Here is a 225,148-nt window from a genome sequence, read left to right on the forward strand (position 1 = left end):
CACGGGGTGCGGGTCCGTATCCTCACCGACCTCGTCGCCGGCGTCGCGGCGGAGCCCAGCGAGGCAGCCCTCGCCGAACTCGTCCATGCGGGGGCGGAGCTGGTCGAGAGCGCCCGCGAGTGAGGCGCAGCGTCCTGCTGCTGCGGGCGGTCAACGTCAGCGGCCGTAACAGCGTGCCGATGGCGCGCCTCCGCGAAGCGCTCGCGGCCGAAACCGACCTGTCGGATGTCTCCACGTACATCGCGAGCGGCAACATCGTGTGCGCGACACCGGACGATCCCGCCGTCGCGTGTGCAGCTGTGCGGGTGGTCATCCACGACGAGTTCGGGGTCGACACGCCCGTCATCCACCGCACGCACGCGCAGCTGCTCTCCTCCGAGTCCGCGCAGCCGTTCCCCGAGGGGGATCAGAAGTTCGTGCACGCGATGTTCCTGGAGGGGGCGCCCTCTGCGGGCGCGATCGACGCGTTGCAGCTCCGCTTGCTCCCGGCGGAGCGCATCGCGCTGATCGGGAACGATCTGTGGATCGACTACGGTGAGGACGGCGTGCACTCGACCAAGCTCACGAAAGCGGTGCTGGACCGTGCGCTGGGCGTCGCGGGGACGGCTCGAAATCTGAGGACGACGCGCAAGCTCATCGAGCTCACGGCATGACGCCCGGCAGTTCCGCGCTCAGCGCCGTCGGCGGCGTGTGAGGGTGCGGCTGCACGTCGACGCGGTGTACGCGGCAGCTCGTGCATCGCACGTAGAGCACGATGCCCTCGCTCGTCGGGTGCCGGGACTCCACCGTCCAGGCGTGTTCGTGGGGGGCGGTCGACGGGTGGATGCGCGGGATGGGAAGAGTGCTCTGCGAGGTCATGCATCCAGCGTGATGTAATGGTCTTATGCATCTCAACCCTTACGGTGAATACGCGGTACTGCTCGCCGCTTCTCTCGCCAACGACTGGCCGGCCGACCGCGCCGGGATCGAGGAGCGCACACTCGCGCAGGGGATGACGATGACCTTCCCAGCGGCTCCCGGCGACTACGAGCGGGTCAGGGACGTCATCGACGAATGGCTCGCCATCGTCGATGAGCCCGACCCCGACGCGCGAGCAGCGCTCCTCAACGCGCAACTCGCCGTCGCGGCCGCCTACCCCCGGTTGACGAACCACGACGGCGAGGGGTGGCACCTGCACTATCGGGACGACGTGCCGTCGCTGCCCTTCGTATTGAGGGCGATCATCAGCCTCGGCACCTCGCTGCACCTGGTCACCCGGGGCATGAACCGCTTGAGCCGCTGCCAGGCCGCGCCCTGCACCAACGTCGTCGCGGATGTGACGCGCAACGGTCGTCAACGCTTCTGCTCCGTGCGCTGCGCCAACCGTGCGGCGGTGCGTCGGCATCGGGCGCGGGCCTAGCCCTGTCGTCAGGCGGTCTGCCCGGCGTGCTTGCCTTCGCCGATCTCCTCGACCAGCTTCGCGTTGAACGCCGGGAGGTCGTCGGGGGTTCGACTGGAGACGAGCCCCTCGTCGACCACGACCTCCTCATCGACCCACGTCGCGCCCGCGTTGCGCAGGTCGGTGGTCAGACTCGGATAGCTGGTGAGTGTCCGCCCATCGACGACGCCCGCCTCGATGAGGATCCAGGCGCCGTGGCAGATCACGCCGACCGGCTTGTGCTGCTCGAAGAAAGCCCGCGCCAGTTCGATGGAGGCCTTGTCCATGCGCAGGTGATCCGCATTGACGACGCCTCCGGGCAAGACCAGGGCATCGAACTGATCAGCTGTCGTCTCCGACGCGTGCAGATCCACGGCCTGCTCGTGCCCGTTCTTGCCGGTGATGGCTGCGCCGTCCGGGGCGATCATGGTCGCGCTCGCGCCTTCTGCCGTCACCGCTTCCCAGGGACTGGTGAGTTCGCTGTCCTCGAATCCGTCCGTTGCGAGGAATGCCACGCGGCTGCCGCTGAGGGTCATCGTTCATCCTTTCCTGGAGTGTCGTCCGCCGTTCGGGGACGACTCGACCATCTCTCAGGTCAAGCGGAGGCGAAAGGGGGTGGCCGATGCGAAGAGCCGGTGGTACAGGAAGGTCGTCGGTCAGATACGACGACGTGCGGTGGGCCCCGTGGGGCTCGAACCCACGACCCGCGGATTAAAAGTCCGATGCTCTGCCAACTGAGCTAGAGGCCCCTGCGTCAAGTCTAGTGCGCACGACGAGGGGCCGTCGGCGACACAGCACCGCCGACGGCCCCTTTCCTTCCCGGGTTCCTCCCCCTGCCCCGAGAAGGGCGCGTGCCGGGTGTCCTCCCACCCGGCTGTCCCAGGCTCAGGAAGCCGGGGGCATCAGAACCGTGTCGATGAGGTACACGGTCGCGTTCGCGGTCTTGACTCCACCGCAGATCACCTTGGCGTCGTTGACCATCAGGTCATCGCCGCTGCCCGTGACCTCGAGGTCAGCACCCTGCACCGTGGTGTGCGTGCCGTCGATGTCGGCCGGCTCGATCTGGCCGGGGACCACGTGGTACGTCAGGATCGAGCTCAGCGTCGCGCTGTCGGTCTTGAGAGCCTCGATGGTGGCCGGGTCGATCTTCGCGAAAGCGTCATCCACCGGAGCGAAGACGGTGAACTCGCCGCCGTTCAGGGTGTCGACCAGGTCGACGTCGGGGTTGAGCTTTCCGCTGACCGCAGCGACCAGCGTGGTCAGCAGCGGGTTGTTGGAGGCGGCAACCGCCACCGGGTCCTCAGCCATACCGGCGACCGAGCCCGCGCCGTCCGGCACAGCGTCGGCGTATGCCGCGCAACCGGGGCCGACCAGGTTGGCGGCCGGGTCCATCTCCATCGGCGTCGACTCCGACGTCTCCGGTGCCTTCGGCTCGGACGACGAGTCCGAGGTGCTGCCGCTGCCCATGGAACAGGCGGAGAGCAGGAACGCGCTCGCCAGGCCGAGGGTGATTGCCGCGGTGACCTTCTTCTTGGTGCTGAACATGTCGAGCTCCTTCAGAACTGAGCCACGGCCTCTCCGTGGCGTCGAGTGCTGTTCGGAGCCCCATCCGGATCGGATGGGACGAATCTGAGAAAAGTTTCTGATCGGTGCTCCGATCCGTCACATTCAGGTGACGCCTGCGCGCGATAGAGCCTCTGATGCGGCATGCTGTGAGAGATGGTCATCGATGGTTTCGACGTTCCCGACGAAGGAGCGACGCAGGATGCTGTCGCCGACCTCCTCGTCCGCGTCGCGTCCGGTGATCAGGCTGCCTTCGCGACTCTCTACGACACCCTCTCCTCTCGCGTGTTCGGTCTCATCCTCCGCGTGCTGGTCAACCGCTCTCAGAGCGAAGAGGTGCTGCAAGAGGTTTTTCTGGAGATCTGGCAATCCGCTTCGCGCTTCGCTCCGAACAGAGGTCAAGGACGAGCGTGGATCATGACGATCGCTCATCGCCGGGCCGTCGATCGAGTGCGAGCATCGCAGTCGAGTGCCGACCGGGATGTACGGGCAGGATTCAAGGACATCGGCATCGCGCACGACAGTGTGGCGGAGCAGGTCGAATTGGGGATCGAAGGAGGGAAGGTCGTCGAGGCGCTTTCGGGGCTTCCGGAAGCGCAGCGGGAAGCACTCGTCCTCGCTTACTACGGCGGTTACAGTCAGAACGAGATCGCGGCCCTCGTCGGGGCGCCGCTGGGGACAATCAAGACACGGATGCGAGACGGGCTCAGCCGTCTGCGCACGGCGATGGGGGTGACGGCATGAACGAGAAGGACTTCGAGGAGCTCGCGGCAGGTGCCGCCCTGCATGCGCTCTCCGCTGACGACGAACGTCGCTATCGAGCCGCCCTCGCAGAGCACCTCGAGGGGGAGGAAACGGTGGATGCGGATATCGCGACGGCTGCGCTCCTCTCAGACTCCGTGGAGCCCGTCACGCCCCCCGCGCACATCCGTTCCGCCCTGCTCGCCCAGATCGCCACCATCCCTCAAGACGGGGAGGATCGAACCGATCGCGAGGTCTCGGATGATGCGCCTCGGCTCGAGCCATGGAACGGGTCCGCGCCTGAGGGTCAGCCCGAACGCGAGAAGCCGCGCCGTTGGACGCGGACCATCTTCGCCCTGGCAGCGTGCCTCGCCCTGCTGGTCGGAGTCGGAGTCGGAGCGATCGCTCTCAACCAGCAGCTGAACCCGCCGGCGAGCGTTGTCGCTCTGCAGGAGATCGAGGCCTCAGGAGACGCTCAGCAGGCGACGGTGGAACTCGACGGTGGCGGAACCGCGACCGCGCACTGGTCCGGCTCTGCGGGCAAGGCCGTCCTCGTGGCGGATGGTCTTCCGAGCGCCGGCGACGGCAAGACGTACGAGCTGTGGTTCGTGCGCGGCGATGCGCCGGTCTCCGCCGGTGTCTTCGATGTCGACGGCGGTGATGCCACGGCACTGCTCGCCGGCGACATGCAGGCGGGCGACGCGATCGCAGTCACGGTCGAGCAGGCAGGCGGATCACCCACCGGCCAGCCCACGACCGACCCCGTGATCGTCATCCCCACGGCCTGAGCTGCTCCGATCGCGCGTACCCTAAAGGGATGCCCGAGCAGCACCATCGCCCCGTGCGTCGTCCGACGAGTGCTTTCGACAACATCGTCGGAGCGCACGATCCCGCCGAGGAGACTCGTATCGCGCACGCCACGGCGTCCGCCCTCTTGACGCGCGTCCGTGCGGACGAGAGCGGTGCGAGTGCGGAACGCCTGGTGGCATTCACTGCCGAGCACGGCATCGACGAGATCGCCGAGCTCTGGTCGAAGGCGCCGTCGCGCACGCTGCCCGGCGCGCTGTGGCGTCTCTACGTCCTGCAGCTCGCGATCCATGGCGACCCGCACACGGCGGCTCTCCTGTACGACCGTGGGCGCGTTGAGCTGCCGTCTGCGGATGCGGTGATCGCCGGGGCGCCTGTGCCGGCGAGCCCCGACGAGTTGGTCGTGCTGATCGACACGATCCTGCGCGGGGCGTTCCGCGGTGACTTCGCCGTCGCGCTCGACCGCGCCGCGGCGTTCTGCCGGGTGCAGGCGTCAGGTGCGACTCACACCGCGGACGACTACGAGCCGACAGAGCCGGCTCGGGCCAGTGAGTTGACCACCCGGGCCCTTCGCCTCAGCAGCTACGGCCAGGATCTGGCGGCCGCTGCCGTGCTGTGGCGCACGGACGCCCTCGCCTGAGCCGATCTCAGCGCGCAGGATGCTCAGGGCGTGAGGAACCCGGATACGAAGAGACCGGCCGGATATGAAAAGACCGGGCCGCAAGAACGCCTCTCGGCGGAAGGCCGCTCGCAGCGGCAAAAATTGGAGCCCGGGGTTATGCGGCCCGGCCATTCAATTGTAACGCGATGAGGCGATGGGTATTCCCGCCCTCTAGGCTCGGATCATGACCGGGCGCTTCGCACTCATGATCGATCCCGTGGCTGCCGACGTGCAGCGCTCCGACTTCGCGGACACGTTCACGCAGGTGGACGCCGCTGCGCCCGCGCTCAGCGTCGGGGAGCTGAGCACGCAGCGCGGTGACGGTGTTTTCGAATCCATCGGCGTGATCGATGGACATGCCCAGGAGGTGGTTCCGCACCTGGAGCGTCTCGCGCACTCCGCTCGGCTGTGCGACCTCCCGGTGCCGAATCTCGCGCAGTGGCGACAGGCGATCGATCATGCAGCGTCACAGCTCGGCGCGGGCGAGTCCGTCATCAAGCTCATCCTCAGCCGAGGAGTCGAGCACGGGCCCACTCCGACCGCGTGGGTGACCGCTGCGCCGGCGGCCGACTTCACCGCCGTGAGGGAGAACGGGGTGCGGGTGGTCACTCTCGACCGCGGGTACGACCTGGACGCCGCAGAGCGGGCTCCGTGGCTGCTGCTGGGAGCGAAGACGCTGTCGTACGCCGTGAACATGGCCGCTCTTCGGGAGGCGCATCGACGGGGAGCGGACGATGCGATCTTCCTCTCGAGCGACGGCTTCGTGCTCGAGGCCCCGACCGCCTCGCTGATCCTCCGATTCGGAGACCGCTTCCTGACACCGGCCCCGACCGGTGGCATCCTGCACGGGACGACACAGCTCAGCGTCTACGAGCATCTCGCCGCTCAGGGCTTCGAGACCGGCTACGACCGCATCCCCGCGACCGACCTCACGCGGGCTGATGCTGCATGGCTCGTGTCGAGCGTGCGCCTCGCCACGGCCATCACCTCCGTCGACGGCACGCCTCTCTCGGTCGACCGCACCCTCACGGCCGTCCTGAACCGCTACCTTCTCTCTCCCCGCACCTGACCTCTCCGACCTACCGCGCCCTCACCATGCCGCCCCACCGTGCCCGCACGGCGACGCCAGAACGGAGACCACCCGTCCGCTGCACGGCGTGTCTGGGCGCGACGCGCCATCACCTTCGCAACTGGTCTCCGTTTTGGCAGGAGGACGGGGATGGCTGGGGGACGGGGTGGCTGGGGGCGGGGTGGCTGGGCGGGGTGGTGGAGTCAGACCGCCGGCGCGAGGTGGGCTCCGCGTGCGACGGCGCCGCGGATCGCGGCCTCGACGAGATGCCACTCGTCGACGATCAGCTCATACGTGAAGCGCAGAGTCGTATACCCGGCAGCGGCAGCCGCGGCGTCACGCCGTAGGTCCTTGCTCCGCTCCTTCTCCCTGGCATGGTTCTCCCGGCCGTCGGCCTCGACGATCAGGAAGTCGCCGATGACGAGGTCGACCTCCCCGACACCGGAGACGTGAACCTGGGTCCTGACCGATATCCCGATCCGGTGCAGCCGAAGCCGGATGAGCGATTCGAGCCCGCTGTCCGCATCCGCACGAGCGAAGGCGACGAGCCAGCGCATCGACGTCGGACGATGGCCTCGAAGCCAGATCAGCCCAGCGGGGGAGAGCAGTGATTGTCGCAAAGCCGATTCGAGCGCGGTGAAGAACGTGTCCTCGCCGCAGCACGCCGCGATCTGAAGGAGCGCATTCGGCACGGGCGCGGCTTCTCCGACGCGAACGTGGCCTTCATCCCAGTGCAGCACGCAGGCGTCGCACTGCGATCGTGGAGTCCCTGCAGCTCCCATCCAGATGTGATTCGTCGAAGGAAGCTCGAGCACCCAGAGCCCGTGCGCCGCTGCCGCTTGGGCACATCCGACCGTTCCTCCGTGAGACGCGGCATGGATCCAGGCCTCCGCAGTGTCGGGCAGCGCATAGACACCCTGACGCGGTCGCAGTACTTCACCGGAGTGCACCGCGCGCGAGAGCTCATCGCGGCTCACACCCCTCCGGCGAAGCTCCGATGTCCGTGCCATCCGCCCGAGCGCGCCCAGCACAGAAGCGGCGCGCACGAAGGACATCGCCCGATACTGCCCTGAGCACGCCATCGGTCGAGGCCGAAACCGCACGAGCTATGGACAACTCCCTGCATTCCGCGCCGGTGCAGGCACAGTGCACCTCGACCCGGGTAAGCCGAAACCCAGACCATCCGACGGTGCGACGGCGTGTCAACGGCTGACACGCCGGCAGCCACTCGAGTGGTCTGGGTTTTGGAGGAACAGCAGCAGGGGAGGCAGGGGAGGGGAATCAGCAGTAGGGGAGAGCAGTGGGCTCAACCGAAGCGGCCGGAGACGTAGTCCTCGGTGGCCTGCACGGACGGAGTGGTGAAGATGCTCGTGGTGTCGTCGTACTCGATGAGCTTGCCGGGCTTGCCGGTACCGGCGATGTTGAAGAACGCCGTCTTGTCGGAGACTCGGGACGCCTGCTGCATGTTGTGCGTCACGATCACGATGGTGAACTCGTTCTTGAGCTCGCCGATCAGCTCCTCGATGGCGTAGGTCGAGATGGGGTCGAGCGCGGAGCACGGCTCGTCCATCAACAGCACCTGCGGCGACACGGCGATCGCGCGCGCGATGCACAGACGCTGCTGCTGACCGCCGGACAGGCCGGAGCCGGGCTTGTCGAGGCGGTCCTTGACCTCGTTCCACAGGTTCGCACCCGTGAGCGACTTCTCGACGAGCGCATCCTGATCGCTCTTCGACATGCGGCTGTTGTTGAGCTTCACGCCGGCGAGGACGTTCTCCTTGATGGACATCGTGGGGAACGGGTTGGGGCGCTGGAAGACCATGCCGACCTGTCGACGCACCAGCACCGGGTCGATGCCGGGGCCGTAGAGGTCCTTGCCGTCGAGCAGCACCTCTCCCTCGACGCGGGCACCGGGGATGACCTCGTGCATGCGGTTGAGCGTGCGCAGGAAGGTGGACTTGCCGCAGCCGGAGGGGCCGATGAACGCGGTCACGCTGCGCGGCTGGATGTCGAGGGAGACACCCTCCACGGCGAGGAAGTCGCCGTAGTAGACGTTCAGGTCGTTGACTTCGATGCTCTTGGACACTGCAGTTCCTTGCTTTTCGGGTCGAGGCTCAGCGGCCGGTCTTGGGGGCGAAGATCTTCGCGACCAGCCGCGCGATCAGGTTGAGCAGCATGACGATGATGATGAGCGTCAGGGCGGCGGCCCATGCTCGTTCCACGTATGCCTCAGCGGGAATGCCCTGGTACGCGTACTGCGAATACGTGAACACCGGGAGGGTCTGCATGCGACCGCTGAACAGGTTGTAGTTCATGGCGTCGGTGAATCCGGCCGTGAGCAGCAGCGGCGCGGTCTCGCCGATCACGCGGGAGATGGCGAGCATCACACCCGTCGTGATGCCGGCGATCGACGTCGGCAGGACCACCTTGACGATCGTGAGCCACTTCGGCACGCCGAGCGCGTAAGACGCCTCGCGCAGCTCGTTCGGCACCAGCCGCAGCATCTCCTCGGTGGAGCGCACGACGACCGGGATCATGAGCACGGCCAGGGCGACCGAGCCCGCGATACCCATACGCACACCGGGCCCGAAGATCAGCGCGAACACCGCGTAGGCGAAGAGACCAGCGACGATCGAGGGGATACCCGTCATGACGTCGACGAGGAACGTGATGGTGCGTGCCATCCGTCCGCCCTTGCCGTACTCGACCAGATAGACGGCCGTCATGAGGCCGATGGGGATCGAGATGATCGCAGCAGCCAGCGTGACGAGCAGCGTGCCGATCACCGCGTGCAGGGCGCCGCCTCCCTCGCCGAGCACACCACGCATCGACGAGGAGAAGAAGAGTCCGTCGAAGCGGGCGACGCCGTTGGCGACCACGGTGATCGCCACCGAGACCAGCGGGACCATCGCGATCGCGAACGCCGAGGTGACGATGCCGGTGATCAGACGGTCGAGCGCCTTCCTGGAACCCTCGACGATGCGCGACATCACGTAGATGAGCACGAGGTAGATCACAGCGCCGAGCACGACGGAGCCGGCGATGTTGAGGTCGGATCCGCTGGCGACGGCCTCGAGGGCGAACGGCGTGAATCCGATCAGGAGCGAGACGGCGAGCAGGGCCCAGGGCGCCCAGCGGGGGAGGTGTCCCGAGCTGAGCGAGAGCTGGGAGGGGGCCGCGCTGGCCGTGCGAGCGGACTCGGGGGCGGTAACGGTCATGTCAGTTCGCTCCCGAGAATTCCTTGCGGCGGTTCACGAACCAGCGTGCGAGAGCGTTCACCGCGAACGTCACGACGAACAGGATCAGACCGGTCGCGATGAGGATGTTGATGTTGACCTGGTACGCCTCCGGGAACGTCAGCGCGATGTTGGCGGCGATCGTGGAGGGGTTGGTGGAGGTGAGCAGTTCGAACGTGACCGCCTTGCTCACCGAGAGCACCATCGCGACGGCCATGGTCTCACCGAGCGCGCGGCCGAGGCCGAGCATCGAGGCGGACACGATTCCGGAGCGGCCGAAGGGGAGGACAGCCATCCGCACCATCTCCCAGCGGGTGGCTCCCAGGGCGAGGGCTGCCTCCTCGTGGAGGCGAGGGGTCTGCAGGAAGATTTCGCGGCAGATGGCCGTGATGATCGGGACGACCATGACCGCGAGCACCATGGCGGCGGTGAGGATCGTGCGGCCCGTGGGCGAGACCACACCGTCGAAGAAGGGGATCCAGGAGGCGTTGGTGTTCAACCAGACGTAGATGGGCTGAACCGCCGGCGCGAGGACCAGGATTCCCCAGAGGCCGAACACGACCGAGGGGACGGCGGCCAGCAGATCGACCACGTAGCCGAGCCCTTGGGCGAGGCGGCGCGGGGCGTAGTGCGTGATGAAGAGCGCGACCCCGAGCGAGAGGGGGACTGCCAGCAGAAGGGCGAGGAAAGCCGCCCACACGGTCCCGAACAGGAGCGGGCCGACGTAGTCCCAGAAGTTGGTCTTGAGGAGCGAGGCGTCTTCGGCCGTCGCGGTGAAGGCGGGGATCGACTGAACGATGAGGAAGATCGCGACCGCGGCCAGCGTGATCATGATCATGGATCCGGCGGCGACCGCCGTTCCGGAGAACCAGAGGTCACCGGCGCGTTTCTTCGCGACGATGCGCGTCGACGCCGGCGAGGTCGTGGCTGTCATGGGAGCTGCTTCCTGCTCAGTGGAGATCGGGTGTCTGACGCGAGCAGACGGTCTCCGGGATGCCGCGGGGCATCCCGGAGACCGTCACCAGCTCACTTGATGAGGTCGATCGCAGCCTGTGCCTGCGTGCGCAGGTCGTCCGAGATCGGGGCGCTGCCGGCGTTGGTCGCGGCGGCTTCCTGGCCTTCGGCGCTGATCGCGGTCGTGAAGAACGCCTTGGTCAGTGCGGCGACGTTCTCGTCCTCGTACTCGGCGCAGCCGATGAGGTAGCTGACGAGGAGAACCGGGTAGGCGCCTTCGGCGGTGGTGGTGCGGTCGATCGCGAAGGCGAGGTCGCCGTCGGTGCGGCCTTCCTCGATCTTCGAGGCGTCGAGCGTCGCTGCGGCGCCCTCGGCCGAGTGCGGCACGAACTCGTCGCCGACCTTGACGTTGACCGACGAGAAGTCCGCCGCCTGCGAGGAGTCGATGTAGCCGATGAGGCCCTGACCGCCCTTGACGGCGTTGGCGACGCCCGAGGTCTTCTCCGCGGACTCGCCGGCGAGGTCGGCCGGCCACTCCTCGACGCTGCCTGCGGTCCACACGTCACCCGCGGTCTGCGCGAGGTAGTCGGTGAAGTTGCCCGTGGTGCCCGACTTGTCGGAGCGGTGAACGGGGGTGATCGCGAGGTCGGGGAGCTTCGCGTCGGGGTTGTCCTTGGCGATCGCCGGGTCGTTCCAGTTGGTGATCTTGCCGGCGAAGATCGACGCGATGGTCGTCGGGTCGAGGTTCAGCTCGTCGACCCCGTCGAGGGAGAAGACGATGGCGATCGGCGACACGTAGGCCGGGATCTCGACGAGGTCGGAGCCGTCGACGCAGGCGCCGAAGCCGCCGGCCGAGATCTCGTCGGTCTTGAACGCACGGTCGGAACCGGCGAAGTTGACCGCGCCCTGCTGGAAGGACTCGCGTCCACCACCGGAGCCCTGCGGGTCGTACTCGACCTGGGCGTCGGGGTTGGTCTTCTGGAACTCCGCGGTCCAGGCCTGGATGGCGACCTGCTGCGAGGAGGCGCCGGCGCCGACGAGCGAGCCGCTGACCGCTGCGCTGTCGGAGGTGGGAGCGTCGGTGGAACCGGTGCCTGCTTCGTTCGCGGCACAGCCGGCGAGTGCGAGAGCGGCGACGGCGCCAATGGCGCCGATTCGTGCGATTCGGGAGATCTTCACTGTGGATCCTTCGATCTGGAATGGGTGGGGCCCGGTGCAGGGCACACAGTGACGCTATGGGCGACGGTTAACGAGACTCTCCCGAGCAGGTGAACGGCAGGTGAACGGCGGGCGACTCTCTGGGGGTCTCCCGCGGGATTCCGGGCCTGGGCCGTTGAGCCTGTCGAAGCGTCAGACCTTGGGGACGTGCGTCTCGATCGCGATGATCCCGGATCCGGGGTTGGTCGCAGAGAGATGCACGACCGAGAACGCCGCCGGTTCGAGGTCCGACGCACTGCTGAGATACGACCCTTGGATGGTGCCGGTCGCCAGCGCGATCTCCGAGAGCAGGCCCGGCAGCACGGGGCCGTGACTGCACACCACGGCCGGCTTGCCTGCGCGGATCCGGCGGCCGACGACGGAACGCAGATCGGAGTCTCCGTCCTCCCAGGCGTCCTGGCTGATCTTCTCGGTCTTCACGATCTTGCGATCCAGCGCGCGCGCGAGCGGAGTGACCGTCTCGACGCAGCGCACCGCATCGCTCGACACGATCCGGCGCACGCCGAAGGCACGAAGCGGTCCGACGATCGACTTGGCCTGCTTCCGTCCGCGGTCGGTCAGGGGGCGGGAGGCATCGGATCCGTCCCACTCCGAGCGGGCAGTGGCCTTCGCATGGCGCAGCGCGATCACCGGGAACGTGCGCAGCACACCGTCGTCGACGAGCTTGGCGAAGAAGTCCAGGATCTCGAGATCGACCGGGTAGCTCAGGCGTGCGCGGGCCTTCTTCACGCTGACCCACTCGAGCGCGGCGATCTCCCGGTTCGGCACGAAGGTCGATTCGCGGATGGCCACGTCCGTCGCCTCCGCGGCCCAGTAGTGCACGACCTTCTGCTTCTGCGAGGCGAGCAGGTACCGGCTCACGCCGACCGAGACGCCCAGCGACACCCGGATGCCGGTCTCCTCGTGCACCTCGCGGACGGCGGTCTCGGCGAGCATCTCGCCGGGGTCGACCTTCCCCTTGGGCAGCGTGACGTCACGGTACTTGGTGCGGTGGATCAGCAGGATGCGCAGCTTGCCGTCGACCAGACGCCACACGACGGCGCCCGCCGCGTACACCGCCTTGTCCGTCCACTTCGCACTCGTCGTCGTGTCGGCCGGGAGCTGCAGCTGCCGGCCGCTCATCGAACCGCCCGAGCCCGACGGCGCCGCTGGATCAACCCCATGGTCTTATCCTGCAGGTCGATCAGAGGCTTGCCGTCTGCATCCGTGGCGTGGCGCGTCCAGACTCCCTCAGGGCCGAGGTGCCACGACGAGGTGCCGTCGTCCATCGCCAGGTCGAAGAACGTGCTGAGCTCCTTGAGGTGGGCGGGGTCGGTGACGCGCACGAGGGCCTCGACACGACGGTCCAGGTTGCGGTGCATCATGTCGGCGCTGCCGATGTAGACCTGCGGGTCGCCGCCGTTCTCGAAGGCGAAGATACGCGAGTGCTCCAGGTAACGCCCGAGGATGCTGCGAACCGTGATGTTGTCGCTGATGCCGTCGAGGTCGGTGCGGAGACTGCAGATGCCGCGCACCCAGACGTCGACCTTCACTCCTGCCGCGCTCGCCCGGTATAGAGCGTCGATGATCTCCTCGTCGACCATCGAGTTCACCTTGATGCGGATGTGCGCGGGGATGCCGGCCTCGGCGTTCTTGCGCTCCGCGTCGATCTGACGCACGAGCCCCTTGCGCAGGTGCAGAGGGGCGACCAGCAGGCGCTTGAACTTCTTCTCGATCGCGTAGCCGCTGAGTTCGTTGAACAGACGCGTCAGGTCTTTTCCGACCTGCGCATCCGCGGTGAACAGTCCGAAGTCCTCGTAGATGCGGCTGGTCTTCGGGTTGTAGTTGCCGGTGCCGACATGCGAGTAGTGCTGGAGCTTGCCGTCTTCCTCGCGGATCACGAGGGCGAGCTTGCAGTGCGTCTTGAGTCCGACCAGGCCGTACACCACGTGCACGCCGGCCTTCTCCAGCTTGCGGGCCCAGACGATGTTGTTCGCCTCATCGAATCGCGCCTTCACCTCGACGAGAGCGAGCACCTGCTTGCCCGCCTCGGCCGCGTCGATGAGCGCCTGCACGACGGGGCTGTCTCCGGAGGTGCGGTACAGCGTCTGCTTGATGGCGAGCACGTGCGGGTCGCGGGCGGCCTGCTCGAGGAACGCCTGCACGCTGGTGGTGAAGGACTCGTACGGGTGGTGGACGAGCACGTCGGACTTGCGGATCGCTTTGAAGATGTCGGCCCGGGTGCTCGATCCCGCGGGCTGGAAGGCGACGGCGGTGGTGGGCAGGTGCGGCGGGTACCGCAGGTCGGGGCGGTCGATCCGCGACAGGTCGAAGAGTCCGCGCAGATCGAGCGGCCCTGGAAGGCGATAGACCTCGAGGTCGGTGATGTCGAGTTCCCGGACCAGCAGGTCCATGGTCACGTCGTCCATGTCGTCGGTGATCTCGAGCCGGATCGGAGGCCCGAACCGACGACGCAGCAGCTCGGCTTCGAGCGCCTGGATCAGGTTCTCGCTCTCGTCCTCCTCGATCTCCACGTCTTCGTTGCGGGTGAGACGGAACGCGTGATGGTCGAGCACCTCCATGCCGGGGAAGAGGTCGCCGAGATGGTTGGCGATGAGCTCTTCGAGCCGCAGGAAGCGCTTGATCTCGCCGCCGCCCGGTACCTCGACGAAGCGGGGGAGCATGGGCGGCACCTTGAGACGCGCGAACTCCTGGCGCCCCGTGCGGGCGTTGCGGATGCGGATCGCGAGATTCAGCGACAGACCGGAGATGTACGGGAACGGGTGGGCAGGATCCACGGCGAGGGGCATCAGCACCGGGAAGACCTGTGCGGAGAAGTACTCGGAGAGCGCCGTGCGCTCGTCGTCGGTCAGCTCCGACCAATCGGCGATCTCGATTCCGGATTCGGCGAGAGCGGGTCGCACCAGCGACGTCCATGCGTCGGCGTGGCGCAGCTGCAGCGCGTGTGCCTCGCGCGAGATGTCGGCGAGGGCGTCGACGGGGGAGCGGCCGATGTTGGTGGGCACGGCGAGGCCGGTCATGATGCGTCGCTTGAGGCCAGCGACGCGCACCATGAAGAACTCGTCGAGGTTGCTCGCGAAGATCGCCAGGAAGTTGGCCCGCTCCAGTTCGGGGAGCGACGGATCCTCGGCGAGCTCCAGCACGCGCTGGTTGAAGGCGAGCCAGCTCAGCTCGCGATCCAGGTAGCGGTGGTCGGGGAGCTGGGCGTCGTAGGACTCGATGGCGTCGAAGTCGTCGTCTTCGGCATCACCCAGCCCGGCGTCGGCGAGTGCGGGATCGATCATGGGGTACATCTAAGCACCGAGAAGTGACGCGCGTGTGAACGGAGTCGCCTCACCCCGCGCTGGCCAGACCTTCGTCTTCGTTGACGTTGAAGCGGTAGCCGACGTTGCGCACCGTTCCGATGATCTGCTCCTGATCGCCGAGCTTCGCCCTCAGTCGTCGCACGTGCACATCGACGGTGCGGGTGCCCCCGAAGTAGTCGTAACCCCAGACCTCGCTCAGCAGCTGCTCCCTGGTGAAGACGCGAGCCGGGTGGGTCGCCAGGAAATGCAGCAGCTGGAACTCCTTGTAGGTGAGGTCCAGAGGTCTGCCGCGCAGCTTCGCCGAGTAGGACTGCTCGTCGATGGTCACGCCGGATGCCTGCACGCGTGCGGGTTCGGCGACCTCGTCGCGTCGTGCCAGCACGAGACGCAGCCTGGCATCGATCTCCGCCGGACCCGCGGTGGAGAGGAGCACGTCATCGATGCCCCAGTCGCCGGAGAGGGCGCTCATCCCGCCCTCCGTGACGACGAGCAGCAGCGGGGAGTCCTGTCCTGCCGTCCGCAGCAGACGGCACAGCGACTTCGCCCCGACGAGGTCGTGACGGCCGTCGACGATCACGACATCATGATCGGGCGCACTGATCAATTGCGAGGGCTCTGCGGGGATCTGGCGCGTGCGGTGGCTCAACAGCTCGAGCGCGGGGAGCACCTGCTCGGAGAGCGGAGCGTTGGTCAGAACCAGGACCTGGGCCACACGCACTCCTCACAGACGCGGATCGACGTCGTGCCGCCATGATACCGGGAGCGATAGGTCACAATGGAGACATGACGGATCCCGCACTCGCACCGCGCAACGCGTTCGTCGGTGTGCTCGTCGTCTGGGCCACGGCCTTCCTCGCGACCGTCGTCATCGGCATCTTCGTGCCGGAGGAGTGGCGTGTGCCGTGGCTCCTCGTCGGCTTCGGCGGCGTCGTGCTCCTGTCGTTCGCCGTGCAGCTCTGGTACGGGCGCACTCAGGGCTTCATCTTCCGGGTGGCCGGCAGCGTGATCGGCGCTCTGCTGCTGATGGGGATCATCTCGGTCGGGTTCGGCCTCGCAGCGCTGATCCCGACCTGATTCCCGCCTGATCCCCGCCGGACGTCGGCGCGGCGCGGTAAGGTGGAGCACATGGACCTCATGGCGCTCGAAATCTTCTTCATCGGCCTGCTGGGCCTTGCGAGCCTCGCTATCGTCTTCGTCTCGGCGGTGGTGCTGCGCAACCTCTTCCGCGGCCAGCGCTGACTCGACGATGCTCGAGCTTCCCGTCGACCTTCCGGCCGATCTCGTCCCCTTCGCGTGGCTGATCGGCGTCTGGGAAGGCACCGGCGTCATCGACTATCCGGTCGGCGACGAGCGTCTGCAGGGAGAGTTCACGCACCGGGTCAGCTTCAGCCATGACGGCGGTCCTTTCCTGAACTACTCCGGAACGGCCACCCTTCTGACCGAGGAGGGTGCTCCGGCGGCCGCACTGCTCGCCGAGACCGGATTCTGGCGACTCGCGCGTCCGGCGGCAGCGGCTGATCCCGGCCCCGCGCTGTTGCCTCCCACCGCGCCGGCCGTGACCCGCACAGTCGACGACGTGGAGGAGTTGCGCGCTCCGAGCGGCGGATTCCCGATCGAGGTCTCTCTCGCACACGCCGACGGTGCCCTCGAGCTCTACATCGGCGAGATCAACGGGCCGCGCATCGACATCGGCTCCGATGCCGTCGTGCGCAGCGCCGGCGCGAAGGTCCACACCGCCTCTTCCCGCATGTACGGCCTCGTCGACGGTCATCTGCTGTGGGCGTGGGACATCGCCGCCCTCGGCACGCCTTTGCGCTCGCATGCATCGGCCCGGTTGGCCAAGGTCTGACGTGTCCGCCTTCCACCAGGTCGACGGTGCGGTCTCCGACGGTGAGGTCATCACTCATTTCGGTGATGCCTTCCGCGAGCAGCGGCGTCTCGCCGACGGCGCGGCCCTTGCGCCGCTCGGGGATCGCACGGTCATCGAGGTGGCGGGTCCCGAGCGCCTCACCTGGCTCGACTCGATCACCTCGCAGTCGGTGGGGCGTCTCGCGCCAGGAGACAGCACGGAGCTGCTGATCCTCGACCCGCAGGGTCGCGTCGAGCACGCCGCCGGAATCCTCGACGACGGCTCATCGGCGTGGTTGATCGCCGACAGCGGCGATGCGGAAGCGCTCGCCGCCTGGCTGACGCGCATGAAGTTCCGTACCCAGGCGACGGTCGAGGTGCGCTCCGATCTCGAGCTGGTCGGCTACATCGACGGCGGGACCGTCGGAGCGAGAATCACCGCTGCCGCGTTCGCCCCGAACGGCGTCGCCCTCGTCTGGGCAGACCCGTGGCAGCGCATCAGCGTCGGAGGTCATCAGTACGCGGAGGTCGCAGAGCATCCTGCCACCGATTTCGCCTGGCGGGTGGCCGTCGTCACGGAGGAATCCGCTCGTGCTCTCGCCGGTTCCCTCGATCGGGAAGCCCTCGCAGGGACTCTTGCGGCCGAGGCGCTGCGGGTCGCGGCGTGGCGTCCTCGGTGGACGACCGAGGTGGACGAGCGCTCGCTGCCCCACGAGTCCGACTGGATCCGCAGCGCGGTCCACCTGAACAAGGGCTGCTACCGCGGCCAGGAGACCGTCGCCAAGGTGCACAACCTCGGGCATCCGCCTCGACGGCTGGCCGCACTCCACCTCGATGGCAGCGATGCCGTCCTGCCGGAGCCCGGTGCGCCGGTCTTCGCGGGCGATGACGAGGTCGGCCACCTGACCTCCGTGGCCCGGCACCACGAAGACGGCCCGATCGCGCTCGCGATCCTCTCCCGGCGCGCACCCGTCGGTGACCTCGTCGTGCGTGCGGAGGGCATCGACATCGCTGCGTCCCAGCAGGTGATCGTCCCGGCGGATGCCGGTTCCGTGGCCGACATCCCGCGCCTCACACGGTTGTCGCGACGGCCGGCGGCGCCCGACCCGCGCGACGCACGTGACGCTGGCTGAGCCGACGTCACCGGCCCGGAGTCAGTCCGCGCGCGGAGCGACGGCCTTCCATGGCAGCGTGAGCTCGCCCAGACGCCAGCGCGTGCGCCCACCGATCACGGGCCAACCCTGATCACGCAGTGAACCGACCGCGGCGAGGAAACGCTGCGTCGCTCCGAAGGTCGACAACGGCGCGGCACGGTCCCATTCGCGATCGAGGTCGACAAGGAGGGCATGGATGCGTTCGCCGGCGACGTTGCGGTGGATCAGTGCCTTGGGCAGGCGTTCGGCGACGACGCTCGGGTGCTCGAGGTCCGCGAGCCGGAGCGAGAGCGTGAACCGCAGCGGGGTCGCCTGTGCATCGATGTCGACCCAGCTCGAGACGCGGCCGATCTCGTCGCAGGTGCCCTCGAACAGCAGGCCACCGGGCGCCAGCCGGGCGGCCATCCGTGACCAGGCGCCGGGGACATCCTGCTCGTCGTACTGGCGCAGCACGTTCATCGCGCGGATCACGGCTGCTCTGCGCCCATCGGGAAGCGGAACCTCGAAACCGCCGCGCGCGAACGTCACCGGAAGGTCGGACGCGAAGGAGGTTCGGCCCGCGCGCACCTCGTCGAGCTGCACATCGGCCGTCGCGACGCGGGCGGGGTCGATCTCCAGTCCGCGCACCTCCACGTCGTCACGCACCCGGACCAGGCGCGTGGCGAGCTCGAAGGCCGTGACCCCGCTGGCGCCGTAGCCGAGGTCGACGACCAACGGGTCGGATGCTCGGCGCAGCGCCTCACTCGCGGCGATCCAGCGGTCGTTTCGCCGAAGGCGGTTCGTCCCCGTGGTGCCGCGGGTCGGCCGACCGAGGGGAGATGACGCCATGTCTCCATCCTCCCAGCATCCGACTCGGGTCCTCAGCCCCGGACGGATAAACTGACGGCATGACTGCGACGCGCACCCTCATCCTGCTCCGCCACGGCCGGAGCGAGTGGAACGAACTGAACCTGTTCACCGGTTGGGTGGACGTCCGCCTCAATGCGCAGGGCGAGAAGGAGGCACGCCGCGGCGGCGAGCTGCTGGCGGAGTCCGGCATCCTCCCCGACGTGCTGCACACCTCGCTGCTGAGCCGTGCCATCCAGACGGCGAACATCGCCCTGGATGCCGCCGACCGTCTGTGGATCCCGGTGACCCGCTCCTGGCGCCTGAACGAGCGTCACTATGGCGCGCTGCAGGGCAAGGACAAGGCACAGACGCTGGAAGAGTTCGGCCCGGAGCAGTTCCAGCTGTGGCGTCGTTCGTTCGATGTGCCGCCGCCCGTGCTCGACGACGAGAGCGAGTTCAGCCAGGTGAACGACGTCCGTTACGCGCACATCGACGGCGAGGTGCCGCGCACCGAGTCGCTCAAGCTCGTCATCGACCGCCTGCTGCCCTACTGGGAGAGTGCGATCGTCCCCGACCTCGAAGCCGGCAAGACCGTGCTCGTGACGGCGCACGGCAACTCGCTGCGTGGTCTCGTCAAGCACCTCGAGGGCATCAGCGACGACGACATCGCCGAGCTGAACATCCCGACCGGCATCCCGCTGGTGTACGAGCTGGACGAGAACAACGTCCCCACCGGCCCCGGCCGCTACCTCGACCCCGAGGCCGCCGCCGCCGGTGCAGCCGCCGTCGCGGCGCAGGGCAAGAAGTAGAAGCCCTCTGCGGATACGACGGAGCCCCCGATGCGATGGCATCGGGGGCTCCGTCGTATCCGCGAGTGGGTGTCAGGCGTGGCCGAACTCCTGCTGACCGAGCTCCTGCTGCTCGACGGCGAGCGGGATGTCGTGTTCCTCGACCGCCCAGTCGCCCGTGGCGAGGTAGACGACCTTCTTCGCGACGGCCACCGCGTGGTCGGCGAAGCGCTCGTGGTACCGGCTGGCGAGCGTGGCATCGACGGTGGCCGTGGCCTCGCCCTTCCAGTTGTCGCTGAGCACCTTCTCGAAGACGGTGGCGTGCAGCTCATCGACGTCGTCATCGGCGTTGCGGATGGCGTCGGCGAAACGCAGGTCCTGCGTGCGCAGCAGTTCGGACAGGGTGCGGGCCACCTCGACGTCGAGCTCGCCCATCTTCACGAACGTGCCCTTGAGGCCCTTCGGAATGGCGCGCTCGGGGAAGCGGAGGCGGGCGAGCTGGGCGATGTGCTCCGACATGTCGCCCATGCGCTCGAGCGAGGCGCTCACGCGCAATGCAGTGACGACGATGCGGAGGTCGCGGGCGACCGGCTGCTGGCGCGCGAGGATCTCGATGGCCTGCTCGTCGAGGGCCACGGCCAGCTCGTCGATCTTCGCGTCGTCGGCGATGACCTCTTCGGCCAGAGCCACGTCGCTCGTCGCGAACGCCCTGGTGGCCTTGTCGATGGACACCGTGACGAGGTCGGCGATCTCGACGAGGCGGTTCTGCAGGTCCTCGAGGGACTGGTGGAAGACTTCGCGCATGTTGGGGCGCAACCTTTCATTCGGATCTCGGCTGGATCAGCGCGAGGCGGCGGGTCGTCCGCACGAGAGCAGGTCTGTGCTCCCGCACAGGCCCGAAGCGATTGTCTGCTTCGAAGGTTAACGAACGGTGCCCAGCACGTGAATAGTACTTCTCCTGTTCCCGCCAGGGCGCGGAAACCCGCCGGACGGACGGTGAACGCACTCTACGCTGGAGTCATGACCCTGCCGCAGCTCGCGCTGTCTTCGCTCGCCATCGGGCTCGTGATCGGCGTCGGCCTGTCGCTCCTCGTGGTGTGGGCGTACCGAGCGCGGGCTCGAGTGCAGGAGGAGACGTCGCTGGCGATCCCCGCAGGCATCACCGACGTCCTGCACAGCATGGACGATGCGGCGGCGATCGTCGACGCCTCCGGTCTGGTGCTGGCCGCATCGCAGGCCGCGACGCGCTTCGGGATCGATGTCGGCTCGACTCTCGACAACCCGGAGCTCCGGCAGCTCGTCCGCGGCGTCAGAGAGGCCGGCGGCTCCGTCACCGAGTCGATGCGCATCACGCGCGGCGGGGTGAGCCTCGACCCCCGCCTGGTCTCGGCTCGGGCCAGCGTGATCGGCAGCCGCCTCGTCCTGCTGATCATCCGTGATGTCACGGAGCAGGAACGACTGGACCAGATGCGTCGCGACTTCGTGGCGAACACGAGCCACGAACTGAAGACGCCGGTCGGTGCGGTGAGCCTGCTCGCCGAGGCGATCGAGTCGGCGGCCGACGATCCCTCCCAGGTGCGCATCTTCGCCGCGCGCATCTCGGCGGAGGCGGGTCGTCTCGGTCAGCTCACCGGTCGCATCATGAGCCTGTCCCGGCTCCAGGCCGAGGACGGGCTGTCCACGGTGGGGCCGGTCGCGATCGACGAGGTGATCGCCTCCTCCATCGAGGCCCATGTCGTGCAGGCCGATTCCGCCGGTGTGGAACTCGCCAGGGGTGGAGACCGTGGTGTCTGGGTGCGCGGCGATGCGCAGATCCTGATCGAGGCGGTCGGCAACCTGATCGCCAACGCCATCGTCTACTCGCCGCGCGGCTCCCGAGTGGGCGTGGGCGTACGGGCGGAAGACGGTGTGGTCGAGATCGCGGTGTCGGATCAGGGCATCGGCATCGCGGAAGCAGATCGCGAGCGCATCTTCGAGCGGTTCTATCGGGCCGACGAAGCCCGATCGCGGCGCACGGGCGGCACGGGCCTCGGCCTGTCCATCGTCAAGCACGCCACCCAGCGTCACGGTGGCGAAGTGCGGCTGTGGTCCCGTCCCGGTCGCGGGTCCACGTTCACGATCCGGCTTCCTCGGATCGATGCCCCAGACAATCGCGACGCGGGCAAGAAGAACAAGAAGAAGCGCGCGCGCAAGGCGGCCAAGAACGCCGCGTCCGCCCGCGTGCGAAACGGAGAGAGAGCATGACCCGAATCCTTCTCGTCGAAGACGAGCCCGACCTCGCCGACCCGCTCGCCTACCTGCTCCGACGCGAGGGGTACGAGGTGGAGATCGCGGAGGACGGCCCCGGCGCACTCGCGGCCTTCCGGGAGCGCGGTGCCGACATCGTGCTGCTCGACCTGATGCTGCCGGGGATGCCGGGCACCGAGGTGTGTCGGCAGATCCGCTCGACCTCTGCTGTGCCGATCATCATGCTCACCGCCAAGGACTCCGAGGTCGACATCGTCGTCGGCCTCGAACTCGGAGCGGACGACTACATCACGAAGCCCTACTCGTCCCGGGAGCTGCTCGCCAGGATGCGGGCGGTGCTGCGCCGGGTGGTCCAGGCGGACGGTGAACTGGACGAGCGTGTGCTGGACGGTGGACGTGTGTCTCTCGACATCGACAGACACACCGTCTCCGTGGCAGGTGCGCAGATCAACATGCCGCTGAAGGAGTTCGAGCTGCTCGAGGTGCTGATGCGCAACTCGGGACGCGTCCTGACCAGGGGGCAGCTCATCGACCGCGTGTGGGGGAGCGACTACTTCGGCGACACCAAGACGCTGGACGTGCACATCAAGCGCATCCGCTCGCGCATCGAGGAGAACCCGAGCGAGCCCGTCATGCTCGTCACGGTGCGTGGTCTGGGGTACCGCTTCGAGGGCTGAGCGTCCGATCGGTGGCGCATGCTGCCGGCGAGACGCAGAAGAGGCCGGTACCCCGAGGGGTGCCGGCCTCTTCTCGCTGCGTGCGGCGTCAGTTCGAGGGCGCCGGGGCTGCCGTATCGGTCGGCAGCGGGGTCGGCGACGATGTGGGTGCCTTCTCGCTGGGGACCAGATCCGAGTAGTAGGGGAGGGTGCCGTCGAGCACCGGCACCTGGGTCTTGACTCCGGTGGAATCTCCCGACTGGAAGTGGATCTCGACGGTAGCGCCGGGCTTGGTGTCGAGGCCCACGATGCGCACCGGGTCGGCGTCAGAGCCGAGGCTCACGGTGTCGTTCGCCGGGACCGTGATGGCGAAGGGGTCGACACCCTCGACGGTGACGGTGAGCGTGGCCTTCTCGTCGGTCGGGTTCACGATCGCGGCGACGAAGTTGCCGACCGAACCGTCCTCCGTGGCGACCACGAGGGCGTTGCGCACGTCGATGGGCCCGTCTTCGTCGGAGACGTTCACTCCGTCGGAGGCGGCGTACTCGGTCTTGGTGGACTGCGGGGTGATGAACGTGCACCCGGTCGCACCGAGCAGAACGAGGGCGCTGAGGGCTGCAGACGCAACAAGGCGCGATTTCACGGGTCCTCCTGAGGTCCGGCGGGGATATCCGGAACCATTCTATGCGTAAGTCGTGAGGGCTCCTGCGGCCCTGGGGGCGCGAACCTTAGCGCATGTCCCCTGTGGTATCCTTGAGGTTGCCGAAAGGACACGTTTTTATGCTTTTTGAGGTTGGCGAGACCGTCGTCTATCCCCACCATGGCGCTGCGACCATCATCGAGGTCAAGGAGCGCATCATCAAGGGTGAGGCGAAGAAATACCTGAAGCTCAACGTCACCCAGGGAGATCTCATCATCGAGGTCCCCGCGGAGAATGTCGACCTGGTCGGCGTTCGCGACGTGATCGGCAAGGAGGGCCTCGATCATGTTTTCGAGGTGCTGCGAGCACCCTTCACAGAAGAGCCCACGAACTGGTCGCGCCGGTACAAGGCGAACCTCGAGAAGCTCGCCTCCGGCGATGTGATCAAGGTCAGCGAGGTCGTGCGCGACCTGTGGCGCCGTGACCAGGACCGCGGTCTGTCCGCGGGTGAGAAGCGGATGCTGGCGAAGGCTCGCCAGATCCTCATCTCGGAGCTGGCGCTCGCCGAGAAGACCGACGAGGACAAGGCGGGCGCACTGCTCGACGAGGTTCTCGCTTCCTGAGCTCTTCCACGACGAAAGGCGGGTGCTTCGGCACCCGCCTTTCGTCGTCTCGGCCGGTAACGTGAAGCCGTGACCATCCTTCCCGTTCCACGCACAGCGATCATCGTCGTGGCCGCAGGCTCCGGCACCCGACTGGGGGCGAGCGCCCCGAAGGCCTTCGTCGGCGTCGACTCCCGTTCCGTGCTCCGCCATGCGCTCGACGGGGTGTTCGCCGCCGCGCCGGCCCAGGTCGTCGTGGTCGCCCCCGCAGGCTGGGAGGGCGACGCCGAGACCGAGCTGCGCGAAGCGGCGGGGGAGCGCGCCGACTTGGGGCGCGTGGTCACTGGCGGCGCGACCAGGCAGCAGTCGGTGGCCGCGGGTCTGAGCGCGCTCTGGGGCGACATCGAGACGGTGCTGGTGCATGACGCCGCACGTGCGCTCACCCCTCCCTCACAGATCGATGCCGTCGCAGAGGCTGTGACCGCAGGGGTCGGCGTGATTCCGACGCTGCCCGTCGTCGACACGCTCAAGAGGGTCGTCGATGGAACCGTGGCGGCCGCCGTCGACCGTTCCGAGCTCGCAGCGGCGCAGACGCCACAGGGCTTTCCGCGGGCAGCGCTGGAGGCCGCCTACGCCGCCGCGCGTGAGAGCGGGGTCGAGTACACCGACGATGCGGCGCTGTTCGCGGCGACAGGCCGCCCCGTGCGGCACATCGACGGCTCCGAACGCGCGTTCAAGATCACCACGCCGGCCGACCTCGAGCGCGCGAGACACCTTCTGGGCTCGCACAACGCAGGCGCCGGCATCCCGCGGGTGGGCATCGGCACGGACGTTCACGCCTTCGGCGGCGAGGGCGACCTCTGGCTCGCCGGTCTGGAGTGGCCAGGGGAGCAGCCTCTGTCCGGCCATTCGGATGGAGACGCGGTCGCCCATGCCATCGTCGATGCGCTCCTGGGAGCGGCGGGCATCGGCGACATCGGCGAGCACTTCGGCACCGCCCATCCCGAGTATGCGGGGGCCCATGCCGAGGTCTTCCTGGCCCGCACGCGCGAGCTGCTCCGGGAAGCCGGCTTCACGGTCGGGAACGTCTCGGTCCAGTTCCAGGGGAACCGTCCGAAGTTCAGCCCGCGACGGTCGGAAGCCCAGGAGCTCCTCAGTGAGATCCTCGGCGCTCCGGTGTCCGTGACAGCCACCACGACCGACGGGCTGGGATTCGCCGGGCGGGCGGAGGGCATCGCGGTCACCGCGATCGCGACCGTCTTCCCGCTCTGACTCGGCGGGGGAATGCGCGGTCCGTGCGGATCGTTTCCTGTCGACGAGACCATCACAGAAGGAGCCGCAGTGAAGATCCTCATCATCGGAGCCAGTGGGAATGTCGGACGGGCGGCAGTCGGAGCGCTCGAAGGGCACGACATCGTGGCCGCCTCGCGGAACGGTGATCCGTCGGTCGACGTGACGGACCCGACATCCATCGAGCGGCTCTTCGACGATGTGGGCCACGTGGATGCGGTCATCGCCGCTGTCGGCAGCGTCCCGTTCGCACCGCTGGCCGAGCTCGGGCGTGACGACTTCGAATCCGCGCTCCGTGGCAAGGTGCTGTCCCAGCTCGACATCGTCCGCATCGGTACGCGGTTCGTGCGTGACGGCGGCTCCTTCACCCTCACCTCCGGCATCCTGGCCCGCGAGCCGATCGCCACGGGTGCCGCGGCCTCGCTCGCGAACGGAGCGATCGAGGCGTTCGTGCTGGGCGCAGCCGCCGAGCTCCCGCGTGCGATCCGCATCAACGCCGTCAGCCCCTCAGTGCTCGAGGACGCGCCTTCCTACCATTCGTCGTTCCCCGGGTTCGTCCCGGTGTCCTCGTACCGGGTCGGCATGGCGTACGCGAAGAGCGTCCTCGGCGTGCAGACGGGGCAGATCTTCCCCGTGGACTGAGTTCGCCCGTCATGGATGACGCATTCGCACGCGCCCAGGCTCAGGAACGACGCTCCCGGTAAGCTTGAGCGGTGACAGTCCGCCTCTACGACACCCGCGCGCAGCAGTTGCGCGACTTCGTGCCTCTCGATCCTGAGAACATCACGATGTACGTGTGCGGACCCACCGTGCAGTCGGGCCCGCACATCGGGCACGTCAGAGCGGCCCTCAGCTTCGATCTCCTGCGGCGCTGGCTCGAGTACCGCCACGGTCGCGTGACGTTCGTCCGCAACGTGACGGACATCGATGACAAGGTGCTCGCCAACGCGACCGAGTCCGAGCCGTGGTGGGCGCTGGCCTACCGGATGGAGCGCGAGTTCACCGCTGCCTATGCGGGCGTGGGGATCCTCCCGCCGACCTACGAGCCCCGAGCCACGGCGTCGGTTCCGCAGATGCAGGAGCTCATCGCGCTGCTGATCGAGCGCGGCCACGCCTACCCTGCGCCGGACGGATCGGGGGACGTCTACTTCGACGTGCGCTCCTGGTCCGACTACGGCTCGCTCACCCATCAGTCGCTGGACGCGATGGAAGCGGCGGAGGACGCGGATCCCCGAGGCAAGCGGAATCCGCAGGACTTCGCGCTCTGGAAGGGGAGCAAGCCCGAGGAGCCGTCCGATGCGACCTGGGCATCGCCCTGGGGGACCGGCCGTCCCGGATGGCACATCGAATGCTCCGCGATGTCGAAGCGTTATCTCGGCGCGGAGTTCGACATCCACGGCGGCGGGCTCGATCTGCGTTTCCCCCATCACGAGAACGAGCTCGCGCAGTCGACCGCAGCAGGAGACGGCTTCGCCCGCTATTGGGTGCATAACGGCCTCGTGACCGTCGACGGACAGAAGATGTCGAAGTCGCTCGGCAACTTCACGTTGGCCGCAGACGTCCTCGCCGCGCACGACCCGCTGGTGGTGCGCTACGCGCTCGCTTCGGCGCACTATCGGTCGAGTCTCGACCTCACGGAGTCGTCGTGGGCGGAGGCGGAGGCCGCGCTCGGTCGCATCGCGACGTTCCAGCAGCGTGCCGCACGCGTTGCCGAAGGGGGCATCGGATTCTTCGTGTCGCAGAGTCTTCCCGAGGCCTTCGTGGCCGCGATGGATGATGATCTCGGGGTTCCGGAGGCGCTGGCTGTGCTGCACGAGACGGTGCGCGCGGGCAACTCGGCGCTCGATGCGGGGGAGACGGAAGCCGCGCTGCACGCTCTTCGGGCCGTGCTGGCGATGACCTCCGTCCTCGGTCTCACCGCCTCATCCGGCGCGAGGACTCACGCGTCGGAGTCTGTGCTGGACGCTCTCGTCCAGACGATGATCACCCAGCGCGCACAGGCACGCGCTGACAAGGACTGGGCGGCGGCCGATCGCATCCGAGATGCGATCGCCGCCGCAGGAATCACGCTGGAGGACACTCCGGCCGGAACTCATTGGAGTATCGATGGCTAAGCCAGGGCGCCCCGGCGCGAGCAAGGGAAACAAGAAGGGCCCGACCAAGGGCACCGGCGGACTCGGGCGCAAGGCGCTCGAGGGTCGCGGACCGACGCCGAAGGCGGAGGACCGCGCCTGGCACCCGGCGGGCAAGCGCAAGGCTGCGGCCGAGCGGTACGCCGCGGCGACCGGGGGCAAGGGGCGGCCGGGCGGCGGACGTCCCGGGGCTGGCGGCGGGAACCGCGCGTCCAAGGCCAAGGCAGGAGACGACACCGAGATCGTCACGGGTCGCAACTCGGTGCTCGAGGCACTGCGGGCGAAGATCCCGGCGACGGCCTTCTACATCGCGCAGCGCGTGGAGATGGACGACCGTGTGAAGGAGATGCTCTCGATCGCGACCCACCGAGGCATCCCCGTGCTCGAGGTCACGCGTCCCGAGCTCGACCGGATGGCCGGCTTCGACGGCGTGCACCAGGGCGTCGCGATCAAGGTGCCCCCGTACGAGTACGCGCACCCCCAGGATCTGCTCGAGCAGGTCATCGACCAGGGCCACGTGCCGCTGTTCGTGGCGCTCGACGGCATCACCGACCCCCGCAACCTCGGCGCGATCATCCGCTCCACGGCGGCGTTCGGCGGCCATGGCGTCATCCTTCCTCAGCGTCGCTCGGCGAGCGTCAACTCCGCGGCCTGGAAGACCAGCGCCGGAGCGGTCGCCCGCACCCCGGTGGCTCTCGCGAGCAACCTCACCACGCAGCTCAAGGAGTTCAAGAAGCAGGGTGTCTTCGTGCTCGGGCTCGACGGTGACGGCGACGTGTCGCTTCCGGAACTGCAGCTGGCCGATCGCCCCGTCGTGATCGTGGTCGGCTCCGAGGGCAAGGGGCTGTCCCGTCTCGTCTCCGAGACCTGCGACCAGATCGTCTCGATTCCGATCTCCGCGGCCACCGAGTCGCTGAACGCCGGCATCGCGACGTCCGTCGCGCTGTACCAGGTCGCGTCGCTCCGCGCCGCGAAGTGATTCCATCGCCACATACGTCTGACTAGGGGAGAACCGCATGACTCGCATCGTCGTCCTCGGAGGAACCGGCTACGCCGGCCGTCACATCGTCGCCGAGGCGGTGTCGCGCGGTCATGCGGTCATCGCCCTGTCGCGCTCGGAACCGACGGATCCCGTCGCCGGCGCTGCGTATCTGCAGGGCACGGCGCTGGACCTCGACTCGTTGGCCCCGGCGCTCGACGGAGCGGATGCGGTGGTGTCCGCGCTGTCTCCTCGCGGCGACATGGAGAACAGGGTCCTGGAGGCGTTGAGCGGGCTCGCCGATCGACTCACCGGGACGGAGACGCGCCTGGGCGTGATCGGCGGTGCTGGGGGCAGTCTCGTCGCTCCCGGTGGGCCGCGTCTGTTCGATCAGGATTTCCCCGAGGAGTACAAGCACGAGGCGCAGGTCGGCATCGACTCGCTCGCACTGCTCGAAGCCACCGATCCGCGTCTGGACTGGTTCTTCGTGCACCCCGCCGAGGTTTTCGGTCCGTGGGCAGAGGGCGAGCGCACCGGACACTACCGTGACGGCGGCGATGTGATCGTCCGCGACGACGAGGGCAAGTCGTTCATCTCGGGGGCCGACTTCGCGGTCGCGGTGGTCGATGAGATCGAGCAGGGCAACCACCATCGCGAGCGGTTCACCGTCGGCTACTGAGTCGCGGCCCCGACGCCTCGGAGCGGTCAGACCAGATCGCGCCAGTCGACGTCATCATCATCGTCGTCGGCGGTCGGCGTCGCGCCCGTGATGACGGGAAGGCTCATCGTCTCGGTGGGCGGGCCCATGATCGTGGCCTCGTCGCGGCGATGGCGCAGCACTTCGTTGATATAGCTGGTGAGCACCTCGGCGAGGGGGATGGAGCGTCCCTCCGCCTGGGACAGGTACCAGCGGTGCTCCAGCACCTGGTGGAAGACCTCGGCAGGCTCGAGCTTGGCCCTCAGCTCATAGGGGATCGCACGGACGACGGGCTCGAAGACACGGGTGAGCCATTCGTGGGCGTACATCTCCTCGTCCGCCCACTGCTTGGTCGAGCGGGCGCGGAACTCGTCGAGGTCGTTGAGCAGGCGACGGGCCTGGTTCTCCTCGACGTCGAGGCCTGTGAGGCGGATCAGGCGCCGCTGGTGATGCCCTGCGTCGACGACCTTCGGCTGGATCTCCACGACGGTGCCGTCGGCTGTCGTGGACATGGACATCTCGTCGATGTCGAAGCCGAGGGCGTTGAGGCGCTCGACCCGTTCCGTGATGCGCCACGTCTCGGCCGCGGAGAACGACTCCTGAGCGGTGAGCTCGGCCCACAGCGACCGGTACGACGACACGATGCCGTCCGCGATCGCCACGGCATCCACTCCGTGCTCCAGACGTCCACCGGCCGCGAGGTCCATGATCTCGCCGGCGATGTTGGTGCGGGCGAGGTCGAGGTCATACGCGCGCTGGCCGTCGGTGAGGCCCTCCTCGTGGAGCTCCCCGGTCTCCGCGTCGACGAGGTAGGCCGCGAACGCACCGGCATCGCGCCGGAAGAGGGTGTTCGACAGCGAGACGTCGCCCCAGTAGAAGCCGACGTTGTGCAGGCGCACCAGAAGCAGCGCGAGCGCGTCGACGAGACGGTTCGCGGTGTCAGGGCGCAGCACCCGCGTGAACAGCGCGCGATACGGCATCGAGAAGCGCAGGTGTGATGTGACCAGGGCGGCGGGGAGGGGGTCACCATGGGCATCGGTGCGGCCGGCGATCACGGCGACCCTGTCGACGCATGGCACATCGAGGCGCGCCAGGTTGCCGAGCATGTCGTATTCGCGCTGGGCCATCTCCGCAGTGGTCTCCTTGACGGCGACGACGCGACCGGAGAGATCGGCGAATCGCACGAGGTGGCGGGAGAGCCCCTTCGGGAGCGACACGATGTGCTCGGACGGCCACTTGGCGAGGGTGGTCGACCAGGGGAGCGCGAGCAGTCCCGGATCGATCTTGCTGGCGGTGATCCGCAGCGAGTCCTGCATGGTGCTCCCTGATGGCGGGCGGTGAGGAAAAAGAGACGCGGCGCAGGTGACCGAGGTCAGCCCGCGCCGCGTCTGTGGATCCGATCAGGCGGAGACGACCGGCTTGTCGTTCAGTCGCACGCCGGACTCGCTGTCGAACGCGTGCACGTGACCCGCGTTGGCAGCCAGCGTGACCGTCTCGCCGGCGTTCGGGTGGCTGCGGCCGTCGACACGGGCGACCAGGTCGGTGCGCTTGCCGTTGATGTCGGTGTGACCGTAGAGGTAGCCGTCTGCGCCGAGCTCCTCGACCAGGTCGACGACGACCGAGAGGCCCTTGCCGTCTGCCGGGCCGACGGTGATGTCCTCGGGGCGGACGCCGACCGTGACCTGCGAGCCGTTGGCGCGGCCGACGGTGTCGCGGTCGAGCGGCACGACCTCGGTGCCGAAGCGCACGCCGCCGTCGGCCAGGTCGGCCGAGAACAGGTTCATCGCGGGCGAGCCGATGAAGCCGGCGACGAAGACGTTCTCGGGCTTTTCGTACAGGTCGCGCGGCGAGCCGACCTGCTGGAGCAGGCCGTCCTTGAGCACGGCGATACGGTCGCCCATGGTGAGCGCCTCGGTCTGGTCGTGCGTGACGTAGACCGTGGTGACGCCGAGGCGACGCTGCAGCGACGCGATCTGCGTACGGGTCTGGACGCGGAGCTTGGCGTCGAGGTTCGACAGCGGCTCGTCCATGAGGAAGACCTGGGGCTGACGGACGATCGCGCGGCCCATGGCCACACGCTGACGCTGACCACCCGAGAGCGCCTTCGGCTTGCGGGTCAGGTACTGCTCGAGGTCGAGGAGCTTGGCGGCCTCGAGGACGCGCGACGCACGCTCCTCCTTGCCGACGCCGGCGATCTTGAGCGCGAAGCCCATGTTCTCGGCGACGGTCATGTGCGGGTACAGCGCGTAGTTCTGGAAGACCATGGCGATGTCACGGTCCTTCGGCGGCACGTCGGTCACGTCGCGGTCACCGATGAGGATGCGGCCGGCGTTGACCTCTTCCAGGCCGGCGAGCATGCGGAGGGACGTCGACTTACCGCAACCGGAAGGTCCGACGAGGACGAGGAACTCGCCGTCACCGACCTCGAGGTTCAGCTTGTCGACAGCGGGACGGGTTCCACCGGGGTACAGGCGGGTGGCCTCGTCGAAAGTCACAGATGCCATTGTCGTTTCTCCTTCACCGGCAGGTACGTGCCGGACGATCCGTAGTGATGAAGCGGTGGGATGAGCCACCGTGACCCGTCTTTGGGTCGAAGTCAGTATGACATGAACAGCGGTACCTGGGTATTTCTCAGCCTCACTGGCTAGCATCGAACTCGGCCGCGCCCAGCGGCGATCGTCGCCGAGCGGCGGTCGGGGCCAACCCGGACCCCCTCAGACTCACAAGAGGAACGATGTCGAGCGACGAAACGCCGAACGTCCCCACACCTCGCAATTCTCGCGAGGTCGTGCGGGAGAAGGCTCAGAAAGTGCACGCCCAGCAGTCGAGGGCGCGCCTCATGCGACGGATCATCATCGGTGCCGTCGCGATCGTCGCCGTAGGGGCGATCGGCACTGCGGTGACCCTTGCGGTGTCAGCACAGGTGTCGAAGCCGAAGCTCACCCCCACCGGAATGGAGTCGGACGGCGTGGTCGTCACCGACATCACCGCCGTGGCGGGGTCCGATGAGGTGCCGGTATCGCCCTCGGAGGAGCCGTCCGATGCCGCAGCCCCGGTAGAGCCGACGCCCGAGGCCACGGCCTCCGAGAAGGTCGACATCCACGTCTACGTCGACTACCTCTCGCCGGACGCGGGCAAGTTCGAGCGGGCCAACGCCCGCCAGCTGGCCGGCTGGATCAGCGAGGGAGCGGTCACGGTCAGCTACCACCCGGTCGCTCTGCTCACCGCAAGCTCGAACGGCACGAAGTACTCGCTGCGGTCCGCAGCGGCTGCCGCCTGCGTGGCCAGCCACTCGCCTGCACAGTTCTATGCGTTCAATCACGACCTGCTCGACAAGCAGCCCGACGTGGGCAGCGACGGCATGTCGGATGAGGATCTCGCCAACCTCGCAGCCGCCGTCGGCACCGACAACACCAAGGCCGTGCGCTCGTGCATCGAGGACGGGGACTTCGTCAGCTGGGCGAAGGAAGCGACCACCCGCGCGCTCGAAGGACCACTGTCCGGTTCCAAGGACCTCAAGCTGAACGCGTCGCCCATGATCGTCGCGAACGGCGAGGCATACGTCGGTGCGTTCGACGATCCCGCCGAGTTCTCGCAGTTCGTGCTCAGCGTGGCCAGCGACGCCTCTCGCGAGACGCCGACCCCCACGCCGACTCCGACCACCACGCCTGCCTCCTAGGTCGAGGTGTGGTCGATGCCATCGCTAAGCTGATGGATGGCATCCGCCGACTTGGCGCAATTGGTAGCGCACCGTACTTGTAATACGGGGGTTACGGGTTCGAGTCCCGTAGTCGGCTCCGCACACGAAGGCCCGCATCCCCTTGGAAACACTGGGGATGCGGGCCTTCGTCGTCGCACTGATCGTGACCAGGGCGTGGACGCGAGCCCGTCCTTGACACCAGGATGGGCGCATGACTCTAGGCGACTTTCCGGTGAGGGCTTCGATCGGTGTGAAGGACATCAAGCGGTCCGCTTCCTTCTACGAAGGCATACTGGGGCTCGTCCCCGCAAGCATCGGCCCGAGCGCCGACATCGAAGGGGGCGCCCGTTTCTACGCGTGCGGGCAGGGCACCATGCTCAACGTCTTCGAGACCCCGACGGCGGGGTCGACGCACTCGACGGTCGCCACTTGGTACGTCGACGACCTCGATGCGATCGTCACAGCGTTGACGGCGGCCGGCGCTGAACTCGTCCACTACGACGGTTTCGACCAAGACGAACGAGGGATCGGCCCCCGTGCCGGCGGTGGTCGCATCGCTTGGGTGGAAGATCCTGACGGAAACACCCTCGCGTTCGAGACAGATGACTAGGAACGCGTCAGTCGTGTCCTCCGCCTTCCGGGTCGGAGTCAGCTGCAGAAGCCGGTTGCGGGAAGCGTGTCCGTGACGGTGATGCCGCGGACGAACGGCTCGGCTTCGGAGACCTCGAAGACCATCCACCGAGGACTCGTACCGACGACGTAGCCGGAGGTCCCCGGCGCCGCGTCGAATGCCCCGTCCGGTTCCGCGGTGGTGAGCTCGTCCAACGTCGATCCCAGGCCGATGCCGCTCTCCGTGAGAGGTGAGGTCGCCACGGGGCCGGACAGGGGGACATCGCCCGGCACGCGAATGGTGATGCCGCTCACGCCGCTCTCTCCGGGGTGACTGATGATCCCGAAGCTGGCCTGTGCGCCCTCCGCCGTTTCGTAGTACTCCAGGTCTTCGCAGGGGTCGGTCAGGGCGAACGTGGGGCTCAGCGCATCGACGATCGACTCCGAACCGAGCTCTGCGCGGCCGATCCCCTGGTCGGTGATGAGCCAGGTCGACGTGTCCGCCGCGTCGAAGCTCGGCGTCGATGACGGGGTCGGGCTCGGGGGAGCGGTCGGAGTGGTCGAGGCTGTCGCAGACGGGGTCGGATCCGCGCTCGGAGCCGAGCATGCGGCGAGGGCGATGGACAGGGCCGCGGCTGCGGCGAGGCTGACGAGCCGAACGGAGGTGCGCACAGGTCGAGCATAGGAGTGCGACAGGGATCGCCCGGGGACCGAGCGCTTCCCGCGAGGGTGTCGTCGGTCGCACGGCCGGCACCGGAACGGAACGCGGGCGTCCTAGGCTGGTCTGATGCTCAAAGGACTGATCCGCCCCGTCGAAGCCCACAGCGTGACCCTCAAGGGCGAAGACCTCGTCGAGGTCCGCGCGCAGCTCACGGCTCAGGCTCCCCAAGGGTGGGACCTGGTGTCGGCCATGGCGACGATGGAGAAGGCCGGGTCGATGCGCTCTGTCGAGGGCAAGTTCCTTCGCCGCGACGGGATTCGCGAGATCGAGGCCGACGACATGGCCGCGCTCGAGGGTCAGGTGCCGGAGGGATGGCAGTTGCTCTCCGTGTGGAAGACGGACTGACGTCTCCCTGCGTGTCCGGCGCGGGCGAGTTCAGCTCGCTTCGTCGATCGGCGGCGCCTCGACGACCTCTTCGATCAAGCTGATCCCGCCTGTCGAGCTCGCCGACTGCATGAGGTCCTGAATCCACTTCGGGTTCAACTGCGGCGCCTCCGGTTCGTCGAAGGTGAAACGGAGCGGAATCGACGGGTGCAGCCAGATCGTCGAGCGCCCGGGGGAGTCGCTGTCAGGGTGGCGCCACGACAGGGTGAAGCTCTCGTTGCGCCGCAGTTTCGTCGCGATGACCACCTTCAGATGTGCGAGCGCCCGATCCTCGATGTGGATCGCATCGCCGTTGCCGTACTGGATCGTTCCCATGGGGGAAACCCTATCCGCCGACACCTCCCACCCGCTTCTGCCCTCAGCGGCACGCGGAGGCGAGACCATTCCGGAGTATCGCACTAGACGGTGATATGTTACTGACTGTTGAGTTTCCTGGCGGTCCTTCGGATGCGCCAGGTCGAAGACGGCGCAGGTGGCCGACTCCCCGCCGCGGCCACCTGCGCTTGCCTCCTGAAGGCGGGATCCCTGGAGTGCTCATGCCGGAAGCGACGACGCCGGAAGGGCGGCACGATGTCACGGAGAAGCTTGCGCGCGCCGCGTACGAGCGCGACAAGCGGCTGCTGCAGATCGAGCTCCTGAAACTGCAGGCGCACATCAAGCGCTCATCCGAACGTGCGCTCGTCCTCTTCGAAGGCCGCGACGCCGCGGGGAAAGGAGGCGCGATCAAGCGATTCATGGAGCATCTGAATCCTCGCGGTGCGCGTGTGGTCGCCCTCGACAGACCCAGCGACATCGAGCGCACGCAGTGGTACTTCCAGCGCTACGTCGCGCACCTGCCGTCGGGTGGCGAGATCGTCCTGATGGATCGTTCCTGGTACAACCGCGCGGGGGTCGAACGGGTCATGGGGTACTGCTCGTCTGCCGAGTACGAGGAGTTCCTCCAGACGGCACCGCAGTTCGAGCGCATGCTCGTCGGCTCGGGCATACGGCTCATCAAGCTGTGGTTCTCGGTCAGTGAGCACGAGCAGCGTCGACGCTTCGCCCGGCGGGCTGAAGACACTGTCAGGCAGTGGAAGCTGAGCCCGACCGACGTCGCGAGCATCGATCGATGGGATGACTACACGGCAGCGGAAGAGGCGATGTTCCGCCAGACCGACACCGCGGCACTTCCGTGGCTCGTCATCAGGTCGGACGACAAGAGACGAGCGCGACTGGAAGCGATGCGGTCTGTCCTCACCCGCTTCGACTATCCCGGCAAGGATCCTCTCATCGCTCACGCGCCGGACCCGCTGCTCGTCACCCGTCCGTCGCAGCACTACGGTGACGACGAGACGCCGACGCCGTGACCGGCACCCGACGCAACACGGCGTCATCCGGGAATGCGGGCGATGGGATCGACTGTTGTGATCGTCATGACTCGCATCGGAACAAGTGACCTCGACGTCCTCCCCCTCTCGCTCGGCGGCAACGTGTTCGGTTGGACAGCCGACCGCGACACCTCGTTCGCCGTCCTGGATGCCTTCGTGGACGGCGGCGGCGACTTCATCGACACCGCCGATTCGTACAGCGCCTGGGTTCCGGGAAACGAGGGCGGCGAGAGCGAGACGATCGTCGGCGAGTGGCTCGCGTCTCGGAAGCCCGCAGGGGTGGTCGTCGCCACGAAGGTGAGTCAGCATCCGGACTTCCGCGGTCTGGCCGCCTCGAACGTCCGTCGGGCCGCCGAGGCATCGCTGCGGCGTCTGGGCGTCGATGAGATCGACCTGTACTACGCCCACTTCGATGACACGTCGGTTCCCCTGGAGGAGACCGTCGCAGCCTTCGGACAGCTCGTCGACGACGGTCTCGTGCGTCACGTGGCGGTGTCGAACTACTCCGCCGATCGCATCCGTGAGTGGATCGAGATCGCACGGCGCACGGGTGTGGCGCTCCCCGTCGCCGTGCAGCCGCATTACAACCTCGTGCACCGCAACGAGGTCGAGGACTCGATCATCCCGGTCGCCGAGGAGTTCGAACTCGGACTCGTGCCCTACTACTCCTTGGCGAGTGGCTTCCTCACGGGCAAGTACCGGTCGACGGAGACCGTGGGCCAGGATTCGCCGCGCGCGCAGGGAGCGGCGAAGTACGCGACCGAGGCGGGACTGCGGATCATCGACGCCCTCGAGGAGATCGGGGATGCGCACGATGCCTCCATCGCCGCGACCTCCCTCGCCTGGCTTCGCGCGCAGCCGACGGTGGTCGCCCCGATCGCGAGTGCGCGCAGCGTGGAGCAGGTTCCCGATCTTCTCGCCGGGGCGCGCCTCGAACTGTCGAGCGAAGAGGTGCAGCGGCTCAATCGGGTCTCGGAGTGGACGCCGACGAACGCGTGATCGGCGGGCTCTCGTCGCCGACGAGACCGAGCCGGTGCGCCAGGATCACCGCGTGGATCCTGTCTCGGGCACCGAGCTTCGCGAGGACCCGACCGACGTGCGTCTTCACCGTGGACTCGCCGACGTAGAGCGTCTGAGCGATCTCTGCGTTGGTGAGGCCGCGGCCCATCGCGACGAACACGTCGCGCTCGCGCTCGGTGAGCGACTCGAGAGCGGCGCTCTCGGCGGGTGCAGGAGCCGCGGCGGCGCCGAGCTGCGGCGTCACATGTTCCAGCAGCGTTCTCGTGATGCGAGGAGACAACGCGGCATCGCCACGATGCACGGCGCGTACGGCGGAGATCATCTCGTGTCGCTGCGCGTCCTTCAGCAGGAATCCGCTCGCCCCCGCCCGGATCGCCCCGAACGCGTACTCGTCCAGATCGAACGTCGTCAGCACGAGCACCTTGGTCTGCGGACGGTCCCGGATGATCGCCTCCGTGGCGGCGATCCCGTCGAGTTCCGGCATCCGGATGTCCATCAGCACCAGGTCGGGCGCGAGCACGGCGCTCTGTGTGATGGCCGCCCTGCCGTCTCCTGCCTCGCCGACCACGACGATGTCGTCCTCCGATTCGAGGACCATCCGGAACCCGACTCGGATGAGCTGCTGGTCATCCACCAGCAGCACCCTGATCCTCTGCGTCATCCCTCTTCCTCTCTCGTCTGGGCCCGTGCGACGGACGCGCCCCCCGATGCGGGCAGGACCGCCCGCAGGACCCATCGTCCTCCACCTGCCGGCGCCGACTGCACCGTGCCGTGCACGTGGGCGGCGCGCTCCGACAGGCCGCGGATGCCGAACCCGTCCGACCCGATCGCGCCGGAGACGCCGTCGTTCACGATCTCGATCGTCACGGCGTCGCTCGTGTACTCCAGGCGCACACTGATGCTCTCGGCCGTCGGGGCGTGACGCATGGCGTTGGTCACGCCCTCCTGGACGATCCTGCCGATCGCGTGCGCGACAGCGGGGGAGACCTCCGTCTGCCCGACCACGGTGAGCGTCGCCGGGTAGCCTGCGCGCTGAGCGGCTTCCACGGTGTCTCGTGCGGGCACGGGCTGCATAGGGGCCAAGGGCAGCGGCGACTCGTCGTCGCGCAGCACCCCGAGCATCGCGCGCATCTCGGTGAGTGCGCCTCTGGCGGTGTCCGCGACGTGCGCCGCGGCCTTCTGAGCCTGTTCGCGGTCGGGGGTGGCCGCCGCTCCCTCGGACAGCGCGACGATGACGGTGAGCGAGTGGGAGACGATGTCGTGCATCTCGCGTGCGATGCGTGCTCTCTCCGATGCGGCCGCGAGCTGCGCCTGCTGGTCGCGCTCGATCAGCAGCTGGCGCGAACGGTCGATGATGGCGAGGAGATAGCGTTTGCGGCCACCCACGTTCACACCGACCAGGGTGCCGATGAGGCCGAGCGCCGCGTAGCCGAGGGCGGTGTCGATCCCGACCTGGAGCACGGTGGCCCCGCTCAGCATGAGCACCGTGGTGAGCACGAGGAACCAGGCAGCGCCGATCCCGTAGCAGATCCACGCCAGGCGGGCCGAGCTGTAGACCGCGATGCCGTAGCAGGCCACGAGCAGGAGCACGATGCCGCCCGACATGCCGGTGAAGAGCCCGACGGTTCCCAGGATCACGGCGGCGATGAAGGGACCCAGCGGCGCTCGACGGCGCCAGAGCAGGGTGCTGCATCCGATCGCGACCATGACCAGGGTGGCGATGTTGACAGTGGCGTACGTGGCCTCGGGCAGCGTGCTGCGCGGATAGGGCGCGGCCGGAGTGAGCGTCAGGAACAGGCAGATCAGCGCGATCAGGATGTCGGCGAAGAGCGGGTGACGAGCCCAGAACCGCCGGAAGAGACCCGGGGCACGCGGAAGCCGCAGCTCCTCGTCCTCGCGGATCGAGTCGCTGCGGCTTCGCGTTCTGCTCACAGGCCGACTTTACGCGTCGCGCGTGCGCAGCACGCCCCACGCGACCAGGGCGCCACCGGCGACCCAGCAGCCCAGCGTCAGGAACGCGACGGGGGCGTCGAGAGCAGCCGTCTCACCGGGCATGATCGCGGACTGTGCGGCTGCCACCGGGAGGTACGCCGACGCTTCGGTGACCCATGCCCAGGCGTCGCCGGCGAAGGAGAAGAAGCTCGCGACGATCGGCAGGACGAACAGCACACCGACAGTCGCTGCGATCGCTCCGGCGCCCGAGCGCAGGATGAAGCCGAACGAGACCCCGATCAGCGCGAAGACGGCCATCGCGAGCGAGGCGACGACGATCGGCAGCAGCGATGCGGACGGGTCCGACCACTCGATGCCCTGATCGCGCGGCGCGACGATGAGCGTGACCGCGAGCGCCGCGACGGCGAAGATCACCAGCGACGAGATGAACATGAATGCGGCCAGTACCGTCGACTTCGCCGCCAGCACCGAACCGCGGACCGGGTTCGCCGTGAGCGTCGAGCGGATCATGCCCGTCGAGTACTCACCGGTCACGGAGATCGCACCGATGATGCCGGCGAGCAGCATAGTGAACTGGATCGGCATGATGACGGCCTGGATCGGTTCGAAGTCCGGCATGTCGAGGGCTTGGGCGATGAGCACGGCGATCGCGACGGTCAGGGCTGCAGCGATCCCGATGGACCACCAGGTCGAGCGCAGTGTGGCGAGCTTGATCCACTCGCCGCGCAGTGCACGCCCGAACGTCAGCTTCCGACCGGTGTCGACGCGCGGCCGCGTGGGTGCGGGGGCTTGTGTCGTGGTCATGAGATCTCCTTGGTGCGGTACTCGACGGAGTCGCCGGTGAGAGCGAGGTAGGCGTCTTCCAGCGAACCGGTGGTCGGGGTGAGCTCGTGCAGCGGAATGCCGCGGTCGGCGGCGAGGTCGCCGATCCGCGCAGCGGGCAGGCCCACGATGTCGAGGAGGTCGGGAGCGGAGCTCGCGATCTCCACGTCGGGTCCGCCGACGGCCGCAGCCAGGTCGGCCGGTCGCGGGGTGCGCACCCGCACCGTGTTCCTCGTCCATGACCGGACGAGATCTGCGAGCGGTGCATCGGCGAGCACGCGCCCACGTCCCATCACGATGACGTGATCCGCGGTCTGTGCCATCTCGCTCATCAAGTGGCTCGAGAGGAGCACGGTGCGCCCTTCCCCTGCGGCATGACGGACGAACTGACGCACCCAGCGAACACCTTCGGGGTCGAGGCCGTTGACCGGCTCGTCGAGGATCAGCGTGTGCGGATCGCCGAGCAGAGCCGAGGCGATGCCCAGCCGCTGGCCCATGCCGAGCGAGAACCCTCCCGCACGCTTGCGGGCCACGGACCCGATGCCGGCGAGGTCGATGACCTCGTCGACGCGCGAGGAGGGGATGCCGTGGGTCGCTGCCATCGCGCGGAGGTGGTTGCGGGCTGTGCGGCCGGTGTGCACCGCCTTCGCGTCCAGAAGCACTCCCACCTCCGTCAGCGGGGCGCGGAGCTTGCGGTACTCGCGGCCTGCGACGGCGGCGCGCCCCGACGTGGGACGGTCGAGGCCGACGATCATCCGCATGGTGGTCGACTTCCCCGCACCGTTCGGGCCCAGGAAGCCGGTGACGCTGCCCGGTTGGACGGTGAACGACACGTCGTCGACGGCGGTCTTGTCTCCGAACCTCTTGGTGAGGCCTTCTGCTGTGATCATGAGGACAACGTTACGGAGCGAGGTCGGGAGTGCGCGTCCCCCTCAGGTACACATCCGGTGCCGAGGCGTCCGACCGACGGCGGATGTATCGGTGTGTCAGCGGCGCGGACGAGCCTGAACCCGCGCGGCCATCTCGTCGGACGCGATGATCGCCTCGTCGATGATCTCCCGCGAAACCGGAGCCGTCAGCCAGTCGTGGCTCAGCGACGCCGGGATGAGCAGCGGCATCCGATCGTGGAGATCGACGAGGTGCGCAGGCGCGGGGCGCATGACGATCGAGTAGCACGTGTACCACTGGTCGTCTGCGGTGCGGCCGCGTTGCGTCACGGCGGCCATGCCGAACAGGGTGCCGTCGTCGACGATGAACTCGTTCCACTGCCGGGACGGCTTCTGCATCTCGTACCAGCTCGTTGCCGGGACGATCCCTCGCGACTTCGCGCCGCCCGGGCGCTCCTGTAGGCGCTCGGAGCGGGTGTTGATCGACGGGAACTTCGCCGGCTCGCCGTTCACGAGGAAACCCCACCATGCGGGTTCCAGCGTCGGCGCTGTGTCGGGCTGCACGATCAGCGGATTGAGGTTGCGCAGGTTCTTGCCGGTAGGACGGACGGTCTCACCCGCGTTCTCCTGCGCCCAGACGCGCAGGCCCTCGAGCACCGCGTCGTCTGCCGCGGCGAGGAGCTCTGCATCGGTGAATCGGGGATCGAGACCGTAGCTCGCGCACATGCCGTCAGCGTAGCGCGGGGCGCCGACATCCGGGTGGGAGGGAGCGGGCAGCATCTCGGGTAGGGTCGACGGGTGCCAGAGCCTCGTCGAATCCCCGCCCCGGTGGCACTCGGAGGGGCGGTCGCGATCGGGGTCATGACGGCGATCCAGGCGCGGATCAACGGCGTGCTCGGGGTGCGCGTGGACGACGGCATCGTCGCCGGCTTCCTCTCCTTCTCCGTCGGCCTGCTGGCACTCGCGATCGTGATCGCCTGCCTCCCCTCGGCTCGACGGGGAGTGGCGCGTCTCTGGAGCGGCGTCCGACAGCGCACGATCCCCTTCTGGATGCTCCTCGGAGGCGCCTGCGGTGCACTCACCGTCTCCACCCAGGGGCTCACGGCCGGAGTCCTCGGCGTCTCGCTGTTCACGGTCGGCGTGGTGGCGGGACAGACCGTGCACGGTCTGGTGCTCGATCGCATCGGATTCGGACCGGCCGGCGTCGTCGCGGTCACGCCGGGACGTGTCCTGGGAGGTGCGCTCGCGCTCGCCGCGGTCGGCATCTCGCTGTCCGGGGACGTGCTGGCGTCAGCGCCGCTGTGGATGCTGCTCCTGCCGTTCGCGGCCGGGGTCGGCATCGCGTGGCAGGCAGCGACCAACGGACGTCTGGCCCAGCGCGCGCGCTCACCTCTGGCCGCGACCCTGATGAGCTTCGTCGCCGGAACCGTGGTCCTCGCGCTGGCGTCCGGCGTGAGCATCGCGTTCCGTGGGGCACCCGCCGCCCTCCCCGCCGAGCCGTGGCTGTACCTCGGAGGCTTCCTCGGCGCCGCCTACATCCTCCTCGGCACGTTCATCGTGGCGCAGACGGGGGTGCTGCTGATGGGCCTGGGGTCGGTGCTCGGCCAGCTGACCACGTCGGTGGTGATCGACCTGGTGTGGCCGCCCGCAGCAGGGCCGGCGCTCTGGCAGGTGCTCGCGATGGTCGTGGTCGCCGTCGCGTCTGTCGTGGTCGCGGTGCCGTGGCCTCGCCGCCGCTGAACTACTTCTTCTTCGCCTTCTTGGTTGACGGCTTCGGCATGCGCGTGACGAGCTTGCGGGCGTCGACCGTCTTGCGTCGTCCCGGTTTCTTGTGTTCGGGCTTGCCGCCGACGTAGAGCCAACCCAGGAGCTCCTCGTTCTTCCCGAGCCCGTGGGCCTTGGCGACGGCCTTGGCTCGCGTGTAGTGGCCCGTGCGCCAGATGACGCCCCACCCTGCCTCGTCGAGGAGAAGGCTCAATGTGTGGGCGACCCCGGAGGCGACGGCCTCCTGCTCCCACCGGGGTACCTTCTCGCTCTTCTGGTAGCTCGCGACGACGGCGATGAGCAGCGGGGCGCGCAGCGGCTTCGACGAGGGAGAGGAGTCGCCCTGTGCCTTCGCGATCGCCGCGCCGAGCACCTCCCGATCCGCGCCTCGCAGCTCGATCAACCGCCAAGGGCGCAGCGACGAATGATCGGCCACGCGACCGGCGGCCGCGACCAGCGTGAGCAGTTCGTCGCGGGTGGGCGCGGTGTCTTCGACCTTCGACCAGGACTGCCGTGCGCGGACGGCGTCGAGAGCGCTCACGACGCGTCGGGCGTGAAGTTCAGCGCGATGGAGTTCATGCAGTAGCGGTCGCCGGTCGGCGTCCCGAATCCGTCGGGGAAGACGTGACCGAGGTGCGACCCGCAGTTGGCGCAGCGCACCTCCGTGCGCACCATCCCGAGGCTGTCGTCCTCGATGAGCTCGACCGCGTCAGGACGGATCGACTCGTAGAAGCTCGGCCAACCGCACCCGGAGTCGAACTTCGTTCCGCTCTTGAAGAGCTCGGCGTTGCAGGCACCACAGGTGTAGAGGCCGGCGCGCTCCTCGTCGAGCAGCTCGCCCGTCCAGGCCCGTTCGGTCGCGGCCTGACGCAGCACCGCGTACTGCTCCTCACCGAGCTCCTCGCGCCATTCGTCTTCGGTCTTGTCCACGCTGTACGACATGTGTCCTCCTGAGTCGCTTCCATTCTCTCCCGGGAGACGAGGTCTCGGGTGCTCAGCGTCAGAATGGGACGATGACCGATGCCGTGCAGGACCGCTACGCACGATTCGCCCGCGACGAGGCGCCCGGACGCAGCGCCCTCTACGCCGAATGGGCCGCCGGTGTGGCGGACGACGACGAGCTCAAGGGCATCCTCCAGCGGATCCCGGAGAATCGTCGGCAGCCGCCCCTCGTGTTCGCCGTGACGCGCATGCTCGGCTCCGGACTCGTCGGGTACCCGCAGTGGAGGGACTTCGTGCTCCGCAACGCCGACGCGGTGGTCGCCGAGTGCGCGAACCGCAGCCTCCAGACCAATGAGCCCCTCCGCCTCGCGGCGCTACTGCCCGTGCTGTCGGAGATAGCCGGACCGATCGCGCTGCTCGAGGTCGGAGCGTCGGCGGGGTTGTGCCTGTACCCGGACCGCTATTCGTATCGCTTCATCGCGGCGGATGGATCGGTCAGGAGCGCCCTCGATCCTCTTGACGGACCCTCGACCGTCGTGCTGGAGAGCCGGGTCTCGGGCGCGCTGCCTCCGCTGCGGATGCCGGACGTGGTCTGGCGGGCGGGCGTCGACCTCGCGCCCCTCGATGCGGCGGATGAACGGGATCGGCGCTGGCTGCGTGGGCTCGTGTGGCCGGGAGAGGAGGGGCGGGAGGAGCGCATCGATGCCGCGCTCGAAATCGCGGCATCGGATCCGCCGCTGATCGTCGCCGGCGATGCCCTCGAGGAGATCGATGCGCTCGCCGCGGCGGCGCCGAGCGGGGCGACCCTGGTCGTCACCACGCCGGGTGTGCTGGTCCATATCCCGAGGGCCCGGAGGGAGGCGCTGGTCGCGCGCATCTCCGCTCTGGACGCCCGGTGGGTCACGATCGATCCGCCCGGTGCCCTCGATGTCTGGGAGCCGCCGGTCGAAGGCGACGACTGGCCGGGATTCGTGGTGGCGCTCGACGGACGGGTGCGCGCGGCCGCAGATCCGCTCGGGGGCTGGTGGGAGTGGCGAACGGCTTCGCTGTCTGATGCGTCCTAACCTGGACTCATGCTCGGAGATCTCACGGAGCGCGACCGCACGATCCTCGCCCTGGAGGTCGCTTGGCCACGCCATGGATCGGCCAAGGAAGAGGTCATCCGAGCTCAGCTCGGGATGAGCGCCGCCCGCTACTACCAGCTCCTCGGACGCCTGATCGAGTCGGAGGCCGCCCTGGAATACGACCCCATGCTGGTGCGGAGATTGCGCCGGATCAGGGATTCACGCGCCAGGCAGAGGTCGGCTCGGATACCGGGCTTCGTCGGCTGAAGCGACTCGAGGAAGGCTCTCGGAACGAGCAGTGCCGCGCCGGAGAACGGATTGCCAGGAAGGTGCCGCTAGCATCGAGGAGTGTCCAAGCCCTCCCGCGATCGCTTCGATGACGTTCCCCGTTCCACCGGACGGGTGGGAGCGCATCGCGCCGAAGCTCCGGGGATGAACGGCTGGGTCGTGCTGCTGTGGTCCTTCGTCGCCGCTCTGGTGCTCATCATCGCCGGCATCTTCGGATCGCTCGTGGTCATGGGACGCATCTCGCTCTTCCCCGAGGCCGCTCCCAGCGCCGTTCCCACCCCGGTGGAGACGGGCGTGGTGGACACCTCCATCTCCGTGATGATCCTCAACGGCACGCCGGAGGAAGGGCTCGACACCCAGATGCGCGACCTGCTCATCAACAACGGGTGGGCGTCGGAGAACGTCTTCGCCGGTGACAGCTCCAGCCAGGACTTCGCCACCACGACCGTGTTCTACGTCAACGACGAGGACGAACTCGCGGCGATCGGACTGGCGAACGTGCTCGGTGGAGCGGCCGTGCAGCAGAGCGACTACTACTCGGGTCAGACCGAGGAGGGCAACAAGCAGTTCACAGTGGTCATCGGCCTCGATCGATCGAGCTCAGCCGGCGAGACGCCCACCCCCTGACCTCGGCCGGTGCCGTACCTCCGGCGGCTTGCACTCGAAGGTGTCGAGTGCCAGAATGGCGTTAGCACTCTCTCACTCTGAGTGCTAAACCCAACGTCTACGTCCAGGAGGGACGAAAAAACTCATGGCAAAGATCATTGCTTTCGATGAGGAGGCCCGCCGCGGCCTCGAGCGCGGCCTGAACATCCTCGCCGACGCGGTCAAGGTCACCCTCGGCCCGCGCGGCCGCAACGTCGTTCTCGAGAAGAAGTGGGGCGCCCCCACCATCACCAACGACGGCGTCTCCATCGCCAAGGAGATCGAGCTGGACGACCCGTACGAGAAGATCGGTGCGGAGCTCGTCAAGGAGGTCGCCAAGAAGACCGACGACGTCGCGGGTGACGGCACCACGACCGCCACGGTCCTCGCTCAGGCGCTGGTCCGCGAGGGTCTGCGCAACGTCGCAGCCGGCGCCGACCCCATCTCGCTCAAGCGCGGCATCGAGAAGGCCGTCGCTGCGATCACCGAGGAGCTGCTCGCCAGCGCCAAGGAGATCGACTCGAAGGAGCAGATCGCCGCCACGGCTTCGATCTCCGCCGCTGACCCCGCCATCGGCGAACTGATCGCCGAGGCGATCGACAAGGTCGGCAAGGAGGGCGTCGTCACCGTCGAGGAGTCGCAGACGTTCGGTACCGAGCTCGAGCTCACCGAGGGCATGCGCTTCGACAAGGGCTACCTGAACCCCTACTTCGTCACGGACCCGGAGCGCCAGGAAGCGGTCTTCGAGGACCCGTACATCCTCATCGCGAACCAGAAGGTCTCCAACATCAAGGACCTGCTGCCGATCGTCGACAAGGTGATCCAGGACGGCAAGGAGCTCGTCATCATCGCCGAGGACGTCGAGGGCGAGGCTCTCGCGACGCTCGTGCTGAACAAGCTCAAGGGCATCTTCAAGTCGGTCGCCGTCAAGGCTCCGGGCTTCGGCGACCGCCGCAAGGCGCAGCTGCAGGACATCGCGATCCTCACGGGTGGCCAGGTCATCACCGAAGAGGTGGGCCTCAAGCTCGAGAACGCCACGCTCGACCTGCTGGGTCGTGCGCGCAAGGTCATCGTCACCAAGGACGAGACCACGATCGTCGAGGGTGCGGGCGAGGCCGACCAGATCGAGGGTCGCGTCACGCAGATCCGTCGCGAGATCGAGAACACCGACAGCGACTACGACCGTGAGAAGCTCCAGGAGCGCCTGGCGAAGCTCGCCGGTGGCGTGGCGGTCATCAAGGCCGGTGCCGCGACCGAGGTCGAGCTCAAGGAGCGCAAGCACCGCATCGAGGACGCCGTCCGCAACGCGAAGGCAGCCGTCGAGGAGGGCATCGTCCCCGGTGGTGGCGTCGCGCTCATCCAGTCGGGCACCAAGGCCCTCGACGCTCTCTCGCTCTCGGGCGACGAGGCGACGGGCGCGAACATCGTCCGCGTCGCGATCGAGGCTCCGCTGAAGCAGATCGCCATGAACGCCGGGCTCGAGCCGGGCGTCGTCGCGAACAAGGTGTCCGAGCTCCCCGCGGGCCAGGGCCTCAACGCAGCCACGGGCGAGTATGTCGACATGTTCGCCGCCGGCATCATCGACCCGGCCAAGGTGACCCGCTCCGCGCTGCAGAACGCAGCGTCGATCGCGGCTCTGTTCCTCACCACCGAGGCCGTCGTCGCTGACAAGCCGGAGAAGACTCCTGCTCCGATGGGCGACCCGTCGGGTGGCATGGACTTCTGATCCTGCACTCATGACAGAACGCCCCCGGCTTCGGCCGGGGGCGTTCTGCGTTCACGGCGCGTGTCAGCGGAAGAGGCTGGCGGAGTACTGATCGGCGTCCGCGTACTGGGTGGCGACGGAGCCGAGCGAGGTGCCGATCGATTCGAGGACCTGTTCCACGTGGATCTGCGCGCCCCGCCACTGCTCAGCGCAGTTCTGAAAGGCGTTGGACGCGGTGCCCGACCAGGTCGACTGCAGCTGCCGGAGCTGAGACATCAGGGTCGCAGACTCGCTCTGGAGGCGCTCGATGGTGGCGCGTGTCGCACCGTGAGCGGCGTGGACGGCTTCGGTGTCGACGGTGAAGACAGACATGGGAACTCCTTCTCGTAGGGGTTCCGAGGCTAGGCGGGGCTCGGCCGGATGAAGACGCACCAGGGGGCCGGGCACCGCGTCCTGTGCGCAACTCGGGGAACGCGACCCTCCGTGCAGTGACGTCAGGGGAGGTCGACGCGATCGAGTGGCTGCGTGTCTTCCAGGAGGTGCGCAGGCGTTGCTCGTGCCGGCGCGAGCGGAAGCGTCACGGTGAACGTCGCGCCGCCGCCCGGGGTCTCCGACACGTCGACACCGCCGTGAAGCGCCTTCAGGATGGAAGCGACGATCGCGAGTCCGAGGCCGGAGCCGCCGGTCTCCCGCGCTCGTGAGGTGTCGGCCCGCCAGAAGCGCTCGAAGATCTGCTCCCGGATCTGCGGCGGGATGCCTTCGCCGTGGTCGACGATCGCGATGCTCGCTGTGCCCGCGGCACGGTCGGAGTCGACGACGATCTCGATGGGGCCGTCCTCAGGGGAGAACCGACGCGCGTTGCCCAGCAGGTTCGTCACCACCTGGCGCACCTTGTTCTCTTCGCCGAGCACGATCGGGGGAGTGCGCACAGGGAGGTCCGGAACCTCGGTGAAGTCGATCACCGGAGCCTTCTCCTGCTGACGGGACCGGCGGCGAAGGCGGGAGAGCGTGGCGCGGGAAAGCCCGCGGGGGGTCGGCTGCTCGAGAGGTTGAAGGGGCGGGATCTCATGCAGGGGGATCACGGTCTTGCTGTCGGCCGTCCGGTCGATCACCGTGACGGTCCTACCGGGGGCAGCGGCACGGAGGTCGAGCGCTGCATCCCGCGCGATCGGGCGGAGATCGAGCGGCACGATCTCGGGCTCGCGCTCCTCGTCCAGCCGCGCGAGCGCAAGCAGGTCCTCCACCAGGACGCCCATCCTGATGGCCTCCTTCTCGATGCGCTCCATGGCCCGAGCGGTGTCCTCCTCGCCCTTGATGGCACCCATCCGGTAGAGCTCCGCGTAGCCCCGCACGCTCACCAGCGGGGTGCGCAGCTCGTGGCTCGCATCCCCGATGAATCGCCGCATGTGCTGTACGGTACGGTCCCGTTGCGCGAGTGAGGCGTCGACACGGTCGAGCATCGTGTTGATGGCGGTGTTGAGGCGACCGACCTCCGTCGTCGGTTCGAGGTCGGTCAGCCGCTGACGGAAGTCGCCGGCGGCGATCGACATGGCCGTGGCCTCGACCTGACCCAGACGGCGGAACGTGAGCGTGACGAGCCCGCGGGTGAGGAGCGCGGCGATCAGGATGGTGATCAGGGCGATCGTGATGTAGATGCCGAAGTACTGACTGATGATGCGATCGGCGGGCGCGAGGGGGAGGGCCACCAGCTGGATGCGCAGGACCCCGCCCTCCGAAGGGACGACGGCGACCGCGGCGTGGAACAGCTCCCCGTCGGCTCCGGTCATCTCGAGCGGGATCTGATCCGTGTTGGCCGTCGCCTTGGCGAGCGAGTACTCGGACGGGAAGAGGGGAGCCTGGCCCGAGGTGCCGCGAGCGGTCGCACGCAGTTCGCCCGTCGCATCGTAGATCGCGAAGGAGAAGTCGCGCGGCTGCTCGTCGCGCGGGCTGTACGTGGTGACGCCGTCGACCGTCACCGAGTCGAAGTAGCGCTCGACCAGATCGCTCGACACCAGAGCGGGCAGCTGCGCGTCGATGTTCGCGACCAGGGCGTTGCGCAGGATCGGCACGGTGCCGATGCCGGCGATGAGCAGTCCGAGCGCGAGCACCGCGACGGTGACGCCGGTGACCTTCGCGCGAAGACTGATGCGCCGCCACCAGCTGGTGACCGCATCGGGCTTGTGCGCCATGCGGTCCTCCTCGGTGCGGCGACACCACCGTGGGACGGTGGCGGTGATGGTGCGGTGGTCGTCAGACCGTCTTGCCGACCTTCAGCATGTATCCGAAGCCGCGCTTGGTCTGGATGAGCGACTCCTCGGTGTGCGGATCGATCTTGCGGCGCAGGTACGAGATGTAGCTCTCCACGATGCCGGCGTCGCCGTTGAAGTCGTACTCCCACACGTGGTCGAGGATCTGCGCCTTCGACAGCACGCGGTTCGGGTTGAGCATCAGGTAGCGGAGCAGCTTGAACTCGGTCGGGCTCAACTCGATCGGTTCCTTGCCGACGTGGACGTCGTGCGTGTCCTGGTCCATGGACAGCTCGCCGGCGCGGATGATCGACTCCTCGTCGGCCTGCATCGTGCGGCGGAGGATAGCCTGTGCCCTGGCCACGATCTCGTCGAGGCTGAAGGGCTTCGTGACATAGTCGTCCCCGCCCGCGTTGAGACCCTCGATCTTGTCGTCGGTGCCGTCCTTGGCGGTCAGGAACAGGATCGGCGCGGTGAACCCGGCGCCACGGAGACGCTTCGTCACGCTGAAGCCGTTCATGTCGGGCAGCATGACGTCCAGGATGATCAGGTCCGGCTCCTCTTCGAGGACGGCCGAGATCGTCGCGGCGCCGTTGGCGACCGTCTTCACCTGGAATCCGGCGAAGCTGAGACCCGTGGAGAGCAGGTCACGGATGTTGGGTTCGTCGTCGACGACCAGGATGCGCGGAGCAGTCATGTCCCCATTATGGTGACTCCGGCCATGTGGATGCTGACTATTGTGCGGAACGGCGTCGACTCGCGCGTTCGCGCCAGCCTTCGTGAGCCGTGTATCGGCATCGGGGAACGGGATCGTCCCGCGGTCGGATGCGTCGCATAGCCGGACCCGGGAGGATCGAGGTATGAGCTCTCGCGAGGACGACGTCGCCGCCCCGGAAACTCCCGCCGCACGGGCCGATCGCCCCGACGGGGAGGAACTCGCATACCATCGGCTGGCGCACCTGCGGCCACGGTATCGCTGGTGGCGCATGCTGCTCACGGGGCTCGTCGGCATCGCTCTCTATGTCGTGATCCTGCTGATCGTGATCGTGCCTCTCGCGATCATGTCGATGTTCATCCCCGGGTGGCGCGTCGAATCAGAGGTGCTCCTCAGCACCACGCAGTTCTTCGATCTCGATCGGCCCTGGCTGCTCGTCGCGCTGGTTCTTCCCCTGATCCTGATGATCCCGGCGCTGCTGCTGGCGTCACGCCTCATCGAAGGGCGCGGGGTGGGACTGCTGTCCTCCGTGACCGGGCGCCTTCGCATGGCATGGCTCGGGAAGAGCCTGCTGCTGGCCCTGGCGGTGTTCCTCGTCTATTTCGCCGTCGTGTTGGGCTGGTCGGCGCTGAGCGGCGACGCGGTGACCGCCGATTTCTCCCACCCCCGGCTGTGGACGATGGTGCTGCTGGTCCTGCTGCTGATCCCGTTGCAGGCTGCCGCCGAAGAGTATGTCTTCCGCGGGTACCTGATGCAGTTGGTCGGTGGCTGGCTACGCCATCCTGCCTTCGCCATCCTCCTGCCCGTGCCGATCTTCGTCCTCGGTCATGGGTACGACGTGTGGGGTGCGGCCAGCGTCGGGATGTTCGCGATCGTCGCCGCATGGCTGACCTGGCGAACGGGGGGCCTCGAGGCGGCGATCTCGCTGCACATCGTGAACAACGTGCTCATCTTCCTGCTCGGCTCCGTCACGCTCGTCGATGCCAACGCGACCTCGGGAACGGCTGTCGATCTGTTCGCCTCGGCACTCGCGATGGTGATCTACGCCGTGCTCGCCGACCGATGGGCTGCGCGACTCGGGATCGCGCGGACAGCGTGGCGCGCGACTCCGGTGCGCGCGTCAGAGACCCATCAGCCGTCAGGGACCCATCAGCCGTCGGGGACCCACCAGCTGGGTGCGGTGCTCCACGGACGCGTCGCACGCGGGTGACAGGGGAGCGTCAGGCGGCGATCGCGTCGGAGTCCATGATCGTGTAGCTGTACCCCTGCTCGGCGAGGAAGCGCTGACGGTTCTGGGCGTAGTCCTGGTCGATCGTGTCGCGGGCCACGAGGGTGTAGAAACTCGCGGTGTGCCCCGACTGCTTCGGACGCAGCAGACGGCCCAGACGCTGGGCCTCCTCCTGACGCGATCCGAACGATCCGGACACCTGGATGGCGACCGATGCCTCTGGCAGGTCGATCGAGAAGTTCGCGACTTTGGAGACCACGAGTAGCGAGATGTCACCCTCCCGGAACGCGCGGTACAGCTCTTCGCGCTCATCGACCGGGGTCGCACCCGTGATCTGCGGGGCGTTCAACGCCTCGGACAACGATTCGAGCTGGTCGAGGTACTGCCCGATCACGAGGATGCGCTCGCCCTCGTGCTTGGCGATGAGCTCGCGCACGGCTGCGACCTTCGCCGGCGCGGAGGCCGCCAGGCGATAGCGCTCGTCGTCGGTCGCGGCGGCGTACTCCAGACGGTCGCTCGGCGGCAGATCGACCCGCACCTCGTAGCAGGCGGCGGGCGAGATGAAGCCTTGCGCCTCGATCTGCTTCCAGGGGGCGTCGAAGCGCTTCGGCCCGATCAGGCTGAACACATCGCCTTCGCGACCGTCTTCACGCACCAGGGTGGCGGTGAGGCCGATGCGACGACGCGCCTGCAGGTCGGCGGTGAGCTTGAACACGGGGGCGGGAAGGAGGTGGACCTCGTCGTACACGATGAGGCCCCAGTCGAGGGCGTCGAGCAGTGCGAGGTGCGCGTACTCGCCCTTCCGCTTCGCCGTGAGGATCTGATAGGTGGCGATCGTGACGGGCTTGACCTCCTTGGCCTGCCCGGAGTACTCGCCGATCTCCTCGGGGGTGAGGCTGGTGCGCTTGAGCAGCTCGTCGCGCCACTGCCGTGCCGAGACGGTGTTCGTCACGAGGATGAGGGTCGTCGTCTTGGTCGCTGCCATCGCTCCGGCACCGACGATCGTCTTGCCGGCGCCGCAGGGGAGCACGACCACGCCCGAGCCGTCCTTCGAGAACGCGTCGACGGCATCCTGCTGGTAGGGGCGGATGTGCCAGCCGTCCTCGGCGAGGTCGATCTCGTGGGGAGTTCCCGGGGTGTAGCCCGCCAGGTCTTCCGCCGGCCAGCCGATCTTCAGAAGCTCCTGCTTGATCTGGCCGCGTGCCCATGCGTCGATGACGAAGGTCTCGGGGGTCGGGTGCCCGATGAGAAGGGGCTGGATGCGCTTGTTGTTCGCGACCTGTGCCAGCACGGCGGGATCGGAGGAGCGCAGGATCAGGGTGCCCTCGTCGTCGCGCTCGATCACCAGCCGGCCGTAGCGGTTCACCGTCTCCCGCAGGTCGACCGCGACGGACGGCGGGACCGGGAAGCGGGACCAGCGATCGAGCGTCTCGAGCATGTCCTCTGCGGTGTGCCCTGCGGCGCGGGCGTTCCACAGACCGAGCCGCGTGATGCGGTAGGTGTGGATGTGCTCGGGAGCGCGTTCCAGCTCGGCGAAGATCGCCAGTTCGTGGCGGGCGCTCTCGGCATCGGCGTGGGCGACTTCGAGCAGCACGGTGCGATCGCTCTGGACGATCAAGGGGCCATCAGACATAGCTGACCAGTTTAGCGGTCGCCCGATGCGCAGGGCCTCATGGGGCGACGATCGTCGCTGTGAGGATGCTCGAAACCGGCAGCGTGCGTTCGACGTCCGCTGCGCGGTCTCGTCCACGGAGTCTGCCTCCACCGAGGCCCGTCGCCTCCAGGAGCAGGTCCCTGGTCGACCCGTCCGGCATCCCGACGGTGACCTTGAGGACGGACTTCGCCCGCACCGCAGCTTCGAGTTCGCGATCGAGCCATGCCGCATCGGCGTCAGGCCCCTGGTGTGAGCGCAGGCGCGCGATCAGAGGAGCCAGTCCGGAGGAGTCGTCGGTCGACGCCGGAGCCGGCGGCGCTGGGTGTCGTTCTCTGACCAGGAGAGCGCCGTCGGAGCCGACGAGTGTCGCCGGGTATCGCGCATCGGTGAGCGCCCAGTACACGGTGTCGCGACCGACGCGGGTCGTCAACGAGTCGACGTGCGCAGTGAGACCGAGTGGGCGCAGCGTCTGATCGACGGTCATCGCCTGGAGGAGATGGCTGTCGGCGCTCTCGATGCGCGTGCGGCCTGTCTCGTCGTCGGTCGAGACGCGGACCAGGCCGTGTCGCTGGGCGGTCTGGGTGAGGAGGTAGCTGAGGGGCTGCGGGATGCCCGTGAGCGAGACGGAGGAGAGGAAATCGAGGATCGACTGCTCCGTCTCGCCGACGACGAAGGCGTGCGCCACGGATTCGGCGGTGAAGCGGTAGGACGATGCCTGCGCGGCGGACTCGCGGACGGCGATGGTGCGCAAGCGCACGTCGAGCGCGGGCTCCAGCGGGCCGGGTGCGATCGCCGTCAGATCGTTCTGCAGGAAGATGCGATCGACCTCGGCGGGCAGCAGGGCCACGAGTGCGCCGGCATCCGCGGGACCTCCGCTTCGCAGGCTCACCGCCCACTCCGGTTCGGTCCCATCCTCCGCGATCAGTCCGAGAAGCGCTGCCCCCTCCTGCATACCCCGAGAACGATCGGGCCACGCGGGGTCCCACGGATGGGCGAGAGGCCACAGCTGAGGGGGGATCCAGCCACCGGTCTGGGAACGGACGCCGCGGGGGAGAGCGTCGCGGAACGCCGTCGCGAGGACGGTCCAACGATCCGCCGCGGACGAGCGCAGCCAGCTCTCGGCGGAGAGGCTCGACCGCAGCCGCCGGTCGGTCGACACGGCGAGGCCCGCCTGGAGGGCGATCGCCGCGAGAGCGTCGACGATCTCCGCGGGCACTCCGGCCTCGGCGAGCTGGCGCTTCTCGCCGGCGCTCACACCGCCGCCGGTCAGGAGGGCGAAGGGACTCTCCCGCGCGATCAGCAGCACGTCGGCGAGCACAGCGACCGTCGTGAAGGCGCGCTCGGCGGCATGGGCTGCCGCGGATGCAGATGCAGGAGCGACGGTGGGGACCGGGGTCGTCGGAGGGGCTGAGCGGCCTGCGAGGGCGGCCGTGACCGGCGGATACGGCGACCCATCGGGCCGCAGCAGCGCGAGTGCTGTCAGCGCCTCTCGTTCGGGCCCGGCGTCCCCTCCGGAAGCCGCCGTGAGGAGCGCGGTCGCCTCGATCGCGGTCAGCGACGGGAGGACGCGGGAGATCGAAGCGGGGTCCAGGAGCGCTTCCGCGGCATCGAAGAAGTCCTGCCACGGGGCGTCAGAGCGCACCCCACGCGCGGCGAGGAGTCTGCAGAGCTCATCGTCGCTCGCCGCAGCCAGCCAATCCGCCAGCGGTCGCGCGTGAGTGCTCATGGCCGATGCCTCATGAACGCGAAGACGCGCGGCCCTTCCGGATGAAGCTCATCGTGAGGAGCGCGATGATCATGAGGAAAGCGACGGGCAGGCCCCAGTAGGGGATCGCCGCGACGATCGGCCAGAGGCCCTCGCCGAACGCGGTCTGATCCATCCCGAGCGCGGTCCCGATGATGATCGCGAAGAAACAGACCACCGATGCTGCCGCGATTCCGAGCGCGGTGAACGCCAGGATGCGATCCAGCCGCCGGATGGGAACCTCCGGTTCGGAATTCTTCGTGCTCATCCGCTCCAGCCTACTCGCACCGCGGCCTTCGGCTTCGCGCGCGTCGTGACCGGTAGGCTGGGGGCACGCGCATGAGCGCGCCCACTGTTCTGCACGACGATCCCAGCGAGGTTCTCCCATGCCCACCGGCAAGGTCAGGTTCTACGACGAAGACAAGGGTTTCGGCTTCATCGCCAGCGATGACGGCCAGGATGTCTTCCTGCACGCCTCCGCGATGCCGGCCGGCACCGCGGTGAAGGCCGGTGCGCGCGTGGAGTTCGGCGTGGCCGACGGCAAGCGCGGGCTGCAGGCACTGTCGGTGCGCGTGCTCGAGGCGCCTCCGAGCCTCTCCAAGGCCAAGCGCAAGCCGGCCGACGACATGGCGATCATCGTCGAGGACCTCGTGAAGCTCCTCGACGGCATCGGCGGAGACCTCCGCCGCGGTCGCTACCCCTCCTCCGGTCAGGGCCGCAAGATCGCGGCCGTCCTGCGTAAGGTCGCTGATGACCTCGAAGCCTGACGCCGACGCGCGTCTCTTGGACGCCCACGATCTCGCGCTCGCCGCGCTGGCCGAGATCACCCCGGCGTCCACCGTCGGCCCCGCCGCCGGATACCTCGCGGAGGAGGACGGGTCGGTCTCGTTGCGCTTCGAGAACCGGCTGGCCGGCTACCCGGGGTGGTACTGGACGGTGACCGTCGCCCGCGTCGAGGATGAGGAGCCGACGGTGCTCGAGGTCGAGCTCCTTCCCGGCGATGGCGCCCTGCTGGCTCCGGAGTGGGTTCCGTGGGCCGAGCGCCTGGCCGAGTACCGCGCGCACCAGGTCGAGCTCGCTGAAGCGGCCGCGGCTGCCGGCGACGACGTGGTGACGGACGACGGCGGACTCGAGGACGACGAAGACGGCGGGCTCGACGACGACGACCTCGACGACGACGATGATGACGACGTCGAGGTGGACATCCTCCACGCCGGCGACGTGGACGGTGTGGACATCGACGAACTCGACGAGGGCGCTGTCGACGACGAGTCCGTCGCGTCGGAAGAGGATGAGTCCGAGGACGACGACGCCGACGCCCTCGATGAGGACGCCGGCGAGGTCGACGAGGAGGAGTGACCCCGGGCGCTCAGCCGCCCAGGTTCTCCAGCACGTATTCGATCGACCGGGTCAGCTGACGCACGTCGTCCGGTTCGATCGAGACGAAGGTCGCCACCCGCAGCTGGTTGCGCCCGAGCTTGCGGTACGGCTCCGTGTCGACGATGCCGTTCGCCCGTAGTGCCTTAGCGATCGCTGCCGCGTCGATGCTGTCGTCGAAGTCGATCGTCGCGACCACGGGGGAGCGGTGCGCCGCGTCCGCCACGAACGGCGTGGCGATGGACGAGGCTTCGGCCCAGTCGTAGAGGACGGCGGACGACTCGGACGTGCGCGCCGCCGCCCATGTGAGGCCACCGTTGTCGAGGATCCAGCGAAGCTGGCTGTCGAGCAGGTGCAGGGTGGTGAGCGCCGGGGTGTTCAGCGTCTGGTTCAGCCGCGAGTTGTCGACCGCGTTCTTCAGGCTGAGGAACTCGGGGATGTAACGACCCGAGGCGGCGATGCGCTCGATGCGCTCCACGGCAGCGGGCGAGACGGCGGCGAACCACAGACCGCCGTCGGAGCCCAGGTTCTTCTGCGGCGCGAAGTAGTAGACGTCGGCCTGAGCGGCGTCGAAGTCGATACCGCCGGCGGCGCTCGTCGCGTCGATGACGGTCAGCGCGCCTTCAGCGGCGATGCGTCGGATCGGGGCCGCGACGCCGGTCGAGGTCTCGTTGTGCGGCCAGGCGTAGACGTCGACACCCTCCACGGTCTCTGCAACGGTCAGCGAACCGGGCTCGGCCTTGCGCACATCGGGGGCTTCGAGCCAGGGAGCGCCGGCGGCGGCGGCGAACTTCCCGCCGAACTCGCCGAAGACGAGGTTCTGGCTGCGCTTCTCGATCAGTCCGAAGGCCGCCGCGTCCCAGAAAGCGGTCGAGCCGCCGTTGCCCAGGACGATCTCGTATCCCTCCGGCAGGCGGAACAGAGCCGCGAGCTGCTCGCGGACGCTGCCCACGAGGTTCTTCACGGGTGCCTGACGGTGGGATGTGCCCAGGATCGAGGCTCCCGACGAGAGCAGCGCCTCGAGCTGCGCAGGGCGCACCTTGGAGGGACCGCAGCCGAAGCGGCCGTCGACGGGCAGGAGGTCACGGGGAATCTCGATCGCCATGCGTCGATTCTAGGGGGCGCTCGGCGTGCCGCAGGACTGCTCGCGAGTCCGATGTCGCCGCGGGAATGTAGGCTTGCCTAAGAACCTCGGAGGGCCCGCACATGACCGATCTGATCGACACCACGGAGATGTATCTCCGCACCATCCTCGAACTCGAGGAGGAGAACATCGTTCCGCTGCGCGCGCGCATCTCCGAGCGTCTCGGCCACTCCGGCCCGACGGTCTCGCAGACGGTCGGGCGCATGGAGCGAGACGGTCTCGTGATCGTCTCGGAAGACCGCACACTCGAGCTCACCGACGCCGGTCGGCGCAAGGCGGTCGACGTGATGCGCAAGCACCGTCTCGCCGAGCGCCTGCTCTCCGACGTGATCGGACTCGACTGGGCCTTCGTGCACGAAGAGGCGTGCCGCTGGGAACACGTCATGAGCGAGCAGGTCGAGCGTCGCCTCGTCGAGCTGCTCGGACATCCGACGGAGTCGCCGTACGGCAACCCCATCCCCGGACTCGATCAGCTCGGCGATCTGCCGGCGCGCACCTTCGACGAAGGCGTCATCGGACTCGTCCAGCGCCTGAACGCCGCCGGCGAGCCCGTCGAAGGCACGGTGCGTCGTCTCGCCGAGCCGGCTCAGGTCGACCCTGAGCTGCTCGAGCAGCTGCGCGATGCCGGAGTCGTTCCCGGAGCGCACGGTGACTTCCGCTTCAGCGAGGGCTACGTCCTCATCCAGATGGACGGCAAGGACGATGGACTCGAGCTTCCCGTCGAGCTGGCCTCGCACATCTTCCTGGTCGGCGAACCGGCCTGATCCCGCGAGAATTCGCGGGTGCGATCGGCGTGGAAGGAGAGCGGCGTCGCCCTCTCCGAGAATTGCCAGTTTCCCAGGGTGACATGATCGTTATCTTCCGGTAACCTCGGTCAGGTCGCCAGCGAAGAAGCCCGCTGGAGATGAACCCGCTGAAGATCGCCTTCCAGGCTCGTCGTCTTCACGGCAAGAACGCACAAAGTACCCGAGCTACATTCGTGCCACGAGAGCAGAGTGCCGACGAGCCAGCGCTGACCCGAACAGCGTGAGGGCCCAGGAGGACCAAGTTTTGGCCGCAGACATCGAATCGCCCGCGAAGAAGACATCTGAAGAAGCAGTACCCGCCCGCCGCACCGGCGCGCGAATGAGTGCTCGAAAGGCCGTCAAGCCTCTTCGATCCATCGCCATCTTCGGGGCGGTCGGTGCGCTGGTCGCCGGCATCGCTCTGCCCGCGTTCGCCTCGTCGAAGCCGAGCGAAGCAGCGCCCACGACTCTCCAGCAGCTCGCCGCCGTCGATGCGCAGTCGCTCGTCGTCGCCTCGCAGGCGACTGCTGCTCCGCTCGCGCGCGGCACGTTCAGCGCGACCACGCCCGAGGAGATCGAGAAGAAGAAGGCAGAAGAGGCTGCTGCCGCCCGTGCAGCCGCTGCTGCCGCGACCGCCTCCGCGGCCGGCACCTCCTCCTCGCGCTTCAACACCGCGGGCTACGCGCTCACGTCGCCCGGCTCGGGCGAGGTGCGCTATCCGCTCCCCATGGGATCCTGGAACGTCAGCCGCACGGTCGGCGGTGGCCACAACGGTGCAGACATGCTCGCTCCGGCCGGCACGCCGATCTACGCCGCTGCTGCCGGAGTGGTCCGCGCATCGGCCGAGAGTATCGGCGGCTACGGTGTGGCGGTCATGCTCGACAGCGTGGTCGGTGGACAGCGTCTGCAGACCACCTATGGTCACATGCTCTACGGCTCGCGTCAGGTTCAGGTCGGGCAGTCGGTGTCGGCAGGACAGCTGATCGGCTACGTCGGCAGCACCGGTCGCTCCACCGCGAACCACCTCCACTTCGAGGTCTGGATCAACGGCGGGCTCGTCGAGCCGATGTCGTGGCTGTCGGTCAACGCCGGCTGATTTCCAGACACGCTCCGCTCCATTCACCTCCCGTTTCGCCCTGCACCCAGGGAGATGGGTTAGCCTGATCCCGTTGTCGTACAGGTGGGAGAGGCTGATGGAGCGAATACCGAGCATCCGAACCATGGATGCCCTCGGTCGTCACGTCCTTCTGCATAGCCCGCAGGGATGCCACGGCGCTGCCGTGCGCGAAAGGCGCTGTCTCTAGACGGCGCCTTTTTTCGTCCTCGCGATCGATCTGCCTCCTGCGCGACCTCGTGTGAGTCGAGAGTGCCGGGAAGCCGTCCCGGCGGATCGAGAGGATGACGAATGCGCACACTGGTCCTGAATGCCGGATACGAGCCGCTGGCGATCGTGTCGTTCAAACGCGCCCTGGTGCTCGTGATGAACGACAAAGCCACCGTGATCGAACGCGTCGAGGAAGACCCCGTCTGGGGCTCGCACGGCGTCTACGACCGCCCTGCGGTCATCATCCTGGCGCGCTACGTGCGCGTCCCCACCAGCAGACGCGTGCCCGTCACCCGGCGCGGCGTGCTCCGTCGTGACGATCACCGGTGCGGCTACTGCGGGAAGTCGGCCTCCACGATCGACCACATCCTGCCCCGTTCTCGCGGAGGAGCTGATTCCTGGGAGAACCTCGTCGCGTGCTGCTTGCGGTGCAACAACGTGAAGAGCGATCGTACGCCTCAGGAGATGCGCTGGCAGTTGCGCTTCACCCCTCGACCCCCGCACGGCACCGCCTGGACGGTGCGCGGGACGGAACGCAGCGACCCGCGGTGGGAGCCGTATCTCGCGCTGGCGGCGTGACGAGGGCGGCACGACATGCAGAAGGGGAGCCGTCGCCAGGACGGCTCCCCTTCTGCATGTCGTGCCCGCGACAGGATTCGAACCTGCGACCTGCCCTTTAGGAGAGGGCTGCTCTATCCCCTGAGCTACGAGGGCGTGCATCCAGTCTAAGCGACCGGATGCACGCCGCTGCGTCTCCGTCGTCCCCGCTGTGGTTCAGTCTTCTCCGCGACGCCACAGCTTCGACGGCCACCAGATCGCCTTGCCGATGTCGTAGGTCAGTGCAGGGACCAGCAGGGAGCGCACCACGAACGTGTCGAGGAGCACGCCGAAGGCGACGATGAAGGCGAGCTGCACCAGGAACAGGATCGGGATCACCGACAGCCCGGCGAAGGTGGCCGCGAGCACGAGGCCGGCCGAAGTGATCACCCCACCCGTGATCGAGAGCCCTCGCAGGATGCCCTCCCGCGTCCCGTGCGCCTTCGACTCCTCACGGACTCTGGTCATCAGGAAGATGTTGTAGTCGATGCCGAGCGCCACCAGGAAGACGAATCCGAACAGCGGGACGGCAGGGTCGGCGCCCGGGAACTGGAAGATCCCGTTGAAGACGAGCGCCGAGACTCCCATCGCCGTGCCGAAGGACAGCACCGTGGTGAGGATCAGCAGCACCGGCGCGAGGATCGAGCGCAGCAGCAGCATCAGGATCAGCATGATCACGACGAGGATGACGGGAATGATGAGGTTCCTGTCGTGGATCGATGCGTCGTTGGTGTCGATCGAGGTCGCCGTGACACCGCCGACCAGCGCATCCATGGCATCGAGGTCTTCGCGAAGCTCTCGCACGGTCGAGGCCGCGGCCTCGGAATCCGCCGCATCGGTCAGGGTGCCCTGAAGCAGGACATCGCCCTTCACGGTGGTCGGTTCCGGGGCGGGCGTGCCGGGAGGGCCGACGGCCGTGATGCCGTCTTCCGTCACGGGTGCCGAACCACTCGGGGAATCGGCCGCGGTGACCGTGACGCCATCGACGCCGTCGTTGGCGAGGAGCACATCGGCCGCGTCCTGCAGCTGACCCTCCTTCACGACGACGTACACGGGGCTTCCGGATCCGCCGGGGAAGTGCTCACCCAGGGCCACCTGGCCGTCGCGCGCTTCGGACGCGCCGAGCACCAGATCCGACTGCGATACGCCGTCGGCGTCGAGCTGCGTGATTCCCGCCGCCCCCGCGAGCAGCACGAGCGTCGTCACGATCCAGATGACCCGAGGGCGGCGCTTGATGAGGCCGGCGAGCCGCGCCCACAGGCCCGTGGTGCGCATGCCGTGCTCAGCGGCCACAACCTCGGGTTCGAAGCGTGGGCGCCGCGGCCAGAACACGGCGCGACCGAAGAGCAACAGCAGCGACGGGAGCAGCGTCAGCGCCGAGAGCATCGCGAACACGATGCCGATCGCCGCGACCGGTCCCAGAGTGCTGTTGGATTTGAGGTCGCTGAGCAGCAGGCACAGCAGGCCGGCGATCACGGTGCCGCCTGAGGCGACGATCGGCTCCACCGAGCCCTTCCACGCCGCCATCACCGCGGTGCCCTTGTCCTGAGCGACGCGCAGTTCCTCCCGGAAGCGAGCGACGAACAGCAGGGCGTAGTCGGTGGCGGCGCCGATCACGAGGATGAACAGGATCCCCTGGGTCTGGCCGCTGAGGAGCAGCACCTCGAACTTCGCAAGCCACCAGACGACCAACAGCGCGACGCAGAGCGCGAAGAGGCTGGTGGACAACACGACGAGAGGAAGCAGGAACGACCGGTAGACCAGCACCAGGATCACGAGAACGGCAAGGAGCGCGACACCGAGCAGGAGTCCGTCGATACCGGCGAAACCGGCCACCAGGTCGGCGCTGAAACCGGCGGGTCCCGTGATGTAGACGGTGACCCCCTCCGGCACGGCGGCGCGCAGCTCGTCGCCCAGGGCCGTCGTCACATCCGCGAGCTCGGCGTCGGAGTCGATCGGGATGAACGCCTGCACCGCGCGTCCGTCGTCGGAGGGGAGCGCGGGAGAGACGTCGCCGCCGACGCCCTCGACCGTCGGCGCATCCGCGACGGCGGCGGAGATGGCATCGAGCTCGGCAGAGGTCAGCTCGTCGTCGGCGGTGAACACGGCGATGGCCGGGATCGAGTCGCTGTCGCTGAATTCGCCGAGAAGCTTCTGTACCTGCGTCGCATCCGCCGATTCCGGGAGATACGTCGTCTGCTCGTTGGACGACACCTCGTCGACCTTGCCGAACAGCGGTCCGCCCAGCGACGCGCCCACCAGCCACACGAGGATCAGGGCGACGGGGAGGAAGACGCGCACCCAGGAGTGCCGTCGAGTGCGCTCTCTCGGCGGCGGGGTCTGCGCGGTGTCGGGGCGGGACATCGGGGGTCCTTTCGGGGGTGCTTCGGAACGGGCGGTCAGGAGATCCAGGCGAGGATGAGGATCATCGTCGCGAGGAAGCCGGCGAAGTAGTTGAGGGCGATGAAGCGTCGCCAGGCGCGGTTCGTGGAGGCGGAAGTCGCGTCCGTCACGTTCCACCACGGTGCTGCATTCACCACATAGGGCAACGCGAGGACGGCAGCGAGCGGGCCGGGCCACGGAGTCCACAGCATGGCCGTGCCTGCGATCACCCACAGCGCGAGCGACAGGCGTACGGTCGCCCGTGCACCGATGACCGTGGCGATCGAAGAGATGCCGCCCGCCCGGTCGGGGCCGATGTCCTGCACGGCGCCGAAGGCATGGGCGGCCATCCCCCAGAGGAAGAACGCGCCGAGCGTGACGACGGTTCCCGTCGTCGCCGACGCTCCGGCCAGGGCGAGGCCGACGATCGCGGGACTGACGAAATGTGTGCTGGAGGTGACGGAATCGAGGAACGGGCGCTCCTTGAATCGGAGGAACGGCGCGGAGTATGCGATGACCGCGAAGACGCTCACCGCAAGCCAGGCCGTCGAGGCCGGGTTCCCGACGATCACGAGGTAGACGAGGAAGGGGATGTTCGTCGCCGCAGCCGCCCACAGGGTCGCTCGATGGATGCGGGGTGCGAGCAGTGCTCCCTCGATGCCTCCCTTGCGCGGGTTCGCCAGATCGGAGGCGTAGTCGAACACGTCGTTGATCCCGTACATCGCGAGGTTGTAGGGGATGAGGAAGTACAGGGTGCCGAGCACGAGGGTGAGGTCGATGTCGCGCGTGCTCAGGAGGTAGGCGGCCGCGAACGGGAAAGCCGTGTTGATCCAACTGATCGGACGCGACGACAGCACGATCTGGGCGATGTCCCGTGCGATGCCGTTCGACGGCGCGGTGGCTCCGCTCAACGTCGTTCCTCCTCATCTGTCGGTGTCCGCCCGCGGGACCGCCGAAGGGCGCGCATCGCGGTCCACGCGGCCGGAAGGAGCAGAGCACCTGCGAGCGGGTAGGCGAAGTCCTCGATCGGCGCGAGCCCGACGTGCACTCCGAGCAGCGGATCCTGGGCGTAGTGGAACAGCCCGCTCGCGATCATCACGGTGTCGAACGCGGCGGTGAGGAGGAAGAGCACGAGGACGGTCAGGAGCACGGATGCGGGGCGTGGTCCGCGACCGCGGGACGCGAGCACGAGCGCCGCGCCGGCAACTGCGGAACCGGCGACGAACCAGGCGGAGAGCTGGAGGTAGGTCATCATCGCTCCCTCTGTGCCCTTGTGCGTGCACGGAGTCGGACGAGCACACGCGTCGTCCCGGTGTAGATGATCATGGTGCAGACGACGAGGAACAGCAGGAAGACGGGTTCCTCGATGGGCAGCTCGGGAGCGAGCACCAAGCCCGTCGCGATCGCTCCGTCGCCGCGGAAGAAGATCCCGTTCGCGATCCCGGCCACGTCCCACACGAGGAAGAACACGAGGCCGAGGGCCGTCACGACGGCAGCGGAGACCGCGTCGCGCCAGAAGAAGAGCCGGAACCGCCAGTCCAGCAGCAGCATGCAGCCCAGCGACACCAGGAGGGCCGCCAGATACACCGCACCCATCAGGACGCCTCCGTCCCGACGGGGGAGTGTGCGGGAACGGGGAGCGGCCCCGGCGAGTGGTCGCCCCTGATGCGTTTGAGGACGACCTCCGCGCTGATCAGACACATCGGAACCCCCACGCCCGGTGCCGTCGTGGCGCCGGCGTAGAACAGACCCTGCACGCGCTTGGATGCGTTCTGGGCGCGGAACATCGCACTCTGCGAGAGGATGTGGGCCGGGCCCAGCATCCCGCCGCGCCAGGAGTGATAGTCGTCACGGAAGTCCGCGGGCCCTGTCGTCTGCCGCACGACGATCCGCTCCCGCAGGTCGGGGATGCCCGCCCAGGTCGCCACCTGATCGATCGCCGCGTCGGCCGCGCGCTCGACCGCAGGGGATCCGTGTCCGTCGGCCCCACCGTTGCCGAGATCGACGTCGGCGGGCACCGGGATCAGGACGAACAGGTTCTCATGGTCGGCGGGAGCGACGTCGGGGTCGGTCGCGCTCGGCCGGCAGACGTAGATCGATGCCGGGTCCGGCACCGTCGGGGTGGAGCCGAAGATCGCGTCGAAGTTCGCGTCCCAATCGTCGGTGAAGAACAGCGAATGGTGGGGGAGCTCGGGCAGCGCGCCGCGTACGCCCAGCATCACGAGGATCCCGCCGGGTCCGCTGGTACGTCGCGCCCACCACGATTCCGGATAGGTCTGCAGCGAGGCAGGGAGCAGGGCGGTCTCGGTATGGTGCAGATCGGCTGCTGAGACCACCACGTCGGCGCTCTCGACGTGGGAGGCACCGGACTCGTCGAGCCAGCCGACGCCGGTCACGTGCGTGCCGTCGGCACCGTCCTGCGTGCGGATCCCGGTCACCTGCGCCTCGGTCACGATCCGTGCTCCCGCATCGCGTGCGAGTGCCTCGATCCGTTCGACCACGCGCCAGAATCCGCCCTGCGGGTAGCTGACGCCCTGATCGAGGTCGAGCGCACTCATGAGGTGGTACATCGCGGGAGCGCTTCGGGGATCGGTTCCGAGGAACACCGCGGGGTAGCCCAGGATCTGGCGCACGACAGGGTGGTCGAAGCGCCGCGCAGCGTAGGACTGCAGGCGTGTTCCGAGCAGGGCGCCCAGTCGGGGCAGAGCGCGGACCACCTCCGGCGCGAGAAGCGACCGCATGCGCGTGAACGGGTTGTAGAGGAAGTACTTCCGGGCCATCGCTCCGGCATCCTGCGCGGAGTCGAGGTACGCGTCGAGCGCTGCCGTTGAGCCGGGTTCGAGCGCTTCGAACAGCCGTGTGACCTCTTCCCGTCCTGCGGGCACGGTCACCGGTGTCGGGGAGGCATCCACCGCTCCGGGCGCTCGGAACACGCGGTAGCCCGGGTCGAGCCTGACCAGGTCGAGCTGCTCGGCGGTCGTGGTGCCCATCATCTCGAAGAAGTGGTCGAAGACCTCCGGCATCAGGTACCACGATGGGCCGGAGTCGAAACGGAACCCGTCGCGTTCGATCGTCCCTGCTCGGCCGCCGACACGATCGTTCTTCTCGAGCACGACGACGTCGTGTCCGTCCCGTGCGAGCAGTCCTGCCGTGGCGAGACCGGCAACGCCGGCGCCGATGACGACCACCCGGCTCATCGGTCGCGCTCCAGCGCTGTGACGAGCACGGATCGAGCGGCGAGGACGGCCTTGATCGGATCGGGAACGCGGACCCGGCGCCGGTAGAGGACGTCGACGGGAGTCGTCGACACCCGCCGAGTGAGCGCGGCGAACAACGCCAGGGCGCTGCGAACCGCGGCGCGCGCGTCCTTGGGCAGCAGCGGGATCGCGGCGCGCGCGTCGGCAAGCTGCCCGAACACGGTCTCGACCCACGCGTCGCGATCAGCGTCGGTGAGACGCGCGCTCCCGCCGAGGTAACCGCGGTGCAGGCGGTCGGTGTCGTCCGCGAGGTCGCGCAGGAAGTTCACATTCTGGAACGCGGCGCCGAGCTGCCGTGCCCCGTGCCGCAGGATCTCCCGTTCCTCCCGTGTGCGCTCGGCGTCTCGGAGGAACACCTGCAGACACATGAGCCCGACGACCTCAGCGGAGCCGTAGACGTAGGCCGCATGGGCGTCGATGTCATACGCGGCGAAACCGGAGTCCGCGTCGATGTCCGCACGCATCGAGTCGAAGAACGGCTGGGTCAGGTCCTCGCCGATCGCGCACTCCCGCGCCGTGCGAGCGAACGCATGCAGGATCAGGTCGCTGCTGTAGCCGCTGCGCATCGACCGATGGGTCTCCGCGATGTACGAATCGAGGGCGGCTGATTGTGCCGTGACGTCAAGGCCGGCCTCCGCAGCCACGCCGTCGACGATCTCGTCGGCGATGCGGACCATCGCGTAGATGTTGCGCACGTGCTGCCGATGGCGTTTCCCGAGCAGGCGGCTGGCGAGTCCGAACGACGTCGAGTACGTGCGGATGACATCGGTCGTGGCGATCTCCGCCGTGCGGTTGAAACGTCGGAGTGCGGTCTCATCGCGGTGGCCGGATGGGGTCGTGCTCATCGGCGGCGACTCCCGACTCGGGAAGCGAGGCTCCGAATGGCCTCTGCCGCCGTGGTGGGGACCAGGCCCGCGGATTCCGCGTCGAGAAGCGCGGCATCGGCGGCATCGAGATGCTCCTGCACCAAACCCTCGACGAAGGCCTCGGAGCCGCATGCGCGCAGTCGGTCGCGAGCAGCCGCGGCGTCCGCCGGGCTGAGGTCGGTCCGTCCGAAGTGCAGCTCGATCCCGTCCCATTCGCTCGTCATGCGCGCGTACGCGATGATCGCCGTCTCCTTGCCCTCTCTCAGATCGGAGAAGGGGTCCTTGCCGTGCTCTTCGGGGTCGCCGAACACCGACAGCAGGTCGTCCTGCAGCTGATAGGCGAGTCCGAGGTTCCATCCGATCGCCGTGAGGTGCTCCTCGGCAGCGGTCGACGAACCCGCGAGCACCGCAGCGGCGCGCAGCGGCAGGACGAAGGAGTAGGTCGAGGTCTTGTACGCGCTCGTGGAGAGGATCGTCCGCAGATCGGGAGCGATGATGCCGTCGCTGAGTGCGACGTCGGTGTGCTCCCCCGCCACGGTCTCGAAGATCGTCTCTTCGAGCAGGCCGAGCAGGCGCTCGCGAGACTCTGCGGCGACCTCGGCGCGCGCGAAGCCCAGCACCGCCGACGACAGGAGCAGATCCCCGAGGAGGATCGCGCTCGAGCGCGCCCAGTGCAGGGAGGTCTCGGTCGGTCCTGCGGGGCGGGATGCCGCGAGCGCTCCGATCAGGTTGGGTCTTCTGCGCCGCGTGAGGTCACCGTCGATCACGTCGTCGTGGAGGAGGAAGGCGTAGTGGAGAAGCTCTACGTGGGCGGCAACCTCGATCGCGGACTGCGTCTCGGCGATCGTCAGCGGCGCGGGTGCCAGCGCATGCGTGAGATCGAGGAGCAGGCGGGGACGGATCAGCTTTCCCCCGAGAGCGTGTTCCTCGGCGGCCCGCCACAGTGCGACGAACTCGCTCCCGTAACGCTCGGCCGCTGTGCTTCTCTCGGAGAACCGGTGGCGAAGTGCCTCCTCGATCCGGGTGCTCAGCGATTCCTCGGTGGTCGTCGCGCTCATCGGTCACACCTCGCCGCGTTGACGTAACAGGGGCAGCTGCTCGACCAACCACGGACTGAAGGCGAAGGGCGCATGCGCCACGGCCTCGATCAGCGGATCCACGTCGACCCACGTCCACTCGGACACCTCATCGGGATTCGCCGTGGGGTCGGCGTCGAGGACGGCGACGTGCACTGGACAGATCTCGTTCTCGACGATCCCGCTCGCATCGACGGCGCGGTACCGGTAGTCGGGGAGCGCGGTGCGGATGTCCGACACCTGGAGGCCGAGTTCCCCGCGACCGTGGCGAAGCACCGCATCGACCATGGCCTCATCCGGTCGCGGGTGGCCGCAGAAGCTGTTGGTCCAGACACCCGGCCACGTCTTCTTCGTGAGCGCCCGGCGGGTGATCAGCAGGCGACCGTCACGGTCGAAGACGTAGCAGGAGAAGGCCAGGTGCAGGGGAGTGTCGCTGGTGTGGACTTCGCTCTTGGGAAGCGTTCCGACAGCCGTCCCGTCTTCGGCGAGGAGGGTCACGTCATCCACGGCATCTCCTTGGCCTCGAGCGTTCCCGATTTAGCTAACTTGGTGAGTAGTCAACTTAGCATGAAACTGTTGGTGTGTAACATGATCGCATGGACTCGGAGCCCGGCACCACCCCGAACGCGGGCGCGCAGGAGTCGTCCCCCGCACCGGGAGCAGGGGTGAGTCCGACGGGCGAGGCGCCGGACGGGCTCATCCACACCGCGATCTACGACGTCGAGGCCAGCGACCCCCGCAGTGTCCTGATCGACCGCACAGGCGTGCCGCCCGAGGAGCTGAAGCAGATCGCGCAGGTCATGGAGTCGTTGGCAGGGCTGCGCGAAGCGGAGCAGACCCTCTCGCAGGCCTCGCGCCGGTACATGCGCCTGAACGAGACCGACATGCGCGCGTTGCACTATCTGATCGTGTGCGCGAATCGAAACCTCGTGGCCACTCCGGGGGGCATTGCCCACCACCTCGGCGTCTCCACCGCGGCGACCACGAAGCTTCTCGACCGCCTCGAGCAGGGAGGGCATATCGCCCGCGCTCCGCACCCGACCGACCGCAGGGCGTTGCAGATATCCATCACCCCGGAGACTCGGCATGCGGCGATGGAGACGGTGGGTCGGCAGCAGGCGAAGCGGTTCTATTCCGCCGCTCGCCTGACGCAGGCCGAAAGGGAAGTCGTGATCCGCTTCCTCACGGATATGACCGAGGAGATCACGCTTCGGGACGAGCCCTGGCTGCAGGAGGGCGCGTAACAATTACCCCGTAGGGGGTGAAGAACGTCTGGAATGACGTCAGTGCGCCGCGTTGTACGCGTCGACGACCTGCGCAGGAATGCGTCCACGCTCGGAGAGCTTGTGGCCATTGTCATTCGCCCATGCGCGGATCGCCGCGACCTCGGGGTTCCGCGCTGGACGCTTGCGTGCGGACGACGTGCGTGAGGCGTTCGAGGACGATCCCGCCTTGCGTCCGGCCGCCACGTAGGGCTCCAGCGCCTTGCGCAATTCATCGGCGTGCGCGGTGTTCAGGTCGATCTCATAAGCGGTGCCGTTGAGCGAGAAATGCACAGTCTCGCCTTCGCCGACCTCCAGAACGCTGCCATCGATGTCGTCGACCAGCTGGTGCACAATTCGTCTCGCCATGGGGGCGACTTTACTCCCCTGAGAGAAATGCGACAACTCGAAATGCTCGATCGCATTCATCTCGCAAAGGCCGTGCGATTACTCCATTCCCTTTGATCAGGGAAGAAGCCCGATTCGCCGGGCTCTCGCGACAGCGGCGTGGCGTGTCGACGCATCCAATTTGGACATCGCCGTCCCCAGATATGCCTTGATGGTGCCTTCTCGCAGACCGAGTTGCGACGCGATCTCCGCGTTGGTCGAGCCGAGCGCAGCGCATGCGAGCACGTCGGTCTCGCGCGGAGAGAGGTGGATCGCGGGGATCGGCCCCGTGGCCGGCGCCGCACCGTCTCCGGCGAGGGTCAGCAGGCGCCGCTCGACGTGCGCGATCCTGGTGCGGAGATCTTCGTCCTCGACGGAGGCCGCGATGCTGCGGAGTTCCGCGAAGCTCTGCCGCAGTTCCTCGCGTTGCGCCGGGGCGACCACGTCTTCATTGAGGGCGGTCTCCTGGAGTCGCCGTTGCACCTCGTCGCGGATGCGCAGTTCATCGGCGACGGATCGGGCGACCTGCATGGCGGGGGCGGTGGTCACCCCGCCGACTCGCTCCTCGTCCCACCCGCCGGCGTAGAGCACCCCGCGGGAGCGTCCCTGGACGACGATGGGAAGAGCGAGGAGCGTACGCAGACCTTCTCCCAGCACGAAGACGTCGTAGTCGTGGGTGATCTGCTGGGACGACCCGTAGTCACTCGTCATGCGGGGGCGGAGCTCCATCATCGCGCGACCGCCGAGGCCGCGTTCCGGACGCACGCGAAGACCGTCCAGCGAACGCGTGCGAGCGCCGACGATGCTGGTGACGCTCACCACGCCTTCTTCGATGAGGCCGCCGAAAGCGACAGGGAAGCGTGTGCGCCGTGCAAGCTCCCGCACCGCGTTCGCGACGAGATCCGCCTCGGATTCGCGGGCGACGGGTGAGTTCACGACTACCTACTTTCGGGGGTGACGACGCAATGCCCCGTTTCGTAGCGTCGACCCTACCATTCGCGCGAGGTGGCTCGTGCGAGCACCGGACATGTGGCAAGGAGGCCCCATGAGCGACCAGACGAACATGGATCCGAACGGTGAGATCGACTACACAGCGGTCGAACGATCCCCGAGATTCCTGACCTTGAAACGCACGCAGAGATCGTTCATCTTCCCGATGGCGGCCTTCTTCCTTCTCTGGTACTTCGTCTACGTCCTTCTGGCCGCCTTCGCTCCGGATTTCATGGGACAGCGGGTGTGGGGTGACATCACGATCGGCCTCCTCTTCGGCCTCGGCCAGTTCGTCACCACCTTCGCGATCACGATGGCCTACGTCTCCTTCGCGAATCGCAAGCTCGATCCGCTCGCGGCGCAGATCCGCGAGGAACTCGAGGAAGCGCAGAGCGCGGCATGAGCGGCGTGCGCACGGCAGCACCCGCTGCCCTCGAGATCAATCCGGTCTTCAACATCTCGATCTTCCTGGCGTTCGTGGCGGTGACGCTGTTCATCGTGATCAGAGCGAGTCGCAACAACAAGACCGCGGCCGACTACTACGCCGCCGGCCGCTCGTTCACCGGTCCGCAGAACGGGTTCGCTATCGCGGGCGACTACCTGTCCGCCGCATCATTCCTCGGGATCTGCGGTGCGATCGCGATCAACGGGTACGACGGATTCCTCTACTCCATCGGCTTCCTCGTGGCGTGGCTCGTGGCCCTGCTCCTGGTCGCCGAGCTGATGCGGAACACCGGCAAGTTCACCATGGCGGACGTGCTCTCGTTCCGCCTGCAGCAGCGGCCTGTGCGGATGGCGGCCGCCATCACGACGCTCGCCGTGTGCTTCTTCTACCTGCTGGCGCAGATGGCGGGTGCCGGCGGTCTGGTGTCCCCGCTGCTCGGCATCGACGGTCGGGTCGGTCAGTCGGTCGTGATCGCGGTCGTCGGCATCCTCATGATCGTCTACGTGCTGATCGGCGGCATGAAGGGAACGACCTGGGTGCAGATCGTCAAGGCCTTCCTCCTCATCGGCGGTGCCCTCGGGATGACCGTGTGGGTGCTCGCGATCAACGGGTTCAGTCTGAACACGCTGCTCGAGGCCGCGGTGGCGAACTCGGACAAGGGTGACGCGATCCTGGCGCCCGGTCTGCAGTACGGAGCAAATCCGTGGGACTTCCTCTCTCTCGGTCTGGCGCTCGTGCTGGGCACTGCGGGATTGCCGCACGTCCTGATGCGCTTCTACACGGTTCCGACCGCCAAGGAGGCCCGTCGCTCGGTCGTCTGGGCCATCTGGCTCATCGGCGGGTTCTACCTGCTCACGCTCGTGCTCGGGTACGGTGCCGGCGCCCTGGTCGGAGCGGACGTGATAGCCGCGGCCCCGGGGGGTGTGAACTCCGCGGCCCCGCTGCTGGCTCTCCAACTCGGCGGACCGGTGCTGCTCGGCTTCATCTCGGCTGTGGCATTCGCGACGATCCTCGCGGTCGTCGCGGGACTCACGATCACCGCTGCCGCGTCGTTCGCGCACGACATCTACGCGAACGTCATCCAGAAGGGGCGCAAGGACTCGGAGGGCAAGCCGATCGAAGCCGACCCCAACGGAGAGGTGCGCGTCGCCCGACGTACGGTCATCGTGATCGGCATCCTGGCGATCGTCGGCGGGATCGGCGCGCAGGGGCAGAACATCGCGTTCCTGGTGGCGCTGGCTTTCGCCGTGGCCGCGTCGGCGAATCTGCCCACCATCCTGTACTCGCTGTTCTGGCGCCGATTCACCACTCGCGGGGCCGTGTGGAGCATGTACGGCGGGCTCGGGTCGGCGATTGTCCTCATCGTCCTCTCGCCGGTGTTCTCGGGAACCCCGACATCGATGATCCCGGGGATCGACATCGCCGTGTGGCCGCTGAACAACCCGGGCATCGTCTCGATCCCGTTGGGCTTCCTGCTCGGCTGGCTGGGCACGATCACCAGCAGCCGCAAGGAGTCTCCCCGGTTGGCCGCCGAGATGGAGGTGCGATCGCTCACCGGATTCGGCGCGGAGAAGGCCACGGAGCACTGAGCCTGAGCCCGAAGTCGTGGACCCGGCGGCCTACTCGCCGGGTCCACGACACCGCCTGCCGACGGCTCAGCTCGTCTCGAGGTCGAGCAGGAACTTCTTGCGCTCAGGGTGCGCGCCGTATTGGCCCGCGCTGCCGTCCGACCGCACGACGCGGTGCACCGGGACGATGATCGAGAACGGTGTGATGCGACACGCTGTGCCGACGGCGCGCGCGGCGCCGGGGTGTCCGGCGAGGACCGCGACCTCTCCGTAGCTCATCGTCTCGCCCCACTCGATGTCGCAGATCGTCCGCAGAGCGGTCAGAGCGAACCCGTCGACGAGTCGCCAGTCGAGGCGGATGTGCGCGTCGAAGCGCACCTGCTCGCCGTCGAAGTAGTCGGCGAGCAGATGGGCGAGCTCGTCGGCGGCACCGGGGTCGGGCTCCGGCACGGATCTCAGCTGGCGCGACACGCCTTCGAGCAGCCAGGGCACGCGCGGGTCTTCGGATTCGGAGAGATCGAACCGCACGATGCCCTCGTCGGAGAACACCGCGAGAGCATCGCCGAAGGGAGTCGGCGCGAAGTCGTAGCGGAAGGTCATGCCCCCATCCTGACCGCTGGACGGGACACCGCACGCCGCTGTTGCCGCTCCGGGTGGAGAACCTCGTCGGCGCGGACGCCGGGCAGGAGAAGTGGACGGTGCATCGCATCGCGGAAATTCGGCGGAAACCCGCCCGGGATACCCCGCGTCGGCATGTCGCGCGCCTAGGGTGTCATTGTGTGGCGACGTGAAGGAAGGTCTGCGGACGACACAGCGGTGGATCCTGCTGTGTCGATCAGCGACCTGCACGGGTCCACTGCCGGCATCGACATCGCGCACGCAGCGGAGTCGGAGCGCACGCGTCTGAGAGCGGAGGCCGCGGATCTCGGCGGCCCCTCGCCACTGGTAAGCTTCCGCGACAGCCCCGAGTCGGGTATCGACATCTCCAAGGCGCACCCCGGCAGCCTGCCGCAGTTCATCACCGGCAAGTCGACGCTGCTCTCGAACCTCTTCCGCGATGAGGTCGGTCTGCGCACAGCGAGACTCGCCGCGGAGCGCATCACAGCAAAGAACACCGAGCTGCGCACCGTCCGCGGCATCGAGGCCGTGCACCTCGCCGTCGGCGTCGCCCGGTGGCGCATCGGGGGAGCGGGGTTCGCCGCACCTGTGCTGTTGCGTCCGCTGGCGATCCGCCGCCACCACTCCGACTTCGAGCTGAAGCTGCAGGGCACCTTCGAGGTGAATCCCGAACTCGTGCGGATCGCCCGCGATCACTTCGGTCTCACGATCGACGCGACAGCTCTCGCAGCCCTCGCCTACGACGGCGGGATCTTCAAGCCGCAGCCGGTGATCGACAGCCTGCGCGCGATCACGCGATCGATCGACACCTTCTCGGTCGAGCCGCGCCTGGTCGTCTCGACGTTCGCCGACGTGTCCGGGGTGATGTCGCGCGACGGCGGCAGTCTCGACCATCAGGTGCTGAACGCCCTCGCCGGACACGTGGGCGACCGCGAGCGCGTGACCGCCCCACGGGCGATCCCGCACCACATCGGGCCGGACGACCGCGCTCCTGCGTCCGACAATCTCCTCCTCGACGCCGACGCCGAGCAGGAAGCTGTGCTCGCGCGCATCGCCGCGGGGCACTCCCTGACCGTCGCGACGCTTCCGGGGACCGGCGGCACGCAGACCGTGATCAACGCGCTCGGCGAACTCGTGCGCGGAGGCAAGCGCGTCCTCGTCGTGTCCGCGCGTCGCTCGACCCTCGACGGCGTCCGCCATCGTCTCGCCGGCATCGGACTGGACAGCCTCGCGGTCTCGCCGGCGAACGTGCGGCGCGATCTGGTCAGGGCCATCGGGCGCAACGAGAAGGCCACGGCGCCGAAGGTCGGCGAAGTCGACGATGCCCTCGTGCGTCTGCGGACCGTCCTGCGCGACTACCGTCAGGCGCTCAGCGCGCCGATCGCCGGGTTGGGCGCCTCGGTCCTCGACGCCACCCGCCAGCTGACGCGCTTGGCGTCGCTCCCTGTTCCACCGTCGACCACCGCGCGTCTCGGACCCGATGCGCTTCGTCGCCTCGCCGCCGACCGCAGCGAGGCTGCCGAGGCCCTCGCACAGGCCGCCCGTCTCGGCGAATTCCGCTTCGGCCCGAACGACTCGCCCTGGTACGGGGTCACCTTCTCCAGCACCGAAGCCGCACGAGCGGCGCACGAGCTCGCCGGGCGACTGCACTCGCAGAGCGTGCCCACCCTGCTCGAGCGCGGATACGAGCTGATCGCGCAGACGCACATGCGTCCGTTCGCGACCATCGACGAGCTCGGCGAGTACCTGCGGCTGCTGCAGGGGATCCGCGATTCGCTCGACCGATTCAGCCCCACGGTCTTCGAACGTCCTCTGGGTGAGCTCATCCAGGCGCACGGTTCGCGCCGCGACGCTCCCGGCCTGTCCGGGGCGAACAGGCGGAGGCTCCGTCGGCTCGCCAAGGAGTATGTCCGCCCTGGAGTGCATGTCACCGAGATGCATGAGGCTCTCCTGCGGATCCAGGCGCAGCGCACCCAATGGCAGCGCTTCGTCGACGCCGGCGTCGCGCCGGAGATCCCGCTCGGTCTCGCCGACGTCCACGCGGCCTGGCAGCGTGTGGAAGCCGAGCTCGCCGAACTCGACACCGCCCTCGGACGCCGTGAGCCGTTGGCATCGCTGCCCGTGGCCCGGCTCGTTCGCACCCTCGCCGGCCTCGCTGCCAAATCCGACGTCTTCGAGAACCTGGTCGAGCGCGCCCAGCTGCGTGACCGACTCGCCCTCCTCGGGTTGGAGCCGCTTCTCACCGAGCTCTCCGTCCGCCACGTCTCGGAGTCCCAGGTGGGGGAGGAGCTCGAGTTCGCCTGGTGGCAGTCCCTCCTCGAGCGCGCCCTGCAGGACAACCGCGCCCTCCTCGGAGCGAACACCGCGGTCGTCGATCGGCTCGAGCGCGATTTCCGCCTGGTCGATGAGGCGCATGCCGCTATGGCCGGACCGCTGCTCGCATGGCAGCTGGCCAATCAGTGGCGCATCGCGATCGTCGACGAGCCCCAGCAGTCGCAGCACCTGCGTCAGGCGCTGACGCAATCCGCGACGACCACCGCGCAGGTGGTCAGCGCTGCGCCCACCCTTGTCGACGTGCTCGCGCCGGCCTGGATCTCCTCGCCGTATCTGGTGCCCGAGATCCCCGACTCGGTCGAGTTCGACACCGTGATCCTCGTCGATGCCGCAGCGATCAACCTCGCAGAAGCGGCCCCGGCGATCCGTCGTGCGCGCCAGATCGTCGCGTTCGGCGATCCGGTCACGCAGCGCCCCACCCCGTTCCGCATCGCGGTCGATCCAGAGGAGTCGTGGGAGCCCGAGGTGCCCTTCGACGACGTCTCGGCCTTCGAGCGACTGTCCGAGCTCCTGCCCGTGATGACCCTCACCCGCAGTTACCGGGCGGGTGGCGAGGACCTCGCGGAGCTCATCAACGACGCCTTCTACGGCGGCGAGATCGTCTCCCTTCCCTGGGCGGGCTCGTACCTCGGTCGTGGCAGCCTGACGGTCGACTACGTCGAGGGCGGTACGGGAACGCCCGATCCGATCTCGGGTGCGGTCGAGAGCCCGGATGCCGAGGTCGCCAGGGTCGTGACCCTCGTGGTCGAGCACGCGGTGCACCGCCCGTCGGAATCCCTCATGGTGGTCACCGCGAGCGCCCGCCACGCCGAGCGCGTGCGCGCCGCCGTCACTTCGGCGTTCGCCGGGCGATCCGATGTCGCGGACTTCGTCGGCCGAGACACGGTCGAACCGTTCGCGGTGCTGACGCTCGAGGAGTCGGTCGCCGAGAGCCGCGATCGTGTGATCTTCTCGCTCGGCTTCGGCCTCACCAAGCACGGCCGCGTCCTGAGCGACTTCGGCGACCTCTCCACACCGGACGGCGAGCGACTGCTCACGGTCGGGATGACGCGAGCGCGCCGTTCGATGGTCCTCGTCTCGTCGATCCGTCCCTCCTCGTTCGACGATGGGCGCCTGGAGCATGGGGCGGCGACCTTGATGTCGATCCTCGGCGGCCTGGCCGCCCGGAGCCGGGATGCGCGGCTGGAGGATCTCGCCGACCCGCTGACCCTGGCGCTTGCCCGCGAACTGCGGCGCCTCGGCGCCTCGGTGGACGTCGACTACCGCGGACTGCTCCCGCTGGTCGCGCAGCACGGCGGCAAGGCCGTCGTGATCGAGTCGGATCCCGAGACGCGAGGCGAGTCCCTGCGCGAGACCCTGCGTCTGCGCCCGCACGTGCTGCGTCGCCTGGGCTGGCACTACGTGCGCGTGCACGCATTCGACCTCTACAGCGACCCCGTAACCGTGGCGACCCGGATCGCCGCTGTGCTCGGCATCTCGGATTCCGCCCCGCGCGCGGAGAACGATACGCAGCCGATCGACACGCTCGACACCCAGAATGACTGAGCACCCGGGGCCCGCGGACCCGCGCCAGCACGTGGAACGCATCGCCGGATCTCGTCGTGCGCGTCTCACTCCGGTGCCGGGGAGCGACCCGGAACCGGAATCGGGGCCAGCGGAGACGCCGCCGGCGCGGAACCGGCCGAAGGGTGCCAAGGGGCCGAACGACGACCAGCTGCTCCAGGACGTCCCGCCGCACTACTGACTGTGCGGCTCCTACCTCAGCCGGGAACGGAGAGACGCACGGTCCCTCCGAAGAGGGACCGTGCGTCTCGAGGGGTTCCAGCCGGTCAGGCTCCGCGCTGTGCCTTAAGCAGATCGCGGATCTCGACGAGCAGCTCGGACTCGGTCGCCGCGGCCGGCTCCTCCTCCGGCTCCTCCGCGGGCGTGCCCTTGCGGGCCTCGACATGAGCTTTGAACGTGTTCATCGGCAGCACGAACACGAAGTACACGACGACGGCGACGGCGAGGAAGCTGATGATCGCCGAGATCAGGTCGCCGATCGGGAAGGTCACCGTCTCGCCGTAGATGTTCGGAACCTGGATCCCGAACTTTCCGGCGGCGTCCGCCTTGAGGAAGAGCGCGATGAGCGGGTTGATGATGCTGTTGACGACGGCCGTGACGATCGCGGTGAACGCCGTGCCGATGACGACCGCGACGGCCAGATCGATGACGTTGCCCCGGAGCAGGAAGTCCTTGAAACCTTTGAGCATGGGATCCCCCAACAGATCGATACCTCAGGAAGAGGCCGGAGTCGACGCAGCCGCCGGTTTGGCGCTCGTCGTCGATTCCGTCTTCGATGATGCCGAACCATCCTTCGATCCACCGGATTTGGCGCGCGAGTCCGTGCGATAGAAACCGGAGCCGTTGAAGGTCACACCGATCGAGCCGTACTGCTTGCGCAGCGCGCCACCGCACTCGGGGCACACGGTGAGAGCGTCGTCGGCGAAGCTCTGCACGGCGTCGAAGGTGTGACCGCACGCGGTGCAGGCATAGGCGTAGGTGGGCATGGGGGTCCTTGGGATCAGCGTCGCCGCGGCGACAGGGTGAGGGTCTGCGACGGGGTCACGACGCCGTTCACCGGCTGGTCGTGGACCTCTCGCGGAAGTTCGTCGAGTACCTCGGAATCATAGATGACCGCGTAGACGGGAGGGCACTTCTCCATTGAGCCGATCGTCTTGTCGAAGTACCCGCGCCCCCAGCCCATGCGCATGCCGGAACGGTCGACCGCCGCGGCAGGGACGATCATCAGGTCGACGTCGTTCACGGCGATAGGGCCCAGCACCTCGCCCGTGGGCTCAGGCAGGCCGAAGAGGCCCTCGGCGACCTCGTCATCGTCCGAGGCGACAGCCCAGTCCAGCAGTCCGTCGGCGCGGGTGACGGGGAGGAGCACGCGGATGCCGCGGCGCACGGCCCTGGTCACGAAGTCACGGGTGCCCGGCTCCGTCGTGGTGGAGAGGAAGCAGGAGATGGATCGGGCGCCCAGTTCGTCGACGAGGGCATCGAGGCGTTCGCCGATGGCCGTGGCCGCCGTCTCGCGTTGTGTGTCGGAGAGGAGCTGGCGTCGTTCGCGGAGCTCGGCGCGGAGTGCGCGCTTGGCGTGTTCGACGTCGTTCGACATGGCTCCGAGTCTACGTCGACGCTCACCACTAGGCTGAGAGGATGGGCAACCACAAGATCAAAGCAGTCATCCCCGCCGCCGGACTGGGGACACGATTCCTGCCCGCCACGAAGGCGATGCCGAAGGAGATGCTCCCGGTCGTCGACAAGCCGGCCATCCAGTACGTCGTCGAAGAGGCGGCTGACGCCGGGATCGACGACATCCTCGTCATCATCGGGCGCAACAAGAACGCGATCTCCAACCACTTCGACTCGGTCCCCGAGCTCGAGGTGAAGCTCATGGAGAAGGGCGACACCGGTCGCCTCGAGCGCGTGATGAAGTCGAGCGACCTCGCCGACATCCACTTCGTCCGTCAGGGGGAGCCGAAGGGTCTGGGACATGCAGTGCTGCGTGCGCGCACCCATGTCGGCGACAGTTCTTTCGCCGTGCTGCTCGGTGACGACCTGATCGACGAGCGCGATCCGCTGCTCACCGAGATGATCGCCGAGCACGAGCGCACCGGCGCCGCGGTGATCGCGCTGATGGAGGTCGATCCCGCGAACATCCACATGTACGGCGCCGCTGCGGTCGAACCCCTCGAAGGGTCGGATGCGGTTCGGGTCACCGGTCTCGTCGAGAAGCCGGCACAGGAGGACGCCCCCTCGAACCTCGCGGTCATCGGACGCTACGTCCTCCCGGCCTCGGTCTTCGAGATCCTCGAGCACACCGAGCCCGGCAAGGGGGGCGAGATCCAGCTCACGGACGCACTGCAGGTGATGGCGGCCGACCCTGACGGCCCCGGCGTCGTCGGCGTCGTCTTCGGTGGTCGCCGCTACGACACGGGCGACCGCGTCGACTACATCAAGGCGATCGTCCAGCTCGCGGCAGACCGCGACGACCTCGGTTCGGAGCTGCGCCCCTGGCTCAAGGAGTTCGCGGAACGCCTCTAGGCGGCTTCGCGGGCGTCGGTGCGGCATGGATCTGGCGACGGGGATGCGACACGGCCCGATAGAGCTGCGGCTCGTCCGAACGAAGGATGCGCGGCCTCTGCAGCATGAGCTGCTCGCCAACAGGTCATGGCTTCAGCCGTGGGAGGCGACCGTCCCGTACGGATCGGTGTCCTTCGACATGAGGCTCAGCATCCGACGCCTGCTCCAGCAGTACCGTGACGGCTCCGGCTACCCCTTCGTCATGGAGTACGACGGCGAGATCGCGGGGCAGCTCAACGTATGGGGAGTCTCTCGGGGCTCGCTGTGCTCTGCCACCATCGGGTACTGGGTGAGCGAGCGGTTCGCGGGTCGCGGGATCACCCCGACCGCGGTCGCGATGGCCACCGATGCGTGCTTCACCGAGTACGGCCTGCACCGCATGGAGATCTGCATCCGTCCGGAGAACGCCGCGAGCCTGCGCATCGTCCAGAAGCTCGGGTTCCGGTACGAGGGACTGCGGCGGCGCTACATCCACATCGACGGGGACTGGCGCGACCACTACGCATTCGCCCTGACCACGGAAGACGTGCCGCAGGGTGTGCTGGCGCGGTGGCTCAGCGGCCAGGTGCCTCCCGACGCCGCGACGGTGCCGCCGGCCGACCGCATATCGTCCTGAAACACCCGTCCGGACAGCGGATCCGGACGAACACGCCGCGACACGCGCCCGTCTGCACGGCGCTGCCCGCTCCCAGCCCTTAGCGTTGTCGGTATGGACGGGCCGGTGCTGAGCGGAGGAGTGATCGTGCTCGTCGCCGTGCTCTTGTGGATGCTCTATCTGCTGCCGTCGTGGCGAGGCCGGTTCCAGTACAACGCCGCCGAACGCAACGCCGTGCGACTGAACCAGGCGCTGCGCGTGCTCGCCGAGACGAGCGAGACCCCGGGGGAGGTCCGCGTCGAGCTGAACGCCCGCACCGCGCTCGCTCAGCAGAAGCTGGCGAAGAGGGTGCAGTCGGAGCGGGAGGCCGCCGCGCTCGAGGCTCTGCGGCAGGAACTCGCGGCCACCAGGGCCGACCCCGTGATCCGTCGGGCACGCGCGCGCAGACGTGTGCGTATCCTCGCGACCAGCAGCCTGCTGGCCGGGCTCATCGTCGCCGGGCTGGGCGTGTGGCAGCTGCTGGCTGCCGGCGGATCTGCTCTGATCTGGGTCGGTGGTGCGGTGGTCGTCGTCGCCGGTGTCGCTCTGCAGCGCATGGCCGCGGTCGCGAACCGTGCCGCGCGCGCCGCCCACGTCGTGGCCACCCCTGTTGCTCCGCGTGTGGCCCCCGAGCTTCACGACCAGGGCCGAGCGACGTGGACGCCGCGTCCGCTGCCCGAGCCGATGGCATCCGTGGCGGGGTCCCGCGCGCAGGTCGCGCAGGCTCAGCTGGACGCCCAGGAGGCGCGCCGCAAGGCCGCGCGAGTCGCCGCGCTGCGCGAGCGGGCGGAGCAGATGGCACCGGAGCCGCCGGTGGCCCTGCCGGCCGCGTCGTCGCCGTACGCGCGGATGGGGTTCGTCGACGACGCCGAGATCGAGGCCCACGTGCGCGAACTGCTCTCGCGTCGGGCCGCAGGATGACGGTCTGCGACGCGAGCGGCCCTCTCGTCGTGATAGCGTAGAACCTGTTCACGGGCCTATGGCGCAGTTGGTAGCGCGCCTCGTTCGCATCGAGGAGGTCAGGGGTTCGAATCCCCTTAGGTCCACCGTGAAGACGGCCGATGGGACATGAGAGATCATGTCCCGTCGGCCGTTCTGGTTCCTCGGCCGCTCGTGCTGGAGGTCGAGACCGGGTCTGTGAGTGAGCGCCCTCGCCGCACGGGGGTTGGGGCTGGTCAGCCCCGGCTCGCCTCGAGCAGTAGCCGGAGCCGCTCCTCGGGGCTGCCGACGATCGTGACCACGTGCGGGACGGAGCCTGCGCGCTCGAGGTCATCGACGAGTCCCACCAGCGCTTCGTCCATCGCGACGCGCAGAGCCGGGTCCTCGTCGCCGGTGACGGGGATCGGCCGGCTCCCGTCCAGGGGCACGATCGCGACGAGGTCGATCGCGGCCATCGACGCCTCCACGATCTCTGCGGCGCGGGCGAGGAGCGCGCCGTCACTGCGGCCCAGCTCCTCCAGAGCGGTCAGGTAGGCGAGGAAGTCGAGTGGCCCCCGCTCGCAGATCACCGCGGAAGCGGCGGCCGACTCCCGGAGTCGCGCCGCGGTGACGCGCAGCTGCACGGCGAAGCTGTGCTCGCTCGCGGGATCGTCGAGATCGAGGTCCTCGAAGGGGTCGGGCAGTACGACGTACTGGGGGCGGACCGCACGGAAGTCCGAGATCAGCGTGCTCTTGCCGCTGGCGTGCGTCCCCGACACCACGATCCTCATGTGCGTGCGGCGAGTCCGGCGAGCAGCTCCAGCACGCACAGAGCCGCCAGGCGGACGGTGCGGGCATCGTCGGCGTCGGCGGTGGCGTCGACTTCGGCCAGGTCGGCGCTCGCGACACGTCGATCCGTCGCGACGGCCCTGCTGAGGGCGCGCAGCTCCCACGCCTGCAGACCGCCGGGCACGCTCGCCGGGCAGCCCGGCGCGACCGACCGGTCGCAGACGTCGACGTCGATGTCGAGATGGATGCGCGCATCGGCTCCGGAACCGGCGACCTCCACGGCCTCCGCGACGACATCGTCGATTCCGCGGCGGCGGAGCTCGTCGAGGGGGATGACACGGATGCCCCACTCGGCTGCACGTCGGGCGTAGGCGGCGGAGTTCGCGAAGTCGGCGATGCCGATCTGCACGACCTTGGTCGGGTCGATGCGCGTGGTATCCAGCGGCGACGTGGCGGGGACATCTTCCACGAGGCGCCGCACGGGAGTGCCGTTCGAGATGCCGTCGCGCAGGTCGAAGTGGGCGTCGAACGTGATCAGTCCCGTCGCTTCGGCACCGAGCGCCACGGGATAGGTGAGCGAGTTGTCGCCGCCGAGGGCGATCACGAGTTTCGAAGCGGCGGCGAGCTCGCGCACGCGGGAGATGACCCTGGCCTCACCGGCGGAGCCGTCAGGATCGGCGATGTCGCCGGCGTCGGCGATGCGCAGCACCTCGTCGAGCTCGATCACCGGCGGTCCCATCAGCGCGGTGCCGTAGCGGGGGAGAGCCGCGCGGATCGCCGCGGGCGTCGCGTGCGCACCGGTCTGGGAGAGCGAGGTGCGCCAGGTCGGCACCCCGACGAGCACGGCGTCGGCGGTGCCGTCGAGGGCAGGCCAGGACCCGGCTCGGGGCCAGAGGGGATCGTGGCTCAGCGGTCGGGAGGACGAGGGCATGGTCAGACTCCGGGGATCAGGGCGTGCGCGATGGAGAAGATGACGAGACCGGCCAGGGCGCCGACGAACGTGCCGTTCAAACGGATGTACTGCAGGTCGCGGCCGACCATGAGCTCGATCTTCTCCGTCGTCTCCGCCGGGTCCCAGCGTTCGACGGTGTCGGTGATGATCGAGGCGATGTCGTGCCGGTAGCGGTCGACGAGGAAGACCGCGGCGTCCGATACCCACGTGTCGACGCGGTTCTGCAGCGCGGTGTCGGTCGTGAGGCGCTCCCCGACCTCCTGCAGAGCCTGCACGGCGCGGCGCCGGAGGCCGCTCTCGGGATCGGCGAGGGCAGCGAGCAAACCGCTCTTCGCGGTGTTCCACGCCTCAGCGGCCAGAGCGCCGACGCGGGGGCTGTCGAACAGCGACGCCTTGGCGTTCTCGAGCTTCGCCCGCGTCGCCGGGTCGTTCTGCAGGCTGTCGGCCAGACGTGCCAGATAGCCGTCGACCGCAAGGCGTGCCGGGTGGTGGGGGTCGGCCTGCACGGCGTGCACGAACTTGACCGCCTCGTGATACACCGTGTCGTCCACGAAGCGGTGAGCCAGCTTCGGCACCCACCCCGGAAGGCGCCGGGAGACCAGACCGCTGAACGATTCGGCGTTCGCGTCGAGCCAGCGCGAGATGCTGTCGGCGGCGAGGTCGACAGCGCCGTGATGGGCATCGGCCTCGACGATCTTCTCGAGCCACGCTCCGGCGGGCGGACCCCACTCGGGATCGACCAGATGCTCGCGGGCGAGGTCCGTGATCAGGTCTCGCACGTCGTCGTCGCTCAGCGCGTTGAGCACGGCCGTGGCGATCGTCGCACCCTCGGCGCCGACCCGCTCCGCATGCGGGGCCTCACGCAGCCAGTCGCCTGCGCGCAGAGCGATCTTCGTGGTCGACAGCTTGGTGCGCACCACGTCGGCGGCGAGGAAATTCGTCTCCACGAACTCGCCGAGCGAGCGGCCGATCTCGTCCTTGCGGTTCGGGATGATCGCGGTGTGCGGGATGGGGAGCCCGAGCGGGCGTCGGAAGAGCGCGGTCACCGCGAACCAGTCCGCGAGCGCACCCACCATGCCGCCTTCGGCCGCCGCGCGCACATAGGCGAGTCCCTCGATGCGCTGCTGGAACGCGAAGGCGAACACGAACACGACGGCCATGAACACCAGGGCGCCGAGGGCGACGGCCTTCATGCGTCGGAGCGCGCGGAGGCGCTCCTGATCGGCGGGCGAGAGCTGCGTCATCGGTGTTCGCGGCATGACGTCATCCTTTCACGCCACCGCACCAGCGGCCCTGTGCGCGGAGCGTGCGCTGTCTCGGCGCACAGACAGCCGGATACCCCCTGGGGGGAGTACCCTCGAGGGGTGATCGAAGACATCAAGAAACGTGCGCTGCACCGCACCAGCATCCTCGAAGGACAGATGCGCGGCGTCGCGCGGATGATCGAGAACGAGGACTACTGCATGGACATCATCACGCAGTCCCGCGCCATCCAGCGCTCCCTGGAGTCACTCAACCGCCTGCTGCTGGAGAACCACCTGCAGACGCACGTCACCCACATGTTCGAGGAGGGCGGCGAGGAGCGGGAGAAGGCCGTCGTCGAGCTGCTCAAGGCCTTCGACTTCGACCGCAAGTAGGGTCCAGGGGTGGCGCGACACAGCGCCCCGACGGAGTCGTCGAGGCGCTGCGCGGTGAGTCACCTGCCGCTGTCGTCGAACACCTCGCCCTCCATGGCGTCGTAGCCCTCGGCCTGCGGGTCGCCGTGGGAGCCGCCGGAGATCGCGTACTCCTCTTCGGGCGACAGCACCAGACGGTGGCGGAAGAAGAGCCCGAATCCGAGCAGGATCACGACGTAGACGATGGCGATCGCCACGATGGCGGGGCCGAACGTCGGATTCAGCAGGAACCCGACGAAGATCAGCGCGGCGATCACGAGCGCGACAGCTGCGCCGGGGATCCCCCACGGGCTCCGGTACGGCCGCGCGACGTCCGGGTACTTCCTGCGGAGGATCATGAACGACACCAGCTGGAGTCCGTAGGCGAGCACCGCGCCCCAGACCGCGATGTTCAGCACGATCGCGCCTGCCACCGACCCGGCGCCCTCGGCGTCGACGGCCGCGAGCACGTCGAGCACGATGAGGGCGACGAAACCGATCGCCGCACCGACGACGAGCGCCACCCACGGCGTCTGCCGCTTGCCGGTGAGGGAGAGGAAGCGAGGGTAGTAGCCTGCGCGGGAGAGCGAGTACATGTTGCGGCCGTAGGCGAACATGATGCCCTGCAGGGAGGCGAGCAGCCCGATCAGGGCGAAGAGCGCGAGCACCGCGGCGAGTTGGTCGCCCACGATGGCGCGGAAGCCGTCGAGCAGCGGCTCGCCCGCGGTGCCGGTGGCCTCGGCGCCGATCGCGCCGGTGTTCAGGAAGAGGACGAGCAGACCCGTGACGATGAGGGTGCCGCGCGCCCAGAAGCCGGCCTTGGGGATGTCGCGGGTCGGGTTGTGCGACTCCTCGGCGGCCAGGGGCAGCTCTTCGATGCCGAGGAAGAACCACATCGCGAACGGGAGCGCGAACAGGATCGGCAGCACGCCGTGCGGCAGGAACTCCGTCTGGCCGGGGTCGGGGGCGATGTCCCACAGCGCGTCCCAGCTGAAGGCGCCGGAGAAGATCGCCATCAGGGAGAACACCAGGATGATGCCGATCGAGATGATCGAGACGACGATCGCGAATCGGAACGAGATCGCGGCCCCCGCGGAGTTCAGCGCGATGAACACGACGTAGAGGATGAGGTACCAGAGCCACCCCGGCAGCTGGATTCCCAGCAGCTCGCTCGTGATGCCGTTCGCATACGACGCCGAGAAGTAGACGATCACCGCCGTGGTCGCGACGTACTCGATCGTCTCCGCTGCGCCCGTGACCAAGCCGCCCCACGGTCCCATCGCCGATCGCGCGAAGGAGTAGGCGCCCCCGGTGTGGGGCATCATCGCGGCCATCTCGCCGATCGCGAAGATCATTCCGTAGTACATGAGCACGAGGATCACGAAGGCGATCAGCATTCCGCCGAAGCCCGCGAAGTCGATGCCGAAGTTCCAGCCGGAGAAATCTCCGGAGATGACGGCGGCGACCGCGAGACCCCACAGGCCCCAGACACCGGCAGACCTCTTCAGGGTGCGTTTCTCGAAGTACTCGTTCCCGGCGCGTGTATAGGTCGCCCCAGCGACCTTGCGGGATTCACTGCTCTGCTCAGACATCCGCTCTCCGTTCGCAAGCACACACAGGCGCCGGGTGCACCTTGCGGATGATTGTGACAGTCAATGGTGGTTTCGTCTACCTTTAAACGTCCTGGTGATCTACTCTGATGGCGAAGCCGGTCGGCCGATCGCTTCACCACGACGACGGGAGCGAGACGATGGCGGGAAACCTGAGCATCGAGCAACTGGATGCCGGCATCGCCGCCGGCGAGATCGACACGGTGATCGTGGCCTTCGCGGATGCGCAGGGGCGGCTGGTCGGCAAGCGGGTGTCCGCACGACTGTTCCAGGAGGACATCGTGCATCACGGTGCCGAGGCGTGCGACTACCTGCTGTCGGTCGATGTGGACATGAACACGGTCGATGGCTACGCGATGTCGGGGTGGGATCGCGGCTACGGCGACATGGTGCTGCGGCCCGACGTCGCGACGCTGCGCCGGATCCCCTGGCTGGCGGGGACGGCGCTGGTGATCGCGGACCTGGTGTGGGGAATCGGGGAGCCGGTGAGCCCGTCGCCGCGGGCGATCCTCGACCGTCAGCGCGATCGACTGGCCGAACGCGGCTGGACCGCGTTCTCGGGCACCGAGCTCGAGTTCATCGTCTTCGACAACACCTACCGCGACGCCTGGGCCCGCAAGTACGAGGGACTGACGCCGTCGACCGACTACAACGTCGACTACAACCTGCTCGCCTCCACCCGCCTCGAGCCGCTGCTGCGCGACATCCGCAACAGCATGGACGGCGCGGGCCTCTACTGCGAGGGCGTGAAGGGCGAGTGCAATCTGGGGCAGCAGGAGATCGCCTTCCGCTATGCCGAGGTGCGCGAGACCGCTGACCAGCACGCGCTCTACAAGAACGGCGCGAAGGAGATCGCGGAGCAGCACGGCCAGGCGCTCACCTTCATGGCGAAGTTCAATGAGCGCGAGGGCAACAGCTGCCATATCCACCTCTCGCTGCGCGCCGACGACGGCACTCCGGTCATGGCCGGAGACGGCGAGCACGGATTCAGTCCGATCATGGGGCACTGGATCGCCGGCATCCTCGCCACGCTCCGGGAGTTCACCCTGCTCTATGCGCCCAACATCAACTCGTACAAGCGGTTCGCGAAGGGCAGCTTCGCCCCGACCGGAGTGGCCTGGGGCATCGACAACCGCACCTGTGCGCTGCGCGTGATCGGGGCGGGGTCCGGGCTCAGGGTCGAGAACCGAGTGCCGGGCGGCGACGTGAACCCCTACCTCGGGATCTCGGCCATCATCGCCGGCGGTCTGTACGGCATCGAGAACGAACTGCCCCTGCCCGACCGCTTCACCGGCAACGCGTACGAGGCCGGCGTCGAACACCTTCCCACCACACTGCGCGAAGCGGCACAGCTGTTCAGCGAGTCGGCCATCGCTCGCGAAGCGTTCGGCGACGACGTTGTGGAGCACTACCTGAACCAGGCGCGCATCGAGGTCGAGGCCTACGACGCCGCCGTCACCGACTGGGAGCGGATCCGTGGTTTCGAGCGGCTCTGACCCGGCACCGTTGATCGGGGTCACGACCTACCTCGAGCGGGCGCAGCAGGGGGTGTGGGATGTGCGGGCCGCGTTCCTGCCCGAGCAGTACCTGACCGGAGTGACGGCATCGGGCGGAATCGCACTGCTCCTGCCGCCACAGGACCCGGAGTCGGCGGATGCAGCCATCGCCGGGCTGGACGGACTGATCCTCTCCGGAGGGGCCGACGTCGCTCCCGAGCTCTACGGCGAGGAGCGGCATCCGCTCACGGATCCGGCCCGGGTCGACCGCGACGCGTGGGAGCTGGCGCTGTTCAGAGCGGCCGAGCGGCGCCGCATACCGGTGCTCGCGATCTGCCGCGGGCTGCAGCTCGTCAACGTGGCGCGCGGAGGCACTCTGCACCAGCACCTGCCCGAGTCGCTCGGCACCGAGCGCTACCGCCTGGGCGGAGGCGTGTTCGCCGAGAACGACATCGAGGTCTCGGGCGACACGGCGCTCGCCGGCGTCCTCGGTGCCGGCGACGTACGCGTTCACAGCTATCACCATCAGGGCATCGATCGGCTCGGGGAGGGGCTGGTCGCCGCTGCGCACTCCGCCGACGGACTCGTGCAGGCGTTCGTCGATACCGCAGATGGTCACGTCGTCGGCATTCAGTGGCATCCGGAGGAGAACGCCGAAGACCGACGTCTCTTCGAAGATCTCGTCTCGCAGGCTCGCGCGTTCGCCGCCGGGCGGAAGGAGGACGCCCGATGAGCGCGTTCACAGTCATCAACCCGTCCACCGGCGCCGCGATCCGCGAGGTCCCCAGAGCCGGCATCGGAGAGACGGATGCCGCGATCGCTCGTGCCGTCGCGGCGCAGCGTCGATGGGCGGCCCTGGCCCCGGTGGCACGTGCGGATGCCCTCCGGTCGTTCGCCCGCGCGGTGGACGGCGCCGTCGAAGAGCTGGCGCAGCTGGAGGTGCTCAACTCCGGGCATCCGATCGGCTCGGCCCGCTGGGAGGCCGGTCACGTCGCCCAGGTGCTCAACTACTACTCCGCCGACCCGGAGCGCCTGTCCGGGCGACAGATCCCGGTGGCCGGCGGGCTCGATGTCACGTTCCACGACCCCTACGGCGTGGTCGGCGTGATCGTTCCGTGGAACTTCCCGATGACGATCGCCTCGTGGGCGTTCGCACCGGCGCTCGCCGCGGGCAACGCCGTGGTGCTGAAGCCCGCCGAGCTGACACCTCTCACCGCCATCCGCCTCGGCGAGCTCGCGCGCGAAGCAGGACTACCGGAGGGGCTGTTCGAGGTCGTCACCGGGTCGGGCTCGGTCGTCGGGCAGCGTCTCGTGGAACACCCGGACGTGCGCAAGGTCGTCTTCACCGGCTCGACAGAGGTGGGCGTCGAAGTCGCGGCGGGCTGCGCGCGAGCCCTCAAGCCCGTCACGCTCGAACTCGGGGGCAAGAGCGCGAACATCGTCTTCGAGGACGCGGATCTCGAACGCGCGGCGGCCGGAGTTCCCGGATCCGTGTTCGACAATGCCGGCCAGGACTGCTGTGCGCGCAGCCGCCTGCTCGTGCAGCGCTCGGTCTACGACCGGTTCCTCGAACTGCTCGAACCGGCCGTCGCCGCCTGGCGTGTGGGCGACCCCGCCCGCGATGACACCGACATGGGGCCGCTCATCTCGGCGGGACACCGCGATACCGTGGCGTCGTTCCTCGACGGTGCAGACATCGCCTTCCGCGGCAGTGCCCCCGAGGGGGACGGGTTCTGGTTCGCGCCGGCCGTGGTGCTCGCCGACCCCGCCGACCGCATCGCGCAGCAGGAGGTGTTCGGGCCCGTCGTCGCGGTGATGCCGTTCGAGGACGAGGCCGATGCCATCCGTCTGGCCAACGACACGGCGTACGGTCTCGCGGGCTCCGTCTGGACCGAGAGCCTGGGACGCGGTGTCCGCGTGGCCCGGGGTGTGCGCAGCGGCGTGCTGTCCGTGAACTCGCACTCCTCGGTGCGGTACTCCACGCCGTTCGGCGGCATGAAGGCGTCGGGCCTGGGGCGCGAACTCGGCCCCGACGCCGCCGAGCACTTCACCGAGACCAAGAACGTCTTCTTCGCGACCGATGAACACTGATCGCGTCGTCCTTTCACCCATCCGGAACGGAGAACCCACATGAGCATCGATCTGATCCAGCGTCTCAAGGACCGCGTCGCCATCATCACCGGCGGCGCGAGCGGCATCGGGTTCGCCACCGCCCAGCGCTTCGCAGCGGAGGGGGCCTTCGTCGTGATCGCCGACGTCGATCCGACGACAGGAGAGGCGGCGGCCGCCGAGGTGGGCGGCGTGTTCCGCCCGGTCGACGTCGCAGACGAGGCCAAGGTGAACGCGCTGTTCGACGGTGTCGCGGCGGAGTTCGGGCGGATCGACATCGCCTTCAACAACGCGGGCATCTCGCCGGCCGATGACGACTCCATCGAGACGACGGAGCTCCCGGCGTGGGATCGCGTGCAGGACGTGAATCTCAAGAGCGTGTACCTGTGCAGCCGTGCAGCCCTCCGTCACATGGTGCCCGCGGGGCGCGGATCGATCATCAACACCGCCTCCTTCGTCGCGCTCCTCGGATCCGCCACCTCGCAGATCAGTTACACCGCGTCGAAGGGGGGCGTGCTGGCGATGTCCCGCGAGCTCGGTGTGCAGTTCGCCCGTCAGGGAGTGCGGGTGAATGCGCTGTGCCCTGGACCCGTGAACACCCCGTTGCTGCAGGAGCTGTTCGCGAAGGATCCGGAGCGGGCGCAGCGGCGCCTGGTGCACGTGCCGATGGGACGCTTCGCGGAGCCCGCCGAGCTCGCAGCGGCCGTGGCGTTCCTCGCGTCCGACGACGCGTCGTTCATCACCGCGAGTGCCTTCGTCGTCGACGGCGGGATCACGAACGCCTACGTCACCCCGCTGTGAGCCACCCTCACCTCGCTGTGACAGGGTGAAGGCATGAGCGAGCACTCCCACGACGGCGACCTCGTCGAAGTGCGAAGGGCCGTCTACCGGCCACTGCGGCGCGGCAATGCGCTCGAGGACGCGGTGGCCCGACTCGTGCAGACGATCCGGCTCGGTGTGGTCGCTCCTGGCGAGTCCCTGCCTCCGGAGCGCGAGCTGGCGGCGTCGTTCGGGGTGAGTCGCGACACCGTGCGCGAGGCGATCCGCGAGCTGGCCGACACCGGCTACCTGCTGCCGCGGCGTGGTCGCTACGGAGGCACGTTCGTGGCCGACCCGCTGCCACACCCCAGCGTGCCGGGGGCGGTGACGCCGGACGAGATCGACGACGTGCTCGGGCTGCGCCGCGTGCTCGAGACCGGGGCCGTGCGCGCGGCCGCGAGCCGCTCCTTGGACGCCTCGACCCGTGCCGACCTGTGGGCGCGACACGAGGCGGCGGTGCCGGCGGGTCCTGAGGAGTATCGGCGCCTGGACACGCTGCTGCACCTGGCCATCGCCGAGGCCGCCGGAATCCCGTCGCTGGTCGCGCTCGTGGCCGAGAACAGGGCCGACGTCAATGCATGGCTCGATACGTTCCCGCTGATGCCGCGCAACATCCAGCACTCGGGGGAGCAGCACGAGAGCATCGTCTCCGCGATCCTCGCCGGACGTCCGGATGCTGCCGAGGCGGCGATGCGCGATCATCTCGCCGGGTCCGAAGCCCTGCTGCGTGGCTTCCTCCTCTGATCGGTGCCAATCGGTCGCCATTTCCTGAATCGGCAACGGATACCGTTGCGAAATCATCAAGAGGCTTCCGATTTCGCTATACCTGACGCCTTTCCTGTGACAGACTCGCGACAAGCGAATCTCAATGGGGAGGCTCCATGCCCGACAACACCCGAATGTCGACGGCGACACTCGATGCACCCACCGCCGCCGGCGCGGTCCACATCGACGGCGTCACCAAGCGTTATGGCACCGCCACCGCCGTCGACGACCTGACCCTCGACGTGCAACAGGGGGAGTTCCTCTCCCTGCTCGGCCCGTCCGGCTGCGGGAAGACGACCACCCTGCGCATGATCGCGGGCTTCGAATACCCGGATGCCGGGGACATCCGCATTTCCGGCCGCAGCGTTTTGAACCTCCCCCCGTATCGGCGCGAGGTGAACACCGTCTTCCAGGCGTACGCCCTGTTCCCGCACCTCACGGTCGCCGAGAACGTGGCGTACGGGCTGCAGCAGCGGCGCGTGCCCAAGGCCGAGCAGCGGGAACGGGTGAGCGAAGCACTCGACATGGTGCAGCTGCGCGCCTTCGCCGACCGCAAGCCCACACAGCTCTCCGGTGGACAGCAGCAGCGCATCGCTCTGTCGCGTGCACTCATCAACCGGCCGAGTGTGCTCCTGCTCGACGAGCCGTTGGCGGCACTGGACCGCCAGCTGCGCGAGGAGATGCAGCTCGAGCTCAAGCTGCTGCAGGCGCGGCTGGGCACGACCTTCGTATTCGTCACCCACGATCAGGCCGAGGCGCTCTCGATGAGCGATCGGATCGCCGTGATGCGCGCGGGGCGGATCGAGCAGCTCGATGCGCCGGACGCCATCTACGCGGAGCCGGCCTCCGCCTACGTGGCGTCGTTCATCGGCCAGCAGAACTTCGTGCACGGCACGGTTCGGGCAGATGGGGAGGCGGTCGACACGGCCATCGGCGTGATCGCGGGCCGCTGGGGTGGGGAGCATGTGGCGGCGGGGCAGCCGGCCGTCGCCGCCATCCGGCCGGAGTACATCCGTCTGGAACAGGGCGAAGGCGGGGGCGTCCCCGGGCGCGTGCTCGGTGTCTCGCACCTGGGTGAGACCCTCCAGGTCGCTGTCCGCGTCGGCGAGGACGCCACGTTCCTCTCGCGCATGCCGGCCCCGACCGCGCCGCGGGTGGGAGTCGATGACGCCGTCCGCTGTGTGTGGGATCCCGCGGATGCGCGGCTGTTCGCCGCCGAGGGCATCCCCACCACCGCGACGCACGTGATCACCCTGCCCAAGGACGGCGGGCTGTGACGGGCGCTCCTCCGGTGCGCGTGCTCGCACACCGGAGTGCCGCGCGGGTGATCCGCACCGAGCTGACCCGACGGGGCTTCCTCGCCACCGCGATCATGGCGGGCGGCGCCGTCGTGCTCAGCGCGTGCTCGCCGGGGCAGAACGCCGCGGCCGTGCATGCCGAGGGCGGCCCTCTCGAGGACAAGCTCTCCATCTACAGCTGGGGTGACTACGACGCCCCGGAGGTGCTCGAGCAGTTCACCGCCGAGAGCGGCCCGCGCATCGTGCTCGACGCCTTCAACTCCAACGAGGAGCTGATCGCCAAGCTGGTCGCCGCCCGCGGCACCTCCGGCTACGACATCGTGGTGCCGACCGGGGTGTTCGTCGGGCCCATGGCCGAGAACGGACTCCTGCAGAAGTTCAACCTCGACCTGCTGCCGAACATGAAGCACGTGGCCCCCGAGTTCCGTGGGCGCTCTTGGGATCCCGGCAACGAGTACTCGGTGTGCAAGGCGTGGGGGACCACGGGGTTCGTGTACGACAAGAGGGTGATCTCGCGCGAGCTCACGACCTGGAACGACTTCATCGATGCCGCGCAGAACGAGGCATCGGGCTCGACCTCGGTGCTCGACGACCCGGCACCGCTGCTGGGCATCTACTTCTGGGCGAACGGCATCGACTGGACGACCACCGATCCCGACCACCTCGACGCGGTCGAGAGGTTCCTGGTGAAGGATCTCGCTCCGCACGTCTCGGCGTTCGACTCGTACCCCGGTGGGTCGTCGATCCCGCAGGCGTCCCACGCGCTGCTGCAGTCGTACAACGGCGACGCGCGGCTCGGCATCTTCGAGTCGGACGACCCTGAACGCTGGCAGTGGGTGCTCGGGAGCCCGGCGACGGAGCTGTGGATGGACAACTGGGCGATCGCCGCGGGAGCTCCGCACCCCGAGGCCGCGCACGCGTTCATCGACTTCGTGCTGCAGCCCGACGTGCAGCTCGCACAGGTCGACTACATCGGCTACGACACCGGCATCTCCGGCATCCGCGAGGAAGCGGAGGCCGCAGGGCTCGAACGACTCGACATGGTGTTCTTCGGCGAGGAGCAGGTGGCCACGATGCACGAGGGCAAGCTGACCGATGCGCAGGACCGTGTCGTCTCGATCTGGAACTCGATGAAGGCGGCCGCCGGTGCCTAAGCTCAAGTTCGGTCTCGCGATCCCCGCGTGGGTCTGGCTGCTCGTCTTCTTCGTGGCCCCGATCTTCATGGTCGTGGTGTTCAGTTTCGGCTACAAGCCGAGCATCTTCGCCACGCATGCGCTCGACCACCTCTCGTTCGACCGCTACCTCGAAGCTCTCTCCCCGACGTTCTTCAGCACGTTCCTGAACACGCTGTGGATCGGCATCCTCGGCACGGCCCTGTGTCTGGTGATCGGCGGTCCGGTCGCATACTGGATCGCGGTGAAGGCCCCGCCCTCGAAGCGCGGACTCCTGCTCGCGCTCGTGATGGTGCCGTTCTGGACCAACTTCCTCGTGCGCACCATCGGCTGGCAGGTGATCCTCGCCCCCGAGGGCTGGCTCTCGCAGCTGCTGCAGGGCATCGGGGTCATCCCCGGTCCGCTCGATCTGCTCTACTCGCGCGGCGCGGTGCTCCTCGGCGTCGTCTACAACTACCTGCCGCTGATGATCCTGCCGCTGTTCGTGGCCTTCGATCGCGTGTCGGGGCCGCTGCGCGAGGCGAGCAAGGATCTCGGTGCGAACAGCGTCACGACCTTCCTGCGGGTGACCGTGCCCCTGGCCAGGCCCGGAATCATCGCGGGAGTGCTGCTGGTGTACATCCCGCTCATGGGCGACTACATCACGGCGACCGTGCTGGGCGGGGCGAAGGGCAACATGATCGGGCAGGTCGTGGCGAGTCAGTTCCAGACCGCGCAGAACTGGGCGCTCGGCTCGGCCATGGCGGTACTGCTGATCATCGTCATCATGCTCTCGATCGCCGTCGCGGCCGGACTCCTCTGGCTCGTGACCCTGCCGCTCCGGCAACGCAACCGCCTCGTCCTGGGGGAGGGATCATGACCGCCGTGACCGATGGACCGCAGAAGACCGCACCGCGCGTGCGCCGAGGGGCCGGTCGCTTCGTGCTGCCGATCTGGGCGGCGCTGGTGTTCCTGTTCCTGTTCCTGCCGATCCTCGTGATCATCGTCTACTCCTTCAATGTCGGCCGGCTGCTGGTGTCGTGGGACCATTTCGGCTTCGACTCGTTCCTCGCGATCGTGAACAAGCCGGCGATCCGCGACGCGGTGCTCGTCTCGGTGCGCACGGGCCTGCTGGCGGCGCTCCTTGCCACCGCGTTGGGAACCCTCGCCGGCATCGCGATGGCGCGCAATCCCGGCAAGTGGGTGTGGTGGTTCCTCGGACTGCTGCTGCTCGTGTCGGTGACGCCGGAGATCGTGGATGCCGTCGCGCTCCTGCCGTGGTTGGTCTTCCTCGGGCAGGACGCCGGGATCAGCATCTTCAACGACGGCACCATGAGACTCGTGGTGGGACAGTCGCTGTTCTCTATCGCGATCGTGTCGTACATCGTGCGGGCGCGGCTCGTGGGGCTCGACGCCCGGCTCGAAGAGGCCTCGGCCGACCTCTATGCGCCCCCGGTGCGCACCTTCTTCAAGATCACGTTGCCTCTCGCGATGCCTGCGGTGCTCGCCGGGTTCCTGCTCTCGTTCACGCTGAGCCTCGACAACACCGTCGTCTCCGCCTTCGTGCAGGTCTCCGGCACGACGCCGTGGCCCGTCTACGTGCTCAGCGCCCTCCGCAGCGGGTTGCGGCCGGAGATCGCCGCGGTGTCCACGATCATGCTGGTGCTCACGCTGCTGGCACTCGCTCTGGTGGCGGTCGTCCTCAAGCGTGCGGGTGACTCGGCGACCGAGATCGCCCGCACGATGGCGGGAGGGTGAGCATGGTGTTCGCAGATCTGGTGTTCACCGCCGGCACACGGGGAGGACGGGTCTTCCTCGCGGACGCTGCGCGATCGACCGCGCATGCCGTCGCCGTCACGAACGGCCGCATCAGCGCAGTGGGACACGACGTCTCGGCGCTGGTCGGCCCGCACACCGAGGTCGTCGACCTCGACGGCGGGCTTCTGGTACCGGGGTTCCAAGACGCGCATGTGCACCCGGTGTGGGGTGGGTTGGACATGCTCCGCTGCGACCTCGCCGAGCTGTCGACGCGCGAGCAGTACCTCGACCGCATCGCCGCATATGCGCAGGAGCATCCCGATGACGAGTGGATCCTGGGCGGCGGATGGCAGATGTCGGCGTTCCCCGGCGGTGTACCGACCGCGGAAGACCTCGACTCCGTCGTGCCCGACCGCCCGGCATTCCTGCCCAACCGCGACGGCCACGGCGCCTGGGTCAACTCCCGAGCACTCGCGCTCGCCGGCATCACCCGCGCGACGGCCGATCCAGAGGACGGGCGGATCGAGCGCGACGCGACCGGCGCACCGAGCGGCACGCTGCACGAGGGCGCGATGGGCCTGGTCAACAGGCTGCTGCCGACGGAGGCGCCCGAGCGTCTGGTGGAGGCCCTCCTGCAGGGGCAGCGCCACCTGCACTCCTACGGCGTGACGGCGTGGCAGGACGCGATCGTCGGCACCGAGTACGGAGACGCGGGCGACCCGCTGCCCGCGTACCTGACCGCCGCCGCATCCGGTGCGCTCACCGGTCGAGTGGTGGGTTCGCTGTGGTGGGACCGGTCGCGCGGCCTGGAGCAGATCGACGACATCGTGCGCCGACGTGATGAGAGCACGGTCGGGCGATTCCGGGCACGCAGCGTGAAGATCATGCAGGACGGCGTGGCGGAGAACTTCACCGCCGCGATGCTCGAGCCCTACTGCGACGGCCACGGGCATCCGCGCGAGGACTCCGGGATCTCCTTCGTCGAGCCCGAGCTGCTCAAGGAAGCCGCGACCAGGCTCGATGCCCTCGGATTCACGCTGCACTTCCACGCGATCGGCGACCGCGCGGTGCGGGAGTGCCTGGATGCGGTCGAGGCCGCGCTCGTGCGCAACGGACCTCGCGGGAACAGACACCACATCTCCCACATCCAGGTCGTGCACCCCGACGACATCCCGCGGTTCCGGGCGCTCGAGGTCACCGCCAACATGCAGATGCTGTGGGCGACGCTGGAGCCGCAGATGGTCGATCTCACCATCCCCTTCCTCGGGGAACAGCGGTCGGCGTGGCAGTACCCGTTCGGTGACCTCCTGCGTTCGGGGGCCGCGCTCGCCGCAGGAAGCGACTGGTCGGTGAGCACACCGAACCCGATGGCGGCGATCCACGTCGCGGTGAACCGTCGTTCCGCGCCGACCGAGTGGGAGGGCGATTACGAGCCGTTCCTCCCCGAGCAGGCGATCGACCTCGCCACGGCTCTCGTCGCGTACACGGCGGGCTCGGCGCGGGTGAACCACCTCGACGACACCGGCACGATCGCCGTGGGGATGCGGGCCGACCTCGCCCTGCTCGACCGTGACCCGTTCGAGCATCCGGCCGACGAGATCGGCCTGACCGAGGTGCGCGGCACCTGGGTCGAGGGCGAGCGGGTGTACGACTGCGCGGAGTGAGCCGCGGGACGACTCCGAACACACGAAACCCCGACGACATCGCGTCGCCGGGGTTTCGCGCCGGGTGCTCGTGTCGTCAGCCCGCGGCGACCTCGTCGGCGACTGCGAGAGCCTCGTCGAGCGCGGTGAGACCGCGCACCAGGTCGTCTTCGCTGATCACCAGCGGCGGGGCCACGTGCACGCGGTTGAAGTGCGTGAACGGCCAGACTCCGGCCTTCTTGGCTGCTGCGGCGAAGGCCCCCATGGGTGCGGCCTCTGCGCCCGAGGCGTTGAACGGCACGAGAGGCTCGCGCGTCTCCTGGTCGCGGACCAGCTCGACCGCCCAGAACAGTCCGAGACCGCGCACATCGCCGACGCTCGGGTGCTTCTCGGCCCAGGAACGCACGGTCGGACCGACCACACGTTCACCGAGGTCGCGCACCCGCTCCAGGATGCCGTCGCGACGGAACACCTCGAACGTCGCGACACCCGCCGCGCACGCCAGCGGGTGTCCCGAGTAGGTCAGTCCGCCGGCGAACGGCATGGTGTCGAACGCGCTCGCGATGCGGTCGGAGATCACCACGCCGCCCAGCGGAACGTAGCCGGAGTTCACGCCCTTCGCGAAGGTGATCAGGTCGGGGCTGGCGTCGAACGCGTCGATGCCGAACCACTCGCCCAGGCGGCCGAATCCGACCATGACCTCGTCGGCGATGTACACGATGCCGTAGCGGTCGCACAGCTCGCGGACACCCTGCAGGTACCCGGGCGGCGGGACGAGCACGCCGTTGGTGCCCACGACCGTCTCGATGATGATCGCCGCGATGGTCTGCGGCCCCTCCAGCTGGATCGTCTGCTCGAGGTGTGCGAGCGCCCGCTCAGCCTCCTGCTCCGGAGTCTCGGAATGGAACGGAGAGCGGTACAGGTACGGTCCGAAGAAGCGCACGGCACCGGAGTCGACCGTGTCGTTGGCCCAGCGCCGCGGATCGCCGGTGAGCGAGATCGCCGTCGAGGTGGAGCCGTGGTAGCTGCGGTACATCGACAGCACCTTGCGGCGTCCCGTGAACTGGCGGGCCATGCGCACCGCGTACTCGTTGGCCTCGGCGCCGCCGTTGGTGAAGAACACCTTCTCCAACCCCTCGGGCGCGACCTCCGCGATCAGACGTGCGAGCTCGCCGCGCACGTCGTTGGCGATGGAGGGCTGGATCGTCGCGAGGCGTCCGGCCTGCTGCTGGATCGCGGCGACCAGATCGGGATGCTGGTGCCCGAGGTTGAGGTTCACGAGCTGGCTCGAGAAGTCGAGGTAGGGGTTGCCCTGGTAGTCCCAGAAGGTCGATCCCTCGCCCGCGGCGACGGGCAGCGGGTCGATCAGGCCCTGCGCGCTCCAGGAGTGGAACACGTGCCCGCGGTCGTCTGCACGCACCTGCGCTTCGGCTTCAGGGGCGGGCAGCGGGTGTGCGACCCCGTGTCGGTCGGTGAAGTTCGTCATCGTCGTGTCCGCTCAGTCGTTGCTCGGGAAGTCAGTGGTTGCTCGGGAAACCGAGATCGATCTGGGAGGGGGTGTGGTCGGGCCAGCGGGTGGTGACGACCTTGGAGCGCGTGTAGAAGTGCACCGACTCGGGGCCATAGATGTGCGAGTCGCCGAACAGCGAGTCCTTCCACCCGCCGAACGAGTAGGCGCCGATCGGCACGGGGATCGGAACGTTCACGCCGACCATGCCGACCTCGATGTCGAACTCGTACTGACGGGCCGTGCCGCCGTCGCGCGTGAAGATCGCGGTGCCGTTGCCGTAGGCGTTGGCGTTCACGAGGGCGACCGCGTCGGCGTATGTGTCGACGCGGACGACCGACAGCACCGGGCCGAAGATCTCGTCGTCGTAGACCTTCATGCCGGGGGCGACCTGATCGATCAGACTGACACCCAGGAAGAAGCCCTCCGAGTCGAACTCCTTCTGCGTGCCGTCGACGATGACCTTCGCGCCCTCGGCCTCAGCGCCCGTCACGTAGGAGGCGACCTTGTCCCGGTGCTCGCGGGTGATGAGCGGACCCATCTCGCTCGCGGTATCCGTGCCCGCGCCGATCGTGAGGTCGCCGATGCGGTCGGCGATCGCGGTGACGAGGTCGTCGGCGATGTCGCCCACCGCGACCAGCACGGAGACGGCCATGCAGCGCTCGCCGGCGGATCCGTAGGCGGCGGAGACCGCGGCGTCGGCTGCCGCGTCGATGTCGGCGTCGGGCATCACGACCATGTGGTTCTTCGCGCCACCGAGGGCCTGCACGCGCTTGCCTGCAGCCGAGGCACGCTGGTAGATCGAGCGGGCGATCGGAGTGGAGCCGACGAAGCTCACCGCGTTGACGCGCGGGGAGTCCAGGATCGCGTCCACGGCCTCCTTGTCGCCGTTGACGACGTTGAGCACTCCGTCGGGCAGGCCCGCCTCGCTGAAGAGCTTCGCGAGCCAGACGGAGGCGGACGGGTCCTTCTCGCTGGGCTTGAGGACGACCGTGTTGCCGCAGGCGATGGCCGAGGCCACCATCCACAGCGGCACCATGACCGGGAAGTTGAACGGGGTGATCGCCGCGACGACGCCGACCGGCTGCTTGACCGAGTGCACGTCGACGCCGCGGGCCACCTGCTCGCTGCGCTCGCCCTTGAGCAGGTGCACGAGGCCGGCGGCGAACTCGACGTTCTCGATGCCGCGCGACACCTCGCCCGCTGCATCCGAGAGCACCTTTCCGTGCTCGCTCGTCACGATCGCGGCGAGCTCCGGCGTGCGCTCCTTGAGCAGCTGGCGCAGGCGGAAGAACACATCGGCGCGCTTGATCAGGCTCGTCTCGCGCCAGGCGGGGAGGGCGGCGGCTGCGGCGGCGATCGCGGAGTCCACCTCGGCGGTGGACGCGAAGGCCACCTGCTTCGACACCTGGCCGGTGGCGGGGTCGAAGACCTGGCCGGTGCGGGCCGCTTCGGCGGTCTCCGCTCCGTTGATGACGTGACGGACGATGTCCACGATGTTCCTCCGAGGGCTGAAGAATGCGCCGTTCGAACACTCTGACCGGTGTCCGATAGGCTTGTGCTCCTCAATGATCACAGAGCCGAGGAGCTGGTCGTGATGTCAGAACGTCAGGACTTCCGCTCCATCCGGACAGATCGTCCGGTTCGTGGCGACGCCCTCCTCACGGTCGCCGACGTCCTCGCGGAGCCTGTGCTGCAGGCGGGCGCTCCGGAGGTGATCGTCGGCGGTGGGGCGCTCGATGCCGCCGTGCGCTGGGTGCACGTGTCCGACAGTGCCGGTGTCGCCCGTCTGCTCGACGGCGGGGAGCTCCTGCTCAGCACCGGGGCCGGCTGGCCGACCGCTCCGGCGGAACTGCGTGCTTTCGCGGTCGGACTGCATCAGGCCGGGGTCGCGGGTATCGTGGTCGAGCTCGGCTCTGGCCAGGCGCGCATCCCGGAGGCCGTCGTCGAGGTGTGCACGGAGCGCGGGCTCGCACTGATCGCACTCACCAGCGAGATCAAGTTCGTCACGGTCACGGAGACCGTGCACCGCGCGCTGATCGCGGCGCAGACCATGGCCCTGCGCGAACGCCAGCACCTGCACGAGCTCTTCACGGCGCTCAGCTTGCGCGGAGCTCCGGCCGACGTCGTCGTCGCGGAGACGGCGAGAGCGCTCGGCGCACCCGTCGTGCTGGAGAACCTGGCGCGTGAGGTGATCGCGCACGAGACCCTGCGGATGCCGGTCGCGGAGGCGCTGGGGAAGCTGCGCTCGGCCGACCGTGTGCCCGTACAGGCGCGCGGCGTGCGGTGGGGGACCCTCCTCGCACTCCCCGGACCTGCGCATCCTGCCGGCCGGCTCACCGTGCTCGAACAGGGGGCTACGGCCCTCGCATTCGGATGCCTCGCGGACGGCGGTGACTCCGAATGGTCGCTGCTCGCGCAGCGCGGCCTCATCGACGATCTGCTCGGCGCCCGCTTCGCGAGTCCGGATGACATCCAGGCCCGTCTCGCGACCAGCGGCTTCATGCTCGCGGGGCGGCACTGCCACGGCATCGTGGCACGCGGCACGGAATCTGCGGTGCACCTCGCGCACCGCGCGGCCAGGGCCGGGGTCGCGGTGGTCGCCGCGCGGGTGGGTGACGACGATGTCGCACTGCTGTCGCTGCCGGCATCCGCTCCGCTGACGGATGCGATCGTCACGAGCCTCGTCGGCCTCGACCGCACGGTCTTCGTGGGGCCCCCTGCGGATGACGTGCTGGGGCTGCTCGCCTCGCTTCGGGCCGCGCGCGATCTGGCGGCGAGCGACCGTTCGGACAGCGGTCCCCGCGTGCGGCGCGTCGACGACCGTCCGCTGGAGCGGTTCGTCGCCTCGTTGCGCGACGACCATCGCCTTCTCGCGCACAGCGAGCGGATGCTGGCGCCGGTCGTGTCGTACGACCGGGAGCGCCGAGGAGACCTGATCGACGTGCTGTCGGCGCTCGTCGCACACCCCGGGAATCGATCAGCGGCGGCGAACGCCAGTCACCTCTCGCGGTCGGTCTTCTATCAGCGCCTCACGTTGATCGGCGATCTGCTCGACGCGGACCTCGACGACGGGGAGACGCTCGCCGCGCTCCATCTCGCACTGCTGGCGAGGCGTAGCGCGACGCCCGTGGCCTGACCCTGCGTCCTCGCCGTCGTGGCGCCGTCGTGGCCGGGACGGTCAGAGTACGGACTGCGCGCGCGTCAGCACATCCCGCAGGATCTGCTCGATCTCCCGGAACTCGGACGGTCCGACCGTGAGCGGCGGCGCGAGCTGGATCACGGGGTCGCCGCGGTCGTCGGCGCGGCAGTACAGCCCGGCCTCGAACAGGGCGGGTGACAGGAAGCCGCGCAGCAGCCGCTCGGACTCGGCATCGTCGAAGGTCTCCTTCGTGCCCTTGTCCTTCACGAGCTCGATGCCGAAGAAGTAGCCGTCGCCGCGCACGTCGCCGACCAGCGGCAGGTCGAGCAGCTTCTCGAGCTCTGCACGGAACAGCGGGGAGTTCTCCCGCACGTGCGCGTTCAGTCCCTCCTCGTCGAAGATCGCGAGGTTCTCCAGTGCGACCGCGGCTGACACCGGGTGCCCGCCGAACGTGTAGCCGTGCGGGAAGGACAGGTCGCCCTTCGAGAACGGCTCGTAGATGCGGTCGCTGACGATCGTCGCGCCGATCGGGGAGTATCCGCTGGTCATGCCCTTGGCACAGGTGATCATGTCGGGCACGTAGCCGAGACCCGTGCAGGCGAAGGTGTGACCGAGACGCCCGAAGGCGCAGATGACCTCGTCCGAGACGAGCAGCACGTCGTGGCGGTCGCAGATCTCGCGCACCCTGGCGAAGTAGCCGGGAGGGGGTGGGAAGCAGCCGCCGGAGTTCTGCACCGGCTCCAGGAAGACCGCGGCGACCGTGTCGGCGCCTTCGAAGAGGATCATCTCCTCGATGCGGTCGGCCGCCCAGCGTCCGAACGCTTCGAGGTCGTCGGCGGGTCCGCCCATCTCGGCCGCGCGGTAGAAGTTGGTGTTCGGCACGCGGAAGCCACCGGGGGTGATCGGCTCGAACATCGACTTCATCGCGGGGATGCCGGTGATCGCCAGGGCTCCCTGCGGCGTGCCGTGATAGGCCACCGACCGCGAGATGACCTTGTGCTTGGCGGGCTTGCCCTGCAGCTTCCAGTAGTGCTTGGCGAGCTTGAACGCGGTCTCGACCGCCTCGCCGCCGCCGGTGGAGAAGAAGACCTTGTTGAGGTCGCCCGGCGCCTCGTCGGCGAGACGATCGGCCAACTCGATCGCGGCCGGGTGCGCGTACGACCACAGGGGGAAGAACGCCAGCTCGGAAGCCTGCGCCGCGGCAGCCTCGGCCAGTCGACGTCGACCGTGCCCTGCGTTCACGACGAAGAGGCCGGCGAGCCCGTCGAAGTACTCTTTGCCCTTGGCATCCCAGATGCGGTGCCCCTCGCCCTTGACGATGATGGGCACGCCCGACTCGGCCATCGTGGACTGCCGGGTGAAATGCATCCAGAGATGGTCCTTCGCCATCGTCTGCAGTGCGGACTCGGAAGGTATGGTGCGTGCGGTGCTCATCTGGTCCCCCAGTTGTAGAGCTGCTTCTGCAGCTTGGCGTAGATGAAGGTTTCGGTGGAGAGGACGCCGTCGATCGGGCGGATGACGTCGTTGATCAGCGCGAGCAGGTCGTCGTCGTCCTCGCAGACCACCTCGGCGAGGACATCGAAGGATCCGACCGTGATGACCACATAGTCGACGGCGTCGATGGCGGCGATGGCCTCGGCGACGCGGCGGGCGTCGCCGGACACGCGCACGCCGATCATGGCCTGGCGGTGGAAGCCCAGCTGCATCGGGTCGGTGACGGCGACGATCTGCATCACGCCGGACTCGGTGAGCCGCTGCACGCGCTGGCGCACGGCGGCTTCGCTCATCCCGACGGTGCGGCCGATCTCGGAGTACGAACGTCGTCCGTCCTCCTGGAGCAGCTCGACGATCGTCTTCGAGACCGCATCGAGGGAAGGGTGCTTCTTCGCCGGACTCATGGTGCGATCCTCGCACTCCACGATGCGCTGAGCAACCGATTTCGTGGAATCTGGCTATTCGTCCAGCGGAATCGGCAGGAATCTCAGCTCTCGAGCGGTCCCAGCCAGGCGCTCGCCGCCGTGGAGTGCGCGGACTCGGGGTCGGACGGGTGGAACGCTCCGGCCAGAACGTCGCGGTAGAGGCGCGAGAGTTCATTGGCCGAGAAGTACGACCCGCCGCCGGCGACGAGCATCGCCTCGTCGACGACGTGCTTGGCCATCGTGATCGCCCGATGCTTGACACCGGAGAGCTGGGGGAACCACCGCGCGCCGTGATCGACGCGCTCATCCACATCGCGTGCGAGCGCGGCGATCTGCGGGGGCAGCGCGTCGTAGGCGATGGCCATGTCGGCGATGCGCCAGCGGATGTCGGGATCCTGGCTGTACGCGAGCCCGGTCTTCTTCGAATGCCGCTTCTGCGCCGTGGCCACCGCGAGCTCCAACGCTCGCCGGGCGATCCCCGTGTAGACGGAGGCGAGCAGGATCTCGAAGACCGAGAAGATCCCGAACACGATCGGGTCGGGGCTGGGCCCCGGATCGATGCGTCGCACGACGTGGGCGGCGTCGGACACGGCGCCGTTCAGCCGGGTGGTCCTGCTCTGCGTGCCCCGCATGCCGAGGGTGTCCCAGTCGTCGGAGGTGGTGACGGCATCCGTGCGCTCAACGAAGGCGAAGACCAGCTTCGGGGCATCGGGGCTGGTGGTGTCGAGACCGTGCAGGCCCAGGCGCGTCCAGACCGGGGCGAGGGAGGTGAAGATCTTCGTTCCCGTGAAGGAGTAGCCGCCGTCCCCGTCCGGCACAGCCGCCGTGTCGCTGCCGAACAGCACCAGGTCGTTGCCGCCCTCGCTGATGCCGAACGCGAAGACCTCACCAGCGACGGCGCCGTCTTGCACGAACTCGAGGCCGGGGACCCCGCGGTCGGAGAAGACCTTCGCGACGCCCGTCCAGACGAGGTGCATGTTGATGGCCAGGGCTGTCGCCGGGGCCGCCCCCGCCAGGCGCTGCTGCAGGAGCGCGGCCTCGGCGAGCTCGAGTCCCGCGCCACCGCGCTCTCGTGGCACCAGGATCGACAGGTACCCGGCAGCCCGCAGCTCGTCCAGGTCCTGCTGAGGGAAGGTGTTCTCACGGTCGTGGATCGGCGCGCGCTCGCGGATGCGCTCGAGGAGGGCGTCGGGAAGGAATGCTGCGGGATCGAATGTCATGCCAGTGCCTCCAGAAGCTGCCGTACCGATTCCTCCGGGCGGTCGCGGTGCAGGGAGTGCCCTGCACCCTCGACCACCGATAGGGAGATGAGGGGGTTCGCGGCGAGCACCTCGTCGGCGAGCTCTCCCGTGAAGATGCTGTAGACGGCGGGATCCGCGCCGATCACGTGCGTGGGGACCGTCAGGCGCGCCGCTTCTGCGCGCACGTCCCACGGTCGATTCTGGGCGCTGGTCTGCTCCACGGCCCACGCGCTCGCACGCCGCACGGCGTCGACCTTGAGCTCCTGATCCTGCGGATGCCAGTGCGGATGCTCCTGCTGCACGACCTCGATCCGGGTGTCGGCGAACGCGCGTTCCTGGCTCCGGCGGATGATCGCGGCGTCGCGACCGTCCACGTGGATCGCCGGGTCGATGAGCACGAGGCGCCGGGTCCACTCCGGGCTGGAGGCCGCGGCGACCGTGCTGGCCGCGCCACCGAGCGAGTGACCGATGACGGCATCCCAGGCACGGTCGCCGTCGGGGATGGTCTCGGCGAGGTCGGCCCCATAGGCGGAGACCGAGTAGTCGAGGGAACGCGGAGCGTCGCCGTGGCCGCGGAGGTCGACGGCGGTCGCGTGCCAGCCCGCGTCGGCGAGAGCGTCGCCGAGACGCCACATCAGTGCGCCTGAAGACCCGAGACCGTGCACCAGAAGGGCGCGACGGGAGGCCGACGGCGACCCCCACGAGAGGCGGGGAAGAGTGAGCGGTGCGGCCATGCCCCCAGCCTATGACCGGGGACGTGCCGGGGTCCCCGGAGCGCGCAGTCTCGCGCGCATCAGCGCAGTGGCACCAGAGGCGGGAGGTCGGCCGCGATGGTCAGCACGCGCCCCGCGGCCGCGTGACCGGCGGAGAGGCGTGAGGTGAGGTCTTCTCCGTCGAGGGTCGCCGCGAGGAAACCGGAGGCGAAGGCATCCCCGGCGCCGACCGGCTCGACGACGTCGACCACGGGGGCGGGGACGAAGACAGGCTCGGCTTCCCCCTCGAACGCCGTGGCGCCGACATCGCCGTCCTTGACGATGAGCAGGGCGCAGTTCGGCAGGAACGCGCGGATCTCGGTCGGGGTCACCGTCCCCCAGATGCGCTCGGCCTCATCGCGGCCGACGAAGGTGATGTCCGCGGCGTCGGCGAGGCGGGCGAGCGTCTCGGCGGCATCGTCCCTGCTCCACAGGGGACGACGGTCGTTCACATCGAACGACACGAGGGCGCCGGCTGCGCGTGCATCGGTGAAGAGCCGGTCGACCATCTGCCGACACGAGGCCGACAGTGCTGGCGTGACCCCGGTGGTGTGCACGATGCGCACCCCGTCGAGGCGGGAGGGGTCGAGGAACCCCTGCTCCATGCGCGAAGCGGCTGATCCGCTGCGGTAGTAGTAGACGGAGGAGGACTCCGCGCCCGGGTCCTTGAACATGACCCCGGTCGGGGCGGCGTCGTCGCGCTCGACCCACAGCTCCACCCCGCGGCGTTCGAGCTCGGAGGCGATGCGGTCTCCGAGCGGATCGGCGCCGAGGCGGGATGCCCAGGCGACGCGGTGTCCCGTCGAGGCGACGCCGGCGGCCACGTTGGACTCCGCGCCGGCGAGTCCGACCGACGCCTCGGCGGCTTCGGCGAGCCGGGAGTCGGTCGGAGTGATCAGCGCCATGGTCTCGCCGATGCAGACGATCTCGGGGAAGGAGGAGGAGGGAGAGCTCATGAGGGGGTGACCGCCAGGGGTTCGGTGTCGGGGTGGGGGCTCGCGTCGCGGTGACGCAGGTCCGGGAAGGAACGGACGAAGACGACGGCCACGATCAGTCCGACCGCGGCGAAGATGGTGGCGGCGAGGTAGGCGCCGCGCCAGTCGCCCACATCCACGAGGAAGCCGGCGACAGCGGAACCGGCGGCGGCGCCGATGAGCTGTCCGGTGCCGGCCCAGCCGAAGGCTTCAGCGGTCTCGCTGAACTTCACGCTGGCCGAGGTGATCGCGAAGAGCACCGCCAGGGCGGGCGCGATGCCGATGCCGGCGAGGATGAGGGTGGCGCCCAGCCAGAACACGTTGAGCATGACCATCGTCAGCCCGAGGCCGATCGTGACGATCAGCAGACGGCGGGCCATGGCCCAGGGCCCGATGGGGATGTGGCCGAAGGCGAGACCACCGGCGAGGCTTCCGGCCGAGAACACGGCGAGGACGAGTCCGGCGGCGAGGCTTCCGTGCTCGAAGGTCGCCACGACGCCGACCTCGACGGCGGCGCAGGCTCCGATCAGGAGGAACCCGATCACGGTCGCCAGCATCACGGGCGGCTTGAGCACGACTTTTCCGAGGGCGTTGCGGCTGCGCGGGATGCGCACCCGCCCGACCTCGGGGGAGAGGATGAACCACGCGCCGCCGCCGACGAGGATGATCGCGACCAGCAGCAGACCCTCGGCGGTGCCGATCTGGGTCGAGACGAGTGTGATCACGACGGGCGCGAGCACCCAGATGATCTCCTGCAGCGACGCGTCGAGGGAGAACAGCGGGGTGAGGTTCGAGGAGTTCACGAGCTTGGGGTAGATCGTGCGCACGGCGGCCTGCACCGGTGGGGTGGAGAGGCCGGCGATCATCCCGAGCGCCATGTACCCCGGCACCTCGAGCGGAAGCAGAGCCAGACACAGTACGGCCACCACACACACCGACAGGGTGAGAGTGAGCACTCGACGCATGCCCCAGGCGCCCATCCAACGGCTGGTGATGGGGCCGGCGATCGCCTGGCCGACGCTGGTCGCGGCGAGGACGAGACCAGCGGACCCGTAGGAGCCGGTCTGCTGCTCGACGTGCAGCAGGATCGCCAGCGACATCATCCCGTTGGGGAAGCGCGCGGTCAGTTGAGCAGCGATCATGCGCGCCACTCCCGGCGTGCGAAGAAGATCCCGATATCCCGCCACCAGACAACGGTACCGGCCCGCGGGGCCGGTCGCGGATGGGGCGATCCGCGACACGCCCGCGACACGCCGAAGGGTGAATTCCACAGGAATCCGAATGTCGGTGGGGCGTCGTAACGTGCCCCCTGTGGATGGATCGCTCACAGGGGCTTCCCAGCCGCGATTTCACGCGGTTCGCGTGCCTTCGGAAGGGGGCTCGGCCTGTGGAAGAAACGGTGGAGAACCTGTGTTGTATCTGTTGAGAACGGTGGATAACTACACGGATGTAACTACTACCCCTTGTGGTCGCCCCCAATGTCGGTCCCCATATGTAGTATTGAAGTCCCGGCAGGGGGTCTACCGGGAAACAGCCTGTATGAGAAGCAGGCCAGAGATTTGAGGGGTTACGAAAAAGATGTCGATCACGGTCTACACCAAGCCTTCCTGCGTTCAGTGCAACGCCACCTACCGTGCCCTGGATGCCAAGGGAATCGAGTACGAGGTCCTCGACCTGTCGGAAGATCCGACGGCGCTCGAGCAGGTCAAGGCGCTCGGCTACATGCAGGCACCCGTCGTCGTCACCGACGAGGGCCACTGGTCGGGCTTCCGCCCCGACAAGATCGACGAGCTCGCGTCCCGTCTGGCGTGACGCACCATGAGCGCCGTCGCGACCGCAGCGCCGCTCCTGGTCTACTTCTCGAGCGTCTCGGGTAACACCGCGCGTTTCATCGAGAAGCTCGGGTTCCCGTCCCGACGCATCCCCCTCCACCGGAACGAAGAAGACCTCGTCATCGACGAGCCCTTCGTGCTGGTCACCCCCACCTACGGCGGGGGAGCGGGGCGCGGCGTCGAGAAGGGCGCCGTTCCGAAACAGGTGATCCGGTTTCTCAACGACGAGCGCAACCGACGCCACATCCGCGGAGTGATCTCCGCGGGGAACACCAACTTCGGCGATGCCTTCTGCCTCGCCGGTGACATCATCAGCCGCAAGTGCCACGTGCCTCACTTGTATCGGCTCGAGATCTTCGGCACACAAGACGATGTGGATCGCGTGAGCGACGGATTGGAACGACGGTGGCAGCTTCAGTGACCGAGACAGTGGCATTCAAGGCGAACCCCTCCTACGAGGGTCTCGACTATCACGCCCTCAACGCGATGCTCAACCTGTACGACGCGAACGGGAAGATCCAGTTCGACGCCGACAAGCGCGCCGCGCGGGAGTACTTCCTGCAGCACGTGAACCAGAACACGGTGTTCTTCCACTCGCTCAAGGAGCGCCTGGACTACCTCGTGGAGAAGGAGTATTACGAGGGCGCCGTCATCGAGAAGTACTCGATGGAGTTCATCCAGAAGCTCAACGACCTCGCCTACGGCAAGAAGTTCCGCTTCGAGACGTTCCTCGGCGCGTTCAAGTACTACACGAGCTACACGCTGAAGACGTTCGACGGCAAGCGCTACCTCGAGCGCTTCGAGGACCGCGTCGTCATGACCGCCCTCGGTCTCGCCGACGGCGACGAGAAGCTCGCCGTGGCCCTCGTCGAGGAGATCATCTCCGGTCGTTTCCAGCCCGCGACCCCCACCTTCCTCAACGCAGGCAAGGCGCAGCGCGGCGAGCTCGTCAGCTGCTTCCTCCTGCGCATCGAAGACAACATGGAGTCGATCGCCCGCGGCATCAACTCCGCGCTGCAGCTCTCCAAGCGCGGCGGCGGCGTCGCACTCCTGCTGTCGAACATCCGCGAGTCGGGTGCGCCGATCAAACAGATCGAGAACCAGTCCTCTGGCATCATCCCGGTCATGAAGCTCCTCGAAGACAGCTTCAGCTACGCCAACCAGCTCGGTGCGCGTCAGGGCGCCGGCGCGGTGTACCTCAACGCGCACCACCCCGACATCATGCGCTTCCTCGACACCAAGCGTGAGAACGCCGACGAGAAGATCCGCATCAAGACGCTGTCGCTGGGCGTCGTCGTGCCCGACATCACGTTCGAGCTCGCCAAGAACGACGAGGACATGTACCTGTTCTCGCCGTACGACGTCGAGAAGGTCTACGGCGTTCCGTTCGGCGACATCTCGGTCACCGAGAAGTACCGCGAGATGGTCGACGACCCGCGCATCAAGAAGACCAAGATCAACGCGCGCGAGTTCTTCCAGACCGTCGCCGAGATCCAGTTCGAGTCCGGCTACCCGTACGTCATGTTCGAAGACACGGTGAACAAGGCCAACCCGATCAAGGGTCGGATCAACATGTCCAACCTCTGCAGCGAGATCCTGCAGGTGAACACGCCGACCACGTACAACGACGATCTGTCGTACGACAACATCGGCAAGGACATCTCCTGCAACCTCGGTTCGATGAACATCGCGCTGTCGATGGACGCCGACGACCTCGGCCAGACCGTCGAGACCGCGATCCGGGCACTGACCGCGGTCAGCGACCAGAGCCACATCGGCTCGGTTCGTTCGATCGAGGACGGCAACGACCGCTCGCACGCCATCGGCCTGGGCCAGATGAACCTGCACGGTTACCTCGCTCGCGAGCACGTGTACTACGGCTCCGAAGAGGGCATCGACTTCACGAACATCTACTTCTACACGGTGCTGTTCCACGCGCTGCGCGCGTCGAACAAGCTCGCCATCGAGCGCGGCACGACGTTCGACGGGTTCGAGGACTCGACCTACGCGTCGGGGGAGTTCTTCGACAAGTACATCGACCGCGCCTGGGTTCCCGAGACCGAGAAGGTCAAGGAGCTGTTCGCCGGCAAGCACATCCCGACACAGGACGACTGGGCCGAGCTGAAGGCGTCGATCCAGAAGCACGGCATCTACAACCAGAACCTGCAGGCGGTGCCGCCGACCGGCTCGATCTCGTACATCAACAACTCGACGTCGTCGATCCACCCGATCGCGTCGAAGATCGAGATCCGCAAGGAAGGCAAGCTCGGCCGCGTCTACTACCCGGCGGCGTTCATGACGAACGACAACCTGGAGTACTACCAGGACGCGTACGAGATCGGCTACGAGAAGGTCATCGACACGTACGCCGCGGCCACGCAGCACGTCGACCAGGGTCTGTCGCTGACGCTGTTCTTCAAGGACACCGCCACCACGCGTGACATCAACAAGGCGCAGATCTACGCATGGCGCAAGGGCATCAAGACGATCTACTACATCCGCCTGCGTCAGCTGGCGCTCGAGGGCACCGACATGGCCGAGTGCGTCTCGTGCATGCTCTGACCTGTTGCTGACCTGAGAACGCGGCCGAACCCCGAGGAACGACGAAGAAAATGACTCCCGAAAGACTCAAGCTGGTCTCCAGCGTGCAGGCGATCAACTGGAACCGTATCCAGGACGACAAGGACCTCGAGGTCTGGAACCGTCTGGTGAACAACTTCTGGCTGCCGGAGAAGGTGCCGCTGTCGAACGACGTGCAGTCGTGGAACACGTTCACCCCCGACGAGCAGCTGCTCACCATGCGGGTGTTCACGGGGCTCACGCTCCTCGACACGATCCAGGGCACGGTCGGTGCGGTGTCGCTGATCCCCGACGCGATCACTCCTCACGAAGAGGCCGTGTACACGAACATCGCGTTCATGGAGTCGGTGCACGCGAAGAGCTACTCCTCGATCTTCTCGACGCTCGCGTCGACGAAGGAGATCGATGAGGCGTTCCGCTGGTCCACGGAGAACCCGAACCTTCAGAAGAAGGCTCAGATCATCATGGACTACTACCAGGGCGATGACCCGCTCAAGCGCAAGGTGGCCTCCACCCTGCTGGAGTCGTTCCTGTTCTACTCGGGGTTCTACCTGCCGATCTACTGGTCGTCGAAGGCGAAGCTGACGAACACGGCCGATCTGATCCGCCTCATCATCCGTGACGAGGCCGTGCACGGGTACTACATCGGCTACAAGTTCCAGAAGGGCCTCGAGAACGAGACCCAGGCGCGTCGCGATGAGCTCAAGGACTACACGTTCTCGCTCATGTACGAGCTCTACGACAACGAGGTGCAGTACACGCAGGACCTCTACGACGGTGTCGGTCTGACCGAAGACGTCAAGAAGTTCCTGCACTACAACGCCAACAAGGCCCTGATGAACCTGGGCTACGAGGCGATGTTCCCCTCCAGCGTCACGAACGTGAACCCGGCCATCCTGTCGGCGCTCTCGCCGAACGCCGACGAGAACCACGACTTCTTCTCGGGGTCGGGCTCGTCCTACGTCATCGGCAAGGCCGAGGCCACGGAAGACGACGACTGGGACTTCTGAGTCCAGATCGAGAATGCCCCCGGTGGCTGCTCATATCGAGCGGCCGCCGGGGGCTTCGTCGACCTGCGGGATCATCGTCACTCCCGTTCGGAGGACTCCTCGACGGGGTCGGAAGAGATCGGCCGTGAATCGCGCAGGTACGGGCGAAGGCTCTCGAAGAAGAGTGCGAGGGTGTCGGCGCGGTTCGCGCCCCCGTCCTCCTCATAGAGGATCTGCAGGCGCATCCCCTCGGCGAGGGCGATGGCCCAGCGGGCGACGGTCTCGGCGGTGACTCCGGCCGGCATCGCCGCGAAATCGAACGTCTCGCTGATGCTGCGGGTGAAATCGTCGAGTCGCTGGCGGTGCTGCTCGACGAAGTAGGTGTGCGCGGGATGGGTGTCGGCGAGCGCTTCCGCGGAGATCATCGCGTTGAGCTGCACGAGTGCCAGGTCGGATTCATGGTCTTTCAGCGTGCGCAGGTAACTGTTCACGTACGCCACGCCCGTGAGATCACCGTCTCGCAACTGCCTGATCGCGTCCGCGTCCCTCGCGGTCAACACCGCGAGCAAAAGGTCGGGCTTCGAGGGGAAGTGATGCAGCAGGCCGGCCTGGGAGATGCCTGCCCTTGCCGCGATATCGGCGATCGACGCCGAGTGATAACCACCTTCCGAGAAGATCTCGCCCGCGATCTCCAGGATGTGCTCACGTCGGGCTTCCCCTTTGGGGTTGCGGCGTTTGCGAGGTGCTTCGGGTTCGGAAGCGGCTGTCATGAAGGGTCCTTTCGCGGTGCTCTCAGACTAGCGAGCGGCGTTCTCCTGGCCGCGAAGGACGGGCACCTGCGCCAAAACTTAACAAGATTGGGTATTGATAAACCGACCAAGTGCACGGTAACTTTATCCGCGAGGCGGGGGCTCGCCTCATACGCAGCAGCATTTCGACAAGGAGGTCCTATGCGATCGTCATGGAAGAAACTGGTGGGCGGTGTCGCCGTCGCGGTGAGCGCGGCGCTCGTTCTCACGGGGTGCGGTGGGGGGAGCGCCGCGGACGGCGGGGGAGGCGCGGGCGATGGCGAGCAGACCCTGACGGTGGCCGCTCGTCAGGATGTCGCGTCATTCGACACCGGCCAGCTCGATACCGGTTTCCAGGTGCAGTACTGGCAGCCCGTGTACGACACCCTCCTGCGCTATACGCCGACAGGCGAGATCGAACCGAACATGGCGGAGGAATACACCTACAACGAGGACAACACCATCCTCACCCTCGCTCTCCGCGACGGCATCACGTTCAGCGACGGAACTCCGTTCACCGCGGATGTCGTGAAGGCCAACATCGAACACCTGCAGTCGGGCACCGGCGTCGCCGTCTACATGGTCGGCCTCGTGCAGGAGGTCGTCGTGATCGACGATCTGACCGTCGAGATCCGTCTGAGCGCTCCCGACCCCGCGTTCACCTATTACCTCTCGCTCGTGGCTGGTGCGATGGCGTCCCCGGCGGCTTTCGGCACCGAATCGTTCGCCACCACGCCGGTCGGCTCCGGGCCCTACCTGCTCGACGCGGATGCGACCATCCGCGGCAGCCAGTACAGCTACGTGCGGAATCCGGACTACTGGAACCCCGACGCCTATCCGTACGACAAGGTCGTCGTCAAGCCGATGGAGGACATCACCGCACGACTCAACGCCATCAAATCCGGGCAGGTGAACACCACAGACGTTGATGCCAGCGTGCTCAAGGAAGCGGAGGCCGCCGGACTCACGGTGAACGAGGCGCAGGTCACCTGGCTCGGGCTCATCGTGTTCGATCGCGACGGCGCGCAGGTGCCGGCACTCGGCGACATCCGCGTGCGTCAGGCCCTCAACCATGCCATCGACGGTGAAGCCATCGTCCAGAACATCTACGGAGGCAACGGCGCACAATCCCAGCAGATCTTCAACCCGGACAGCCCGGCCTTCGTCGGCGACCTCGACGACGCGTACCCGTATGACCCAGAGAAGGCGAAGGAGCTGCTCGCGGACGCCGGCTACCCCGACGGCTTCGAGATCACGATGCCCGAGGTCAAGGGCGATCTGACACAGCCCTACATCACGCAGCAGCTCGCCGACGTCGGCATCAAGGTGACCTGGGACAAGGTGGCCTCCGAGAACCTGGTGGGCGATCTGCTGGGCGGCAAGTACGCGATCGCCTCCTTCGGATCGAGCTCGGGGCACCCGTGGCGCGACATCTTCAAGATGGTCTCCCTGGACGGCGCCTGGAACCCGCTGCACACGACGACACCGGAGCTGGACGCACTCCTCGCGGAAGTTCAGGCCTCGACGGGCGAAGCGCAGACTGCCGCCTACCAGGCCGTGAACGAGTACATCACGGAGAACGCCTGGTTCGGGATCTGGCTCTTCACCTCGGTGATCCAGCTGACGGACGCGGGAACGGCCACGCAGATGCAGCTCGGAAGCAACGTCCCCTACCTGTCGAGCTACGCGCCCGCAAAGTGAGCCTGGTGCGGGGCTGGCCTCGGGTCGGCCCCGCACCCCGAAGGAGTTGAACGTGCTGGCATTCCTCATGAGACGGATCTCGGCGGGCCTCGTGCTCGTCGTCGCGATCTCGTTCGTCGCTTTCGCGTTGATGTACGCGGGCGGCGCCGATATCGCCAGAAGCATCCTCGGACCCGAGGCCACGCAGGACCAGGTCGAGGCGAAAGCGGCCGAGCTCGGCATCGACCAGCCGCTGCTGGTGCAATACGGCGAGTGGTTCGCGCACATGGTCAGGGGCGACTTCGGTCGTTCGTGGTTCACCGCCGAGTCGGTCACGGATGCCGTCGTCTCGCGTCTCGGGGTGACGTTGTCGATCGTGGTCGTCTCACTCATCGCCGTGGCCGTGATCAGCGTCGTGCTCGGTGTCGTCGCGGCGATCCGTCGCGGCTGGGTGGACAAGGTCGTCCAGGTCGTGTCCGTCATCGGCGTCGCCCTCCCGAACTTCTGGGTGGCACTGATCCTCGTGCTGACGTTGGCGATTAGCATTCCTCTGTTCCCTGCGACCGGATACGTGCAGCCGACCGAGAGCGTCAGCGGCTGGCTGCTCTCCATCACTCTCCCCGTGATCGCGATCACCATCGGAGGGATCGCCGGAGCCGCCCAACAGATCCGAGGGTCGGTGCTGGACGTGTCTCGGCAGGATTTCGTGCGCACTCTGCGGTCGCGTGGGTTGCCGGAACGGCGCGTGATCGCCAACCACATCCTGCGGAACTCGCTGGGCCCTGCCATGACGGTGCTCAGCCTTCAGTTCATCGCGATGATCGGCGGGTCCGTCGTGATCGAGAAGGTCTTCGCGATTCCCGGCCTCGGGATGCTGGCGCTCAACGCGACCCTGCGCGGCGACATCCCGATCGTGATGGCCGTCGTCATGACTATGGCTGTCGTCGTCATCGTCGTCAATCTGCTCATCGACCTGGTCAACGGCTGGGCGAGTCCGAAGGTGCGTGTGCAATGACCACTCCCACAACTCAGGCGATCGCCACAGCCCGCCGTCGTGACAGGCCCAGTGTGATGCGCGCGGTGCTGCGCAACCCGCTCGGCGCGGCGTCGCTCGCGACGATCGTCCTCATCGTGTTGATCAGTGCGGTCGCGCCCCTGATCGCTCCGTTCGATCCCGCTTACGTCGACATCACGGCCGCCAATGTGCCGCCGGGCACCGACGGTCATCTGCTAGGCGCCGACGCCTCCGGGCGCGACGTGTTCAGCCGCCTCCTCGTGGCCGGTCAGCTCACGCTCGCCGGGGCCGCGGTCACCGTTCTGATCTCCGTGCTGCTGGGGGTGAGCGTCGGTCTGATCTCGGGGTACTTCGGCAAAACGTTCGACCTGGCAGCGGGATGGGTGTCCGACCTGGTGCTGGTGCTACCGAGCAAGATCGTGCTCGTCGCGCTGTTCGCCGTGATCGGACCGAACACTCTCATCACCATGGCGGTGCTCGGCGTGATGGTCGCACCGCAGTTCTATCGGCTGGTGCGCAACCTCGTCATGGGGGTGAAGAACGAGCTGTACGTGGACGCTGCCCGGGTCTCCGGTCTCTCCGACGCCGCGATCATCGGCCGGCATGTGCTGTTCGCCGTGCGCGCGCCGATCATCATCCAGGCGGCCTTCGTTGCCGGCATCGCGGTCGTGATCCAGGCCGGACTCGAATTCATCGGTCTCGGCGATCCGAACACCCCGACCTGGGGAGGGATGCTCCAGGACGCCTTCGCGGCGATGTACAAGTCTCCGACCATGCTGATCTGGCCCGGACTAGCGATCGGACTGTTCGTGGCGGCGTGCGTGCTGTTGGGCAATGCGGTGCGCGATGCCTTGGAAGGCACCGACGCCGCGTTGAGCGCGACGACAACAGCGGCAACGGCCTCCACCACGGCCGCGCGCACGGTCGAGAAGCATGTCGTGGCGGACGAGTCCGATGCGAACGACGCACTGCTGCGCGTCGAGAACCTGTCCGTGGGTTATCCGGATCGCGACGGCGGAGTGAAGGCGGTCGTGGAGTCGGTGTCGTTCGCCGTTCGACCTGGCGAGGTCGTCGGCGTAGTGGGGGAGTCGGGGTCCGGCAAGTCTCAGACGGCGTTCTCGATCCTCGGCCTGCTGCCACCCGGCGGCCGAGTCGTCGGCGGACGGATCCTCTTCGAGGGGAAGGAGCTCGATCCGAGAACGGGAGCGGCGCGCTTGCGAGGCACCCGCGTCGCGTACATCCCGCAGGAGCCGATGAGCAACCTCGACCCGGCGTATCGGATCGGCGCACAACTGATGGAGCCCCTCGTGATCGTCTCGAAGCTCCGTAAGGCGGAGGCCAGGGAGCGGGCACTGTCCTTGCTCGCCAGGGTCGGGATCCCCGACCCCCGGCGTGTGTTCGACGCCTACCCGCACGAGATCTCCGGAGGGATGGCGCAACGTGTGCTGATCGCCGGTGCGATCGCCGGAGAGCCCGATCTGATCATCGCCGATGAACCGACCACGGCGCTCGACGTCACCGTCCAGGCAGAGATCCTCGACATCCTTCGTGATCTGCAGCGCGAGCGTGGGATGGCGATGATGCTCGTCACGCATAACTTCGGCGTCGTCGCCGATCTCTGTGACCGGGTGGTGGTGATGCAGACCGGTCGCGTCGTCGAGACGGGCACCGTCGCGAAGATCTTCGACGCCCCCCAGCACGCCTATACCAGGATGCTGCTCGGGTCGATCCTCGATGGGGGGGCGGCCCGCCCGGACTACGAGGGTGCCCCAGACAGCTCCGAGTCCGCTCAGAAGGAGGCCGCGCTGTGACCGCTCCGCTGCTGGAGGTCGCTGACCTCCGTGTCGCCTATCCGCGAAAGGGGTGGCGTCGGGAACCCGTCGAGATCCTGCACGGCGTCTCGATCGACGTCCGTCCCGGCGAGACGGTCGGTCTCGTCGGCGAATCGGGATCGGGCAAGACCACCCTCGGACGCGCCATCCTCGGGCTCGCGCCGATCACCGGCGGGTCCATCCGCTTCGCGGGGACCGACATCACGAATGCGGTGCGCTCGAGACGCCGACAGTTGGCACGCGACATCCAGGTCGTCTTCCAGGATCCGTACGGATCGCTGAATCCCGCTTTGCGCATCGAGGACATCCTGGCCGAGCCCCTGCGCGTGCAGGGCGTGCGCGCTGACGTCGCGAGGGAGCGGGTGACGGAGTTGCTCTCCCAGGTGGGTCTCCCCGATGACGCGGGGAGTCGGCTGCCGCGGGAGTTCTCCGGAGGCCAGCGGCAGCGTGTCGCCATCGCGCGCGCGTTGGCGCTCCGCCCCAAGCTGATCGTGTGCGACGAGCCGGTGTCGGCTCTGGACCTGTCGACGCAGGCTCGCGTGTTGGATCTGTTCATCGAGATCCAGGAGCGCACCGGCGTCGCTTTGCTCTTCGTCTCGCACGATCTGGCCGTCGTCCGTCATGTGAGCCACCGGGTCGCCGTGATGTACCGCGGCGACATCGTGGAGTTCGGGCGCGGAGACGTGGTCACGGCGGATCCGGAGCACTCCTACACCCGCCGTCTTCTGATGGCAGCTCCGGTACCCCATCCGGCGGAGCAGCAGGAGCGTCGTGCCGAGCGGCGGCGCATCCTCGAAGACGAGGCGCAAGCCATGATCGAGGCGGTATGAGCGGCGCATCCCCATGGATCTGAGCATGGAGACGTTCGACCTGTCGCTCAGGATCGCCGCGGCGATCCTGCTCGGTGCGACCATCGGCCTCGAACGTCAGTGGCGCTCCCGCATGGCGGGGATCCGCACGAATGCCCTCGTCGCCGGAGGATCCGCGCTGTTCGTCGTGCTCGGCGCCTACGGCTTCGAGGGCGTCACGGCTGACCCGACTCGAGTGGCTGCGCAGGTCGTCTCCGGCATCGGCTTCCTGGGTGCCGGCGTGATCCTGAGAGAGGGACTGAACATCCGCGGGCTCAACACGGCGGCGACACTCTGGTGCGCAGCGGCGATCGGGTCGCTCGCCGGCGCCGGACTCTACATCCTGGCGCTCGTCGGCGTCGCCTTCATCGTGGGCGCCAACACGGTCATGCGTCCCGTCAGCAGGTTGATCAACAGTCGCCGTCGATCCCCCGACCTCGAAAGCACCGAAGACGACGACGGTCCGCTTCAGCCCATCGAGTACATCCTCGAGGCGAAGACGAACGACAAGAGCGAGCAGCGGGTGCGAGCCCTCGTCCTGCAGGCAGTGAACCGCCCGGAACTCACTCTGCGATCCATACAGTCCTCCAGCGGCAAGAACTCTCGCGTGGTGGTCCATGCGGATCTGTTGGCCAGCTCGGATGCGGATGCCGGGGTCCTCGAGCGCGCCGTCCAGCGCATCAGCCTCGATCCCAAGGTCATGTCGGTGCGCTGGTGGGCGGAAGACAACGCCGATGACTGACACGATCCCTCTCTCGAGAACATCGGTCGAGGGCACACAGAAGGAGAAGCAACGATGAAAGCCATCATGGTCATGTACGACACCCTCAACCGGAAGCTCCTGCCTCCCTACGGTGCCGAACAGGTGGTGGCTCCGAACTTCACACGCCTGACGGAACGCACGGCGACGTTCGACAACTGCTACGCGGGATCGATGCCGTGCGTGCCGGCTCGGCGCGAGATGCACACCGGACGGTACAACTTCCTGCACCGCTCGTGGGGTCCGTTGGAGCCCTTCGACGACTCCGTTCCGGAGATGCTCCGTGATGCGGGGGTCTACACGCACCTCGTCACAGACAACCGGCACTACTGGGGAGACGGCGGGGCGACGTATCACGGAAGATTCTCCACATTCGAGTTCTTCCGCGGACAGGAGGGAGACGCATGGAAAGGCAGCGTCGCCGATCCGGAGATCCCGGACACCGTGGTCAACCGCAGTGATCGGGTGTGGCGACAGGATTGGATCAACCGTGCCCATCTACAGGATGAGGCCGATCACCCTCAGACGCTCACCTTCGACGCGGGCATGGAGTTCCTGCGCACGAACGTCGATGCCGACGACTGGTATCTGCAGATCGAGGCGTTCGACCCGCATGAGCCCTTCTTCAGCTACGAGCAGTATCGGCGGCTGTACGACTCGGACTACGAGGGCCCGAGCTTCGACTGGCCGGCCTACCGCCGCGTCATCGAGGACGAGTCCGAGGTCGAGCAGTTGCGGAACGAATACATGGCCCTGGTGACCATGTGCGACAAGTCCCTTGGTCGCGTCCTCGACTTCATGGACGAGAACGACATGTGGCAGGACACCATGCTCATCGTCTGCACCGATCACGGACTCCTCCTCGGCGAGCACAATTGGTGGGGCAAGAATGTGCAGCCCTGGTTCGACGAGAACATCCACATCCCGCTCTTCGTGTGGGATCCGCGTTCGGGCGTCGCGGGGGAGCGGCGCGCGTCGCTCGTGCAGACGATCGACCTCGGCCCGACACTGCTGGAGTTCTTCGGAGTTCCACCCACTCCCGACATGCAGGGGCGGGCGTTGGCCCGAACGATCGACGCGGACGAGCCGATCCGCGCTGCGGGGCTCTTCGGAAATGCCGGCGGTCATGTGAACGTCACCGACGGCCGATACGTCTACATGCGCGCATGCGCGGATGAGTCGAACTCCCCGCTCTTCGACTACACGCTCATGCCGACCCACATGGGCGGACGTTTCGCGCCTTCGGAGCTCGCCCAGGCGGAACTGCATCCCGGCTTCTCGTTCACGAAGGGCGCCCCGGTGCTGAAGGTTCCCGGGTTCGCGTTCGGCAGCCCCTGGTCCTATGGCACCCTGCTGTTCGATCTCGATGAGGACCCCAGCCAGGATCGTCCCCTCCAGGACGAACAGTTGGAGCTGCGCATGGCGAAGCTCTTGGTGGAGCAGATGCGGGCCAGCGACGCGCCGCCGGAGCAGTTCGCGCGTCTCGGGCTCCCCGTGAGGGGAGAGGTGACCGAGGAGCACCTCCTCATCGCCGCGCAATGGGAGCAGGTGCAACGCGGGCTCAGCGCCGCACCGACCGCCGCGGACCTCGGACCCGACTCCATCGTGGCGACCGTCCCGATCGAGGTGCTGTTCGCGGACGACGTCGTGAAGGCAGCAGTGCTCGACGTCCTTCCCTTCCTCGACAATCCCTACATGACGCATATGGCAGGTGCGATGACCCTCCTCGAGGTGGCGGCGATGAAGGTCGAAGCCGATCTGGACTCGCTCCTCGCGTTGGACGCCAGGCTTGCGGGGCAGTCGGCGTCCGCCGTGGCCGCCGGAGCATGACGGTTCATGAGGGGGGCTGCTGCGCCCCGCAGACATCTCTGCGGGGCGAGCTCCCTCCCCGTGCATTGCGCCTGTCCGCCGTGCGTCCGGCTCCTCCGGACGAGCGGCGGATCCCGAGCGGAGTCTTCGCGATGGGAGATGCGTTCGCGGAGGGGTACCCCGGCGATGGCGAGAGTCCCGTGCATGAGGTGCGCATGAGCGCGTTCCGTATGGATACGGCGCCAGTCACGGTTGACCGATTCGCGCGCTTCGTCGAGGCTACGGGGTATGTGACGACCGCGGAGAGACTGGGCAGCTCCGCGGTGTTCCAGGCATTCGTCGCCGAGGGAGAGTCGATCAGGGGGCGCTCGGATGCTGCGCCGTGGTGGCTCGACGTCGTCGGTGCATCGTGGCGGCATCCCCGTGGTCCTGCTTCGAGCGCCGCGGGAGGGCAGCATCCCGTCACCCATGTCGCGTTCACGGATGCGGTGTCGTACTGCCTCTGGGCCGGACGGCGGCTGCCCACCGAGGCCGAGTGGGAGTATGCCGCGAGAGGAGGGCTGGCTGCCGCGCGCTACGCGTGGGGAGACGACCTCCTACCCGGGGGCGAACACCGTGCCAACATCTGGCAGGGACGATTCCCGATTCACGATGAGGGTGCCGATGGATATGTCGGGACGTCCCCGGTCGGCGCGTTCCCGGCCAACGGCTATGGACTGTACGACGTGGCAGGCAACGTCTGGGAGTGGTGTCAGGACTGGTTCGCCGCCGACTACTACTCTCGATCGGCGGAACACGATCCGCTCGGTCCGGACTCTGGAAGGTTTCGGGTGATGCGCGGGGGATCTCACCTCTGCCACGACTCGTACTGCAATCGATACCGTGTGTCCGCGCGCAGTTCGAGCGCCCCCGATTCGACGTCGGGAAACCTGGGTTTCCGAACTGTGGCGGCGGAGAACGGATAGTTGCGCGCCCCGTGCCGATGTCGGAGCCCGTGGCAAGATCCGTGCATGGAAACCCTCAGACCCACTTCTCGTCCGCCAGGCGGGCGCGTCGATCCTCCTCACGCTTCGAGTAGGTGGCGGCGCGGATCGCGTCGTCGGATTCCAAACCCGTGCCCAGAGCCCCGCCGAGCGTCGCCGCCGATGCGACGAACCACGTGAGCACGAAGAGATCCTCGACGTCGACCGTCCGCCCGAGCGCTTCGCTCATCACGGTCGTATCGAGCACGAAGAGCGCCCAGGCCAGATTCACCACGTACAACGCCAGGTAGCAGATGATGATGCCGATGGTCAGCGTCAGGATCGTCGAGGTGTTGTAGAGGCGGGATCTCTCGCGCGCCTGTGTCGAGTCGTCGTCCGGGCGGTCCCAGAGCCTGCCGTCGATCACGATCCAGGCGATGAGGATCGCGATGGAGGCAACGGTCGCGGCCGCCAGGCGCCAGCCGGACAGCGAGATGGCGAGCGACCACACCGTCGGCTCGATCGTCGCCACGGCCCCGGTGGCCAGGGCTGCGACCAGCGCGGACTTGAGGCCGGCCGCGAGAAGCCACGGACGGTTCGCCAGCACCATGCCCCGCAGCACGCGCCCCCGGGCGCTGAGGCGGGGAAGCGGCAGACGCTGCTCCTCGGGCGAGGCGGGAGCAGCCATTCCGCTGACGAGCCCGCGCACTGCGTGGCGTGCCCTGCTCTGCACCCGGTAACCGCCCAGTGCGGGCAGGGACAGCACTGCGGCCTGGCGTCGAGGATCGATCGCCGCCAGTAGATAGCGACCGTCGTCGTCGCGAAGCGGGAGCTCGGTGACGCCGACGACGAGGTCCCACCGGTTCTGCTCGGCGTGTGCGCGGAGTCGTTCGAGGGCGACGTCGACGTCTTCGGATCCGAGGGTGAACGGCTCGCTGAGGAGCTCGACGATCCAGCCGTCGGCCTGCGCGGCGACCGGCGGTGTGAGATCGGTCATCCGACGCGCGACGACGGTGGGCGAAGCCGGGTCCGCCACGAGCCCCACTCGGATCGGCTCCATCTCCGCAACCTACACCTCTCCCGAATACACCGCACGGGAGCGAACTGATCTTCGCCCTGTTGATGTCGGCGGCCCGTGGCAAGATCCGTGCATGGAAACCCTCAGACTCCGGACCTGGTCCGAGAACGACCTCGAGCTGCTGCATGCCGCCAACACCCCGGAGATGACCGCGCACCTCAACGGGCCGGAGACCGACGACCAGATCATGGAGCGCCACGCCCGTTACCTGCGCCTGGTCGCCTCCGGAGAAGCGCGGATGTTCGTCGTCGAGGACGAGGAGGGGATGTCGCTCGGGTCGATCGGCTACTGGCCGGTCGTGTGGAGGGATGAGCCGGCATGGGAGACCGGATGGTTCGTCCGACCCGAGGCGCAGGGGCGCGGGGTCGCATCGAAAGCCCTCGCCCTCCTGATAGACGACGCCCGTGCGCACCCCGAGCCGCGGCGGCTCCTGATGGCCTGTCCCGCGATCGAGAACTCCGCCTCAAACGGAGTCTGCCGACGTAACGGCTTCACGCTGCACGGCACGGTCACGGACCAGTTCCGTGGCGCCGAGATGACCGTGAACGAATGGGCCCTCGACCTCACGGCCTGATCGACGTCATTCCGCGGGGTACTTCTGCGCCTTGAGCAACCGCGCCAGGTGAGCGGCGTTCCTGGTGGCAGTGCTGATCGCGGACGCGACCTTCTCGGGAGTCTCCTCGAGGTCCTTGTAGTCGGTGGTCTGCATCGCCTCGCCGTTCCAGTAGACCGAGCTCTGTGCGGGAACCGTGTATCCGACGTCGTTCAGTGACTGGAAGAGGATCGCCGCGATGTGGTGGGCGCCGTCCTCGTTGCCGACGACGCCGGCGATGGCCACCTTGTCGAACAGGATGGGGCGGCCGTCTTCGTCGCTCTCGCCCAGCTCAGCGTCGAGGCGTTCCAGCACGCGCTGCGCGACGCTCGAATGCTGACCCATCCACGTCGGCGTGACGAAGACCAGGATGTCGGCGTCGAGTACCTGCTGACGGATCCGCGGCCACTCATCACCGTCACCCATGTCCTTCTCGACCCCAGGGCTCAGCGAGAAGTCGACGGCGCGCACGAGGTCGCCGGTGACATCGTGCGCTGCCAGGGCGTCGAGGAGCTGCGTCGCGAGGAGGTCGGAGCTGGACGACGCGGGAGACGGCTTGAGCGTGCAGGAGATGGCGACGGCGGTGAGGGGAGTGTTCATGCTCCGAGCACACCAGACCTCGAAGAACGTGCACAGGGGGTTTCCCAGTCCGGGCTATCCTGGTAGACGGCACCGACGACAGGAGATCCCGTGATCCTCAGCTTCCTCTTCTTCATGATCCTCTTCATCGGAGGCATCCTGCTGATGGGCATCTCCTTCGGGCTGCCGGCGTTCCAGGCGCTCGCCTTCTGCGGTGGTCTTCTGCTGGTGACGCTCGCGCTCGCCTTCATCTTCCGCCAGGGCGGCTCGGCCACTCGTCGCTCGAACAACTGGTCGGGCAACGCCACCGAGTAACCCGCGCGGCGTCGTCGCCTCAGGGCTTCTTGCGCCGCAACGCCTCCGCTGCCTGGCGCCCGGCGACGACTGGCAGGACGCCGGTGAAGCCTTCCCGAGCCCGAGCGGCGTCGGCGATCTTGCCGCGCGCGGCGAACCATCCGATGACGAGTGCGGGGACGAGCAGCACGAGCGAAGCCAGCACCCAACGTCCGGTCTCGGAGAAGCCCATGGACACCAGCACGAACAGCAGGAACGCCAGGGTCAGGTAGCCCGTGTAGGGGGTTCCGAACATCCGGAACGATGGGCGTTCCACCAGTCCTCTCTTCGCGAGCGTGTGCATCTTCAGCTGACACAGGATGATCGTCGCCCAGCCGCCGATGATGCCGATGGCCGAGACCTCCAGCACGATCTCGAAGGCCTGCGAGGGCCAGAGGGCATTGATGCCGACCCCGATCAGCGTGATCGAGGCGGTGAGGAGGATGCCGCCGAACGGTACGCCGTTCGCGCTCATCCTCGCCGTGAAGCGAGGCGCCGAGCCGTTGACGGACATGGATCGCAGAATGCGACCAGTGGAGTAGAGGCCCGCATTGAGGCTGGAGAGCGCTGCGGTGAGGACGACGAAGTTCATGACCGACCCGGCGACCGCTCCGGTGTGCGGCGAGCCGATGTGGGAGAAGAAGGTGACGAAGGGCGACTCCCCAGCCTTGTACGTGTCGAACGGCAGCAGTAGCGAGAGCAACAGGATCGAGCCGACGTAGAAGACGGCGATCCGTACCACGACGGTGTTGATGGCCTTGGGCATGACCTTCGCGGGCTCTGAGGTCTCACCGGCGGCGGTGCCGACGAGTTCGATCGACGCGTACGCGAACACGACACCCGAGATGGCGAGTATCGGGGCGAAGTAGCCCATCGGGAACACACCGCCGTTGTCGGCGATGACGGCGATCCCGGTGACTCCGAGATCCGTGGTGCCGTTGAAGATGATGAAGCAGGTCCCGACCACGAGGAAGACGACCAGAGCGGTCACCTTGATCATCGCGAACCAGAACTCCATCTCGCCGAACAGCTTCACGCTGACCAGGTTGAGCGACAGCACGACGACCAGAGCGACGAGGGCGATGAGCCATTGGGGGACGGCCTGCAGCGGCTCCCAGTACTGCGCCCAGAACTTGACGTAGAGCGCGGCGGCCGTGACGTCGACGATCGAGGTCATCGCCCAGTTCAGGAAGTAGAGCCAGCCGCTCGCGAACGCCAGCTTCTCACCGTAGAACTCTCGTGCGTACGAGACGAAGGAGCCCGAGGAAGGGCGGTGCAGCACGAGTTCGCCGAGCGCGCGGAGGATGAGGAACGCGAAGAAACCGCAGAGGGCGTAGACGAGGATGAGTGCAGGGCCGCTGGATGCGAGACGTGCGCCCGCACCCATGAACAGCCCCGTGCCGATCGCGCCGCCGATCGCGATCATCTGGATCTGGCGGGGCTTGAGGGTCTTGTGATACCCCGCCTCCTCGTTGGAGAAGTCTGCGACCGCGAGGGTGCGATCACCCGTGAGCTCACGCTCGTTCTCGCGTGCGTCTTCGGGATCGAGGGGGACGCGGGATGTGGGGTCGGCCATGCGATACCTCTCCGGGCGAAGCGACGCGGACGCGATCTGCGCCCGACCTCCTGTGCGAATTCCTGCACAGGCTCCATGAATCATGGCGGCGATCGCGTTCGAGGACACGCATCTGGCGAGGATTCTCGCGCAAAGTACCGGTATGGGATCCGGCGTCCCGATATCGACGTCAGCGTCGTCTGGCGAGTCTCGCCTCGAGGTTCGCCCTGACAGCCGGCCACTCCGGTTCGATGATCGAGTACTCCACGCTGTCGCGCAGCGCGCCGTTACGGTAGCGGCTCATCGCCCGCATGACCCCGTCCTGCTTCGCGCCGAGGCGCTCGATCGCCGCCCGCGACTGGAAGTTGACCCACTGCGTGGTGAGGCCGACGCGGAAGACTCCGAGGGACTCGAATGCGTGACGCAGCAGCAGCAGCTTGGACTCGGCGTTCGTGCCCGAGCCGTGCGCGGACGGTCGATTCCAGGTGAAGCCGATGTGCAGTCGGGGTACGTCGGCCACGATGTCGTAGTACGACGTGAGCCCGAGGATGCGACCGTTGGTGTCGAAGGCCGTGAAGGGGATCATCTCGCCCTTCTCGATGAGGCCGATGCGTCGCTCGACCTCCGCAGCCACGCCGTCGGGTGCGGGGACCGAGGTGTACCACGCCGTCTTCCAGAGGTCCCCCTCCTGCACTGCCTCGATCAGTCCGTCGATGTGCGATCGATCGAGAGGTCGGAGTTCCACGAGCTCGCCGGAGAGGGTGACGGGGGAGGGGGCGACGAGGAAGGCCATGCCGATATTCAACCAGCAGTGACGAGGGGCCTCTGACGCAGCAGGCGCTGGTAGGCCTCGACCAACTCGATGGTGACGTCCAGCTCGAAGGCGAGACTCGCCAGGTGCGGCCCGCGCACCTCTTCCGCCTCGGCATACGCCCGCGGCGTGATCAGGTGGGACGCCGCCCATTCGTCGGCCTGACGCTCCTGCTGCGTTCGTGTGGCCGATGTCGTCGCGGGGAAATGGCCGAGGCAGGCGTGCCCAAGCTCATGGGCGAGCACACTGCGGGTCGTGCGGGCGCTCATCCCCGGAGCGAGGCGGATCGTGCGGGTGGTGGGGTCGTAGCCCCCGCGGGTGCGGCCGGGCCGCTCGACCACGCGCACCCGCTGCGCGTCGGCGAGGTGGAGGAGCTGGTGCATTCTCTCCTCCTCGTGACGTCTCGCGGGCGGAAGCCGGTATCGGCCTACTCGTAGAGGTCGTCGGTGTCGGCGTCGTGCCGGACGCCGGATTCGAAGGCGACCTCACGGCTATCTTCGCGGGGGCCGGCGACATCGGGGGTGCGCCGGATCGGCGTGATGCGCGCTGTGGTCTCGCCGTCGGCTCTGAGGCGCTCTTCCGCGCGGGCGAGCAGGACATGGGGCTCGACGCCGAGGTCGGCGCAGACCGCGTAGACGACGGGTACCGGGATCGCTCGCTTGCCCGTCACGTAGTTGTCGAGTGCACTTCGGGCGATGCCGATGCTGCGCGCCATCGCGGCGATGCTGCTCCGCGAGGCGGCGATCTCCGCGCGCATCTGGCGACCGACGGCCTCGTTGAACTCCTCTGCAGGTGTCTTCACCCGGCTCACCATAGCAGCGTGACGACGCCAGAATGCCGCCATTCTGGCCCATTCGACCTCCATGCGTGTCCGTTCGTGGCGCTAGTGTAGGCGTATGGGGACGGAATTACGTCATTTGCTGGCATCGAAAGTCGACGGAGCACGGTTTCACGCCGGGGTGTCCTTTTCCGAGCTGTCGGAGCGTTCGGGTATCGGCCCTGACGCCCTGGGGGAGCTTCTCGACGGCAGGGAGGACTTCACCGTCGTCGACCTCGTGCGTATCGCCGATGTGCTCGGCATCCCGGTCACCGCGCTTCTTCCGGGAGCGGCAGGCGACGACTCCTGACGGTTGCTGTGCCGGACCGCCGTGTCCGTGCCTGGCGATAGCGTGGGGGCATGAAGACAGTGTCGTTCGGATCGTCCACCGCCCCCGCCGTGATCGCCGGCATGATGCGCATCGACGACAAGGATGACGCGCACATCCGCCACCTCTACGACACGACCAGGGTTGCGGGCATCGACTTCTTCGACCATGCGGACATCTACGGCGGCAGCATGCACCACTGCGAGTCGCGGTTCGCCGAGGCGCTGCAGCTGACCTCTTCCGAGCGCGACGAGATCGTGCTGCAGACGAAATGCGGCATCGTGCCCTCGCAGGGGATGTTCGACTTCTCCTACGAGCACATCGTGGCCCAGGTCGAGGGTTCGCTCGCTGCTCTGCGGACCGACCGCCTCGATGTGCTCCTGCTCCACCGCCCCGATGCGCTCGTCGAGCCCGAGGAGGTCGCCCGCGCGTTCGATGACCTGGAGAGCGCGGGAAAGGTCAGGGCGTTCGGCGTCTCGAACCACACCCCGCGTCAGATCGATCTGCTCCGCACCGCAGTCCGGCAGCCGCTGGTGGCGAATCAGCTCCAGCTGTCGATCACGCACGCACCGATCATCGCGCAGCCGGTCGCTGCCAACATGGCCGGCCATGACCAGAGCCTGGTGCGCGATGGCGGCGGCATCGTGGAGTACTGCCGTATCAACGGGATCACGATCCAGGCATGGTCGCCGTTTCAGGACGGCTTCTCGCACGGGGTGTTCCTCGGCAACCCCGCCTACGCGGAGCTGAACGCGGTGATCGATCGCCTCGCGGCGGTGCACGACGTCACCCCGATCGCCATCGCGACCGCCTGGATCACCCGTCACCCCGCCGGCATGCAGGTGGTCCTCGGAACCACGACGCCCGAGCGGGTGCGTGATGCGGCAGCCGGTGCCGATGTCGCGCTCACCCGACCCGAGTGGTACGAACTGTTCCGTGCCGGCGGACACCTGCTTCCGTAGACCCCTGCGGTCCGTCGCGGCGTCGTCTACCCTGAACTCATGTCGTTCCTGTTCTCGCTCCTCGTCATCGCCCTGATGATCGGCGCGCTGATCGACATCATCACGCGGGACAGCTCGCTGGTGAAGTTCCTGCCGAAACTGGCGTGGATCATCATCGTGATCCTGCTGCCGCTGATCGGTGGCCTGCTCTGGTTCGGTCTCGGCCGCGAGTACGGGGAGTCCGGCATACAGATGCCGCGGATGCGACGAGCTGAGCGGCCCGCGGCGTCGACCGACGTGCGTCCGGCGCCACCGAGGGACACGAGAACCACCGAGCAGCAGATCGCCGATCTCGACCGTGAGATCGAGGAGTGGCGGTTGCGCCAGGAGATCGAGAAGAAGCGCGGGGCCGACGGCGACGCGCCAGCCGGCACCTCTTAGGCGGCCGGCAGTCCCTGATCTGCCGGCGGGAGGTCGAAGGACTCGCGGATCGCGTCCTCCAGGAACGGATATCGGAATTCGAAACCGGCCTCTGTGAGCATCTCCGGCAGCACCCACCGGCTCTTCAGGATCAGCTCGGTCTCGGTGCGCATGCCGATGGCTCCGAGCTCCAGCATCCATCGGGGCATCGGAACCCCGATCCGCGCTCCGAGGGCCCGCCGCACCGTCGCCATGAACTCGACGTTGTCCACCGGATGCGGAGAGGCAGCGTTGACGGGGCCCTCGAGCGCCGGATTCCGCTCGAGGAAGTCGATGATGCGCGCGACATCCTCGATGTGCACCCAGCTGAAGCGCTGGCGGCCACGACGCGCGCCGGGGAGATGTCCTGTGCCCGCAGCGCGCCGAGCCGCGCTGACCGGCCATCGTCCGTCGTACTGGGACCCGCCGAGCCCGAACCGCGCCAGGTCTCTCACCGGGCCGAGCACGCCGCCGTGGCCGAGCACGATCGTGCTGCGCAGGGCGACGCGGCGGGTGGCGGGGAGCTCGTCGGCGAACAGCGCCTTCTCCCACGCCTTCGCGACCTCGACCGAGAACCCACTGCCGACCTCGCCCGTCGATTCGGTCATCGGACGATCCTCCGCGTGGCGATAGATCGTCGCCGTCGAGGAGTTGATCCAGAGCGCGGGAGGTGCGGAGGACCGGGTGATCGCGGTGCTCAGCGACGCGGTGGTGTCGAGGCGGGAGCGGAAGATCTCCGCCCGGTTCTCTGGGGTGTAACGGCAGTTGACGCTCTTGCCGGCCAATCCGATCACGAGGGCGGCACCGTCGACGGCGCGATCGATCTCCACCTGATCGCCCCAGCGGATGTCGGCGCCTGAACGCGAGATCGTGACGACCTCGCGCCCCTCCGCGCGGAACCGGGGCACGAGGAAGCGCCCCATGAACCCGGTGGAACCGCCGATGACGACCCGTCCTGTGCTCATGCGGTCTGCTCCTTCTCGTGATGCTGGATGCGATAGGCGAACTCTCCCCGATACTCGTACAGGCGGCCGAGGAACGGCGCATCGACGGTCAGGGCCATGCGCTGCCGATCGAGGTCGTCGTCGAAGCGCTCGGTGAGGCGGATGACAGGTGCCACGGGCCGGGGGATCCGCACCCGGAGGCGACCGAAGCGAAGTCCGACGGCTCGGCTCCTCAGATGCAGTGCGCCCTGACGTACCTCGACGTCGAAGCAGGCGGCGAGGAGGCCCGGTTCGCCGAGCTCGTCGACGACGCGGCCATGGCGGGTGAGTGCGACGGCGTCTCGCATGGTCCACGTGCCACGGCCGAAGAAGAAGGTCCGCTCACTGAGCGCTCTGGACGCGATGGTGCGGTTCTCGACCCGGAACGGCACCTCTCGCTCCCACCCCGCGGCGACCACGCCGCGTCGTTCGAGGACCCGGAGGAAGGGCCACAGCCATCGACGCGGAGTGCCCACTCGCTCGAACACCCCCTCGCCGATGCCGGTCGCTCCGTCCGGGATCGGTGCGAAGTACAGGCGCAGTCGGGGGTGAAGGTCGGCCATGCGCTCGCCGAGTGCTCTGACGTACGGGGACTGCGGCACGGGCGTCACGGTTCGAGCCTAGCCTCGGCTTCGCGTCGCCCCGCACTGCGGTCCACCCGTCGTCAGGCTCCTGGTCGCAGCAGTCGATCGAGCAGGGCGAGCGCCTCGTGCTGAGGAGCGGTCTCGTCGAGCAGCCACTGCGTCTGCAGGCCGTCGGACGCCGCCACCACCAGGGCTGCGACCGCATCGGCGTCGAGGTCGTCGCGGATCCTCCCCTCCTCCTGCTGGCGTCGGACGACGTCGGCGAGTCGGGCGCGGAGGCGCGTGAAGCGACCGGTGGCGAACGTGCGCGCCGCCGGATGGCCCTCCTCGAGCGCCGTGGCGACGAGCGTCGAGTACAGCTGCACGAGACCGGGTATCGCACGGTTGAGCCGCGCGGACTCGATCATCATCTCCACCGGCGTCGCGTCGGGCGGGGGAGAGCTCGGTTGGCGCGACGGTACGGTGCTCTCCTCGTAGACCGCGACGAGGAGCTCCTCCAGGGAGCCGAAGTAGTGGGTGAGAGCCGCGTGCGTGACCCCGACCTCGCGCGCGATGGCCCGCAGGCTCGTGCGGTCGGCGCCACGTTCGGCGAACACCTCGATGGCGCGGTCGAGGATCTCCTGCCGACGGGCGATCCCCTTCGCGTAGGCCCCGCGCTGCCGTGGGGGCTCCGGGGGTTCGGGGGTGTCGAGGGGCATGAGGGCAGTCTAGCGATTTAAAACTTCCGCGTGGAGGTATTTGGTGATAGCGTGCCTGAACGGGACACCGGTCCCGCCACGTCACCGATGACCGAAGGAGCACGACCGATGACGATTCGGACTTCCCTGCAGCTGTTCACCATCAAGGACGAGCTGGAGGCCGACCTCGAATCCTCCCTGCAGGCGGTGGCAGCCCGCGGTTTCACGGCCGTCGAGCCGTACGACTTCGTGCGCCGCGCCGAGCCCCTCGCAGCCGCGCTCACCGCCGCCGGTCTGGTCGCCCCCTCCGGACACGCCTTCCTGGCGTCGCCGTCGTTCGTCAACCCCGACGGCAGCGGCACCACGGTGCCCGTCCCCTCCCCGGCTGAGGTCTTCGCCGCGGCGAAGGTGCTCGGCATGGATACGGTCATCGACCCCTACACCGAACCGGCTCGTTGGGAGTCGATCGAGCAGATCGAGGAGACGGCGCGACTGCTCAACGAGGCCGCGGAGATCGGTGCGGCCGTCGGTGTGCGGGTCGGATACCACAACCACGCCCACGAGCTGGAGGCCGTGTTCGACGGCGTCACCGGCCTGGAGGTCCTCGCCGGGCTGCTCGACGACCGCGTCGTGCTCGAGGTCGACCTGTACTGGGTGGCCCGTGGCGGCGTCGATCCCGTCGCGCTGCTGGAGCGTCTGGGCAGTCGGGTGATCGCCGTGCACGCGAAGGACGGCACACTCGACCCCGCACTCGCGGGAGCGTATCCGCCCGCCGATCAGGTGGCCGCCGGTGAGGGTAACGTCCCGCTGATCGAGGCCATCACCGCAGCACCGGCGCTGGAGCTCGCGATCGTCGAGTTCGACCACTACGAGGGCGACCTGTTCGACGCCGTCGAGCGCAGCCGGGTCTACCTCGACGAGAAGGTGGCGGCCTGATGGCGGTGGGCGTCGGCATCATCGGTGCCGGGAACATCAGCGACCAGTACCTGTCCAACCTCACGACGTTCCCCGATGTGCGCGTCGTCGCGATCGGCGACCTGCTCGAGGAGCGCGCCAAAGCGCAGGCCGAGAAGTACGGCGTGCCTCGTGCCGGCGGTGTCGACACGGTGCTCCAGGATCCGGAGATCGACATCGTCGTGAATCTCACGATCCCGGCCGTGCACGTGGAGGTCTCCGAGGCGATCATCGCGGCGGGGAAGCACGTCTGGACCGAGAAGCCGATCGGTGTGAGCCGTGAGGAGTCCCGCGGCCTGCTGCAGAAGGCGGACGCGGCGGGCCTGCGCGTCGGCGTCGCCCCCGACACCGTCCTCGGTCCTGGCGTGCAGACGGCGAAACGAGCGATCGCGCGCGGAGACATCGGGCGTCCGCTGTTCGCGCAGACCACGTTCCAGTGGTCGGGACCGGAGATCTTCCACCCGAATCCCGCGTTCCTCTACGCCAAAGGCGGCGGACCGCTGCTCGACATGGGGCCGTACTACGTGTCGGCCCTCGTGCACGTGTTCGGGCCTGTCGCCTCGGTCGCAGCACTCGGACTGCAGGGCTCTCCCACGCGCCGGGTGCAGGTCGGTGAACTCGCAGGCCAGGAGTTCCCGGTCGAGATCCCCTCGACGCTCAGCGTGCTGATGGCGTTCGAGGAGGGCGGGCAGGCGCAGAGCCTGTACAGCACCGACTCACCCGTCGTCCGCCAGGGCATCGTCGAGATCACCGGCACCGAGGGCACGATCGTGATCCCGGACCCGAACACGTTCGGCGGCGCGATCTCGATCACCCGTCCGCTCACACGTCTGTTCATCCCGCCGGAGCCCGTGCAGCAGGAGATCATCGACGTCGAGCAGGAGGGCGTGCTGTCCGGCCGCGGCGTCGGGCTGCTCGACATGGCGCGGGCGATCGCCGCGGGGCGTCCACACGTCGCCACCGGCGAGTTCGGCTACCACGTGCTCGACACCCTGCTCTCGATCGAGGAGGCCGCCGAGGCGCGGAGCTTCGTCGAGGTCGAGAGCACCCTCGATCAGGTGGGGTCGATCGCCGCGGACTTCGACCCGTTCGAAGCCACGCTCTGACACCGGCCGTACGTGGCGGCCAGGAGCGGATCACCGCGTCCTGGCCGCCACGTCGCGGACCACTCTCAGGGCTCGAGCAGGCGGACGAGACGCTCGTGCCCGGTCTCCTCGAGTTCCGCGATGTCGTCGCGGGACTTCAGGAAGTCGGAGAACGACCGGTAGCCGAGTGCCTTCTCGCTGAACGACGGGTCCATGCGACGCATATGCGTCTTGACCGCGGAGCTGTGCAGCCACTCGTCGGCGTCGGCCTTGTCGTGCCCCAGACGGAGCGCGCGCTCCAGCAGCTGCGTCGCCACCTCCTGATCGTCGACCTTGTCCTCGACCCGCACTTCCTCCGCCTTCGGGGCGGCCTTGGAGCGCGATCGCTTCGAGGCGGCCTTCGGCTTCGAGGCGGTCTCCGTCACCGTCTCGGCGACAGCCTCCGCCTCCGCCACCGGCGTCGGCGCCTCGACCGCGGGAGTGGCCGCGGCGGCGGCGACCGGCTTGGAGGGGCGCACGACACCGGGCAGCGAGTCGTACGACTCGAACTCGTCGCACGCGGCGGCCAGCGACTTGGCTGTGGAGCCAGACACCCCGACACCGATCACGTAGCGGCCGAGGCGCTTGCAGCGCTGAGCCAGGGGCACGTAGTCGCTGTCACCCGCGACGATCACGACATGGGTGAGATCGGGGAGGCGGAACATATCCTCGACCGCATCCACGGCGAGCCGGATGTCGGCGCCGTTCTTGGCATACGCCGCGGCGGGGAACAGCTGCACGAGGTCGACAGCGCGGGCAACGAGCTGCGAGCGGTACACGGCGTTGACGGGGGAGGACCAGTCCGCGTATGCGCGGGTGAGCACCAGCGTGCCGAACGAGGCCGCGTAGTCGATGATGGCGCCGACCTCGATCATCGCCCGGCTCAATCGCTCGGTGACCTCGGGGTCGTTCGGGTTCTCGCTGATCCGCTGACGGTCCTTGCCGTAGGCGTTGCGACCGTGCACCCGGTCGTACCAGGAGATGACGATGTTGTCGAAGTCGAGGTAGACGGCGACGCGGGCATCGGTGGTCTCGGCCATGCTCACACCTCCTCGCGGGGGTAGCGGACGCCGATCTGCGCCCTGATCTCGTCAAGGGTGCCCATGATCGCGACGCTCTCGGCGATGGGCAGGATGTCGCCCGCGAGGGTGCCTTCGCTCACCAGACGCTCGGCGGCGAGCGCCTGGAACTGCATGCCACGGCCCTCGACCTCGGAGGTGTAGCTCTCCTGCACCGTGCCGTCCGGCAGGACGAGGCGGAACGTGGTCGGGCTGTACCAGACGGTGTCGATGTCGATGCGGGCGGCCGTGCCGATGATGCTCGCGACGTTGGGGCCTGCAGCCCGCGACGACGAGAGGCTGGTCGAGACCGCACCGCCGTCGTGGGTCATGACCGTGGCGACCTCGGAGTCGGCTCCCGTCTCGATGAGGCGGCCGACGGCGCGGATGCTGGTCGGTGCGCCGAGGATGTCCCATATGAAGGAGATCGGGTAGATCCCGAGGTCCAGCAGGGCGCCGCCACCGAGTTCGAGGGCGTTGAGCCGATGCGCGGGGTCGGAGGGCAGCAGCTGGGTGTGATCGGCGCTCACGGCCCGGATCTCACCGAGGGCGCCGGCGGCGATGAGCTCGCGGATGCGGACCATGTGCGGCAGATACCGCGTCCACATCGCCTCCATCACCAGCAGACCGCGCTCGGCGGCGAGCGCCTGCAGGTCTTCCGCCTCGGCGCGGTTCAGGGTGAACGCCTTCTCGGCGAGCACATGCTTGCCGTGCTCGAGGGCAAGGCGGGCGTTCTCGTGATGCATCGGGTGCGGTGTCGACACGTAGATGATGTCGACATCGGGGTCCGCGACGAGGTCTTCATACGAAGAATGCGCGCGGGGGATGTCGAAGCGGGCGGCGAACGCGTCGGCCGACTCCTGTGACCGGGATCCGACGGCCACGAGGTCGAGCCCCGCGGTTCGCAGATCGGACGCGAATGCGCCGGCGATTCCGCCGGTCGCGAGGATTCCCCACCGAAGACCTGTCATGGTCTCAGCGTAGGGGGTGCTCCGGGTGTGACGGACTGTTACATCCCGTGACGCCCGGCATCGACGCCATGGCAGCGGGTGGGGAGCGGCTCCTACCGTGACGGGCATGACCGAACCCCTCATCATCGGCGCCATGGTGCGCACCCTCGGCGCGTATCCCTCGGGCTGGCGGCAGCCAGGGGCGCACCGCGACCCTGCGAGAGACGCCGACATCCTGCGGCACATCGCGCGAGAGGGGGAGGAGGCGGGGCTCGACTATCTGTTCTTCGGCGACTGGCTCGCCACGGGGCCCGACCTGGAGTTCCGCGATCCGTATCTGCTGGCGCGCATCGACCCCGTGAGCGCTGTGCTCTTCCTCGCGGGAGTGACCTCGCGGATCGGCCTGATCGCCACGGTGAACACGACCTACGCCGACCCGTACACGACCGCGCGGTCGCTCGCCTCGCTCGACGTGCTCACCCGCGGCCGTGCCGGTATCAACCTCGTCACCGGCGCCGAGCCGCGCGCGGCCGGGAACCACGGTCGCGACGCGCACGCCGACAACGAGACCCGCTACGACCGGGCAGAGGAGTTCGTCGAAGCCCTGCGCCGGCTGTGGGATTCGTGGGGCGAGGACGCCTGGATCGCCGACGCCGATCGTGGGGTGCTGATCGATCCGGAGGGGCTGCGCGCCGCCGAGCTGCGGGGCGCTCAGGTGCGGGTCGCCGGGCCGCTCAACGTCGCTCGACCTCCGCAGGGCCGGATCCCGATCGTGCATGCCGGCACATCGCCGCGGTCGAGGGTGCTCGCGGCGACCGCGGCCGATCTCGCCCTGACCGCCGCACCGACGCTGGCGGACGCCATCGCCACACGACGGCTGCTGCGGGACATCGCCGCCGAGTCCGGACGCTCGCCCGATGCGCTGAAGGTGATCGCGCCGGTGCTCCCGGTCGTCGCGGACACGGATGCCGATGCTCGTCGCATCGTGGAGCGGCTGCTCGCCCTGGTGCCGCTCGCCGAGGGGCACCAGGCGGCGCGGACGGCGTTCCCGCTGAACCGCAGCATCGCCGCGCTCGCCGACGCGTTCGAGGTTCCGGTCGACGACCCGCTGCGCTCCGCCACCTTCGATGCGCCGGTGACTGCCGCGGAAGCACTCCGGCTGGGCGCGCGCGGTGCGGCGCTGATCGAACGTCTCGCCCTCATCGCCGGGCTGAACGTCTCCGGGGGCGGGACCGCCGATCCCCTCACCTGGCGGCACCTGGTCGCCGCGCACGCGGTGCCGGCCGCCTTCGTCGTCGGTGACGCGGGAACCATCGCCGATCATTTCGAGACCTGGCGGGAGGAAGGCGGGGCGGACGGGTTCAACGTGCTGTCGGCTTTCCAACCGGCGCAGTTCGAGGCGTTCACGCGTAACGCGGCGCCGGAGTTGCGCCGTCGCGGGCTGCTGCGAAGCGAGGAGCAGGGCGACGGGACCACACTCCGCGACCGCCTGCGCATTACGTCGTATGTCGACGCATGACGACCGGCGTCGCACGGGTCGCGCGTTCCCGCCCCTGATTCCTACCGTGAAGTCACCTCAACACACGGCATCTCGACACACAGCACCTCACCCGAAGCATCACACCCGAAACCTGGAGACCCACCCATGAACCGTCGCCTCCTCCGCGCCGCCGCCATCGCGGTGCCGCTCATCCTGGCGGGAAGCCTCGCCGCCTGCGCGTCGACGCCCGCCCCGGCGAACTCTCCCGCCGAAGGCGGCGACCCCGTAAAGGGTGGAACGCTCACGTACCTCGAGCACCAGGCGTACACGAACCTGTATCCGCCGCAGGCCGGCTTCTACCCCAACGGCGGCATCGTGAACAACATCGCGGCCCGCCTGACCTGGCAGAACCCGGACACGCTCGAGATCGAGCCGTGGATCGCCTCCGACTGGACCGTGAACGACGACGCGACCGAGTACACGTTCAACCTGAACCCCGACGTGACGTTCTCGGACGGCACGGTGCTCGACGCCGCGGCAGTGAAGAAGAACTTCGACACCTACGGCCTGGGCGATGCGGAACGGGGCCTGACCGTCTCCGAGGCGATCAACAACTACGCCAGCAGCGAGGTGGTCGACGACGACACCGTGACGTTCCACTTCTCCGCACCGTCCCCCGGGTTCCTGCAGGCGACCTCGACCATCAACTCGGGCCTGCTGTCGCCGGAGACGCTCGACGGCACGATCGAGGACTTCGGCGCGGGCAACGCCGCCGAGATCATCGGGTCCGGTCCGTTCACGGTCACGGGGGAGAAGCTCGGCACCGAGTACACGCTCACCGCGCGCGACGACTACGACTGGGGACCCGACAGCGTCGACAACGACGGTCGCCCGTACCTCGACGCCGTGCACGTGCTGATCACCCCCGAAGACTCGGTGCGGATCGGCTCGCTGCTCGCGGGCCAGGCCGACTACGTGCGCTACGTGCAGGCGTTCGACGAGGACCGCGTCGAGGCAGCCGGCTTCACCCTCTACGCGCCGCAGACCCGCGGCGTCAACAACTCGATCGCCCTGCGTCCCGAGAATCCGCTGCTCACCGACATCCGCGTGCGGCAGGCGATCATCGCCGCGGTGAACGCGCAGGAGGTCGTCGACACGCTGTTCACCGAGAACTACCCGGTGGCGACGTCGGTGCTCTCCTCCCAGGCGCTCGGCTACAAGGACGAGTCGAAGCACTACGCCTACGACCCGAAGAAGGCCGAGAAGCTGCTCGACGAGGCCGGCTGGGAGCCCGGCGCCGACGGCATCCGCGAGAAGGATGGCGAGCGCCTCTCGATCACGGTGTACGAGGCGAAGCCGCAGCCGCTGTCGAAGCAGACCCTGGAGCTCGTGGCGCAGCAGCTGGCGAAGGTGGGTGTCGAGCTCTCGGTCAAGCCCGGTGATGCCGGAAGCTACGCCGAGGACACGCGCGACCCGCTCAAGACCGGCTTCTACCACTCGATGGTCGGACGCGCGGATCTGGACGTGATCAAGAGCCAGTACTTCACGAAGAACCGCGATGTGCTGATCTCGAAGGACGCGAAGCTCGACGAACTGCTGCTCGCCGTGGCCTCAGAGCCGGACGCCGACAAGCGCGTCGCCGCATCGCAGGCCGTGCAGGACTACATCGCCGAGCAGGCCTACGTGATCCCGCTCTTCGAGGAGCCGCAGGTGTACGGCACCGCGACCTACGTGCACGGCGTCGCCTTCGAGTCGGTCGGACGCCCGACGTTCTCCGGCGTCTGGCTCGCCGAGCACTGATCGGGATGGTGCGTCGATGAGTTTCGTCCTCCGACGAGCCGGGCAGGCCGCGATCGTTCTGATCGCGGCCTTCACGGCCACCTTCTTCCTGCTGCAGCTGCTGCCGGGCGATGCGATCCTGATCAAGTTCTCCGATCCCAGCCTCGGGCTGTCCCCGGATCAGCTCGACAGCATCCGAGCCACCTACGGCACGGATCTGCCGTGGTGGGAGCAGTACGTGCACGCGGGGCTCGGGTTCCTCGCCGGGGACTTCGGCTACTCCACGCAGTTCGGCACGCCCGTGCTGACGATGCTCGCGGAGGCGCTCCCCGCGACGCTGCTGCTCGCGTCCCTCGGGCTCCTCGTCGCTCTGCTCCTGGCCGTGCTGATCGCCGGACTCTCCTCGCTCGCCCCGTTCGCCTGGCTTCGCGACGGACTTCGTCAGGTGCCCGGTCTCTTCGTCGCGGTGCCGGTCTTCTGGCTCGGCATCCTGCTCATCCAGGTGTTCTCGTTCGGGCTCGGCTGGGTGCCGATCGTCGGGGCCGACCCGGTGAGCGGACTCATCCTGCCCGTGCTGACCCTCGCCGTGCCGATCTCGGCTCCGCTGGCGCAGGTGCTGGTCCGCGCGATCGATCAGGTGCAGGCGCAGCCGTTCGTCACGGTGGTCCGGGCGAAGGGGGCCCCGCCGCTGTGGGTGCTCACGCGCTCCGTCGCCCGCAACGCCGCCGTGCCGACCCTGACGATCGCCGGTGTGCTGTTCGGGGAACTCGTCGGGGGAGCCGTCGTCACCGAGACGGTGTTCGGCCGCACGGGCATCGGCCGTCTCACCGAGCAGGCCGTCGCGAACCAGGACATCCCGGTGCTGCAGGGTGTGGTGCTGCTCTCGGCGCTCGGCTTCGTCGTCATCAGCTTCGCCGTCGACCTCGTCACGCCGCTCATCGACCCGCGTCAGCGCGCGGTCGCGCGCTCCACCGCGTCCGTCGCCGCCCGCTCCGCGCCTCAGGAGGTGCCCGCATGACCGCTCCCGTGATCGCTGCGACGAGTGTCGAACCGGACTCCGAGCCGACCCCGACCGTCCCCGAGCTTCCGCGGACCCCTCGCCGCCCTGGCCGTCTGCGCGGCCGCGCCTGGGGGCTGTATCTCGCGTTCGCCGTGGTCGCCGTCGCTGTGTTGTGGGCGGTCATCCCCGGCGTGTTCGCGCCCGGCGACCCGCTCACCGGTGTGCCGGCCGACAAGCTGCTGCCGCCGAGTGCCGCGCATTGGTTCGGCACCGACACCCTCGGCCGTGATCTGTTCGGCCGTGTCGTCCACGGTGCCGTGCACTCGCTCTCGGGCGCGCTGATCGCCGTCACGGTGGGTCTCGCCCTCGGCACGGTTCTCGGCGCGATAGCCGGAGCCGTGGGCGGGGTGGTGGACGACGTGCTGATGCGCATCGTCGACGTGCTGCTCGCGATTCCCGGGCTGCTCCTGTCCCTCTCGGTGATCATCCTGCTCGGATTCGGCACGGTCAACGCCGCCCTCGCCGTGGGACTCGGCAGCGTCGCGGCGTTCGCGCGGCTGATGCGCGCCGAGGTCGCCCGGGTGCGGCGCACCGAGTACGTCGAGGCCGCCTTCGGCAGCGGTGCCACCTTCTTGGCCGTGCTGCGTCGACACGTGCTTCCCAACTCCCTCACCCCCATCGTCGCGCTCGCCGCCCTGCAGTTCGGGACGGCGATCCTCGCCATCTCGACGCTCGGGTTCCTCGGCTACGGCGCTCCGCCACCCACCCCGGAATGGGGACTGCTGATCGCCGAGGGCCGCAACTACGTGGGCACCGCCTGGTGGCTCACGGCATTGCCGGGTCTCATCGTCGTCGCGGTCGTGCTCAGCGCCAACCGCATCAGCCACCGCATCGGAAGGGGCACGCGATGAGCGTTCTGACCGCATCGGATCTGCGCATCTCCTACGGGGGTCGTGAAGTCGTGCACGGCGTCTCCTTCGAGATCGGCGAGGGGGAGACCCTCGCCCTCGTCGGGGAGTCGGGGTCGGGCAAGTCCACGACCGCCCACGCGCTCCTCGGGCTCCTCCCCGCGGGGGGCAGGGTCGACGGCGGGACGGTCGTCCTGGGCGACCTCGACATCTCCGGGTGGTCCGATCGTGCGCTGCGCGGCATCCGCGGTGCGGAGATCGGCCTGGTCCCGCAGGATCCGACGACCTCCCTCGACCCGGTGCGTCCGGTCGGGAAGCAGGTCGAGGAGATCCTGCGCCTGCATGGGCATCGGGATCGGCGCTCGCGTCGTGCACGGGCCATCGAGCTGCTCGACCGTGTCGGTATCGACGACCCGGATCTGCGGGCGCGTCAGTATCCGCACGAGCTCTCCGGAGGCATGCGGCAGCGTGTGCTGATCGCGACCGCGATCGCCCTGCGACCCCGCCTGCTGATCGCCGACGAGCCCACCAGTGCCCTCGACGCCACGGTGCAGCGCAAGGTGCTCGATCTGCTCGACGAGCTGCAGCGCGAGGAGGGCACCAGCATCCTGCTCGTGACCCACGACCTGGGCGTTGCCGCCGATCGGGCGGAGCGACTCCTCGTGCTCAAGGACGGCCGGATCGTGGAGCAGGGGCGGAGCGAGGAGGTGCTCGCCGCACCGACGGACCCGTACACGCGTCAGCTGCTCGCCGATGCTCCCGCGTTCACGACCGGCTTCCGGCGTCCGGACGCCCCGCCGTTCCTGCGGGATGCCGCAGCCGTCGCCGCGGAGAACCCGTACGCGATCGTCGCCGAAGGGCTTGTGAAGGAGTTCCGCGTCGCCGCCCGGGAGCGGTTCCGCGCTGTCGACGACGTCTCGTTCCGGGTTCGCCGTGGTACCACCCACGCGCTCGTCGGCGAATCGGGGTCGGGGAAGACCACGACGGCGAGACTGGTCACGCGCTTCCATCAGCCGGACGCCGGGACCATCGAGGTCGCCGGAGAAGACGTGACCCACGCGAAGCGCGAGCAGCTGCGAGCGCTGCGCCGCCGTGTGCAGCTCGTCTACCAGAACCCGTTCGCCTCGCTGGATCCCCGCCAGCAGATCGTCGACATCGTCGCGGAGCCGCTGCAGAACTTCCAGGTCGGATCTCGCGCCGAGCGCAGCGAACGCGCGCTCGCTCTCCTCGACCGGGTCGCGCTCCCGTCCGACGTCGCGCGGCGCACCCCGCGCGAACTCTCGGGCGGACAGCGGCAGCGTGTCGCGATCGCGAGGGCTCTCGCGATCGATCCCGAGGTCGTGGTGCTCGACGAGGCGGTGTCGGCGCTGGACGTGACCGTGCAGGCGCGCATCCTGGAACTGCTCACCTCGCTGCAGGCGGAGCTCGGGCTCACCTACCTGTTCATCTCGCACGACCTCGCCGTCGTGCGCAGGATCAGTCACACGGTCTCGGTGATGCGCCGCGGCCGGATCGTGGAGGAGGGGCAGACGGAAGACCTCTTCCGCGACCCGCAGCACGAGTACACCAGGGAGTTGCTGGCAGCGGTCCCCGGACGAACGGAGATCGTCGTATGACCACCGGATCCGCCCCTTCGACCGGGCCCACCGTCGCGTTCTTCACGCGTCTGCTCGACGACGCGTCTCCTGCCGAGAGGTATGCGCTCGCCACCTCGCAGATCCAGCAGGCGGAGCGCCACGGGATCGGGAGAGCCTGGGTCGCACAGCATCATTTCCACGCGGCCGAGGGTGGTCTGCCGTCGCCGCTGGTGTTCCTCGCGCACGCGGCCGCCGTCACGAGTGACATCCGACTGGGGACCGGCGTGATCACCCTGCCGTTGGAGGACCCGGTGCGGGTGGCCGAGGATGCCGTGGTCGCAGATCTGCTCTCCGGGGGGCGAGTGGATCTGGGCCTCGGCAGCGGCGGCACCCCGTCGTCGTTCGTGCCGTTCCGGGAGGATGTGCGAGACAAGGCGGTGACCTACGACCGCAAGCTGCGCACGCTCCTCGACGGCCTCGCCGGTCGCGACGTCGGCGCGGGCAACACGCTCTACCCGGATGCGGGAGACCTCGCCGACCGTGTGTGGCAGGCCACCTTCTCCGCTCCCGGCGGTCACCGCGCCGGCATCCACGGGCACGGGCTCCTGCTCTCCCGCACTCAGCCGCGCAGGCCCGACCGCCTGCACGCCCCCTTGTCCGAGCTGCAGGACCCGATCATCGACGCGTACCTCGAGGCACTGCCGGTCGGGGTGACTCCGCGGATCACCGCCTCGCGCACCGTGTTCGTCGCGGATGACCGCGCCGAGGCTCTGCGGTTCGCCGAGGTCGGGCTGCGTCGGGCGGCGGAGGGCTTCCGTCGGCAGGGCCAGACCATCCCCGGTGACGACATCGACGAGTTGATAGCCGCGCTCGACACGCATCTGGGCACGCCAGAGCAGGTTGCCGAGTCGCTCGCCGCCGACGCCACCCTCACCCGCGCGACAGAGGTGGCCTTCCAGGTGCACTCGGTCGATGCGCCGCACGAGCACGTGCTGCGCTCGATCGCACTGTTCGCCGACGAGGTCGCCCCGGCCCTCGGCTACGCCATCGCGGAGACAGCAAACACCGAGACGATCAAGGAGAACGCATGACCGACGACACCGTCCTCACCGACGACACCGTGGACCGGATCGTGGGGGTGACGCCGGAGCTGGACGAACTGCGCCGCCGCCGTCCGGTCACCAGAGAGCAGCTGCAGGCGAGCTTCGACGCCCTCTTCCGACCGGTCACGGTGGCGCATGTGTCGCAGGCGGAGCGCGAGCTCGTCGCAGCCTTCGCCACCGGACTCGCCGGCGTCGACGATGCGACAGCGGCGTTCTATGCCGCCCGCGCACGCGAGGCCGATCCGGAGCGGGCGGGAGCAGTGCTCGCCGAGGCAGCCGGGGCGTCGACGAGCGGTCCGTTCGGCGCCTACACCGAACTCGGCCTGCAGTCCGAGAACACGGAGGGCGAACGGTATGAGCCCGATGGTGCCGTGACCGCCGTCATCGGCGAGCGCCTCGCCGCAGCCCTCGCGCACACGCACCTGCTCGTGTTCCGGCCCCGTGAAGCGTCGGGCGCCGATCTCGGGCGACTGCTCGATGCCGGGTGGTCGACCGAGGGGATCGTCACGCTGTCCCAGCTGGTGTCGTTCCTCGCCTTCCAGCAGCGGGTCGTCACCGGACTCCGTGCGCTCGCCGCTGCAGGACTCACCGCCCAGACCGAGATCTCCGAGGAGGAGGCCGCATGACCGCCGCACAGACCGTGCTCCGGCACGACGACGCCCCGCACCCGCACGCCTTCACCCGCGGAGAGGTGGGCTGGGTCCCGCATCTCGAGCCCCTCGCGGAGGAGGAGCTGACGCCACGGCACTACGACGGACTCGTCGATGCCGCGCGGGCGAAGAACGACTACTTCCGGTTGCTGGCCCGTGACCCCGAGGTGCTCAAGGCGCGGACACTCGTCGACAAGGACATCTTCTACAACGTCGCCGAGGGTCTGCCGCGCGCCGACCGCGAGCTGGCGGCGACCGCAGCATCACGGCGCAACGGGTGCGTGTTCTGCGCCTCGGTGCATTCCCGCTTCGCCGCGCATCACAGCAAGCGGGTCGAGGACGTCGACCTGCTGCTGGACGAGGGGGTCGACGCCGACCTCGGCGAGCGCTGGAACGCGATCGTGGCCGCGTCGGTCGCGCTCACCGACACTCCGAGCACATTCGGGGAGCACGAGATCGCCCGGCTGCGGGCGGCAGGACTCGACGACCTGGAGGTCGCTGATGTCATCCACGGCGCGGCGTTCTTCAACTGGGCGAACCGCCTGATGCTGTCGATCGGTCGGCCGGTCGCTCCCGCCTGACCCTCGCTCTCGGCTACAGAAGCAGCCGCTCTGCGCTACGGGAGCAGGATGATCTTGCCCGAGGCGGCGCCGGATTCCATGAGCTCATGGGCCTGCGCCGCCTCGGCGAGCGGCAGCTGAGGGCCGAGCTCGATCGTGAAGTCGCCGGCGTCGAGGAGGGCGATCGTCTCGGGCAGGGCCTCGGCGCGCCAGGCGAGCTCCTGCGTGGTCAGCGGGACGGGCGAGCCGCCGGAGAACGCCCGGATGCCGAAGGATGCCGCATCCGGCCCTCGCACGATCGTCGCGATGCGCTCACGGTCGGCGACGAGCGCCAGCGACGCCTCGATCGCCTCATCGGTGCCGGCGCAGTCGAGCACCACGGTCACGGGTGACGGAGCGACGGCTCGCACCCGGTCGAGCAGACCATCACCGTAGGCGACGGGGATCGCCCCGAGCTCGCGCAGCTGGTCGTGGCGGGCGGGGCTTCCTGTGGCGATCACGGTGGCACCCCAGGCGACGGCGAACTGCACGGCGGCCTGGCCGACGGATCCGGAACCGCCGTGCACCAGCAGCACGTCGCCCTCGGTCACTCCCAGCGACCGCAGCGACTGGTAGGCGGTGCCCGCGGGGATGCCGATCCCGGCGCCCTCGGCCGTCGTGACCGAGTCGGGGAGCTTCGCGAGCTTCTCGGTCGCGATCGCGAGCGCCGAGGCGTAGGTGCCGTTCCCGTCGCGGATGGCCACCCGGTCGCCGACGGCGAGATCGTCGACCCCTTCGCCCAGCACCTCGACGATGCCGGCGCCGTCGAAGCCGACAGGACGCGGCTCGGTGATCGGCGGGGACGGGCGCTTGCCGCCCCGCAGCTTGGCGTCGATCGGGTTCGCTCCCGCCGCCTCGATCCGCACGACGACCTCACCGCGTGCGGCGACCGGATCCGGGATCTCGATCAGGTGGAGGACAGCGGGGGAGCCGATTTCGGTGTAGACGATCGCGCGAGCCATGCGTTCAGGCTACCCGGGGTACGCGGGGCCCGGTCTCGGGTCAGCGGCCGGAGAGGACCTTCATGATGCGCTGAGGCGACACCGGCTGCGCGGTGCCCAGACGCTGTGCGAACACACTCACGCGATACTCCTCGAGCAGCCAGCGCACCTCGACGAGCGCGGGCGTCGCGTCGGGGGCGAGGGGGATGGTGCCGCCCGCGTCTTGGAACGCCTTCGCCATCCGCTCGTACTCGGTCATGCGCGCGCGGTCCTTGCCCGGCTCGCTCGCCAGAGTCTTCAAGCGGTCCAGCATCCCCTCCAGATAGCGGGGGAAGTGCGCGAGGCGCTCGGCTCCCGCGGCGGAGACGAATCCCGGGTGCAGCAGGCCGCTCAGCTGGGTGCGGATGTCGTTCAGTGGTCCGAGCAGGGCGAGCGAGTTCTGCGACTTGATGCCGCGCTCGACGTCCCGGGACTTGGTGAGGATGCGTGCGACCAGCGACACGCAGGTGAACAGCTGGTCGACGAGCACGGCGGAGACCGCGTCCCGCACCCGGTCGAAATCGGCCTCGTTGCGCACGATCCCCTCCGGCACGAGGCTCTGGATGACCTTTCTGGCCACTGCCGCGCGGCAGTCTTCGATGAGTGCTGCCGCTGAGGGATACGGCGAGGCTGCGAGCGCCAGCTTCTCCTGGCTCGTGAGGTGCTCCTGCACGTACGAGGACGGAGAGGGGACGCCCAGCAGCACGAGCCGCAGCACGCCGTCGCGCGTCGCCGCTGCCGCCGCGTCGGGGGTGGATTCGACGCGCACCGACACGGTCTTGCCCTGATCGACGACGGCCGGGTAGCCGCGGACCACCCCTCCGGCGACGCGGGTGTCGAGCACCTCCGGCAGCTCCCCGAAAGTCCAGGCCGTGAGACCGGTCTGCTCGAGCGAAGCGGCGGCGATGCGTTCGACGCCCTCGCCCGGGGTGCCGCGTTTCGCGCCGGGGGCGCCGGAGCGGGGAGGGGCGGCGATCGAGCGGGCGACGCTGCTGCGAGCGCGGTCGGAGAGCTGCGTCTGCAGGGCACGCAGATCGCGTCCGGAGCCGACCACCCTGCCGCGTTCGTCCACGGCGCGGAAGTTCATGCGCAGATGCGGGGGCACCCGTTCATCGTCGAAGTCGGAGGCGGAGACCAGTTGATTGGCGAGCGGCTGGATGCGACGGGCGAGGGCTTCCTTGAGCGTGCGCGGGGGCAGACCGCCGTGCGACTCCGGCCCCTCGTCGATGAGCTCGGCACCGAACTTCTCCGCCCAGTCGGCCGCGGGCACCACGTGGCGACGGATGGCCTTGGGGAGAGCGCGCAGCAGACCGGTCACGAGCTCGGCACGCAGGCCGGGAACCTGCCAGTCGAAGCCGCGATCCTCGATCTGGGCGAGCAGGGGCAGGGGCACGACGACGCTCACTCCGTCGTCGTCGGCGCCCGGCTCGAATCGGTAGGCGAGGCCGAGCACCTGATCGCCCTGCGTCCACCGGGTCGGGAACTCGCGCTGATCCGCGCGCTCCTCGTCGTCGATCAGGTCGCTCTCGCGCATCACGAGCAGCTTCGGCGTGGCCGCCATGGCCTCGCGCCACCAGCTCTCGAACGAGCGCACATCGAAAACCTCGGCGGGGATGCGTTCGTCGTAGAAACGGAACACGGCCTCGTCGCCCGCGAGGATGTCGCGGCGGCGCTCGCGCTCCTCCAGCTTCTCGAGGCGCTTGCGCAGCTCGGCGTTGCTGCGCCAGAACGCACTCACCCTCTTGTCGATCCGCGTCGGATCCCACTCGCCCTCGACCAGCGCGTGCCGCACGAACAGCTCGCGTGAGGCGGCTCTGTCGATGCGCGCGAACTGCACGCGCCTGCGCGGGATGATCTCGAGCCCGAAGAGCGTCACCTTCTCGAACGCGACAGCGGCCCCCGCATCCTTGGACCAGTGCGGCTCGGTCACCTGGCGCTTGGCCAGATCCCCGGCGAGGGGTTCGGCCCAGGCCGGATCGATCGCGGCGACCGTGCGTGCGAACGTGCGGGAGGTCTCGACGATCTCGGCGGCGATCACCGCGCGCGGGCTCTTCTTGCGCAGCCCGGAGCCGGGGAAGATCGAGAAGCGGATCCCTCGGGCTCCGCGATACTCCGCGATGCGCCGACCCTTCTGCTCCTTCGCGGGGGCGTGCGTCTTGCCGGCGGGGGCGGTGCGCTCGTCGAGGATGCCGATCTGCGAGAGCAGGCCGGAGAGCAGGGCGCGGTGGATCGCATCGGGGTCGCTGGCGCCCCCGCCCTCCCCGTCACGGTCGTTCGTCTTCACGAGGGTGCGGAGCTGGCGGTGCACATCGAACCACTCGCGCACCCGCACGTAGTTGAGGTGCTCGGAGCGGCAGAGTCGACGGAACGCGCTCGAACCGAGCGCGCGCTGCTGCTCACGCAGGTGGTTCCACAGGTTCAGCAGGGTCAGGAAGTCGCTGGTCGGGTCGACGAACCGCGCATGCAGGCGGTCGGCCTCCTCCCGACGCTCTTCCGGCCGCTCCCGCACGTCCTGGATCGTCATGCCCGAGACGATCGCGAGCACGTCGCGTGTCACAGACGAGTGGGTCGGCGAACCCGTCGAAGGGCGCCCCGCCTCGATCAGCATGCGTGCGAACCGCGGATCGATCGGCATGCGCGAGATCTCGCGGCCGATCCGGGTCAGGTGCGGGGATCCGTCCCTGCGCGACGCCTCGACGGCGCCGAGCTCGGTGAGCAGGTCGAACGCGGCCTTCACCCCACGGGAGTCGGGCGGGGTGAGGAACGGGAACGCCGTGATGTCGCCGAAGCCCAGCGACAGCATCTGCAGGATGACCGAGGCCAGCGAGGTGCGCAGGATCTCGGGCTCGGTGTACTCCGGCCGCCTGTCGTAGTCGTCCTCTGAGTACAGGCGGATCGCGATGCCGTCGCTCGTACGGCCTGCGCGACCGGAACGCTGGTTGGCCGAGGCCTGCGAGACGGGCTCGATCGGAAGCCGCTGCACCTTGGAGCGGTTGCTGTAGCGGGAGATGCGCGCCGTGCCGGTGTCGATCACGTACTTGATGCCGGGCACGGTGAGGCTCGTCTCGGCCACGTTGGTGGCGAGGATCACCCGACGGCGCACGCCGGCCACCCTGCTGCGTTCGAACACCCGATGCTGGTCGGCGGCGGAGAGGCGGCCGAACAGCGGCAGCACCTCGGTGGGGGAGCGGTCGTTCGCGTAGGCGCCGCGCACCGCGTCCGCGGCGTCGCGGATCTCGGCCTCACCGGGGAGGAAGACGAGCACGTCTCCCGGCGGTTCACGGTCGAGCTCCCGCAGGGCGGAGACGATCGCCGACACCTCGTCCTCCGGCTCGGCAGGCGAGCTCTCGTCGTCCGCATCCTCGACCGGCCCGCGGTAACGGATCTCCACCGGATAGGTGCGGCCGGAGACCTCGATGATCGGGGCGGGGGTTCCGTCGCCGCCGGTCTCCGAGGGAGCGGCGAAGTGCTTCGCGAAGCTCTCCGGATCGATCGTCGCGGAGGTGATGATCACCTTCAGATCCGGACGCTCCGGAAGGATGCGGGCGAGGTAGCCGAGCAGGAAGTCGACGTTGAGGGAGCGCTCGTGCGCTTCGTCGATGATGATCGTGTCGTAGCGCGTGAGCAGACGGTCGCGGTGGATCTCGTTGAGGAGGATGCCGTCGGTCATCAGGGCGATGCGCGTGGCGTCGGACACCTTGTCGGTGAAGCGCACCTTGTAGCCGACGATCGTGCCGAGCTCGACCTGCAGCTCTTCGGCCACGCGCTCCGCGATCGTGCGTGCGGCCAGGCGACGGGGCTGGGTGTGCGCGATGCGCTCGCGCCCGAGCTCGAGAGCGATCTTCGGCAGCTGCGTGGTCTTTCCCGATCCCGTGGCACCGGCGACGATCACGACCTGATGGTCGCGGATGGCGTCGGCGATCTCGGCCCTCGCCGCACTGACCGGCAGCTCGGGGGGATAGGAGATCACGGGAGAAGACATAGCCCTCCATCGTATGCCGGGAATCGCCCCCTACGATCATGGGGTGATCACCGCTCTCGCTCCTGTCCAGTGGTTCCGCGAGTTCGGGCGGCCGCCGCGCATCCTCGGGCTCGACATCGCCAGAGGACTGGCGATCCTCGGCATGGCCGGAGCGCACATCGGCGAGACAGAGGCATTCGACTGGTTCGACCCCTCGACGTGGACCGACCTGGTGCACGGGCGGTCCTCGATCCTGTTCGCGGTGCTCGCCGGTATCTCGATCGCCCTGATGACCGGGCGCAGTGCCGGTCCCGACCGCGAGCGGATCCCGAGCATCCGCCTGCAGCTGATCGGGCGCGGTGCGGTGATCTTCGTGATCGGGCTGGCGCTGGAGATGCTGAACACCCCGATCGCCGTGATCCTGACGCTCTACGGTCTGCTCTACGTCGCGGTCATCCCGTTCCTGCGGTGGCGGCCCTGGCAGCTGCTGAGCGCCAGTGCGGTGCTCGCGCTGCTGGGCCCGTCACTGCTCGCCTTCCTGAACGCGGTGATGCTGAACCCCTACGGTTCCGGTATCGGATTCGTGCTCTACGGCACGTATCCGATCACGGTCTGGATGGCGCTGGTGCTCGCCGGCATGGCGTTCGGTCGCCTGCACGTCGAGCGGCTGCGCACGGCGGCGGTCGCGCTCGGGATCGGGTTCGTGCTCGCCGTGATCGGCTACGGCTTGGGCGGAATCGGTCAGGCAGCGGGACTCGCCGGGGGCTTCAGCAGCAGCTCCTTCTCCGACAGCAGCTCCTTCTCCGACAGCGGCTCCTTCTCCGACGGCAGCTCCGGCAGCGTCGTCTCCCCGCCCTCCGGGTGGGAGGGATACCCGCAGGCGCTGACCGAGACAGATCCCCTCCGCGCCGTGCTCACCGCGGTGTTCGCGGTCGAACCGCACAGCGGCGGCACCGCAGAGATCCTCGGATCGGGCGGCTTCGCGCTCGTGGTCATCGCGCTGTGTCTGCTGCTGAGCCGGCCGCTGCGCTGGGTGCTGCTGCCGCTCGGCGCGCTCGGCTCCATGCCCCTGACGGCATACAGCGCTCACGTCGTCTCCGTCGTGCTGGTGGCCGGGCCAGGAGGGTTCTTCTCGAGCAACGCCTTCTGGGCGGCCACCGCGCTCGGACTGCTGCTCCTGACGACGCTCTGGTCGATGTTCTTCGGACGGGGCCCGCTGGAACGCCTGGTCGGACGAGGGGCAGCGGCGATGGCGGCGGTGCCGCGGCGCTGATATGGCGGCGGTGCGGTGGCGCTGATCCGGCCGGCTTCGAGCGTTCCTCCGGATCGGGAGGCGCGATGTGTTACCGTGGGTGCGCAACGCCTGTCTGGCGTCTGCGACCGACTGGCATGGCTGGTCGGACTGGGGAGTTTCGAACTGGGGAGTTCACACCACCGCGTCGCGGCGATCTTTCGCCGCCTCGATGTCGTCGAGCGCGCGGGGGATGATCACGCCGCGTTCGGGACAGCATCGACTGGGGAGTCACGGTGGGGAACACGAGTTTCGGGCGACGGACACGCTTCGGGCGACAGACAAGGGGAGTCGTCGCATCAATGCTGACGGCCGGCCTGCTGATCGCGGGTCTGTCGGGTGTGGGAGCGACGGCGGCCGCCGCGGCGGATGTGCCGCCGACGATGCCGCCGCAGTTGCAGCGCGACGAGAACGTGGTGACGTCGGACCCGATCCCGACTGTGCAGATCGACAACGGCTACGTATGGGCGCAGACCACGATCGGCACCACGGTGTACGCGGTCGGCAAGTTCGACAACGCGCGGGAGCCGAAGGCGGCGCCCGGGACAGCCCTCACCGCCCGTTCGAACGTGCTGGCCTACGACATCGTCTCGGGTGCTCTGTCCTCGTTCGCCCCGGCGGTCAACGGCGTCATCAAGGCGGTCGCCGCGTCTCCCGACGGGTCCCGCATCTACATCGGCGGCTCGTTCAACAAGGTGAACGGGAAGGACCGCTGGAACTTCGCGGCGCTCGATGCCAAGACCGGTGAGCTGGTCCCGCAGTTCGCGCCGTCGATCGGCGGCAGCGGCGTGTACGCCATCACGACCGACGGGTCGAACATCTACCTCGGCGGTCTGTTCACCCAGGCCAACGGCGTCGCCCGGAAGAACCTCGCGGCCTTCGACCAGAAGAACGGAGCGCTCCTGAGCTGGGCCCCGCAGGCCGACCGCCAGGTCGACGCCCTCGTCATGGACCCGGCGGGCACGAACGTCATCGTGGGAGGACGCTTCTCCGCGGTGAACGGCAGCAGCCTGCGCGGTTCCGCAGCGGTCGACAAGTCCACGGGTGCCGCCGACACCGCCTGGGGCATCTCCAAGGTCGTGAAGAACAGCGGCAGCAGCAGCAACTCCGGCATCTTCGCGCTCGCCACGGACGCGAACACCGTCTACGGCACCGGGTGGAGCTGGGCCGGCGGGGGCAACCTCGAGGGCACGTTCGCCGCTGAGGCCGGCACGGGTGCGGTGCGGTGGATCGCAGACTGCCACGGCGATCACTACGGCGTCTACTCGACCGGCAAGGTGGTCTACACGACCAGCCACATGCATTCCTGCAACACGATGGGGCTCCAGCCGCAGAAGAACCCGGCGGTGTACCAGTACGCCGAGGCCTACACGGCCGACGCGCGCGGAACCCTCTCCGCGAACACCTACTCCGGGTACGCCAACTGGGCCGGCACCCCCGCTCCGTCGCCGTACCAGTGGGCGCCCGACTTCGCGGTCGGCACCACGAGCGGCCTCGGCCAGGCGGGCCTGTCGATCACGGGCGCGGGCGACATGATCTCGATCGGCGGAGAGTTCCGCTCGGTGAACAACGGGCAGTTCGAGGGAATCGTGCGCTTCTCCACGAACCCTCCGGGTGGTGCGAAGGACGGGCCCCGGCTCTCCGACGCGGCATGGAAGCCCACGGCGGGCACCTCGCCCGTCCCCGGCAGCGCCCGGGTGTCGATCCCCACGAACTGGGACAGGGACGACCTGACCCTCACCTACGAGCTGCGCCGCGACGGTGCCACCGAGCCTGTGGCCACCGCGACAGCGGACGGCACCTGGTGGAAGCAGACGACGGTCACCCTCGACGACCCGACGGCGACCCCGGGAGCCACGCAGAGCTACACGGTGGTCGCGAAGGACCGTGACGGCAACATCGCCACGAGCGCGAGCGTGAACGCGAAGGCCACGGCGGGCACCGCCTCGGCCTACTCGAAGAAGATCCTCGCGGACAAGCCTTCGCTGTACTACCCGATGGGCAACGTCTCGAAGGACTGGGCCGGATCGAACAACCCGGTGAGCGGCACGGGAGCCTCAGCCTCGTCGTCGGGCATCGAGAACAGCGGCACCGGTTCGACAACGTTCAACGGCACCACGAACGGGCGGGTGTCTTCCGATGCGAAGGCACCGGTGTCGAGCGAGTTCTCCGCGGAGATCTGGTTCCAGACCACCACGAAGACCGGTGGCATGCTCATCGGCTCCGGAGCGGCCAAGACGGGGAGCTCCGCGAGCGTCGACCGGCAGCTGTACATGGCCAACAGCGGCACCCTGACCTTCGGCGTCTTCGCCGGGCAGGCCCGATCCACGATCGCCGGAACCAAGGCGCTGAACGACGGCGTCTGGCATCACGCTGTCGTGTCGCAGGGTGCGGCCGGGATGAAGCTGTACGTCGACGGCGAGCTCGTCGCGTCCGACGCCACGGTCACGACGGCCAAGACCGACCCCGCCTACCTCCGCATCGGGGGAGACGCGCTCACGGGCTGGCCCTCTGCTCCTTCGTCGAACTACTTCAAGGGATCGCTGGACGAGGCCGCGGTGTACCCGCTCGCGTTGAACGCCGACCAGGTGCGCTCGCACTTCCAGCTGGGCAAGGGTCTCAAAGCTCCGACGGCGGCCTTCACGGCCCAGGCGACCGACCTGACCGTCGCGGTCGACGGGTCGGGATCCACCGCAGACGGCGCAGCGTCGATCAGCGGCTACGCGTGGGACTTCGGCGACGGCTCGTCGGCGACCGGCGCGACGGCGACGCATGACTATGCAGCGGCCGGCACCTACACCGTGCGGCTGACGGTGACGGACAGCAGCGGACTGTCGGCGTCGAGCGAGAAGCAGGTCGCGGTGACGGCTCCCGTCGTGGCCGATGTCGTGGTGGCATCCGACCGGTTCGACCGTGCGGTGGAATCCGGCTGGGGCACTGCTGAGGTCGGTGGCGTATGGACGCCCATGCAGGGCAAGTCGACGGCTCTCTCGGTGGCCGACGGTGCGGGAGTGATCGACCTCGTCGCCGGGCAGACCAGGGAGATGCTGTTGGACGATGCGTCGGTGCGGGATTCCGCCACCACCCTGTCCTACACGCTCTCCGGCGGTCCGGAGTCTGGCACCGTCTACGTCGGAGCGGGTTCTCGGCGCAACGCGGACGCCGGCTACCGCGCCCTGGCGTGGCACCGCGCTGATGGGGCGACGTGGGTCGTGATCCAGCGCAACGGGACGGCCATCGCGAGCGCCGCTGTGCCGGGGCTGACCTGGAGTGCCGGCACCGTGTTCCATCTGTCGACCGAGACGACCGGGTCGTCCTCGACCACGATCCGCGCCAAGGTGTGGGCCGACGGGCAGCCGGAACCGGCGACGTGGCAGGTGTCCGCGAGTGACGCGACCGCGGCGCTGCAGAGCGAGGGCTCGCCCTCGGTGTTCTCCTACCGGGCCGGCACCGCGACCGGCACGAACGTCGTGCGGGTGAACGAGGTCAAGACCACCCGGATCGGTGGCTGAGCAGCCGCTGGGCTGAGCGCAGACGCAGAGGGGGCACCGGCATCGGCCGGTGCCCCCTCTGCGCCTCTCAGAAGTCTTCGGACCTCTCAGAAGTGGGTGCCGCCGTCGATGCGCACCTCGGTGCCGGTGATGAAGGCGCCGTCCTCGCTCGCGAGCATCGCCACGACACCGGCGACCGATTCCGGTCCGGCGAAACCCTCGCCGATCGCGGGTGCGAGCTTCATGAACAGGCTCATGTCGGCGTCGGCGGGGAGGCCGGGGCCGTTGCTCTGGTTGCTCCGTCCGGACCCGTCGGTCATGCCGGACGAGATCGACCCCGGCTGCACCGCGGTGAAGCGGATACCGCTCTTCGCGTACTCCGCTGCGAGCGCATGGGTCATCGACTGCACGCCGCCCTTGCTGGCCGCATAGGCCGCCATGTAGGGGTGTGCGAATCCGGCTGAGGTCGAGCTGAAGTTGACCACGGCGGCCGAGGAGCCCTCCTGCAGGGCGGGGATCGCCGCGCGGATGACGAGGAACGTGCCGACCAGGTTGATGCGGATGACCTGCTCGAACTGGTCGAGCGTCGTCTCGTGGGTGTGCGAGGAGCGGAGGATGCCGGCAGCGTTGACGAGCACGTCGAGTCCGCCCAGAGCGGCGACGGCTTCGGCGACGCCCGCGGCAACGGAGGCCTCGTCGGCGATGTTCATCGTGACGGTGGTGAGGCGTTCGGCGAGCGGCCCTGCCTTGGCGACCGTGTCGTCGAGGCCTTCGGTGCTGACGTCGGCGGCGACGACGCTGCCGCCTTCACGGAGCATCCGCAGCACGGTGGCCTGGCCGATGCCCGACCCTCCTCCGGTGACGAGAGCCCGACGTCCTTCATAGCGGTTCATGATCTTCCCTTCGTGACGAGTACTGGCAGGATATGCCTGTTTGGCATGTTGTGCCACCTAGTCCCAACCTGCCGGTGCGCGGATCTGTTCCCGTACGCTGTGACGGTGGAGACGTCGACCCTCACCGAGCGCCGCAAGGCCGCGACCGAGCGCGAGATCGCTGCCGCTGCGGCCGCGTTGTTCGCGGAGCAGAGCGTGGCGGGCGTCACCGCAGAGCAGATCGCGGCGCGTGCGGGCGTCTCGGTGCGGACGTTCTACCGCTACTTCGCACGCAAGGAAGACGCGATCGCCCCGATCCTCAGCGTCGGCGCGCAACGGTGGCAGGAGGCCTTCGCGCAGGTCGGAGAGGGGGCTCTGGGTGAGCAGATCCCGGCCGTGATCGAGGCGCAGCTCGCCGAGGGACAGTCAGGTGCGGGCATCGCCGACGGGCTCGAACTCGACACGATGCTCGGCGTGCTCCGCGGACTCGACGACGATTCCGCGATGCGCGACGTGTGGCTGCGTGTGAACGATGATTCCGAGCGCAGGTTGCGTGCGATCCTTCAGGAACGCGGCCTCGCCGTGTGGGATGCCGCATTGCTCGCCGCCGTCGCGACCGCCTCGATCCGTGTCGGGCTCGAACAGTGGGCGACGGATCCCGACGGCCCTCGTCCCGCCGTGCGCGCAGTCGACGCCTTCCGGTCGATGTCGCAAGGGCTGAGCGGACTCGATTGACGTCGTCCGCTCACCGGCCCGTGCGCGGCGCCGTCGCTACACGGGCAATGCCAGATACAACCGGTAGGCGGCCTGACCGGCGAAGCTGTCCGCGGCGTTCGCGGGCGCTTCGACGAGGTACAGGCGCCCGGGAGCATGCGGACGCGATTGCGCGTCGAGGTGCCACACCACCCGGCTGATCGTCGCTCCCTCGAAGTCGTATCGGGTGCCGGACCCGTCATCGAAGACCTGTTCCGTGTAGGTGGGGTCGCCGATCCTGCTCCGGATGTCGATGGCGGCCTGTGCTGCCTCCTCGTCGGAGGCGAACTGCAGCACGGTCAGCGTGGCGCGTCCGGTGTCGGAGCTGAACACGGCGGTCGTGGCGTCGCGGGAGCCGAGGTCGTTCGGAGTATCCGTCCACTCGCCTTCGAGCTTCCAGTCGCCGGCAGCGGTTCCGACCTCCGTCGAGGCCGCGGCGCACAGCTCACCGCACCCCGATGTCGGAAGGGCAGGGGGTGGCGTCGTGGTCGGGGTGGATTCCGGTGTCGCCGATGTCGATGGTGCCGTGGTCGACTGTCCGCGTCCCTCGCCGATCTCGGCGCGCAGACCGGCGGCGAGAAGGAGATTCGTCCCGATGGTTCCGAGAAGGAGGAAGGCGGCGACGACGATGACCAGGATGACGATGGTCCGACTGCGCCTCTTCGTCGCTGTGACGACCCGTGTCTCATCCTCGTCGGGATCATGCGTCTCGGCCGCGGGCGGCGGGGGCGGGAGATACTCCTCATCGCCGGACGTGTCGCGTTCATTCATCGACCTCAGCCTACGGAAGTCGGTCGGGCACTGCGGCGACCGCACCGACTTCTTTCGTCACCGGCCGGGTCCACCTGTCATCACAGGTCATAGGCTGGAGACATGACGATTCCTGCACTCGAACTGAACGACGGCAACTCCATCCCCCAGCTGGGCTACGGCGTCTTCAAGGTGCCGCCGGCAGAGACCGAGAAGGCGGTGAGCGAGGCTCTGGAGATCGGCTATCGCCACATCGACACCGCCGCGATCTACGGCAACGAGGAGGGCGTGGGTGCCGCCATCGCATCCTCTGGCATCCCCCGTGACGAGCTCTTCATCACGACGAAGCTCTGGAACGACCGTCACCATGACGACGAGCCCCGCGCCGCCATCCGCGAGAGCCTCGAGAAGCTGGGTCTCGAGAAGGTCGACCTGTACCTGGTGCACTGGCCCACCCCGGCCAAGGACGACTACGTGCACGCGTTCGCGAAGCTGATCGAGCTGCGTGAGGAAGGTCTCACCCGCAGCATCGGCGTATCGAACTTCCTGGTCCCGCACCTCGAGCGCACCGTGAAGGAGACGGGCGTGGTCCCGGCTGTGAACCAGATCGAGCTCCACCCCGCGTACCAGCGCCGCGATGAGGTCGCCTGGGCCGACGCGAACAATGTGCGCATCGAGGCGTGGGGTCCGCTCGGCCAGGGCAAGTACGACCTGTTCGGCATCCCGGCCGTCGCGGATGCCGCAGCCGCGCACGGGGTCACCCCGGCGCAGGCGGTGCTCCGCTGGCACCTGCAGAAGGGCATCATCGTGTTCCCGAAGTCGGTGCGCGCCGAGCGCCTGCGCGAGAACCTCGACGTGTTCGGCTTCGAACTGACCGACGCCGAGATCGCCGCGATCGACGCCCTCGACCCGCTCGACGGTTCCGGCCGCGTGGGCTCGCACCCGGACGAGGTCAACTGACCCTCTCGGGGAGACGGAGCCTCCGGGCCTACATGACGCCCCGTGTCGCCTCGCGCGACACGGGGCGTCGTCCTGAGTACCGTCGAGGCATGACAGCTCCGTACCGTGTCGTCGCCGTGTCGGGATCCCTGCACGAGCCCAGCAAGACGACCGCCCTCGTCCGCGCGATCACGGCCGCCATCGCCGAGCGCGCCGACATCGAGTCGCAGCTCATCGAGCTGACGCAGATCGGACCGGGGCTGGCCGGCGCGTTGCAGCGTGACCAGCTGCCGCCGGAGGTCGAGGCGCAGTTGCAGGCGATCGAGTCCGCCGATCTGCTGATCGTGGGCAGCCCCGTGTATCGGGCGTCGTTCACCGGGCTCTTCAAGCACCTGTTCGACTTCGTCGGTCAGTACGACCTGGTGGGAAAGCCGGTGCTGCTCGCCGCGACGGGCGGCGGCGAGAAGCACGCGCTCATCATCGAGCACCAGCTGCGTCCGCTGTTCGCGTTCTTCCAGGCGCTCACCCTGCCCCTCGGCGTCTACGCCAGCAACACCGACTTCGACGGCTACGAGATCACCTCCGAGGTGCTCGAAGCCCGCATCGCTCTGGCAGCCGAGCGTGCGCTGCCGCTGGTGGGGTACGCGGCCTCGCGTCCGGTCGAACTCCTCGTCGGCTGACCGCAGTCGCCACGCGCGGCGTAGCGTGGAGGCTATGACCAATCGGCTCGCGGACACCCTCAGCCCGTACCTGCGCGCGCACGCCGACAATCCGGTCGACTGGCACCCGTGGGGTGAGGAGGCCTTCGCGGAGGCCCGGCGGCGGGACGTGCCGCTGCTCATCTCGATCGGCTATTCGACCTGCCACTGGTGTCACGTGATGGCGAGGGAGTCTTTCGCCGATCCCGTCACCGCGGCGCTCATCAACGAGGGCTTCGTCGCCGTCAAGGTCGACCGTGAGGAGCACCCCCAGGTCGACGGTGCGTACATGGCGGCGGCCTCGGCCTTCACGCAGAACCTGGGTTGGCCGCTGACGGTGTTCGCCACGCCGCGCGGACGCACCTTCTACGCCGGCACGTACTGGCCGCCGGAGGCCCGTGCGCCGATGCCCGCCTTCCGTGAGGTCCTCGCCGCGGTGCGGGAGGCCTGGACGCTCCGTCGCACCGAGGCCGAGGAGTCGGCGGATGCCGTGACGGACGCACTCGCCCGAGCAGCGGAATCGGCGCCATCGGACGTCCCGGATGTCGTTGCGATCACGACGGCGGCGGAGGCGATCGCGCAGCGGGAGGACCGCCGGTTCGGCGGCTTCGGCGGCGCGCCGAAGTTCCCCGTCGCCACCACGCTGCGGTTCTTGCAGCATCCCCTCGTGCGAGAAGGTGCGCCGGAGGCATCTGCCGCTGGTGCGCGCGCGCTCGCCGCGATGGCGGCCTCTGACCTTCGCGACGCCGACGGCGGGTTCTTCCGCTATGCGACCGGGCGCGACTGGACCGTGCCGCACTACGAGCGGATGCTGACCGACAACGCGCAGCTGCTCGACATCGCTCGTGATGGGGGAGACGAGCCGACCGTGCGAGGTATCGCCTCGTTCCTGACGGGCGTGCTCCCGCGCGACGGAGGCGGATTCGGCGCGGCGCAGGATTCCGAGTCGACGATCGACGGCGTGCGCTCCGAGGGCGGGTACTACCTCCGCCCGGTGGCAGAGCGCGCGGGCCTGGAGCCCCCGGCGGTCGACGGCAAGGTGATCACCGGATGGAACGGACTCGCGATCGCTGCCCTCGCCCGCGCCGGAGCCGCGTTCGGAGAACGGGCGTGGATCGACGCGGCCGCCGCGGCTGCCGACCACGTGCTGCGCACCAATCGGGACGCCGAAGGCGCTCTCGTGCGTGCGTCGCTGGATGGACGGGCATCGACTGCCGTCGCGACCGCCGCCGACCTCGGCCTTCTCGCCGACGGCCTCTTCGCGCTCGCGCTGGCGACCGGCGAGACGGACTGGGCGATCACGGCGCGTGGCATCCTCGACGACGTCCTGTCGGGAGCGGGAGGCGACGACCCCCTGCTCTCGGCGCAGGGCATCGCGACCTCGCCCGATCAGACCGACGGCGATCTGCCGTCGGATGCCGCGGCGATCGCGAGCGCCGCCCTGACCGCGTGGTGGATGGGCGCGGGGGATCGGTATCGGGAAGCGGCCGTGTCGACGGTGAGCGCGCTCGCGACCAGGTCGCTGGAGCAGCCGTTCGCCCACGGCACCCTGCTGCGGGTGGCCGCCGGCCTCGCGGCCCCGCCCCGTCAGCTCGTCGTGGTCACCGGGGAGCCGCACAGTGCGCTCGCCGCCGCAGGCCGAGGCGCTGACGCCGAGGTCGTCGCCGTGGTCACCCCGGACCAGGCGCGGGCATTCGCGGATGCCGGGTTCGAGCTGTTCGAGGGCAAGGACACGTCGACGGACCGCGCCTACGACTGTCGGGCGTTCGTGTGCCGGCTGCCGGTCAGCGATCCTGCCGAGGTGTCGGTCGCGCGCTGACCTTCACACTGTGCAGTGTGTCCAGCCCATCCCGAGGGACGGGCGCTCGATTGCGCGAGATGCGCAGCTTCCGGTGCGCCGATTGCCCAGTGGTGGGATTCCGTTCTAGTGTTGCGCGACACCTCACCCGATCACAGCAAGGACGCTCTGACGATGCCCCTTCCCACTCGCGCCGGACTCGACGCCGTTCCCGCTTACCGTCAGGGGCGCTCCGCTCCGGCCGGTGCGTCCAAGCTCTCCTCGAACGAGTCCCCGCACCCGCCGCTCCCGTCGGTCGTCGAGGCCGTGCGTGAGCGCCTCGACGGAATCAACCGCTATCCCGATATGAGTGCCGCCAAGCTGCGCGAGCGACTCGCCTCCCGCTACGGTGTCGACGTCTCCGAAGTCACCGTCGGTGCGGGGTCGGTGGAGATCGCGGCGCAGCTCATCCACGCGGTCGCCGGTGACGGCGACGAGGTCATCTTCGCGTGGCGGTCGTTCGAGGCGTATCCGTCGCTCGTCCGCATCGCCGGGGCGACGCCCGTCCCGGTGCCGCTCGACGCGGACCACGCTCACGACCTCGACGCGATGCTGGCGGCGATCACCCCACGCACCCGCCTGATCTTCGTCTGCAATCCGAACAACCCGACGGGCACCGTCGTGAGTGCCGACGAGTTGGAGCGTTTCGTCGCGGCGGTGCCGCACGACGTGCTCGTGGTCATCGACGAGGCCTACGTGCACTTCGACCGCACCGAGAGCAGGGGAGCCGGCATCGAGCTGTTCCGACGTCACCCGCACGTGGCCGTGCTGCACACGTTCTCCAAGGCCTACGGGCTCGCCGGGCTCCGGATCGGCTACGCCATCGCGCCGGCCGCCGTCGCCGAGAACCAGCGCAAGGTGGCGGTGCCGTTCGGCGTGACCGACCTCGCCCAGACCGCTGCCCTCGCGTCCCTCGACGCCGAGGAGGAGCTCGCGACGCGTATCGACGAGGTGGTCGCCCAGCGCGACCGCCTGCACGACGTGCTCACTGCCGCCGGATGGCCCGCCGTCCGCTCGCAGGCCAACTTCGTCTGGGTGCCATCCGGGGACCGCACACCGGAGCTCGAACGACTGCTCCAGGAGGGCGGCGTGGTCGCACGCGTCTTCCCCGGCGAGGGCGTCCGCATCTCCTCGGGCTCCGTGGAGGACATCGATCGGGTGCAAGCCGCCCTCGAGACCGAGCTCGCCGAGGTGAACGCATGACCGATGGACGCGTGACCAACGATCCCGTGACCGAGGTGCCCACCACCACGACGACCACCAAGGGTCTGCACCCGGGGCTGACGCGCCGTCAGATCTCGATGATGGGACTCGGCGGCGCGATCGGCGCCGGCCTGTTCGTCGGCTCGGGCCAGGCGATCAGCATCGCGGGGCCCGCAGTGCTGGTGTCGTACCTCGTGGCCGGCGGCATCGTCGTGCTCGTGATGGCGATGCTGGCCGAGATGGTCGCGGCGAGGCCGAGCTCCGGTGCCTTCAGCTCGTACGCGCAGAAGGCGATGGGCCGTAGCGCCGGCAGCGCGGTGGGCTGGCTGTACTGGATCCAGCTGGTCGTGGTGATCGCGGCCGAGGCGACGGGCGCCGGCGCGATCGTGGCGAACTGGACCCCCGGGATCCCGGCCTGGGTGTGGGTGCTGATCTTCGTCGTGGCGCTCACGGCCGTGAACCTGTTCGGCGTGCGCAACTACGGTCGCTTCGAGTTCTGGTTCGCGGCGATCAAGGTCGCGGCGATCATCGCCTTCCTCGTGGTCGGGGTGTGCGCGATCGTCGGCCTCATCCCGGGCGTGCCGGGTACCGGCATCTCGAACCTCGTCGACAACGGCGGGTTCGCCCCGAACGGCATCGCGGGCATCGCCGGTGCCCTGCTGATCGTGGTCTTCGCGTTCGGCGGCACCGAGGTGGTCGCCATCGCCGCCGCCGAGTCGAACGATCCCGCGCGCAACATCCGCCGCATCGTCCGCGAGGTGCTCGTGCGCATCATGGTGTTCTACGTCGGGTCGATCTTCGTGATCGTGGCGGTGCTGCCCTGGAACGATCCTGCGGTGAAGGCCGGCCCGTTCTCCGCGGTGCTCGAGACCCTGAACGTACCGGGAGTCGGTCTCGTGATGGACCTGATCGTGATCATCGCGCTGCTCTCGGCCATGAACGCCAACATCTACGGTGCCTCCCGCATGGCGTACTCGCTGGGGGAGCGGGGCCTTGCTCCGCTGGCTGCGACCCGGACGAGCCTCAAGGGCGTGCCGTTCGTCGCGGTGCTGGCCTCCGTCGCCTTCGGGTTCGTCACGGTCGGACTCAACTGGGCGTTCCCCGACGTCGTGCTGCCGGCCCTGCTCAACGTGGTCGGCTCGACGCTGCTGGTGATCTGGACCGCGACCGCGGTGGCGCAGATCATCCTCCGCCGTCGTGCGGACCGCGCAGGCGACGAGATGCCGATGCGGATGTGGGGCTTCCCCTGGCTGTCGTGGCTGTGTCTGGTGCTGCTCGCCGCGGTGATCGCCCTCGCGATGATCGATGAGGCCGCCCGCATCCAGTTGCTGCTGACACTCGGGCTCACCGCCGTGCTCCTGCTCGTCGCACGCGCGACCAGGAGCGTGGCGAGGCCCGGCGTCCCGCGGGAGTGACGATGCGCATCGATCGCCTCGACGCCCAGCTCATCCGACTGCTGACGGAGTCGCCGCAGCTGCCGATCCTGGAGTGCGCGCGGCGGCTCGGCATCGCGCGGGGAACGGCGACGAGCCGACTCGCGCGCCTGCACGAGGGCGGGGTGATCGAGGCGATCGTGCCGCGCATCGATCCGGCCGGATTCGGATACGGTGTCGTCGCCTTCTGCCTGGTCGAGATCGATCAGAAGGTCGGGCATGACGAGGTGGCGACGGCGCTGGCCGACGCCGTCCCAGAGATCGTCGACATGCACACCGTCACCGGAGCGAGCGACATGCAACTGCGACTGGTGGCGCGCGATGCCACGCAGTTGCAGGAGGTGCTCGACCGGGTCGCCCTGGTGCCGGGGGTCGCCCGCACCGCGTCGTCGATCGCGATGCGCACGCACCTCTCCGGTCGGGTGCTCCCTCTGGTCGAACACGTCGCGGCGGACGAGATGCCGTAGCGCGGTAGAGTTCGAGCATGTCGAGTCCCGAGTCAGACGAGTCGGGGGCCGTCGGTCACACCGCCGGCCCCGTGCGCCGATAGCTGCGATCCCGTAGCTGCGCCTCCCCTCCGCGGAGGCGCCTACTGGTGCATCCCCGGATGCCGGCCGTGGTGACGAGAAGCCCCTTCTTGATCTCTCACCTCGGAGTACTGCCATGCCCTCTGCTCTCTACCTGCTCGCCCTTGCCGTCTTCGTCATGGGCACGTCCGAATTCATGCTCGCGGGTCTCCTGCCCGCGATCGCCGCCGATCTCGACGTCTCCGTCGGCACCGCGGGTCTGCTCACCTCGGCCTTCGCGGTCGGCATGGTGGTCGGCGCGCCGATGATGGCGGCCTTCGCACGCCGATGGCCGCCCCGACGCACGCTGGTCGCGTGTCTCGTGCTGTTCGCCGTGTGCCATGTCGTCGGGGCGCTGACCCCGATGTTCCCGGTGCTGCTCCTCACCCGTGTGCTCGCGGCGCTCGCCAACGCGGGCTTCCTCGCGGTGGCCCTGCGCGCGGCCACTGCCATGGTTCCGGCCGATCGGAAGGGGCGGGCGCTGTCGATCCTGCTCGCCGGCACGACGGTCGCCACGGTCGCGGGAGTGCCGGCCGGCTCCCTGCTCGGTTCGGCCCTGGGGTGGAGGGCCACCTTCTGGGCTGTCGCCCTCCTGTGCGCTCCGGCGATCATCGGCGTCGTGCGCGGCGTCGCGAACTCGGTGGGCTCAGCGGAGCAGGCCGCAGCCTCACCGCGCCTCCGCGCAGAACTCCGTCAGCTGGCGACGCCGATGCTCCTGCTGCCCATGGGCATCGGTGCGCTGATCAACGGTGGCACCTTCGCGGCTTTCACCTTCCTCGCCCCCGTCGTCACCGAGGCGGCGGGTCTTGCGGAGATCTGGGTGTCGGCGGCGCTGGTGCTGTTCGGTATCGGTTCCTTCCTCGGCGTGGCGCTCGCGGGCCGGCTCTCCGACCGGCGTCCCGGGCTCGTGCTCTTCGTCGGCGGACCGCTGCTGCTGACGGGCTGGGTCGGGCTGGCGGCGTTCGCCTCCGCCCCGGCTGCGCTCCTCGCGCTCGTCTTCGTGCAGGGCGTGCTGTCCTTCGCCGTCGGGAGCACGGTGATCACCCGCGTGCTCTACGCCGCATCGGGTGCGCCCACGATGGGGGGCTCGTACGCCACGGCGGCATTGAACGTCGGCGCGGCCGTCGGTCCGGTGCTCGGTGCGGTTGCACTCAGCGCGGGGTGGGGGCTGCTCGCCCCGATCTGGGTCGCGTCAGGCCTGACAGCCGCGGCTCTCGCGATCCTGCTGCTGACGCGTCACACCCAGCCGGGCAGCCAGTTGTGCAGCAGCCAGAAGTCGTAGGGCACACTCATCCCGGTCCACAGCGGCAGGAAGAACGCCGACACCAGCACGACGAAGGCGAGGAAGATCATCACGGTGCGCTCGCCCGACTGTCGACGGTGCAGCGGATCCTCGCGCTTCCCGGCGATGATCCGCAACGTCATCGCGAGGGCGATCACCAGGAACGGCATCATGACGACCGTGTAGAACTGGAAGATCGTGCGCTCGGGGAACATGAGCCAGGGCAGGTACGTCACAGCGAGACCGACCAGGGGGATGCTCTGCTCCGGGCCCACGGGCTGCTTCGTGATCCACCCCCGCACGAGGCGGTACACCAGGTAGATCGAGGCCGCGACGCCCGCGTACCAGATGAGGGGATTCGGGATCGCCGAGATCACGCCGATGCAGTGGTCGGTGCCGCATCCCGTGGGGTCGGAGTCGACCCAGACCGCGGTGGGGCGCAGCAGGAACGGCCACTCCCATGCGGCGCTCGCATACGGGTGCCCTCGGGTGAGACCGACGTGGAAGCCGAGCATCGACTCGTGGTACTTCCACAGGGCGATCAGCGGGTTGGAGTCGCTCTGCCGGTCGTACCCTCCGGCCGTCACGAGCCATCCGGTCCAGCTGACCAGGTACACGGCGAGAGCGGGGAAGACGAGCAGCACGAACGAGACGGGACCCTGGCGGAACGCGGCGGCAGTCGGCCACAGGACCACTCCGGCGCGGCGCCGCGCCAGCGCATCGGTGATGACGACGTAGAGGCCGAAACCCGCGAGCACGTACAGGCCCGACCATTTCACGGCCGAGGCCGCCCCGAGCGCCAGCCCTGCGGCGACGAGCCAGGGGCGACGCCAGAGCACCGGCCCCCAGAACGGGTCGGGACGCTCGGGGTCTTGCCTCTCGAGCACGGGGATCGTCCGCTGCCGGTCGATGATCACGAAGAGCACGCCCAGCAGGACGAAGAAGGTCAGGATGCCGTCGAGCAGGGCGATGCGGCTCATCACGATGCTCAGACCGTCGATCGCGAGCAGCGTCCCCGCCACGCTCGCGACGACGACGGAGCCGCTGAGGCGGCGGGCGATCAGGTAGACCAGCAGCACCGATGCGGTGCCGAGTACCGCGGTGGCGAGGCGCCATCCCGCGCTGTTGTCGGGTCCGCCGATCGCCATGCCGAGCGCGATGAGCCACTTGCCGAGCGGGGGGTGCACGATGAACGCGCCCTGCTCGGACAACGGCAGCTGCTGCAGCGTGACGAACGCATCGTTGGCGTTCTCGCCCCAGGTGCCCTCGTAGCCCAGGGTCCACAGCGACCAGGCGTCTTTGACGTAGTAGGTCTCGTCGAAGGCGAGCTGGTGCGGGTGGGCGACGTTGATCAGGCGCAGGAGCGCGGCGATCGCGGTGATGACGAGCGGCGCGAGCCAGCGGATCGCGCGACCCCAGTCGGGATCCAGCAGCAGACGATCGCGGAGCTGCCCGTAGCGCGTCGACCGCTCGGGGGGAGCGGGGAGCAATGGTTCGGGCGCGGTCACCGGTCCAGCCTAGACAACGTGCCTTCTCGTTCCGCTGCATCGCGCCCGCCTAAGCTGGGCGGGTGATCATCCTCGCCGCCACTCCGATCGGAAATCTCGGCGACGCGTCTCGCCGCCTCGTGGAGGTGCTGGAGAACGCCGAGGTCGTCGTGGCCGAGGACACCCGAACCACGCAGCGACTGCTCAAGGCGCTGGAGATCGACAACAGACCTCGCCTGATCGCCCTGCACGACCACAACGAGAAGCAGAAGGCGGCCGAGCTGGCGGCGCTCGCCGCGGAGACCGACATCGTCGTGATGAGCGATGCCGGGATGCCCACCGTGAGCGATCCGGGATACGGATTGGTCGCCGAGGCCGTTGCCCAGGGCGTGACGGTGACCGCGATCCCCGGGCCGAGCGCGGTGCTGATGGCACTGGCGATCTCAGGCCTGCCCACCGATCGCTTCACGTTCGAGGGCTTCCTGCCGCGCAAGCCGGGGGAGCGGCGTTCGACTCTTCGCGCCCTGGCTGCCGAACCCCGCACCATGGTCTTCTTCGAGTCGCCCGCACGTCTGGCCGGTGCGTTGACGGACATGGGAGCCGCGTTCGGCGACGAGCGGCGCATCGCCGTGTGTCGCGAGCTCACGAAGTTCTACGAGGAGGTACGCCGCGGCACTGCGCCCGAACTCGTCGCGTGGGCGGAGGACGGCGTCAAGGGCGAGATCGTGATCGTGGTCGAAGGGGCCTCCCGCCGAGACGCCTCTCCGGAAGACGCCCTCACCCAGGTGCAGACGCTCGTCGCGGACGGCGTCCGCCTGAAGGACGCCGCCTCCGAGGTCGCCGCCCTCACCGGTCTCTCCTCCCGCGACCTCTACCAGGCGGCTCTCGCCGCTCGCTCCGGAGGAGTGTGACCGTGAGCAAGGCGGCGACCGTGTACGACGTGGCCGATCGGGCCGGCGTCTCGATCGCCACGGTCTCGCGCGTGCTGCGCTCGCCGGATGCCGTGCGTCCGGTCACGCGGGAGCGCGTGCTCGATGCGGTGACCGCCCTCGGGTACGTCCCCAGCGGCAGTGCCCGCGGACTCGCCGAACGCCGCACCGGCGTGCTCGGGCTGTACTTCCCCGGCTTCGACGCCGCGGAGGATGCCCCGCCGCTCGACGCGCTCTCCGCCGCTGAGGAACACGCGCCTCCCTTCGCGATCGTCCGCGATGAGACCGAGTCCGACGGCGGGCACACCTCGATGCTGTTCCTCGACGAGGTGCTGCGCGGCGCCGAGCTCGAAGCATGGAAGCAGGGTTTCGTACTGATGGTCGGCGTCGGCCGCGATGATCCTGACCGTTCCACGGTGCGGGACATGGCTGGTCGGGTCGACGGCCTCATGGTGCTCGCGAGCAGCGTGCCGGACGACGTTCTGGCGCGACTGGCGCGACGCATCCCCGTGGTGGTGCTCTCCGGCCCGCCGCGCGGAGATCACTACGACCACGTGACGGTGAGCAACGCCGAGGCCATGGCGGAGCTGACCCGGCACGTGCTCGGGCAGGTGGGAGACGGGCGGCTCGCCTTCCTCGCGGGACCGGCGGACTCTCCCGACGGTCTGCAGCGCTGGGACGGTTTCGCCGCCGCGGTGGCGGGGGCGGGGCGGAGCCTCGACGACGTGACGGTGCTGCGCGGCGACTTCACAAGGGCGTCTGGTCGGAGGGCGGCCGAGGAGCTTCTCGCCACGGGTACGCCGGCCGCGCTGATCTCGGCGAACGATCAGATGGCGCTCGGAGCGCTCGACGTGTTCCGCGGAGCGGACGTCCACGTACCGGACGACATGCTCGTGACGGGCTTCGACGGCATCGAGGCCGCTGCCCTGTCGCAGCCCCCGCTGACCACGATCCGTCAGCCGATGATCGACCTCGGACGCGCGGCCGTGCAGGTGCTGGCCCGCCGTCTCGAGCACGCCGAGGCGGAGCCCGTGGTGGCCCGTCTGCCGCTGCAGATCCTGCTCCGCGAGAGCTCGCAGCGCCCCGTCTGACCGGCCGGAAACGCTCGCCGCGCCGGTGTCAAGGGGTTGCGATCTCAAAATGTATGCGCTTACAATCTGGAAGGCGGCGTCGGTCGCCGGTCATGACAGAGACGACATGAGGTGGCAGATGTCAGAGGGCACAACGCCGAGAGGGCGCGTGATGCAGCGCTGGCGCAGAGCGGCGATCGTGGGCCTCGCGGCCGTGGCGGTCGCACTCAGCGGCTGCAGCATCCAGATCACATCCCAACCCGATCCCTCGATCGGTGCCGACACGATGCTGATCAATGCCGATAAGGGCAACCCGTTCTTCACGAAGAACTTCAACCCGTATCTCACCAACACGCGCACCGCGTCCCGGTGGATCTACGAGCCGCTCATCCTGATCAACCCGCTCGACGGCACGCAGAACCCCTGGCTCGCGTCCGAATGGACGCAGCCCGACGCCCGCACCATCGTCATGACGATCCGCGATGGCGTCACCTGGAGCGATGGGGAAGACCTGACGCCCGAAGACGTGGCGTTCACCTTCCAGCTGCTCAAGGACAACCCGTCCCTCGACATCAAGGGTGCGTGGCAGCACCTCGACAGTGTCGACACCTCGGGCGACGATGTGGTGCTGCACCTCAAGACCGAAGACGCCCCCTCGCTGTCGATCCTGGGCCAGACCATGATCGTCCCCGAGCACCTCTGGGCCGACGTGAAGGATCCGGGCACATACCGCAACGAGAACCCGGTCGGCACCGGTCCCTTCGTGCTCGGCAACTACAACGACCAGCAGTACTCGATGGACAAGAACCCCGACTACTGGCAGGCCGACTCGATCGAGATCGAGCACATCATCCTCCCCGCCACGAACTCCCAGCTCGACACCGTCACCCGCGGCTATGACTGGGCCTACTCCTTCATCTCCGACGTCGAGGGCACCTGGGGCGCGGCGAGCGAGCACAACAACTGGTGGTTCCCGCCGGGTGGCGTGATCGCGCTCATGCCGAACCTGGAGGTGGCTCCCTTCGACGACGTGAACGTGCGCCGGGGCATCGCTCTCTCGCTCGACCGCGACGAGATCGCCGAGACGGCATCGGAGGGCTACATGAAGCCTGCCGGTCAGACCGGACTCATCCTGCCCAACCAGCAGCAGTACCTCGACCCGAGCATCCCCGACCAGGGCATGATCACGCAGGACAGGGACGCAGCGCTCGCCGCCTTCGCCGAGGCGGGGTACACACTCGACGGCGACCGGCTCATCGGGGCCGACGGCCAGCAGCTCGAGTTCGCCCTGACCACCGCGAACGGCTACTCCGACTGGACGCGCGCGGCGCAGACCGTGCAGAGCCAGCTCGCCGCGGTCGGCGTGAAGGTCACCCTCAAGCTCCCGCAGCCCGCGGGCTATCAGAGCGCGATCAGCAACGGCGACTTCGAGATGGCCATCGGCGGCATGGGGAACGGCGACATCTACCAGGCGTACAACAACCTGCTCTCCAGCGAGTTCTATGTGCCGTCCGGCGAGGCCACGGCGAACAACTTCGAGCGCTACAAGTCACCCGAGGTCGATGAGCTGCTGGCCGAGTACCGCGAGACCGTCGACACCGCTCGCCAGACCGAGATCGTCAAGGAGCTGCAGCGCATCGTCTACGACGAGATGCCCGTGATCGGCCTCTACTACGGCGGCATCTGGGGCCTGTTCAGCGATGCCAAGTTCACCGGCTGGCCGAGTGAGGAAGACCCGTACATGATCCCGCAGAACTACGACTCCGCGCCGCTGGGTATCTTCACCCGGCTGGAGCGAGTGCAGGAGGACGACAAGTGAAGTACGTGCTCCAGAAGTTCGGCCTGTTCGTGCTCACCCTGTGGGCCGCGGTCACCCTGAACTTCTTCCTGCCGCGAATGATGCCGGGCTCCCCGGCGGATGCCGCCATCGCCAAGCTGTCCCAGAACGGGCCGGTGTCGGATGCGACGCGTGCCGCCATCGAGGCGCAGCTGGGTGTTCCGACCGGGTCGCTGTGGGATCAGTACATCGCCTACCTCGGTCAGGTCGTGCGGCTCGACTTCGGCGTTTCGTACACGTTCTACCCGCAGTCGGTGTCGAGCATGGTCTCCACGGCCTTCCCCTACACGATCGGGCTGGTCGGCATCGTCACCGTGCTCGCGTTCGTGATCGGCACGCTCATCGGAGTGATGGCCGCCTGGCGCCGAGGGACGTGGCTCGATTCGCTGCCCACGCTGACCGGATCGTTCCTGAGCACGTTCCCCTACTTCTGGACGGCGCTGCTGCTGCTCTTCTTCTTCGGGTACGTGCTGCACTGGTTCCCGACGACCGGCGCCTACTCCGCGACGACGACCCCTGGCTTCACGTGGGAGTTCCTCGGTGATCTGATCAGTCATGCGTTCCTTCCGGCGCTGACGATCCTGCTCACCTCGCTGGGCGGCTGGATCATCGGGATGCGCAACGCCATGATCAACACCCTCGGCGAGGACTACATCACCTTCGGTGAGGCGAACGGTCTGCGGGGGCACACGATCGCCCTCCGGTACGCGGCCCGCAACGCGATCCTGCCGAACCTCACGGGCTTCGGGCTCACGCTCGGCGGCGTGGTGGGCGGATCGATCCTCGTCGAGCAGGTCTTCGGCTATCCCGGCATCGGATACCTGCTGTTCAACGCCGTGATCGGGCAGGACTACCCGCTCATGCAGGCGCTCTTCCTGATGATCACCGTGAGCGTGCTCATCGCCAACTTCCTCGTAGACATCCTCTACGGGGTTCTCGACCCGAGGACTCGCCGATGACCTCCACCATGAACGTCAAGATCCCCGCCGAGCGCATCGCCGCGCCCAGCCCGTGGCGCGCCTTCGGACGCATGGTCGCCACGCTCTGGAGCAACGGCAAGGCGCGGCTCGGGCTGTGCATCCTCGCCTTCTTCGTGCTGGTGGCGGTGTTCGCCCCTCTCCTGGCCCCGTACGGCGCGAAGGACAACGGCTTCGAGCGCAACGCCGATGCGTCCTGGGCGCACTGGCTCGGCACGACCGCTGCCGGGGAGGACGTGCTCAGCCAGCTCATCTACGGCGCACAGGTCAGCCTCCTGGTCGGCTTCGCCGCCGGAATCCTGTCCACGATCGTGGCCGTGCTCATCGGCCTCAGCTGGGGGTACATGCGAGGGTTCCTCGGCGAGGTGATCGGCTTCATCGTCAACCTCTTCCTCGTGATCCCCGGCCTGCCGCTCATGATCGTGATCGCCGCCTACCTGCAGAACGGCGGCATCCTGATGATCATCGCGGTGATCGTCGTGACCGGTTGGGCGTGGGGTGCGCGTGTGCTCCGCAGCCAGACGCAGTCGCTGCGGGGGAACGATTTCGTCACCTCGGCGCAGTTCTCGGGCGACAGCAGGACGCGCATCGTGTTCCGCGAGATCCTGCCGAACATGACCTCGATCATCGCGGGCACCCTCTTCGGTGCGGCGACTGCGGCGATCCTGGCGGAGGCGGGGCTGGAGTTCCTCGGCCTCGGCGACTCCAGCATCGTCAGTTGGGGCACCATGCTCTACTGGGCGCAGAACTCCAACTCGCTGCTCACCGGACAGTGGCTGCTGCTGTTCGCCCCCGGTCTGTGCATCGCCCTGCTGGCGCTCAGTCTGACACTGATCAACTTCGGCGTGGACGGCATCTCCAATCCGCGCCTGCGAGAGGGGAAGGGGCGATGACCGCCATGACGGAGAACATCGACATGCGCGAGAACGACATCCTGCTGGACGTGCAGAACCTCTCGGTGGAGTACGCCTCGCCGGGGACGACGCCGGTCACCGCGGTCGAGGACGTCTCGTTCTCCCTCCGCCGTGGGGAGTTCGTCGGACTGGTCGGCGAATCCGGCTCAGGGAAGTCCACGCTCGGCTTCGCCCTCACGCGACTGCAGAAGCCGCCGGCACGGATCAGCGCAGGACGCATCCTGTTCGGAGGACGTGACATCCGGGAGCTCGACGCCGAGGAGCTGCGCCGTCAGCGTCAGGGCGGGTTCGCGATGGTGCTGCAGTCGGGCATGAACGCGCTCAACCCGGTGCGCACGATCGGCAACCACTTCCGCGACATCTTCGCTGCGCACGGCCACGTGCCGAAGGACGCGCGCGAGGCGAGGGCTCAGGAGCTCGTGGGCAAGGTGGGCCTCGATCCCTCGGTGCTCGCACGCTTCCCCGGCGAGCTCTCCGGCGGCATGCGCCAGCGCGCCTCGATCGCCCTCGCCCTGTCGCTCGAACCGCAGCTGATGGTGTTCGACGAGCCCACCACCGCGCTCGACGTGCTGGTGCAGCATGCCGTGATGGACACGATCAAGGACCTGCAGCGGGCCGAGGGCTTCACCGCGATCCTGATCAGCCACGATCTCGGCATCGTGCTGGAGGCGACGGACCGGGTGATGGTGATGCACGAGGGACACATCGTCGAGGACGCCAGGAGCATCGACATCCTGGAACGCCCGAAGGACGAGTACACGCGGATGCTGCTGAGCCACTACGCCGACCCCCGGGCCGAGAAGATCGAGATCCCCGGATTCCTCGACGCGGGCACCCGGCGTCGTGAGGGACGTTCGCGCACCGACGTCACCGAGACCCTGCCGACCGTGTCGTCGCGCGACACCCGTCGGGCGGATGCGGCGATCGTGGTCGAGGGCGTCTCGAAGCACTACCCGGCACCGCGTCGCGGACAGAGCGCCGTCACCGCGGTCGACGACGTGTCGTTCCGGCTGGAACCGGGGGAGTCCCTCGCCCTGGTCGGCGCATCGGGTTCGGGCAAGTCGACCATCGCCAAGATGCTCACCGGCGTCGAGAAGCCCACCTCCGGCACCGTCCGCTTCGGGGACACCGACGTGGCGACGCTCAAGCGCCGCGGTCTGCGCGATCTGCGCAAGGACGTGCAGATGGTGTTCCAGGATCCGTACGCGGCGCTCAACCCGCTGCACACGGTCGAGTACGCCCTGACCCGGCCGGTCGTGAACTACACGAAGCTGCGCGGTCCGGAGGCCAGAGCCCGGGTGTTCGAGCTGCTCGAGACCGTCGGCCTGACTCCCGTCGAGCAGTTCGCGGCCAAGCTGCCGCACCAGCTCTCCGGAGGACAGCGACAGCGCGTGGTGATCGCCAGGGCGCTCGCGAGCGACCCGCAGGTGCTGATCGCCGACGAACCGGTCTCGATGCTCGACGTATCGCTCCGCGCCGGAGTGCTGGCGCTGCTGGAGGACCTGCGCGAGCGGTGGGGCATCAGCATGCTCTACATCACGCACGACCTGCTGAGCGCGCGTCTCGTCACCGAGAACATCCTCGTGCTCAACAGCGGCCGAGTGGTCGAACGCGGTGAGACCTCGCAGGTGCTGCAGCATCCGGAGGACCCGTACACGGTCGAACTGCTCGACGCCGTGCCGAACCCCGCCCGCGCCCGCTGACGCGCGGACGACGCCTGCAAGAAAGAGAGAGGAGCGCATCCGTGCTCACATTCCCCGACGGCTTCCTCTGGGGTGCCGCGACAGCGGCCCACCAGGTGGAGGGCAACAACACCACGAGCAACTGGTGGGCGATGGAGCATGCTCCCGACTCGCCCATGGTGGAGCCCTCCGGTGACGCTGCCGACCACTTCCACCGCTACCCGGAGGACATGCGGCTGCTCGCCGAGGCGGGGCTGAACTCCTATCGCTTCTCGGTCGAGTGGGCGCGGATCGAGCCGGAGCGCGGGTTCATCTCGCGGGCGATGCTCGACCACTACCGCCGCATGATCGACACGGCGCGTGAGAACGGACTGGACCCCACCGTCACGCTCATGCACTTCACGGTGCCGCAGTGGTTCCAGAAGGACGGCTTCTGGCGCGCGGACGACGCGGTGGATCTGTTCTCCCGCTACGTCGAGACCGTGCTGCCGATCCTCGACGGCGTCGACTACGTGTGCACGATCAACGAGCCGAACATCGCCGCGATGCTGGCCGGGGGAGAGGACGCCGCGAACCTCGTCGCCTACGGCCTCCCGAACCCCGACCTCGCCGTGGCCGACACCCTGCTGGACGCGCACCACCGCGCGTCCGAGATCCTGCATTCGGTGCCGGGAGTCAAAGCCGGATGGACCATCGCCACGCAGGCGTTCCACTCCACCGGAGAACCGGGAGCGGACGAGATGCTCGCCACGTACGGCGACCCGCGCGACCACTGGTACCTGGAGCAGTCGGCCGGAGACGACTTCGTCGGCGTGCAGGCATACACCCGCACCTTCATCGGCCCGGAAGGTCCGCGTCCGGTGTCGGACGACGTCGAGACGACGCTCACAGGCTGGGAGTTCTTCCCCGATGCGCTCGAACTGGGCGTGCGCAGCGCGTGGGAGCGCAGCGGTGGGGTACCGATCCTCGTGACGGAGAACGGCATCGCGACCGCCGACGACACCCGACGCGTCGCCTACACGCAGGGAGCGCTGGAAGGCCTGCACCGCGCGATCGCCGACGGCGTCGATGTGCGTGCCTATCAGCACTGGAGCGCGCTCGACAACTACGAGTGGGCCAGCGGCTTCCGGCCCACGTTCGGGCTGATCGGCTTCGACCACGAGACCTTCGAGCGGTTCCCGAAGCCCTCCCTCGCCTGGTTGGGAGAGGTCGCGCGGCGCAACGGGCTCTGAGCGGGGTTACCCTCGGGTCATGACGAACGCGCAGCACGCGACGAGGGACGACACGCTCCGCTCGGCTGCGGCCGGACTGAGCGCGTCGTTCCTCGCCGTCGGGCTGGCAGAGCTCGTCGCCGCTGTGGTCGAGCCGAGTGCGAGCCCGTTCGCGGTGATCGGGAGCGGACTCATCGACCTCGCACCGAGCTGGGCGAAGGACACCGCGATCGCGCTCTTCGGCACCGGCGACAAGGTGGCGCTGATCGTGGGCATCGCCCTGGTGCTCGTGGTCGTCGCCGCGCTCGCCGGCATCCTGGAGCGGCGACGGTCCGGTATCGGAGCGGTCATCCTCGGCGCACTCGGTGTGCTCGCGGTCGTGGCCGCGATGATCCGTCCGGGCGCTGGACCGTTCGCCTGGCTCCCGGGTCTCGTCGCCGGACTCGTCGCGGTGATAATGCTGCGTCTCCTCGTCGCTCGACTGCGTCCGGTCGCGGGCCTTGCCCCCGACGGTGAAGACCGCAGGCGGTTCCTGATGTGGACCGCCGGAGTCGCCGCAGCGGGTGCCATCGCCCTCATCGTCGGTAATGTCGCGCGCGGAGCGAGCCGATCGATCGAGGCGGTCCGCGATGCCCTGCGGCTTCCGAAGGCAGCGGAGACCGCGGCCGCGGTTCCTGCCGGCGCGGAGCTCGACATCCCCGGTCTCGCCACGGTCGTGACCCCGAACGCGGAGTTCTACCGCATCGACACGGCACTGATCGTCCCTCAGGTCGACCCCGCCGACTGGTCGCTGCGCATCCACGGCATGGTCGATCGCGAGGTGCGCATCACCTGGGATGAACTGCTCGCCATGCCGCTGCAGGAGGCGGACGTGACGCTCGCCTGCGTGTCGAACGAGGTGGGCGGATCGCTCATCGGCAACGCGCGCTGGCTGGGGCTGCCGATCCGCGAGCTGCTCGCGCGTGCGGGCGTCGACGCGGAAGCGGACATGGTGCTCTCCACCTCGGCAGACGGCTTCACGGCGTCGACGCCGCTCGAGGCGCTCACCGACGATCGGGACGCTCTGCTCGCGATCGGCATGAACGGCGAGCCGCTGCCGATCGAACACGGCTTCCCGGTGCGGATGGTGGTGCCGGGGCTGTACGGCTACGTGTCGGCCACGAAGTGGGTCACGCAGCTGGAGGTCACGAGGTTCGACCGCGCCACGGCGTACTGGACGAGCCGCGGCTGGTCCGACCGCGGGCCCATCAAGCTGCAGTCGCGCATCGACGTCCCGCGCCGCGGACAGTCGATCCCGGCCGGGGACGCGGTGATCGCGGGAATGGCGTGGCAGCAGCATGTCGGGGTCGCCGGGGTGGAGGTGCGCATCGACGAAGGGCCATGGCGCAGGGCGGATCTCGCCACCGCGATCTCCGCCGACACGTGGGTGCAGTGGAGCCTCGACTGGACCGCCGAGAGCGGTTCGCACACCATCGAATGCCGGGCGCTGAGCGCCGACGGCGAGACGCAGACCTCGGATCCGGCCGCCCCCGCACCCGACGGTGCGCAGGGATGGCACCGCATCGACGTCTCCGTCGCCTGAGCGCGAAACCACCTCTCGTGCGGCACCTAGAATTGCTCCATGCCCGCAGGCGATTCCTTCTACATCACCACGCCCATCTACTACCCCTCCGACGTGCCGCACATCGGTCACGGGTACACGTCGGTGGCCGTCGACACCCTCGCACGGTGGCACCGCCAGGCGGGCGATGACACCTGGATGCTGACGGGCACCGACGAGCACGGTCAGAAGATGCTGCGCGCCGCCGCGGCGAACGGGGTCACTCCGCAGGAGTGGGTCGACAAGCTCGTCAGCGAGAGCTGGTTCCCGCTGTTGGAGACCCTCGACGTCGCGAACGACGACTTCATCCGCACCACGCAGGAGCGGCATGAGACGAACGTGCAGACGTTCTTCCAGCGCCTGTACGACCGCGGCTACATCTACGCGGGCGAGTACGAGGCGCTCTACTGTGTGGGCTGCGAGGAGTTCAAGCCGGAGTCGGAGATCGTCGACGGCACCGGACCCTTCGAGGGCCTGAAGGTCTGCGCCATCCACTCGAAGCCGCTGGAGCTGCTGCAGGAGAAGAACTACTTCTTCAAGCTCAGCGAGTTCCAGGACCGGCTGCTCGAGCTGTACAAGACCCAGCCCGACTTCGTGCGCCCCGACTCGGCGCGCAACGAGGTCGTGTCGTTCGTGAGCCAGGGCCTCAAGGACCTCTCGATCTCCCGCTCGACCTTCGACTGGGGAATCCCGCTGCCGTGGGACGAGTCGCACGTCATCTACGTGTGGGTCGACGCGCTGCTCAACTACGCCACGGCCGTCGGGTACGGCTCCGACGAGGAGACCTTCGCGCGCCGCTGGCCGGCGTACCACGTGGTCGGCAAGGACATCCTGCGCTTCCACGCCGTGATCTGGCCCGCGCTGCTGATGGCGGCGGGACTCGACGTGCCGAAGGGCGTCTTCGCGCACGGCTGGCTGCTGGTCGGCGGCGAGAAGATGTCGAAGTCGAAGCTCACCGGCATCGCGCCGACCGAGATCACCGATGTCTTCGGCTCCGACGCGTACCGCTTCTACTTCCTCTCAGCGATCGCCTTCGGCCAGGACGGCTCGTTCTCGTGGGAGGACCTGTCCGCTCGCTACCAGGCCGAGCTCGCGAACGGCTTCGGCAACCTCGCCTCGCGCACGACCGCGATGATCGAGAAGTACTTCGAGGGTGTCGTGCCGCCGGCGGCCGAATACACCGAGAAGGACCTCGCGATCCAGAAGATCGTGGCGGATGCCGCGTCGAACGCGGATGCGGCCATCGCGAACTTCCGCATCGACGAGGCGATCTCGGCGATCTGGACCATCGTGGACGCGCTCAACGGGTACATCACCGCGAACGAGCCGTGGGTGCTGGCCAAGCAGGCGAACAGCGGCGACGAGGAACAGCGCGAGCGTCTCGCCACCGTGCTCTACACCTGTGCCGAGGGGCTGCGTGCGCTCGCCGTGCTGCTCTCGCCGGTGATGCCGCAGTCGACGGAGAAGCTGTGGATCGCCCTCGGCGCCGCCGAGACCCTGGGCCGTCTGCAGGACCAGCCGATCCGCGAGGCCGGAGCCTGGGGCGTGCTGCGCCCCGGCACCAGCGTCAACGGCCTGGCGCCGCTGTTCCCGCGGGTGGAGTCCGCGGCCTGAGCGATGTCGGGTACGTATGTGCAGCGCCGTGACGGTGACGGACGCAAGGATCTGAGGTATCCCGCCGCGCCCGAGCCGCTGGCCGTTCCGGTGTACGACAACCACGCGCACCTGGAGATCGTCGACGGCGACGAGCCGCTGAGCCTCACCGAGCAGCTCGACCGCGCGGCGGCCGTTGGCATCGCCGGCGTCGTGCAGGCCTCGGGCGACATCGAGTCGTCCCGGTGGGCGGTTGAGGCCGCGGAGTCGGATCCCCGCGTCCTGGCCGCCGTCGCCATCCACCCGAACGATGCCCCGACGTACGCGGAAGAGGGCCTGCGGGGTGGCGTGGGCCTTCACGAGGCCATCGAGGTGATCGACGAGCTCGCCGCGCACCCCCGCACCAGGGCGATCGGCGAGACGGGGCTCGACTTCTTCCGCACAGAGCCCGAGCGCCGCGCGCCGCAGTTCGCCTCGTTCGAGGCGCACATCGCGCTCGCGAAGAAGCACGGCATCGCGATGCAGATCCACGACCGCGACGCGCATGAGGCCGTGCTCGAGACGCTCTCCCGTGTCGGCGCCCCGGAACGCACGGTGTTCCACTGCTTCTCGGGCGACGACGCGATGGCCCGCCTCTGCGCGGACGCCGGTTACCACCTGTCGTTCGCCGGCAACGTGACGTTCAAGAACGCGCAGAACCTGCGGGATGCGCTGAAGGTGACGCCGCTCGATCGCATCCTCGTCGAGACGGATGCCCCGTTCCTCACTCCCGTGCCGCTGCGGGGCCGCCCGAACGCGCCTTACCTCGTGCCGATCACCGTGCGTTTCATGGCCGCCGAGCTCGACATCGAGGTCGACGAGCTGTGCGCCCAGTTGGCCGAGAACACCCTGCGGGTCTACGGCTCGTTCGCCGACTGAGTTTCGGGTTCCACGTCTTCGGGCCCGGTCTCGGCGACGGGCTTCGCGCTCACGATCTGCGAGATCGGCTTCCACACCAGCAGCAGGGTGAGGGCCGCCCCGACGAAGGCGAACCACCAGGGCGCGGTGAGTCCCCACACCTGGGCGATCACGCCGCCGAGCGCCTGCCCGACGACCATGCCGCCGAACACCCCGACCATGTTCACGGAGGCCACCCGGCCCTGCAGCTCGGCGGGCACCAGACGCTGTCGCACGGTCGTGGAGATCGTGCCCCAGACGAACGCGTACGCCCCGAAGAAGAACATGATGATCAGCGCGACCCATCCGACGGTGGTGAGGGCGAACGCCAGGTGCATGAGCACCTCGAGCGACAGCACGACACGCATCAGGGTGGCGAAGGAGACGTGTCGCTCCAACCAGCCGAAGCTGAGCGTCGCGAGGATGCCACCGGCCGCGGACGCGGTCGTGAGGGCGCCGTAGCCCACCGCGCCCATCTGCAGGTGCTCCGTCGCGTAGAGCACGAGCACACCCCAGGGCGCCGCCCAGGTGATGTTGAACACCAGGATGATGAGCACCAGCATGCGCACGGGCGGGTTGCGCCACAGCCAGCGGAGCCCCTCGGCGATGTCGGTGTGCACCGGCGTGTGCTCGTCGGTCGCGCGCGGCGGCACCGGGGTGCGAGCCATGCGGGAGATGAGCACGACCGCGAGGCTGACGCACACGACTTCGAGCAGGAACGGCCAGGCGGTGCCGGCGGCGAACAGGAAGGCGCCCAGCGGCGGACCGGCGAACTGGTTCGCCACCAGGTATCCGGCCTGCAGGCGTGCATTGCCGATGCCGAGGTCGGCGGGCTTCACCAGCATCGGCAGCAGCGTGCTGCCCGCCGTGTCGACGAAGACCTCGGCGGTGCCGTAGAGGAAGGCCACAGCGAGCACGATCCAGATGTTCGCGACGCCGGTGATCAGGAAGACGCACAGTGCGAGGAGCACGACAGCCCTGGCGGCGTTCGCGAACATGACCAGGCGGCGTCGGTCGAAGCGGTCGGCGATCGCTCCCGCATGCAGGCCGAACAGGAGCCAGGGGAGGAACTGCAGGATCGCGCCGGCCGCCACCAGGATCGGCGACGAGGTCATCGATGCGATCAGCAGGGGAGCGGCCGCGAGCGCGACGCCGTCACCGACGTTGCTCGTCCACGACGACGCGAGCAACCATCGGAAATCGCGGCCCATGCGACGGGGCGCGACGAGTTCTCCGAGGGAAGGCACCAGAGAAGACTACTGAGGAGGGGGGACATCGGAGTGTGGGGGAGAATGGGGGGATGACCGTCACCTTGCTCGGCGCCTCCGAGATCCGCCGCCTCGCCGCCGAGCTCGACGTCACCCCGACGAAGAAGCTCGGCCAGAACTTCGTCACCGATGCGAACACCGTCCGCAAGATCGTGCAGGCGGCCCGCGTGCAGCCGCACGAACGCGTGGTCGAGGTCGGTCCGGGGCTCGGCTCCCTGACGCTGGCGATCCTCGAGACCGGCGCCTCCGTCACGGCCGTCGAGATCGACCACCGACTCGCGGCCCGGCTCGCGCAGACGGCCGCCGAGCACGGTGTCGAGGCCGACCGCCTCACGGTCGTCGATGCGGATGCGCTGCGCATCACGGAACTCCCGGGCGAGCCCACCGTGCTGGTCGCCAACCTCCCCTACAACGTCTCGGTGCCGGTGCTGCTGCACTTCCTGGAGAACTTCGCGTATCTCCAGCGCGGCGTGGTGATGGTCCAGGCCGAGGTCGCCGAACGGCTGGCCGCGAAGCCGGGCTCGAAGATCTATGGCTCGCCCAGCGTCAAGGCCGCCTGGTACGGCGAGTGGAAGCTCTCCGGAAACGTCTCCCGCCAGGTGTTCTGGCCGGTGCCGAACGTCGACAGCCTGCTCGTCGGCTTCGACCGGTCCGAGGGTGAGCGCGGCACGGAGGAGGAGCGCCGTCGCACGTTCCAGATCGTCGATGCGGCCTTCAACCAGCGCCGCAAGATGCTGCGTCAGGCACTGTCCGGGATCTTCGGCAGCTCGGCTGCCGCCTCGGAGGTGCTGACCGCCGCCGGTGTCGCACCGACGGCTCGGGGCGAGGACCTCACGGTCGAGGAGTACCAGCGCATCGCGCAGCACGCTCCCGCGCTGGACGTGCTCTCCGACGATGTCGCTTCCACCCAGTAATCTGGCACCGTGACCGACTCCCCCCGCTTCCGTCCCGATGTCCCCGAGCTGCACCGTCCGTATGCCGCGGACGAGAGCCGCTACCAGCAGTTCGCCTACCGTCAGGTCGGCACGTCCGGCCTGTACCTGCCCCCGATCTCGCTCGGGCTGTGGTGGAACTTCGGCGACAACATCCCGCTCGACAACCAGCGCGCACTGCTGCGCCACGCGTTCGACCGGGGCATCACCCACTTCGACCTGGCGAACAACTACGGCCCGCCCTACGGCTCCGCCGAGAAGAACTTCGGCCGCATCTTCGCCGAAGACCTCCGCCCCTACCGCGACGAGCTGATCATCTCGTCGAAGGCCGGCTGGGACATGTGGCCCGGCCCGTACGGCGACTTCGCGAGCCGCAAGTACATCCTCGCGAGCGCCGAGCAGTCGCTGACGCGGATGGGCCTCGACTACGTCGACATCTTCTACTCCCACCGTGTCGACCCGGTCACCCCGATCGCCGAGACGGTCGGCGCGCTCGACACGCTCGTGCGCCAGGGCAAGGCCCTGTACGTCGGTATCTCCTCCTACAGTGCGGAGCGTACGGCCGAGGCCGTGGCCGTCGCCAAGGAGCTCGGCACCCCGCTCGTCATCCACCAGCCCGCGTACTCGATCCTGAACCGCTGGGTCGAAGACGGACTGACCGACACCCTGGAGCAGTCGGGCCTCGGCGCGATCGCGTTCACCCCGCTGGCTCAGGGCCTGCTCACCGACAAGTACCTCGGAGACGGCACGGCCGAGCGTGCGCAGAAGCGCGGCTCGCTGCCGGAGGGCCGGCTCACGGACGAGGCCGTGCAGACCCTGCGTTCGCTGAACGAGGTCGCTCAGGGGCGCGGCCAGTCGCTCGCGCAGCTCGCACTGCAGTGGACCTTGCGCAGCCCCGTCGTCGCCTCGGCGCTGATCGGCGCCTCGCGTCCTGAGCAGCTGGATGAGAACATCGCGGCCGTGAACGGTCCCGACTTCACGACCGAGGAGCTCGCCCGCATCGACGAGCTCGCCGGCGCCATCGACGTCAACCTGTGGGCGAAGTCCTCGGAGCTGTGACCCGATCATGAGCCATGCCGCGTTCGCCGATTCCGTGCACGTGCGCGCCCCGGGGAAGATCAACGTCTTCCTCGGGGTCGGCGGCCGGCACGACGACGGCTATCACGCGCTGGCGACGGTCTTCCAGGCGGTCTCGCTCTACGAAGACGTGATCGCGCGCCCCGCCGACGACTTCTCGGTGACGGTCTCCGGAGTGGAGGACATCGAGTCCGTGCCGCTGGACGACCGCAACCTCGCGATGCGCGCGGCCAAGCTGCTCGCCGTCGCGGTGGATCATCCGGGCGGGGTGGCGCTCGAGATCCGCAAGAGCGTGCCCGTCGCCGGCGGCATGGGGGGAGGGTCGGCGGACGCGGCAGCCGCCCTCGTGGCGTGCGATGCGCTGTGGGGCACCGGGCTGTCGCAGGCCCGACTGCACGACCTGGCCGCGCGTCTGGGCGCCGACGTGCCGTTCGCGCTGCACGGGGGAACGGCTGTGGGCACGGGGCGGGGAGACCAGCTCAACCCGGCACTCGCCCGCGGACGCTTCGACTGGATCCTGGTGCCCAGCGAGCAGGGGCTGTCGACGCCCGTGGTGTACGAGCGCCTCGACCTGCTGCGCGAGGACGAGGGCGCCCTGGCCGACGACCCGCAGCTGTCGCTGGACGTGCCCATCCCCGTGCTGCAGGCGCTGCGTTCGGGGGACCCGGCCCAGCTCGCCGACACCCTGTTCAACGATCTGCAGGCCGCGGCGCTGTACGAACGGCCCGACCTCGCCGAGACGATCAGCCTCGGGGTCGCCGCCGGTGCGCTGCAGGGCATCGTGTCGGGCTCGGGGCCCACGATCGCGCTGCTCTGCCCCGACCCTGAGACGGCGCAGGACGTGCAGTCGTCCCTGCGGGAGAACGGGCTCGACCCGCTGCACGTGCACGGCCCCGTGCCGGGTGCCCGCATCATCGGCTGAGGATCGCGTGCCGGCTCAGTCGGCTTGCAGGAGCGCGCTCACCCGATAGGGGATCACTTCGCGCAGGAACAGGCTCGTCGACGTGCGGAGAATGCCGGGGCACAGCCGCACGACCTCGGCCACGCGGTAGAGGTCGTCGGGGTCCTTCGCGACGACACGCAGCAGCAGGTCGGTGTCGCCGGCGGGAGCGAAGCACTCCAGCACCTCGGGGACGCGACTGAGCGCATCGATCGCGTCCGTGATCTGATGCTGATCGAGTTCGACCAGGATCGAGGCCGCGACACCGCGCCCGAGGGCCTGCGGCAGCACTCGCGAGCTGTGCGCACGCAGGTATCCTCCGGATTCGAGGCGATCCAGTCGAGCGTGCACGGTGCCGCGGGCGAGGCCGAGATCCTGGGCGATCAGGGCGACCGGACGGCGGGGGTCACCGTCGAGCACGGTGAGGATCCTGCGGTCGGTCGCGTCGAGGTTGGCCATTTCGATCACCGTCGCCTTCTGTGCGGAGTCACGATTGATCGGATCGTTCAATCAGAAGTCACTCTATGGTCTGAATGATTGCATTGTGGTCAAATCGGTGTCAGATACGCACGATGTCGGCCACGAGCGGACATCACGCGCACCCGAACGACAGGCCACGAGCCTCACGACCAGGGTGCAGAGGGCGACGGGCCACGAGCCTCGACCGGCCCCGTCCCTGCAGCCGCCTCGTTCTGCAAGGGGGCGGGGCGGGCGCACTCTCCGGATGTCAGAGCCGTGTGCGTCTCAGTCGCGGGGGACCAGCAGCCGCAGCTGCACCATGGCCGAGAACCGGGCTTCCGGGTCGGCGAGGTCGAGTCCGCTGATCTCCGACAGGCGACGCAGCCGGTAGCGGAACGTGTTGGGATGCGTGTAGACGCGGGCTGCGGCGACGGCCACATCTCCGAACGCGTCGAGCCAGGCGCGCAAGGTCTCCACCAGGTGCGTCCCCTTCTCCCTGTCCTGCGCCAGCAGCTGCGCGACCGGACCGGTGGGCTGATCGCCCCTGGCGCGGACGAGGTCGGCGAGTTCGACCAGCAGCGCCTCCATCTGCACCGAAGTGAACCGTGCGACCGGTTCGCCGGAAGGCGCCTGACGGACCACGCGCAGAGCGCGGTCGGCATTCGCGCGCGAGGAAGGGATGTCTGCGACCGCCTCCGCCACCGTGCCGACGCCGATGCGGATCTCAGCGGTCGCGCCGAGCCGGCCCAGGAAGTCCGTGGCGACGCGCGCGGCGCGGCTGTCCGCGTCGGGATGCTCCGATCCGGGATCGGCATCGCCCTGCTCTGGGCGGATCCCGACGACGGCGTACACGACATCGCCGATCACGGCCACAGCCGAGCGGAGGTACACGGCCCCCAGGTGCACGGCGAACGCATCGGCGATCCGCTGCCTCTCCGCGACACCTCGTGCCCCGGCGGAGGGCTCGTCGTCGATGTCCTCCGTGGCGGACACGGCGAGCACGACGCACCGATGATCGCTCAGGCGCAGACGAGCCGTCGCATCCGCAGCCCCCGGCCCTCCCTCCAGGATCGTGGAGAGCAGGTCGGCGCGCAGTCGGCGCTCCACGTCGGCGCCGGCGCGCAGACGCAGCATGTGCAGGGCCACCAGCCCGGCCGAGTCCTTCAGCGCTCGCACGCGGTCGGGCGAGAGCGGTTCCTGCACAGCCGCCCAGATGGATCCGAGGATCTCGTCGCCCGCACGCACGGCCAGCGCCACGCGAGGGAACGACGGCAGACCCTCGGTGTTGGACACCGGTCCGACGTGGATCGGATCCTCGCTGCGGTACAGCTCCTGGAAGACGCCGCGCTCCTCGAGCTGCCGCGCGAACCGTTCGGGAACCTGCCGACCGAGCACCGTCTCGATGCGCGCCGGATCGGCCTCGTGCTGGCGACCCGAGAACGCGACGACCCGCGAGTTGCGGTCCTCGATCGTGACCGGTGCGTTCAGCAGCGTGGCGATCGCGTTGGCGAGGGCGAAGAGGTCGCCGGAGGGCATGCCGCCCAGCGTCGTCGTTCCCTGATCGCCGACGTCACCCTCGGCGATGAGCGAGCGCAGCATGGCAGCCAGTTGCGCCCACGACGCCCCGCGGGTGAGCGCGAGCACCGGGATGCCCGTGGCCTCGGACGCATCGCGCACCGGTTGTTCGGCCCGCACCGGAGCGCGCAGCACGAGGGCGGAGGCGTGCTGGGCAGCAAGGTTCTGCAGGAGTTCGGCGATCTCATCGGGATCGCTCAGCCCGACACCGAGCACGAGTGCCCCGCGCATCGGCATCGCGTCGTCCAGGACGTCGTGGATGACGACCGTCTCGATCTCGGCGTCGTCGTCGGCCGCACCGCTCACCACCTCGAGCAGGGTGTTGCCGAGGTCTTCGATGACCCGGCCGAGGCTGGCGCGGGGCCTGGTCGTCACGGACATGAGCACAGCGCCCAGGCTAGGGGGCGACCACGGGTGGGGGAGCTGTGGGGCACGACGAAATCGTATCGACTCTTGGTCGATCTCGACAGGATCGTCGTGCCCCGCACGGGCCGTCAGCCGGCTCTCAGAAGGTGATCCACTCGGTGCGGACCGTCACGGCGTCCAGCGCATCAGGATCGGGCGTCACGCCAATTCCCGGACCCGTGGGAACGGTGAGAGTGCCGTCCTCGACGACGAACGGCTCGGTGATGTCGCGCGCGTAGTAACGGCCCGAGCCCGAGGTATCGCCGGGGAGGGTGAAACCGGGGAGGGCTGCGAGGGCGACGTTCGCCGCACGCCCGATCCCGGTCTCGAGCATGCCGCCGCACCACACCGGGATGTCGTTCGCCGCGCACACGTCGTGGATGCGTCGTGCCTCCAGGTACCCGCCCACACGGCCAGGCTTGATGTTGACGATCGAGCAGGCGCCGAGGGCGATCGCGTCCGCCGCGGCCCTGGCCGACACGATCGATTCGTCGAGGCACACCGGGGTGGTGATCGCCCGGGCGAGCTGCGCGTGTCCGAGAAGGTCCTCCTCGTCGAGCGGCTGCTCGATCAGGAGCAGGTCGAACGGGTCGAGCTTGGCGAGGTGCCGGGCATCGCCACGGTGGTAGGCGGTGTTCGCGTCGACCTGCAGCAGCACGTCGTCGCCGAAGCGCTCGCGCACTGCACGCACGGGGTCGATGTCCCAGCCCGGCTCGATCTTCAGCTTGATGCGCACGTACCCCTCGTCGAGGTAGCCGCCGACGGCTTCGAGCAGCTCGGGGATGGAATCCATGATCCCGACCGAGACACCGCAGTCGACCCGGTCGCGCACGGCGCCCAGCTCGCGCGAGAGCGGCACCCCGGCCGCCCGCAGCTCGGCATCGAGGATCGCCAGCTCGACCGCGGCCTTCGACATGCGGTGCCCCTTGAACTTCGCCAGCGCCGGAGCGACCCCATCCGCGTCCAGGTCCTTCACCTGCGCGAGCGCCGGCAGCAGGAACCGGGTGATCACATCGACGCTCGCCTCCACGTACTCGGAGGAGTACAGCGGGTCGTTCATGGCAACGCCTTCGCCCCAGCCCTCCGCCTCGTCCGTGACGGCGCGGACCACCAGGGCCTCGCGCACGGTCTGCACGCCGAACGACGTCCGGAACGGCGACACCAGCGGCATCTCGATCACGCGCAGCTCGAATCCGGTGAGCTTCATCCCTGTTCTCCTCTGTCGATGGTGTAGGCGCCGGAGCGGTCGAACGAGAGCACGCGCCCTCCACCCTCCAGCGATGATCCGAGCGTCTCGCGCAACGCCAGACGCCATGCGGTCGCCCGTGCGGGTTCGGTCAGGCGCAAGGTCTCGATGTCGCGTGGCAGCGCCACCCGTACCAGGCGCGCGTCGGTGCGATGCCGCAGCGGCCCGAGGTCGCCGCCCACGCTGAGCAGCGGCTCGACGGACATCTCCTCGGCGTTGATCTCCTCGGTGTCGATCTCCACGATCTCAGGCACCGGCTCCCCGTGACAGGCGGCGACCACCCTGGGGTCGCGCACGTACCAGGTCACGAGCATCCGATCGGTGTCGTCCGCCCCGTTGAGCGCATCGGCCATGTGTCCGTAGAAGTTGCGGTGATACGACGTCGGGGTCGCCGCGAGCTTCACGAGGTTGAAGTGCGCATTGCGGCTGATGAGGGGATCGAACGTCCAGGAGATCTCGTCCAGACCCTCCTCGAGCGCCCACGCGCGCTGGTGCACCTTGAGGGCGAAGCCGACGCTGCGACCGCGCATCCGCGAGGAGACGCCCGCGATGTGGCTGTGCAGCGCACGCTGCTCGGGAGCGGCGAAGAAGCCGAAGCATGCGCCGACGAGCTCGTCGTGCTCGAATGCTCCGCCCACGTAGCTGCCGGCCTTCGACAGCGCCCGCAGCGTCTCGACGTTCACGGGGGAGGCTTCGCCCTGCTTGGTCCAGATGCTCTGGAACAGCTCGGCGACCAAGGTGAAGTCGTCCACATCCTCCAGCAGGCGGATCTCCACCCCCGCTTTCGACGCGGCGGCGTTCGCGGCATCGGCGGCTTCCTCCGGCGACGCGGGGAAGGCCGCGGCGTCCGTCAGGCTCATGCCCGTCCTCCGTTCCGCGCCGGCGTGCGTTCTCTGACGGCGAGGATCAGCTCCTGCAGCAGCACGATACGCTCCGGGATCAGTGCGACGATCACGTGCTCATCGTCGGCATGGGCGCCGCCGCCGACCGCGCCGAGCCCGTCCAGCGTCGGCACCCCGAGCGCGGCGGTGAAGTTGCCGTCGGACGCGCCGCCGACCTCGACGCCGTGGAACGGAGTGAGACCGGCACGCTCGGCGATCTCGAGCGCCAGCGCGAACAGCGGTGCCGAGGATTCGGGCTCGAGTGGCGGACGATTCGCACCGCCGTCGACGCGTACGGAGGCACCGGGGACGGTGGCAGGGATCGCACGGAGGGCGGCATCCACCCTGTCCTGCTCCGCGACCGTGCGCACGCGCACGTCGACGGCGAACTCCGCCTCGGCCGGCACCGTGTTGGTGGTGCTGCCGGCGCGCAGGAGCGTGGGCGTCACGCTGGTCCCCACCGACTGGTCGCCGAGCCGCGCGATCGCGAGCACGAGGTGGGCCGCCTCGACGGCAGCGTTCACCCCGCGCTCCGGTTCGAGCCCGGCATGGGCGGCACGCCCCGTGACATGCACACGGTAGAGCGAGACGCCCTTGCGTGCGATCTTCACGGCACCGCCGTCGGCCGAGGCCTCGAGCACGAGCGCCGCAGCGCAGCCGATCGCCTCCTGCTCGATCAGGGCGCGCGAACTCGGAGAACCGAGTTCTTCATCACCCGTGATCAGGATGCTGATGCCGGTGCGATCGGACAGTGCGGCGACGGCATGCAGCGCCATCACGACGCCCGTCTTCATGTCGAAGCATCCGGGTCCGCGGAGCACACCGTCCTCGGCGGTGAACGGCAACCGCCGCAGCGAGCCGAGCGGCCATACCGTGTCGTGGTGGCCGAGGAGCAGCACGACCGGATCGCCGAATCGCCAGCGCAGATGCGTGCGCCCGTCGATGACGATGCGTTCCGGGGCGACCCCCAGCAGCCTCTCACCGAGGGCGGCGACGACGTCGGCGCTGCGGGAGACGGCTTCGAGGTCGTCCGACGGCGACTCGCAGGAGACGAGGGTCTCGATGTCGGCGAGGACCAGGTCGAGGTCCGCGTCCGCCTGCACGCGCATCACGACACCTTCGGCGCTGCGCGCACACCGTGGTGCAGGTAGCGCTCGCCGCTGGGCAGGGAGTAGAAGACCACAGCATGCCACCCCTGCTCGCCCTCCGGTCGCATCACGAACTCGCCGTGACGCACCGGGACCAGAGGGTGCTCCTGCACCGGATCGGGGAGGAGGGCGGCGAGCGGGCCGTTGAGCGTGGTGCGCATGCGCAGGCCCTCGTCGTCGCGGAAGATCTCGGTACGGACCCCTGAGCGGTCGTAGATGCCCTCGAACTCGGAGAAGTCGTCGGCGAACGGCTCCGCAGGCGGGGTGAGGCCCGCCGGCACGTGCACATCCGCGAGCTCGGAGAAGATCTCGTCGAACAGTTCGGCGTACAGGTCGTGCGTGTTGCCGCCATTGGTGAGCATCGTCACCGCGAGCTGCTCGTCCGGCAGGATGCGCAGGAACGCCGCCTGGCCGATGGTGTTCCCGTCGTGGCCGTAGAGTCGGCGCCCGTCCCAGTCGAACAGGATCCACCCCACGCCCCAGGCATCGCCGAGGGAGTACGGGTCGGGCATGTCGACCTCCCGCTGCTGCATCCGTCGCACGCTCTCCTCCGACAGCACCCGCGTGCCGTCGGCTGCGAGTCCCCCCGTGAGGTGCATGCGGGCGAAGGCGAGCACGTCGGCGGTCGTGGAGTTCACCAGTCCCGCCGGACCCATCGCGCGCGGGAGCATCCAGGCAGGGGCGAGGGTCGGTCCGTCATCACCCACTTCGGTGTGGCCGCTGGCGGCACGGAACATGATGGCCTCTTCGGGGAGCGTGCAGGAGTGCGTGAGACCGAGGGGCGTCATCAACAGGTCGCGCATCGCCTGGTCCCAGCTGGTACCCGTGATCTTCTCGATCACCCGACCGGCCAGCACGAATCCGGAGTTGCAGTACGACATCGTGGCACCGAGCGGGTGGTTCTGCGCGATGCCGTCGAGCAGCGCGACGTACTTCTCCAGGGTGTCGTCTCCGCGGCCGGTATCGGTGAACACGTCGCCGTCGATCCCGCTCGTGTGGTTGAGCAGGTGACGCATCGTCACGGTGCGGGTGACCTCGGGATCCGACGAGGCGAACTCCGGGACGTACTCCACGATCGGGGTGTCGAGGTCGAGCCTGCCCTCGTCGACGAGCTTCATCACCACCGAGGTGGTCCACACCTTGCTCATCGAGCCGATCTGGAACACCGAGTCGTCGGTGGTCTCGATCCCCGTGCGCACGTTGAGTATGCCGTGGTGCGCATACACGGGCTCCTCTCCGAGACGGAGGATGCCGAGGGTCGCCCCGGGAACCTTGTGCGCCTCGGCCAGGGCGCTCAGTCGCTGCTGCCAGTGCCGGGCGTCGAGTCGTGCGCGCACCGGCTTCCCCGCTGGCGGGGCGTACTGCTCTACCCAATCGATCACCCGCTGCGAGAAGTCGGCGCGGTGCGACGGCGGACCGGAGAGCACGAAGAGGTGCGAGCCACCGGGGTAGAGCACGAGACGGGTCGGCACCCCGCGCTCGCGCAGCGCCGTGAACCACTGCTCCGCCTGACCCACCGGGCAGCGGTCGTCGGCTGCGCCGTGCAGGATCAGCGTCGGCGTCTTCACCTGATCGACCCGCGTGAACGGCGACTGCGCGGAGATGCGCTCCTCGTCGCGCCACGGCAGACCGCCGTTCTCCTTGGAGGAGAGGTAGTGGCCGAAGTCCGACGTGCCGCCCATCGAGAACAGGTCGGTGACGACGCCACCGGCGACAGCGGCGGCGAAGCGGTCATCGCGCGAGGTGAGGAAGCACGTCATGAAGCCGCCGTAGCTGTAGCCCGTGACGGCGAGGCGCGCCGGATCCGCGACGCCTTCCGCCACGAGAGCGTCGATCGGCTCCAGGAAGTCGTTCGCGTCGTTGACTCCCCAGCCGCCGGATACCGCCGAGAAGAACGCGTCGCCGTAGCCGTCGCTTCCTCGGGGGTTGACGGTCAGGACCGCCCAGCCGCGTCGCGTGAGCACCTGGTGATAAGGGTGGGCGATGTCCGCTGCCCCGTTCCAGGCGTTGTGCGGCCCGCCGTGGATGTCGAGCAGGAGCGGGAGCGGGCCAGCGGCGTCGGGGTCGCGGCGCAGCCAGCCGGTGACGACCGTGCCGTCGGAGATCGTGAATCGGCGCTCCTCCGCGGGCACGAGCTCGAACTCGGGAGTGCCGTAGTCGGTGAGGGTGCGCGCCGTGCCGTCGGAGAGGTCCAGGAGCGAGACATCGCCGAACGACTCCGGTGTGGCGAGCACGATCGCGGCGGACGATCCTGCGACCGACAGCCCCGAGACGTTCGCGGTGCCGTCCACGAGAGGCGCGGCACCGGAGCCGTCCTGCGCGACCCGGTACACGTGCGAGTAGCCGTTGTCGCGAAGGCAGAACACGATGTCGCCGTCCTCCGTGAACTGCGGCATGCCGCCGGGGTAGCCCGGACCACCGGGCATCACGTTGCGGTCGAGGCCGGCGGTGAGGTTCCGCGGGTCTCCGCCGTCGACGGGGAACAGCAGCAGGTCCGCGTTGCCGACCTCGGTGTCGGTGCGCCCGGCCGCGAGCACGTGGCGACCGTCGGGGGTCCAGCCCACCGCCGTCGCCTGCACGTCGGCGGCGCTGACCTGCACCGGGGGGCTGTTCGGGTCGGTGGACGAGCACACGAGCACGGGGATCCGCATCGTCAGGTCCGCATCGTCCTCGACGCTCGCCGAGTAGGCGATGCGGGTGCCGTCCGGCGACCAGAAGGGCTCGGAGGCGTGCGAGCGTCCACGCGTGAGAACGGTGATCTTCCCGGAGGCGACGTCGAGCACGTGCAGCTGCTGCACGAGCGTGCCGAGGGTTCCGGCGCCATCCGCCTTGTATCCGAGACGGTCGGTGCCGGTCGGAGCCGAACGACGGTCCAGGATGGTGTCCTTGCCCTCTCCGGGGAGGGCCGCGCTGTCGACCGGGGCGGTGAAGGCGAGGCGTGTACCGTCCGGACTCCAGGCCGCGGCGCCGGCGCCGAGAGGGAGAGCGGTCAGGCTGCGGGCCTCGCCGCCGCCTGCAGGGAGGACCCAGAGCTGCGCGGGTCCGTCCTGCGCCCGCAGGAACGCCAGCTGCGCGCCGTCGGGGCTCCACACGGGGGCAGAATCCCCTGTGCCGTGCGTCAGCGGGGCGGGGGCTCCGCCGGAGGACGCCACCTGCCAGAGCGCGCGGGTGTCGCGGTCGCCGTCGCGGTCGGTCGTCCGCAGCACGTAGGCGATGCGGGTGCCGTCCGGAGACAGCGCGGGCTGCTCCGGTGTGCGGACGGAGAGCAGGTCGTCGACGGTGACGCGGTTCATGAGAGCTCCAATCGATGGTCAGTTCACTGTGTCCGCTGAGAGCGGGGACAGTGTTGTGGTCGCGGCCGAAACCAGGGGGATGCTTTGGGAGGTGGGCACAGTTCCGAGCGCGAGGTCCGCGTGCGTGCCGGCGAAATGGCATGCGGCTCCGGCTGAACCGGAGGGCAGAGGAGGATCCGCGATCACGCAGATCTGACGATCGGGTCGTGCCGCGGGACCGATCGGGCACCGCGGGTGGAACCGACATCCGCGGGGAGGCGAATGCGGGTCGGCGGGCTCCACGTCGACCGGGGCGAGCGGGTCGACCGCCAGCAGGTCGCCGTTCCTGGTGGGCGCCGCCTGCAACAGGTCCCTCGTGTACGGGTGCTGCGGGTCGGCGAGCACCTGCTCGGTGGGTCCGAACTCCACGATCCGCCCCAGATACATCACTGCGATGTGGTCGCTCAGATAGCGCACGACCGAGAGGTTGTGCGAGATGAACAGCATCGTGAGGTCGAGTTCACCGCGCAGCTCCCGCACGAGGTTCAGCACCGAGCCCTGCACCGACACATCGAGCGCCGAAGTGATCTCGTCGGCGATCACGACCTCCGGCCTCGCGGCGAGCGCTCTGGCGAGGGCGATGCGCTGTCGCTGACCGCCGGAGAGCGCTGCCGGAAGAGACGGGGCGCGGTCGGCGTCCAGGCTCACCAGGTCGAGCAGTCTGGCGACCTCCGCGCGTCGAGCAGCGGTGCCGCGGATGTCTCGGGGGAGCGCCTCGGCGATGGACTCGCCGATCGTCATCCGGGGGTCGAGCGAGGAGAACGGATCCTGGAACACCATCTGGATGGGGCGCCGACGACGGAAGCTCCGCACATCCGCACCGTCGAGAGTGATCGCTCCCTCGCTGATCGGCGCGAGGCCGATCGCCGCGCGAGCCAGCGTCGATTTGCCCGACCCCGATTCGCCGACCAGCCCGACCACGGAGCCGGACGGCACGACGAGGGAGACGTCGTCGACGGCCGTGAGACCGGCGCGGTGCGTTCCGTAGCGCACGCTGACCCGATCGAATCGCAGTTCGCTCATCGCAGGACCGTCTCTTCCTCTTCAGTGCTCGTGTCTTCAGTGCTCGTCTCGTCAGCAACCGTCTCGTCAGCAACCGTCTCGTCAGCAACCGTGGCGATGGCCACCGGCACCGGAGCCTCGCCGTCGACCGGGTGCCAGCACGCGACCCGGTGTCCCGCTGCGTCGGCCGCCAGTTCGGGGTCGTTCTCGCGGCAGAGATCGGTGGCGAGGGGGCACCGGGCGGCGAACGCGCATCCGACGGGGAAGGCCCCTGGCGCCGGCGGGCGGCCGGGGATCATCTTGAGCGGCTCGCTGCGGTCGGCGTCGAGCTCGGGTACGACCTCGAGCAGTGCCCGGGTGTAAGGGTGCCTGGCGTCGGTGTGCAGGGTCGCCGCGGGCAGGTCTTCGACGATGCGGCCCGCGTACATGACGAGCACCCTGTCGCAGGTCTGCGCGACCACGGCGATGTCGTGGCTGATCAGCAGGATCGCGGCATCGGTGTCGCGCCGCACTCCCGCGAGCAGCTGGAGCACCTGTCGCTGCACCGTCACGTCGAGCGCCGTCGTCGGCTCGTCGGCGATGATCAGCCGCGGGTGGTTCATGAGACCCATCGCGATCATCGCGCGCTGCCTCATGCCGCCGGAGAACTCGTGCGGGTACTGGTGGGCGCGGCGGGCGGCCGCGGGCACCCGCACCGACTGCAGGCGCTCGATCGCCCGGTCCATGGCCTGCTTCCGCGTGATGTCCTGGTGCTCGGAGGCTGCCTCGGCGAGCTGCGATCCGATGCGCCTGGTCGGGTTGAACGACGTCATCGGGTCCTGGAAGACCATCGCGAGCGACGTGCCCAGCAGGCTTCGCACTGCCCGATCCGAGCTGGTCAGCAGCGGAGTGCCGCAGAAGTCCAGCTGCGCGGCGGCGACATGGCCGGGACGCTCGATGAGCCGGGCTGCGGCGAGGGCGGTCAGGCTCTTGCCGGATCCGGATTCGCCGACCACGCCGATCGCCTCGCCGCGCGACACGGTGAACGAGACGCCGCGCACCGGGGTGACCCACCCGGCAGGCGTGGGGAAGGAGACGCGCAGGTCGTCGACGAGGAGCACCACTTCTTCACCGTCGACCTGCGCGGGCTTGCTGGCATCGAGTCCGGTCGCTCCGGAGAGCGCGACGGTGGGAAGGCGATGGCGGCGCCGAGCCGACCGTCCGCCCAGGGCTGCAGCCGCCGTCTCTCCGAGGAGGTTGAAGGCGAGGCCGGCGATCACCACGGCCACTGCGGGTCCGAGCGCCGCCGCGGGGTTGAGGTAGATGCGGTTGAGGCCCTCGCCGAGCAGGCGGCCCCAGTCGTACTCCGGCACCTGCACGCCCAGACCGAGGAACGAGAGTCCGGCGAAGGCCAGCAGTGCCGAACCGGCCGCGACGGTCGCGTTCACGATGAGCGGCTCGCCGATGTTGGGCAGGATGTGGCGGATGAGGACCCGCAGGCGCGAGACTCCGGCGACCCGGGCGGCGGAGATGAAGTCGCGACCGGCGATCGCCGCCGACAGGGTCTGGGTGAGACGGGCGAACTGCGGCGCCATCGCGAAGCCGATCGCGAGCACGGCACCGGTGGAGCCGACGCCGAAGATGACGGCGAAGAACAGGGCGAGGAGGAGGCCGGGGAAGGCCACGGCGATGTTGACGAAGCCGACGATCGGGCGTCCGACCCATCGGGGGAGCACCGACGGTGCCGTGCCGAGCAGCGTTCCGGCGACCACGCCGATGACCACCGCGACCACGGCGAGCACCACAGAGAGTCGGGTCGCGACCAGTACGCGGGCGAGCACGTCGCGGCCGAGGGCGTCGGTTCCCAGCAGATGCTCCGCGCTCGGTCCCTGCGTGATCGCGGTCGGGTCCACCTGCTCGGCCTGGGCGCCCCAGATCATCGGGGCGAAGATCGCGCCGAGCGTGACGAGCAGGATCAGACCGAGGGCGGTGATGCCGAGGGGCGAGCGGACGATGCCGGACCATGCCGTGCGTGCGGACATCATGCCTCCCTGATGGTGGAGCGAGGATCGAGGAGCGCGAGGATCACGTCGATCACGAGGTTCACGACCAGCACCCCCACGCCGTAGACGAGCACGATGCCCTGCACGACCGAGTAGTCCTTGGTGAGGATCGACTGCACGATCATGGTGCCGAGCCCCGGCCAGGCGAAGACGTTCTCGACCAGCACGGTGCCGGCGACCATGCCCGTCAGGAGCAGTCCGGTGAGGGTGAGGGTCGCGGTCATGGCGTTCGGCAGCGCATGGCGGGAGTAGATGCGGCGCGGGGCGAGGCGCTTGGCCCGCGCGGTGCGGATGAAGTCCTGGCCGAGCACGGAGAGCACCTCGACCCTGATGATGCGTGAGAACACCGCGATCGGGCCGACCGCGAGCGCCACGACCGGCAGCACGAGCGCGAACGGAGCGGTGTTCCCGGCGACGGGGAACCACCCGAGCGACACCGCAAACACGTACACGAGGCCGACAGCGAGGAGGAACTCGGGAATCGCGGCGAGGATGACCGAACCGGTCGCGAACGCCAGCTCCAGCCCGCGTCGGCGACCGCCGCGGGTGGCGACGGCCATGGTCACCCCGAGCGGGACCGAGACCAGCAGCACGAGCACGACCGCGAGCAGGGCGAGCTGGAGAGTCGCGGGGAGCCGGGTGGCGATGATCTCGGAGACGGGCTGGCTGGTGATCATCGAGGAGCCCATGTCGCCGGTGAACAGCCCCCCGATGTAGCGGAAGTACTGCACGATGAGCGGCTGGTCGAGGCCGAGAGCCGCGCGCCGGGCCTCGACGAGCTCGGCCGGGGCGTTCAGCCCTAGCGCCGCGCGCACCGGGTCGCCCGGCACGAGGTGGATCATGAGGAAGGCAGCCGTGACCAGCACCCACACCGAGAGCAGGAACTGCCCTCCGCGCCGGACCAGGAAGGACAACCAGGGGTTGTCCGACCGGGCGGATCTGATCAGTATCGCCTGCGTGGCGGTGGTGCTGGCCATCGGCTGTCTCCGGTCTCCGATTACTCGTACATGCGGATCGACGTGGGGTCGATGCCGTCGCCCTCGGTGAACGTCGCCTTGGTCGCGAAGGTCGACCGGTCGATGTTCGCGTACGGCATGACACTGGTCGTCGCGTACAGGGCCTGCTCGGCGGTGCCCCAGTCGTCGCACCCTTCGCTGCCGGCCTTCGCGGATGCCGCGGTGACGGCCTCCGTGTACTCCGGATTGTCGATCGAGGCGAAGTTGGTGCCGTTCGGCGGCGTCGGGCCCGAGTAGAACGGCACGAGCATGCTCGGCAGCGAGACGGTGAGCGGCGCGGCCGAGATGTCCCAGTCGCCCGTGGAGAACAGGGTCTCGCTCAGCGTGGGCGAGTCCACGGCGGCGACCGTGATGTCGACGCCCAGCTCCTTCCAGGCGGCCTGGGCGAGCTCCGCTGCGGCGTTGCCGGCGTCGCCGAGCTGCGAGGAGTAGATCATGCGCAGGGTCAGCGTCTCGCCGTCCTTGGTGCGCACGCCGTCGCTGCCGGCCTTCCACCCCGCCCCGTCGAGCGCTGCGGCTGCGGCCTTCGCGTCGAATTCGGGCATGAAGCCCTTCAGCACGTCCGCACGGCAGGGGTTCGGCGACACGGTCACGAGCCCGGTGGGCACGCTGGCGGATCCGCTGCCGAGAACCTGGCGCATCTGGTCGAGGTCGAGTGCCTCGAGCAGCGCCTCGCGCACGGCCTGGTCAGCGGTGGGGCGTCCCTCCGCCTGGTTGAAGATGAACTGTCCTGCCGGGGTCGGGATCTCGGTGTGGAACAGCCCGGCGTCCTTGAGGCGCTTGTTGTCCGGACCGATCACGAGGGCGGCGTTGACCTCGCCGGAGAGCAGCAGGTTCGTGGCGGTCGTCTCGTTCGGGATGACGCGGAAGACCACGGAGTCGGGGAGCCCCTTCTGCTTCGGGTCCCAGTCGTCGGGGCCCCAGGCGAAGTCGTCGCGACGGGTCAGCGTGTACTGGCTGTTGGGGACGACTTCGGCCATGGTGAACATGCCGGTGGCCCCTTCGCCCTTGGAGAGCGCATCCGGGTCGTCGATCACCGATCCGCAGACGATCGAGATGCTGCCGATGTTCTCGATCAGGAACGAGTCCGGTCGTCCGCTGGTGACGGTCACCGTGCCGGCGGTGTCGTCGCCCACGGCACTGGTGCCCGGCTGCACCTGCAGCCCGACCAGGGGCGAGCCGTTGGCCGGGTCTCCGATGTGGGTGATGTTCGCGGCCACGTCGGTGGCCGTGAGCGGGGTGCCGTCCTCGCACGTGAGACCGTCACGGAGCGTGAAGGTCGCGGTCGTGGTGTCCGCCTCCCAGGAGTCGGCGAGGCCGGAGGCGATGCTGCCGTCCTCCAGCACCTCGACGAGCCGCGCGTACAGGAAGCGGTCGATCGAGCGCGCGACGGACATCACGGTGACGAAGGGGTCGAGGCTGCCGGGATCGGTGGAGATCACCGAGGTGAAGGTCTTGCCGTCGGCGAGCACGCCGTCCGTGGCATCCCCGCTGGGCGGGGCGCCTCCGGCGCAGGACGTCAGGGCGAGCGCCGCAGCGCCGAGCAGCGCGACCAGCGGGGTACGAGAACGCATCAGAAGCCTCCAGCAGTGTTCGGGATGGTGCAGGTGGGTGGTGCAGGGGGATACGGGTCGGGGATCAGCGCGCGCGCAGGGCTTCGACGGCGGCGAAGGCGGCGCGTCCGATCGAGGCGTCCACGAGCGGCTGTCGGTCGTTGAGCGATGCTGCTCGAGTGAACACGGCCACCGCGTACTGACGGCCGTCGGGGTAGGTGACCACACCGGCTTCGTTGCGCCAGGTCGGGAGTGTGCCGGTCTTCGCGGCGATGCGCACCTCGGCAGGGAACCCGGAGGTGAGTCGGTGCGGCCAGATCTGCAGTGCCATGATGTCGCGCGCCTGACGACAGGCCTCCGGTGCGGCGGCGGCGTCGGTCCACAGCGCGTTCAGCACGGCGGTCACCTCGCGCGGCGTGGAGTGCGACGTCCGCAGCGGCTGCACGGCGTCGAGGGCGAGGATCTGCTCCGCGTTCGCTCCGGTCAACAGGTCGTCCAGGTCGCTGTCGGCCGCGCCGCCGAGGTCGGCGACCACCGAGGCGAACAGGTCTTCGCAGCACCCCACGAGCTGGGTCTGCCGCAGCGCGAGGTCGGAGATGACGCGATCGATGGCCTCTGCGCCCAGGCGGTGGTAGATGACGTCGGTCGCCGCGTTGTCGCTCATGGTCATCATGTTCAGGGCCAGATCGCGCCAGCTCATCTCCACGTCGTCCGCGAAGCCGGCCGTGCCCACCCCTCCGATGCGGTAGCGCGCCGTCACGGTCGTGCGCGCCGCGGGGTCGAGCTCTCCCGCGGCGACCGCGCGGACGAAAGCGGTCAGCACCAGGATCTTGAAGACCGAGGCGAGCACCACCGGCTCATCGGCGCCAACGGTCACTTCAGGACCGCCCTCGACACCGATCTCCCTGGCATGGAGGAAGCCCGTGGCTCCTGCCTCTGCGAAGATCTCGGCGATCCGTCGTTCGACGCCCGTCGTGTCCGTTTCCGGTACGGCGGCCGCGATGCTGCTCATGCGTCCACCCGGCGGTCGGCTCGTCCGGTGTGCAGGTACAGAGCACGTCCGCTGCCGTCGTCGCCGACGAAGGCGTGCGGCATGCGCATCCCGTTCTGCGCTTCGCGGGGGAGCAGGGTGTCGCCGGCCCAGCCGATCAGCTCGACGGGCTCCGGCGCCGGCCCCAGTTCGGCGAAGATCCCCTTCATGGTGCGTTCCAGCCAGATGCGGCCATCGTCGTCGACCCGCACGGTGGAGTCGGAGACCGACGACGAGTACGTGCCGAGGATCCGCTCGAGGTCGATCGCGACCGGGGAGTCGGGGATCGACGGCAGCTCCGGGACCGTGACCCCGGCGAGGGCGGCAAGCACCTTCGACGTGATGGCATGGTACGCATCGACCGTGCGTCCGCCGTTCGTGAGCACCGCCACCGCGACTCCCGCGCCCGGCACCATGCGCAGGAATGCGTTCTGGCCGATCGTGCCGCCGTCGTGGCCGATCACGGGTCCGCCGTCCCAGTCGAAGATCTCCCAGCCCAGACCCCAGGCGTCGCCCATCAGGCCGAGTTCGGGCAGGTCGACCTGCCGTTCCTGCATGGCCAGCACGCTCTGCTCCGAGAGCACCCTGGTGCCGTCGGCGGCGACGCCGCCGTCCAGATGCATGCGGGCGTAGGTCACCAGGTCTCGCGCCGTCATGGCGAGCATCGATCCCGCGGGGGCGTTCGAGCGCACCAGGCTCCACACCGGCGCCGGCACGGGCTCGTCGCTGCCCTCCGCGGGGATGTGCCCGAGCGCCGCGCGGAACATGATCGCCTCCGCGGCCGTGGTGGCGACGTGAGTGAGCCCCAGGGGAGCGGCGAGGTGGGTACGCAGCGCCTGATCGTAGGACGTGCCGCGCAGCACTTCGACGATGCGGCCGAGCACCACGAACGCGGCGTTGTTGTACGAGAACCGCTCGCCGGGAGCGAAGAGCTGCGGGGCGTCGGCGATCGTCGCGAGGTACTTCTCCACCGCGTCGTCGCCCACCCCGGTGTCGTTGAACAGGTCGCCCTCGAACCCGCTCACGTGGCTCAGCAGCTGACGAGGGGTGATCGCGCTCGCCGCCGTGTCGTCGCCGATCGTGAACTCCGGCACCACCTCGCGCACCGGGGCGTCGAGGTCGAGCAGACCCTCGTCGACGAGCTGCATGATCAGCGTGGCCGTCCAGGTCTTCGTGATGGACCCGATCTGGAAGACCGAGTCCTCGTCGGCTTCGACGCCGGTGTTGCGATTGAGGATCCCGGCTGCGGTGGTGAAGATCTCGCCACCGGCCAGGATCGCGACGGATGCGGCAGGGATATGCGCGTCGGCCAGCATCGTGGGAAGGTTCTCCCGCACCCAGCTGCCGATTTCGTTCAGGTCGGACACGTGCGCTCCTCTTCGTCGAGTAGGCCGTCGTCTTCGGGCGACGGCGATGGGGCCGAGACTATTCGGGCGATCCGACGCCTCGTTGGTTCCCGGCGACGAGACTTGCGCAGACCTTGGTGCGGCCGGACGAACGTTCCCCGAGTCAGCGCCGCCGCACGGCGCGCAGGCCCACATGGAGCAGTTCGGGGCCGCCTTCCGTCTCGTCGAGGAGACGACCGACGGGCTGGGCGGCATCCGTGATCAGGGCGCCGTCGGCACGCACACGCAGTCGCAGGGGCGGCCGCGGAGGGATGCCGAGCGCGGCGATGTCCGCACGCAGCACCATCGCGAACTCGAGAGCATCACCCGCGCGGGTCACGTCGTAGTGCCACTGCCCGGCGTCGTAGATGCCCACCACGTCGTCGAGCCTGTCCGCGGGGCCGAGCTCGACCTTCTCCGGCGCCTTCTCGATGCCGCGAAGGTTGCGGAAGCACCAGTCGACGACGGCCGTCCCCAGCGCTTTCCCGCCACCGCTGTTGGTCAGGACCGTGACCGCGAGGTCTTCGTCGGGGGCGAGGACGAACTCGCTGAGCTGCGTGTCGGCGATGTTCCCTCCGTGCATCACGACCCGCGCCGAACCGTGATGGCCGAGCAGCCACGGCAGACCGATCGCATCGACGGGCGGGCCGGCCGCGAGGTGGGGCTGCTGCATCAGGAGTCGCGTGGCGTCGCTGACCGGCGTCGTTCCCGAGGTCTCGCCGCGCATCTGGAAGCGGGCGTATGCGAGCTGATCGCGTACGGACGACACGATCCCGCCCTCCGGTGCGATGTCACGGGTCAGCGGCCAGTGCGGGAACGTCGTCGTCGCTCCTGACCCATCGGGGACGTGACCCACCGCGTGCGGGCGGGCGATCACATCCCAGGGGAAGAAGAACGTTTCCGACATGCCCAGAGGATCGAACACGACGCGCTGCACGGCACGTTCGAACGTCTCGCCGGTGACCCGCTCGATCACACGGCCGAGCAACCGGATTCCCGCGTTGCTGTACGAAGCGATGGTGCCGGGAGGGAAGAGCTGCGGGAGCTCGGCGAAGGTCGCGACGTTGCGGGCGAGGGCGTCGTCATCCCACCCGGGGCGCTCATCCGCATCGCCGAGGAAGCCGCCGGAGTGCGTGAGGAGATGCCGGATGCGCAGTTCAGCCAGCGCCTCCTCGTCGGCGAGCCGGAGGCCGGGGAGCACCTCGACCACGCGGGTGTCGAGGTCGATGGCCCCGGTCTCGACCAGATGCATCGCGACCGTCCCGGTGAAGGTCTTCGAGGTGGAGCCGATCTGGAACAGGGTGCGCTCCGTCACGGCTGCGCCCGTGTCGACCGCCGCGACACCGGTCGTCGAGACGATCTCCCTGTCCCCGTCGATCACCCCGACGACCGCGCCAGGCACGTTCAGGGCAGCGGCCGTCTCATCGAGGAACCCCTGCAGGTCTGCGCTCGTCCCCTGTGCTGTGCTCATGATGCATCCCCCCGCACGGCGCGCCCCGGAAGCGCAGCGGTCACGAGCTCTCCTTCGTGCACGACGCGAGTGCCGTGCACGAACAGCTCCCGTACGCCCTGCGACGGTCGGGTCGGATCGGCGTAGGTCGCCCTGTCGCTCAGCGTCGTCGGGTCGATCACCACCACGTCCGCGTCCGCTCCGACCGTCAGGTGCCCCTTGCTCCGCATCCCGGACGAGACCTCGTCCAGCACGCGGGCGGGCAGGAAGGAGCAGCGGCGGAAGGCGTCGAGCCAGCTCCACGTGCCGCTCTCGAGCACCATGAGCCGGAGCGACTTGGCGAACGTGCCGGCGGTGCGCGGATGCGTGTGCCCACCGGGAGGGAGCGGCCAGTCGCGCTGCTCGTACAGCGTGCGGCCGTCGATCCCCGTCCAGGAGACCGGCATCGCGTCGCTCGCCACGATCGCGTCGGGGTAGGCGAGTGCGCGGTGCAGGTGCGCGCGGTCGAACGGATCGGCCTCGTCGAGGAACGTCACGATGCAGGTCGCTCCGGGGTCGGTCGCCCGCACCTCCCGCAGCCGGGCTTCGTCGGCGATGCGCTCGCCGGTGTCCACGAGCACCAGCGAGCTCGGGGTGATGCCCAGGCCCGGGAGCTTCTCGGGGGCGAGGAAGAACGCGCCGATCGCGGTGCTGCCCGCGCCGTAGGGGTAGGCCTCGACCGTGACGCGGGACCCGGCGGCGCGGCTGCGGTCGATCAGCCCTAGCACGCGGTCCACGTGCCGCAGCGAGGTGCTGTTCACGTGGCAGTGGTGCATCGCGGCACCCGTCTCGGCGGCGGCGCGGACGAGCTCCTCAGAGCCGTCGATCGGAGTGCGGGGGTCGGCTTCGATCAGCTCTCGCACATGCGTGAAGGTCGGAGCGTGCGCGGCGGCGGCGAGGCGAGAGAGGTCGAGGTACTCGTCCGGATCGGAGCGCGGCGCGTACCCCATGAGCACGCCGATGCCGAGGGCACCGGCCCCCAGCTCGTCCTCCAACAACCCCAGCCAGCGGCGGCGCTCCGCGGGGGAGGACGAGCGCTGCCACTCCGGTTTGCCGAGCAGGTCCATCGACGCGGTGAAGTCGGCGACGGGCACCCGGTCGAGGTGCGCGTACGCCCGCGCCTGCGACCAGGAGGCCGAGAATCCGTAGTTCAGCGGTCGGCCGTCCGCGGCGGCACGGGCGAGGGCTTCGGCGATGGGCATGAGTCCGGCTTCGAGGTCGAGTGCCGTGGTGACGCCGTCCATCGCCTGCAGCCGCTGTCCCGGGATGGAGTGCACGTGGCTGTGCAGGTCGACGAACCCCGGCCCGACGATGAGACCGGTGGCGTCAACCACCTCGGCATCGGCCGGAACCGTGAGTCCGTCGCCGAGAGCGGCCACGCGCCCGTCGGCGAGGAGGAGGTCGGTGATCCGGTCGGTCTCCGTCTTCGGGTCGATGACGCGCCCGCCGCGCAGCAGAGTGTCCACGCTGTCACCCTGCCATGCGGGACGGGGGCGATCCGGTGCGGTGCGACGAAACCGGGTGATGGTTCCGGTGCCGCCGTACAACCCGTTCTGCGCGCCCCGGTCCACGGGGAGGTGCACGGGAAGGCGTCGACAGACATAATGTACTGGGGATGTGACCGTGCACACGCAAGGAGGCAAGTGATGTCCACCGCCTCCGAGCGCGCCCGCCTGCCGAGTATCCGCGACGTCGCCCGCCTCGCCGGTGTCTCGCATCAGACCGTGTCCCGCGTGCTCAACGATCATCCGAGCATCCGGCCGGAGACGAAGGCCAAGGTGCTCGACGCCATCTCGGTCCTCGACTACCGGCCCAATCTCGCCGCGCGCGCCCTGGTCACCAGCAAGTCGAACATGCTGGGGATCCTGTCCGCGACGATCGGCGAGTTCGGACCCACCTCGTCCATCGCCGGCATCGAGGATGCGGCGCGGGAGGAGGGCTATTCGGTCTCGACGCTGAACCTCGCCGACACGACGCCGGAGGCGATCGGCCATGCGGTGCGGCAGCTGTCGCGTGAGCAGGCCGATGGGATCGTGGTGCTCGCCCCCCAGGTGCGGGTCTTCCATGTCCTGCGCGGCATGTCCGTCGACATGCCGTTCGTGACGCTGCAGACGGCGTCCGGATCCGACGGCGTGAGTCTGTCGGCGGACCAGGTGGCCGGTGCGAAGGCGGCAACGGAGCACCTCATCTCCCTCGGACACAGCGACATCCTGCACCTGGCCGGTCCCCAGGACTGGATCGAGGCGGAGTCGCGCATGCGGGGCTATCTCGACGGATTGCGTGAGGCCGATCTGCCCACGTTCCCGCCCATCCGTGGCGACTGGACGGCGGACTTCGGGTACTTCGCGGGCAAGGAGCTCTCGCTTCGACGCGACTTCACGGCGGTGTTCGCCGCGAACGACCTGATGGCCATCGGTCTGATGCACGGGTTCCGGGATTCGGGCGTGCGGGTGCCGCACGACGTGAGTGTCATCGGCTTCGACGACATCCCCGTCGCGGCACACGTCGCTCCGACGTTGAGCACCGTGCACCAGGACTTCCCCGAGCTCGGTCGTCGGGCGGTGCGGATCCTGCTCGCGGAGATCCGCGGCGAGCAGGTGCCGGCCTTCGGTCCGCTGCAGACGATCCTGCGCGCCCGCGAATCCGCCGTCGCCCGCTGACTCGTTCCCTGCGGCGCTGCGCGGAGGCTCGCGAACCCATCGAATCCTTTCGATCCGAGCTGTCGCCTGGGGGCTCGCGATCGCGCGCATCTCGGCAGTGTCACGGTCCGGATTCGAAATGCCGATGCCGACTTGACAGCAGTCCCGACGAAGACGACGATATAGCGATGTGAACGGTCACATCGAAGGTGACCGCACGTCGCGAGGAAGATCCGTGAGCACCACAGCAACGTTGCCTACCGTGTCAGGCCCCATCTTGGAGATGCGCAGCATCACCAAGGAGTTCCCTGGGGTCAAGGCGTTGGCCGACGTCTCCATCACCGTCCGAGCCGGCGAGATCCACGCGATCTGTGGTGAGAACGGCGCCGGGAAGTCGACCCTGATGAAGGTCCTGTCCGGGGTGTACCCCTACGGGACCTACGACGGCGAGATCCTGCTCTACGGCGAGGAGCAGCGGTTCAGGGACATCGCGGCCAGCGAGCAGGCGGGCATCGCGATCATCCACCAGGAGCTCGCCCTCATCCCCGAGCTCTCGGTCACCGAGAACATCTTCCTCGGCAATGAGATCCAGCGCGGTGGCCGCATCGACTGGACGGCTCAGAAGGAGCGGGCCATCGAGCTCCTCGCCCGCGTCGGGCTGAGCGAAGACCCCGACGTGCAGATCAAGACCCTCGGCGTCGGCAAGCAGCAGCTCATCGAGATCGCGAAGGCGCTCAACAAGGACGTCAAGCTCCTGATCCTCGACGAGCCGACCGCCGCGCTCAACGAGAACGACTCGCAGCATCTGCTCGACCTGATCCTCGGGCTGAAGGCCAAGGGCATCGCGTCGATCATGATCAGCCACAAGCTCAACGAGATCGAGCAGATCGCCGACGAGATCACGATCATCCGCGACGGCCGCACGGTCGAGACGCTCGACATCTCACGCGGAGAGATCAACGAGGACCGCATCATCCGCGGCATGGTCGGTCGTTCCCTGGAGAGCCGCTACCCGGATCGCACCCCCGAGATCGGCGAGGTGTTCTTCGAGGTCAAGGACTGGTGGGTGCAGCACCCGACCGTGCCCGAGCGCATGGTCGTCAAGGGCTCGAACATCAACGTGCGCCGCGGCGAGGTCGTCGGCATCGCCGGTCTCATGGGAGCGGGTCGCACCGAGTTCGCCATGAGCATCTTCGGGCGCTCGTACGGCACCTTCCTCTCCGGAACCCTGATCAAGGACGGCCAGGAGGTCGCCCTGCACGACGTCGCCTCGGCGATCAAGCACGGGCTCGCGTACGTCAGCGAAGACCGCAAGGTGCTCGGACTCAACCTGCTCGACACGATCAAGCGGTCCATCGTCGCGGCGAAGCTCTCCAAGATCGCGCACAACGGCGTCGTCGACTCCCGTGAGGAGTTCTCGGTGGCTGAGCGCTACCGCAAGGCGCTGCGCATCAAAACGCCGTCGGTCGAAGAGGGCGTCGGCAAGCTCTCCGGTGGAAACCAGCAGAAGGTCGTGCTGGCCAAGTGGATGTTCACCGATCCCGACCTGCTGATCCTCGACGAGCCGACCCGCGGCATCGACGTGGGCGCGAAGTACGAGATCTACGCGATCATCAACGAGCTCGCCGCCCAGGGCAAGGGTGTCATCGTCATCTCCAGCGAGCTTCCCGAACTCCTCGGCATCTCCGACCGCATCTACACCGTCTTCGAGGGTCGGGTCACCGACTGCATCCCGGCCGATCAGGCGACACCCGAGGACCTCATGCGCAGCATGACCTCCACGAACCAGAAAGCATCCGCATGACCACCGACACCACCGCAACGAAGCGCGGCTTCCACTTCAAGGACATCACGAAGATGTTCGGGGGAGGGCAGTCGACCCTCCGTCAGTTCGGCATCCTCGGCAGCCTCGTCGTGATCCTGGTCGTCTTCCAGGTGCTGACGTGGATCTTCAAGGGCACCGGACTGACGCTGTCCTCCGGCAACCTGATCAACGTCGTCAACCAGTACTCGTACATCCTGATCCTGGCCATCGGCATGGTGATGGTCATCATCATGGGTCACATCGACCTCTCGGTCGGATCCGTCGCCGCGTTCACCGGCATCGTCGTGGCCAAGGCCATGCAGGACTGGAACCTCCCCTGGCCGCTGGGCATCCTCCTCGGTCTCGGTGTCGGCGTGCTGGTCGGGGCCTGGCAGGGATTCTGGGTGGCCTACGTCGGGGTGCCGGCGTTCATCGTGACGCTGGCGGGCATGTTGTTCTTCCGAGGCGCGAACCAGTGGGTCGGCGACTCGCAGTCGGTGCCGGTGCCGCAGGGCTTCAAGGTGATCGGTGCCGGGTACCTGCCCGAGTTGCCGTTCATCCCGGTGGACTTCAACGTGCTCACGATGCTCCTCGCCCTTCTCGGGGTGGCCTGGATCGTGTTCTGGGAGTTCCGCACGCGTCGCATCCAGCGCAAGATGGGTGCCGAAATGGCGCCGGCGTGGGTGAGCGTCACCAAGGTCGTGCTGATCTCCGCCGTGATTTTGATCGCGGGCTGGCTGTTCGCCACCGGGCGCGTGGGCACCAGCTTCCCGATCTCCGGCATCATCCTGCTCGCCCTGGTCATCCTCTACTCGTTCATCACGAACAACACCGTCTTCGGTCGCCACATCTACGCGGTCGGCGGCAACCGGCAGGCTGCGCGCCTGTCGGGTGTGAAGGACCGCTGGGTCGACTTCTTCGTGATGATGAACATGTCGGTGCTCGCGTCGCTGGCCGGCATGATCTACGTCGCCAGGGCGACCGCCTCCGGTCCCCAGGACGGCAACGGCTGGGAACTGGATGCGATCGCCTCGGTCTTCATCGGTGGCGCGGCCGTCTCCGGCGGGATCGGAACCGTGATCGGGTCGATCATCGGTGGTCTCGTGATGGCCTTCCTCAACAACGGTCTCGCCCTCCTGGGCGCCGGTGCCGACGTGGTGTCGATGATCAAGGGCCTCGTGCTGCTGTTCGCCGTCGGTGTCGACGTCTGGAACAAGCAGCAGGGACGCCCGTCGATCATCGGATTCCTCACGCGTCGCTTCGGCCGCAAGCAGGACCCGGCGACCGACACGTTCGATCCGACCAAGACGAACTACCCCACCAGCCAGAAGTACGAAGCCCCCGCCGTCGAAGAGACGCGCGGATAGTAGGGGCCCAGGCGCGTACCGCACGCGCACCTGGACCTTCACACACCAGAGAAAGAGATCACATGAAGAAGATTCTTCTGTCGGCGACAGCGCTTGTCGTCGCGGGCGCCTTCGCCCTCACCGGCTGCTCCTCGGAGCGCGGTGGCACCGGATCGGGAGCGGGGGAGGAGACCGCCAAGGGCTTCGCCGCCGACGCCACGATCGGTGTCGCCCTTCCGGACAAGACCTCGGAGAACTGGGTTCTCGCCGGTCAGCTGTTCACCGACGGCCTGAAGAAGGCCGGATTCAAGCCGGACGTGCAGTACGCACCGGCCAGCAACACGGTCGCCGAGCAGCAGAACCAGATCCAGGCGATGGTCACCGGTGGCGCCAAGGTCATCATCATCGGCGCGAAGGACGGCAAGCAGCTCGCCACCCAGGTCGAGGCCGCCCGTGACGCCGGCGTCACGGTCATCGCGTACGACCGTCTGATCGAGAACACCGAAGCCGTCGACTACTACGTGGCGTTCGACAACTTCAAGGTCGGTCAGCTGCAGGGTCAGGCTCTGCTCGACGGTCTCGCCGAGCGCGCGGGTCACGAGGCTCCGTACAACATCGAGCTGTTCTCGGGCTCGCCCGATGACGCGAACTCGGCCGTGTTCTTCAACGGTGCGATGGACGTGCTGCAGCCGAAGATCGATGACGGCACGCTCAAGGTCGTCTCGGGTCAGACCGAGATCGCCCAGACGGCGACCGAGGGCTGGAAGGCGGAGAACGCTCAGCGCCGCATGGACTCGATCCTGACGTCGACGTACAGCTCCGAGACGCTCGACGGCGTCCTGTCCCCGAACGACACCCTCGCTCGCGCCATCATCACCTCGGTGCAGGGTGCGGGCAAGCCGGTCCCGGTGGTCACGGGTCAGGACTCCGAGGTCGAGTCGGTGAAGTCGATCATGGAGGGCGTCCAGTACTCCACGATCAACAAGGACACCACGCTCCTCGTCGAGCAGTCGATCAAGATGGTCGGCCAGCTCCAGAAGGGCGAAGAGGTCGACGTCAACGACACCGAGCAGTACGACAACGGCGTGAAGGTCGTTCCGGCCTACCTGCTCGACCCGATCATCGTCACCAAGGAGAACGCGGCAGAGGCCTACGCCAACGTCCCGAGCCTCCTCGAGATCGTGAAGTCGTACCAGTAAGACACATCGCTCCGCGACGCTCGTCGTCGCGGAACACGAGCCGTCCGGACCCTCGGGTCCGGGCGGCTCGTTCGCGTTGCGAGGGTGCTCGCGTCGGGTGGCTCCGATGATTACGGTGAAGGTGTGAAGCTCGCTCTGCGTCCGATGATCCCCGCCGATGCGGAGACGTTCGCGTCGTGGGCCGAGGATCCGGTGTTCCGCGCACACGCGGGGTGGAGCCAGGACACGACGGTCGATCGAGTCGCCTCGTGGTGGCGCGAGATCATCGAACACCCCGACCCCCGCTTTCTCGGCGCCGATTCGCGGTACCTGCGGTTCCACTTGTCACGGGCCGATTGGGTACGCGGCAGTCCGTTCAGGTCGGCACGCTGATCAGAGGCGTGCTTCTGAAGCGTGCTCCTGAGGCGTGCTCCTGAGGCGTGCTCCTGCGAGGTGTCTCAGAAGCGCGGGCGAACTGGCTCGCCCGGTGCCGGCCCGTCTGGCGGTGACTCGTCGGTGAACACCACCGTGTTCTGGGGCGGTGGGCGGTCGATGTACTCGCGCCCGGTCGGGCTCGTCCATGCCAAGACGCCACCGTGGTGCTGCTCGACATGCCAGGGGGAATGGTGTTTGAGCATGTGATGTCGTCGGCAGAACGCGGAGAGGTTCGATTCGCAGGTGGCACCGCCGCTCGAGGCCGCATGATTGTGGTCGAGGTCGCACTTTCGGGCGACGATCCCGCACCCGGGGAATCGGCAGCGTTGATCTCGGGCTCGAAGGTGCCGTCGCAGCCGCGCGTTCGGTCGGTAGCGATCCACCGCGAGCATCTCGCCGGAGATCGGATGCGTGAGCACCCGATCCCACCCGGAGGCGAGACCGGCGAGTGCTCGAGCAGTCGCCGTGTCGATCGGAACCACACCGTCGAGCTCGGCCGGCGGCACGGAACCTGCTCGCGGCGGCACGGAACCGGGCACGAACGGGAGCCCCTGTCGTGTGGCATCGTCGCGGCCCATCAGCGTCATCACCGGAACCGTGACCTCGACGCGGGCCTCGATCTCTCCGAGCAGGCCGTCGGCGGTGTCGTGTCCGGTGGGCGTTCCGGTCAGCACGAGGTCGGTCAGCAGGTCAGTGCGCAGCTGATCGACCGTACGCGCCTCGCGGTCGTGCTCCTCGGTGGTGCTTACATCAGCGGTGCTTACATCAGCGGTGCCTTCATCAGCGGTGCCTTCATCAGCGGTGCCTTCATCAGCGGTGCCTTGATCAACAACGGCGCTCTGCTGCTTCACCGCATGAGCCATCTGCGAGAGCCGATCGAACATACCGTGCACGAGCACGGCGGGAGCCTGGACGCCGAGCTCGGCCATGCCGTCTTCGAGGTCGCGCACCCAGACCCGACGCCTCTCCCGCGCATCGAGGTGCCTCTCGGTGAGCGTGCGCTCCTGGAACCGCTCCGCGAGCCGGCGGGCCAGCCTGCGCAGCCGGTTGGGGGATTCGCCCGCGGCCAGTTCCACCGCCTCGTCAGCGAACGCCTGTCGATCCGCCGCGTGCTCGAGGTGCGCGCCCGCATCGACGATGACGCGCGAATGCGCCGCGCTGATGCGCCCCTCGCCCTGGGCCCGCCACACGGCCGGGAAGCGTTCGACCAGCCAGGAGGCGTCGGCCATCCGCCGTTCCACCGTGCGGTCGCTCACGCGCTGTGCGGCCCCGATCTCGGCGGCCACGGCGCGGATTGCAATGTCTCCCCGGTCGGGGTGCTCCGCGGCGCGGGCGATGTCGACGGCGAGGCGCCCTGCCATCGCCAGCATGCCGTCGCGAGCGGCGTGCATGCTGCTCAGCGTGGCCTCCGCCGCTTCGAGCGACGCGACCAGATCGGCGAGCATCGCCATCTGGGTGTCCGTCGCGTCGAGCAGTGCGTTCATGGACTCAGTCCATCATGGGCCACCGACATTCCGACGGCGGCGGCACTCGGGTGAGATCGCTCAGCCGCGAAGCTCTCGGGTCGCCTGGCCGGTGCGCTGCAGCGCGTCGACCGTCTCGGCGTAGCGGCGCTTGGCGACGCCGAGGAACACGCAGTCCACGAGGGTGAGCTGGGCGATGCGACTCACCATCGCCCCCGCGCGGAAGCTCGACTCGCGCACCTCGGTGAACAGCGCATGGTCGGCCGCGCGGGCGAGCGGAGAGTGCTTGGCGGAGGTGACCGCGACCGTGGTCGCGCCGCTCGCACGCGCGGTCTCCAGGAACCGCACGGTCTCGAGGGTCGAACCCGAGTGCGAGAAGCCGATGGCGACCGTGCCCGCGGTGGGCAGCGCCGACACGGCGACGGCCTCGTGGGGGTCGGCGGGCATGTGGGCGTTGCGTCCGACACGGAGCAGCTTGTGGCTGAGGTCCTCGGCCACGAAGCGGCTGGCACCGAGGCCGTAGAGGAGGACGCGCTCCCCGCGGTCGATCGCGTCGACGGCAGCCTCGAGCACCTCGAAGTCGAGCCGCGCGACGGTCTCCTCGATGGCCAGCAGTTCGAGTGATGCGACCTTCGACACCGCTTCCTGCAGGGTGTCCGACTCCGAGATCTCCGACCCGTAGGCGCCCCGTGCCGAGAACTGGGCGGCCTCCTTGCCGAGTTCGGAGGCCAGGGCCATGCGCAGCGGGGCGTACCCGCTGAAGCCGATCGCCCGGCAGAAGCGCACGACCGACGCGACGGAGGTGTCGCACTCCGCGGCGAGTTCGTTGATGGTGCTGTCGATCACGACGGAGGGGTTCTCACGCACGACGAGGGCGATGCGGGCGAGGGAAGGGGTCAGCGTGGATGCTGCCGCCTCGATCGTCGACTGGATGCTCATGCCGTCCTCCGTCGTGGTGAGTGCGAGGTGTGAGGTGCGAGGTGTAAATTCTTTTTGCCGAGTCTACTTCCGATGTAGGCTCTTTTCACAGACTTTTTCGCCGATCCGGAGGAGGGCCCATGGACGCACGCGTCACGGCATCCGTCGACCTCGGCAAGTCGCGGTGCCGCGTCCTCGTCACCGGCCCCGACCGCCGGATCGTGCGTGACGGCGTCGGCGCGCCCGGACTCGCCGCAGCGGGCGGGGTGAAGAGCGCGCTCGAGGCCATCCTGCGGCTCCTGTCGGGCGACGAGGGTCTGGAGCTGGTCGGGGTGGGTGCGGCCGGCGCATGGCTCGCACCCGATGCTGCGCGGGATCTGGCCTCATCGCTCGCCGCGGCGACCGGAGCGCAGACCGCTGTCGCGTCCGACGTGGTCACCGCTCATGCGGGAGCCCTCGACGGCGGCGCCGGCGTGCTCCTCATCGCCGGGACCGGGGCGGCCGCGTCGGGCATCGACTCCGACGGCGCGCGCCTCGTCGACGGCTGGGGCCCTGAGCTCGGCGACCTCGGCAGCGGCTCGTGGCTCGGACGGGAAGCGCTGCGCGCCGTACTGCGCGCGAACGACTCGCTGGGGCCGAGCACGGTCCTCACCGCGGCGATCGCCGATCCGGTCGGCGACGTCGCCGACATCCAGGCGTGGCTCGCGGGCGGCGAGCCCCTTCCGCGGCGCCTCGCGACGCTCGCGCCCCTCGTGCTCGATGCCGCGCAGAACGGCGATGCGGCTGCCTCCGCGATCGTCGACGAGGGCGTCCGTCTGCTCACGGCGACGGCCACCGCCGCTTCCGCGCTCACCGCCGACACCGTCATCCACGGCGGTCTGACCGACCACGTCTGGTTCCGCCAGCAGCTCACGTCGTCCCTGCAGGCAGCCGAGCGTCGGGTCGTGCCCGCGCGCGGCGACGCCCTCGACGGAGCGCTGCTTCTCGCGCGCCGCACCGACCTCCCCCATGAAAGGTTCGTCCACCGTGCCGAATGACGACTCCCGCCTGACCGCCCTCCTCTCCGTGCTGGAGCGCCTCGACACCGAGGCCTCGACGACGGAGCGGGGCGACCTCGACCTGCTCGGCACGGCCGAGCTCGTGCGACGGATGAACGCGGAGGACCGCCGGGTGCCGGAAGCCGTCGCCGAGCGCGCGGAGGAGATCGCGACTGCCGTCGACGGCATCACCGAGCGGTTCCGTCGCGACGGGCGCCTCATCTACATCGGAGCGGGCACCGCGGGCCGCATCGGCGTGCTCGACGCGAGCGAGTGCCCGCCGACGTTCGGCACGGATCCCTCGATGGTGGTCGGTCTGATCGCGGGTGGTGAGACGGCCATCCGCTCCGCCGTCGAGAACGCCGAGGACGATGACGCGGCCGCCGAGGCGTCGCTGCGCGAGCTCGGACTCACCGAGCGCGACACGGTGGTGGGCATCTCGGCCTCCGGCCGTACTCCTTACGTCGTCGGCGGCCTGACGTATGCGCGCGGCATCGGCGCGTTCACGGTGGCGATAGCGTCGAACGCCGACTCCGAGATCGGGGCCGCGGCCGAGGTCGCGATCGAGGTCGTCACCGGACCCGAGTTCATCTCCGGGTCCACGCGGCTGAAGTCCGGGACGGCGCAGAAGCTCGTCGTGAACATGCTCACGACGCTGTCGATGATCAACCTCGGCAAGACGTATCGCGGCGTGATGGTCGATCTGCTGGCCACGAACGAGAAGCTGCACGCCCGTTCGATCCGCACGGTGTCGCAGCTGTCCGGCGTCGACACCGAGGGGGCGGCCACGGCGCTGCAGGCGGCGGACGGCTCGGTCAAGCTCGCGCTGCTGATGCTCGCCGCCGATGCGACGGCGGATGCCGCGGCGTCCGCGCTCGACGAGGCCGACGGGATCCTTCGCGACGCCATCACCGCGCTCGCCTGATCGGCGCGCTTCCCGCGCGTCCGATACGGTATGCGGATGCCCCTCGCTCTGATCACCGGCGCTGCGCGCGCCGACAGCATCGCCGCCGGAATCGTCCCCCGACTGCGCGCCGCCGGCTGGACCGTCGTCACCAGCGACCTGCGCGATGCCGACCACCCCGCCGACCTCTCCACGGTCGAGGGGCCCGAAGCGCTGATCGCGGAGGTGACGGCGGCTCATGGACCGATCACCGCCCTCATCCTGAGTCACGCGCACGATGTGGAGTCAGGAGTGCTCGACACCACAGCGGAGAGCTTCGACCTGCACGTCGCCGTGAACGCGCGAGCGACCCTGCTGCTGATCGCGGCCTTCGCCCGTCAGGTCGGCGACGACGGGGGAGTGGTCCTGGCGTTGACCAGCGACCACGTGACCGGCAACCTCCCCTACGGCGCGTCGAAGGGGGCGCTCGACCGCCTCGTCATCTCCGCGGCGCGCGAGCTCGGCCCCCGGGGGATCTCCGCGAACGTGCTGAACCCCGGACCCGTCGACACCGGCTGGATGGACGACGAGACGCGCACGGGCCTGGCCGGCATGACCCCGCTCGGACGCCTCGGCCGGCCTGCGGATGTGGCGGCCGTGGTGGAGTTCCTCGTGTCCGACGAGGGTCGCTGGATCTCGGGGCAGCTGCTGAAGTCCGACGGGGCCTTCTCGGCGCAGTACTGACCGACGCCGGGCCTGCGACCTGCGGGCCCGGTGCCTGTGCCTGTGCCTGTGCCGGTGCCCTGCAGGCTCGGCTCCGCAGGCGCAGGATCAGTGCTCGCAGGTGCAAGACCCTCCGCCGCAGCAGGCCGATGCCGCACCTCCGTGCGCCTGCGAGGACTCCGGCACGTCCATGGCCGGGTTCTGATCGAGGAACCCTGCGGGCTTGAACCAGAAGCCGGCGTAGTCGACGGGCATGATTGGCCAGTCCTCGGGGCGGGGGAAGTGCGTCAGGCCGAAGGTGTGCCAGAGCACGATGTCGTGTCCGTCGATGTCACGGTCCGCGGCGGCGTACTCCGGCAGTCCGGAGCCGCCCTGGTGGGCGTTCGGGTAGCGACCGGCCGGCCAGATCTGCCCCGGCTCGAAGCGCGTCGCCCACAGGTGCTTCGTCGCGAAGGCGGCGCGCGCGGCGACGGAGGACTCCGGGTCGGCCATCAGCAGCGCGGTCGGCTCCGGGATCAGGTGGTACGCCGTGGGTCGGCCGACGTGGTTCGTCCGCGAGGCGCTCTGCACCTCCCAGACCCGCGCCACAGAGGAGTCCGCGTCGCGCTGCGCCTCCGACTCCGTGCGCAGCGGTGTCTCCGACCATGTGAAGGCGTTGCCGAAGGGGTTGTCCTCGCCCATCGGGATGCGCTGGGCATCCACCTCGACGAGCCGGTTGTCCTCGCCGTCGATCGCGACGTCGAGGCGCGCACAGAACAGGTGCTGGTGGACCGGGGCGAACACGCCGGGCGCGAGTTCGGTCGCATGCCTCTGCCGCACGCCGGGTTCACCCGCACCGGCGAACACGATGCCCGTGGCTTTGGCGACGACCTCGATCGAGCCGTCGAGGCCGAAGTTCCAGTAGAAGCCGTAGTCGTAGTTGCCGATCGTGGAGAAGTACGACACCACGAACCGACGGGAGCGGCGCACGTCGGAGCGACCGGCGAGGTCGGTGTGCTTCCAGAGGATGCCGTAGTCCTCCTCGTGCATGCAGATCACGTTCGGGATCCGTACCGGGTGGCCGTGGTCGTCGGCGACGTAGCCGTCGACGTACCGGATCACACCGAGGCAGTCGCAGCCGAGCTCGAGGTGGTTGGCGTTCTTGCCGAGCAGGTATTCGCCGGCGTCGAAGTAGCTGATCCAGAAGCGTCCGGGAGCGGTGTCGCCGTAGGGGACCACCATCTCCGGAACGCTCGCCCTGCTCAGCACGGATCGTCCCTGGAACGTGACGTCGTGCAGCACGAGTCCCTCGCGGGCGTTGAAGTCGACGCGCATCGACCAGCCCTCCCACTCCACGAGCGACCCGGTGACGGAGAAGCTGGGCCCCTCCGGCTGGGTGATCTCGATGGGCTTCAGAGTGGTGCGCGCCTCGCCCTGCACTTCGGGGTAGTAGTTGCCGTGTCCGGCCGGCACGGGCACGTCGCCATGGTCCTCGACGCGGATCACGCTGTTCGAGGTGAGGTCGATGTGCACGATGAGGCCTTCGACCGGGTGCGCCCACGGGGAGTCGTGCTCGTCGTGCTTGAGGAACGTCAGCGAGCGGATCACCCGGCGGCCCACCTCGTCGGCACGCCCGGTGTATCCGGGGGCGAGGGGGCCGCAGAAGGCGAGAGCCATGTGCTCCTCGAGCCCCCGACGCTTCATCGCGGCCTGCCATTCCGGCGAGGCCTTCGCGATGCTCTCCGCGCGCTCGTACTCCTCGAACAGATACTGCGGCTGTCCGTATGGCGGGGCGTCGTTCGGCACCCGGTGCGTGCGCAGCACCTCACGACGGGTGATCGAGACCACGACCTCCGTGGCGATCCCGGTGGCGATGTCGAGCAGTGTCACGTCGACGCGGCGGTCGACGGGGGAACCGGCGGTCCACGTCGCGAGCTCGTCCTTGGTGGGCTCGTCGGGGAGCAGCATCGGCACGCGGGTGGTCGCCGTCATCAGACCAGCGGCGTCGAGCACCTCACGGGCGGCGGCGATCTCGGTTCCGGTGAGGGGATCGTGCGGGTGCGGAGCGGCGATCTTCCCGATCGACACGGGCTGCGGAGCATGGTGGGACATCATCGACCTCACTATTTTCGAGCGACTGCTCAATAAACGGGTTGGCACGATGATAGGGCCGACAGCCCGTCCTTCGCAACGGGGCGTCTTCCCGACGAGGCGTGCGGAGGTGGGTCTCAGGCGCGCCAGGGGGCGAGCGCGGCGTCGAGCACGGCGAGGTGCGCGGCGGCGGACTGCGGCTCCGTGACCTCGACGATCTGCTGCCCGTAGGTGATGGAGCGCAGCAGCGTCACGATCGTCTCGGTCGGGGTGTCGGTGCGCAGCTCGCCGTCCTCGACCGCCTCGCGCAGCGCGAGCCGGGTGCTCTCCTGCCAGGTGGCGAGGGTGGGTACCGCCGCGTCCGGCGCGGGGGCGAGTGCTGCGAGGCGCCCCCAGAATCCGACCACGACGTGCGCCTCGGTGCGGGTGCGCTCATCGATCGGGAGCACCTCGCGCATGAGTGCGTGGAGGCGGGGGAGGCCGCGAAGTCCTGCCGTGGCCGCGGCGATGCGCTCCTCGGTGCGCCGGGTCACCTCGGCCGCGGCTGCGCGGACGACCTCGTCGAAGCCGTCGAAGTAGTGCCAGAGTGCACCCGTCGCGACGCCCAGCTCCTTCGCGACCGCCCGCGATGACACGCTCTCGTGTCCGTCGCGAGCGGCGACGGCGAGCAGCGCCTCGGCGATCTGCCTGCGGCGCTCATCGTGGTCGACGATGCGGGGCATGACTCCATCCTGGCGCATGGCGTCGAGACCTGCGGCATTGCGGTCTAGCGTTATTGAGCGATTGATCAATATACTGCGGCTGTGGTTCACCTCCTCCCCGCGGCACCGTGGCTGATGGCCGCGGCGGCGATCGTCTCGGCCGCCGCTACAGCGGCGCTCTGGCGCGCCGTGCCCTGGCAGGGGCGGCAGGCATCGCTCATCATGGCTGCAGCCATGCTCGCGCTCGCGGCGACCGACGGCCGCAACCCGCTGGTCGGGCTCGTCCTGGGTGCGGTGCTGCTGGTCTCGGCCATGGTGGGCACGATGGGGGTGCGCGGCACGGCGGCCGCGGCGAGCTGCTGTCATCGAGCGCTGGTCTCCCTGGTGATGGCGATGTGCGCGTTCGACGGAGTGGTGGCGGCAGATCCGGTCGGAGGAGGCGCCTCGGCATCCGTGTCGTCCGGTCACGGCGGGCACGGGCTGTCGGGAGTGCTGTCGGTGCTCGTGCTGGTCGGAGTCGTCGGGGTCGTGCTGTGGACGGTCGTCGCGGAGTGGTTCGTCGCTCCCGTGCATCGAGGTCGCACGGCGCGTCTGCTCACCGTCGAGTCGTGGGCGATGGCTGCCGGCGTCGCTGTCATGTGCCTCGGATTCTGAGCGGAGCTCTCAGACGACCGCGGCCGGGCGCACGAACGCCCACGCGGCGACCGCGGCGACGGCCGCAGCCACGGTCATCGTCACCGCCATCGTGACCGCGTTCGTGCCGCCGACTCCCGCGGCGATCGGCGCGAGCACGGGGCCGAACAGGAACGTCGACATGCCGAGCAGGGCAGAGGCGGTGCCCGCTCGTGCTCCGTGGTGGGCGAGCGCGAGGGTCTGCCCGTTGGGGCCACCCAGCCCCGAGCACAGCATGAAGCCGATCAACGCGGCGACGATGCCCGTGACGCCGACATCGGAGAGGGCGAGCGCCAGGAATGCGGTCGTCGCGACCAGCGTGGCCGAGATGCCGCCGAGGTACACGCGCAGCGGGCCCCATCTGCCGACCACGAGACGGCTGAGCTGGCTGCCGGCGATGCTGGCCAGCGCTCCGGCCGCGAAAGCGAGGCTGAACGACTGCGGGCTCAGGCCGAATTCGTCCTGCAGCACGAACGAGGACATCGACAGGTAGGTGAAGAAGGCGACACCGCCTCCTGCTGCGGCGCACAGCACGGCCACGAACAGACGATCGCGGACGACGGCCCCGGCATGGAGTCCGAGCGTGCGCAGACCTCCGCCGTGACGGGCGGCGGCAGGCAGGGTCTCCGGCAGGGCGAGCACGACGACCAGGAGCAGCACGACACCCACCGCGCTGAGCACGCCGAAGATGCCTCGCCAATCCATGATCAGTGCGAGCTGACCGCCGACCACGGGTGCGACGATCGGCGCGGTGCCCGAGACCAGGAACAACAGCGACAGCATGCGCGACAGCTCGACGCCCTCGAACTGGTCGCGGGCGATCGCGAGGCAGATCACGATGCCGGCCGACCCCGCGAGACCCTGCAGGAAGCGGACCACCAGCAGGACCTCGATCGTCGGGGCGAGAGCACACAGGAGGGAGAGCACGGCGAAGGCCGAGACGCCCACCATGAGCGGTAGCCTCCTGCCGAGACGATCGCTGAGCGGCCCGGCGACGAGCTGGCCGAGGCCGAGGCCGATCATGCACGCCGACATCGTCGCCTGAGCGAGCGCCTCGGTGGTGTCGAGGGACGCGGCGAGCTGCGGCAGCTGGGGCAGATACAGATCCATCGACAGCGGACCGAACGCCTCCAGCATGCCGAGCACGAGCATGGCCCGCAGCGTGCTCATCCGCGGGCGCGGGGTCGGTCCGGACGAGGTGATGCTCATCCGTCCAGGCGCAGGGTGCGCCGCAGCCAGCTGTCACGAGCGGCGACGGCCGCCCGTGAGACCTCCGCTTCGGGGGAGAAGCCGGAGAACCCGTGATAGCCGCCGGCCCAGACGTGCAGCTCCGCGCGACCTCCCGTCGCCCAGATGCGCAGGGCGTAGTCGACCGCCTCGTCTCGGAACGTCTCGGCCGCTCCGACCTCGATGAACGCGGGCGCGAGGCCGGACAGGTCGTCGGCGCGCGCGGGCGAGGTGTACGGGGAGACCCGGTCCGTGCCGCGGTCGGATCCGGTGATGGCGTTCCAGGCCGTGTCGTTGTTGTGGCGATCCCAGGCGCCGAACCCGTCGTACTGGCGACTGGAGACGGTGTCGTTGCGGTCGTCGAGCATCGGGCAGCCGAGCAGCTGTCCTGCCAGGCGTGGGCCGCCGCGGTCGCGTGTCATCAGGGCGACGGCAGCGGAGAGCCCGCCGCCCGCGCTCATGCCGGAGGCGATGATGCGGTCCGGGTCGATGCCGAGCTCGTCGGCGTGCGCGGCCATCCACTCCAATGCCGCGTAGCAGTCCTCCGCCTGTGCGGGACCGGGATGCTCGGGGGCGAGGCGGTACTCGACGGCGACGCCGATCACGCCGTGGCGTTCCGCGAGGTCGATGAGCTCGCCCGTGCCGAAGAACCGGGTGCCGAGGACCATGCCGCCGCCGTGGATCGACAGCACGGCCGGCGCCGGTGCATACGCGGGTGCGGTCGGGCGGACGATCGTGACCTCGATGTCGGGGGCGCCGTCGGGGCCGGGGATGGTCCGATCCTCCCAGGTGACCGCCCGCCCGGCGGCCTGTGTCGCCATGGGCGGGATGATCGTCGCGAAGTGGTCGCGGTTGGCGTGGATCGTCTCGGCGCGCAGCGGGATCACCTCGACGAGGTCGACGAACGCGGTCAGCCCCGGGACGAGCGCGGGGTCGTACGGCACCGGCGCGGGGGCGGTCATCGGGCTTCCAGCCAGATCCGGCGCAGCCAGGAGGCGCGGGTAGCGAGGGCCGCGCGCGAGATCTCGGCATCCGGCATGTACATGTCGAAGCCGTGCGCGCCACCGCCCCACACGTGCAACTCCGCCTGACCGCCGGTGGCCCAGATGCGAAGCGCGTACTCGGTGTCCTCGTCGCGGAAGGCCTCCGCCTCGCCGACCTCGATGAAGGCGGGTGGGAGGGAGGCGAGGTCGGTCGCACGGCTCGGAGCGGCGTACGCCGGGGCTTCCGGGCTGAAGGCGAGGTCGTCGCCGAGCACGCACGACCAAGCGAGCAGGTTCATCTCCCGCTGCCAGGTGCCGATGCCGTCGTACTGGCGGCTCGCGACGGTGGTGTTCGTGTTGTCGATCATCGGGCACAGCAGCAGCTGCCCTGCCATGACCGGTCCGCGCCGGTCGCGGGCCATCAGCGCGACGGCCGCCGTGAGGCCACCACCGGCGCTGCCGCCTCCGACCACGATGCGATCGGGGTCGATCCCGAGGTCGGCGGCGTGGGCGTGCACCCAGAGGAAGGCGGCGTAGCAGTCTTCGACTCCGGCCGGGAAAGGGTCCTCCGGCGCGAGACGGTACTCGACGTTCACTGCGACGACGTGGTGCTCGGCGACGATGTCGACCACGCGGCCGGTCTCCCAGGAGCGGTGTCCGACGATCATGCCCCCACCGTGGATGTTCACGAAGCCGGGGAGCACCTCGTGCGCGGTGCCGACGGGACGGAACACCGTGATCTCGATGTCAGGGGCGCCGGCGGGGCCGGGGATGATCCGGTCCTCCCACTCGATCGCACGTCCGGCGATCACAGCGTCGTTGTCGGGGAACATGCGGTCGGTGCCCTCGCGCGGGAGGGTGTCGCGGGTCAGCGCCGGCTGCGGGTTCCTGTCGAGCTCATCGAGCACGGCCTGCACCTCGGGGTCGAACGGCACGGGGGTGAGGGTGGGGCGTCCGGTGGCGGTGGCGGTGGGGGTGGTCATGGGTCTCCTTGCGAGGCTTCGGGCGGGCACGGTCGCGGGGCGGTGTTCAGGGGCCCTCGGGGTCGACGACGTCGCGGTCGGCCCAGAACGGTTCGACGAGTTCGCGGAGCGTCGTGGCGCCGACGCGCTCGACCAGCGCGGCGGCGTCGAGGTTCGCCCGCAGCTGCGCGACGCTCGATGCGCCGAAGAGCGTGGTCGTGAGGGCGGGATGCGTGAGGGTGAACGCCAGGCCGAGCTGTGCGGGCGAGACGTCGAGCGATTCCGCGAGCGCCGTGAACGCGGGCACGTCGGCGATGATCCGCGTTCGGATGTCTCCGGGGTCGCGGCCGATCTGCCGGTCGCCGTTCACCTTTCCGGCGAGCACGCCGCCTTCCAGGCAGTCCGAAGCCTGCAGGGTGAGGCCCTGCTCCCACAGGCGGGCGAACGGGGCGCCGTCGGGGATCGAGCGTCGGGACACGCTGTACTTCAGCTGTGCGATCTGCGGGCCGGCGACCCCCTCTCGTGCGGCGAGGTCGATCAGGGTCTGGATGCTCGAGGCCGACCAGTTGTTCACGCCCCACGCGCGGATGAGTCCGGCTTCGGTGAGTCGGGCGAGATCGATCACGAGGTCGCGCAGGTCGAGGTCGTCCCGCCGCAGGTCGCCCAGGATCACGAGGTCGGCGTGCCCGACGCCCACCCGCATCAGGGCGTTCTCGAGCTGCGGGCGGAAGCCGTCGGCGTCGAAGGCCTCGAGCCACAGCTTCGACGACAGCAGCCAGTCCTCACGGGCGAGACCGGCGGCGCGGACCATGGCGGAGAAGATGACATCCGTGAACACGGGCGGGGCGCCGGGCGCGGAGTACACGCCGACGTCGAAGAGGTTGACACCGCGCTCCACGGCCTCCCGCAGCATGGCCACCGCGTCGGCGAAGTCCATGCGGTCGTAGGTGTGCCAGGAGCCCAGGGAGAACAGCGAGGCGTCGATGCCGCTGCGACCGATCTCGCGGCGGGGGACGGTGTGGAGGGGAGTGGTCATCGGAGGCTCACATTCTCGGGTCGATGACGGCCTTGACCTCATCGAGGTGGTGCATGCGGGCGATCTTGTCCGAGGCGTCGGCGAGACCGACGGGGGCGCTGAACAGGGCGTCCCACGGGTAGCGATCGGCGAAGGCGGCGAAGAAGTCGATGGCCCTGGCGTAGTCGGAGATGTCGCCGTTCAACGAGCCGACCACCGTGAGCTCCTTGCCCATGATCGTGCTGAGGGCGAAGCCGTCGCCCGCTGGTCCCGTGGAGCCGACGATCGCGATCGTGCCGCGCTGCGCGGCCATGCCGACGGCGTCGGGGCCGACGCTCGGTGCCCCGGCGAAGTCGAAGACGTGCTCGGCGCCGAGGCCGCCGGTGAGCTCGAGAACCTGATCCACGACGGGTCCGTCGCGGAAGTCGACGACGGCATCCGCACCGAAGCGCGCGGCGAGCTCGAGGCGGACGGCGGGAGCGCCGACCGTGATGACGCGACCCGCACCGGCGATCTTCGCGACGGCGGTGGCGAAGATGCCGAGCGCTCCGGACCCCTGGACCACGACGGTCGAGCCTGGACGGATGCGGCCCGCGCGCTCGAAGGCGCGCAGCACGGTCTTCGCCGCGCATCCCGCCATCGACGCCCACGTGTCCTTGACCGTCGGCGGCAGCAGCAGCTTGGCTGCACCGGGGGTGACGTAGGCGTACTCGGAGAGCCCCGCGGTGGCGAACGGGTGCACATCGGCGCGCTGCAGGAATCCGTAGCCGCGGCGCGCGCAGGCGACGGGTTCGCGCAGCACGACGCAGCCGTGGCACTCCCCGCAGGTCGACTCCGACCAGCCGATGCGGTCGCCGGCGGAGAGCGGTCGACCCAGCGCATCGCGGGTATCCGTGCCGACGGCGACGATCTCGCCGACCATCTCGTGCCCGAGGACCATGGGCAGCATGCCGGGGAAGGTCATCCTCCCCTCCCAGATCTCGATGTCGGTGCCGCAGAGCGTGGTGCAGGCGATGCGCACGAGCGCGGCGCCCGGTTCGACCTCGCTCGGGAGGGGGAGCTCCTGCAGTGTGAGGGGTTCGCCGTGGGCGGTGAGCACGGCGGCGCGGGTGAGGGTGGGTATCGACATGGGGGTCCTCTCAGACCAGGAGCTGGCCGCCGTCGACGGCGACCGAGACTCCGGTGATGTGGTTGGCGGCGTCGCTCGCGAGGAACAGCACGAGCGGCGTGATCTGGTCGACCTCGGCGATGCTCCCGAGGGGGATGCGGGACTCCCAGGCGGCTCGGGCGTCGGGGTCGGAGGCGAAGCCGGCCGTCAGCGGGGTGAGGACCGGCCCCGGTGCGACGGCGTTCACGCGCACTCCCGAGGCGGAGAGCTCGAGGGCGGCGGTGCGGGTGAAGGCGTCGACCGCGGCCTTCGTCGCCTCGTAGTGTCCGAGGCCCGCGGTGGGCTGGCGGGCGCCGATCGAGGAGATGTTGACGATCGAACCGTGCCCCGCCTCGGCCAGCAGTGCGCCGAAGACGTGGAGCATGAGGAACGTGCCGCGCACGTTGACGCGGAGGACGGCATCCACCACATCCACCGGTACCTCCTGCAGCGTGCCGCCACCAGCGACGATGCCGGCGTTGTTGACCAGCACGTCGATGCCGCCGGACTCCCTGACCCGCTCGGCCGCCGCTCGCACCGACGCTTCGTCGCCGATGTCGAGGGGGAGCGGGGTGGCGCCGATCTCGGCGGCGACGGCAGCGGCTGCGTCGGCGTCCACGTCGCCGATGAACACCTCGTCGCCGGCCGTGCGGAAGGCGGTGGCGATGCCGCGGCCGAGCCCGGACGCCCCTCCGGTGACCAGGATGCGGCGGGGGGAAACGGTCATGTTCGTCCTCACTGACGGGTGTTCTGACGGGATGAGTCCGTTATATTCTACAAACATAGAAAAACACAACCCCGTGCCACGAGACGGCGAAGGAGCCCTCATGCCCGATCCGACATATCCCCGCACACCCCTGTTCTCGGGCGGGGCGCCGGTGCCGCCGCTCGCCCTGGGGTCGTGGAACACCTGGGATCGCATGGAGCGGGACGAGGCGGTCACCCTCATCCGGCGCGCGGTGGAGCTCGATGCGGGGTTCTTCGACGTCGCGTACTACAACATGGGTCCGCACGCCGAGAACTCCCGCACCGACATCCTGTTCGGCGAGGCGCTGCGGGCGAGCGGCGTCGACCGCGCGGACATCGTGCTGTGCGGGAAGCTCTGGCTGTGGGACTGGCCGAACCAGGGGTTCCGTGCGCAGCTCGTGGAGTCGCTGCAGCGGGCCGGCCTCGACCGGTTCGACACCCTCGTGGTGGGCGACTACGTCGATGCCCCCGACCTGCCGCGGCTCGTGGCCGACGTGAACGCGCTGATCGACGAAGGGCTCGTCGGTTCCTGGGGCATCAACAACTGGCGCATCGAACACACGCGGCAGGCTCTCGCGGAATCCGAAGCTCAGGGGGTGGCCGGACCGGTGTTCGCACAGTTGAAGTACGGCATCGCTCGTCGGTCGATGGCGGAAGGCGACGCCTACGGGCCGCTGTTCGCCGACGGCACGCTCACCCTCCAGGCGTCGGACGTGTTCGAGGGGGGCATCCTCGCCACCGGACGGATGCCGGAACGGAAGATCGGTGCCGACGTCGGCGGGATCCGTGAGCGGATCGCGGCCGTCTACCCCGAGGTCGCGCGGGTCGCCGAGGGGTTCGGCGTGACGCCGGCAGCACTCGGCATCGCTTTCTGCCTGTCCAACCCCGCGACGGCGAACGTGCTGTTCGGCGCCTCACGCGTCGCACAGCTCGAGCTCAACCATGCCGCCCTCGCGCTGGCGCGCGACCACGGCGACGAGGTGCGCACCGCCCTTGCCGACTGCTGGGTCGACCGCGGAGTGCGGGCGGATGGAGCGTGGTGAGTGGTGAGTGGAGGGGGAGTGCGGGGTGGTGTTCACGACTAGCATGATGCGCATGGCGGGAAGCGGAGAGAGGGTGTCGGTCGAGCTGCAGCTGACGGCTGGCGAAGCGCTGGTGCTCTTCGAATGGCTGGCCGCTGCCAACGGGAGTGGTGAGCTCGTGGTGGATGAGGCGGAGCGGCGTGTGCTCTGTGATCTGGAGTCGCAGCTTGAGACGAAGCTCGTCGAGCCGTTCCTCCCCGGGTATCGTGCGCTCGTCGATGAGGCGAAGAGCATTGTGCGGGATACGCCCTGACGGTCGGGTCGGACGTGTGGCGGCCTCGGCCTTGGAGGCGACGGCAACGGAATGCTGGAATGAGATCGAACATAACTTCGAATGTCGAGCGCTGATTCGGTAGAATCGAGGCATGTCGAAGTTGGCCGTATTGCACGAGGCGATGTCCCGCCTCGATGCGGCGTGGGCCGACGCCGAGAGTTCGGGAGACCTCTCGCGTGAGCAGCTGATCGCGGTGAGCGCGTCGATCGGCGTGCTGCAACGCCGGCTGGACGCGGTGCACATCGAGGTCGCCGCTTGCATCTCGCGGGAGTCCCGTCCGGAGCTGGGGGCGGAGAGCCTTGCGAAGCAGCAGGGCTTCCGGAATCCGGCGACCTTGATCGCGGCGACTGTCGGGGTGTCGCGCGGTGAGGCGCATCGGCTGGTGAAGGTCGGAGAGGCGGTCGCACCACGCGCCGATCTCCTCGGTGTACCGCTGCCGGCGAGGTATCCGCTGATTCGGGAGGCACTCGACGCGGGCGCACTCAGCGCTCAGGCGGCAGCGGTGATCATCGCGCTGCTCGACCGATGCCGCGTGGTGGTCGGTGTCGAGCGTGTCGCCGAAGCGGAGCGTGTGCTGGTCGAGAAGTCGGCGGGGCTCGCGATCGACGACGTACGGAAGCTGGTCGTGCGGGCGGAAGCCTGGTTGGACCCGGATGGGGTGGAGTCGCGTCTCGAGGAGCAGCGTTCCCGACGATCCCTGACCATCCACGAGCGCGGCGGGATGGTGCATCTGAACGCCGTCCTCGATGCGGAGACTGCCGCACCCGTCGTGACCGCCATCCGCGGCTACGTGA

216 protein-coding genes and 4 tRNA genes (2 of these 220 running past the window's edge) are annotated in these 225,148 nt (G+C 68.7%); 118 read left to right on the top strand and 102 right to left on the bottom strand.

The features are described 5' to 3' along the window. Together ILP86_RS04810 and ILP86_RS04815 are read left to right on the top strand one after the other, a co-directional pair. Positions 1–123, top strand: the 3' end of a protein-coding gene (locus ILP86_RS04810) for an isochorismatase family protein (RefSeq protein WP_058632080.1). It extends 459 nt beyond the left edge of the window; the window shows 123 of its 582 coding nt (coding positions 460–582); its start codon lies beyond the left edge, outside the window; the stop codon is at positions 121–123. After that, positions 120–653 carry a DUF1697 domain-containing protein gene (locus ILP86_RS04815; RefSeq protein WP_193761498.1) on the top strand — a complete coding sequence of 178 codons (534 nt, stop codon included), beginning with the start codon at positions 120–122 and terminating at the stop codon, positions 651–653. Before ILP86_RS04810 ends, ILP86_RS04815 begins: the two co-directional genes overlap by 4 nt. Here ILP86_RS04815 and ILP86_RS04820 read toward each other — a convergent pair. Further along, positions 643–858: a hypothetical protein gene (locus ILP86_RS04820; RefSeq protein WP_046746468.1), complete on the bottom strand. Its 216-nt coding sequence runs from the start codon at positions 856–858 to the stop codon at positions 643–645. The two genes, ILP86_RS04815 and ILP86_RS04820, sit on opposite strands and share 11 nt — an antisense overlap. Positions 859–883: 25 nt before the next feature. Between ILP86_RS04820 and ILP86_RS04825 the strand changes: the two genes are divergently transcribed. Next, complete coding sequence (locus ILP86_RS04825) at positions 884–1,399, top strand: CGNR zinc finger domain-containing protein (RefSeq protein ID WP_058632077.1); 516 nt, start codon at positions 884–886, stop codon at positions 1,397–1,399. 8 nt (positions 1,400–1,407) lie between these two features. On the opposite strand, the gene ILP86_RS04830 is transcribed toward ILP86_RS04825, so the two are convergent. The 3 genes from ILP86_RS04830 to ILP86_RS04840 all read right to left on the bottom strand — a co-directional run bounded on the left by ILP86_RS04830 (position 1,408) and on the right by ILP86_RS04840 (position 2,962). Continuing rightward, positions 1,408–1,953, bottom strand: a complete 546-nt coding sequence (locus ILP86_RS04830; protein WP_046746470.1) for a type 1 glutamine amidotransferase domain-containing protein — start codon at positions 1,951–1,953, stop codon at positions 1,408–1,410. Between the two features lie 140 nt (positions 1,954–2,093). Next, positions 2,094–2,166 (bottom strand) — tRNA-Lys (locus tag ILP86_RS04835). Positions 2,167–2,302: 136 nt separating this feature from the next. Beyond that, positions 2,303–2,962: a fasciclin domain-containing protein gene (locus ILP86_RS04840; RefSeq protein ID WP_046746471.1), complete on the bottom strand. Its 660-nt coding sequence runs from the start codon at positions 2,960–2,962 to the stop codon at positions 2,303–2,305. Between the two features lie 174 nt (positions 2,963–3,136). On the opposite strand from ILP86_RS04840, the gene sigK reads away from it, so the two are divergent. The 4 genes from sigK (at position 3,137) to ILP86_RS04860 (ending at position 6,258) form a co-directional block, all read left to right on the top strand. Continuing rightward, a complete protein-coding gene (gene sigK, locus ILP86_RS04845; protein WP_045262427.1) occupies positions 3,137–3,724 on the top strand; it encodes an ECF RNA polymerase sigma factor SigK in 588 nt (195 codons plus the stop codon). Further along, entirely contained in the window at positions 3,721–4,509 is a 789-nt protein-coding gene (locus tag ILP86_RS04850; protein ID WP_113680763.1) for an anti-sigma factor domain-containing protein, read from the top strand. The genes sigK and ILP86_RS04850 overlap by 4 nt, the downstream gene beginning before the upstream one ends. Positions 4,510–4,538: 29 nt before the next feature. Beyond that, entirely contained in the window at positions 4,539–5,168 is a 630-nt protein-coding gene (locus tag ILP86_RS04855) for a hypothetical protein (RefSeq protein WP_046746474.1), read from the top strand. A 205-nt stretch (positions 5,169–5,373) separates the two neighbouring features. Further along, entirely contained in the window at positions 5,374–6,258 is an 885-nt protein-coding gene (locus ILP86_RS04860; RefSeq protein WP_193761499.1) for an aminodeoxychorismate lyase, read from the top strand. A 203-nt stretch (positions 6,259–6,461) separates the two neighbouring features. On the opposite strand, the gene ILP86_RS04865 is transcribed toward ILP86_RS04860, so the two are convergent. The 8 genes from ILP86_RS04865 to ILP86_RS04900 form a co-directional block, all read right to left on the bottom strand. Beyond that, on the bottom strand, positions 6,462–7,313 hold the full coding sequence (locus ILP86_RS04865) for a type IV toxin-antitoxin system AbiEi family antitoxin domain-containing protein (RefSeq protein ID WP_193761500.1): 852 nt from the start codon (positions 7,311–7,313) through the stop codon (positions 6,462–6,464). A 251-nt stretch (positions 7,314–7,564) separates the two neighbouring features. Further along, positions 7,565–8,344, bottom strand: coding sequence for a phosphate ABC transporter ATP-binding protein PstB (gene pstB, locus ILP86_RS04870; RefSeq protein ID WP_017828973.1), 780 nt, complete (start codon positions 8,342–8,344; stop codon positions 7,565–7,567). Positions 8,345–8,372: 28 nt separating this feature from the next. Continuing rightward, positions 8,373–9,476 carry a phosphate ABC transporter permease PstA gene (gene pstA / locus ILP86_RS04875; RefSeq protein WP_058633071.1) on the bottom strand — a complete coding sequence of 368 codons (1,104 nt, stop codon included), beginning with the start codon at positions 9,474–9,476 and terminating at the stop codon, positions 8,373–8,375. A 1-nt stretch (position 9,477) separates the two neighbouring features. Continuing rightward, a complete protein-coding gene (gene pstC / locus ILP86_RS04880; protein WP_021199103.1) occupies positions 9,478–10,428 on the bottom strand; it encodes a phosphate ABC transporter permease subunit PstC in 951 nt (316 codons plus the stop codon). 92 nt (positions 10,429–10,520) lie between these two features. After that, the gene (pstS, locus tag ILP86_RS04885) at positions 10,521–11,627 is read right to left on the bottom strand and encodes a phosphate ABC transporter substrate-binding protein PstS (protein ID WP_058633070.1); all 1,107 of its coding nucleotides are present in this window, start codon (positions 11,625–11,627) and stop codon (positions 10,521–10,523) included. 171 nt (positions 11,628–11,798) lie between these two features. Beyond that, positions 11,799–12,788: an NUDIX domain-containing protein gene (locus ILP86_RS04890; RefSeq protein ID WP_179515853.1), complete on the bottom strand. Its 990-nt coding sequence runs from the start codon at positions 12,786–12,788 to the stop codon at positions 11,799–11,801. Continuing rightward, entirely contained in the window at positions 12,785–14,950 is a 2,166-nt protein-coding gene (locus tag ILP86_RS04895) for an RNA degradosome polyphosphate kinase (RefSeq protein ID WP_046746479.1), read from the bottom strand. The genes ILP86_RS04890 and ILP86_RS04895 overlap by 4 nt, the downstream gene beginning before the upstream one ends. Before the next feature lie 49 nt (positions 14,951–14,999). After that, positions 15,000–15,683: a response regulator transcription factor gene (locus ILP86_RS04900; protein WP_046746480.1), complete on the bottom strand. Its 684-nt coding sequence runs from the start codon at positions 15,681–15,683 to the stop codon at positions 15,000–15,002. 71 nt (positions 15,684–15,754) lie between these two features. Here ILP86_RS04900 and ILP86_RS04905 point away from each other — a divergent pair, with 71 nt between their 5' ends. The 3 genes from ILP86_RS04905 (at position 15,755) to ILP86_RS04915 (ending at position 17,952) form a co-directional block, all read left to right on the top strand. Then, the gene (locus tag ILP86_RS04905) at positions 15,755–16,045 is read left to right on the top strand and encodes a hypothetical protein (RefSeq protein ID WP_046746481.1); all 291 of its coding nucleotides are present in this window, start codon (positions 15,755–15,757) and stop codon (positions 16,043–16,045) included. Between the two features lie 172 nt (positions 16,046–16,217). Next, positions 16,218–16,820 (top strand): FABP family protein, encoded by a 603-nt coding sequence (locus ILP86_RS04910; RefSeq protein ID WP_058630984.1) that lies wholly within the window; start codon positions 16,218–16,220, stop codon positions 16,818–16,820. Position 16,821: 1 nt separating this feature from the next. After that, positions 16,822–17,952 carry a folate-binding protein YgfZ gene (locus ILP86_RS04915; protein ID WP_174799757.1) on the top strand — a complete coding sequence of 377 codons (1,131 nt, stop codon included), beginning with the start codon at positions 16,822–16,824 and terminating at the stop codon, positions 17,950–17,952. Between the two features lie 21 nt (positions 17,953–17,973). On the opposite strand, the gene ILP86_RS04920 is transcribed toward ILP86_RS04915, so the two are convergent. Continuing rightward, positions 17,974–18,801 (bottom strand): class I SAM-dependent methyltransferase, encoded by an 828-nt coding sequence (locus tag ILP86_RS04920; protein ID WP_193761501.1) that lies wholly within the window; start codon positions 18,799–18,801, stop codon positions 17,974–17,976. A gap of 59 nt (positions 18,802–18,860) precedes the next feature. Between ILP86_RS04920 and ILP86_RS04925 the strand changes: the two genes are divergently transcribed. Next, positions 18,861–19,610, top strand: a complete 750-nt coding sequence (locus ILP86_RS04925; protein ID WP_046746485.1) for a phosphoglyceromutase — start codon at positions 18,861–18,863, stop codon at positions 19,608–19,610. A gap of 72 nt (positions 19,611–19,682) precedes the next feature. On the opposite strand, the gene phoU is transcribed toward ILP86_RS04925, so the two are convergent. Then, positions 19,683–20,393: a phosphate signaling complex protein PhoU gene (gene phoU, locus ILP86_RS04930; RefSeq protein ID WP_046746522.1), complete on the bottom strand. Its 711-nt coding sequence runs from the start codon at positions 20,391–20,393 to the stop codon at positions 19,683–19,685. A 216-nt stretch (positions 20,394–20,609) separates the two neighbouring features. Between phoU and ILP86_RS04935 the strand changes: the two genes are divergently transcribed. Then, on the top strand, positions 20,610–21,833 hold the full coding sequence (locus tag ILP86_RS04935) for a cell wall metabolism sensor histidine kinase WalK (protein WP_046746523.1): 1,224 nt from the start codon (positions 20,610–20,612) through the stop codon (positions 21,831–21,833). Next, positions 21,830–22,513: a response regulator transcription factor gene (locus ILP86_RS04940; RefSeq protein WP_045263359.1), complete on the top strand. Its 684-nt coding sequence runs from the start codon at positions 21,830–21,832 to the stop codon at positions 22,511–22,513. The genes ILP86_RS04935 and ILP86_RS04940 overlap by 4 nt, the downstream gene beginning before the upstream one ends. An 88-nt stretch (positions 22,514–22,601) precedes the next feature. On the opposite strand, the gene ILP86_RS04945 is transcribed toward ILP86_RS04940, so the two are convergent. Continuing rightward, a complete protein-coding gene (locus ILP86_RS04945) occupies positions 22,602–23,135 on the bottom strand; it encodes a restriction endonuclease subunit M (RefSeq protein ID WP_046746524.1) in 534 nt (177 codons plus the stop codon). Between the two features lie 137 nt (positions 23,136–23,272). On the opposite strand from ILP86_RS04945, the gene ILP86_RS04950 reads away from it, so the two are divergent. The 6 genes from ILP86_RS04950 (at position 23,273) to ILP86_RS04975 (ending at position 28,814) form a co-directional block, all read left to right on the top strand. Beyond that, on the top strand, positions 23,273–23,755 hold the full coding sequence (locus ILP86_RS04950) for a CarD family transcriptional regulator (RefSeq protein ID WP_017201416.1): 483 nt from the start codon (positions 23,273–23,275) through the stop codon (positions 23,753–23,755). Positions 23,756–23,824: 69 nt separating this feature from the next. Then, positions 23,825–25,006: a 2-C-methyl-D-erythritol 4-phosphate cytidylyltransferase gene (gene ispD, locus ILP86_RS04955; protein ID WP_193761502.1), complete on the top strand. Its 1,182-nt coding sequence runs from the start codon at positions 23,825–23,827 to the stop codon at positions 25,004–25,006. A 69-nt stretch (positions 25,007–25,075) separates the two neighbouring features. Beyond that, a complete protein-coding gene (locus ILP86_RS04960; RefSeq protein WP_193761503.1) occupies positions 25,076–25,666 on the top strand; it encodes a short chain dehydrogenase in 591 nt (196 codons plus the stop codon). Between the two features lie 71 nt (positions 25,667–25,737). Continuing rightward, positions 25,738–27,138, top strand: a complete 1,401-nt coding sequence (cysS, locus tag ILP86_RS04965) for a cysteine--tRNA ligase (protein ID WP_193761504.1) — start codon at positions 25,738–25,740, stop codon at positions 27,136–27,138. Continuing rightward, positions 27,131–28,135 (top strand): 23S rRNA (guanosine(2251)-2'-O)-methyltransferase RlmB, encoded by a 1,005-nt coding sequence (gene rlmB, locus ILP86_RS04970; protein WP_058630990.1) that lies wholly within the window; start codon positions 27,131–27,133, stop codon positions 28,133–28,135. Before cysS ends, rlmB begins: the two co-directional genes overlap by 8 nt. A gap of 37 nt (positions 28,136–28,172) precedes the next feature. After that, the gene (locus tag ILP86_RS04975; RefSeq protein WP_193761505.1) at positions 28,173–28,814 is read left to right on the top strand and encodes an NAD(P)-dependent oxidoreductase; all 642 of its coding nucleotides are present in this window, start codon (positions 28,173–28,175) and stop codon (positions 28,812–28,814) included. Positions 28,815–28,840: 26 nt separating this feature from the next. Here the strand turns inward: ILP86_RS04975 and ILP86_RS04980 are convergent, their stop codons facing one another. Next, positions 28,841–30,148 carry a DUF4032 domain-containing protein gene (locus ILP86_RS04980; RefSeq protein ID WP_193761506.1) on the bottom strand — a complete coding sequence of 436 codons (1,308 nt, stop codon included), beginning with the start codon at positions 30,146–30,148 and terminating at the stop codon, positions 28,841–28,843. Positions 30,149–30,232: 84 nt separating this feature from the next. Then, the gene (locus tag ILP86_RS04985) at positions 30,233–31,336 is read right to left on the bottom strand and encodes an ABC transporter ATP-binding protein (RefSeq protein WP_046746531.1); all 1,104 of its coding nucleotides are present in this window, start codon (positions 31,334–31,336) and stop codon (positions 30,233–30,235) included. Between the two features lie 230 nt (positions 31,337–31,566). Here ILP86_RS04985 and ILP86_RS04990 point away from each other — a divergent pair, with 230 nt between their 5' ends. The 3 genes from ILP86_RS04990 to ILP86_RS05000 all read left to right on the top strand — a co-directional run bounded on the left by ILP86_RS04990 (position 31,567) and on the right by ILP86_RS05000 (position 33,142). Beyond that, complete coding sequence (locus ILP86_RS04990) at positions 31,567–32,511, top strand: thioredoxin domain-containing protein (RefSeq protein ID WP_058630991.1); 945 nt, start codon at positions 31,567–31,569, stop codon at positions 32,509–32,511. Between the two features lie 45 nt (positions 32,512–32,556). Then, positions 32,557–32,629, top strand: a tRNA-Thr gene (locus ILP86_RS04995). A 114-nt stretch (positions 32,630–32,743) separates the two neighbouring features. Then, a complete protein-coding gene (locus tag ILP86_RS05000; protein ID WP_113681376.1) occupies positions 32,744–33,142 on the top strand; it encodes a VOC family protein in 399 nt (132 codons plus the stop codon). A gap of 38 nt (positions 33,143–33,180) precedes the next feature. Here the strand turns inward: ILP86_RS05000 and ILP86_RS05005 are convergent, their stop codons facing one another. Then, positions 33,181–33,813, bottom strand: coding sequence for a hypothetical protein (locus tag ILP86_RS05005; RefSeq protein ID WP_193761507.1), 633 nt, complete (start codon positions 33,811–33,813; stop codon positions 33,181–33,183). A 115-nt stretch (positions 33,814–33,928) separates the two neighbouring features. On the opposite strand from ILP86_RS05005, the gene ILP86_RS05010 reads away from it, so the two are divergent. Continuing rightward, on the top strand, positions 33,929–34,207 hold the full coding sequence (locus ILP86_RS05010; protein ID WP_061018024.1) for a hypothetical protein: 279 nt from the start codon (positions 33,929–33,931) through the stop codon (positions 34,205–34,207). A 30-nt stretch (positions 34,208–34,237) separates the two neighbouring features. On the opposite strand, the gene ILP86_RS05015 is transcribed toward ILP86_RS05010, so the two are convergent. Beyond that, positions 34,238–34,561: a hypothetical protein gene (locus tag ILP86_RS05015; RefSeq protein ID WP_061018027.1), complete on the bottom strand. Its 324-nt coding sequence runs from the start codon at positions 34,559–34,561 to the stop codon at positions 34,238–34,240. 182 nt (positions 34,562–34,743) lie between these two features. On the opposite strand from ILP86_RS05015, the gene ppk2 reads away from it, so the two are divergent. Beyond that, positions 34,744–35,592 carry a polyphosphate kinase 2 gene (gene ppk2 / locus ILP86_RS05020; protein ID WP_374706393.1) on the top strand — a complete coding sequence of 283 codons (849 nt, stop codon included), beginning with the start codon at positions 34,744–34,746 and terminating at the stop codon, positions 35,590–35,592. Positions 35,593–35,658: 66 nt separating this feature from the next. Further along, positions 35,659–36,612, top strand: a complete 954-nt coding sequence (locus ILP86_RS05025; protein WP_061018039.1) for an aldo/keto reductase — start codon at positions 35,659–35,661, stop codon at positions 36,610–36,612. Here the strand turns inward: ILP86_RS05025 and ILP86_RS05030 are convergent. The 5 genes from ILP86_RS05030 to ILP86_RS05050 form a co-directional block, all read right to left on the bottom strand. Next, on the bottom strand, positions 36,575–37,294 hold the full coding sequence (locus ILP86_RS05030; RefSeq protein WP_061018031.1) for a response regulator transcription factor: 720 nt from the start codon (positions 37,292–37,294) through the stop codon (positions 36,575–36,577). The genes ILP86_RS05025 and ILP86_RS05030 overlap by 38 nt on opposite strands. Beyond that, a complete protein-coding gene (locus ILP86_RS05035) occupies positions 37,291–38,565 on the bottom strand; it encodes a histidine kinase (RefSeq protein ID WP_193761509.1) in 1,275 nt (424 codons plus the stop codon). Before ILP86_RS05035 ends, ILP86_RS05030 begins: the two co-directional genes overlap by 4 nt. Before the next feature lie 9 nt (positions 38,566–38,574). Continuing rightward, a complete protein-coding gene (locus ILP86_RS05040; protein WP_046746539.1) occupies positions 38,575–39,390 on the bottom strand; it encodes a transporter in 816 nt (271 codons plus the stop codon). After that, entirely contained in the window at positions 39,387–40,298 is a 912-nt protein-coding gene (locus ILP86_RS05045) for an ABC transporter ATP-binding protein (protein WP_046746540.1), read from the bottom strand. The genes ILP86_RS05040 and ILP86_RS05045 overlap by 4 nt, the downstream gene beginning before the upstream one ends. Positions 40,299–40,394: 96 nt before the next feature. Next, positions 40,395–41,075 carry an SOS response-associated peptidase family protein gene (locus tag ILP86_RS05050; RefSeq protein ID WP_227750912.1) on the bottom strand — a complete coding sequence of 227 codons (681 nt, stop codon included), beginning with the start codon at positions 41,073–41,075 and terminating at the stop codon, positions 40,395–40,397. Positions 41,076–41,123: 48 nt separating this feature from the next. On the opposite strand from ILP86_RS05050, the gene ILP86_RS05055 reads away from it, so the two are divergent. Beyond that, positions 41,124–42,035 (top strand): DMT family transporter, encoded by a 912-nt coding sequence (locus ILP86_RS05055; protein WP_113681371.1) that lies wholly within the window; start codon positions 41,124–41,126, stop codon positions 42,033–42,035. Position 42,036: 1 nt separating this feature from the next. On the opposite strand, the gene ILP86_RS05060 is transcribed toward ILP86_RS05055, so the two are convergent. After that, complete coding sequence (locus tag ILP86_RS05060) at positions 42,037–42,600, bottom strand: nitroreductase family protein (RefSeq protein ID WP_113681370.1); 564 nt, start codon at positions 42,598–42,600, stop codon at positions 42,037–42,039. Continuing rightward, a complete protein-coding gene (gene msrB / locus ILP86_RS05065) occupies positions 42,597–43,001 on the bottom strand; it encodes a peptide-methionine (R)-S-oxide reductase MsrB (protein WP_017828933.1) in 405 nt (134 codons plus the stop codon). Before msrB ends, ILP86_RS05060 begins: the two co-directional genes overlap by 4 nt. A 71-nt stretch (positions 43,002–43,072) precedes the next feature. Between msrB and ILP86_RS05070 the strand changes: the two genes are divergently transcribed. From ILP86_RS05070 to groL, 4 genes are all read left to right on the top strand, one after another. Further along, positions 43,073–44,065: a DUF2332 domain-containing protein gene (locus ILP86_RS05070; protein WP_113681369.1), complete on the top strand. Its 993-nt coding sequence runs from the start codon at positions 43,073–43,075 to the stop codon at positions 44,063–44,065. Positions 44,066–44,074: 9 nt separating this feature from the next. Further along, entirely contained in the window at positions 44,075–44,332 is a 258-nt protein-coding gene (locus ILP86_RS05075) for a DUF3263 domain-containing protein (RefSeq protein ID WP_046746544.1), read from the top strand. Between the two features lie 81 nt (positions 44,333–44,413). Further along, positions 44,414–44,980, top strand: coding sequence for a LytR C-terminal domain-containing protein (locus ILP86_RS05080; RefSeq protein WP_307723494.1), 567 nt, complete (start codon positions 44,414–44,416; stop codon positions 44,978–44,980). A 124-nt stretch (positions 44,981–45,104) separates the two neighbouring features. Next, complete coding sequence (groL, locus tag ILP86_RS05085; protein WP_058631003.1) at positions 45,105–46,724, top strand: chaperonin GroEL; 1,620 nt, start codon at positions 45,105–45,107, stop codon at positions 46,722–46,724. 63 nt (positions 46,725–46,787) lie between these two features. Here groL and ILP86_RS05090 read toward each other — a convergent pair whose 3' ends face one another. The 3 genes from ILP86_RS05090 to ILP86_RS05100 all read right to left on the bottom strand — a co-directional run bounded on the left by ILP86_RS05090 (position 46,788) and on the right by ILP86_RS05100 (position 49,646). Beyond that, positions 46,788–47,075, bottom strand: a complete 288-nt coding sequence (locus tag ILP86_RS05090; protein ID WP_193761510.1) for a WXG100 family type VII secretion target — start codon at positions 47,073–47,075, stop codon at positions 46,788–46,790. Between the two features lie 122 nt (positions 47,076–47,197). Further along, positions 47,198–48,892: a cell wall metabolism sensor histidine kinase WalK gene (locus tag ILP86_RS05095; RefSeq protein WP_193761511.1), complete on the bottom strand. Its 1,695-nt coding sequence runs from the start codon at positions 48,890–48,892 to the stop codon at positions 47,198–47,200. Positions 48,893–48,953: 61 nt separating this feature from the next. Then, entirely contained in the window at positions 48,954–49,646 is a 693-nt protein-coding gene (locus ILP86_RS05100) for a response regulator transcription factor (RefSeq protein ID WP_017828926.1), read from the bottom strand. 163 nt (positions 49,647–49,809) lie between these two features. On the opposite strand from ILP86_RS05100, the gene ILP86_RS05105 reads away from it, so the two are divergent. Beyond that, complete coding sequence (locus ILP86_RS05105; RefSeq protein WP_193761512.1) at positions 49,810–50,874, top strand: CPBP family intramembrane glutamic endopeptidase; 1,065 nt, start codon at positions 49,810–49,812, stop codon at positions 50,872–50,874. Positions 50,875–50,884: 10 nt separating this feature from the next. On the opposite strand, the gene ILP86_RS05110 is transcribed toward ILP86_RS05105, so the two are convergent. Genes ILP86_RS05110 through ILP86_RS05120 form a run of 3 tightly spaced genes read right to left on the bottom strand, consistent with a single transcriptional unit; the run spans position 50,885 to position 54,558 of the window. After that, positions 50,885–52,525 (bottom strand): DNA repair helicase XPB, encoded by a 1,641-nt coding sequence (locus ILP86_RS05110; protein ID WP_046746549.1) that lies wholly within the window; start codon positions 52,523–52,525, stop codon positions 50,885–50,887. Between the two features lie 37 nt (positions 52,526–52,562). After that, positions 52,563–54,272 (bottom strand): helicase-associated domain-containing protein, encoded by a 1,710-nt coding sequence (locus tag ILP86_RS05115; protein ID WP_193761513.1) that lies wholly within the window; start codon positions 54,270–54,272, stop codon positions 52,563–52,565. Between the two features lie 10 nt (positions 54,273–54,282). Next, positions 54,283–54,558: a hypothetical protein gene (locus ILP86_RS05120; RefSeq protein ID WP_046746551.1), complete on the bottom strand. Its 276-nt coding sequence runs from the start codon at positions 54,556–54,558 to the stop codon at positions 54,283–54,285. Positions 54,559–54,676: 118 nt separating this feature from the next. On the opposite strand from ILP86_RS05120, the gene ILP86_RS05125 reads away from it, so the two are divergent. Beyond that, positions 54,677–55,057, top strand: coding sequence for a cold-shock protein (locus tag ILP86_RS05125; protein WP_045263389.1), 381 nt, complete (start codon positions 54,677–54,679; stop codon positions 55,055–55,057). Then, the gene (locus ILP86_RS05130; protein WP_193761514.1) at positions 55,041–55,649 is read left to right on the top strand and encodes a DUF3027 domain-containing protein; all 609 of its coding nucleotides are present in this window, start codon (positions 55,041–55,043) and stop codon (positions 55,647–55,649) included. Before ILP86_RS05125 ends, ILP86_RS05130 begins: the two co-directional genes overlap by 17 nt. A gap of 10 nt (positions 55,650–55,659) precedes the next feature. Here ILP86_RS05130 and serC read toward each other — a convergent pair whose 3' ends face one another. Then, positions 55,660–56,772 (bottom strand): phosphoserine transaminase, encoded by a 1,113-nt coding sequence (gene serC / locus ILP86_RS05135; protein WP_193761515.1) that lies wholly within the window; start codon positions 56,770–56,772, stop codon positions 55,660–55,662. Positions 56,773–56,873: 101 nt separating this feature from the next. Between serC and ILP86_RS05140 the strand changes: the two genes are divergently transcribed. From ILP86_RS05140 to ILP86_RS05150, 3 genes are all read left to right on the top strand, one after another. Beyond that, positions 56,874–57,575: a metal-dependent transcriptional regulator gene (locus ILP86_RS05140; protein WP_045263392.1), complete on the top strand. Its 702-nt coding sequence runs from the start codon at positions 56,874–56,876 to the stop codon at positions 57,573–57,575. A 361-nt stretch (positions 57,576–57,936) separates the two neighbouring features. Then, positions 57,937–58,692, top strand: coding sequence for a M23 family metallopeptidase (locus ILP86_RS05145; protein WP_046746555.1), 756 nt, complete (start codon positions 57,937–57,939; stop codon positions 58,690–58,692). 309 nt (positions 58,693–59,001) lie between these two features. Further along, positions 59,002–59,499: an HNH endonuclease gene (locus ILP86_RS05150; RefSeq protein ID WP_045263393.1), complete on the top strand. Its 498-nt coding sequence runs from the start codon at positions 59,002–59,004 to the stop codon at positions 59,497–59,499. Between the two features lie 62 nt (positions 59,500–59,561). On the opposite strand, the gene ILP86_RS05155 is transcribed toward ILP86_RS05150, so the two are convergent. From ILP86_RS05155 to idi, 9 genes are all read right to left on the bottom strand, one after another. Then, positions 59,562–59,634: transfer RNA gene (locus ILP86_RS05155), tRNA-Arg, on the bottom strand. Positions 59,635–59,694: 60 nt separating this feature from the next. Further along, positions 59,695–61,881, bottom strand: a complete 2,187-nt coding sequence (locus ILP86_RS05160) for an MMPL family transporter (RefSeq protein WP_193761516.1) — start codon at positions 61,879–61,881, stop codon at positions 59,695–59,697. Positions 61,882–61,916: 35 nt separating this feature from the next. Then, positions 61,917–62,810 (bottom strand): prenyltransferase, encoded by an 894-nt coding sequence (locus ILP86_RS05165; RefSeq protein ID WP_058631267.1) that lies wholly within the window; start codon positions 62,808–62,810, stop codon positions 61,917–61,919. Continuing rightward, positions 62,807–63,154 carry a lycopene cyclase domain-containing protein gene (locus ILP86_RS05170; protein WP_308431887.1) on the bottom strand — a complete coding sequence of 116 codons (348 nt, stop codon included), beginning with the start codon at positions 63,152–63,154 and terminating at the stop codon, positions 62,807–62,809. Before ILP86_RS05170 ends, ILP86_RS05165 begins: the two co-directional genes overlap by 4 nt. Next, positions 63,151–63,495, bottom strand: a complete 345-nt coding sequence (locus tag ILP86_RS05175) for a lycopene cyclase domain-containing protein (RefSeq protein ID WP_193761517.1) — start codon at positions 63,493–63,495, stop codon at positions 63,151–63,153. Before ILP86_RS05175 ends, ILP86_RS05170 begins: the two co-directional genes overlap by 4 nt. After that, positions 63,495–65,096 carry a phytoene desaturase family protein gene (crtI, locus tag ILP86_RS05180; RefSeq protein WP_113681618.1) on the bottom strand — a complete coding sequence of 534 codons (1,602 nt, stop codon included), beginning with the start codon at positions 65,094–65,096 and terminating at the stop codon, positions 63,495–63,497. Before crtI ends, ILP86_RS05175 begins: the two co-directional genes overlap by 1 nt. Then, positions 65,093–66,001: a squalene/phytoene synthase family protein gene (locus ILP86_RS05185; RefSeq protein WP_058631263.1), complete on the bottom strand. Its 909-nt coding sequence runs from the start codon at positions 65,999–66,001 to the stop codon at positions 65,093–65,095. Before ILP86_RS05185 ends, crtI begins: the two co-directional genes overlap by 4 nt. Next, positions 65,998–67,080, bottom strand: a complete 1,083-nt coding sequence (locus ILP86_RS05190; RefSeq protein ID WP_113681620.1) for a polyprenyl synthetase family protein — start codon at positions 67,078–67,080, stop codon at positions 65,998–66,000. Before ILP86_RS05190 ends, ILP86_RS05185 begins: the two co-directional genes overlap by 4 nt. A 3-nt stretch (positions 67,081–67,083) precedes the next feature. Further along, entirely contained in the window at positions 67,084–67,605 is a 522-nt protein-coding gene (gene idi, locus ILP86_RS05195) for an isopentenyl-diphosphate Delta-isomerase (protein ID WP_193761518.1), read from the bottom strand. Between the two features lie 89 nt (positions 67,606–67,694). Here idi and ILP86_RS05200 point away from each other — a divergent pair, with 89 nt between their 5' ends. After that, a complete protein-coding gene (locus tag ILP86_RS05200; RefSeq protein ID WP_082682551.1) occupies positions 67,695–68,342 on the top strand; it encodes a MarR family winged helix-turn-helix transcriptional regulator in 648 nt (215 codons plus the stop codon). Between the two features lie 39 nt (positions 68,343–68,381). Here ILP86_RS05200 and ILP86_RS05205 read toward each other — a convergent pair whose 3' ends face one another. Next, the gene (locus tag ILP86_RS05205; RefSeq protein WP_058631260.1) at positions 68,382–68,729 is read right to left on the bottom strand and encodes an Lsr2 family protein; all 348 of its coding nucleotides are present in this window, start codon (positions 68,727–68,729) and stop codon (positions 68,382–68,384) included. 96 nt (positions 68,730–68,825) lie between these two features. After that, positions 68,826–69,683, bottom strand: coding sequence for a LuxR C-terminal-related transcriptional regulator (locus ILP86_RS05210; protein WP_046749803.1), 858 nt, complete (start codon positions 69,681–69,683; stop codon positions 68,826–68,828). Between the two features lie 109 nt (positions 69,684–69,792). Between ILP86_RS05210 and ILP86_RS05215 the strand changes: the two genes are divergently transcribed. Continuing rightward, positions 69,793–70,140, top strand: a complete 348-nt coding sequence (locus tag ILP86_RS05215) for a DUF485 domain-containing protein (protein ID WP_193761519.1) — start codon at positions 69,793–69,795, stop codon at positions 70,138–70,140. After that, positions 70,137–71,771 (top strand): cation acetate symporter, encoded by a 1,635-nt coding sequence (locus ILP86_RS05220; RefSeq protein WP_193761520.1) that lies wholly within the window; start codon positions 70,137–70,139, stop codon positions 71,769–71,771. Before ILP86_RS05215 ends, ILP86_RS05220 begins: the two co-directional genes overlap by 4 nt. A 66-nt stretch (positions 71,772–71,837) precedes the next feature. Here ILP86_RS05220 and ILP86_RS05225 read toward each other — a convergent pair whose 3' ends face one another. Then, the gene (locus tag ILP86_RS05225; RefSeq protein ID WP_193761521.1) at positions 71,838–72,350 is read right to left on the bottom strand and encodes a methylated-DNA--[protein]-cysteine S-methyltransferase; all 513 of its coding nucleotides are present in this window, start codon (positions 72,348–72,350) and stop codon (positions 71,838–71,840) included. A gap of 228 nt (positions 72,351–72,578) precedes the next feature. Between ILP86_RS05225 and ILP86_RS05230 the strand changes: the two genes are divergently transcribed. Together ILP86_RS05230 and ILP86_RS05235 are read left to right on the top strand one after the other, a co-directional pair. Next, a complete protein-coding gene (locus ILP86_RS05230) occupies positions 72,579–76,247 on the top strand; it encodes an ATP-binding protein (protein WP_171010971.1) in 3,669 nt (1,222 codons plus the stop codon). Then, complete coding sequence (locus ILP86_RS05235; protein WP_046749798.1) at positions 76,240–76,446, top strand: hypothetical protein; 207 nt, start codon at positions 76,240–76,242, stop codon at positions 76,444–76,446. Before ILP86_RS05230 ends, ILP86_RS05235 begins: the two co-directional genes overlap by 8 nt. A gap of 85 nt (positions 76,447–76,531) precedes the next feature. Here ILP86_RS05235 and mscL read toward each other — a convergent pair whose 3' ends face one another. From mscL to ILP86_RS05250, 3 genes are read right to left on the bottom strand one after another with little or no spacing between them, the layout of a single operon-like run. Further along, on the bottom strand, positions 76,532–76,954 hold the full coding sequence (mscL, locus tag ILP86_RS05240) for a large conductance mechanosensitive channel protein MscL (RefSeq protein WP_113681623.1): 423 nt from the start codon (positions 76,952–76,954) through the stop codon (positions 76,532–76,534). Between the two features lie 24 nt (positions 76,955–76,978). Beyond that, positions 76,979–77,251 carry an FmdB family zinc ribbon protein gene (locus ILP86_RS05245; RefSeq protein ID WP_046749796.1) on the bottom strand — a complete coding sequence of 91 codons (273 nt, stop codon included), beginning with the start codon at positions 77,249–77,251 and terminating at the stop codon, positions 76,979–76,981. 14 nt (positions 77,252–77,265) lie between these two features. Next, positions 77,266–77,862, bottom strand: coding sequence for a 5-formyltetrahydrofolate cyclo-ligase (locus ILP86_RS05250; protein ID WP_193761522.1), 597 nt, complete (start codon positions 77,860–77,862; stop codon positions 77,266–77,268). 41 nt (positions 77,863–77,903) lie between these two features. On the opposite strand from ILP86_RS05250, the gene galU reads away from it, so the two are divergent. The 4 genes from galU (at position 77,904) to ILP86_RS05270 (ending at position 80,510) form a co-directional block, all read left to right on the top strand. After that, positions 77,904–78,791 (top strand): UTP--glucose-1-phosphate uridylyltransferase GalU, encoded by an 888-nt coding sequence (galU, locus tag ILP86_RS05255; RefSeq protein ID WP_046749794.1) that lies wholly within the window; start codon positions 77,904–77,906, stop codon positions 78,789–78,791. 43 nt (positions 78,792–78,834) lie between these two features. Next, positions 78,835–79,446, top strand: a complete 612-nt coding sequence (locus ILP86_RS05260) for a GNAT family N-acetyltransferase (RefSeq protein ID WP_058631271.1) — start codon at positions 78,835–78,837, stop codon at positions 79,444–79,446. A gap of 93 nt (positions 79,447–79,539) precedes the next feature. Beyond that, positions 79,540–80,385: a hypothetical protein gene (locus tag ILP86_RS05265; RefSeq protein WP_058631254.1), complete on the top strand. Its 846-nt coding sequence runs from the start codon at positions 79,540–79,542 to the stop codon at positions 80,383–80,385. Between the two features lie 52 nt (positions 80,386–80,437). Beyond that, positions 80,438–80,510 (top strand) — tRNA-Ala (locus ILP86_RS05270). 129 nt (positions 80,511–80,639) lie between these two features. Here the strand turns inward: ILP86_RS05270 and ILP86_RS05275 are convergent. Genes ILP86_RS05275 through ILP86_RS05285 form a run of 3 tightly spaced genes read right to left on the bottom strand, consistent with a single transcriptional unit; the run spans position 80,640 to position 83,382 of the window. After that, positions 80,640–81,161 carry an AAA family ATPase gene (locus tag ILP86_RS05275; RefSeq protein ID WP_193761523.1) on the bottom strand — a complete coding sequence of 174 codons (522 nt, stop codon included), beginning with the start codon at positions 81,159–81,161 and terminating at the stop codon, positions 80,640–80,642. An 8-nt stretch (positions 81,162–81,169) separates the two neighbouring features. Then, positions 81,170–82,102 (bottom strand): arginase family protein, encoded by a 933-nt coding sequence (locus ILP86_RS05280; RefSeq protein ID WP_193761524.1) that lies wholly within the window; start codon positions 82,100–82,102, stop codon positions 81,170–81,172. A 2-nt stretch (positions 82,103–82,104) separates the two neighbouring features. Then, the gene (locus ILP86_RS05285; RefSeq protein WP_193761525.1) at positions 82,105–83,382 is read right to left on the bottom strand and encodes a DUF445 domain-containing protein; all 1,278 of its coding nucleotides are present in this window, start codon (positions 83,380–83,382) and stop codon (positions 82,105–82,107) included. 105 nt (positions 83,383–83,487) lie between these two features. Between ILP86_RS05285 and ILP86_RS05290 the strand changes: the two genes are divergently transcribed. Further along, positions 83,488–83,760, top strand: coding sequence for a metal-sensitive transcriptional regulator (locus ILP86_RS05290; protein ID WP_045263421.1), 273 nt, complete (start codon positions 83,488–83,490; stop codon positions 83,758–83,760). Positions 83,761–83,819: 59 nt separating this feature from the next. On the opposite strand, the gene ILP86_RS05295 is transcribed toward ILP86_RS05290, so the two are convergent. Then, positions 83,820–85,370, bottom strand: a complete 1,551-nt coding sequence (locus ILP86_RS05295) for an amino acid permease (protein ID WP_193761526.1) — start codon at positions 85,368–85,370, stop codon at positions 83,820–83,822. A gap of 107 nt (positions 85,371–85,477) precedes the next feature. Here ILP86_RS05295 and ILP86_RS05300 point away from each other — a divergent pair, with 107 nt between their 5' ends. From ILP86_RS05300 to ILP86_RS05345, 10 genes are all read left to right on the top strand, one after another. Then, complete coding sequence (locus ILP86_RS05300) at positions 85,478–86,884, top strand: glutamine synthetase family protein (protein WP_308431888.1); 1,407 nt, start codon at positions 85,478–85,480, stop codon at positions 86,882–86,884. Further along, the gene (locus ILP86_RS05305; protein WP_058631249.1) at positions 86,865–87,617 is read left to right on the top strand and encodes a gamma-glutamyl-gamma-aminobutyrate hydrolase family protein; all 753 of its coding nucleotides are present in this window, start codon (positions 86,865–86,867) and stop codon (positions 87,615–87,617) included. Before ILP86_RS05300 ends, ILP86_RS05305 begins: the two co-directional genes overlap by 20 nt. After that, positions 87,614–88,975, top strand: coding sequence for an aldehyde dehydrogenase (locus ILP86_RS05310; protein WP_193761527.1), 1,362 nt, complete (start codon positions 87,614–87,616; stop codon positions 88,973–88,975). The genes ILP86_RS05305 and ILP86_RS05310 overlap by 4 nt, the downstream gene beginning before the upstream one ends. 39 nt (positions 88,976–89,014) lie before the next feature. Continuing rightward, positions 89,015–89,794, top strand: coding sequence for a 3-oxoacyl-ACP reductase (locus ILP86_RS05315; RefSeq protein WP_193761528.1), 780 nt, complete (start codon positions 89,015–89,017; stop codon positions 89,792–89,794). A 33-nt stretch (positions 89,795–89,827) separates the two neighbouring features. Beyond that, a complete protein-coding gene (locus tag ILP86_RS05320) occupies positions 89,828–90,556 on the top strand; it encodes a FadR/GntR family transcriptional regulator (RefSeq protein ID WP_046749784.1) in 729 nt (242 codons plus the stop codon). Positions 90,557–90,693: 137 nt separating this feature from the next. Continuing rightward, the gene (locus ILP86_RS05325) at positions 90,694–91,854 is read left to right on the top strand and encodes an ABC transporter ATP-binding protein (RefSeq protein WP_193761529.1); all 1,161 of its coding nucleotides are present in this window, start codon (positions 90,694–90,696) and stop codon (positions 91,852–91,854) included. Beyond that, positions 91,851–93,029, top strand: a complete 1,179-nt coding sequence (locus ILP86_RS05330) for a spermidine/putrescine ABC transporter substrate-binding protein (RefSeq protein ID WP_193761530.1) — start codon at positions 91,851–91,853, stop codon at positions 93,027–93,029. Before ILP86_RS05325 ends, ILP86_RS05330 begins: the two co-directional genes overlap by 4 nt. After that, positions 93,022–93,906, top strand: coding sequence for an ABC transporter permease (locus ILP86_RS05335; RefSeq protein WP_058631244.1), 885 nt, complete (start codon positions 93,022–93,024; stop codon positions 93,904–93,906). Before ILP86_RS05330 ends, ILP86_RS05335 begins: the two co-directional genes overlap by 8 nt. Then, positions 93,903–94,784: an ABC transporter permease gene (locus ILP86_RS05340; RefSeq protein WP_227750914.1), complete on the top strand. Its 882-nt coding sequence runs from the start codon at positions 93,903–93,905 to the stop codon at positions 94,782–94,784. Before ILP86_RS05335 ends, ILP86_RS05340 begins: the two co-directional genes overlap by 4 nt. 2 nt (positions 94,785–94,786) lie before the next feature. Beyond that, complete coding sequence (locus ILP86_RS05345; RefSeq protein ID WP_193761531.1) at positions 94,787–96,448, top strand: amidohydrolase; 1,662 nt, start codon at positions 94,787–94,789, stop codon at positions 96,446–96,448. Positions 96,449–96,524: 76 nt separating this feature from the next. Here ILP86_RS05345 and ILP86_RS05350 read toward each other — a convergent pair whose 3' ends face one another. Together ILP86_RS05350 and ILP86_RS05355 are read right to left on the bottom strand one after the other, a co-directional pair. Beyond that, complete coding sequence (locus tag ILP86_RS05350) at positions 96,525–97,913, bottom strand: aspartate aminotransferase family protein (protein WP_193761532.1); 1,389 nt, start codon at positions 97,911–97,913, stop codon at positions 96,525–96,527. 31 nt (positions 97,914–97,944) lie between these two features. After that, the gene (locus ILP86_RS05355) at positions 97,945–99,429 is read right to left on the bottom strand and encodes a CoA-acylating methylmalonate-semialdehyde dehydrogenase (RefSeq protein WP_193761533.1); all 1,485 of its coding nucleotides are present in this window, start codon (positions 99,427–99,429) and stop codon (positions 97,945–97,947) included. A gap of 102 nt (positions 99,430–99,531) precedes the next feature. Here ILP86_RS05355 and ILP86_RS05360 point away from each other — a divergent pair, with 102 nt between their 5' ends. Then, entirely contained in the window at positions 99,532–101,073 is a 1,542-nt protein-coding gene (locus ILP86_RS05360; RefSeq protein WP_193761995.1) for a PucR family transcriptional regulator, read from the top strand. Positions 101,074–101,115: 42 nt separating this feature from the next. Here ILP86_RS05360 and ILP86_RS05365 read toward each other — a convergent pair whose 3' ends face one another. The 6 genes from ILP86_RS05365 to ILP86_RS05390 all read right to left on the bottom strand — a co-directional run bounded on the left by ILP86_RS05365 (position 101,116) and on the right by ILP86_RS05390 (position 107,104). Continuing rightward, positions 101,116–102,510, bottom strand: a complete 1,395-nt coding sequence (locus tag ILP86_RS05365) for an aspartate aminotransferase family protein (RefSeq protein WP_046749776.1) — start codon at positions 102,508–102,510, stop codon at positions 101,116–101,118. Continuing rightward, positions 102,507–102,974, bottom strand: coding sequence for an Lrp/AsnC family transcriptional regulator (locus ILP86_RS05370; protein ID WP_045263434.1), 468 nt, complete (start codon positions 102,972–102,974; stop codon positions 102,507–102,509). Before ILP86_RS05370 ends, ILP86_RS05365 begins: the two co-directional genes overlap by 4 nt. An 83-nt stretch (positions 102,975–103,057) precedes the next feature. Then, on the bottom strand, positions 103,058–104,215 hold the full coding sequence (locus ILP86_RS05375) for an acyl-CoA dehydrogenase family protein (RefSeq protein ID WP_193761534.1): 1,158 nt from the start codon (positions 104,213–104,215) through the stop codon (positions 103,058–103,060). Next, entirely contained in the window at positions 104,212–104,970 is a 759-nt protein-coding gene (locus ILP86_RS05380) for an alpha/beta fold hydrolase (RefSeq protein WP_046749774.1), read from the bottom strand. The genes ILP86_RS05375 and ILP86_RS05380 overlap by 4 nt, the downstream gene beginning before the upstream one ends. Before the next feature lie 59 nt (positions 104,971–105,029). Further along, positions 105,030–105,944: a sugar kinase gene (locus tag ILP86_RS05385; protein ID WP_193761535.1), complete on the bottom strand. Its 915-nt coding sequence runs from the start codon at positions 105,942–105,944 to the stop codon at positions 105,030–105,032. After that, on the bottom strand, positions 105,941–107,104 hold the full coding sequence (locus ILP86_RS05390) for an MFS transporter (protein ID WP_227750915.1): 1,164 nt from the start codon (positions 107,102–107,104) through the stop codon (positions 105,941–105,943). Before ILP86_RS05390 ends, ILP86_RS05385 begins: the two co-directional genes overlap by 4 nt. Positions 107,105–107,540: 436 nt before the next feature. Between ILP86_RS05390 and nrdH the strand changes: the two genes are divergently transcribed. The 4 genes from nrdH to nrdF are packed head-to-tail and all read left to right on the top strand — an operon-like array spanning position 107,541 to position 111,384. Continuing rightward, on the top strand, positions 107,541–107,774 hold the full coding sequence (gene nrdH, locus ILP86_RS05395; protein WP_045263439.1) for a glutaredoxin-like protein NrdH: 234 nt from the start codon (positions 107,541–107,543) through the stop codon (positions 107,772–107,774). A gap of 6 nt (positions 107,775–107,780) precedes the next feature. Further along, a complete protein-coding gene (gene nrdI, locus ILP86_RS05400) occupies positions 107,781–108,215 on the top strand; it encodes a class Ib ribonucleoside-diphosphate reductase assembly flavoprotein NrdI (protein ID WP_045263440.1) in 435 nt (144 codons plus the stop codon). Beyond that, a complete protein-coding gene (nrdE, locus tag ILP86_RS05405; RefSeq protein ID WP_046749771.1) occupies positions 108,212–110,356 on the top strand; it encodes a class 1b ribonucleoside-diphosphate reductase subunit alpha in 2,145 nt (714 codons plus the stop codon). The genes nrdI and nrdE overlap by 4 nt, the downstream gene beginning before the upstream one ends. A gap of 50 nt (positions 110,357–110,406) precedes the next feature. Further along, on the top strand, positions 110,407–111,384 hold the full coding sequence (gene nrdF / locus ILP86_RS05410) for a class 1b ribonucleoside-diphosphate reductase subunit beta (protein ID WP_193761537.1): 978 nt from the start codon (positions 110,407–110,409) through the stop codon (positions 111,382–111,384). Between the two features lie 77 nt (positions 111,385–111,461). Here nrdF and ILP86_RS05415 read toward each other — a convergent pair whose 3' ends face one another. Next, positions 111,462–112,133, bottom strand: coding sequence for a TetR/AcrR family transcriptional regulator (locus tag ILP86_RS05415; RefSeq protein ID WP_193761538.1), 672 nt, complete (start codon positions 112,131–112,133; stop codon positions 111,462–111,464). A gap of 180 nt (positions 112,134–112,313) precedes the next feature. Here ILP86_RS05415 and ILP86_RS05420 point away from each other — a divergent pair, with 180 nt between their 5' ends. From ILP86_RS05420 to ILP86_RS05450, 7 genes are read left to right on the top strand one after another with little or no spacing between them, the layout of a single operon-like run. After that, positions 112,314–113,852 carry an ABC transporter substrate-binding protein gene (locus ILP86_RS05420; RefSeq protein ID WP_193761539.1) on the top strand — a complete coding sequence of 513 codons (1,539 nt, stop codon included), beginning with the start codon at positions 112,314–112,316 and terminating at the stop codon, positions 113,850–113,852. Positions 113,853–113,904: 52 nt separating this feature from the next. Further along, entirely contained in the window at positions 113,905–114,846 is a 942-nt protein-coding gene (locus ILP86_RS05425) for an ABC transporter permease (protein WP_193761540.1), read from the top strand. Further along, positions 114,843–116,657 (top strand): dipeptide/oligopeptide/nickel ABC transporter permease/ATP-binding protein, encoded by a 1,815-nt coding sequence (locus ILP86_RS05430; protein WP_193761541.1) that lies wholly within the window; start codon positions 114,843–114,845, stop codon positions 116,655–116,657. Before ILP86_RS05425 ends, ILP86_RS05430 begins: the two co-directional genes overlap by 4 nt. After that, positions 116,654–117,508, top strand: a complete 855-nt coding sequence (locus ILP86_RS05435) for a dipeptide/oligopeptide/nickel ABC transporter ATP-binding protein (protein WP_193761542.1) — start codon at positions 116,654–116,656, stop codon at positions 117,506–117,508. The genes ILP86_RS05430 and ILP86_RS05435 overlap by 4 nt, the downstream gene beginning before the upstream one ends. 25 nt (positions 117,509–117,533) lie before the next feature. Next, positions 117,534–118,268: an MgtC/SapB family protein gene (locus ILP86_RS05440; RefSeq protein ID WP_193761543.1), complete on the top strand. Its 735-nt coding sequence runs from the start codon at positions 117,534–117,536 to the stop codon at positions 118,266–118,268. Between the two features lie 54 nt (positions 118,269–118,322). Then, entirely contained in the window at positions 118,323–120,116 is a 1,794-nt protein-coding gene (locus ILP86_RS05445) for a sulfatase (RefSeq protein WP_193761544.1), read from the top strand. Next, complete coding sequence (locus ILP86_RS05450; RefSeq protein WP_193761545.1) at positions 120,113–121,060, top strand: formylglycine-generating enzyme family protein; 948 nt, start codon at positions 120,113–120,115, stop codon at positions 121,058–121,060. Before ILP86_RS05445 ends, ILP86_RS05450 begins: the two co-directional genes overlap by 4 nt. Before the next feature lie 55 nt (positions 121,061–121,115). On the opposite strand, the gene ILP86_RS05455 is transcribed toward ILP86_RS05450, so the two are convergent. Beyond that, the gene (locus ILP86_RS05455) at positions 121,116–122,117 is read right to left on the bottom strand and encodes a hypothetical protein (RefSeq protein ID WP_193761546.1); all 1,002 of its coding nucleotides are present in this window, start codon (positions 122,115–122,117) and stop codon (positions 121,116–121,118) included. 91 nt (positions 122,118–122,208) lie between these two features. Here ILP86_RS05455 and ILP86_RS05460 point away from each other — a divergent pair, with 91 nt between their 5' ends. Further along, positions 122,209–122,709, top strand: a complete 501-nt coding sequence (locus ILP86_RS05460) for a GNAT family N-acetyltransferase (RefSeq protein ID WP_193761547.1) — start codon at positions 122,209–122,211, stop codon at positions 122,707–122,709. Between the two features lie 6 nt (positions 122,710–122,715). Here ILP86_RS05460 and ILP86_RS05465 read toward each other — a convergent pair whose 3' ends face one another. Next, complete coding sequence (locus ILP86_RS05465) at positions 122,716–123,327, bottom strand: flavodoxin family protein (protein ID WP_141369008.1); 612 nt, start codon at positions 123,325–123,327, stop codon at positions 122,716–122,718. Between the two features lie 90 nt (positions 123,328–123,417). Here ILP86_RS05465 and ILP86_RS05470 point away from each other — a divergent pair, with 90 nt between their 5' ends. After that, on the top strand, positions 123,418–123,621 hold the full coding sequence (locus ILP86_RS05470; RefSeq protein WP_028503256.1) for a hypothetical protein: 204 nt from the start codon (positions 123,418–123,420) through the stop codon (positions 123,619–123,621). 19 nt (positions 123,622–123,640) lie between these two features. Here the strand turns inward: ILP86_RS05470 and ILP86_RS05475 are convergent, their stop codons facing one another. The 4 genes from ILP86_RS05475 to ILP86_RS05490 all read right to left on the bottom strand — a co-directional run bounded on the left by ILP86_RS05475 (position 123,641) and on the right by ILP86_RS05490 (position 126,807). Then, positions 123,641–125,215 (bottom strand): amino acid permease, encoded by a 1,575-nt coding sequence (locus ILP86_RS05475; protein ID WP_193761548.1) that lies wholly within the window; start codon positions 125,213–125,215, stop codon positions 123,641–123,643. A gap of 169 nt (positions 125,216–125,384) precedes the next feature. After that, positions 125,385–125,987, bottom strand: coding sequence for a GNAT family N-acetyltransferase (locus ILP86_RS05480; RefSeq protein WP_058631232.1), 603 nt, complete (start codon positions 125,985–125,987; stop codon positions 125,385–125,387). Between the two features lie 8 nt (positions 125,988–125,995). Beyond that, positions 125,996–126,388 (bottom strand): ImmA/IrrE family metallo-endopeptidase, encoded by a 393-nt coding sequence (locus tag ILP86_RS05485; RefSeq protein WP_193761549.1) that lies wholly within the window; start codon positions 126,386–126,388, stop codon positions 125,996–125,998. 44 nt (positions 126,389–126,432) lie between these two features. Continuing rightward, positions 126,433–126,807, bottom strand: a complete 375-nt coding sequence (locus ILP86_RS05490) for a helix-turn-helix domain-containing protein (RefSeq protein ID WP_231589757.1) — start codon at positions 126,805–126,807, stop codon at positions 126,433–126,435. 94 nt (positions 126,808–126,901) lie between these two features. Between ILP86_RS05490 and ILP86_RS05495 the strand changes: the two genes are divergently transcribed. From ILP86_RS05495 to ILP86_RS05505, 3 genes are read left to right on the top strand one after another with little or no spacing between them, the layout of a single operon-like run. Then, positions 126,902–127,132 (top strand): helix-turn-helix domain-containing protein, encoded by a 231-nt coding sequence (locus ILP86_RS05495; protein WP_227750916.1) that lies wholly within the window; start codon positions 126,902–126,904, stop codon positions 127,130–127,132. Positions 127,133–127,182: 50 nt separating this feature from the next. Further along, a complete protein-coding gene (locus ILP86_RS05500; RefSeq protein ID WP_193761551.1) occupies positions 127,183–128,112 on the top strand; it encodes an aldo/keto reductase family oxidoreductase in 930 nt (309 codons plus the stop codon). 39 nt (positions 128,113–128,151) lie between these two features. Continuing rightward, entirely contained in the window at positions 128,152–128,532 is a 381-nt protein-coding gene (locus tag ILP86_RS05505; protein WP_058631229.1) for a PLDc N-terminal domain-containing protein, read from the top strand. On the opposite strand, the gene ILP86_RS05510 is transcribed toward ILP86_RS05505, so the two are convergent. From ILP86_RS05510 to ILP86_RS05520, 3 genes are read right to left on the bottom strand one after another with little or no spacing between them, the layout of a single operon-like run. Then, positions 128,529–129,515: an epimerase gene (locus ILP86_RS05510; protein ID WP_141369014.1), complete on the bottom strand. Its 987-nt coding sequence runs from the start codon at positions 129,513–129,515 to the stop codon at positions 128,529–128,531. The two genes, ILP86_RS05505 and ILP86_RS05510, sit on opposite strands and share 4 nt — an antisense overlap. Further along, on the bottom strand, positions 129,512–130,144 hold the full coding sequence (locus tag ILP86_RS05515; RefSeq protein ID WP_193761552.1) for a DUF4166 domain-containing protein: 633 nt from the start codon (positions 130,142–130,144) through the stop codon (positions 129,512–129,514). Before ILP86_RS05515 ends, ILP86_RS05510 begins: the two co-directional genes overlap by 4 nt. Before the next feature lie 53 nt (positions 130,145–130,197). After that, positions 130,198–130,815 carry a TetR/AcrR family transcriptional regulator gene (locus ILP86_RS05520; protein ID WP_113680856.1) on the bottom strand — a complete coding sequence of 206 codons (618 nt, stop codon included), beginning with the start codon at positions 130,813–130,815 and terminating at the stop codon, positions 130,198–130,200. Between the two features lie 108 nt (positions 130,816–130,923). Here ILP86_RS05520 and ILP86_RS05525 point away from each other — a divergent pair, with 108 nt between their 5' ends. Continuing rightward, on the top strand, positions 130,924–131,730 hold the full coding sequence (locus ILP86_RS05525) for a sugar phosphate isomerase/epimerase (protein WP_061018261.1): 807 nt from the start codon (positions 130,924–130,926) through the stop codon (positions 131,728–131,730). After that, a complete protein-coding gene (locus ILP86_RS05530; protein WP_141369020.1) occupies positions 131,730–132,854 on the top strand; it encodes a Gfo/Idh/MocA family protein in 1,125 nt (374 codons plus the stop codon). Before ILP86_RS05525 ends, ILP86_RS05530 begins: the two co-directional genes overlap by 1 nt. 65 nt (positions 132,855–132,919) lie before the next feature. Here ILP86_RS05530 and ILP86_RS05535 read toward each other — a convergent pair whose 3' ends face one another. After that, positions 132,920–133,912 carry an NYN domain-containing protein gene (locus ILP86_RS05535; RefSeq protein WP_141369022.1) on the bottom strand — a complete coding sequence of 331 codons (993 nt, stop codon included), beginning with the start codon at positions 133,910–133,912 and terminating at the stop codon, positions 132,920–132,922. 2 nt (positions 133,913–133,914) lie between these two features. Continuing rightward, positions 133,915–134,901 carry a Gfo/Idh/MocA family protein gene (locus ILP86_RS05540; protein WP_193761553.1) on the bottom strand — a complete coding sequence of 329 codons (987 nt, stop codon included), beginning with the start codon at positions 134,899–134,901 and terminating at the stop codon, positions 133,915–133,917. 106 nt (positions 134,902–135,007) lie between these two features. Between ILP86_RS05540 and ILP86_RS05545 the strand changes: the two genes are divergently transcribed. The 8 genes from ILP86_RS05545 to ILP86_RS05580 all read left to right on the top strand — a co-directional run bounded on the left by ILP86_RS05545 (position 135,008) and on the right by ILP86_RS05580 (position 143,958). Then, positions 135,008–136,399, top strand: coding sequence for an NtaA/DmoA family FMN-dependent monooxygenase (locus ILP86_RS05545; protein WP_193761554.1), 1,392 nt, complete (start codon positions 135,008–135,010; stop codon positions 136,397–136,399). A 126-nt stretch (positions 136,400–136,525) separates the two neighbouring features. Then, a complete protein-coding gene (locus ILP86_RS05550) occupies positions 136,526–138,160 on the top strand; it encodes a TIGR04028 family ABC transporter substrate-binding protein (RefSeq protein WP_058632379.1) in 1,635 nt (544 codons plus the stop codon). 16 nt (positions 138,161–138,176) lie between these two features. Beyond that, positions 138,177–139,157: an ABC transporter permease gene (locus tag ILP86_RS05555; RefSeq protein WP_193761555.1), complete on the top strand. Its 981-nt coding sequence runs from the start codon at positions 138,177–138,179 to the stop codon at positions 139,155–139,157. After that, positions 139,154–140,050 (top strand): ABC transporter permease, encoded by an 897-nt coding sequence (locus tag ILP86_RS05560; protein WP_046749746.1) that lies wholly within the window; start codon positions 139,154–139,156, stop codon positions 140,048–140,050. Before ILP86_RS05555 ends, ILP86_RS05560 begins: the two co-directional genes overlap by 4 nt. After that, positions 140,047–141,663, top strand: a complete 1,617-nt coding sequence (locus tag ILP86_RS05565; RefSeq protein ID WP_193761556.1) for an ABC transporter ATP-binding protein — start codon at positions 140,047–140,049, stop codon at positions 141,661–141,663. Before ILP86_RS05560 ends, ILP86_RS05565 begins: the two co-directional genes overlap by 4 nt. Beyond that, a complete protein-coding gene (locus tag ILP86_RS05570; protein ID WP_193761557.1) occupies positions 141,660–142,715 on the top strand; it encodes a putative FMN-dependent luciferase-like monooxygenase in 1,056 nt (351 codons plus the stop codon). Before ILP86_RS05565 ends, ILP86_RS05570 begins: the two co-directional genes overlap by 4 nt. Beyond that, on the top strand, positions 142,712–143,353 hold the full coding sequence (locus ILP86_RS05575; protein WP_193761558.1) for a CMD domain protein: 642 nt from the start codon (positions 142,712–142,714) through the stop codon (positions 143,351–143,353). The genes ILP86_RS05570 and ILP86_RS05575 overlap by 4 nt, the downstream gene beginning before the upstream one ends. Next, positions 143,350–143,958: an alkylhydroperoxidase domain protein gene (locus ILP86_RS05580; RefSeq protein WP_061018278.1), complete on the top strand. Its 609-nt coding sequence runs from the start codon at positions 143,350–143,352 to the stop codon at positions 143,956–143,958. The genes ILP86_RS05575 and ILP86_RS05580 overlap by 4 nt, the downstream gene beginning before the upstream one ends. A gap of 35 nt (positions 143,959–143,993) precedes the next feature. Here ILP86_RS05580 and ILP86_RS05585 read toward each other — a convergent pair whose 3' ends face one another. Together ILP86_RS05585 and hrpA are read right to left on the bottom strand one after the other, a co-directional pair. Further along, a complete protein-coding gene (locus ILP86_RS05585) occupies positions 143,994–144,938 on the bottom strand; it encodes an NADP-dependent oxidoreductase (RefSeq protein WP_113680619.1) in 945 nt (314 codons plus the stop codon). 40 nt (positions 144,939–144,978) lie between these two features. After that, on the bottom strand, positions 144,979–148,938 hold the full coding sequence (hrpA, locus tag ILP86_RS05590; protein ID WP_193761559.1) for an ATP-dependent RNA helicase HrpA: 3,960 nt from the start codon (positions 148,936–148,938) through the stop codon (positions 144,979–144,981). Between the two features lie 43 nt (positions 148,939–148,981). Here hrpA and ILP86_RS05595 point away from each other — a divergent pair, with 43 nt between their 5' ends. Together ILP86_RS05595 and ILP86_RS05600 are read left to right on the top strand one after the other, a co-directional pair. Then, entirely contained in the window at positions 148,982–150,190 is a 1,209-nt protein-coding gene (locus tag ILP86_RS05595) for a heparan-alpha-glucosaminide N-acetyltransferase domain-containing protein (RefSeq protein WP_242868664.1), read from the top strand. 320 nt (positions 150,191–150,510) lie between these two features. After that, complete coding sequence (locus tag ILP86_RS05600; RefSeq protein WP_227750917.1) at positions 150,511–153,720, top strand: LamG-like jellyroll fold domain-containing protein; 3,210 nt, start codon at positions 150,511–150,513, stop codon at positions 153,718–153,720. A gap of 86 nt (positions 153,721–153,806) precedes the next feature. Here the strand turns inward: ILP86_RS05600 and ILP86_RS05605 are convergent, their stop codons facing one another. Further along, the gene (locus ILP86_RS05605; RefSeq protein ID WP_058632388.1) at positions 153,807–154,592 is read right to left on the bottom strand and encodes an SDR family NAD(P)-dependent oxidoreductase; all 786 of its coding nucleotides are present in this window, start codon (positions 154,590–154,592) and stop codon (positions 153,807–153,809) included. A 105-nt stretch (positions 154,593–154,697) separates the two neighbouring features. On the opposite strand from ILP86_RS05605, the gene ILP86_RS05610 reads away from it, so the two are divergent. Then, entirely contained in the window at positions 154,698–155,306 is a 609-nt protein-coding gene (locus ILP86_RS05610) for a helix-turn-helix domain-containing protein (RefSeq protein ID WP_308431889.1), read from the top strand. 36 nt (positions 155,307–155,342) lie between these two features. Here ILP86_RS05610 and ILP86_RS05615 read toward each other — a convergent pair whose 3' ends face one another. After that, positions 155,343–156,095, bottom strand: a complete 753-nt coding sequence (locus ILP86_RS05615) for a hypothetical protein (protein ID WP_193761561.1) — start codon at positions 156,093–156,095, stop codon at positions 155,343–155,345. Positions 156,096–156,197: 102 nt separating this feature from the next. Between ILP86_RS05615 and ILP86_RS05620 the strand changes: the two genes are divergently transcribed. The 7 genes from ILP86_RS05620 to ILP86_RS05650 all read left to right on the top strand — a co-directional run bounded on the left by ILP86_RS05620 (position 156,198) and on the right by ILP86_RS05650 (position 164,032). Continuing rightward, positions 156,198–157,034, top strand: a complete 837-nt coding sequence (locus ILP86_RS05620) for an aldo/keto reductase (RefSeq protein WP_193761562.1) — start codon at positions 156,198–156,200, stop codon at positions 157,032–157,034. Between the two features lie 89 nt (positions 157,035–157,123). Beyond that, positions 157,124–157,693 carry an FMN reductase gene (gene msuE / locus ILP86_RS05625; RefSeq protein WP_058632391.1) on the top strand — a complete coding sequence of 190 codons (570 nt, stop codon included), beginning with the start codon at positions 157,124–157,126 and terminating at the stop codon, positions 157,691–157,693. A gap of 34 nt (positions 157,694–157,727) precedes the next feature. Beyond that, positions 157,728–159,530 (top strand): thioredoxin domain-containing protein, encoded by a 1,803-nt coding sequence (locus ILP86_RS05630; protein ID WP_193761563.1) that lies wholly within the window; start codon positions 157,728–157,730, stop codon positions 159,528–159,530. 153 nt (positions 159,531–159,683) lie between these two features. Then, positions 159,684–160,751, top strand: coding sequence for a histidinol-phosphate transaminase (gene hisC, locus ILP86_RS05635; protein ID WP_141369048.1), 1,068 nt, complete (start codon positions 159,684–159,686; stop codon positions 160,749–160,751). Continuing rightward, positions 160,748–162,166 (top strand): amino acid permease, encoded by a 1,419-nt coding sequence (locus ILP86_RS05640; protein WP_046749732.1) that lies wholly within the window; start codon positions 160,748–160,750, stop codon positions 162,164–162,166. The genes hisC and ILP86_RS05640 overlap by 4 nt, the downstream gene beginning before the upstream one ends. A 2-nt stretch (positions 162,167–162,168) precedes the next feature. Continuing rightward, positions 162,169–162,651, top strand: a complete 483-nt coding sequence (locus tag ILP86_RS05645) for an Lrp/AsnC family transcriptional regulator (protein WP_046749731.1) — start codon at positions 162,169–162,171, stop codon at positions 162,649–162,651. Positions 162,652–162,847: 196 nt separating this feature from the next. Further along, the gene (locus ILP86_RS05650) at positions 162,848–164,032 is read left to right on the top strand and encodes a Cmx/CmrA family chloramphenicol efflux MFS transporter (RefSeq protein WP_179515875.1); all 1,185 of its coding nucleotides are present in this window, start codon (positions 162,848–162,850) and stop codon (positions 164,030–164,032) included. On the opposite strand, the gene ILP86_RS05655 is transcribed toward ILP86_RS05650, so the two are convergent. After that, positions 163,987–165,540 carry a dolichyl-phosphate-mannose--protein mannosyltransferase gene (locus ILP86_RS05655; protein ID WP_193761564.1) on the bottom strand — a complete coding sequence of 518 codons (1,554 nt, stop codon included), beginning with the start codon at positions 165,538–165,540 and terminating at the stop codon, positions 163,987–163,989. The two genes, ILP86_RS05650 and ILP86_RS05655, sit on opposite strands and share 46 nt — an antisense overlap. A gap of 62 nt (positions 165,541–165,602) precedes the next feature. On the opposite strand from ILP86_RS05655, the gene rsmI reads away from it, so the two are divergent. The 10 genes from rsmI to ILP86_RS05705 all read left to right on the top strand — a co-directional run bounded on the left by rsmI (position 165,603) and on the right by ILP86_RS05705 (position 178,250). Next, the gene (gene rsmI, locus ILP86_RS05660; RefSeq protein ID WP_127012466.1) at positions 165,603–166,430 is read left to right on the top strand and encodes a 16S rRNA (cytidine(1402)-2'-O)-methyltransferase; all 828 of its coding nucleotides are present in this window, start codon (positions 165,603–165,605) and stop codon (positions 166,428–166,430) included. A gap of 2 nt (positions 166,431–166,432) precedes the next feature. Beyond that, positions 166,433–167,539 (top strand): LacI family DNA-binding transcriptional regulator, encoded by a 1,107-nt coding sequence (locus tag ILP86_RS19900; RefSeq protein ID WP_061015092.1) that lies wholly within the window; start codon positions 166,433–166,435, stop codon positions 167,537–167,539. Positions 167,540–167,657: 118 nt separating this feature from the next. Continuing rightward, positions 167,658–169,337 carry an ABC transporter substrate-binding protein gene (locus ILP86_RS05670; protein WP_046749727.1) on the top strand — a complete coding sequence of 560 codons (1,680 nt, stop codon included), beginning with the start codon at positions 167,658–167,660 and terminating at the stop codon, positions 169,335–169,337. Beyond that, a complete protein-coding gene (locus tag ILP86_RS05675; RefSeq protein ID WP_046749726.1) occupies positions 169,334–170,314 on the top strand; it encodes an ABC transporter permease in 981 nt (326 codons plus the stop codon). The genes ILP86_RS05670 and ILP86_RS05675 overlap by 4 nt, the downstream gene beginning before the upstream one ends. Beyond that, on the top strand, positions 170,311–171,225 hold the full coding sequence (locus ILP86_RS05680; protein ID WP_046749725.1) for an ABC transporter permease: 915 nt from the start codon (positions 170,311–170,313) through the stop codon (positions 171,223–171,225). Before ILP86_RS05675 ends, ILP86_RS05680 begins: the two co-directional genes overlap by 4 nt. Continuing rightward, entirely contained in the window at positions 171,222–172,949 is a 1,728-nt protein-coding gene (locus tag ILP86_RS05685; protein WP_058632395.1) for an ABC transporter ATP-binding protein, read from the top strand. Before ILP86_RS05680 ends, ILP86_RS05685 begins: the two co-directional genes overlap by 4 nt. Positions 172,950–172,990: 41 nt before the next feature. Next, complete coding sequence (locus ILP86_RS05690; RefSeq protein ID WP_046749724.1) at positions 172,991–174,160, top strand: glycoside hydrolase family 1 protein; 1,170 nt, start codon at positions 172,991–172,993, stop codon at positions 174,158–174,160. Between the two features lie 19 nt (positions 174,161–174,179). Further along, positions 174,180–175,721, top strand: a complete 1,542-nt coding sequence (locus tag ILP86_RS05695; RefSeq protein WP_193761565.1) for a molybdopterin-dependent oxidoreductase — start codon at positions 174,180–174,182, stop codon at positions 175,719–175,721. A gap of 39 nt (positions 175,722–175,760) precedes the next feature. Further along, a complete protein-coding gene (metG, locus tag ILP86_RS05700) occupies positions 175,761–177,353 on the top strand; it encodes a methionine--tRNA ligase (protein WP_193761566.1) in 1,593 nt (530 codons plus the stop codon). A gap of 3 nt (positions 177,354–177,356) precedes the next feature. Then, entirely contained in the window at positions 177,357–178,250 is an 894-nt protein-coding gene (locus tag ILP86_RS05705; RefSeq protein WP_193761567.1) for a TatD family hydrolase, read from the top strand. Here the strand turns inward: ILP86_RS05705 and ILP86_RS05710 are convergent. After that, on the bottom strand, positions 178,229–179,515 hold the full coding sequence (locus tag ILP86_RS05710; protein WP_242868666.1) for an MFS transporter: 1,287 nt from the start codon (positions 179,513–179,515) through the stop codon (positions 178,229–178,231). The two genes, ILP86_RS05705 and ILP86_RS05710, sit on opposite strands and share 22 nt — an antisense overlap. Positions 179,516–179,568: 53 nt before the next feature. On the opposite strand from ILP86_RS05710, the gene rsmA reads away from it, so the two are divergent. From rsmA to ILP86_RS05725, 3 genes are read left to right on the top strand one after another with little or no spacing between them, the layout of a single operon-like run. Continuing rightward, complete coding sequence (gene rsmA / locus ILP86_RS05715; RefSeq protein ID WP_193761568.1) at positions 179,569–180,450, top strand: 16S rRNA (adenine(1518)-N(6)/adenine(1519)-N(6))-dimethyltransferase RsmA; 882 nt, start codon at positions 179,569–179,571, stop codon at positions 180,448–180,450. 9 nt (positions 180,451–180,459) lie between these two features. Continuing rightward, positions 180,460–181,527 carry an L-glyceraldehyde 3-phosphate reductase gene (gene mgrA, locus ILP86_RS05720; RefSeq protein ID WP_058632402.1) on the top strand — a complete coding sequence of 356 codons (1,068 nt, stop codon included), beginning with the start codon at positions 180,460–180,462 and terminating at the stop codon, positions 181,525–181,527. A gap of 7 nt (positions 181,528–181,534) precedes the next feature. Next, positions 181,535–182,467 carry a 4-(cytidine 5'-diphospho)-2-C-methyl-D-erythritol kinase gene (locus tag ILP86_RS05725; RefSeq protein ID WP_058632403.1) on the top strand — a complete coding sequence of 311 codons (933 nt, stop codon included), beginning with the start codon at positions 181,535–181,537 and terminating at the stop codon, positions 182,465–182,467. 15 nt (positions 182,468–182,482) lie between these two features. Here ILP86_RS05725 and ILP86_RS05730 read toward each other — a convergent pair whose 3' ends face one another. The 14 genes from ILP86_RS05730 to ILP86_RS05795 form a co-directional block, all read right to left on the bottom strand. Next, on the bottom strand, positions 182,483–182,944 hold the full coding sequence (locus ILP86_RS05730) for an Lrp/AsnC family transcriptional regulator (protein ID WP_046749869.1): 462 nt from the start codon (positions 182,942–182,944) through the stop codon (positions 182,483–182,485). Positions 182,945–183,229: 285 nt separating this feature from the next. Beyond that, positions 183,230–184,900: a helix-turn-helix domain-containing protein gene (locus ILP86_RS05735; RefSeq protein WP_193761997.1), complete on the bottom strand. Its 1,671-nt coding sequence runs from the start codon at positions 184,898–184,900 to the stop codon at positions 183,230–183,232. Between the two features lie 124 nt (positions 184,901–185,024). After that, positions 185,025–186,131, bottom strand: coding sequence for an o-succinylbenzoate synthase (gene menC / locus ILP86_RS05740; protein WP_193761569.1), 1,107 nt, complete (start codon positions 186,129–186,131; stop codon positions 185,025–185,027). Then, positions 186,128–187,030, bottom strand: coding sequence for a GNAT family N-acetyltransferase (locus tag ILP86_RS05745; protein ID WP_058632405.1), 903 nt, complete (start codon positions 187,028–187,030; stop codon positions 186,128–186,130). Before ILP86_RS05745 ends, menC begins: the two co-directional genes overlap by 4 nt. Then, positions 187,027–188,160 carry a M20 family metallopeptidase gene (locus ILP86_RS05750; protein ID WP_193761998.1) on the bottom strand — a complete coding sequence of 378 codons (1,134 nt, stop codon included), beginning with the start codon at positions 188,158–188,160 and terminating at the stop codon, positions 187,027–187,029. The genes ILP86_RS05745 and ILP86_RS05750 overlap by 4 nt, the downstream gene beginning before the upstream one ends. After that, the gene (locus tag ILP86_RS05755; protein WP_193761570.1) at positions 188,160–191,492 is read right to left on the bottom strand and encodes a serine hydrolase; all 3,333 of its coding nucleotides are present in this window, start codon (positions 191,490–191,492) and stop codon (positions 188,160–188,162) included. Before ILP86_RS05755 ends, ILP86_RS05750 begins: the two co-directional genes overlap by 1 nt. An 18-nt stretch (positions 191,493–191,510) precedes the next feature. Continuing rightward, entirely contained in the window at positions 191,511–192,554 is a 1,044-nt protein-coding gene (locus tag ILP86_RS05760; RefSeq protein WP_193761571.1) for an ABC transporter ATP-binding protein, read from the bottom strand. Continuing rightward, complete coding sequence (locus ILP86_RS05765) at positions 192,551–194,557, bottom strand: dipeptide/oligopeptide/nickel ABC transporter permease/ATP-binding protein (protein WP_193761572.1); 2,007 nt, start codon at positions 194,555–194,557, stop codon at positions 192,551–192,553. The genes ILP86_RS05760 and ILP86_RS05765 overlap by 4 nt, the downstream gene beginning before the upstream one ends. Next, on the bottom strand, positions 194,554–195,552 hold the full coding sequence (locus ILP86_RS05770; protein ID WP_058632408.1) for an ABC transporter permease: 999 nt from the start codon (positions 195,550–195,552) through the stop codon (positions 194,554–194,556). Before ILP86_RS05770 ends, ILP86_RS05765 begins: the two co-directional genes overlap by 4 nt. 20 nt (positions 195,553–195,572) lie before the next feature. Beyond that, positions 195,573–197,165: an ABC transporter substrate-binding protein gene (locus ILP86_RS05775; RefSeq protein WP_113680695.1), complete on the bottom strand. Its 1,593-nt coding sequence runs from the start codon at positions 197,163–197,165 to the stop codon at positions 195,573–195,575. Between the two features lie 64 nt (positions 197,166–197,229). After that, positions 197,230–198,156 (bottom strand): serine hydrolase, encoded by a 927-nt coding sequence (locus ILP86_RS05780; protein WP_193761573.1) that lies wholly within the window; start codon positions 198,154–198,156, stop codon positions 197,230–197,232. Continuing rightward, positions 198,153–199,541 (bottom strand): serine hydrolase, encoded by a 1,389-nt coding sequence (locus ILP86_RS05785; protein ID WP_113680697.1) that lies wholly within the window; start codon positions 199,539–199,541, stop codon positions 198,153–198,155. Before ILP86_RS05785 ends, ILP86_RS05780 begins: the two co-directional genes overlap by 4 nt. A 142-nt stretch (positions 199,542–199,683) precedes the next feature. After that, the gene (locus ILP86_RS05790) at positions 199,684–201,030 is read right to left on the bottom strand and encodes a serine hydrolase (RefSeq protein WP_193761574.1); all 1,347 of its coding nucleotides are present in this window, start codon (positions 201,028–201,030) and stop codon (positions 199,684–199,686) included. Next, positions 201,027–202,514: an amidohydrolase family protein gene (locus ILP86_RS05795; protein ID WP_193761575.1), complete on the bottom strand. Its 1,488-nt coding sequence runs from the start codon at positions 202,512–202,514 to the stop codon at positions 201,027–201,029. The genes ILP86_RS05790 and ILP86_RS05795 overlap by 4 nt, the downstream gene beginning before the upstream one ends. 180 nt (positions 202,515–202,694) lie before the next feature. Between ILP86_RS05795 and ILP86_RS05800 the strand changes: the two genes are divergently transcribed. The 5 genes from ILP86_RS05800 (at position 202,695) to ILP86_RS05820 (ending at position 208,408) form a co-directional block, all read left to right on the top strand. Next, positions 202,695–203,708, top strand: a complete 1,014-nt coding sequence (locus ILP86_RS05800; RefSeq protein WP_046749709.1) for a LacI family DNA-binding transcriptional regulator — start codon at positions 202,695–202,697, stop codon at positions 203,706–203,708. A 262-nt stretch (positions 203,709–203,970) separates the two neighbouring features. Next, the gene (gene mmsA / locus ILP86_RS05805) at positions 203,971–205,491 is read left to right on the top strand and encodes a multiple monosaccharide ABC transporter ATP-binding protein (RefSeq protein WP_227751071.1); all 1,521 of its coding nucleotides are present in this window, start codon (positions 203,971–203,973) and stop codon (positions 205,489–205,491) included. Then, positions 205,488–206,858, top strand: coding sequence for a multiple monosaccharide ABC transporter permease (gene mmsB, locus ILP86_RS05810; protein ID WP_113680700.1), 1,371 nt, complete (start codon positions 205,488–205,490; stop codon positions 206,856–206,858). The genes mmsA and mmsB overlap by 4 nt, the downstream gene beginning before the upstream one ends. Positions 206,859–206,920: 62 nt before the next feature. After that, on the top strand, positions 206,921–208,036 hold the full coding sequence (locus ILP86_RS05815; protein ID WP_193761576.1) for a sugar-binding protein: 1,116 nt from the start codon (positions 206,921–206,923) through the stop codon (positions 208,034–208,036). Positions 208,037–208,159: 123 nt separating this feature from the next. Beyond that, entirely contained in the window at positions 208,160–208,408 is a 249-nt protein-coding gene (locus ILP86_RS05820) for a hypothetical protein (protein ID WP_193761577.1), read from the top strand. A gap of 65 nt (positions 208,409–208,473) precedes the next feature. Here ILP86_RS05820 and ILP86_RS05825 read toward each other — a convergent pair whose 3' ends face one another. Together ILP86_RS05825 and ILP86_RS05830 are read right to left on the bottom strand one after the other, a co-directional pair. Then, on the bottom strand, positions 208,474–209,934 hold the full coding sequence (locus ILP86_RS05825; protein WP_193761578.1) for an HNH endonuclease signature motif containing protein: 1,461 nt from the start codon (positions 209,932–209,934) through the stop codon (positions 208,474–208,476). 60 nt (positions 209,935–209,994) lie between these two features. Further along, the gene (locus ILP86_RS05830) at positions 209,995–210,852 is read right to left on the bottom strand and encodes a MurR/RpiR family transcriptional regulator (RefSeq protein ID WP_193761579.1); all 858 of its coding nucleotides are present in this window, start codon (positions 210,850–210,852) and stop codon (positions 209,995–209,997) included. A 119-nt stretch (positions 210,853–210,971) separates the two neighbouring features. Between ILP86_RS05830 and ILP86_RS05835 the strand changes: the two genes are divergently transcribed. Genes ILP86_RS05835 through ILP86_RS05845 form a run of 3 tightly spaced genes read left to right on the top strand, consistent with a single transcriptional unit; the run spans position 210,972 to position 213,495 of the window. After that, entirely contained in the window at positions 210,972–211,868 is an 897-nt protein-coding gene (locus tag ILP86_RS05835) for an N-acetylglucosamine kinase (RefSeq protein WP_193761580.1), read from the top strand. Further along, a complete protein-coding gene (murQ, locus tag ILP86_RS05840) occupies positions 211,858–212,793 on the top strand; it encodes an N-acetylmuramic acid 6-phosphate etherase (protein ID WP_193761581.1) in 936 nt (311 codons plus the stop codon). The genes ILP86_RS05835 and murQ overlap by 11 nt, the downstream gene beginning before the upstream one ends. Before the next feature lie 36 nt (positions 212,794–212,829). After that, positions 212,830–213,495, top strand: a complete 666-nt coding sequence (locus ILP86_RS05845) for an SDR family oxidoreductase (protein ID WP_127012442.1) — start codon at positions 212,830–212,832, stop codon at positions 213,493–213,495. 87 nt (positions 213,496–213,582) lie between these two features. On the opposite strand, the gene ILP86_RS05850 is transcribed toward ILP86_RS05845, so the two are convergent. Then, a complete protein-coding gene (locus ILP86_RS05850; protein ID WP_193761582.1) occupies positions 213,583–215,568 on the bottom strand; it encodes a primary-amine oxidase in 1,986 nt (661 codons plus the stop codon). 113 nt (positions 215,569–215,681) lie between these two features. Further along, on the bottom strand, positions 215,682–216,266 hold the full coding sequence (locus ILP86_RS05855; protein ID WP_061015579.1) for a TetR/AcrR family transcriptional regulator: 585 nt from the start codon (positions 216,264–216,266) through the stop codon (positions 215,682–215,684). A gap of 81 nt (positions 216,267–216,347) precedes the next feature. Between ILP86_RS05855 and ILP86_RS05860 the strand changes: the two genes are divergently transcribed. Then, positions 216,348–216,899 carry a hypothetical protein gene (locus ILP86_RS05860; RefSeq protein ID WP_061015580.1) on the top strand — a complete coding sequence of 184 codons (552 nt, stop codon included), beginning with the start codon at positions 216,348–216,350 and terminating at the stop codon, positions 216,897–216,899. Positions 216,900–216,908: 9 nt separating this feature from the next. On the opposite strand, the gene ILP86_RS05865 is transcribed toward ILP86_RS05860, so the two are convergent. The 6 genes from ILP86_RS05865 to ILP86_RS05890 are packed head-to-tail and all read right to left on the bottom strand — an operon-like array spanning position 216,909 to position 222,978. Beyond that, a complete protein-coding gene (locus tag ILP86_RS05865) occupies positions 216,909–218,126 on the bottom strand; it encodes a multidrug effflux MFS transporter (protein WP_227750921.1) in 1,218 nt (405 codons plus the stop codon). After that, positions 218,123–219,106 carry an alpha/beta hydrolase gene (locus tag ILP86_RS05870; RefSeq protein WP_193761583.1) on the bottom strand — a complete coding sequence of 328 codons (984 nt, stop codon included), beginning with the start codon at positions 219,104–219,106 and terminating at the stop codon, positions 218,123–218,125. The genes ILP86_RS05865 and ILP86_RS05870 overlap by 4 nt, the downstream gene beginning before the upstream one ends. Next, on the bottom strand, positions 219,103–220,110 hold the full coding sequence (locus ILP86_RS05875) for an alpha/beta hydrolase (protein WP_193761584.1): 1,008 nt from the start codon (positions 220,108–220,110) through the stop codon (positions 219,103–219,105). The genes ILP86_RS05870 and ILP86_RS05875 overlap by 4 nt, the downstream gene beginning before the upstream one ends. A 46-nt stretch (positions 220,111–220,156) precedes the next feature. Next, positions 220,157–221,125 carry an aldo/keto reductase gene (locus ILP86_RS05880; RefSeq protein WP_193761585.1) on the bottom strand — a complete coding sequence of 323 codons (969 nt, stop codon included), beginning with the start codon at positions 221,123–221,125 and terminating at the stop codon, positions 220,157–220,159. A gap of 7 nt (positions 221,126–221,132) precedes the next feature. Beyond that, complete coding sequence (locus ILP86_RS05885; RefSeq protein ID WP_193761586.1) at positions 221,133–222,233, bottom strand: zinc-binding dehydrogenase; 1,101 nt, start codon at positions 222,231–222,233, stop codon at positions 221,133–221,135. A gap of 10 nt (positions 222,234–222,243) precedes the next feature. After that, positions 222,244–222,978 carry an SDR family NAD(P)-dependent oxidoreductase gene (locus ILP86_RS05890; protein ID WP_046749694.1) on the bottom strand — a complete coding sequence of 245 codons (735 nt, stop codon included), beginning with the start codon at positions 222,976–222,978 and terminating at the stop codon, positions 222,244–222,246. 100 nt (positions 222,979–223,078) lie between these two features. Between ILP86_RS05890 and ILP86_RS05895 the strand changes: the two genes are divergently transcribed. The 3 genes from ILP86_RS05895 to ILP86_RS05905 form a co-directional block, all read left to right on the top strand. Next, positions 223,079–224,041, top strand: a complete 963-nt coding sequence (locus tag ILP86_RS05895; RefSeq protein ID WP_193761587.1) for an aldo/keto reductase — start codon at positions 223,079–223,081, stop codon at positions 224,039–224,041. A gap of 52 nt (positions 224,042–224,093) precedes the next feature. Further along, on the top strand, positions 224,094–224,333 hold the full coding sequence (locus tag ILP86_RS05900; protein ID WP_113680989.1) for a hypothetical protein: 240 nt from the start codon (positions 224,094–224,096) through the stop codon (positions 224,331–224,333). Between the two features lie 112 nt (positions 224,334–224,445). Further along, positions 224,446–225,148, top strand: partial view of an HNH endonuclease signature motif containing protein gene (locus tag ILP86_RS05905; protein ID WP_193761588.1) — the 5' portion only. The gene runs 665 nt beyond the window's last position; only the first 703 of its 1,368 coding nucleotides appear in the window; its start codon is at positions 224,446–224,448; its stop codon lies off the right edge, out of view.

It is taken from the genome of Microbacterium sp. R1 (assembly GCF_015159725.1).
In the GTDB taxonomy this organism is placed as follows: domain Bacteria; phylum Actinomycetota; class Actinomycetes; order Actinomycetales; family Microbacteriaceae; genus Microbacterium; species Microbacterium oxydans.

What these genes read in the sequence shown, in the direction of transcription:
- ILP86_RS04820 (WP_046746468.1), bottom strand. Translation starts at nt 858, where the DNA reads ATGACCTCGCAGAGCACTCTTCCCATCCCGCGCATCCACCCGTCGACC.
- ILP86_RS04825 (WP_058632077.1), top strand. Translation starts at nt 884, where the DNA reads ATGCATCTCAACCCTTACGGTGAATACGCGGTACTGCTCGCCGCTTCT.
- ILP86_RS04830 (WP_046746470.1), bottom strand. Translation starts at nt 1,953, where the DNA reads ATGACCCTCAGCGGCAGCCGCGTGGCATTCCTCGCAACGGACGGATTC.
- ILP86_RS04840 (WP_046746471.1), bottom strand. Translation starts at nt 2,962, where the DNA reads ATGTTCAGCACCAAGAAGAAGGTCACCGCGGCAATCACCCTCGGCCTG.
- sigK (WP_045262427.1), top strand. Translation starts at nt 3,137, where the DNA reads ATGGTCATCGATGGTTTCGACGTTCCCGACGAAGGAGCGACGCAGGAT.
- ILP86_RS04850 (WP_113680763.1), top strand. Translation starts at nt 3,721, where the DNA reads ATGAACGAGAAGGACTTCGAGGAGCTCGCGGCAGGTGCCGCCCTGCAT.
- ILP86_RS04855 (WP_046746474.1), top strand. Translation starts at nt 4,539, where the DNA reads ATGCCCGAGCAGCACCATCGCCCCGTGCGTCGTCCGACGAGTGCTTTC.
- ILP86_RS04860 (WP_193761499.1), top strand. Translation starts at nt 5,374, where the DNA reads ATGACCGGGCGCTTCGCACTCATGATCGATCCCGTGGCTGCCGACGTG.
- ILP86_RS04865 (WP_193761500.1), bottom strand. Translation starts at nt 7,313, where the DNA reads ATGTCCTTCGTGCGCGCCGCTTCTGTGCTGGGCGCGCTCGGGCGGATG.
- pstA (WP_058633071.1), bottom strand. Translation starts at nt 9,476, where the DNA reads ATGACCGTTACCGCCCCCGAGTCCGCTCGCACGGCCAGCGCGGCCCCC.
- pstC (WP_021199103.1), bottom strand. Translation starts at nt 10,428, where the DNA reads ATGACAGCCACGACCTCGCCGGCGTCGACGCGCATCGTCGCGAAGAAA.
- ILP86_RS04890 (WP_179515853.1), bottom strand. Translation starts at nt 12,788, where the DNA reads ATGAGCGGCCGGCAGCTGCAGCTCCCGGCCGACACGACGACGAGTGCG.
- ILP86_RS04895 (WP_046746479.1), bottom strand. Translation starts at nt 14,950, where the DNA reads ATGATCGATCCCGCACTCGCCGACGCCGGGCTGGGTGATGCCGAAGAC.
- ILP86_RS04905 (WP_046746481.1), top strand. Translation starts at nt 15,755, where the DNA reads ATGACGGATCCCGCACTCGCACCGCGCAACGCGTTCGTCGGTGTGCTC.
- ILP86_RS04910 (WP_058630984.1), top strand. Translation starts at nt 16,218, where the DNA reads ATGCTCGAGCTTCCCGTCGACCTTCCGGCCGATCTCGTCCCCTTCGCG.
- ILP86_RS04920 (WP_193761501.1), bottom strand. Translation starts at nt 18,801, where the DNA reads ATGGCGTCATCTCCCCTCGGTCGGCCGACCCGCGGCACCACGGGGACG.
- ILP86_RS04925 (WP_046746485.1), top strand. Translation starts at nt 18,861, where the DNA reads ATGACTGCGACGCGCACCCTCATCCTGCTCCGCCACGGCCGGAGCGAG.
- phoU (WP_046746522.1), bottom strand. Translation starts at nt 20,393, where the DNA reads ATGCGCGAAGTCTTCCACCAGTCCCTCGAGGACCTGCAGAACCGCCTC.
- ILP86_RS04935 (WP_046746523.1), top strand. Translation starts at nt 20,610, where the DNA reads ATGACCCTGCCGCAGCTCGCGCTGTCTTCGCTCGCCATCGGGCTCGTG.
- ILP86_RS04940 (WP_045263359.1), top strand. Translation starts at nt 21,830, where the DNA reads ATGACCCGAATCCTTCTCGTCGAAGACGAGCCCGACCTCGCCGACCCG.
- ILP86_RS04950 (WP_017201416.1), top strand. Translation starts at nt 23,273, where the DNA reads ATGCTTTTTGAGGTTGGCGAGACCGTCGTCTATCCCCACCATGGCGCT.
- rlmB (WP_058630990.1), top strand. Translation starts at nt 27,131, where the DNA reads ATGGCTAAGCCAGGGCGCCCCGGCGCGAGCAAGGGAAACAAGAAGGGC.
- ILP86_RS04975 (WP_193761505.1), top strand. Translation starts at nt 28,173, where the DNA reads ATGACTCGCATCGTCGTCCTCGGAGGAACCGGCTACGCCGGCCGTCAC.
- ILP86_RS04980 (WP_193761506.1), bottom strand. Translation starts at nt 30,148, where the DNA reads ATGCAGGACTCGCTGCGGATCACCGCCAGCAAGATCGATCCGGGACTG.
- ILP86_RS04985 (WP_046746531.1), bottom strand. Translation starts at nt 31,336, where the DNA reads ATGGCATCTGTGACTTTCGACGAGGCCACCCGCCTGTACCCCGGTGGA.
- ILP86_RS04990 (WP_058630991.1), top strand. Translation starts at nt 31,567, where the DNA reads ATGTCGAGCGACGAAACGCCGAACGTCCCCACACCTCGCAATTCTCGC.
- ILP86_RS05000 (WP_113681376.1), top strand. Translation starts at nt 32,744, where the DNA reads ATGACTCTAGGCGACTTTCCGGTGAGGGCTTCGATCGGTGTGAAGGAC.
- ILP86_RS05010 (WP_061018024.1), top strand. Translation starts at nt 33,929, where the DNA reads ATGCTCAAAGGACTGATCCGCCCCGTCGAAGCCCACAGCGTGACCCTC.
- ILP86_RS05015 (WP_061018027.1), bottom strand. Translation starts at nt 34,561, where the DNA reads ATGGGAACGATCCAGTACGGCAACGGCGATGCGATCCACATCGAGGAT.
- ILP86_RS05025 (WP_061018039.1), top strand. Translation starts at nt 35,659, where the DNA reads ATGACTCGCATCGGAACAAGTGACCTCGACGTCCTCCCCCTCTCGCTC.
- ILP86_RS05030 (WP_061018031.1), bottom strand. Translation starts at nt 37,294, where the DNA reads ATGACGCAGAGGATCAGGGTGCTGCTGGTGGATGACCAGCAGCTCATC.
- ILP86_RS05040 (WP_046746539.1), bottom strand. Translation starts at nt 39,390, where the DNA reads ATGACCACGACACAAGCCCCCGCACCCACGCGGCCGCGCGTCGACACC.
- ILP86_RS05045 (WP_046746540.1), bottom strand. Translation starts at nt 40,298, where the DNA reads ATGATCACAGCAGAAGGCCTCACCAAGAGGTTCGGAGACAAGACCGCC.
- ILP86_RS05050 (WP_227750912.1), bottom strand. Translation starts at nt 41,075, where the DNA reads ATGCTGCCCGCTCCCTCCCACCCGGATGTCGGCGCCCCGCGCTACGCT.
- msrB (WP_017828933.1), bottom strand. Translation starts at nt 43,001, where the DNA reads ATGTCGTACAGCGTGGACAAGACCGAAGACGAATGGCGCGAGGAGCTC.
- ILP86_RS05070 (WP_113681369.1), top strand. Translation starts at nt 43,073, where the DNA reads ATGACCGATGCCGTGCAGGACCGCTACGCACGATTCGCCCGCGACGAG.
- ILP86_RS05075 (WP_046746544.1), top strand. Translation starts at nt 44,075, where the DNA reads ATGCTCGGAGATCTCACGGAGCGCGACCGCACGATCCTCGCCCTGGAG.
- groL (WP_058631003.1), top strand. Translation starts at nt 45,105, where the DNA reads ATGGCAAAGATCATTGCTTTCGATGAGGAGGCCCGCCGCGGCCTCGAG.
- ILP86_RS05090 (WP_193761510.1), bottom strand. Translation starts at nt 47,075, where the DNA reads ATGTCTGTCTTCACCGTCGACACCGAAGCCGTCCACGCCGCTCACGGT.
- ILP86_RS05095 (WP_193761511.1), bottom strand. Translation starts at nt 48,892, where the DNA reads ATGGCGCACAAGCCCGATGCGGTCACCAGCTGGTGGCGGCGCATCAGT.
- ILP86_RS05100 (WP_017828926.1), bottom strand. Translation starts at nt 49,646, where the DNA reads ATGACTGCTCCGCGCATCCTGGTCGTCGACGACGAACCCAACATCCGT.
- ILP86_RS05105 (WP_193761512.1), top strand. Translation starts at nt 49,810, where the DNA reads ATGAGCTCTCGCGAGGACGACGTCGCCGCCCCGGAAACTCCCGCCGCA.
- ILP86_RS05110 (WP_046746549.1), bottom strand. Translation starts at nt 52,525, where the DNA reads ATGTCTGATGGCCCCTTGATCGTCCAGAGCGATCGCACCGTGCTGCTC.
- ILP86_RS05115 (WP_193761513.1), bottom strand. Translation starts at nt 54,272, where the DNA reads ATGAGCACTCACGCGCGACCGCTGGCGGATTGGCTGGCTGCGGCGAGC.
- ILP86_RS05120 (WP_046746551.1), bottom strand. Translation starts at nt 54,558, where the DNA reads ATGAGCACGAAGAATTCCGAACCGGAGGTTCCCATCCGGCGGCTGGAT.
- ILP86_RS05125 (WP_045263389.1), top strand. Translation starts at nt 54,677, where the DNA reads ATGCCCACCGGCAAGGTCAGGTTCTACGACGAAGACAAGGGTTTCGGC.
- ILP86_RS05130 (WP_193761514.1), top strand. Translation starts at nt 55,041, where the DNA reads ATGACCTCGAAGCCTGACGCCGACGCGCGTCTCTTGGACGCCCACGAT.
- serC (WP_193761515.1), bottom strand. Translation starts at nt 56,772, where the DNA reads ATGGCGATCGAGATTCCCCGTGACCTCCTGCCCGTCGACGGCCGCTTC.
- ILP86_RS05140 (WP_045263392.1), top strand. Translation starts at nt 56,874, where the DNA reads ATGACCGATCTGATCGACACCACGGAGATGTATCTCCGCACCATCCTC.
- ILP86_RS05145 (WP_046746555.1), top strand. Translation starts at nt 57,937, where the DNA reads ATGAGTGCTCGAAAGGCCGTCAAGCCTCTTCGATCCATCGCCATCTTC.
- ILP86_RS05150 (WP_045263393.1), top strand. Translation starts at nt 59,002, where the DNA reads ATGCGCACACTGGTCCTGAATGCCGGATACGAGCCGCTGGCGATCGTG.
- ILP86_RS05160 (WP_193761516.1), bottom strand. Translation starts at nt 61,881, where the DNA reads ATGTCCCGCCCCGACACCGCGCAGACCCCGCCGCCGAGAGAGCGCACT.
- ILP86_RS05170 (WP_308431887.1), bottom strand. Translation starts at nt 63,154, where the DNA reads ATGATGACCTACCTCCAGCTCTCCGCCTGGTTCGTCGCCGGTTCCGCA.
- ILP86_RS05175 (WP_193761517.1), bottom strand. Translation starts at nt 63,495, where the DNA reads ATGGGTGCGGTGTATCTGGCGGCCCTCCTGGTGTCGCTGGGCTGCATG.
- crtI (WP_113681618.1), bottom strand. Translation starts at nt 65,096, where the DNA reads ATGAGCCGGGTGGTCGTCATCGGCGCCGGCGTTGCCGGTCTCGCCACG.
- ILP86_RS05185 (WP_058631263.1), bottom strand. Translation starts at nt 66,001, where the DNA reads ATGAGCACGACCCCATCCGGCCACCGCGATGAGACCGCACTCCGACGT.
- ILP86_RS05190 (WP_113681620.1), bottom strand. Translation starts at nt 67,080, where the DNA reads ATGAGCGCGACGACCACCGAGGAATCGCTGAGCACCCGGATCGAGGAG.
- ILP86_RS05200 (WP_082682551.1), top strand. Translation starts at nt 67,695, where the DNA reads ATGGACTCGGAGCCCGGCACCACCCCGAACGCGGGCGCGCAGGAGTCG.
- ILP86_RS05205 (WP_058631260.1), bottom strand. Translation starts at nt 68,729, where the DNA reads ATGGCGAGACGAATTGTGCACCAGCTGGTCGACGACATCGATGGCAGC.
- ILP86_RS05215 (WP_193761519.1), top strand. Translation starts at nt 69,793, where the DNA reads ATGAGCGACCAGACGAACATGGATCCGAACGGTGAGATCGACTACACA.
- ILP86_RS05220 (WP_193761520.1), top strand. Translation starts at nt 70,137, where the DNA reads ATGAGCGGCGTGCGCACGGCAGCACCCGCTGCCCTCGAGATCAATCCG.
- ILP86_RS05225 (WP_193761521.1), bottom strand. Translation starts at nt 72,350, where the DNA reads ATGACCTTCCGCTACGACTTCGCGCCGACTCCCTTCGGCGATGCTCTC.
- ILP86_RS05235 (WP_046749798.1), top strand. Translation starts at nt 76,240, where the DNA reads ATGACTGAGCACCCGGGGCCCGCGGACCCGCGCCAGCACGTGGAACGC.
- mscL (WP_113681623.1), bottom strand. Translation starts at nt 76,954, where the DNA reads ATGCTCAAAGGTTTCAAGGACTTCCTGCTCCGGGGCAACGTCATCGAT.
- ILP86_RS05245 (WP_046749796.1), bottom strand. Translation starts at nt 77,251, where the DNA reads ATGCCCACCTACGCCTATGCCTGCACCGCGTGCGGTCACACCTTCGAC.
- ILP86_RS05250 (WP_193761522.1), bottom strand. Translation starts at nt 77,862, where the DNA reads ATGTCGAACGACGTCGAACACGCCAAGCGCGCACTCCGCGCCGAGCTC.
- galU (WP_046749794.1), top strand. Translation starts at nt 77,904, where the DNA reads ATGGGCAACCACAAGATCAAAGCAGTCATCCCCGCCGCCGGACTGGGG.
- ILP86_RS05260 (WP_058631271.1), top strand. Translation starts at nt 78,835, where the DNA reads ATGCGACACGGCCCGATAGAGCTGCGGCTCGTCCGAACGAAGGATGCG.
- ILP86_RS05265 (WP_058631254.1), top strand. Translation starts at nt 79,540, where the DNA reads ATGGACGGGCCGGTGCTGAGCGGAGGAGTGATCGTGCTCGTCGCCGTG.
- ILP86_RS05280 (WP_193761524.1), bottom strand. Translation starts at nt 82,102, where the DNA reads ATGCCCTCGTCCTCCCGACCGCTGAGCCACGATCCCCTCTGGCCCCGA.
- ILP86_RS05285 (WP_193761525.1), bottom strand. Translation starts at nt 83,382, where the DNA reads ATGCCGCGAACACCGATGACGCAGCTCTCGCCCGCCGATCAGGAGCGC.
- ILP86_RS05295 (WP_193761526.1), bottom strand. Translation starts at nt 85,370, where the DNA reads ATGTCTGAGCAGAGCAGTGAATCCCGCAAGGTCGCTGGGGCGACCTAT.
- ILP86_RS05300 (WP_308431888.1), top strand. Translation starts at nt 85,478, where the DNA reads ATGGCGAAGCCGGTCGGCCGATCGCTTCACCACGACGACGGGAGCGAG.
- ILP86_RS05310 (WP_193761527.1), top strand. Translation starts at nt 87,614, where the DNA reads ATGAGCGCGTTCACAGTCATCAACCCGTCCACCGGCGCCGCGATCCGC.
- ILP86_RS05315 (WP_193761528.1), top strand. Translation starts at nt 89,015, where the DNA reads ATGAGCATCGATCTGATCCAGCGTCTCAAGGACCGCGTCGCCATCATC.
- ILP86_RS05320 (WP_046749784.1), top strand. Translation starts at nt 89,828, where the DNA reads ATGAGCGAGCACTCCCACGACGGCGACCTCGTCGAAGTGCGAAGGGCC.
- ILP86_RS05325 (WP_193761529.1), top strand. Translation starts at nt 90,694, where the DNA reads ATGCCCGACAACACCCGAATGTCGACGGCGACACTCGATGCACCCACC.
- ILP86_RS05340 (WP_227750914.1), top strand. Translation starts at nt 93,903, where the DNA reads ATGACCGCCGTGACCGATGGACCGCAGAAGACCGCACCGCGCGTGCGC.
- ILP86_RS05345 (WP_193761531.1), top strand. Translation starts at nt 94,787, where the DNA reads ATGGTGTTCGCAGATCTGGTGTTCACCGCCGGCACACGGGGAGGACGG.
- ILP86_RS05350 (WP_193761532.1), bottom strand. Translation starts at nt 97,913, where the DNA reads ATGACGAACTTCACCGACCGACACGGGGTCGCACACCCGCTGCCCGCC.
- ILP86_RS05360 (WP_193761995.1), top strand. Translation starts at nt 99,532, where the DNA reads ATGTCAGAACGTCAGGACTTCCGCTCCATCCGGACAGATCGTCCGGTT.
- ILP86_RS05365 (WP_046749776.1), bottom strand. Translation starts at nt 102,510, where the DNA reads ATGAGCACCGCACGCACCATACCTTCCGAGTCCGCACTGCAGACGATG.
- ILP86_RS05370 (WP_045263434.1), bottom strand. Translation starts at nt 102,974, where the DNA reads ATGAGTCCGGCGAAGAAGCACCCTTCCCTCGATGCGGTCTCGAAGACG.
- ILP86_RS05375 (WP_193761534.1), bottom strand. Translation starts at nt 104,215, where the DNA reads ATGACATTCGATCCCGCAGCATTCCTTCCCGACGCCCTCCTCGAGCGC.
- ILP86_RS05380 (WP_046749774.1), bottom strand. Translation starts at nt 104,970, where the DNA reads ATGGCCGCACCGCTCACTCTTCCCCGCCTCTCGTGGGGGTCGCCGTCG.
- ILP86_RS05385 (WP_193761535.1), bottom strand. Translation starts at nt 105,944, where the DNA reads ATGAGCTCTCCCTCCTCCTCCTTCCCCGAGATCGTCTGCATCGGCGAG.
- ILP86_RS05390 (WP_227750915.1), bottom strand. Translation starts at nt 107,104, where the DNA reads ATGATCGCTGCTCAACTGACCGCGCGCTTCCCCAACGGGATGATGTCG.
- nrdH (WP_045263439.1), top strand. Translation starts at nt 107,541, where the DNA reads ATGTCGATCACGGTCTACACCAAGCCTTCCTGCGTTCAGTGCAACGCC.
- nrdI (WP_045263440.1), top strand. Translation starts at nt 107,781, where the DNA reads ATGAGCGCCGTCGCGACCGCAGCGCCGCTCCTGGTCTACTTCTCGAGC.
- nrdF (WP_193761537.1), top strand. Translation starts at nt 110,407, where the DNA reads ATGACTCCCGAAAGACTCAAGCTGGTCTCCAGCGTGCAGGCGATCAAC.
- ILP86_RS05415 (WP_193761538.1), bottom strand. Translation starts at nt 112,133, where the DNA reads ATGACAGCCGCTTCCGAACCCGAAGCACCTCGCAAACGCCGCAACCCC.
- ILP86_RS05420 (WP_193761539.1), top strand. Translation starts at nt 112,314, where the DNA reads ATGCGATCGTCATGGAAGAAACTGGTGGGCGGTGTCGCCGTCGCGGTG.
- ILP86_RS05430 (WP_193761541.1), top strand. Translation starts at nt 114,843, where the DNA reads ATGACCACTCCCACAACTCAGGCGATCGCCACAGCCCGCCGTCGTGAC.
- ILP86_RS05440 (WP_193761543.1), top strand. Translation starts at nt 117,534, where the DNA reads ATGGAGACGTTCGACCTGTCGCTCAGGATCGCCGCGGCGATCCTGCTC.
- ILP86_RS05445 (WP_193761544.1), top strand. Translation starts at nt 118,323, where the DNA reads ATGAAAGCCATCATGGTCATGTACGACACCCTCAACCGGAAGCTCCTG.
- ILP86_RS05450 (WP_193761545.1), top strand. Translation starts at nt 120,113, where the DNA reads ATGACGGTTCATGAGGGGGGCTGCTGCGCCCCGCAGACATCTCTGCGG.
- ILP86_RS05455 (WP_193761546.1), bottom strand. Translation starts at nt 122,117, where the DNA reads ATGGAGCCGATCCGAGTGGGGCTCGTGGCGGACCCGGCTTCGCCCACC.
- ILP86_RS05460 (WP_193761547.1), top strand. Translation starts at nt 122,209, where the DNA reads ATGGAAACCCTCAGACTCCGGACCTGGTCCGAGAACGACCTCGAGCTG.
- ILP86_RS05465 (WP_141369008.1), bottom strand. Translation starts at nt 123,327, where the DNA reads ATGAACACTCCCCTCACCGCCGTCGCCATCTCCTGCACGCTCAAGCCG.
- ILP86_RS05475 (WP_193761548.1), bottom strand. Translation starts at nt 125,215, where the DNA reads ATGGCCGACCCCACATCCCGCGTCCCCCTCGATCCCGAAGACGCACGC.
- ILP86_RS05480 (WP_058631232.1), bottom strand. Translation starts at nt 125,987, where the DNA reads ATGGCCTTCCTCGTCGCCCCCTCCCCCGTCACCCTCTCCGGCGAGCTC.
- ILP86_RS05485 (WP_193761549.1), bottom strand. Translation starts at nt 126,388, where the DNA reads ATGCACCAGCTCCTCCACCTCGCCGACGCGCAGCGGGTGCGCGTGGTC.
- ILP86_RS05495 (WP_227750916.1), top strand. Translation starts at nt 126,902, where the DNA reads ATGGGGACGGAATTACGTCATTTGCTGGCATCGAAAGTCGACGGAGCA.
- ILP86_RS05500 (WP_193761551.1), top strand. Translation starts at nt 127,183, where the DNA reads ATGAAGACAGTGTCGTTCGGATCGTCCACCGCCCCCGCCGTGATCGCC.
- ILP86_RS05505 (WP_058631229.1), top strand. Translation starts at nt 128,152, where the DNA reads ATGTCGTTCCTGTTCTCGCTCCTCGTCATCGCCCTGATGATCGGCGCG.
- ILP86_RS05510 (WP_141369014.1), bottom strand. Translation starts at nt 129,515, where the DNA reads ATGAGCACAGGACGGGTCGTCATCGGCGGTTCCACCGGGTTCATGGGG.
- ILP86_RS05520 (WP_113680856.1), bottom strand. Translation starts at nt 130,815, where the DNA reads ATGCCCCTCGACACCCCCGAACCCCCGGAGCCCCCACGGCAGCGCGGG.
- ILP86_RS05525 (WP_061018261.1), top strand. Translation starts at nt 130,924, where the DNA reads ATGACGATTCGGACTTCCCTGCAGCTGTTCACCATCAAGGACGAGCTG.
- ILP86_RS05530 (WP_141369020.1), top strand. Translation starts at nt 131,730, where the DNA reads ATGGCGGTGGGCGTCGGCATCATCGGTGCCGGGAACATCAGCGACCAG.
- ILP86_RS05535 (WP_141369022.1), bottom strand. Translation starts at nt 133,912, where the DNA reads ATGGCCGAGACCACCGATGCCCGCGTCGCCGTCTACCTCGACTTCGAC.
- ILP86_RS05540 (WP_193761553.1), bottom strand. Translation starts at nt 134,901, where the DNA reads ATGACAGGTCTTCGGTGGGGAATCCTCGCGACCGGCGGAATCGCCGGC.
- ILP86_RS05545 (WP_193761554.1), top strand. Translation starts at nt 135,008, where the DNA reads ATGACCGAACCCCTCATCATCGGCGCCATGGTGCGCACCCTCGGCGCG.
- ILP86_RS05550 (WP_058632379.1), top strand. Translation starts at nt 136,526, where the DNA reads ATGAACCGTCGCCTCCTCCGCGCCGCCGCCATCGCGGTGCCGCTCATC.
- ILP86_RS05555 (WP_193761555.1), top strand. Translation starts at nt 138,177, where the DNA reads ATGAGTTTCGTCCTCCGACGAGCCGGGCAGGCCGCGATCGTTCTGATC.
- ILP86_RS05560 (WP_046749746.1), top strand. Translation starts at nt 139,154, where the DNA reads ATGACCGCTCCCGTGATCGCTGCGACGAGTGTCGAACCGGACTCCGAG.
- ILP86_RS05565 (WP_193761556.1), top strand. Translation starts at nt 140,047, where the DNA reads ATGAGCGTTCTGACCGCATCGGATCTGCGCATCTCCTACGGGGGTCGT.
- ILP86_RS05570 (WP_193761557.1), top strand. Translation starts at nt 141,660, where the DNA reads ATGACCACCGGATCCGCCCCTTCGACCGGGCCCACCGTCGCGTTCTTC.
- ILP86_RS05575 (WP_193761558.1), top strand. Translation starts at nt 142,712, where the DNA reads ATGACCGACGACACCGTCCTCACCGACGACACCGTGGACCGGATCGTG.
- ILP86_RS05580 (WP_061018278.1), top strand. Translation starts at nt 143,350, where the DNA reads ATGACCGCCGCACAGACCGTGCTCCGGCACGACGACGCCCCGCACCCG.
- ILP86_RS05585 (WP_113680619.1), bottom strand. Translation starts at nt 144,938, where the DNA reads ATGGCTCGCGCGATCGTCTACACCGAAATCGGCTCCCCCGCTGTCCTC.
- hrpA (WP_193761559.1), bottom strand. Translation starts at nt 148,938, where the DNA reads ATGTCTTCTCCCGTGATCTCCTATCCCCCCGAGCTGCCGGTCAGTGCG.
- ILP86_RS05600 (WP_227750917.1), top strand. Translation starts at nt 150,511, where the DNA reads ATGCTGACGGCCGGCCTGCTGATCGCGGGTCTGTCGGGTGTGGGAGCG.
- ILP86_RS05605 (WP_058632388.1), bottom strand. Translation starts at nt 154,592, where the DNA reads ATGAACCGCTATGAAGGACGTCGGGCTCTCGTCACCGGAGGAGGGTCG.
- ILP86_RS05615 (WP_193761561.1), bottom strand. Translation starts at nt 156,095, where the DNA reads ATGAATGAACGCGACACGTCCGGCGATGAGGAGTATCTCCCGCCCCCG.
- ILP86_RS05620 (WP_193761562.1), top strand. Translation starts at nt 156,198, where the DNA reads ATGACGATTCCTGCACTCGAACTGAACGACGGCAACTCCATCCCCCAG.
- msuE (WP_058632391.1), top strand. Translation starts at nt 157,124, where the DNA reads ATGACAGCTCCGTACCGTGTCGTCGCCGTGTCGGGATCCCTGCACGAG.
- ILP86_RS05630 (WP_193761563.1), top strand. Translation starts at nt 157,728, where the DNA reads ATGACCAATCGGCTCGCGGACACCCTCAGCCCGTACCTGCGCGCGCAC.
- hisC (WP_141369048.1), top strand. Translation starts at nt 159,684, where the DNA reads ATGCCCCTTCCCACTCGCGCCGGACTCGACGCCGTTCCCGCTTACCGT.
- ILP86_RS05640 (WP_046749732.1), top strand. Translation starts at nt 160,748, where the DNA reads ATGACCGATGGACGCGTGACCAACGATCCCGTGACCGAGGTGCCCACC.
- ILP86_RS05645 (WP_046749731.1), top strand. Translation starts at nt 162,169, where the DNA reads ATGCGCATCGATCGCCTCGACGCCCAGCTCATCCGACTGCTGACGGAG.
- ILP86_RS05650 (WP_179515875.1), top strand. Translation starts at nt 162,848, where the DNA reads ATGCCCTCTGCTCTCTACCTGCTCGCCCTTGCCGTCTTCGTCATGGGC.
- ILP86_RS05670 (WP_046749727.1), top strand. Translation starts at nt 167,658, where the DNA reads ATGTCAGAGGGCACAACGCCGAGAGGGCGCGTGATGCAGCGCTGGCGC.
- ILP86_RS05680 (WP_046749725.1), top strand. Translation starts at nt 170,311, where the DNA reads ATGACCTCCACCATGAACGTCAAGATCCCCGCCGAGCGCATCGCCGCG.
- ILP86_RS05685 (WP_058632395.1), top strand. Translation starts at nt 171,222, where the DNA reads ATGACCGCCATGACGGAGAACATCGACATGCGCGAGAACGACATCCTG.
- ILP86_RS05695 (WP_193761565.1), top strand. Translation starts at nt 174,180, where the DNA reads ATGACGAACGCGCAGCACGCGACGAGGGACGACACGCTCCGCTCGGCT.
- metG (WP_193761566.1), top strand. Translation starts at nt 175,761, where the DNA reads ATGCCCGCAGGCGATTCCTTCTACATCACCACGCCCATCTACTACCCC.
- ILP86_RS05705 (WP_193761567.1), top strand. Translation starts at nt 177,357, where the DNA reads ATGTCGGGTACGTATGTGCAGCGCCGTGACGGTGACGGACGCAAGGAT.
- rsmA (WP_193761568.1), top strand. Translation starts at nt 179,569, where the DNA reads ATGACCGTCACCTTGCTCGGCGCCTCCGAGATCCGCCGCCTCGCCGCC.
- ILP86_RS05725 (WP_058632403.1), top strand. Translation starts at nt 181,535, where the DNA reads ATGAGCCATGCCGCGTTCGCCGATTCCGTGCACGTGCGCGCCCCGGGG.
- ILP86_RS05730 (WP_046749869.1), bottom strand. Translation starts at nt 182,944, where the DNA reads ATGGCCAACCTCGACGCGACCGACCGCAGGATCCTCACCGTGCTCGAC.
- ILP86_RS05735 (WP_193761997.1), bottom strand. Translation starts at nt 184,900, where the DNA reads ATGTCCGTGACGACCAGGCCCCGCGCCAGCCTCGGCCGGGTCATCGAA.
- menC (WP_193761569.1), bottom strand. Translation starts at nt 186,131, where the DNA reads ATGAAGCTCACCGGATTCGAGCTGCGCGTGATCGAGATGCCGCTGGTG.
- ILP86_RS05745 (WP_058632405.1), bottom strand. Translation starts at nt 187,030, where the DNA reads ATGAGCCTGACGGACGCCGCGGCCTTCCCCGCGTCGCCGGAGGAAGCC.
- ILP86_RS05750 (WP_193761998.1), bottom strand. Translation starts at nt 188,160, where the DNA reads ATGCGCGTGCAGGCGGACGCGGACCTCGACCTGGTCCTCGCCGACATC.
- ILP86_RS05755 (WP_193761570.1), bottom strand. Translation starts at nt 191,492, where the DNA reads ATGAACCGCGTCACCGTCGACGACCTGCTCTCCGTCCGCACACCGGAG.
- ILP86_RS05760 (WP_193761571.1), bottom strand. Translation starts at nt 192,554, where the DNA reads ATGAGCGAACTGCGATTCGATCGGGTCAGCGTGCGCTACGGAACGCAC.
- ILP86_RS05765 (WP_193761572.1), bottom strand. Translation starts at nt 194,557, where the DNA reads ATGATGTCCGCACGCACGGCATGGTCCGGCATCGTCCGCTCGCCCCTC.
- ILP86_RS05770 (WP_058632408.1), bottom strand. Translation starts at nt 195,552, where the DNA reads ATGGCCAGCACCACCGCCACGCAGGCGATACTGATCAGATCCGCCCGG.
- ILP86_RS05775 (WP_113680695.1), bottom strand. Translation starts at nt 197,165, where the DNA reads ATGCGTTCTCGTACCCCGCTGGTCGCGCTGCTCGGCGCTGCGGCGCTC.
- ILP86_RS05780 (WP_193761573.1), bottom strand. Translation starts at nt 198,156, where the DNA reads ATGAGCAGCATCGCGGCCGCCGTACCGGAAACGGACACGACGGGCGTC.
- ILP86_RS05790 (WP_193761574.1), bottom strand. Translation starts at nt 201,030, where the DNA reads ATGAGCACAGCACAGGGGACGAGCGCAGACCTGCAGGGGTTCCTCGAT.
- ILP86_RS05800 (WP_046749709.1), top strand. Translation starts at nt 202,695, where the DNA reads ATGTCCACCGCCTCCGAGCGCGCCCGCCTGCCGAGTATCCGCGACGTC.
- mmsA (WP_227751071.1), top strand. Translation starts at nt 203,971, where the DNA reads ATGCGCAGCATCACCAAGGAGTTCCCTGGGGTCAAGGCGTTGGCCGAC.
- mmsB (WP_113680700.1), top strand. Translation starts at nt 205,488, where the DNA reads ATGACCACCGACACCACCGCAACGAAGCGCGGCTTCCACTTCAAGGAC.
- ILP86_RS05815 (WP_193761576.1), top strand. Translation starts at nt 206,921, where the DNA reads ATGAAGAAGATTCTTCTGTCGGCGACAGCGCTTGTCGTCGCGGGCGCC.
- ILP86_RS05825 (WP_193761578.1), bottom strand. Translation starts at nt 209,934, where the DNA reads ATGAACGCACTGCTCGACGCGACGGACACCCAGATGGCGATGCTCGCC.
- ILP86_RS05830 (WP_193761579.1), bottom strand. Translation starts at nt 210,852, where the DNA reads ATGAGCATCCAGTCGACGATCGAGGCGGCAGCATCCACGCTGACCCCT.
- ILP86_RS05835 (WP_193761580.1), top strand. Translation starts at nt 210,972, where the DNA reads ATGGACGCACGCGTCACGGCATCCGTCGACCTCGGCAAGTCGCGGTGC.
- ILP86_RS05845 (WP_127012442.1), top strand. Translation starts at nt 212,830, where the DNA reads ATGCCCCTCGCTCTGATCACCGGCGCTGCGCGCGCCGACAGCATCGCC.
- ILP86_RS05850 (WP_193761582.1), bottom strand. Translation starts at nt 215,568, where the DNA reads ATGATGTCCCACCATGCTCCGCAGCCCGTGTCGATCGGGAAGATCGCC.
- ILP86_RS05855 (WP_061015579.1), bottom strand. Translation starts at nt 216,266, where the DNA reads ATGCCCCGCATCGTCGACCACGATGAGCGCCGCAGGCAGATCGCCGAG.
- ILP86_RS05865 (WP_227750921.1), bottom strand. Translation starts at nt 218,126, where the DNA reads ATGAGCATCACCTCGTCCGGACCGACCCCGCGCCCGCGGATGAGCACG.
- ILP86_RS05870 (WP_193761583.1), bottom strand. Translation starts at nt 219,106, where the DNA reads ATGACCGCCCCCGCGCCGGTGCCGTACGACCCCGCGCTCGTCCCGGGG.
- ILP86_RS05875 (WP_193761584.1), bottom strand. Translation starts at nt 220,110, where the DNA reads ATGACCACCCCCACCGCCACCGCCACCGGACGCCCCACCCTCACCCCC.
- ILP86_RS05880 (WP_193761585.1), bottom strand. Translation starts at nt 221,125, where the DNA reads ATGACCACTCCCCTCCACACCGTCCCCCGCCGCGAGATCGGTCGCAGC.
- ILP86_RS05885 (WP_193761586.1), bottom strand. Translation starts at nt 222,233, where the DNA reads ATGTCGATACCCACCCTCACCCGCGCCGCCGTGCTCACCGCCCACGGC.
- ILP86_RS05890 (WP_046749694.1), bottom strand. Translation starts at nt 222,978, where the DNA reads ATGACCGTTTCCCCCCGCCGCATCCTGGTCACCGGAGGGGCGTCCGGG.
- ILP86_RS05895 (WP_193761587.1), top strand. Translation starts at nt 223,079, where the DNA reads ATGCCCGATCCGACATATCCCCGCACACCCCTGTTCTCGGGCGGGGCG.
- ILP86_RS05900 (WP_113680989.1), top strand. Translation starts at nt 224,094, where the DNA reads ATGGCGGGAAGCGGAGAGAGGGTGTCGGTCGAGCTGCAGCTGACGGCT.